161 protein-coding genes, 1 tRNA gene and 1 pseudogene (1 of these 163 running past the window's edge) are annotated in these 213,004 nt (G+C 40.2%); 103 read left to right on the top strand and 60 right to left on the bottom strand.

Features of this window, described 5'->3' with window-relative positions; genetic code table 11:
* Window positions 1-336: transposase (locus LV83_RS05465; protein WP_146613679.1), on the top strand; the 336-nt coding region annotated here is incomplete at its 5' end.
* A gap of 339 nt (window positions 337-675) precedes the next feature.
* Here LV83_RS05465 and LV83_RS21710 read toward each other — a convergent pair.
* On the bottom strand, window positions 676-807 hold the full coding sequence (locus tag LV83_RS21710; protein WP_262510735.1) for a hypothetical protein: 132 nt from the start codon (window positions 805-807) through the stop codon (window positions 676-678).
* A 7-nt stretch (window positions 808-814) separates the two neighbouring features.
* Entirely contained in the window at window positions 815-1,834 is a 1,020-nt protein-coding gene (locus LV83_RS05460; RefSeq protein WP_111610510.1) for a LacI family DNA-binding transcriptional regulator, read from the bottom strand.
* A gap of 198 nt (window positions 1,835-2,032) precedes the next feature.
* On the opposite strand from LV83_RS05460, the gene LV83_RS05455 reads away from it, so the two are divergent.
* The 17 genes from LV83_RS05455 (at window position 2,033) to LV83_RS05375 (ending at window position 28,445) form a co-directional block, all read left to right on the top strand.
* Window positions 2,033-3,076, top strand: coding sequence for an aldo/keto reductase (locus tag LV83_RS05455; RefSeq protein WP_111610548.1), 1,044 nt, complete (start codon window positions 2,033-2,035; stop codon window positions 3,074-3,076).
* Window positions 3,073-4,083 carry a zinc-binding alcohol dehydrogenase family protein gene (locus LV83_RS05450; RefSeq protein ID WP_111610509.1) on the top strand — a complete coding sequence of 337 codons (1,011 nt, stop codon included), beginning with the start codon at window positions 3,073-3,075 and terminating at the stop codon, window positions 4,081-4,083. Before LV83_RS05455 ends, LV83_RS05450 begins: the two co-directional genes overlap by 4 nt.
* 116 nt (window positions 4,084-4,199) lie before the next feature.
* Window positions 4,200-6,689 (top strand): glycoside hydrolase family 95 protein, encoded by a 2,490-nt coding sequence (locus tag LV83_RS05445; protein WP_111610547.1) that lies wholly within the window; start codon window positions 4,200-4,202, stop codon window positions 6,687-6,689.
* 37 nt (window positions 6,690-6,726) lie between these two features.
* On the top strand, window positions 6,727-7,566 hold the full coding sequence (locus LV83_RS05440) for a sialate O-acetylesterase (RefSeq protein ID WP_111610508.1): 840 nt from the start codon (window positions 6,727-6,729) through the stop codon (window positions 7,564-7,566).
* A gap of 52 nt (window positions 7,567-7,618) precedes the next feature.
* A complete protein-coding gene (locus tag LV83_RS05435; RefSeq protein ID WP_111610546.1) occupies window positions 7,619-8,509 on the top strand; it encodes an alpha/beta hydrolase in 891 nt (296 codons plus the stop codon).
* Between the two features lie 46 nt (window positions 8,510-8,555).
* Window positions 8,556-9,482, top strand: a complete 927-nt coding sequence (locus tag LV83_RS05430) for an alpha/beta hydrolase (protein ID WP_111610507.1) — start codon at window positions 8,556-8,558, stop codon at window positions 9,480-9,482.
* Between the two features lie 243 nt (window positions 9,483-9,725).
* On the top strand, window positions 9,726-10,379 hold the full coding sequence (locus LV83_RS05425; RefSeq protein ID WP_111610506.1) for an RNA polymerase sigma factor: 654 nt from the start codon (window positions 9,726-9,728) through the stop codon (window positions 10,377-10,379).
* 23 nt (window positions 10,380-10,402) lie between these two features.
* Window positions 10,403-11,431, top strand: a complete 1,029-nt coding sequence (locus tag LV83_RS05420) for a FecR family protein (protein WP_111610505.1) — start codon at window positions 10,403-10,405, stop codon at window positions 11,429-11,431.
* Between the two features lie 151 nt (window positions 11,432-11,582).
* On the top strand, window positions 11,583-15,017 hold the full coding sequence (locus tag LV83_RS05415) for a SusC/RagA family TonB-linked outer membrane protein (RefSeq protein ID WP_245947003.1): 3,435 nt from the start codon (window positions 11,583-11,585) through the stop codon (window positions 15,015-15,017).
* A 13-nt stretch (window positions 15,018-15,030) separates the two neighbouring features.
* Window positions 15,031-16,926 (top strand): RagB/SusD family nutrient uptake outer membrane protein, encoded by a 1,896-nt coding sequence (locus LV83_RS05410; RefSeq protein ID WP_245947002.1) that lies wholly within the window; start codon window positions 15,031-15,033, stop codon window positions 16,924-16,926.
* Window positions 16,927-16,969: 43 nt separating this feature from the next.
* The gene (locus LV83_RS05405) at window positions 16,970-19,987 is read left to right on the top strand and encodes a SusC/RagA family TonB-linked outer membrane protein (protein ID WP_111610504.1); all 3,018 of its coding nucleotides are present in this window, start codon (window positions 16,970-16,972) and stop codon (window positions 19,985-19,987) included.
* Between the two features lie 22 nt (window positions 19,988-20,009).
* Window positions 20,010-21,773: a RagB/SusD family nutrient uptake outer membrane protein gene (locus LV83_RS05400; RefSeq protein ID WP_211320457.1), complete on the top strand. Its 1,764-nt coding sequence runs from the start codon at window positions 20,010-20,012 to the stop codon at window positions 21,771-21,773.
* Window positions 21,774-22,052: 279 nt separating this feature from the next.
* Complete coding sequence (locus LV83_RS05395) at window positions 22,053-23,087, top strand: DUF5627 domain-containing protein (RefSeq protein ID WP_111610503.1); 1,035 nt, start codon at window positions 22,053-22,055, stop codon at window positions 23,085-23,087.
* A gap of 12 nt (window positions 23,088-23,099) precedes the next feature.
* Window positions 23,100-25,238, top strand: coding sequence for an endo-1,4-beta-xylanase (locus LV83_RS05390; RefSeq protein WP_111610502.1), 2,139 nt, complete (start codon window positions 23,100-23,102; stop codon window positions 25,236-25,238).
* 196 nt (window positions 25,239-25,434) lie between these two features.
* Window positions 25,435-26,001, top strand: coding sequence for a DUF4870 domain-containing protein (locus tag LV83_RS05385; protein ID WP_111610501.1), 567 nt, complete (start codon window positions 25,435-25,437; stop codon window positions 25,999-26,001).
* 125 nt (window positions 26,002-26,126) lie between these two features.
* On the top strand, window positions 26,127-27,251 hold the full coding sequence (locus LV83_RS05380) for an alpha/beta hydrolase-fold protein (RefSeq protein WP_111610500.1): 1,125 nt from the start codon (window positions 26,127-26,129) through the stop codon (window positions 27,249-27,251).
* An 81-nt stretch (window positions 27,252-27,332) separates the two neighbouring features.
* The gene (locus tag LV83_RS05375) at window positions 27,333-28,445 is read left to right on the top strand and encodes an endo-1,4-beta-xylanase (RefSeq protein WP_111610499.1); all 1,113 of its coding nucleotides are present in this window, start codon (window positions 27,333-27,335) and stop codon (window positions 28,443-28,445) included.
* 432 nt (window positions 28,446-28,877) lie between these two features.
* On the opposite strand, the gene LV83_RS05365 is transcribed toward LV83_RS05375, so the two are convergent.
* From LV83_RS05365 to LV83_RS05350, 4 genes are all read right to left on the bottom strand, one after another.
* Window positions 28,878-29,345: a c-type cytochrome gene (locus LV83_RS05365; protein ID WP_170124556.1), complete on the bottom strand. Its 468-nt coding sequence runs from the start codon at window positions 29,343-29,345 to the stop codon at window positions 28,878-28,880.
* A gap of 58 nt (window positions 29,346-29,403) precedes the next feature.
* On the bottom strand, window positions 29,404-30,522 hold the full coding sequence (locus LV83_RS05360) for a Gfo/Idh/MocA family protein (RefSeq protein WP_111610497.1): 1,119 nt from the start codon (window positions 30,520-30,522) through the stop codon (window positions 29,404-29,406).
* 156 nt (window positions 30,523-30,678) lie between these two features.
* A complete protein-coding gene (locus LV83_RS05355) occupies window positions 30,679-31,539 on the bottom strand; it encodes a sugar phosphate isomerase/epimerase family protein (protein WP_111610496.1) in 861 nt (286 codons plus the stop codon).
* Window positions 31,540-31,542: 3 nt separating this feature from the next.
* A complete protein-coding gene (locus LV83_RS05350) occupies window positions 31,543-35,058 on the bottom strand; it encodes a PVC-type heme-binding CxxCH protein (protein ID WP_245947001.1) in 3,516 nt (1,171 codons plus the stop codon).
* A 697-nt stretch (window positions 35,059-35,755) separates the two neighbouring features.
* Here LV83_RS05350 and LV83_RS05345 point away from each other — a divergent pair.
* The 4 genes from LV83_RS05345 to LV83_RS05330 all read left to right on the top strand — a co-directional run bounded on the left by LV83_RS05345 (window position 35,756) and on the right by LV83_RS05330 (window position 39,579).
* Complete coding sequence (locus LV83_RS05345; protein WP_111610494.1) at window positions 35,756-36,100, top strand: hypothetical protein; 345 nt, start codon at window positions 35,756-35,758, stop codon at window positions 36,098-36,100.
* Window positions 36,101-36,169: 69 nt separating this feature from the next.
* Window positions 36,170-36,661, top strand: coding sequence for a hypothetical protein (locus LV83_RS05340; protein ID WP_111610493.1), 492 nt, complete (start codon window positions 36,170-36,172; stop codon window positions 36,659-36,661).
* Between the two features lie 50 nt (window positions 36,662-36,711).
* A complete protein-coding gene (locus LV83_RS05335; RefSeq protein WP_111610541.1) occupies window positions 36,712-38,370 on the top strand; it encodes an SLC5/6 family protein in 1,659 nt (552 codons plus the stop codon).
* Window positions 38,371-38,619: 249 nt separating this feature from the next.
* Window positions 38,620-39,579, top strand: coding sequence for a calcium/sodium antiporter (locus tag LV83_RS05330; protein WP_111610492.1), 960 nt, complete (start codon window positions 38,620-38,622; stop codon window positions 39,577-39,579).
* A 134-nt stretch (window positions 39,580-39,713) separates the two neighbouring features.
* On the opposite strand, the gene LV83_RS05325 is transcribed toward LV83_RS05330, so the two are convergent.
* A complete protein-coding gene (locus LV83_RS05325) occupies window positions 39,714-40,604 on the bottom strand; it encodes a hypothetical protein (RefSeq protein WP_245947000.1) in 891 nt (296 codons plus the stop codon).
* 7 nt (window positions 40,605-40,611) lie between these two features.
* The gene (locus LV83_RS05320; protein ID WP_111610491.1) at window positions 40,612-42,066 is read right to left on the bottom strand and encodes an MBOAT family O-acyltransferase; all 1,455 of its coding nucleotides are present in this window, start codon (window positions 42,064-42,066) and stop codon (window positions 40,612-40,614) included.
* A 486-nt stretch (window positions 42,067-42,552) separates the two neighbouring features.
* On the opposite strand from LV83_RS05320, the gene LV83_RS05315 reads away from it, so the two are divergent.
* The 4 genes from LV83_RS05315 (at window position 42,553) to LV83_RS05300 (ending at window position 51,156) form a co-directional block, all read left to right on the top strand.
* A complete protein-coding gene (locus LV83_RS05315) occupies window positions 42,553-44,136 on the top strand; it encodes a glycoside hydrolase (RefSeq protein ID WP_245946999.1) in 1,584 nt (527 codons plus the stop codon).
* Between the two features lie 247 nt (window positions 44,137-44,383).
* The gene (locus tag LV83_RS05310) at window positions 44,384-48,661 is read left to right on the top strand and encodes a T9SS type B sorting domain-containing protein (RefSeq protein WP_158530502.1); all 4,278 of its coding nucleotides are present in this window, start codon (window positions 44,384-44,386) and stop codon (window positions 48,659-48,661) included.
* A gap of 437 nt (window positions 48,662-49,098) precedes the next feature.
* Window positions 49,099-50,661 carry a hypothetical protein gene (locus LV83_RS05305; RefSeq protein ID WP_111610489.1) on the top strand — a complete coding sequence of 521 codons (1,563 nt, stop codon included), beginning with the start codon at window positions 49,099-49,101 and terminating at the stop codon, window positions 50,659-50,661.
* A gap of 33 nt (window positions 50,662-50,694) precedes the next feature.
* Window positions 50,695-51,156 (top strand): hypothetical protein, encoded by a 462-nt coding sequence (locus LV83_RS05300; protein WP_111610488.1) that lies wholly within the window; start codon window positions 50,695-50,697, stop codon window positions 51,154-51,156.
* 315 nt (window positions 51,157-51,471) lie between these two features.
* On the opposite strand, the gene LV83_RS05295 is transcribed toward LV83_RS05300, so the two are convergent.
* Window positions 51,472-51,545 (bottom strand) — tRNA-Arg (locus tag LV83_RS05295).
* A 38-nt stretch (window positions 51,546-51,583) separates the two neighbouring features.
* Entirely contained in the window at window positions 51,584-52,798 is a 1,215-nt protein-coding gene (gene sucC / locus LV83_RS05290; protein WP_111610487.1) for an ADP-forming succinate--CoA ligase subunit beta, read from the bottom strand.
* A 244-nt stretch (window positions 52,799-53,042) separates the two neighbouring features.
* Between sucC and LV83_RS05285 the strand changes: the two genes are divergently transcribed.
* On the top strand, window positions 53,043-53,693 hold the full coding sequence (locus LV83_RS05285; RefSeq protein ID WP_111610486.1) for an ABC transporter ATP-binding protein: 651 nt from the start codon (window positions 53,043-53,045) through the stop codon (window positions 53,691-53,693).
* 360 nt (window positions 53,694-54,053) lie between these two features.
* Here LV83_RS05285 and LV83_RS05280 read toward each other — a convergent pair whose 3' ends face one another.
* The gene (locus LV83_RS05280; protein ID WP_111610538.1) at window positions 54,054-54,503 is read right to left on the bottom strand and encodes a peroxiredoxin; all 450 of its coding nucleotides are present in this window, start codon (window positions 54,501-54,503) and stop codon (window positions 54,054-54,056) included.
* Window positions 54,504-54,647: 144 nt separating this feature from the next.
* On the opposite strand from LV83_RS05280, the gene LV83_RS05275 reads away from it, so the two are divergent.
* The 5 genes from LV83_RS05275 (at window position 54,648) to LV83_RS05255 (ending at window position 59,104) form a co-directional block, all read left to right on the top strand.
* Entirely contained in the window at window positions 54,648-55,460 is an 813-nt protein-coding gene (locus LV83_RS05275; RefSeq protein WP_111610485.1) for a DMT family transporter, read from the top strand.
* 56 nt (window positions 55,461-55,516) lie between these two features.
* Window positions 55,517-57,007: a nicotinate phosphoribosyltransferase gene (locus LV83_RS05270; protein ID WP_111610484.1), complete on the top strand. Its 1,491-nt coding sequence runs from the start codon at window positions 55,517-55,519 to the stop codon at window positions 57,005-57,007.
* Window positions 56,991-57,626: a bifunctional nicotinamidase/pyrazinamidase gene (gene pncA / locus LV83_RS05265; RefSeq protein WP_111610483.1), complete on the top strand. Its 636-nt coding sequence runs from the start codon at window positions 56,991-56,993 to the stop codon at window positions 57,624-57,626. Before LV83_RS05270 ends, pncA begins: the two co-directional genes overlap by 17 nt.
* A gap of 2 nt (window positions 57,627-57,628) precedes the next feature.
* Entirely contained in the window at window positions 57,629-58,138 is a 510-nt protein-coding gene (locus tag LV83_RS05260) for an acyl-CoA thioesterase (protein ID WP_111610482.1), read from the top strand.
* Window positions 58,139-58,519: 381 nt separating this feature from the next.
* Window positions 58,520-59,104, top strand: a complete 585-nt coding sequence (locus LV83_RS05255) for a hypothetical protein (RefSeq protein ID WP_111610481.1) — start codon at window positions 58,520-58,522, stop codon at window positions 59,102-59,104.
* Between the two features lie 496 nt (window positions 59,105-59,600).
* Here the strand turns inward: LV83_RS05255 and LV83_RS05250 are convergent, their stop codons facing one another.
* Both LV83_RS05250 and LV83_RS05245 read right to left on the bottom strand, forming a co-directional pair.
* The gene (locus LV83_RS05250; RefSeq protein WP_111610480.1) at window positions 59,601-60,848 is read right to left on the bottom strand and encodes an ADP-ribosylglycohydrolase family protein; all 1,248 of its coding nucleotides are present in this window, start codon (window positions 60,846-60,848) and stop codon (window positions 59,601-59,603) included.
* The gene (locus LV83_RS05245) at window positions 60,845-61,810 is read right to left on the bottom strand and encodes a phosphotransferase (protein ID WP_111610479.1); all 966 of its coding nucleotides are present in this window, start codon (window positions 61,808-61,810) and stop codon (window positions 60,845-60,847) included. Before LV83_RS05245 ends, LV83_RS05250 begins: the two co-directional genes overlap by 4 nt.
* 288 nt (window positions 61,811-62,098) lie before the next feature.
* On the opposite strand from LV83_RS05245, the gene LV83_RS05240 reads away from it, so the two are divergent.
* The gene (locus LV83_RS05240) at window positions 62,099-63,256 is read left to right on the top strand and encodes an acyl-CoA dehydrogenase family protein (protein ID WP_111610478.1); all 1,158 of its coding nucleotides are present in this window, start codon (window positions 62,099-62,101) and stop codon (window positions 63,254-63,256) included.
* Window positions 63,257-63,330: 74 nt separating this feature from the next.
* Window positions 63,331-65,010 carry an AMP-binding protein gene (locus tag LV83_RS05235; RefSeq protein WP_111610477.1) on the top strand — a complete coding sequence of 560 codons (1,680 nt, stop codon included), beginning with the start codon at window positions 63,331-63,333 and terminating at the stop codon, window positions 65,008-65,010.
* A 525-nt stretch (window positions 65,011-65,535) separates the two neighbouring features.
* On the opposite strand, the gene LV83_RS05230 is transcribed toward LV83_RS05235, so the two are convergent.
* The gene (locus tag LV83_RS05230) at window positions 65,536-66,474 is read right to left on the bottom strand and encodes a GNAT family N-acetyltransferase (protein WP_111610476.1); all 939 of its coding nucleotides are present in this window, start codon (window positions 66,472-66,474) and stop codon (window positions 65,536-65,538) included.
* 306 nt (window positions 66,475-66,780) lie between these two features.
* On the opposite strand from LV83_RS05230, the gene LV83_RS05225 reads away from it, so the two are divergent.
* From LV83_RS05225 to LV83_RS05210, 4 genes are all read left to right on the top strand, one after another.
* A complete protein-coding gene (locus tag LV83_RS05225; protein ID WP_111610475.1) occupies window positions 66,781-67,599 on the top strand; it encodes a polysaccharide biosynthesis/export family protein in 819 nt (272 codons plus the stop codon).
* A 5-nt stretch (window positions 67,600-67,604) separates the two neighbouring features.
* On the top strand, window positions 67,605-70,064 hold the full coding sequence (locus LV83_RS05220) for a GumC family protein (protein WP_111610474.1): 2,460 nt from the start codon (window positions 67,605-67,607) through the stop codon (window positions 70,062-70,064).
* Between the two features lie 240 nt (window positions 70,065-70,304).
* Window positions 70,305-71,033, top strand: coding sequence for a 3-deoxy-manno-octulosonate cytidylyltransferase (gene kdsB, locus LV83_RS05215; RefSeq protein ID WP_111610473.1), 729 nt, complete (start codon window positions 70,305-70,307; stop codon window positions 71,031-71,033).
* A 395-nt stretch (window positions 71,034-71,428) separates the two neighbouring features.
* Window positions 71,429-75,754, top strand: coding sequence for a PAS domain-containing hybrid sensor histidine kinase/response regulator (locus tag LV83_RS05210; RefSeq protein WP_211320456.1), 4,326 nt, complete (start codon window positions 71,429-71,431; stop codon window positions 75,752-75,754).
* Window positions 75,755-75,772: 18 nt separating this feature from the next.
* Here the strand turns inward: LV83_RS05210 and LV83_RS05205 are convergent, their stop codons facing one another.
* From LV83_RS05205 to LV83_RS05185, 5 genes are all read right to left on the bottom strand, one after another.
* Window positions 75,773-76,483 carry a LytR/AlgR family response regulator transcription factor gene (locus tag LV83_RS05205; RefSeq protein ID WP_111610472.1) on the bottom strand — a complete coding sequence of 237 codons (711 nt, stop codon included), beginning with the start codon at window positions 76,481-76,483 and terminating at the stop codon, window positions 75,773-75,775.
* Between the two features lie 2 nt (window positions 76,484-76,485).
* Window positions 76,486-76,809: a hypothetical protein gene (locus LV83_RS05200; protein ID WP_111610471.1), complete on the bottom strand. Its 324-nt coding sequence runs from the start codon at window positions 76,807-76,809 to the stop codon at window positions 76,486-76,488.
* Window positions 76,810-76,820: 11 nt separating this feature from the next.
* Window positions 76,821-77,237, bottom strand: coding sequence for a hypothetical protein (locus LV83_RS05195; RefSeq protein WP_111610470.1), 417 nt, complete (start codon window positions 77,235-77,237; stop codon window positions 76,821-76,823).
* Between the two features lie 798 nt (window positions 77,238-78,035).
* Complete coding sequence (locus LV83_RS05190) at window positions 78,036-78,182, bottom strand: lmo0937 family membrane protein (protein WP_111610469.1); 147 nt, start codon at window positions 78,180-78,182, stop codon at window positions 78,036-78,038.
* 204 nt (window positions 78,183-78,386) lie between these two features.
* A complete protein-coding gene (locus tag LV83_RS05185) occupies window positions 78,387-79,055 on the bottom strand; it encodes a YggS family pyridoxal phosphate-dependent enzyme (RefSeq protein WP_111610468.1) in 669 nt (222 codons plus the stop codon).
* Between the two features lie 49 nt (window positions 79,056-79,104).
* On the opposite strand from LV83_RS05185, the gene LV83_RS05180 reads away from it, so the two are divergent.
* Window positions 79,105-80,655 carry a GH3 family domain-containing protein gene (locus tag LV83_RS05180; protein ID WP_111610467.1) on the top strand — a complete coding sequence of 517 codons (1,551 nt, stop codon included), beginning with the start codon at window positions 79,105-79,107 and terminating at the stop codon, window positions 80,653-80,655.
* The gene (locus LV83_RS05175; RefSeq protein WP_111610466.1) at window positions 80,652-81,272 is read left to right on the top strand and encodes a LysE family translocator; all 621 of its coding nucleotides are present in this window, start codon (window positions 80,652-80,654) and stop codon (window positions 81,270-81,272) included. The genes LV83_RS05180 and LV83_RS05175 overlap by 4 nt, the downstream gene beginning before the upstream one ends.
* 122 nt (window positions 81,273-81,394) lie before the next feature.
* Here the strand turns inward: LV83_RS05175 and LV83_RS05170 are convergent, their stop codons facing one another.
* A complete protein-coding gene (locus LV83_RS05170; protein ID WP_245946998.1) occupies window positions 81,395-82,693 on the bottom strand; it encodes an APC family permease in 1,299 nt (432 codons plus the stop codon).
* 288 nt (window positions 82,694-82,981) lie between these two features.
* Here LV83_RS05170 and LV83_RS05165 point away from each other — a divergent pair, with 288 nt between their 5' ends.
* From LV83_RS05165 to LV83_RS05155, 3 genes are all read left to right on the top strand, one after another.
* A complete protein-coding gene (locus tag LV83_RS05165) occupies window positions 82,982-83,548 on the top strand; it encodes a hypothetical protein (RefSeq protein WP_146613690.1) in 567 nt (188 codons plus the stop codon).
* Window positions 83,549-83,655: 107 nt separating this feature from the next.
* Window positions 83,656-85,224, top strand: coding sequence for a sulfatase (locus tag LV83_RS05160; RefSeq protein WP_111610464.1), 1,569 nt, complete (start codon window positions 83,656-83,658; stop codon window positions 85,222-85,224).
* 146 nt (window positions 85,225-85,370) lie between these two features.
* A complete protein-coding gene (locus tag LV83_RS05155) occupies window positions 85,371-86,804 on the top strand; it encodes a sulfatase (protein ID WP_111610463.1) in 1,434 nt (477 codons plus the stop codon).
* 47 nt (window positions 86,805-86,851) lie between these two features.
* Here LV83_RS05155 and LV83_RS05150 read toward each other — a convergent pair whose 3' ends face one another.
* The 5 genes from LV83_RS05150 to uxaC form a co-directional block, all read right to left on the bottom strand.
* On the bottom strand, window positions 86,852-87,784 hold the full coding sequence (locus LV83_RS05150) for a UDP-glucuronic acid decarboxylase family protein (RefSeq protein ID WP_111610462.1): 933 nt from the start codon (window positions 87,782-87,784) through the stop codon (window positions 86,852-86,854).
* 391 nt (window positions 87,785-88,175) lie between these two features.
* Window positions 88,176-88,730 (bottom strand): sugar O-acetyltransferase, encoded by a 555-nt coding sequence (locus LV83_RS05145; protein ID WP_111610461.1) that lies wholly within the window; start codon window positions 88,728-88,730, stop codon window positions 88,176-88,178.
* Window positions 88,727-89,902, bottom strand: coding sequence for a mannonate dehydratase (gene uxuA / locus LV83_RS05140; RefSeq protein ID WP_111610460.1), 1,176 nt, complete (start codon window positions 89,900-89,902; stop codon window positions 88,727-88,729). The genes LV83_RS05145 and uxuA overlap by 4 nt, the downstream gene beginning before the upstream one ends.
* A gap of 43 nt (window positions 89,903-89,945) precedes the next feature.
* The gene (locus LV83_RS05135; protein WP_111610459.1) at window positions 89,946-90,764 is read right to left on the bottom strand and encodes an SDR family oxidoreductase; all 819 of its coding nucleotides are present in this window, start codon (window positions 90,762-90,764) and stop codon (window positions 89,946-89,948) included.
* Window positions 90,765-90,766: 2 nt separating this feature from the next.
* On the bottom strand, window positions 90,767-92,206 hold the full coding sequence (uxaC, locus tag LV83_RS05130; protein ID WP_111610458.1) for a glucuronate isomerase: 1,440 nt from the start codon (window positions 92,204-92,206) through the stop codon (window positions 90,767-90,769).
* Between the two features lie 176 nt (window positions 92,207-92,382).
* Here uxaC and LV83_RS05125 point away from each other — a divergent pair, with 176 nt between their 5' ends.
* Complete coding sequence (locus LV83_RS05125) at window positions 92,383-93,405, top strand: LacI family DNA-binding transcriptional regulator (protein WP_111610457.1); 1,023 nt, start codon at window positions 92,383-92,385, stop codon at window positions 93,403-93,405.
* Window positions 93,406-93,535: 130 nt separating this feature from the next.
* Here the strand turns inward: LV83_RS05125 and LV83_RS05120 are convergent, their stop codons facing one another.
* The 6 genes from LV83_RS05120 to LV83_RS05095 form a co-directional block, all read right to left on the bottom strand.
* Window positions 93,536-95,371, bottom strand: coding sequence for a RagB/SusD family nutrient uptake outer membrane protein (locus LV83_RS05120; RefSeq protein ID WP_111610456.1), 1,836 nt, complete (start codon window positions 95,369-95,371; stop codon window positions 93,536-93,538).
* Window positions 95,372-95,387: 16 nt separating this feature from the next.
* Window positions 95,388-98,459 carry a SusC/RagA family TonB-linked outer membrane protein gene (locus LV83_RS05115; RefSeq protein WP_111610455.1) on the bottom strand — a complete coding sequence of 1,024 codons (3,072 nt, stop codon included), beginning with the start codon at window positions 98,457-98,459 and terminating at the stop codon, window positions 95,388-95,390.
* A 498-nt stretch (window positions 98,460-98,957) separates the two neighbouring features.
* Window positions 98,958-100,628, bottom strand: coding sequence for a RagB/SusD family nutrient uptake outer membrane protein (locus LV83_RS05110; protein WP_111610454.1), 1,671 nt, complete (start codon window positions 100,626-100,628; stop codon window positions 98,958-98,960).
* 6 nt (window positions 100,629-100,634) lie between these two features.
* Window positions 100,635-103,652 carry a SusC/RagA family TonB-linked outer membrane protein gene (locus tag LV83_RS05105; RefSeq protein ID WP_111610453.1) on the bottom strand — a complete coding sequence of 1,006 codons (3,018 nt, stop codon included), beginning with the start codon at window positions 103,650-103,652 and terminating at the stop codon, window positions 100,635-100,637.
* Between the two features lie 521 nt (window positions 103,653-104,173).
* A complete protein-coding gene (locus LV83_RS05100) occupies window positions 104,174-105,520 on the bottom strand; it encodes a Gfo/Idh/MocA family protein (RefSeq protein WP_111610452.1) in 1,347 nt (448 codons plus the stop codon).
* A 12-nt stretch (window positions 105,521-105,532) separates the two neighbouring features.
* Window positions 105,533-106,915 (bottom strand): 3-keto-disaccharide hydrolase, encoded by a 1,383-nt coding sequence (locus LV83_RS05095; RefSeq protein ID WP_111610451.1) that lies wholly within the window; start codon window positions 106,913-106,915, stop codon window positions 105,533-105,535.
* Window positions 106,916-107,197: 282 nt separating this feature from the next.
* Here LV83_RS05095 and LV83_RS05090 point away from each other — a divergent pair, with 282 nt between their 5' ends.
* Window positions 107,198-108,361: a THUMP domain-containing class I SAM-dependent RNA methyltransferase gene (locus LV83_RS05090; protein ID WP_111610450.1), complete on the top strand. Its 1,164-nt coding sequence runs from the start codon at window positions 107,198-107,200 to the stop codon at window positions 108,359-108,361.
* A 55-nt stretch (window positions 108,362-108,416) separates the two neighbouring features.
* Here LV83_RS05090 and LV83_RS05085 read toward each other — a convergent pair whose 3' ends face one another.
* From LV83_RS05085 to LV83_RS05045, 9 genes are all read right to left on the bottom strand, one after another.
* Complete coding sequence (locus LV83_RS05085; protein ID WP_111610449.1) at window positions 108,417-109,928, bottom strand: DUF4301 family protein; 1,512 nt, start codon at window positions 109,926-109,928, stop codon at window positions 108,417-108,419.
* A 94-nt stretch (window positions 109,929-110,022) separates the two neighbouring features.
* The gene (locus LV83_RS05080) at window positions 110,023-110,223 is read right to left on the bottom strand and encodes a LytR/AlgR family response regulator transcription factor (RefSeq protein WP_262510736.1); all 201 of its coding nucleotides are present in this window, start codon (window positions 110,221-110,223) and stop codon (window positions 110,023-110,025) included.
* Window positions 110,224-110,304: 81 nt separating this feature from the next.
* Window positions 110,305-111,174 carry a 5-oxoprolinase subunit C family protein gene (locus tag LV83_RS05075; protein ID WP_111610448.1) on the bottom strand — a complete coding sequence of 290 codons (870 nt, stop codon included), beginning with the start codon at window positions 111,172-111,174 and terminating at the stop codon, window positions 110,305-110,307.
* Window positions 111,171-111,866 (bottom strand): 5-oxoprolinase subunit PxpB, encoded by a 696-nt coding sequence (gene pxpB / locus LV83_RS05070; RefSeq protein ID WP_111610447.1) that lies wholly within the window; start codon window positions 111,864-111,866, stop codon window positions 111,171-111,173. Before pxpB ends, LV83_RS05075 begins: the two co-directional genes overlap by 4 nt.
* Window positions 111,863-112,582, bottom strand: coding sequence for a LamB/YcsF family protein (locus LV83_RS05065; RefSeq protein ID WP_111610446.1), 720 nt, complete (start codon window positions 112,580-112,582; stop codon window positions 111,863-111,865). The genes pxpB and LV83_RS05065 overlap by 4 nt, the downstream gene beginning before the upstream one ends.
* Before the next feature lie 63 nt (window positions 112,583-112,645).
* Window positions 112,646-113,155: a YdeI/OmpD-associated family protein gene (locus LV83_RS05060; protein WP_111610445.1), complete on the bottom strand. Its 510-nt coding sequence runs from the start codon at window positions 113,153-113,155 to the stop codon at window positions 112,646-112,648.
* A 65-nt stretch (window positions 113,156-113,220) separates the two neighbouring features.
* Entirely contained in the window at window positions 113,221-114,666 is a 1,446-nt protein-coding gene (locus LV83_RS05055; protein ID WP_111610444.1) for an ATP-binding response regulator, read from the bottom strand.
* 9 nt (window positions 114,667-114,675) lie between these two features.
* Window positions 114,676-115,119 carry a response regulator gene (locus tag LV83_RS05050; protein WP_111610535.1) on the bottom strand — a complete coding sequence of 148 codons (444 nt, stop codon included), beginning with the start codon at window positions 115,117-115,119 and terminating at the stop codon, window positions 114,676-114,678.
* 91 nt (window positions 115,120-115,210) lie between these two features.
* Window positions 115,211-116,650, bottom strand: a complete 1,440-nt coding sequence (locus tag LV83_RS05045; RefSeq protein WP_111610443.1) for a sensor histidine kinase — start codon at window positions 116,648-116,650, stop codon at window positions 115,211-115,213.
* 187 nt (window positions 116,651-116,837) lie between these two features.
* Here LV83_RS05045 and LV83_RS05040 point away from each other — a divergent pair, with 187 nt between their 5' ends.
* The 5 genes from LV83_RS05040 to LV83_RS05020 all read left to right on the top strand — a co-directional run bounded on the left by LV83_RS05040 (window position 116,838) and on the right by LV83_RS05020 (window position 120,250).
* A complete protein-coding gene (locus LV83_RS05040; RefSeq protein WP_111610442.1) occupies window positions 116,838-116,990 on the top strand; it encodes a lmo0937 family membrane protein in 153 nt (50 codons plus the stop codon).
* A gap of 184 nt (window positions 116,991-117,174) precedes the next feature.
* Window positions 117,175-117,426 carry a hypothetical protein gene (locus tag LV83_RS05035; protein WP_111610441.1) on the top strand — a complete coding sequence of 84 codons (252 nt, stop codon included), beginning with the start codon at window positions 117,175-117,177 and terminating at the stop codon, window positions 117,424-117,426.
* Window positions 117,427-117,560: 134 nt separating this feature from the next.
* Window positions 117,561-117,941, top strand: a complete 381-nt coding sequence (locus LV83_RS05030; protein WP_111610440.1) for a response regulator — start codon at window positions 117,561-117,563, stop codon at window positions 117,939-117,941.
* A gap of 3 nt (window positions 117,942-117,944) precedes the next feature.
* Window positions 117,945-119,357, top strand: a complete 1,413-nt coding sequence (locus LV83_RS05025) for a sigma-54-dependent transcriptional regulator (protein WP_111610439.1) — start codon at window positions 117,945-117,947, stop codon at window positions 119,355-119,357.
* A gap of 404 nt (window positions 119,358-119,761) precedes the next feature.
* Entirely contained in the window at window positions 119,762-120,250 is a 489-nt protein-coding gene (locus LV83_RS05020) for a Dps family protein (RefSeq protein WP_111610438.1), read from the top strand.
* Window positions 120,251-120,553: 303 nt separating this feature from the next.
* On the opposite strand, the gene LV83_RS05015 is transcribed toward LV83_RS05020, so the two are convergent.
* The gene (locus LV83_RS05015; RefSeq protein WP_111610437.1) at window positions 120,554-121,582 is read right to left on the bottom strand and encodes a sugar phosphate isomerase/epimerase family protein; all 1,029 of its coding nucleotides are present in this window, start codon (window positions 121,580-121,582) and stop codon (window positions 120,554-120,556) included.
* 203 nt (window positions 121,583-121,785) lie between these two features.
* On the opposite strand from LV83_RS05015, the pseudogene arfB reads away from it, so the two are divergent.
* Window positions 121,786-122,157: pseudogene (gene arfB / locus LV83_RS05010) on the top strand (alternative ribosome rescue aminoacyl-tRNA hydrolase ArfB); the annotation flags it as partial.
* 32 nt (window positions 122,158-122,189) lie between these two features.
* Here arfB and LV83_RS05005 read toward each other — a convergent pair.
* Window positions 122,190-122,564, bottom strand: a complete 375-nt coding sequence (locus LV83_RS05005) for a hypothetical protein (protein WP_146613689.1) — start codon at window positions 122,562-122,564, stop codon at window positions 122,190-122,192.
* Between the two features lie 627 nt (window positions 122,565-123,191).
* On the opposite strand from LV83_RS05005, the gene LV83_RS05000 reads away from it, so the two are divergent.
* Both LV83_RS05000 and LV83_RS04995 read left to right on the top strand, forming a co-directional pair.
* Window positions 123,192-124,442, top strand: coding sequence for an NAD(P)/FAD-dependent oxidoreductase (locus tag LV83_RS05000; RefSeq protein ID WP_111610434.1), 1,251 nt, complete (start codon window positions 123,192-123,194; stop codon window positions 124,440-124,442).
* Between the two features lie 87 nt (window positions 124,443-124,529).
* The gene (locus LV83_RS04995) at window positions 124,530-124,871 is read left to right on the top strand and encodes a zinc ribbon domain-containing protein YjdM (protein WP_111610433.1); all 342 of its coding nucleotides are present in this window, start codon (window positions 124,530-124,532) and stop codon (window positions 124,869-124,871) included.
* Between the two features lie 60 nt (window positions 124,872-124,931).
* Here LV83_RS04995 and LV83_RS04990 read toward each other — a convergent pair whose 3' ends face one another.
* Both LV83_RS04990 and LV83_RS04985 read right to left on the bottom strand, forming a co-directional pair.
* Entirely contained in the window at window positions 124,932-126,116 is a 1,185-nt protein-coding gene (locus LV83_RS04990) for a retropepsin-like aspartic protease (RefSeq protein WP_111610432.1), read from the bottom strand.
* Between the two features lie 84 nt (window positions 126,117-126,200).
* Window positions 126,201-127,127 (bottom strand): ThuA domain-containing protein, encoded by a 927-nt coding sequence (locus LV83_RS04985; RefSeq protein WP_111610431.1) that lies wholly within the window; start codon window positions 127,125-127,127, stop codon window positions 126,201-126,203.
* Window positions 127,128-127,207: 80 nt separating this feature from the next.
* On the opposite strand from LV83_RS04985, the gene LV83_RS04980 reads away from it, so the two are divergent.
* From LV83_RS04980 to LV83_RS04960, 5 genes are all read left to right on the top strand, one after another.
* Window positions 127,208-128,176, top strand: coding sequence for a DUF6807 domain-containing protein (locus tag LV83_RS04980; protein ID WP_111610430.1), 969 nt, complete (start codon window positions 127,208-127,210; stop codon window positions 128,174-128,176).
* A 185-nt stretch (window positions 128,177-128,361) separates the two neighbouring features.
* A complete protein-coding gene (locus LV83_RS04975; protein WP_111610429.1) occupies window positions 128,362-129,732 on the top strand; it encodes a Gfo/Idh/MocA family protein in 1,371 nt (456 codons plus the stop codon).
* Between the two features lie 9 nt (window positions 129,733-129,741).
* A complete protein-coding gene (locus LV83_RS04970; protein ID WP_394335793.1) occupies window positions 129,742-131,115 on the top strand; it encodes a putative oxidoreductase C-terminal domain-containing protein in 1,374 nt (457 codons plus the stop codon).
* Window positions 131,116-131,169: 54 nt separating this feature from the next.
* The gene (locus LV83_RS04965) at window positions 131,170-132,576 is read left to right on the top strand and encodes a Rossmann-fold NAD(P)-binding domain-containing protein (protein ID WP_111610428.1); all 1,407 of its coding nucleotides are present in this window, start codon (window positions 131,170-131,172) and stop codon (window positions 132,574-132,576) included.
* A 58-nt stretch (window positions 132,577-132,634) separates the two neighbouring features.
* A complete protein-coding gene (locus LV83_RS04960) occupies window positions 132,635-133,588 on the top strand; it encodes an aldo/keto reductase (protein WP_111610427.1) in 954 nt (317 codons plus the stop codon).
* Between the two features lie 72 nt (window positions 133,589-133,660).
* Here the strand turns inward: LV83_RS04960 and trpF are convergent, their stop codons facing one another.
* A complete protein-coding gene (gene trpF, locus LV83_RS04955) occupies window positions 133,661-134,281 on the bottom strand; it encodes a phosphoribosylanthranilate isomerase (RefSeq protein WP_111610426.1) in 621 nt (206 codons plus the stop codon).
* Between the two features lie 130 nt (window positions 134,282-134,411).
* Here trpF and LV83_RS04950 point away from each other — a divergent pair, with 130 nt between their 5' ends.
* From LV83_RS04950 to LV83_RS04905, 10 genes are all read left to right on the top strand, one after another.
* On the top strand, window positions 134,412-135,071 hold the full coding sequence (locus tag LV83_RS04950; protein ID WP_111610425.1) for a hypothetical protein: 660 nt from the start codon (window positions 134,412-134,414) through the stop codon (window positions 135,069-135,071).
* Complete coding sequence (locus LV83_RS04945) at window positions 135,058-136,722, top strand: S8 family serine peptidase (protein WP_111610424.1); 1,665 nt, start codon at window positions 135,058-135,060, stop codon at window positions 136,720-136,722. The genes LV83_RS04950 and LV83_RS04945 overlap by 14 nt, the downstream gene beginning before the upstream one ends.
* A 50-nt stretch (window positions 136,723-136,772) precedes the next feature.
* Complete coding sequence (gene rpe, locus LV83_RS04940; protein ID WP_111610423.1) at window positions 136,773-137,432, top strand: ribulose-phosphate 3-epimerase; 660 nt, start codon at window positions 136,773-136,775, stop codon at window positions 137,430-137,432.
* 113 nt (window positions 137,433-137,545) lie between these two features.
* Window positions 137,546-138,055, top strand: a complete 510-nt coding sequence (locus LV83_RS04935; RefSeq protein ID WP_111610533.1) for a hypothetical protein — start codon at window positions 137,546-137,548, stop codon at window positions 138,053-138,055.
* Window positions 138,056-138,149: 94 nt separating this feature from the next.
* Window positions 138,150-139,172 (top strand): hypothetical protein, encoded by a 1,023-nt coding sequence (locus LV83_RS04930; protein ID WP_111610422.1) that lies wholly within the window; start codon window positions 138,150-138,152, stop codon window positions 139,170-139,172.
* 96 nt (window positions 139,173-139,268) lie between these two features.
* Complete coding sequence (gene gyrA, locus LV83_RS04925; RefSeq protein WP_111610421.1) at window positions 139,269-141,842, top strand: DNA gyrase subunit A; 2,574 nt, start codon at window positions 139,269-139,271, stop codon at window positions 141,840-141,842.
* 27 nt (window positions 141,843-141,869) lie between these two features.
* On the top strand, window positions 141,870-143,081 hold the full coding sequence (locus LV83_RS04920) for a tetratricopeptide repeat protein (protein ID WP_111610420.1): 1,212 nt from the start codon (window positions 141,870-141,872) through the stop codon (window positions 143,079-143,081).
* A 181-nt stretch (window positions 143,082-143,262) separates the two neighbouring features.
* The gene (locus tag LV83_RS04915; RefSeq protein ID WP_111610419.1) at window positions 143,263-144,393 is read left to right on the top strand and encodes an acyloxyacyl hydrolase; all 1,131 of its coding nucleotides are present in this window, start codon (window positions 143,263-143,265) and stop codon (window positions 144,391-144,393) included.
* An 82-nt stretch (window positions 144,394-144,475) separates the two neighbouring features.
* Window positions 144,476-146,932 (top strand): PIG-L family deacetylase, encoded by a 2,457-nt coding sequence (locus LV83_RS04910; protein ID WP_111610418.1) that lies wholly within the window; start codon window positions 144,476-144,478, stop codon window positions 146,930-146,932.
* 103 nt (window positions 146,933-147,035) lie between these two features.
* A complete protein-coding gene (locus LV83_RS04905; RefSeq protein WP_111610417.1) occupies window positions 147,036-148,757 on the top strand; it encodes a sodium:solute symporter in 1,722 nt (573 codons plus the stop codon).
* A gap of 103 nt (window positions 148,758-148,860) precedes the next feature.
* Here the strand turns inward: LV83_RS04905 and LV83_RS04900 are convergent, their stop codons facing one another.
* A complete protein-coding gene (locus LV83_RS04900) occupies window positions 148,861-149,706 on the bottom strand; it encodes a DUF2911 domain-containing protein (RefSeq protein WP_111610416.1) in 846 nt (281 codons plus the stop codon).
* Window positions 149,707-149,860: 154 nt separating this feature from the next.
* On the opposite strand from LV83_RS04900, the gene LV83_RS04895 reads away from it, so the two are divergent.
* The 3 genes from LV83_RS04895 to LV83_RS04885 all read left to right on the top strand — a co-directional run bounded on the left by LV83_RS04895 (window position 149,861) and on the right by LV83_RS04885 (window position 152,303).
* Window positions 149,861-150,436 carry a hypothetical protein gene (locus LV83_RS04895; RefSeq protein WP_111610415.1) on the top strand — a complete coding sequence of 192 codons (576 nt, stop codon included), beginning with the start codon at window positions 149,861-149,863 and terminating at the stop codon, window positions 150,434-150,436.
* Between the two features lie 77 nt (window positions 150,437-150,513).
* Window positions 150,514-151,434 carry a 2-hydroxyacid dehydrogenase gene (locus tag LV83_RS04890; protein WP_111610414.1) on the top strand — a complete coding sequence of 307 codons (921 nt, stop codon included), beginning with the start codon at window positions 150,514-150,516 and terminating at the stop codon, window positions 151,432-151,434.
* A 26-nt stretch (window positions 151,435-151,460) separates the two neighbouring features.
* Window positions 151,461-152,303 carry a universal stress protein gene (locus LV83_RS04885; RefSeq protein WP_111610413.1) on the top strand — a complete coding sequence of 281 codons (843 nt, stop codon included), beginning with the start codon at window positions 151,461-151,463 and terminating at the stop codon, window positions 152,301-152,303.
* A gap of 198 nt (window positions 152,304-152,501) precedes the next feature.
* Here the strand turns inward: LV83_RS04885 and LV83_RS04880 are convergent, their stop codons facing one another.
* Window positions 152,502-153,218, bottom strand: a complete 717-nt coding sequence (locus tag LV83_RS04880) for a tetratricopeptide repeat protein (protein WP_111610532.1) — start codon at window positions 153,216-153,218, stop codon at window positions 152,502-152,504.
* Between the two features lie 426 nt (window positions 153,219-153,644).
* On the opposite strand from LV83_RS04880, the gene holA reads away from it, so the two are divergent.
* The 15 genes from holA to LV83_RS04805 all read left to right on the top strand — a co-directional run bounded on the left by holA (window position 153,645) and on the right by LV83_RS04805 (window position 171,001).
* Entirely contained in the window at window positions 153,645-154,673 is a 1,029-nt protein-coding gene (gene holA / locus LV83_RS04875; RefSeq protein ID WP_111610412.1) for a DNA polymerase III subunit delta, read from the top strand.
* A 107-nt stretch (window positions 154,674-154,780) separates the two neighbouring features.
* On the top strand, window positions 154,781-157,768 hold the full coding sequence (locus LV83_RS04870) for a tetratricopeptide repeat protein (protein ID WP_111610411.1): 2,988 nt from the start codon (window positions 154,781-154,783) through the stop codon (window positions 157,766-157,768).
* Window positions 157,769-157,771: 3 nt separating this feature from the next.
* Window positions 157,772-159,490, top strand: a complete 1,719-nt coding sequence (locus LV83_RS04865; protein ID WP_111610410.1) for a TonB-dependent receptor — start codon at window positions 157,772-157,774, stop codon at window positions 159,488-159,490.
* Window positions 159,491-159,559: 69 nt separating this feature from the next.
* Window positions 159,560-160,345 carry a hypothetical protein gene (locus tag LV83_RS04860; RefSeq protein ID WP_111610409.1) on the top strand — a complete coding sequence of 262 codons (786 nt, stop codon included), beginning with the start codon at window positions 159,560-159,562 and terminating at the stop codon, window positions 160,343-160,345.
* A 1-nt stretch (window position 160,346) separates the two neighbouring features.
* Window positions 160,347-161,036, top strand: coding sequence for a MotA/TolQ/ExbB proton channel family protein (locus tag LV83_RS04855; RefSeq protein ID WP_111610408.1), 690 nt, complete (start codon window positions 160,347-160,349; stop codon window positions 161,034-161,036).
* 1 nt (window position 161,037) lies between these two features.
* Window positions 161,038-161,427, top strand: coding sequence for an ExbD/TolR family protein (locus tag LV83_RS04850; protein ID WP_111610407.1), 390 nt, complete (start codon window positions 161,038-161,040; stop codon window positions 161,425-161,427).
* Between the two features lie 4 nt (window positions 161,428-161,431).
* Entirely contained in the window at window positions 161,432-162,388 is a 957-nt protein-coding gene (locus LV83_RS04845) for an energy transducer TonB (protein WP_111610406.1), read from the top strand.
* A gap of 3 nt (window positions 162,389-162,391) precedes the next feature.
* Window positions 162,392-163,726, top strand: a complete 1,335-nt coding sequence (locus tag LV83_RS04840; RefSeq protein WP_111610405.1) for a bifunctional folylpolyglutamate synthase/dihydrofolate synthase — start codon at window positions 162,392-162,394, stop codon at window positions 163,724-163,726.
* A complete protein-coding gene (gene trmB / locus LV83_RS04835; protein WP_111610404.1) occupies window positions 163,727-164,386 on the top strand; it encodes a tRNA (guanosine(46)-N7)-methyltransferase TrmB in 660 nt (219 codons plus the stop codon).
* Between the two features lie 148 nt (window positions 164,387-164,534).
* On the top strand, window positions 164,535-165,233 hold the full coding sequence (locus LV83_RS04830) for an SIR2 family NAD-dependent protein deacylase (RefSeq protein WP_111610531.1): 699 nt from the start codon (window positions 164,535-164,537) through the stop codon (window positions 165,231-165,233).
* Window positions 165,234-165,282: 49 nt separating this feature from the next.
* Window positions 165,283-166,218, top strand: coding sequence for a DUF5996 family protein (locus LV83_RS04825; protein ID WP_111610403.1), 936 nt, complete (start codon window positions 165,283-165,285; stop codon window positions 166,216-166,218).
* A gap of 92 nt (window positions 166,219-166,310) precedes the next feature.
* On the top strand, window positions 166,311-167,429 hold the full coding sequence (locus tag LV83_RS04820; protein ID WP_111610402.1) for a serine hydrolase domain-containing protein: 1,119 nt from the start codon (window positions 166,311-166,313) through the stop codon (window positions 167,427-167,429).
* A gap of 13 nt (window positions 167,430-167,442) precedes the next feature.
* Window positions 167,443-168,777 (top strand): YfcC family protein, encoded by a 1,335-nt coding sequence (locus LV83_RS04815; protein ID WP_111610401.1) that lies wholly within the window; start codon window positions 167,443-167,445, stop codon window positions 168,775-168,777.
* Between the two features lie 23 nt (window positions 168,778-168,800).
* Window positions 168,801-169,820 carry an L-glyceraldehyde 3-phosphate reductase gene (gene mgrA, locus LV83_RS04810; protein WP_111610400.1) on the top strand — a complete coding sequence of 340 codons (1,020 nt, stop codon included), beginning with the start codon at window positions 168,801-168,803 and terminating at the stop codon, window positions 169,818-169,820.
* Window positions 169,817-171,001, top strand: coding sequence for an MFS transporter (locus tag LV83_RS04805; protein ID WP_211320455.1), 1,185 nt, complete (start codon window positions 169,817-169,819; stop codon window positions 170,999-171,001). The genes mgrA and LV83_RS04805 overlap by 4 nt, the downstream gene beginning before the upstream one ends.
* Before the next feature lie 113 nt (window positions 171,002-171,114).
* On the opposite strand, the gene LV83_RS04800 is transcribed toward LV83_RS04805, so the two are convergent.
* Window positions 171,115-171,906, bottom strand: coding sequence for a hypothetical protein (locus LV83_RS04800; protein ID WP_170124555.1), 792 nt, complete (start codon window positions 171,904-171,906; stop codon window positions 171,115-171,117).
* Between the two features lie 198 nt (window positions 171,907-172,104).
* Here LV83_RS04800 and LV83_RS04795 point away from each other — a divergent pair, with 198 nt between their 5' ends.
* Window positions 172,105-173,229, top strand: coding sequence for a pyridoxal phosphate-dependent aminotransferase (locus tag LV83_RS04795; protein WP_111610398.1), 1,125 nt, complete (start codon window positions 172,105-172,107; stop codon window positions 173,227-173,229).
* The gene (locus LV83_RS04790) at window positions 173,229-173,780 is read left to right on the top strand and encodes a GNAT family N-acetyltransferase (RefSeq protein WP_111610397.1); all 552 of its coding nucleotides are present in this window, start codon (window positions 173,229-173,231) and stop codon (window positions 173,778-173,780) included. The genes LV83_RS04795 and LV83_RS04790 overlap by 1 nt, the downstream gene beginning before the upstream one ends.
* A gap of 6 nt (window positions 173,781-173,786) precedes the next feature.
* Here LV83_RS04790 and LV83_RS04785 read toward each other — a convergent pair whose 3' ends face one another.
* Both LV83_RS04785 and LV83_RS04780 read right to left on the bottom strand, forming a co-directional pair.
* Window positions 173,787-174,686, bottom strand: a complete 900-nt coding sequence (locus LV83_RS04785; protein WP_111610396.1) for a hypothetical protein — start codon at window positions 174,684-174,686, stop codon at window positions 173,787-173,789.
* An 8-nt stretch (window positions 174,687-174,694) separates the two neighbouring features.
* Window positions 174,695-176,734, bottom strand: coding sequence for a hypothetical protein (locus tag LV83_RS04780; RefSeq protein ID WP_111610395.1), 2,040 nt, complete (start codon window positions 176,732-176,734; stop codon window positions 174,695-174,697).
* Between the two features lie 408 nt (window positions 176,735-177,142).
* Between LV83_RS04780 and LV83_RS04775 the strand changes: the two genes are divergently transcribed.
* Window positions 177,143-178,987 carry a hypothetical protein gene (locus LV83_RS04775; protein WP_111610394.1) on the top strand — a complete coding sequence of 615 codons (1,845 nt, stop codon included), beginning with the start codon at window positions 177,143-177,145 and terminating at the stop codon, window positions 178,985-178,987.
* Between the two features lie 2 nt (window positions 178,988-178,989).
* Here LV83_RS04775 and LV83_RS04770 read toward each other — a convergent pair whose 3' ends face one another.
* The gene (locus LV83_RS04770; protein WP_111610393.1) at window positions 178,990-180,219 is read right to left on the bottom strand and encodes an Nramp family divalent metal transporter; all 1,230 of its coding nucleotides are present in this window, start codon (window positions 180,217-180,219) and stop codon (window positions 178,990-178,992) included.
* Between the two features lie 96 nt (window positions 180,220-180,315).
* Here LV83_RS04770 and LV83_RS04765 point away from each other — a divergent pair, with 96 nt between their 5' ends.
* The 4 genes from LV83_RS04765 (at window position 180,316) to LV83_RS04750 (ending at window position 185,522) form a co-directional block, all read left to right on the top strand.
* On the top strand, window positions 180,316-181,326 hold the full coding sequence (locus tag LV83_RS04765) for an alpha/beta fold hydrolase (RefSeq protein WP_211320454.1): 1,011 nt from the start codon (window positions 180,316-180,318) through the stop codon (window positions 181,324-181,326).
* The gene (rmuC, locus tag LV83_RS04760; protein WP_111610392.1) at window positions 181,316-182,560 is read left to right on the top strand and encodes a DNA recombination protein RmuC; all 1,245 of its coding nucleotides are present in this window, start codon (window positions 181,316-181,318) and stop codon (window positions 182,558-182,560) included. The genes LV83_RS04765 and rmuC overlap by 11 nt, the downstream gene beginning before the upstream one ends.
* A 163-nt stretch (window positions 182,561-182,723) precedes the next feature.
* Window positions 182,724-184,070, top strand: a complete 1,347-nt coding sequence (gene trkA, locus LV83_RS04755; protein WP_111610391.1) for a Trk system potassium transporter TrkA — start codon at window positions 182,724-182,726, stop codon at window positions 184,068-184,070.
* Window positions 184,071-184,073: 3 nt separating this feature from the next.
* Window positions 184,074-185,522 carry a TrkH family potassium uptake protein gene (locus LV83_RS04750; protein WP_111610390.1) on the top strand — a complete coding sequence of 483 codons (1,449 nt, stop codon included), beginning with the start codon at window positions 184,074-184,076 and terminating at the stop codon, window positions 185,520-185,522.
* Here the strand turns inward: LV83_RS04750 and LV83_RS04745 are convergent.
* Window positions 185,519-187,978 carry a ligase-associated DNA damage response DEXH box helicase gene (locus LV83_RS04745; protein WP_111610389.1) on the bottom strand — a complete coding sequence of 820 codons (2,460 nt, stop codon included), beginning with the start codon at window positions 187,976-187,978 and terminating at the stop codon, window positions 185,519-185,521. The genes LV83_RS04750 and LV83_RS04745 overlap by 4 nt on opposite strands.
* Window positions 187,979-188,121: 143 nt before the next feature.
* Between LV83_RS04745 and LV83_RS04740 the strand changes: the two genes are divergently transcribed.
* Window positions 188,122-188,634, top strand: coding sequence for a hypothetical protein (locus LV83_RS04740; RefSeq protein WP_111610388.1), 513 nt, complete (start codon window positions 188,122-188,124; stop codon window positions 188,632-188,634).
* Window positions 188,635-188,705: 71 nt separating this feature from the next.
* On the opposite strand, the gene LV83_RS04735 is transcribed toward LV83_RS04740, so the two are convergent.
* Complete coding sequence (locus LV83_RS04735) at window positions 188,706-189,305, bottom strand: hypothetical protein (protein WP_111610387.1); 600 nt, start codon at window positions 189,303-189,305, stop codon at window positions 188,706-188,708.
* Window positions 189,306-189,316: 11 nt separating this feature from the next.
* Window positions 189,317-191,623, bottom strand: coding sequence for a TonB-dependent receptor (locus LV83_RS04730; RefSeq protein WP_111610386.1), 2,307 nt, complete (start codon window positions 191,621-191,623; stop codon window positions 189,317-189,319).
* Between the two features lie 220 nt (window positions 191,624-191,843).
* Here LV83_RS04730 and LV83_RS04720 point away from each other — a divergent pair, with 220 nt between their 5' ends.
* Window positions 191,844-193,208, top strand: coding sequence for an exonuclease domain-containing protein (locus LV83_RS04720; protein WP_111610384.1), 1,365 nt, complete (start codon window positions 191,844-191,846; stop codon window positions 193,206-193,208).
* A gap of 6 nt (window positions 193,209-193,214) precedes the next feature.
* On the opposite strand, the gene ypfJ is transcribed toward LV83_RS04720, so the two are convergent.
* Complete coding sequence (gene ypfJ / locus LV83_RS04715; protein WP_111610383.1) at window positions 193,215-194,117, bottom strand: KPN_02809 family neutral zinc metallopeptidase; 903 nt, start codon at window positions 194,115-194,117, stop codon at window positions 193,215-193,217.
* A 208-nt stretch (window positions 194,118-194,325) separates the two neighbouring features.
* Here ypfJ and LV83_RS04710 point away from each other — a divergent pair, with 208 nt between their 5' ends.
* Window positions 194,326-195,099, top strand: a complete 774-nt coding sequence (locus tag LV83_RS04710) for a 3-keto-disaccharide hydrolase (RefSeq protein ID WP_111610382.1) — start codon at window positions 194,326-194,328, stop codon at window positions 195,097-195,099.
* Between the two features lie 512 nt (window positions 195,100-195,611).
* Here the strand turns inward: LV83_RS04710 and LV83_RS04705 are convergent.
* Window positions 195,612-196,079 (bottom strand): SixA phosphatase family protein, encoded by a 468-nt coding sequence (locus LV83_RS04705; RefSeq protein WP_111610381.1) that lies wholly within the window; start codon window positions 196,077-196,079, stop codon window positions 195,612-195,614.
* A 154-nt stretch (window positions 196,080-196,233) separates the two neighbouring features.
* Here LV83_RS04705 and topA point away from each other — a divergent pair, with 154 nt between their 5' ends.
* Together topA and LV83_RS04695 are read left to right on the top strand one after the other, a co-directional pair.
* Complete coding sequence (topA, locus tag LV83_RS04700; protein WP_111610380.1) at window positions 196,234-198,561, top strand: type I DNA topoisomerase; 2,328 nt, start codon at window positions 196,234-196,236, stop codon at window positions 198,559-198,561.
* Between the two features lie 26 nt (window positions 198,562-198,587).
* Window positions 198,588-199,712 (top strand): carboxypeptidase-like regulatory domain-containing protein, encoded by a 1,125-nt coding sequence (locus LV83_RS04695; protein ID WP_111610379.1) that lies wholly within the window; start codon window positions 198,588-198,590, stop codon window positions 199,710-199,712.
* 53 nt (window positions 199,713-199,765) lie between these two features.
* Here LV83_RS04695 and LV83_RS04690 read toward each other — a convergent pair whose 3' ends face one another.
* From LV83_RS04690 to LV83_RS04680, 3 genes are all read right to left on the bottom strand, one after another.
* Complete coding sequence (locus tag LV83_RS04690; RefSeq protein ID WP_245946995.1) at window positions 199,766-202,153, bottom strand: hybrid sensor histidine kinase/response regulator; 2,388 nt, start codon at window positions 202,151-202,153, stop codon at window positions 199,766-199,768.
* Between the two features lie 75 nt (window positions 202,154-202,228).
* Window positions 202,229-203,107, bottom strand: a complete 879-nt coding sequence (locus tag LV83_RS04685; protein ID WP_111610377.1) for a 3-hydroxyacyl-CoA dehydrogenase — start codon at window positions 203,105-203,107, stop codon at window positions 202,229-202,231.
* Between the two features lie 8 nt (window positions 203,108-203,115).
* A complete protein-coding gene (locus LV83_RS04680; protein ID WP_111610528.1) occupies window positions 203,116-203,883 on the bottom strand; it encodes an SDR family NAD(P)-dependent oxidoreductase in 768 nt (255 codons plus the stop codon).
* A gap of 111 nt (window positions 203,884-203,994) precedes the next feature.
* Between LV83_RS04680 and LV83_RS04675 the strand changes: the two genes are divergently transcribed.
* From LV83_RS04675 to fabF, 3 genes are all read left to right on the top strand, one after another.
* Window positions 203,995-204,975: a zinc-dependent alcohol dehydrogenase family protein gene (locus tag LV83_RS04675; protein WP_111610376.1), complete on the top strand. Its 981-nt coding sequence runs from the start codon at window positions 203,995-203,997 to the stop codon at window positions 204,973-204,975.
* A 73-nt stretch (window positions 204,976-205,048) separates the two neighbouring features.
* A complete protein-coding gene (locus tag LV83_RS04670) occupies window positions 205,049-205,471 on the top strand; it encodes a hypothetical protein (RefSeq protein ID WP_111610375.1) in 423 nt (140 codons plus the stop codon).
* 230 nt (window positions 205,472-205,701) lie between these two features.
* On the top strand, window positions 205,702-206,955 hold the full coding sequence (gene fabF, locus LV83_RS04665; RefSeq protein WP_111610374.1) for a beta-ketoacyl-ACP synthase II: 1,254 nt from the start codon (window positions 205,702-205,704) through the stop codon (window positions 206,953-206,955).
* A 289-nt stretch (window positions 206,956-207,244) separates the two neighbouring features.
* Here fabF and trpS read toward each other — a convergent pair whose 3' ends face one another.
* Window positions 207,245-208,219: a tryptophan--tRNA ligase gene (gene trpS, locus LV83_RS04660; protein ID WP_111610373.1), complete on the bottom strand. Its 975-nt coding sequence runs from the start codon at window positions 208,217-208,219 to the stop codon at window positions 207,245-207,247.
* Window positions 208,220-208,289: 70 nt separating this feature from the next.
* Between trpS and LV83_RS04655 the strand changes: the two genes are divergently transcribed.
* Entirely contained in the window at window positions 208,290-209,384 is a 1,095-nt protein-coding gene (locus tag LV83_RS04655; protein ID WP_111610372.1) for a DUF1573 domain-containing protein, read from the top strand.
* Window positions 209,385-209,506: 122 nt separating this feature from the next.
* Window positions 209,507-213,004, top strand: the 5' portion of a protein-coding gene (locus LV83_RS04650) for a T9SS type A sorting domain-containing protein (protein ID WP_111610371.1). It continues 432 nt past the right edge of the window; only the first 3,498 of its 3,930 coding nucleotides appear in the window; its start codon is at window positions 209,507-209,509; the stop codon falls past the right edge of the window.

The following is a 213,004-nucleotide window of genomic DNA, read 5'->3' as shown; positions in this document are numbered from 1 at the left end:
AAAACGGCACAGCATTTAATCAAAGATTACATTGATTCAAACGCTGTACTTCAAACAGATAAGAGCACCACCTTCTCAGACCTGAGTAATTGTATTGATGTTCATGTCAGAGAAATCTCTGGAACCAAAGAAGGCAATTTTAACCTCAAATGGGTTCATATTGCCATTAGTAACTTAAAGAAACACCTGCAGACATATCATATGATCAGCGAAAGAATGATGCAGAACTACCTAGATGAGTTTTGTTACAAGCTCAACAGAAGATACTTCGGTCAAAAACTCTTTGACAGACTCATCATTGCTTCAATTTATCCATACTGGTATGATTGCGGATAATCATATAATGGAAAAATAGGATGTTTAGTCTGCGGACTTTTATTTGGTTTTTTTCTTCCATTTATGTCAATGATTGTTGAATTGGAGCTAGTAGGTGAATGGATTGATAGTTTTGAAGTAGCTTATACTTTTTTAAGGTTTCCGACTTACTGGATAATTGGTGTTTTTCAAATAATAATCATGGGAATAAAATTGAACGTAAAACCTGATAAGAAAAATAAAACTAACCGAATTTAATAAAGTGAAAGGAGCCAGCAGGTAGAAACAGATTGACTTTTTAAGTTCTAATAAAAGAGCCGATTATCTAAATATGATTGATCGAATAGAAAAAACACTTCACTAATTCTCTACCAAGTATTCATGCTCAAACTTAATCGCCATGGAGCCTTCTCCTATAGCGGAAGTCACACGATTCATTGCGCCTGAGTGTACATCTACCGCTGCAAATACGTTCAGAATACAGGTTTCCAAGGGCAACTTACGATTGAGTTTCCACGACTTTACAAGACTCCCTGATCATCAACTTAGTCTCCAAGTTTTTTACTTCCAAAGCGACTTCCGGATCGTTGATTTTATTCAGCAAATACCTGGCGCTCATAGCACCCATTTCAAAGGGTTGCTGATTAACGGTGCTCAGGGTAGGACTGATGTAGGTGGAGATGGGTTCATCGGCGTAGCCGATTACTGAAAGTTCTTCCGGAATCTGGATTTTAAGTTGAGATGCCAATTTATAGATCTCAAAAGCCAGGTAATCGCTGTAAGTGAATGCCCCGTCCACTTGATGCCTTGTCAGACAAAGCCTGATTTTTTCCACCAGCTTGGGATCAGAACTTTCCAATACCAGTTCCTCTTTCAAAGGCATATTATGCTTTCGCAGCGCTTCCTTATAGCCCATAAAGCGGTTGAAAGTGGTTGACAGGTTATCCGGTCCTTTGATATGCAGGATGTTTTTACACCCGATTTGGCACAGGTAATCCACTGCCGAAAATGCTCCCTTGAAATCATCCGAGATCACGTAGGGAGTTTCTATTTCCTCCGAAAATCGATCCACCAGCACCAACGGCGTCCCACTGTCCATCACTTCCTGTATATGCTCAAACTTGTCATTCATCTTGGAGATCGTCGCCAGAATCCCATCGACACGGGCATCCAAAAGGGTGAGCGTGGATTTGATTTCCTGGTTCTGGTTTTCATTGGAAGTACAGATCAGCAGCTGGTAACCGGCTTTGGAGGTGATACTCTCTATTCCTGCCAATACACGGCTATAAAAGTGATGCGTAAATTCAGGAAGAATCAACCCTATGGTCTGCGTCCGGTTTGCAAGCAGGCTCTTCGCAATAGGATTTGGTCGGTAACCGAGTTTTTTTGCCAGCGAAATAATCTCCAAGCGTTTTTTCTCGCTGACTTTGCCACCTCCATTTAGCGCCCGCGAAACTGTGGAGGGAGTTACTTGAAGCGCATTGGCAATATCCGTTATGCTAATCCTTTTCTTTTTCATTCTGGGCTGCTTGGAGTCCTAATTTAGAATAAATGATGGAAAGCCAAATAGGTTTAGTGGGAGCTCAATCTCCCTAGGTCAAACGTTTGACCAATATAGTATTGCTCATTTTTATGATATTGGTTTTTTGTTTTGGTACATAGTGTTTGTGCCAAACAAAAGATTGGATTAATGATGATAAAAATCATTGCTAAAAGAATGGAATTAGGAAAAACAGGCATACAGGTACCTTCTATGATTTTCGGGACAAGTTCCCTAGGGAATCTCTATGAAGCTTATTCCTATGAACAGAAACTGGAATTGATCATCGCTGCCTTGGAGTGCTTTCCCGATGGAATAGTCTTCGATTCGGCAGGGAAATATGGAGCTGGTTTGGCCCTGGAAACCTTGGGGCTTGCGCTGAATGACCTTCAGGTGCCAAAAGACAAGGTTTTGATCAGCAATAAGCTGGGCTGGCAGCGCACACATTTGGAAGGAGAGCCAACTTTTGAAAAAGATGTCTGGAAGGATCTTAGTCATGATGCCGTTCAGAACATCAGTTATGAGGGCGTTATAAATTGTTTTGATGAGGGGAATTCCCTGCTCAAAGGATATGAAACGCTCCTGGTTTCCATCCATGATCCTGATGAATACTTGGATATGGCGCAATCACGGGAAGATTATGAAAAGCGATTTGCCCATATTCTGGAGGGGTATGATGCTTTGAACGAGCTAAAACAAGCCGGAAGAGTAAAAGCAATCGGCGTGGGTTCTAAAAACTGGAAAGTAATCCAAAAGATCTACTCAGAAGTAAAGCTCGACTGGGTGATGATAGCCAATAGCATGACGATATACAATCATCCGGAGGAGCTATTTCATTTTATGAGGAAGTTGGAAAAAGAGGGAGTGGGAATCATTAACTCTGCAGTGTTCCAGTCTGGATTTTTGGTTGGAGGCGATCATTACGATTACAAAATAATGGAGGAATCCGATCCAAATTATCTGCCAAGGCATACTTGGAGAGAACAGTTTTTCCAGCTTTGCAAAGCTCAGAAAATTGATCCCGCACATGCCTGTATACAATTTGGACTTCAGCTTCCAGGAGTGAATTCCATAGCTCTCAATTCTACCTCTCCAGCTAGAATACAAGCAAATGCTGACTTCTGCGCTACCAAACTCCCGGATTCATTTTGGGATTCCTGTAAAGAGCATGGCTTGATTGCCGACTATTTATCAGAGTTTAATTTGAATGAAACCACATGAACATATTATCCTGTATATCGCCGGGAAAATTTGAATATAAAGAGAGCAAAATGCCAGTGCTTTCTGAAGGAAGAGCCATTGTCAAAATCAAGAGAATCGGCATTTGCGGAACAGATTTACATGCTTTTGAAGGCACTCAGCCATTTTTCTCATACCCAAGAATTCTGGGGCACGAATTGGCTGGTGAGGTGGTGGAGATTGGAAAAAGTGAAGCCATTTCCAAAGGAGACATGGTGACTGTGATTCCCTATTTCAGCTGTGGAACTTGCGTAGCTTGTAGAAATGGTAAACCCAATTGCTGTCAGAAAATATCTGTGTTTGGAGTGCATGAGGATGGCGGAATGCAGGAATATGTGTCTTTGCCGATTTCTTCCTTGGTGAAGAAAGAAGGCTTAAGCTTGGAGCAATTGGCCTTGGCAGAGCCATTTGCTATCGGTGCTCATGGTGTGCGCAGGGCAGGAGTGAAGGCAGGGCAAGTTGTGCTGGTAATCGGAGCTGGTCCCATTGGCTTGGGCGTGATGGAATTCGCCAGAATCGCCGGAGCTACGGTGATCGCGATGGATATCAACGAGAAGCGATTGGAGTTTTGTAAGGATGTTTGGAATATTCCACATGTAGTGAAAGCTGGAGCAACTGCTCGTGAAGTGATACAGGAAATCACCAATGGGGACTTTTGTGATTCAGTCATAGATGCTACAGGTAGTTTGGCAGCCATCAATCAAGGCTTTCAATACATAGCCCACGGAGGTAATTACGTCTTGGTAGGCCTGCAAAAAGGAGAGATTGCATTTTCACATCCTGAGTTTCATAAGCGAGAGGCGACTTTGATGAGTAGCAGAAATGCCACTAGAGAGGACTTTGACCAGGTGCTGGATGCAATGGCTTCCGGGCAATTGTCAGTTGAAAAGTACATCACGCATAAAGTAAAGTTTGAACAGGTAAAGAATGATTTTCAGTCCTGGTTGAAGCCGGAAACTGGTGTGATTAAGGCGGTTGTGGAAATGTAGGGAGGTAGTGATCAGTTGTCAGTTGTCAGTTTTCAGTCTTCAGTTAGGAGACCGGCGACTGGAGCAGTCTAGAAGTTAGAGGATAAAAAAAAATGAAATATAGTAATACACCCAAAATGCATACTTATCAAAATTGTTTGAAAACCTTTTTTGCTGTGCTCTTCTTTGCTTTTTCCCTGCAGGTAAAAGCTCAGGAAAGGTCTCCTCTTACGCTGTGGTACAAGCAGCCTGCTGCTGATGTATGGACAGATGCCCTTCCGATAGGTAATGGCAGACTGGGAGCGATGATCTATGGGAATGTAGAAAATGAGCTGATTCAGCTGAACGAGCATACCGTTTGGTCTGGTGGTCCAAATAGAAATGATAATCCGGATGCCTTGGCAGCTTTGCCGGAAGTCAGGAGATTGATTTTCGAAGGGAAACAAAAAGAAGCAGAGCAGCTAGCCGCCAAAACCATCCAAAGTAAAAAGTCACATGGGCAGAAGTTCCAGCCTGTAGGAGATCTGAAAATTGCTTTTGAAGGGCATGGTACTTTTACAGACTATCGACGGGAGTTGGACATTGCAGAGGCAATTTCCAAAGTGAGCTATATAGTTGACGGTGTGAGGTACACCCGGGAAGCCATCGCTTCTTTCGCTGATAATGTCATTGCTGTACATCTTACTGCCAGCAAGCCTGGTATGATTTCATTTACAGCTTCCATGGCTACTCCTCAGCCGAATGCTACGATTGCACTCAATTCAGAAAAGGAATTGAGCATTTCCGGGACGACCACAGATCATGAAGGAGTAAAAGGCTTGGTGAAATTCAATAGCCTCACTAAAATCAAAAATCAGGGGGGGACGCTTACCTCTTCCGATTCTTCCATCAGGGTAAATAATGCTGACGCAGCGACGATTTATATTGCCATTGCTACCAATTTCAATAACTACTTAGATCTATCTGGTGATGAAAATGCCAGAGCTCAGGCATTTATGTCTAAAGCAGCTACCAAATCTTTTGATGATTTACTGAAGACAAACCTGATAGACTACCAAAAGTACTTCAATCGTGTAAGCCTGGATTTGGGTGAGACAGAAGCCTCCAAACTTCCGACTGATGAGCGACTTAAGAACTTCAAAACTGGCGATGATCCTCAATTAGTTACCCTGTATTACCAGTATGGACGGTATTTATTGATTTCTTCTTCCCAGCCAGGCGGACAGCCAGCCAATCTGCAGGGGATTTGGAACAAAGAGATGTCACCGCCTTGGGACAGTAAATACACCATCAATATCAATGCGCAGATGAACTACTGGCCAGCAGAGAAGACCAATCTGGCTGAGCTTCATGAGCCTTTCCTGAAAATGGTTTCGGAAATGGCAGAGGCAGGAGAGGAGACGGCAAAAGTGATGTACGGAGCGCGAGGTTGGATGGCACATCATAATACTGACATCTGGAGAATCACAGGTCCGGTGGATGCGATATTCTGGGGAATCTGGTCTGGGGGAGGAGCCTGGACCAGTCAGCATCTTTGGGATCACTTCCAATACAGCGGAGATATGGAATACCTGAATTCCATCTATCCAATTCTAAAAGGCGCAGCAATGTTCTATGTGGACTTCTTGGTTGAGCATCCAGACAAACCTTGGCTTGTGGTGAATCCTGGTACTTCTCCTGAAAATGCACCTGCTGCACATAATGGTTCTTCCTTGGATGCCGGAACTACCATGGACAATCAATTGGTTTTTGATGCCTTCAGTGCGGTGATTCAGGCTTCGGAGATGCTTGGCAAAGATCAATCTTTCGCAGATTCCCTGAAAACGATGCGGGATCAATTACCTCCAATGCACATCGGGAAACACGGTCAATTGCAGGAATGGCTGGATGATATTGACGATCCTAATGATCATCACCGTCATATTTCACATTTGTATGGACTTTTCCCATCCAATCAGATTTCCCCTTTGCGTACTCCAAAACTCTCTTCTGCTTCAAAAAACACCTTGATTCAGCGCGGAGATGTATCTACGGGTTGGAGTATGGGTTGGAAAGTGAACTGGTGGGCAAGAATGCTCGATGGCAACCATGCTTACAAACTGATCCAAAATCAGCTGTCCCCGGTCGGCGCTAAGCGTGGCGAAGGAGGCGGCTCCTACAACAATCTCTTTGATGCACACCCACCATTCCAGATTGATGGCAACTTCGGTTGTACTTCCGGGATCACCGAGATGCTGGTGCAAAGTGCCAATGGTGAAATTCATCTATTGCCAGCTTTACCAGATGTTTGGGAAGATGGAAGTATTACAGGAATTAGAGCTAAAGGCGGTTTTGAAGTAGTGGAACTGAAGTGGAAAGACGGGAAGATTGAGAAGGCTGTGATAAAATCTACCATTGGAGGAAATCTACGAGTACGAGTTCCAAATGCATTGACCTTAAAAAATGGAGGTAACTTGAAACAAGCGAGTGGAGAAAATCCAAATCTTTTCTATCAGGTGCCAATTACTGCCGATCCAATCGTATCGCCTGAAGCAAAAATCGACCTTCCTGACCTTGGTGATACCACCGTCTATGACTTGCAGACTGAGGCAGGTAAGATCTATGAATTTATATCTAATAACCTATAAAACCTGATTAAGCTCTCAAACCTAACCTAAACCTAAAATGATAAAGCCTAGCATCTTTTTTACCATTCTCATTTTACTCTCACTGAGTTCACAGAGAGGCTTTGCCCAAGACCCTAATTTTTACATTTTTCTCAGCTTTGGCCAGTCCAACATGGAAGGTCATTCCAAGGCTGAGCCTCAGGACGCAGTGGCAAATGATCGATTTAAGGTATTACAGGCAGTGGATTGCCCGGACTTAAACAGGGAAATGGGCAATTGGTATACAGCTGTTCCCCCATTAAGTAGATGTACTACCGGACTTACGCCAGGTGATTATTTTGGAAGAACTTTGGCTGAAAGCCTACCTGATAGCATCAAAATCGGCATCATCAATGTGTCTGTGGGAGGCTGTAAAATCGAGCTTTTCGAGAAGGATAGCTACGAAACCTATGTGGAAACGGCTCCGGGATGGATGAAAGGCATGATCGCGCAATATGACGGAAATCCTTATGGAAGATTGCTTGAGCTAGCAAAGATTGCCCAGAAGGATGGCGTGATTAAAGGAATATTACTGCATCAAGGAGAGTCCAATACAGGGGACAAATCTTGGCCAGGAAAAGTGGAAGGAGTGTATGATAATTTGTTAGTGGATCTTGGTTTGGCGCCTGATTCTGTACCGCTTTTGGCGGGTGAATTGGTAAGTGCCGAGCAGGGAGGCAAGTGCGCAAGTATGAACCCAATCATTGCGACGCTGCCTTCTGTAGTTCCCAATTCCTACGTAATCTCTTCAGCTGATTGCGAAGCTATTGCAGATGGTCTACACTTCTCCGCTTCTGGCTATAGATTGTTAGGTTCCCGCTATGGTGAGAAGATGGCCCAGATTCTACTAAATGAATGATTTTAATGCGCTGAACCCAACTAATTTTCCCCAAGAAATAACCTATAAACCTATGAACCGCACAAGAAACCTATTACTCCTACTGTTTCTATTTGTTGGGCAACTTCAGGCTCAGCAACTAGAAAAAGAAGCCCCGACTGGTTTTGACCAGACTAGAGATGGGATTTCTCATGGTAAAGTTGAAACGATTACCTACACTTCTAAAACAGTGGGTAATGATAGAAAAGCTACAGTTTATACTCCTCCTGGCTTTTCCCAAACAGAAAAATACCCAGTGCTCTACCTGCTTCACGGCATTGGTGGTGATGAAAAAGAATGGCTAAACGGAGGACATCCCGAAATCATTTTGGATAATCTCTACGCAGAAGGAAAGCTAGAACCGATGATTGTCATCATGCCAAATGGCAGAGCGATGAAAGACGATAGTGCAGGTGGAAATATAATGGCTCCTGACAAAGTGCAGGCTTTCGCAACCTTTGAGCAGGATCTGCTGAATGACTTGATTCCTCATATTGAAAAAAACTACCCAGTTCTGACAGATAGAGAAAACCGGGCTATTGCAGGTCTATCGATGGGTGGAGGACAATCACTGAATTTTGGCTTGGGCAATTTGGATAAGTTTGCTTGGGTAGGAGGTTTTTCCTCAGCCCCAAATACAAAAGCTCCTGAAGTTTTGGTTCCAGATCCAGAGAAGGCTAGGGAAATGCTGAAAGTACTTTGGATTTCCTGTGGAGATGCAGATGGATTACTGAGATTCTCTTCCCGAACCATTAAATACTTAGCAGAAAATGATGTGCCTCATATCTATTATTTGGAGACTGGCGGCCATGATTTCAAGGTGTGGAAAAATGGCCTATACATGTTTTCGCAGCTTCTTTTTAAGCCGGTGGACGAATCCAAGTTCGATCAATATAGTCCGCTGGATATAACTGCGGCGAATTAAACATATGCTCTCAACCTATTTGCAATTAACAAAACCCAACAATATCATGAACCTATTAAAAACCTCAATTCTGGCATCCTGCCTTTTAATCGCCTCTTCCGCAATGGCACAGGATGGCACCATTTATCCTTTGGAAACTCCAGATGAACCTAATGCAATTTTGCTAGGAACAGGTGGTGTTGAAAACCAACCTGCGAGCGAAACTTGGTTCAAGCAATGGGGGGATCCTATGGCTAGAAATATCACAGTTGCTACTTTGACTCCTTTTTTACCTGAGCCGGGCAAAGCAACAGGTGCAGCCGTAATTGTTGCCCCAGGTGGCGGTTTCAGATGGCTTTCTCTTGGAAATGAAGGATGGGAAGTGGCTCAGGCACTTGCTGATCAAGGGATAGCTGCCTTTGTTTTAAAATACCGACTTCGTCCAACTCCTGAGTCCATGGATGGCTTTAAAGCATCAATGAATCAGACGCTATCACCACCACCTGCACCTGCGGCATCCTCAGCAGCTCCGGCACGTCCAGCGCCAGCACCTTTTGATCTCTCAGATCAATTAGAAGATGCTGAAGCTGCCTATGCCATGATCCTTGATCGAGCAGAGGAATGGGGAGTGGATGTGGATCGATTGGGAATGATAGGTTTTTCGGCTGGAGCTGGATTGACCATGCATAGTACGCTGAATTCCAAAACCATGAAGTTGGCTTTCATCGGTCCAATCTATGGCGGAATGGGCCCAGTAGAAGTTCCTGAGAATGCACCACCAATGTTCAATGTTATTGCCACAGATGATTTTCTTTTTAGGGGGCAGTTTGGTGTAGTCGATTCCTGGTACAAAGCTGGGATACCTGTCGAGTTTCATCTTTACCAAAATGGGGGACATGGCTTTGGTCTTGGCAACCCTGACCGTACCAGTAATCGCTGGTTTGATGCCTTTATATACTGGCTAGAAGTCAATGATTTTCTGGCTGCTGATTGAGCAAATAGCTGAATCCAGATTTCCTTTTTCCACGAGGAATTTAACCTGAAAAAACGATTGTATGGCATGCGTATGTCTCAGAATTTTATTCTGTCGTATACGTGTATTGTATATTTTTCAAGTGTATCAAGCATAGATGAGAGATTTTTTCATGTATGAAAAAAAATAAAATAAAATTTTGAGGTTGTTTGACCTCTAAAAACACTCTTTATAAATGAAGAGTGGAGATACCTTCCTGTTCAAATGAAAAAAACCCAGAATAAACCTATTGAGCCCACAGAAACCTCCGCTATGCTGTACATGCAGCATAGTCAAGTAATGGTGGTATATACTGAAAAATCAGACCGTGAGGTCTGGGCATCTTTTAAAAGTGGAGATGAAGCTGCATTCAATTACATCTATCGTAAATATGTAGCGGACCTTTTTAATTATGGAATGCAAATCTGTAAGCAAGAAGAATTAATCAGGGATTGTCTTCAGAAAATGTTTGTAGATCTACGTAAGAATCAAGCTAAACTTGGAGACGTACAGCGAATCAAAGGGTACTTGTTTATAGTTTTCCATCGAGAGCTTTTCAAATTTCTGAAAAAAGAGAGAAAGCTGAATACTGATTTGATTTCTCTCGAAAATGAGGAAAACATTTTTCACATCGAGACCTCGCATGAGACTAAGTTAATAGACGAGGAATTTGCTTTAGAGAAGAAGGTTGAAATAGCCAACGCACTCAACAAGCTTTCTACCAGACAACGACAAGCGATTATTATGCTCTATCAAGAAGAGCTTTCCTATAAAGAGATAGCTGAAATAATGAATTTCAGTGAAGTTAAAACTGCCCGAACCTTGGTTTATAGAGCCATGGAGAGATTAAAAGAAATATTTGAAGTTAAGAAAGCCTAATCAGCACGCTTCCTGCCACTACCATGGACGAAAAATATAAATATATAGATTTTGAAATAGAGGATTTTTTGAATGATGAATTTTTCATTCAGTGGGTGAAAAATCCTGGAGAAGAAACCAATCACTTTTGGCTCAAATGGATCGAAAATAACCCGGAGAGAAGACCTATTCTGCAGAAGGCTAAAGAGATCATTGCGATGATCGATTATAAAGAAAGGTATGTGCTTTCTGATCAGGCTTACATGGATCTGTATGAGGATATTGTAGAAAAGAGCCATCAGCAAAGAGCCGACGGAAGTCATTTCCAATGGAGCGGATGGCACAAGACTGCTGCCATTTTGTTTTTGGTGTTTTCTACAGTTTATGGAATAGATGTTCTGAACAAGAGAAATCAGGAGGAATCACAAAATCAGCAGGTGGTCACTTGGCTCAACGTGGACAATCCTGCAGGGCAGAAATACAAATTCCAATTACCGGATGGCACCAGAGTGCATCTTAATGCAGCCAGTAGTATAGAATACCCTCAGAATTTTGATGGGGAGAAGAGAACAGTCCGAATGAAAGGCGAAGCATTTTTTGATGTAAAAGCTGATCCAAACAGACCTTTTATAATAGAGATAGATAACAGCCAAGTGACAGTGCTAGGTACTTCGTTCAATTTGAAGAATGAAGATGATTTTGAGCTTGCGCTAGTGGAAGGAAAAGTAGAAGTGACTGACTCTACTGGAGGAATAATCACAGTGCTCCCTAACGAAATGCTAATCAAGCGTCAGAATGGAGAAATATCCAAAACAGATTTTGATCCATTAGCAGTTTTTGGCTGGAGGGACCAGTACCTGGTTTTTGAAGATGACTCTTATCCTGAAGTACTCGAGAAATTGGAAGACTGGTTCGGTGTTACCATAGAAAGCACCTTGAAAGTGGATAAAAACTGGTCTTATTCGGGCCAATACCACAATAAACCCTTGAATCAAGTGCTAGAGGGAATTAGTATTTCTTCTGAATTTCAATACAAAATCAATAATAAAACAATTACAATTTCAAACCCATAAACCTACTAACCATGGAAAATCTATACCCCAACAGCAGCTGAAAAAAATAGGCAGAATAGCGAATGCTTTTCTGCCTAAAGCCTTTGTACCAATCGTCAAATTAAACAAAGGCTAAATCTCAAGTACTACACTTAAAATCTTAAACAAAAGTATGGAAAAATCAATACTTAGGAAAATCATTATGCTTTCCAAATATTTTATGTGTGCGTTCCTTTTTCAGCTGTTTTTTACAGCAGTGCTGATGGCAAATACAGGTCATGCCCAATTAAAAGGGCTTTCCGATGTGACTGTCACAGTGAAGTTTAATGGAAGTACACTAGAAAAAGTTATCACTGAGCTAGAAGCCCAAAGCGGTTTTCAATTCACCTACAATAAAGCGAAGGTGGCAGTGAATGAACTCAAGGTGAATCTGTCAAGAAAAAATGCTCCCTTATCGGAGGTTTTACTTGAAATATCCAGTCAGACAAATTTGAAATTTGTGCAAGTGGATGACAATATTCACATCACCAATGGTCCTAAAAAGCCAAAACCTGCCGAAGAGGTAAAAGCACCTGCAATCGTAGAGATCACAGGTCAGGTTTTGGATTATACAGGCTTACCCCTACCAGGGGTCACAGTACGAATAAAGAATACAACAAGAGGAACCACTACTAACCTTGATGGTGAATACACCATTAATGTCAATGAGGGTGAGACTCTTGTGTTTAGCTTTATTGGCTTTGTAGAAAAAGAAGTGCTAGTTTCTAACCAAGCGGTGATCAACCTAACCCTGGAAGAAGATCTGACTAGTCTCGAAGAGGTAATTGTGGTCGGCTATGCTGAGCAGAAAAAGGAAACCATCGTAGGTGCTGTTGCACAAACAAGTGGTGAAGTCCTCAAGCGTACCGGTGGTATTTCCAACGTAGGATCAGCACTTACTGGTAACCTGCCTGGCGTAATCACTACAGCAAGTACAGGTGTACCAGGTGGTGAAAATCCTCAGATTGTGATTAGAGGTCAGAATAGCTGGAATGGTAACGCTCCACTAATTCTGGTTGATGGGGTAGAGCGTCCAGAATTCTTTAATACCATGGACATCGCATCGGTCGAGTCTATTTCTGTGTTGAAAGATGCATCAGCTACCGCAGTGTTTGGATCTAGAGGTGCAAACGGTGTAATCATCGTGACTACCAAACGAGGTAGAGAAGGCAAAGCTCAAATCACAGCAAATGTAAACTCCACCATGAAGGTGGTCTCTAAACTACCTGGTAAATATGATGCATTTAGCGCCATCGGAGTAAGAAACAGAGCTATTGAAAACGAACTATCTTCTAATCCTGTTGGCTGGTCAGATTACATTCCTTATTCTATCAGGGATAAATATAGAAATCCTGCAGATTGGCAGGAAGCAGAGCGCTTTCCGAATATAGATTGGCAGGAAACCCTTTTCAAAGACTACGCAATGGCATACAATGCCAATGTGGGAATTCGTGGTGGTACTAAATTCACCCAATATTTCGCCAGCATTGATTATCAAAATGAAGGGGATTTATTTCGTGATTTTGATAACAACCGAGGCTATGAGCCTGGCTACAATTATAACAGATTGAATTTCCGTAGTAACCTGGATTTCCAACTTACCTCTAGCACGAAGCTACAGGTAAATCTTGGCGGTTCCTATGGTGTACGAAAAACCCCATGGGGTGGAGGTAACTCAAGTAGCTTCTGGAGTGCGGCCTATGCAAATCCACCTGATGCATTTATGCCTGTGTATGCCGATGGCGCATGGGGAGTTTATGCTCCAGATGATGTAGCAGCAGAAAACTCTGTTAGAATACTTGCAGTCAGTGGTTTACAGTATATTACTACAACCCAGCTTTCTACAAACTTCGTCCTAAATCAAGATCTAAGCATGATCCTGAAAGGACTGAACTTCAGAGGTACGCTTGCAGTGGATAATTCATTTACAGAATCAAATAGAGGTGTAAATGACCTTTACAATACGCCATTCCAGAAATGGGTAGACCCGGAAACTGGAATTCACAGATACGATGACATCGTGGATTCCAACAGTAGATTTGATTTCCGTGAGGCAGTGACTTGGGGTACAGCCAACGGTTCTGTAGGAGGTGCACAACGAAGACTATATTACCAATTCCAGTTAAATTATTCTGGTAGTATCGCCCAAGATCATCACTACTCTCTAATGGGTCTGATGAGCCGTCAAGAGGATGCGATTGGAAATGTGATACCTGCTTATCGTGAAGACTGGGTGTTCCGAGCTAATTACGATTATAAGAGTAAATACCTGATCGATTACAGTGGAGCTTACAACGGGTCGGAGAAATTTGCTCCTGAATACCGCTATGCATTCTTCTCTTCCGGTGGTATTGGATGGGTGATTTCTGAAGAAAATTTTATGAAATCTCTTTCCTTCATTGATTTCCTCAAAATAAGAGCAAGTTATGGAGAAGTGGGAGATGATAATATTGGTGGCAGATTCCTATTTATGGATCAATGGAGCTACGGTAATAGCTCTCAGTTAGGTATCGTGGGTGAAGGCGGAGAGTACAGCCCTTATACCTGGTATCGTCAGACTTCAGTGGGTAACCCAGAAGTACAATGGGAGACTGTTTACAAGACAAACATTGGTTTAGAGTTCGATATTTTTAACGGTAAGATCAATGGTAATTTTGAATACTTCAAGGATGATCGTAAAGACATCCTAATGTCAGGTGACCGTTCCATCCCAAGTTATTATGGAACCACAGCTCCTGCTGCCAATTTGGGTAGAGTGATCACTGAGGGTTTTGAATTTACAGTTGGCGCTAGTCATACTTTTGAAAACCAAATCAGAATTTGGGGTGACGTATCTATGACTCATGCTGCTAACGTGGTGATAGAGCGTGACGATCCAGAGCTTCAAGTGGCTTACCAAAAAGACGAGGGCTACCAGCTTGGACAATACCGTACTCACATCAGCAATGGCTATTACAGCAACTGGGATGAAGTATATGGAAGTACTCCTCACAATGCAAATGATCAATTTAAGCTACCTGGAGGACTACAAATTCTGGATTTCAATGGAGACGGAGTCATCGATTCATTCGATGCTGCTCCATATGGATTCTCAGGCGTTCCTGAAAATACCTTCAGTACCAATCTTGGGGTAGAATGGAATGGATTGAGCCTTTATGTGCAATTCTATGGGGTAAACAATGTCACTCGGGATGTGCCGCTGAGTAGTTTGAACAATCGACTGAATCGAGTATACGAAGAAGGATCATACTGGTCTGAGGATAATGTCAATCCAGACTCACCTATGCCTAGATGGGGGGCACTTATGCCAGGTTATAGTAATGGCCAACGGTACTTGTATGACGGATCTTACCTAAGACTCAAAAATGCTGAAATAGCTTATTTGTTTACTGGGAATTGGGTAAGAAGTATAGGTGTAGAATCACTGAGAGTATACGCAAACGGTAACAACCTCCTACTGTGGACGGATATGCCGGATGATCGGGAGTCCAATTTCTCTTCAGCTGGATGGGCTGGTGCTTATCCTACTGTTAGGAGAATAAATCTCGGCTTAAATGTTTCATTCTAAAATAGTTATGCAAATGAAAAACTACATAAAGAACATCATAAAGAGTGGATTCATGGTAGCTATATTTCTATCTGCGACCTCTTGTGAAGATTATCTTGAAAGAACTCCAGATTCAATTATTTCTGAAGAAACAGCTTTCCAGAATTTCAATAATTTCCAGGGATTCACCGAAGAGCTTTACCATGCTGTTCCAAATTTCACTTTAGCCTACTGGGTAAGTGCTTGGAATTTTGGAGAAGATGAAATCGAATCCACTGCAGGGACTTTTACAGTTTCTTACAATTTCGACCGCGGAAACTTCTGGGCTTGGCAAGCTGAGCAAGGTGGAGGAGTAGGCTGGTTCGACAAAGGAAACGCGTCTACTACAGGAGGTCACCACCAAAAAGCACTTTGGCCACTGGCTTGGAGAGGTATCCGAAAAGCTAATTTGGGTCTTGAAAACCTTCATAGACTCACAGATGCTACAGATGAAGAAAGAAGATTGATAGAAGGACAATTATTGTTTTTCAGAGGATGGTTTCATTTCCAATTGATTCAGTATTTCGGTGGATTGCCATACATAGATTATGTGCTCCCAAGTGATGAGCAATTGCGCTTGCCTCGTCTTTCCTATAGAGAATCCGCTGATAGAGTGGCTGACGATTTACGAAGAGCTGCAGATCTATTGCCTTTAAACTGGGATAATACCACGGCTGGTAGAAATACAATTGGTAAAAATACCATGAGAATTAACAAAGCAATGGCTTTGGGCTACCTAGGAAAAAACCTGCTTTGGGCTGCAAGTCCGCTCATGAACTATACCGAAACAGGCAGTAGAACCTACGATGCAGCGTACAGCAAGCGCTCAGCAGATGTCTTTGGTGAACTGCTTCAATTGATTGAGACCGGGCAGACCATTTATAGCTTGATGCCTTTTGCTCAGAAATCCAATATATTCTATACTACTGGGCAAAACTGGGCTATGCCAGGAGGAACTGAGGCGATGTTCAGAGCTCCTACCACAGGAGCTAATGGAAGTAACTATCAGATTTCTAAGCAGTTTATGCCATTGCTGATCAGTCAGGGAGATGCTACCATGTTTATGCCTACGGCAAATTATATCCATGATAATTACGGCATGGCAAATGGCCTTCCGCTACCGGATGATATCTCTAAAGCTGACCCTGAGTCGGGCTATGACCCCAATTTTCCTTGGAAAGGAAGAGATCCTAGATTCTACAGCGACATCACATTTGATGGCGTGAAAGTGATCCAAGGTTCTATTCCAGATCAATCTCAAGAACCGAACAGATATGCCAACCTTTTTACAGGTGGAAGCTATAGAAACCTGAGTAACGGTAGCCGAACAGGATACATGAGTAGAAAATTTGTGACACTCAGAGCTAATTTGTATGACAATGCCTATGACTGGGGTACTTCCCTGCATATCAATGTACCGTACATGAGAGTGGCAGATATCTACCTGATGTATGCAGAAGCTGCAGCTACAGGTTATAACTCACCAAATGCTCCTTCTGCTACTTTTAGCAAAACTGCTGTGGATGCAGTCAATGTAATCCGTGATAGAGCAGGTATGGCACAGGTTCACAGTAAGTTTACCGGATCTGTCGCAGAGTTTATTCCTGAGCTTAGAAGAGAGCGTGCTGTAGAATTGGCATTCGAGAGACACAGATTCACTGACCTTCGTCGCTGGATGCTTTTGATCGAAGAACCTTATACAGTAAAGACTTCAGTGGAAATGGATCGTGTAGGAGATTTCAATACAGATGATCCTACTGAAAACCGCGTTGCCAACATCAGAGAAGTGGAGATCCTGAAACGTCCTTTCACGGAGAAACACTATTGGCTACCCTTGAAGGTATCAGATGTGTCCTTGTATCCTGAGATGTATCAAAATCCAGGATGGTAAGGCAAATGATGTTTATCTGTTCATCGTCTAATGAAAATTCATAATGAAATATATAAAATCTATAGTGGTATTCTGTGTCGTAGTAGTTGCGATTCCCTTTCAACTATTCGCGCAGGGTACCTTAAAAATCACACTGGCTCCAGTGATCAAATCCAATATCGGTGAAACGATAAAGGGTGCCATTGTCACTAGTGAGGAAGACGGGGTGTCGGCAGTTTCCGATAGCCTCGGAGTAGCCAAAATCGAAGTTTCTAGCAATGCTTATCTATCCGTATCTGCTGCAGGATATGAGACTAAGCTATTGTTAGCTACACCTAATCTCGAAGACATCATCTTATTTGCAAATCTTGAAGGAAACCAAGTAAATGTGGCCTTTCAAAGCAAGGATAAAAATGATTTGATGGGAGGAGTTTCCTACGTGAATATGCCGGAAATACTTCGTGATAATTACATCACTTATCCACTTGAAAACATGGAAGCTTTCGTAGGTGGATTTAATGGTAATTTGTGGGGAAATACAAGTGCGCTGGTTTTGATCGATGGAGTTCCTAGGGATTTAGGAAGTGTTCATCCAACTGAGATTGCACAGATCTCTTTTTTGAAAGGTGTCTCTGCTGTAGCACTGTACGGAAGCAAAGCTGCAAAAGGTGTGATCATGGTCACTACCAAAAGAGGTGTAGCAAACAGTCAAAATATCACCTTGCGTACCAATGCGGGTGTCAATACCCCAAAGCGCTATCCGCAATATTTAGGATCAGGAGAGTACATGTCCCTATACAATGAGGCTAGAACCAACGATGGGCTTTCTCCGCTTTACTCCAATGAGGATATTTTCAATCACTCTTCGGGAGAAAATATCTACCGCTATCCAAATACGGATTACTACTCGCCAGAGTACCTGCAGGAGGCTTACGCCAAATATGATGGAAACCTGGAAATCTCCGGTGGAAACGAAACAGCTAGATACTACACCAACGTTGGCTTCATGACTGAAGGTACCGTGATGGATTTTGGACAGGCTGCACAAAATGCCAACGAAAGATTCAACGTTAGGGGAAATATAGATCTGAATCTCAATGAGTTTATCTCTGCGAAAGTGGATGCTTCAGCTATTTTCTACAATAGCAATGGAGTAAATACAGATTACTGGGGTGGTTCTACTACGCTCAGACCATTTAGATTCACACCGCTAATTCCTCTTGATTTCATCAATGAGGGAGATGCTGCTTCTTTAGGTTTTGTTGCAACAAGCGATCACGTGATCGATGGTAAATTTCTATTGGGAGGAACCCAACTAGATCAAACTAATCCTATTGCAGACATCTATGCAGGTGGCTCCAATAAATTTACAAGTCGGCAGTTTCAGTTCAATGCAGGAGTGGATGCAGATTTAAGAAATGTCATCGAAGGTTTATCTTTTAGTTCTCTGTTTGGTTTGAATTACTCGACTTCTTACAATTTGTCTTTTGACAATGATTATGCGGTATATCAGCCGACTTGGACGAACTATAATGGAGATGACGAAATAGCCAGCCTGACCAAATATGGACAGGATGCCAGTTCGAGAACTCAAAATATCAACAATAACTGGTTTCGTCAGACGGTTTCATTTTCTGCGCAGCTGAACTACAAAAGAACTTTCAAGGAAAAGCACAATGTTTCAGCAATGCTGCTTGCTAATGGATACCAAATCGCAGAGTCTTCGATTTACCATAAGACAAGTAATGCAAACTTAGGTCTTTACTTAGGCTACAATTATCAGCAGAAGTATTATGCTGAATTCAGTGGAGCATTTATCCATTCTGCTATGCTTGCAAAGCAAAACAGACAGGCATTCTCACCTACGATGACGCTAGGCTGGAGAATGAGTGAGGAAGGATTCTTGTCTTCTTCCTCTGTGATCGACAACCTGAGGATTTCGGTTTCTGCCGGCATACTCAATACGGATCTGGATATTTCAAATTACTATTTGTATGAAGCTATTTATACAGATGAAGGATCATGGTATGAGTGGAAAGATGGTCTAAACAACACAGGTACCGACGTGAGAAGGGGTGAAAATCCTAACTTGAAATTCCCTAAAAGAGAGGAAATCAGTTTGGAGCTAGATGCTTCTTTGTTTGATAATATGCTTACGCTGAATGGCTCCGTGTTTACCAGTAAAATGACAGGTCTTTTTGTTCAGAATAGTGTTTTATATCCTAGCTATTTCGTGACTGGATGGCCGATTTCCTCCTGGATACCTTTTGTAAATTATAATAATGACCTACGAAAAGGTGCTGATTTCCAACTGAACCTCAACAAAAGAGTAGGGGAAGTGGAGTGGTCTCTAGGTGTGTCTGGATTATACTATACCACGGAAGCTGCTAGACGATCTGAGAACTTTGAAGATAGCTACCAAAACAGACAGGGTATGCCTCTGGATGCGATTTGGGGACTACAGAGCAATGGGTTTTTCACTGGAATGGATGATATAGAGAATTCACCTTCTCAAGCTTTCGGCGAAGTACGACCTGGAGATATCAAGTACATAGACCAAAACAATGACGGTATAATCAACGCCCAAGATGAAGTTTATCTGGGAAGAGGTGGATGGTCAGGTGCTCCACTTACAATGGGTCTTAATCTGACTGCACGTTTCAGAAACTTCACGTTTTTCGCATTGGGAACCATGAGAAGCGGAGCCTATGCGATGAAGAACAACGACTATTTCTGGGCGAATGCTGATGACAAGTATTCGATCGAAGTGAGAGATCGTTGGACTGAGGAGACTCAAAACACCGCTACTTTCCCTCGACTTACTACGCTGAATGGAGCAAATAATTTCAGAAACTCTGATTTCTGGTTATACAGCACTAATCGTTTTGATTTGGCAAAAGTCCAAGTTTCCTATTCTTTCCCAAAGACCATCTTGGGTAACGGATTTATCAAGGAATTGGGCACTTACATCAGTGGATCGAATCTACTGACTGTAGGTCCGAACAGCGAACTTTTGGAAATGAATATCGGAAGCGCACCGCAGACGAGATTCTACAATTTTGGTATTCGAGCACAATTTTAACATGACCCAAAAATTGAACACTATGAAGAATAAAATATGGTTAATAGTTGGCATCATGTGGGTGATGACCGGCTGTCAGGATCTAATTGACCCAGCCATTGAAAATATACAAGGCAGAGAAGACATGCTAGAAAGACCTCGACTAGCGCAGGGACTTCTAATTAATGCTTACCTGAGAATTCCTACCAACGGTTGGTCTTTCAGCGAAATGGCGACAGATGATGCGGTAAGTAATAACCCTGCAAATCAGTTTCTCAACATGGCCACGGGACAGTGGGCATCCAATAACAACCCGGTAAATCAATGGACCGGTGCGCAGTCTGCCATTCAATACCTGAATGTCATGATCGAGGATGTGGACAGTGTTGATTTTGCAGTAGATCCTATTGTAAATGAAATGTTTGTGGATAGACTGAAAGGCGAATCCTACGGACTTAGAGCACTATTTATGTATTATTTGCTACAAGCTCATGGTGGACTGGCAGATGGTCAATTGCTAGGTGTTCCTATCCTAAGAGAATCTCAAAATGTAGAGTCTGATTTCAACATTCCAAGAAACACATTTGAGGAATGTATGACTCAACTCTATGCAGATGCAGAAAGAGCAATGGATCTCCTGCCATATGATTTGGCAAATATTAATGATCCATCGTTGATTCCTAGCAAATATGCTTCTCAGGGAGCAGAGACTGGACAATACAATAGAGTATTTGGCGATGATGCGATCCAACTTGTATCGGGTAGAATTGTGAATGCCGTGATGGCACAAGCTGCACTTCTCGCCGCAAGTCCTGCATTCAATCCAAGCGGAGATACTGAGAAATGGAGAGCTGCGGCAGAGCATGCTGCTGAAATCCTCAATACTATTGGGGGTGTAAATGGCTTATCACCAAATGGTGTAACCTGGTTTTCTAATGCATCCGAACTCAATGCCATTGGTGGAGGAGTAAATCCAGCTGAAGTATTGTGGAGAACCTCTATCGGATCTAGCAATAATCTGGAAAGAGACAACTATCCTCCTACATTATTTGGAAATGGCCTAATCAATCCTACACAGAATTTTGTGGATGCTTTTCCTATGGCAAACGGCTATCCAATAGACGAATCCAATAGTGCATATGACCCCCAAAATCCATATGCAGGTAGGGATCCAAGGTTAAATCATTTTGTGGTATTGAACGGAAGTGTTGCCGGGCCAAATAACACAGTTATCACTACTGCCATAGACGGTACGACGAATAACGCATTGAATCGCGTGGAGACCTCTACTAGAACTGGGTATTACCTTCGCAAACTGCTTCGTCAGGATGTGAATCTTAATCCTAACTCTACCAATCAGCAGGTTCATATGAAGCCAAGAATAAGATACACGGAAATATTCCTGATCTATGCTGAGGCTGCAAATGAGGCATATGGGCCTATGGGTACGGGCAATGCAAGCTACTCTGCATACGATGTAATCAAAGCTATCCGCCAACGTGCTGGAATCGGTACTCAAAATGGTGATGCTTATTTGGAATCTATCAAAGGTGACCAGGCTGCGATGCGCGAACTAATCCGCAACGAGCGAAGAATAGAATTGAGCTTTGAAGGGTTCAGATTCTGGGATTTGCGAAGATGGGATGCCTCATTGACGGAAACTGCCCTCGGCATGACCATAGAAGATGGAGACCATGAAGTGATGAGTGTAGAAAACAGAGTTTATGGTAGTCATATGATTTATGGTCCTGTGCCATATAGTGAAACTCTGAAATTTACCGAACTAAGACAAAACACGGGATGGTAAGCTCATATTCACAGTATAGCAAAGTGCTTGATACTAGGCCTTGTTTAATAGGATCTAGGAAATCTAGCATGACTCAGTCAGCACTTACTGAGATGAATGTAAATCACAGGTCTTTCAGGTGCCGGATGCGAGATTCCGAAATTCTGACCTTCGCAAATCAACTTATAATCACATGAAATCGAGCATGGCTAAAAAGTCACACACTCGCATGATTGTAATCGCTGCGAGATTCCTTCCGATAGCTATCGGGATGGCCATTAAAAATCAAATTATAAACACATGAAAAATACTCCATATATAATACTGGCACTTTGCCTTCTCCTGGTATCATGTAAAAATGAAGACTGGGAGTTCCCGGACTTTGATTACCAAACGGTCTATTTTGCCTATCAATATCCGGTACGAACGATCACTCTGGGTGATGATATTTTTGATACGTCTATGGATAACGAAGGGCGGTTTAAGATCGTCGCTACCACAGGTGGGGTCTATTCTTCCCCTCAGGAAGTAGCAATCAATGTAGTAGTTGATGAGAGTTTGATTGACGGGTTGATGTTTGATACGGATGGAAATGCTGTAGAAGCACTTCCTGCTGAGTATTATCAATTGGCATCAGAATCAATAATTATCCCGAGAGGTGAAGTAACTGGAGGCGTGGAAATTCAGCTTACGAGCGGTTTTTTCAATGACCCTAAAGCAATTCAGAACTCTTATGTAATTCCATTGAGAATGACTCAAGTGAGTAATGCTGATTCTATCCTTTCTGGTATGGGGCAGGTAGCCAATCCAAAGCGTACTAATCCGGACGATTGGTCTGTACAGCCTAAGGATTTTGTGCTTTATGCTCTGAAGTTTGTCAATGAATATCATGCAAACTATCTGAGAAGAGGTCAGGATGTCATCGAAGGATCCACAGGAAATTCCGCTCTGGATGGAACATTCATCAGACACGAGGAATTTCTCGAGGACAGCGAACTAAGCGCTCTTCGCACGAGGTCACTCAATGAAGTTGCATTTCCATTGGCGTTTCCAGGAACTGACGGTGAAAATATTTCTGCAGACCTATTGCTGACTTTCGATGATGACGGGAACTGTACAGTTTCAGCCCTAAACGCTGGCTACACAGCTACTGGTTCTGGCAAGTTTGTTTCCAAGGGAGAGAAAAATAGCTGGGGAAATCAAGACAGAGATGTCCTATACCTAGACTATCAAATCTCACTTCCAGAAATGAACATTAGCACCAATGACACTTTGGTAGTACGAGACCGAGGAGTAGGGTTTGAAGTATTTACTCCTGTCCTTTCAAACAACTAATTCAATGATACCATGAAGCAATTATATAAAAAATATGTTGGCGTGCTGGCAATTTCCATTGGGCTAAGTTCCTGCGTAGACTACATGGATACCACTGACTTTCAAGTAGAAAAGCCTGCAACTATAGCCGAACAAGAAGTTCTAAATGCAATGGGAACCTTGGGTAGCTACCTTGATACTATTGCCAACCCTAATTTCAAACTGGGTGGAGCCATAGATATGAACCAGTACTCCAGTCGAGGGCTGATGTACCGACTGATCAACAGTAATTTCAGTGAGGTAACTGCCGGGTATGGAATGAAGCACGGAGCAATCGTGCTGGCTAACGGTAATATGAATTTTGACCGCGTAAATTCCACAATAGAAGCAGCTTCTGCTGCCGGAACTTCAATTTATGGACATACGCTTGTCTGGCATGCAAATCAAAATGCCGCATATCTCAATGGCTTACTTGCTCCCCTTGTAGTCGAATCACCTCCTTTCAAAAATGAGTTGGATTTGTCAGCATTGATGTCGGGAAGCATGGAAGGATGGCAGAGTAAGGGCGAAGTAAAGCATATGGAAAATGCGGGCATGGGAGAGGGAACTTCTGGGGTGATATTATCCGCAGGCTCAGGTACAGATCCTGAAAGCGTACAGCTTACTACTCCTCCAATCCCTGTGGTGCCAGGCAAGCCATACGAAGTAATTGTCTATGTGAAGTCGGATACTCCTGGCCAAGGAGGGATTACTTTCGAGGGACTTGCAGACAACGAACCTTCCATAGATTGGATGAATACAGGAACTGACAGCACGTCATTCGGTACTGGGATTTCCTGGCAAGAAATCCGATTTACTGTAGATGACGTAGTGGGAGATAGTTTCCAGATGCATTTCAATTTTGGCTATGAGCCAAACGTGAATTATTCTATTGACATCAGCAATCTATATGTGTATGATCCAGCAGGTGAGCCTGCTATCAATAACCTTGTCGTTAATGGAGACTTCGAAAATGGCAACGGTTGGGGCGGATGGGGAAATGGCTCCAGCAGAGGTGCTACCCCAGATGGAATGGGTTTTGGTGGATCTGGAAAAGCATTTTTTGTGACTAATCCGTCCATCACAGGTGGTTTCTGGGAGGTTCAAACTTCCTATGAGTTTGCAGAACCCTTGAAAAATGGTGAAGAATACAAATTGAGCTTTTGGGTGAGAGGCGATGCTGAAGGAATCATTCGTCCTGAATTGCAGTCTCCAAATTATTCTTCCAATGGATTTGGACAGGTAGGAGTGACAAAAGAATGGAAGCAAGTGACTCTTAGTACGGTAGCTACTGCTGACGATAGAATTCGTTTTGTTATTTCTTACGGTGAATTTGCCGGTACAGTATATCTGGACAACGTCGTGCTGAGTAGTGCCAATCTTTCCGGTGGGTCGACCACATTGGTTTACAAAACAGATCAAGAAAAACGAGCGATAGTGGAAGGAGAATTTGAGCGATGGATCGCAGGAATGCTTACAACTACTAAAGATTACATCAAAGCATGGGATGTAGTAAATGAGCCTATGGATGATGCCAATCCTTTTGAATTAAAAACAGGAGTTGGTAATTCAAATCTAGCTGCAGACATATTCTATTGGCAAGATTACCTTGGCAAAGACTATGCTGTAAAAGCTATAGAATTAGCGGAGCAATATGGTAATCCTGATGACTTACTATTTATTAACGATTATAACCTGGAGTACAGCTTGGATAAATGTCAGGGTATTATCGATTATGTCAACTATATAGAAAGTAAAGGTGTGACTGTAGACGGTATAGGAACACAGATGCACATCAACATTGATTCTGACAAGGACAAAATTGTCTCGATGTTCAAAATGCTTGCTGCTACAGGCAAACTGGTGAAAGTATCTGAGCTGGACGTTCGGGTAAATACTACCACGCCAACGGCTGAAGTTCTTGAATTGCAACGTGAGATGTATAAGTATGTGGCCGAAATGTATGTGCAGCATGTACCTGCAGCGCAGCGCTATGGTATTACCGTTTGGGGTGTCACGGACAGTCCTGATAATGCAAATTGGCTTCCTGGTGAAAAACAGGGGCTTTGGGATATAAATCTCAATAGAAAACCGGCGTACGCTGGATTCGCAGAAGGGTTAGAAGGAATGTAATTAACGAGTCACTAGCCTATGCTACAACTCAACTTTGAGGAAATAGCATAGGTTAGTTTTTTTAACGTATTGCAACTGTCTTTTCAAAAGGATTTTTCAATCATTCTACCCCATTTTTTTATATAGTCAGCAAACCAAAACTAGATTTTCCTGAAAGTTTTCATTCTGACTTTCTAGACAAAACCTATAGAATCCTATGAGAAACAACTTAGAGAATCTTGAAAGGCTTGGCGCTTTGTTAAAAAACGGAGTGATTACTGAGGAGGAGTTCAACAGCCAGAAAAGCAAACTTTTGGGCAGTTCGACCAAATCCCTTTCTGATAATCTTTTTGGATTAAATGAGAACAGCTACTGTTTTTTGATCCATATTTCGGTGCTGTTGGGCTTTGTACATTTTTTACTTGGGCTAGTTGTGCCTATTGTACTTTGGACACTCAATAGAGAAAACAACCCAACTATAGATCAGCATGGAAGGAATGTACTGAACTGGATTTTCAGTTTTGCTCTCTATATGCTTATTGGTTTAATCATAATCTTTCCGATGAATAACTTTATGCATTTACCTTTTAGCTTTTCATTTAACCTGAATTCCCTACCATCGTTGTTTACAGGTTTTTTTCCTATTACCATTTTGATGATCCTGAATATCATTTTTATTCTGATAGGCTCACTAAAAGCTAGCACTGGCAAGCTGTGGAAATATCCACTCTCGATACAGTTTTTTAGAAAGCCTGTACTCCCTGATACTCTACCAAAGGACTAAAATCTATAGGGTACTTATCAACTTTGACTAAAATACGCAAATGACACCTAGATCTCCATACTTGTAACCCAGCTTCTATACCGGCATTTTATTCGTATTTTCAATAACCCTAAACCTAAAAAAACATGAAACATTATTGCCTTATTCTAGTATTCCTCTTGGCGGTAAGTACCTCAGTTTGCCATGCGCAAGCGGAAAATTCTGAAATCAAAGAAGATTTCAAACCCTCTTCTAAGAATCAACCCGGCAAAGAATATCCTCAAGTGAACTCCCAAGGATATGCACGCTTTAGAGTAGAAGCTCCTGATGCACAAAAAATAAATGTGAGTTTGGGGCTAGGTGGAAGAGGCGGAACCGACCTGACCAAAAATTCTGAAGGTGTTTGGATGGGGACTACCGCCGGACCGATGGACGAAGGCTTCCATTATTATCACCTCACGATCGATGGTGGTACTTTCAACGATCCAGGAGCAAAGAACTATTATGGATCTACCCGATGGGAAAGCGGAATAGAGATCCCAGCTCACGATGAGGAATTCTATTCGCTCAAAGATGTGCCCCATGGTCATGTACAGCAAGTCCTTTTTCCTTCTCCTAGTACAAATACATCCAGAAGAGCCTTTGTCTATACTCCCCCTGGATACACCAAGGAGACCTCTAAAAATTACCCAGTGCTATACCTGCAACATGGTTGGGGAGAGGATGAGACAGCATGGAGCAATCAAGGACATGCCAACTTGATCATGGATAATTTGATAGCTGAGGGTAAAATTGAGCCATTCTTAATTGTAATGACTTACGGGATGACCAATGAAGTCAAATTCGGTGGTTTGAGAGATTTTAAAATTGATGCGTTCCAAACTGTCTTAGTAGACGAACTGATTCCATATGTAGATTCGAATTTCAGAACTATTGCTGACCGAGAGCACAGAGCAATGGGAGGTTTATCAATGGGAGGGATGGAGACGCACTCCATCACGCTCAATAAGCCTGAAGTCTTTTCCCGGTACGCGCTACTAAGCGGTGGTATATACACTCCGGAGCAACTTCAGGGTAACACAAAACCGGAGCTGATATTTATCAGTGCAGGAAGTAAAGAAAACCCTGATCGTGTAACTACTGCAGTCGCTGCCCTGAAAGAGGCAGGATTCAATGCTGTTTCTTTCGTGTCTGAAGGTACCGCACACGAGTTTCAAACCTGGAGAAGAAGCTTGTATGAACTTGCTCCTATATTGTTTACAAGCAAATAACCTTTTGAGTTTTCCTTCTACTATTTTCAGTGAATAAACTATCTATTCCCCTTTAGAATTAACCTATTAAAACCTATATCCATGTTACTTAAAAAAACCTTAACCTTCGCCTCGCTAGCTATGCTGTTTTCAGCTCAAAGTCCAGATAGCGAAAGACTTAAAGATATTTTTGCGGACAGCTACCACATTGGAGTTGCCGTGAATGCCCGACAGGTGAATAGTTCTGATGAAAAGGTAAATACCTTAATAGCTGAGCATTTCAATAGCCTCAGTCCAGAAAATGGGCTGAAGTGGGAGCGAGTTCATCCTGAGCTTAACCGCTATGATTTCAGATTTGGAGATGAATACGTGGCCTTAGGCGAGAAAATCGGTGCCTTTACCATTGGCCATTGCTTGGTTTGGCATCAGCAGACTCCTAGGTGGGTTTTTCAGGATGAAAACAATGAGCCACTCTCCAAAGATGCTTTGATCTCCAGAATGGAAGAGCATATTGAGGCTGTTGCTGGGAGATACAAAGGAAAGATCCACGGATGGGATGTGGTCAATGAAGCGTTCAACGAAGATGGGTCATTCCGGGAGTCTAACTGGTATAAAGTCGCCGGCAAGGATTTTATGAAGGCTGCTTTTCGAAAGGCACATGAGGTAGATCCAGAAGCAGAACTGTACTACAATGACTATAATGTTTGGAATGCAGCTAAGCGAAAAGGGATTTTAGATTTTGCCAAGGAAATGGTTGCTGAGGGTATTCAGGTAGATGCCATCGGTATGCAAGGTCATTACCAATTGGATACTCCAACTTTAGAGCAAATCGAGCAAGGGATAATTGACATCCATGAAGCTGGATTCAAAGTGATGGTGACAGAACTTGATGTAGATGTGCTGCCAAGACCAAGACGGGCAGTGGGAGCTGATCTTAATATGAATTTTGCAAATTCTGATGAATATAACCCATACAAAGATGGGATTACAGCTGAAGGCGAAGCTAAGTTAGCTGCTCGATATGCTGAAATATTTGAGATTTATGAAAAGCATAAAGACAAAATCACTCGAGTTACATTTTGGGGCTTGGGAGATGGAAATAGTTGGTTAAATAATTTTCCTGTAAGAGGAAGAACAAACTATCCATTGCTTTTTGATAGAAACTTGGAGCCAAAAACTGAAGTGATTGAAAAAATTGCCAGTAAGGTAAAGTAGTATATGATTATCCGCAATGATGCCAGTCACCTTAGATTCTTTGCGTGGTTGGCTGGAAGACCCCTGCCCGAACTACAGGCGGGGATGACCGAAGACCGAAGCGGCCTCAAAGCTAGGGTATACCATCTATTAAGTCGCTTTTATCTATTTACTGGTAACAAAGCGGATATACATAAAGTAGTATTAGCCGTCTGGAAAGAATTGATATTTCTGTTGGTGACCTATGCTAATTTAATGAAAACGTATTTGGGTGTTAGATAAACAAAAAAGGTGTCAATATGTGTTGACACCTTTTTTTATATTCCATTCTCACAAATAATATAAATTCTTAATATATATATGAAGAATTTTGAAACGGTAATTTGTTTTTCAACTGGTTAAATGCCTAAGTGGAATTAAATTACACTCCTTCAACATATTAACAAATTAAATTTATTCGTAGAGGCTCAAAATATATTTGACCATCTCCTTCGCGTCTGCTTCACTTAAAGCTGGATGCGGAGACATTGCCGCCTCTCCCCATACGCCAGCACCACCATTGATTATTTTGGAAGCCAGCATGGTGATATTATCCTCCGTCGGCTTGTACTCTGCAGCTATCTCCTTGAACGACGGGCCAATAACTTTTCTTTCTACCAAGTGACAAGAAAGACAATCAGAATTCGCGATTTTCTGCTCGCCAGAAAGAGCGATAGTACTCTGTTCCTCTATTACTTCTTCTACCTGCTCTTCCTCAACAATCGGCTCTTCAATTATGGCAGGCACTGGTTTAGCAGCTTCTACTTCAACAGGCGTCTTATCTGATTCGACTTTGTCTGCAGAGGATTCACCGCCCCCGCAAGCAAATGACATTACTGCCAACACCAGGATAGCAGTTTTTGATATGGTTTTAGTTTTCATTCTTTTAATCTATTTATATCCAATGGCCTACGTTGAATAAATCTGTTTTTCAGGCCGATTAATGACTGTTAAGAGTAAACTCAGGAAGATGTTTGATTGTTCCACCGTCCATTGCAGATTCGTGTGCCAAAATCCCAACACAGGTAATATTAGCTGACTCTTTAGCATTTGGATAAGGAGCTCTCTTTTCTGCAAGGGCATTCAAGAACTCATTCACTAAGTGTGGGTGAGACCCGCCGTGACCTGATCCTTGAATAAACGACAAATGCTGGTTGTCATCACCATCATAAACTCCAGCAGTGGTGAATGAAGCAATTTCATCAGGAAGTAAATGTCCGTAATCAGGGATTTTTACTCTCTCTGGACTTTCTCCGGTGTGAATCACCGAGTCCTCATGCTCAATCAGCGTCCACTCAAATGATTTTTTTGAACCATACACATCAAAACTCTCACGGTACTGTCTTGCCGTATTGAATAGTGATCTAGTCACCTCAGCGGCCAAATCAGAATCTTTGAATTTGATATGGCAGGTTTCTATGGCGAAAGGAGAACCGTATTTTGGTATCAAGTTCTCGTCTATTCTTCCAGATCCTAGACATGAAACATACTCAGCTTGGGCCTTTGGCAAAGCTAAAACCGGTCCGACGCAATGAGTAGCATAATGCATAGGAGGTAAGCCCTCCCAATATCCTGGCCAGCCCGCCATTTCCTGCTGATGTGATGCTCTGAGGAACTGAATTTTACCCAATTCACCTTTCTCATACATTTCCTTTACAAACAGGAATTCACGGCTATAGATTACTGTCTCCATCATCATGTAGGTCAGGCCAGTTCTTTGAACTTCCTCTACGATCTTTTTACAATCTTCTACAGAAGTCGCCATAGGAACGGTACAAGCTACATGCTTACCAGCTTTAAGCGCTTTTAAAGATTGTTCTGCATGATTTTGGATTGGAGTATTTATATGAATAGCATCTACATCTGGATCTTTTAACAACTCATCGTAATCTGTGTAAACTTTCTCAATACCAAAGGCTTTGCCAATCTCCTCAGCTTTTTCCTTATTCCTTTGGCAAATGGCATACATATTAGACAGCTTGTGCTTTTGGTAGATCGGAATGAATTCTGCTCCGAAACCAAGTCCAACTATGGCGATATTAAAGGGTCTATTACTCATTTTAATTGTAAGTATGTTAGTATAAATAAATAGGTAAAATAGGTTTTTAATTTTATGTAAAGTACAAAAGGAGAGGAGGAGTAGGTCGCTACTCTCCTTAAAATATCGAGTTCATCGAATTCTTGGTTGAGTACTTCAATTGATTTTAAGTCTTAATTAACCAGCAGCCCAGCTTTTTAGAAACTCCAAGCCTTCTTTGGCGAACCCATCCTGAGACGGAACCAAAGGCTTCCAGATGCATACTGCACCTGCTAGTTCTTTGACGTCTGGAGTGAAACTCTCGATGGATACGACGCCCTGATAGTTGATCGCTTCAAGGCCGCGCTTATACGCATCCCATGGCGTAGTTCCTGTGCCAGGTGTCCCACGATAGTTTTCAGATACTTGGAAGTGAATCAATTTATCCCCGGCCAGTTTGATTGCCGCCTCAGGATTTGGTTCCTCTATACTCATGTGAAAACCATCCAAGATCACTTTCGCTTCAGGCTCATTGATATCAGTAATCAATCTCATCAGTTCCGAACAGGTATTGATAAGATCAGTCTCAAAGCGATTCAATGTCTCCAGAGCGATGTCCAAACCGAATTTTCTGGCTGTATGACATACTGTGCGTAGGTTAGTCACCGCTCGATCCCATTCTATTTTTTTCTGTTCCGGGGATACCAATCTGGCTTTTCCCACAGCAGAATACATAGGACCAGCTACAAACTTGGCATCTAGTCCAGCAGCTATTTCAAAGCACTGGTCCAAGTAGTCAAAACTGGTTTTATGAAATGATGGATCTTCATTGGTGAAATCTCGGCTAGTACCGAAAGCTCCGCAGATAACGGCCTCAAGGCCGTTATCGCTAAGTGCTTTTTTTACTTCTGGTATATTGATTAGCGCTGGATCTTCTACAGGTATCTCCACTACATCATATCCAAAGTTTTTAATTTTTGGTAATAGACTGAGTGTTTCTGAACTGAATGGAGAGGTCCAAAGCCAGGTGCTTACACCGAATTTTACATTAATTGGCATCCTTTATATTACTTTCATTATACCGTTCATTTGCTTCCAGTGATTCGGAAGTGTACAAACGAATGGATAATCACCTTTTTGAGAAGGTACTGTCATGATAATTGTATCTGTAGAGTTTGGGAAAACCAAGCTGGTTGACGCCAATACTTCAGAAATTGAAGGTATAAAACTCTTGTCCATTCCAGTCAGATCCTGAGCCATTTGGTCCACAGCCTGACCGATTTTTTCTAGGGAACCAATAGCTCCAATTACCAAGTTGTGCTGAACGAAGTCAGGATTATTGAAATCTACCACTAGCTTGCTTCCTGCGTTTACGATAAATGATGATTTGTCAAAAGACATCTCGTGCGGAATTGCAGTTAGTGTAACTAGACCATTTTTTACTACTTCAACTGATTGCTCTATTGAGGATACTGCCATGCCACCTTGAGGTGCAGTAGCTTTTTTAAGTTCCAAACTTGAGTCATTTCCGATTCTGCCTGAGAATCTCCAATTACCTTCATAGTCCCCAACTTTGTTGTTGGAATCAAACTGACCCACACGAACATTTTCTGGAGATAATGGTCCTGTAAATAATCCTTTGGTTTTACCCTTAGCAACTTCATTTCCATCAATCATTAAGGCCATGCTACCATCTGCCATAAGCATTGCTTTCACAAGGAATCGCTCTGAAGGTAGGTTTTTTCGGGAACTGATGATTTTCACATCGCCATCTTGTGCGACTGCAAAATGTAAAGCGTCTTTGTAAACGTATAGGCTATAGCCATTAGTACCATTTCCTTGCGCTACCATCACACCGTCAAGTGCCTCTCTGCCTGGAGAAACTTCCATCTCAATGGTCATTTCTTTGCCAGTAGGATCAGGTGGGAAAAGAAGAGCATTTCTTTGACTCAAGGTATATGACTCAGTGACTAAGCTTTTAGCAATTCTGTCAGCTACGCTCATCAAGGAATCAGCTTCAGATTTCGGAGCAACTTCTCTTCCTTCAAATGCCGTAGGGTGAGTCAATGCAGCAGCAAAAATTGCTTGTGGTAAAAACTCATCATTAGCATTATCCTTATTTTCTGATATAGCTAAAAGCTTTTTAGAAACATCTGCTGAAGTCGGCATCTCAGAGACTGCAACAATTGCATTTTTTCTGGTCTGAAGATTTGCATCTTCCATCAAATTGGCTGCAAGGATGGCATCCAATGCAGCTTGATTTTTAGGAATTACTCTCACTGCGTTCTTTCTCACTGCAGCAGATGGGTGAGTCAATGCTTTTTCTACGACTTGTTGTGCATTTGCATTGTTTCCATCTAGTACACCAAGTCCGTGCAGTGCCCAAAGTGCATTGATTGCAGGTGCATTTAACCCCACTTCATCTACATTTTGATTATTGACGATCTCATATAATCCTTCCAATACATCCATGTTTTGGGTTTCTACAATCAATCGCTGAGCAGTCAATCTCCAGAACATGTTGTCACTTTGCAGTGCAGCTAAAAGCTCATCACCATCAGCATCTTTCAAATCAAAGGTTTCAGAAGAATCATTGCCTTTATAGGTTAGACGGTAGATTCTACCATGTTGTCTATCTCTTAATGGGTTGATATATGCATTACCTTCTCCATTTTCAAATCCTCTAGGAGTAGGGTTGTGCTGAATGATAAAGTTATACCAATCTGCTACCCAAAGTGAACCATCAGGACCCACTTCCGCATGAACTGGGCTAAACCATTCGTCAGAACTTGCTAGTATGTTGAATGCATTTTTCTCTCTGTATCCAGAACCTTCTTCGATTATTTGTGAATTGTGAAGCACACGGCCGGTTGGTTCAGCTACAAATGCCATTTGATTCCAATATTCTTTAGGGAAATTTCTTGCAGTATATAAATTATGACCTGCAGCAGCAGTGTAGCTTCCATGCCAATCCACCTGTCTGAGGTATGGAGTTAAATGAGGCATATCGTAATGCGTATCTATACCCGTTGCAGTATTTGGCGTTCCTCTATACACAGTTCTTTTGGCATACTTAGTTTCCATTGCCAAGTAGACTGAGTGCTGTCCATTAGCTGTAGAAATGAACGTTTCGAAGTCCTCTGAGAAACCTAAACCCCAAGTGTTATTACTTGTGCGTCCAAGGAATTCCATATTTTCCCAAGTTGGCGTGAATCTATATACGCCTTGGCTAAAATTAAATTTCTTGCCACTTACTTCGCCATTGAATCCAGAGTAACCTAATACTCCCCAGATTTTATTATCAAACCCGTACTTTAAGTTGGAAGGACCAGCGTGTGTATCAAATTTACCCCATCCAGTCATCACCACTTCTTGTACATCAGCAACGTCATCGCCGTCAGTATCCTTTAGGAATACAAAGTCTGGAGCCATAGATATCAACATGCCGCCATTAACTGCCATGATGGAAGTAGGGATATTTAAGCCTTCGGCAAAGATGGTTACTTTGTCTGCCTTACCATCTCCATTGGTATCTTCCAATATCTTGATTTTATCATCACCGCCTTCTTTTCGAATTTCATTTGGATAATCGGTTGTTTCAATTACAAATAATCTTCCTCTCTCATCCCAAGCAAAAGCAATAGGATTGATGATCATAGGTTCAGAGGCAAATAGCTCCAGCTCAAAGCCTACTGGCACTTGAACTAGTTTCATGGATTCTTCAGGAGAAAGTGGCAACTGATAACGTGGTGCCGGATCTTTTCTTTCGTAATTTGGAATATCAGCGTCCTCGAATTGAGGCTGTGGAATGTTATATTCAGCCAATAGCTCATTTACATCATCGCCTACAGCCCAAAGGATACCGTTTGCTATTAATTCTTGAAATTCTTTTTTCTCCCAAGTCTTTTCGTTGTGACCATAGGCAGTGTAGAATACTCTACCTTTTCCCTGCTCACGAACCCAAGTATAAGGCTCTTTTCCCTTATCATCTACGCGCTCCATTAGGACGGTCATATCTGGATTCACTTGACTGTGTACATAAGTCTCATCCCAAGTCTCAAACTCAGAAATTCCATTCATAACTGGGTGATCTGCATTCACAATAGTGGCTGTGAAATCTCCAGTACCATGGGTGCTAAATTGCCCACCGACTGCCTCGACGAACCAATCAGAATTGCGGAAGCAAAACGAAGCACTGTGGATTGGAATTAATGCTTTGCCACTTTCTATGTATGATTTTAAAGCAGACTCTTGTTCTGTTGTAATTTCATCATGATTGGCATAGATCATCAAGCCATCATAATTATTAAGCTTGGTGGAATTCAAATCAGCTACATCAGTAGTGTAGGTGAGGTTGATTCCTTTTTGAAACAAAGGTGTTTGCAGGTACATCATCAATTTTTCTGAATTGTGATGCTCACTTTCATGGCCGAGCACTAGGATCTCTATTCGTCTTGGCTCCGAGGATGAAAGAAAATTTTGATTGCCTTTTCCTCCGCATGCAGCGAGTATGGCAAACATTAAAATCACCATGATGGACATGGGTGACTTAGGTAGTTTTGGGATTTTAAAATTCATATCAATAATTGAACAGGTTTTAGTGATCTAATTTCCAGTATTATTCCCGTCATTTCTTCCTGTTTTAGATTAAAAAACGACTGAATTATGATTTATCATGACTGAATTACTTTAAAATAGTATAATAAATCAGATATAACCATTAAAAATGGTCTTTAAACTGATAGTTGATCCTAGCTACCAACTATTTTATCCCAAAAATATATTGCGGACTCAACCTATGGCTTGCATTATAAAAATTAGCTAGGTTTTCTTGTGAAGTTTAGTTTCCATCAAGCTTTCAAAACCTTTATTTATGATCTTGCAACATATCGAACAATTGGATGTTTTGATCCTGGCTTTGAATTAGTGAATAGTTTTATCCTCAGTGTCAGGTTGTGCGCGCTGAGGTAGACGAGGCCTTTTAGTTCTTATTCTAAGCAAAGGTTGCTGTGACGACAATGGGATGTCTCTACACGACTCAAAGTCGGCCCAAAGGATTGGCTGTAAAATCTAGATCGCTCGATTTTTTTAAGGTTTGGACAAAAGGCTTAATTAAAGCTAATTCAGAGCCTTTTACTTCAAAGAAAAAGGCTTGATTGAATTAACTCTTGTGTTTTACTATGCTGCTAAATATTTTTCAAATTAAATCTGCCAAAGGAAGTATTAGAATGTTTTTTATTCAATTACCTTTCGCCTCGATTTCAGTGGAAACTAAATGAATAAACAGCGAATTGCATTGCTCTTTGGCCTAGTATGGTTAGTTAGCCTATTTGCTATGCCATTAGTATCTCCTAAGCTGGATTTAGACGCTAATCCTGAAAATAGGATCGGTGTAGTTCTGGAATCAGAATCCCCATCACTTCATGTTTTATTATCGGCGGATCACCCAAAGACTCCTTCCTTTGTCGTGGATTGGAGTGTATGGGCAAAGTTTAATTCCACATGGAATAGCCTAAGTAATGAGGGGGACAGTACGTCATTATTTCATTCACTTTTCAAAAAGTCCTTCCCATTATTTGATGTGAAGGTGACTTTCATTCATTTTTTCTACACCTGGTAGGATTACTGATAAAATACTGCCGTTCTGACGGCTAGATTCTTATTTTATTAGTTTATAAATACCACTCACATGTTAGAAATTGATCCTGTGATTGTGATTATGTCAAGCATACTCACTGTTGCATTTTGTTTGCCTTTCGCGTATCAAATGCGAAAAAATAATAATAAAGAAGTTTTACTAAAAGCTGAGATAACCTCACTTGCTGAAAGTTCAGGAGCCAAACCTGAAATCACCGAGTTTTGGAGACAGCGGTATGCTATAGGTCTGGACAGTAGTTTGGGCGTATTACTATACTTGCAGCAAGAGCCAAAGCACCTGGTACAAACTCTCGATCTGAAAAACTTCAAAAAAGTGAACATCACCAAAATTTTTGAGGAGACTTCAGACAAAACTCATGTTCACAAGCTTCCTGAATACATTAGCCTTGACTTCATTCCAAAGTCACCTGAAGACAAAAACGTAGTGTTGGAGATCTATGACGGGGAGGAGTTTTCGGATTTGCAAGGTGAGACAGTATTAGCAGAGAAGTGGGCAGCATTACTAAATATCTTAATTCGCTAAATGAGTAGGAATGGTCAACAATGGCCATTCCTGCTTTATTTCTAAAATATATGGAAAGTAAAAATGAATCCTGGGGCTCCAGAACTGGGTTGATTTTAGCCATGGCAGGCAATGCTGTAGGCTTGGGCAATTTCTTGCGATTTCCGGTTCAGGCTGTACAAAATGGAGGTGGTGCTTTTATTATTCCCTACCTGGTTTGTTTTGTGTTAATGGGCATCCCATTGCTATTCACTGAATGGTCAATCGGTAGATTTGGTGGAAGGACAGGCAACCACAGTACGCCCTATATATTGGATTCCATGGGTAAAAGCAGCTTGTGGAAATACATCGGCGTTTTCGGGATTTTCACGAACATAGCAGTGGTGGCCTACTACACCTATATCGAGTCTTGGACATTTATCTATGTCATTCATACGCTGATAGGTACTTTCACAGGCATGTCAAAGGAGGAAGTAAGCAACTTTTTTATGCAGTATGTACAGCTGGACGGTGCTGATTTCGGAATATCCTATCTTCCTGCGCTGGTTTACCTACTGGTGCTTGGAGTTAATATTTATATTCTTTCCACGGGATTAGGAGGAATAGAGAAAGTGGCAAAGGTCGGAATGCCTCTTCTAATTTTGTTTGGGGCAGTACTCGCATTTAAAGGTTGGACTATGGGAGACGACTATGCTTCTGATGCATTTCCAAGTGCAAATGCTTGGGAAGGAATTAATTTTCTTTGGACACCTCAGTATTCTTCTCTTCTGGACCCCAAAGTTTGGCTGGCAGCTGCAGGACAGATTTTCTTCACACTTTCGGTGGGGATGGGGTCTATTCAATGCTATGCTTCATATATAAAAAAGAATGAAGATATCGCACTTAACTCTCTTGCTTCGGGATTTACCAACGAATTTGTGGAAATCGTGCTGGGCAGTGCAATCGTTATACCTATCGCGGCAGGATTTCTTGGGCTTGACTGGGTCATAGCTAATGCCGGATTCGGTATGGCATTCCAGACCATGCCTTACCTTTTTCAACAGTGGGGCGAGGTATTTGGGATGATCGCAGGCCTCTGCTGGTTTGGACTCCTTTTCTTTGCTGGGATCACCTCATCTCTGGCTATGGGTACCCCTTGGATGGGATTCATGCAAGATGAATTTGGATGGGGAAAAGTAAAGGGAGCACTTAGCTTTGGAATAATAGCACTTATCATGGGGCTGCCTACCATCTTATTTTACCAGTATGGTTACTTCGATGAATATGACTATTGGGCAGGAACAGTTAGTTTGGTCGTGTTTGCACTCCTAGAGACGATACTATTCGTCTGGGTTTTCGGTATGAATAAGGCCTGGGAAGAATTGAATCACGGTGCAGATATCAAGATCCCACTCGCCTATAAGTGGATCATGAAATACGTAACTCCACTGCTTTTGATACTTGTATTATCTGCCGCATTGTTTACCCCAGAAGCGAATGATTGGAGCGGAGCACTTTCAGGATTAGTTGCCGGAGAAGGATGGGACTTTGATTCAGGTTCTCTGGTTTCAAAGGTTACTCAGGATGACCTGAAGCAGCTTTTATTAGAAGACGCTCAAAATGAAGCATTTTATTTAAAGAAAATTTTCTTTTCCTCTATGGCTAGAATCCAATTGATCACTTTGTTTTTGGTGATAGTTGGCATTGTATGGTATTCAGGAGTTAAACGTAAATCCCGATTGCATGAATAGTTCCGCATTAATTCTAGCTGTCATCACCCAGGTTGCCGTCATTTCGGTTACGGTGTATTGCTTCTTTCTGGTGTTGAAGAAGCCAAATTCTGATAAAGTAGGATAGCTAAAGTGATTTTCTTGTAAATCTTCACCTTTTAGCCATTTGGGTTGATCACATTGATTTGATAAGTTATATTCTTATTTCTTGGGTAGGATTTATGGTTAATTCTATTCTTATCCTTTATTATAATAGCATCTAATTGCCTTATGATACTTCAGGTTATTATTCTTATTGCAGGGTTGCTACTATTAGTCAAAGGGGCTGATTGGTTGGTTGACGGGGCATCAGTCCTGGCAAAAAAACATAGAGTTTCCGATCTCGCTATAGGACTGACAATTGTTGCATTTGGGACCTCGGCCCCAGAACTAGTGGTGAACTTCGTTGCTTCTTTGGGCGGGTATGAGGATATAGTTTATGGCAATGTCATCGGGTCGAATAACTTCAATTTGTTCTTCATACTCGGTATTGCTGGACTTGTGACACCTTTGGCGGTTCAGTCTAGCACTGTTTGGAAAGAAATACCGTTCTCCTTTGTGGCGGTAATAGTGTTATTACTTTTGGCCAATGATTTTTTCATGGGTGAAAACAGAGGGCTTTCCTTACTCGACGGTATTATTTTATTGGCACTTTTCGGAGGGTTTCTTTTTTACGTGTTCACTCTGCTCAAATCCGATCCGGTTTCTGTAAATACTCATCATAAAGAATATTCAAATCTTAAAATCTGGGGGTTTATTGTGGGAGGTTTAGCCGGGTTGGTGATTGGAGGTAAGCTGGTTGTGGATAATGCTGTGGCAATGGCGGAGTCTTTGGGGGTAAGTGAGAAAATCATCGGGCTAACAATTGTTGCCGCGGGAACTTCGCTACCGGAACTGGCCACTTCGGTAGTAGCATCAATAAAAAAGAACAATGATATCGCAATTGGAAATATAATCGGCTCCAATATTTTCAATATTTTCCTGATTCTAGGGATGAGTTCGCTTATCAAACCACTGGAATTCAACATGTCATTTAATCAGGATATTTACTTGCTGGGTTTAGGAACTATGTTTTTGTTTCTTGCCATGTTTCTTGGTAAAAAGAAAACACTTGACCGCTGGGAGGCCGCATTGCTTCTGCTTGCATTCTTAGGTTATACCACCTATTTAGTAGTCATGGAGGTGCAATAGCTACACATTCAAGTTGGGCGGACTTATGTGATAGGAGAGGATAGGTAACTCAACTTAAAATGAATCCTATACTTTTTGTTATTGGCAAATATGAAAGTTCTCGAACTACCTTTTTTCTTATTTCATTCTAAGAACTAACTGAGGCTATTATCTTTCTTTTTCCCGAAAAGAATCTTGGCGAATTTTTCACCACCTTTTCTATCCAAATGATCCATATCTCTGAATAGTGAGTCTTGCTCCAAGTACAAGCTGTCGTAATCTATGATAGGCAAATTATAACTTGTCAAAATACTATCCGCGTCATAGCTTTCCTCATTTAGGAGATCAACATAAGTTTTGGATAGTGGGAATCTCAATCCTATCAGTTCTATGTCCTGATCTTTGCAGATAGAAATAATCCTTTTTAATGATTCAGACATTTTATCAGAAGGTGCTTGGGCTTCAAAGTAATTGTTGATTCGGTCTTGGCTAATTTGCTCCTGTTGCACATCTGAAAGGCTTTCCCAAGTACTTTTCGATCGAACTCCGCCCCATTTAGAGAAATTGAACATCTCGTTTTGAATGAAGTTTTTTATTATTAAACTATAGCGATCATTCAGAAAGACACAATAATAAAAAAGGTATTTTTCATGGAAGTATTCTAGGTAGTTAGCGTAATCATTAGAATTAGTGTAATAGGCTGATCGGTCTAAGTTGTTTTGATCTTCCCTAGTGGGAGACAGGGTGTGATCGTCAACGCTGATATATATTTTTTCTACTTGGGTGTTCCTAACCAGAAAGTTTAACTTTCGTTCCATGTCCAGGTAGGAATCGCTTTGGCCTGAAAAATTATGGACATTGTGGATTTCTGTAAAATCCCCGAGCGGAGTACCATGTGAATCGGCAAGTAAAAAGGAGGAATAGTTGAGGTTTACGTCGTTATAATCCCGGATATAAAATCCCTTTATTAAAAAGAATAGAAGAAAATTGAGCCCTATAAGTAATGCAATAAAGACAGCAATATTTTTTAAGAACCTTTCAATCATAGCACCCTTAAAATTGGAAGTATATAAATTCTATTTGTTCAGAGGTATTGCCGAAAATATCAATGGCTAAAATAATCAATAGATACATAGACCATCGGTAAGCTTTTCTTGGAATAAACTTCAGTCCAGCTATCCCAAATTGGCCATGCCTGCCTTTCCATTCTACCCAAAGAAAACCAGCAATCAGAACCAATAAGGTAATGGCTCCGGGAAATTGGGAGAAGTCGGGGGACTGTACTAATTTGTTGGAGAACATTCGGGAAATGTAACTGAGTGCATGCGCCATATTTTCAGCTCTAAAGAAAATCCATGAAAAGACCGTTAAGCTAAAAGTACCTATCATGGCTAATAATTCTTTCAAACTCAGCCCTTCTCCATCCGAAGCCACAGTAGCCAGATGCTTTCTGTTTTTACCCATCAGCAATAGCGGAATAAAATAAATGGCATTTAATGCCCCCCAGACTATAAATGTCCAGTTTGCACCATGCCAAAAACCGCTTAATAAGAAGATGATGAAGATGTTTCGGATTTGCTGCAAGGTATTTCCTTTGCTTCCACCTAGCGGTATATATACATAGTCTCTAAACCAGGTAGAAAGCGAAATATGCCATCTTCTCCAAAATTCCGCCATGTTTCTGGAGAAATAAGGAAAGGCAAAATTTTGCATTAAACTAAATCCAAACAGCCTGGAAGTACCAATGGCAATGTCAGAATAGCCTGAAAAATCCCCATAAATCTGAAAGGTGAAAAACAACGCTCCCAACAGCAGCGTGCTTCCTTCATATTGAGCAGAATTGTTGAATATGGTGTTGGCAAATTCAGCGCAATTGTCTGCAATGACAATTTTCTTGAACAGTCCCCAAAGAACTTGTCTTAATCCATCAGTAGCTTGGCTATAATCGAAATTCCTTTTTTGGTAGAACTGAGGAAGGAGGTTTGAAGCTCTTTCAATAGGCCCTGCTACCAGCTGCGGAAAGAAACTGACGAATGCTGAAAATGCTACCAGGTCCTTAGTGGGTTCTAACTTTTTGCGATAAATATCGATGGAATAACTCATCGTCTGAAACGTATAGAAACTGATTCCCACAGGTAAAATAATGTTCAAGGTATTTTCCTTGATCGGCATTCCCATGAATGTAAAAGCGTCTACAAAATTATCCAGGAAGAAATTATAGTATTTAAAGAATCCCAGTAAGCCAATATTGATCAAAAGAGACAATATTAAAAGGCATTTGCGCCGAACAGAGTCTTTGGTACTGGCTAGTTGTATTCCTACCAGAAAGTCAACTAAGGTACTGAATGCAATCAAAGCCAAAAATCTCCAGTCCCACCATCCATAAAAAAGGTAGCTCGAAACTACGATCAGGAGGTTTTGCGATTTTAGGTTTTTACCAAGTACAAACCAGTACAAGATGAATACTACCGGAAGAAAGACCGCAAAGTCAAGTGAATTGAAGAGCAAGGTATGTTGAGATTATTCCAAACTTATGCCACAGATTTTTTAAGCGATAATTTGCAAACATATACAAAAACAAACAGTATAAATATGCTGAGGATATAGTATTGGTGATTTTAGGAAATTTTAAATCAGTAGAGTTTACAGTCTTATTATATAATCCGCGAGTTACAGGACATTATGTTTTTATCATGAGCAAAGAATTCAACTTGCTTTTCAGGACCTTCGCTATTTTGATGTGAGAAGCTGTTTGACTCCAGTTGAGATAGAAAATGCGGCAGCCTACGGAATAGAAATTGTGAAAGCTGACAAGGTACCTTAACTTACCATAGAAAAATATCGCTCAACGTTAAGAAGTTTGAAACCCAGAATTATTGTTTACCAATTCCAAGGTCAGAGAATTTACATCTGATGACCAGTTGTAACAAACCCCGGGCTATTGATCAGTTTGTAGGGAAGCTTAGCGTCTTCCCTTTTTTACAACACATATTTATGAAAATTACAGAAATGATTAGTAAAAGGTTGTTTTTCAGACAACTCGTATTGGGGGCATTAGGGACCTTTTTGGCCTGCCAGTCCTCAGGACAGGATAAGACAAGCCAGGAACTTCCAGTTTTAACCGTTAAAATCAATGCAAAGCCTGCGGAAAAGTATCAGGTAATCGAGCACTTTGGGGCATCTGACGCTTGGTCTGCGCAGTTTGTAGGGCTTTGGCCTGATCAAAAGAAGACTGCTATTGCTGAACTACTTTTCAGTAATGATAATGATGCTGCGGGAAACCCCAAAGGTATTGGCCTATCACTTTGGCGATTCAATGTAGGTGCTGGTAGTGCCCAACAGGGTGATCAAAGCGGAATAAATGATGAGTGGAGGAGAGCTGAGTCTTTTCTGGAAAGCGATGGATCATACAACTGGGACAGGCAGGCTGGACAAGTTTGGTTCGCCAAAGCTGCACAGGAGTTTGGTGTAAATAAATTACTTCTTTTCCCCAATAGTCCCCCGGTAAACTTTACCAAAACGGGCAAAGCCTATGCATCGGGTGGCCATTCTAATTTGGCAGCAGAAAACTATGAAAAGTTTGGAGAGTACCTCGCGCAGGTCATCAAAGGGTTAGAAGCGAAGGGACTACTGGTAGATTACGTGAGTCCGGTAAACGAGCCGCAGTGGGATTGGTCGGATGGTGGTCAGGAGGGAACTCCATTTTGGAATTCTGAAATTGCCGGCATAGTGAAATCACTTGATGCTGCTTTGACTCGACATGGCTTGGGTACGAAGATCGATGTGGCCGAAGCTGGAAAGATTAATTACCTCTACGAGCAAGCAGATAAAGAAGGAAGGGGTGAACAGATCACAGCTTTTTTCCACCCAGAATCTTCCAATTACATCGCAGATCTTGCACATGTTAGTCCAACTATATCTGCCCACAGTTATTTCACTACTTCACCATTTGAATCTGCCGTGAAGCAGCGCTCTCAAGTTGCTGCTGAGGTTAATTCAGTTCCAGGTCTGAGTTTCTGGATGAGTGAATATTGCATACTGGGTGACAACGGTGGTGAAATCAATGGAAGTGGTAGAGACCTGGGGATTGATCCAGCGCTCTACATGGCTCGTGTGATCCACAATGACCTGACTGTTGCGAACGCCAGTGCATGGCATTGGTGGTTGGCAATTTCTCCCTATAACTATAAGGATGGCTTGGTTTATATCGATAAGGACAAGGCTGATGGTAATTTCTATGAAAGTAAAATGCTCTGGGCCTTAGGCAATTACAGCCGATTTATTCGGCCAGGTTATCAGCGAATTGCCGTAGATACAGGAAAGGAAAATCAGTTGTCACCTGACTTGCTGGTTTCAGCCTATCACTCCACCGACGAGGAAGAGGTCGTTATAGTTTTGGTGAATTCAGGAATTCAGGATTTTGAGGCTAAACTAGAGCTAGATGGTACTTCCAGTTCTATAAAGAGTCTAAACCTCACCTCTAAAGAAATGGATTTGCAAACGATTCAGCTGGATGTCTCTCAGGAAACTGTTACTATTCCAGCAAGGTCAATCGTGACGGTAGTTTTGAATGATTAATTAGATTCTATTTGGGTGAAAGAGGCTGTCTCAACCAGTGAGACAGCCTCTTTTTGATTTTATGATGGCCTTTGTAATACTATTCCTTCAAAAAAAACACTTAGATCATTTTAATCAATTTGAAGGAAGCATTAGCATATGTTATACCGCTTAGCTTCTTATTACAATCCATTAAATAAATCTATAGTCATCAACTAGGAATTAGAAATAATAGAATTACTTTCAGCCCTGAAAACTAAGGTCTTTTTTGAATGGTTTACAAATGATTCGCTACTTGAACGCCGGAAAGTTAATTTCCCTCTATTTACTTTTTATTTTTCTGGGACTGTTTCAGGATTTGAAAGCTCAAAATGACTATCGAGTTCCATTCAGACACAGAATTGGCTCATCCAATGTTCCCAATAATATTTTTCAGATTCGGGGGGACTTCACCCTTCTTGGAAATACGAACATGACCTTAAAGTATTACTCAGTTGATACTCCGAATTCGAATGGAGAAATGATTTTTGTAGATATTGATGAGGTGCCGAGCACATTTAATTCTTCTTCTGCTACGCTACTTTTTTCAGACGAAAATGGGGCTGACACAAATTGCACCGATGTCATCTACGCAGGTCTCTATTGGTCTGGCAGAACACTAAACCCAGGAATGACATTTGAGCTGACAAAAAAGGAGGGGTTTCTGGCTCCTGTAACTTTGAATAGTAAAAAAGACACAGTAGAGCAAGGTAAAGACCTAGAATACCTTCCTTACACCGTCTATGTGTTTACAATGTTTGATTCGGAAAACAGACCTTTTCCGCAGTATGAGATCGTGGCTAAGGATGGTCAGAACCATTTAATCATCCGTTTTACAAATGACAACACGATAGAATATGATCTTAATCAATCTGGATGGAAGCCTGTAGAAAATCTTCAGATCGAAGAGTCAAATGGGATGTCTACAGCAACGTTTAAGTCCATTCCGTTAAGTGATAACGGAATGGATATCCTTGTTAATGGCGTAATTCGTTCAATGGCATTAAGTTATGATGAATTCATAAATGCCAAGAATTCCGTTATGCTGCAAAGCTCGGGAACATATAGTCCGGCGGCTTATTATACCCAGGAGTTTGACAAAAGGAAACTGAAATTTAAGCCTCCAGGTGCAATTGATTATCAGGAAATCACCTCCTCCGGGAATGCTATTCTATTCCCAGATCAGGAGCTCAGGGATATGTATGTTGGCTATGCGGATGTTACCGACCTGGTCAAAGAATACGGTGCAGGGTCTTATACTGTCGCTGATTTAGCCTTGAATGAGGGTTTTTCTGATGAAACTGGCATGTTCGGGAGTTGGGGACTGGTCGTAGTATATCAAAACTCCAAGATGAACTTCCGTGATGTCACTATTTTTGATGGTTTTACATTTATTCAATCCTTGGATGGGGAAGTTGAAACCGGTGAACTGGAAATCAAAGGCTTTGGTGCTATTGAGAATGGTCCGGTAAATTTGAAATTGGGGATTATGGCCAGCGAAGGTGATAATAGTATCGGAGGGGATTTTTTGGAAATACAAGATCAAAAAGGCAATTGGAGCCGCTTGAGCCACCCTGCAAATAGTACGGATAACTTCTTTAATTCTTCTAACTACACCCCCGTGCTGATGAAAAGTGGTGATCTTGTGGAAAATCAGCGGTTTCCAAACCTAAAAAACAACTTGGGGCTTGATATCGTCAATTGGCAGGTTCCGAATCCTGACAACTCTCTAATTGCCAATAGTCAGTCTTCGGTGAAATTCCGCTATGGTACCAATCAAGATCTCTTTGCTTTATATGCTTTTGCGTTTTCGGTCTCTAGCTACACACCAGATATAGAAGCTTACAACAAACTGATAAGTATAGCTGGTGCCCCTGTTGACGACTCGTCTACTGTAAAACCTGGACAGGAGGTTACTTTTCAGGTGGATATCAGAAATGTAGGCACTGAGGCAACCGAACAAAACAAGCTAGTGATACCGGTGCCCTATAATGCCTTATTTGTTAGTGCAGAAATTACCCCAAATGGCTTTGGAACTGTAATTTTCGATCCAAACTTGGGAGTATCTGGATCCATAGTCTGGGATTTGGGAGACATTCCAGTTCCCAACACCTACGATGAAATCATCACTTCACTGAGGTACACTCTTAAATTTACGGAAGACTGTTTTGTTTTGGCCAATGATAATTGTGAGTCATCACTATCTGTAAATGGGGCTATCTCTGGGATAGGTAGTGTTTCGGATCAGCCTTTTTCCGGACTTCCATTCATCAAAGGCTATAAAGAGGGGGTTTGTGAAGGTAATGCGATCTATGGCGCTTTAGAAATTCCTATTGCAGGAAAATCAGAGTTTATAGCCAGTCATTGCCAAGACTTTGAATTGTATACAGATTTAAATTTGGATAATATCCCTGTATTCTGCCACAGAGACACACCAGCAGACTTGGCTGATCTAATTATGCCTACTCAGGAAGGGTTCGAAGTGTACTTCTTTGTCGATGAGTTTGGTGGTACTCCTTTGATCAATTACTATGTCAATACCTCTTTGGTAGGCACTGAGAAAGTATGGGTTTCTGAAGGGCCACAAGGAAGCTGTACAGGATTGCGAATTCCTGTAGAACTAACTGTTATTCCTTCCAGTCCACCTCCGTTGATAGGTACCTTAACCTATTGCATGGAAGCAAAAAAGATTCCTTATGAATTGGCATCGGAGCCAGGATATACCCTACAATTTTTTACAGATAACGACCCAAGTACTAGTCCAATGAGCAGTGCTCCAATGATCGATCTATCAACCCCAAAGCACTATTCAATTTGGGTGAGTCATTTGAAAGAAGGAGAATGCGAAAGTGAAAGAAATGAAGTTTCAGTTTACATAGAAGACTGTAGCCTTCAGCCTGAAATAGATCTATCAATCACCTCCAGTATAGAAAGATTTACCAACGAAGGAGAAGAAGTGATTTTTATAATCACGATCAAAAATCTTGGGCAAAACACGCTTTTTAATGTGTCTGTCAATGAGAATCTAAAAGGTGCCAATTGGCAAATTCCAGTGTTAGGCCCTCAGGAAGAGCGCTCTTTTGAGGTAAATTATTTGATTTCTTCGTGGGATATGTCAAATCAACAAATCTGGCTGTTTGCCCAAACGAATGCAAATGACCTGCAAGGGACTTTGGTTTCTGACAATGATGAGAAGAGAGTTTCAGGGGTCACTTTGGTGCCGGGGTTTTTAGATTATTCTTTAAATACTGAGCTGGCTACCTGCGAAATTGGAGCAAGTGGGAAGGGTCGAATTACTTTGACATGGAATGAACAACAGAGCGGTTCTTATATTCTTACAGATTTGACAACTGGAGAAAGTGAGCCGCTAGTGCCTTTTCTTGCTCAACCTCAATTGATAATTGAAGCAGTTCCAGGATCCTATTCTTTGGAACTTGTTGACAGAGAAGGGAATCCTCATCAAATCAGTTTGGTAACTGTCGAAGGTAAGGAAGAAGTGCAATTTGATGTGCCAGGAACTGTTCTAGCCTGTTCGGAATACGCTTGGCTTCCGGAAATTGGGCCTGATGTAGTGTTGACTCTAACTGCTCCGGATCGTAGCAATGTCCCACGTAAGGCAGACGGAAGTTTTGCTTTGGTTCAAACTGGGTCTTATTCGGTCATGGGGATACATGTGAATTCTGATTTATGTCCAGCGGTAAAAAGTTTTGAAGCCGAAATAATCCAGCCATACGAAGTTGAAATAGACCTACGACCCTTCTGCAGCGATGACAGTTCAACGATTGTAGACTTGGTCGCGGACTCTGATGGATTAGTTATCCGTTGGTTTAAGGTTAGCACTGATGGAAATGAAATGCTTACCCTTTTTGAAAATACCAGACAATTAATCGTATCTGAAGAAGGAAACTACGAAGTAACGCTAAGCGATGTGAATGGATGCTTGATTGGCCGAACAGAATTCGAGGTACGCCAATCTTTCACAGATCCTCCAGTTTTAAGCAGTTTATACAGCTTTTGCCCAGAACGAAATGAAAAAGTGGAGATTGAAGTCGGAGTGAATTTTAAAGAAGTAAGCTGGATGCTGAATGGGAACAGGGTCGGTAATGAACGAGTTTTTATCCCGCAAGAAGCCGGTCAATATCAATTGGAAGCACTAGATATGTTAGGTTGTACCTTCTTTTCAGAGTTTGAAGTAGAAGAGAAGTGTGAGCCGGAATTGAGGTTTCCAAACGCTATCTGGATCAATGACCCAGCTCGGATTTTTGAAATTTATCCTGATAATTTAACGGATAATATTGAAGTTAAAATATTTAACCGTTGGGGGCAGTTGATTTATCATTGTGAAGATGATGCTCCTAGCAATGAGTTGAAATCCAGCTGTGTATGGGATGGGACCTACAATGGGCTTAAGGTTTCTAATGGAAGCTATGCTGCTATTATTCATATCAAAAATTATGATCTGAATTTGCATAGAACTATTAGGACTTCTGTGATGGTACTTGACTAGTGTACAACCGGCTCATCGAAGGTGATTTTGGGTAATCAGAGAAATTTAGGAGTTAAAACAGTTAAGCGGTTTACGGATTTGAATGGTCTTTCTGATTCATTTTGAAAACAGGCTTTTGAAGATGATTTAAATCGAGGATGGTTTCATAAACAAAATACCCTATACATGGTATGTTCTGGTAAAGTATTATTTCCTTACTTACGTTCGACTTTATATTGAAAAGAAGATCCAGCTTGAAAGCAAATTGGGGGCTATTAGTTACCTTTTTCTAGCACCATTCTTTTAGTGCATATCCCGCTGGATTATTTGAGGCAGGAGAAAGGGTATTACTAACTTTTGATACCAAGTGTTTTTGATCTTTTCCTATAGAATAAATTGCTTAGTTGTAATTTTTGAAGCTTTAATAAAATAATTTTCACATCCTTAAATTCATCGAAATGAAACTTAAGACTTTTTGCCTACTTGCAAATTTTACATTGTCTTTACTTTTTATCTCTTGTGGAGATAAAACCAATGAGTCAACAGTTAGTTCTGACAGTGAATTTACGTATTCTCTGTCTTTAGAAGCTGTAACAGAAAATTACCTAGCTCCTGGGCTACAGTCCTTTGCACATGCGGCTATTGGCGATGACTGGCTATTGTTTGCCGGGAGAACGAACGGAAATGATACGCTGGGAGGATTACATAATCTAAATGCGGATTATTCACTCAAGTCTTTTCCTCCCAAATCTTTTAATTCCTTTATTTATACGTTCAACCCCAATACCGGCAACCAATCTTTCCTTAACTATTCGGATATGCTGAATACCATTCGCTCTATGGCTGCTGGAACAAACGGCGAGGCTGAAGATATTAGGGAGATCTGTAAAAAAGTAGGAGATATCTTGGCTGAGCACGGCAGGATCTTTATGTGTACGAACCCCCAAGTTGTTCAATCCGGGGATTACTTATATGTAGTTGGAGGTTACGGCCCGCCTTTAAACGAAACCCCAACATCAGGAAACTACACAACTACTGATGAGATAGCCAGAATAAATGTTCCGCTCTTGATGAGAATTACTAATCAGGACTGGAATCTTACAGTGGCAGAATGGGAGGATCTATTTCGATTTGGAAATAATCCCACGCTGAGGGCTACTGGAGGGGAATTGAAAAGGCTAAATGACCAATTTTATCTAGCGGCAGGACATAATTTTGATACTGCACAGGTTTATTTAAACGCTGTCTATGAATTCAACTTCTCAGAAGATGCCACTTCGCTCGCACTTACGGCCACAGTAACAGATACCATTAGTGATATTTCTCCAGCTGTGTTGCTAAATAACCCAAAAATGGCAGATAGCACTTCCACTTTCAGAAGAAGAGACTTGCCTATTGTAGCATCTCTTTACCTCGATCAGGATAGTAATCTTGCTCCCAATTTTGCGCTCATGGGTGGGGTATTCAAATACGGAGAAACAGTGGCTGCATGGAACGATGCCATTTACATCACTCCCAACGGAGTGGATCAGTTTTATATAGACACCCAGCACGATCAGAAGGATTGTAATATTTATTCCTGTCCTGATTTTGTGATTTATGATTCGCAATCATCGGAACTTCACACGTTTCTACCGGGTGGTATAGGTGATGGGAAAGCAGATAATGATTTATCCGGATTCACGAATACATTGGGCTACGCTAAATTCAATCTAAATACTAAAGCAAGTTCATTTGATACCTTTTCCAACGTATTTCCATCCAACTATTTTTATGGAGCTGAAGCGGTATTTATCCCAAATAGCAATACTAACTATGTGACAATTAATGATGAGCAAACAGATGTAATCGATGGAGAAAGTACCTTCACTAGTTCAGATCCAGTTCATATTGGATATATCTATGGAGGTATAGAATCATACGAAGCTTCTCCTTCCACCTTTGGTAGTGGTAAATCAGGCGCTTCTAATAAAGTTTGGAAGGTAATGGTATCTCGAATTCCCGTTCAGCAAGAGAAATAGGGGGTAAAATGATTTGACCTAAACGTATAACCCATGAAACTTAATAACGATGTCGTAACAGACCTGGACCTACTAGTTAAAGAATTGGTTTCAAATAATTCCGATGTTGGTTCGGTGGAAGATATGAAGGCTGTTCTGTTTCCTGATAAGCCTGATGCTTATTTGATTGCTATGTTTCATCACCTAAATGACCATAGGCCACGTCTTTTATTTCCAAAGCCTGACCCAACTCCCGAGGTTTTTTGGGCAAGTGATTATTTGCCTGCCTTCTATTTTGAAGGTGGGTTTACGGCTATATTCGAGAATCAAGAAAAAGAAAGATTAGAGATAAAGGAAAAGAAAAGTCTTGAATTAGAGAAGCTTACATACGATGTCAGGAACTCAAGGAGGATATATAGAACATATTGGTGGACCTTCTTTTTTGCTTTGGTTAGTTTTGTATACGTAGTGATCCGTTTGCTTGCGTGGCTTCTCAACCTAGAAGGAATAGAATAGGAAACAGGTTAATAATTTCTGAAAATGCCCCCTCTCTGAGTATAATTTGAGTTTAAATTTTTGAAGTGCATTACCTAGGGGTAATTTGCAATTACGCCTTTCTATCCCATCCAAATATGCAATTACAATTAGGTCAGTTTGATTTGCTCGTCCGGCAAGTTCAAAAAAAAGTGGATCTAAATTATTATTTCAAGATCAAATGCTAGGATCAGTTAAAAAGGTTCTACCACGAATTTAAGGATAGATATCTTAGAGAAAAAACTTAGGGAACAGTCAAAATAAAAGGCTTAAACGAATGTTTAAGCCTTAATTATGTGCACTCGGAAGGATTCGAACCCTCAACCCTCAGAGCCGAAATCTGATATTCTATCCAGTTGAACTACGAGTGCAGAAAGTACCGAAGATTGCTCTTCAGTACATTTTATTTTTAGCCTTCAAGTACGGACTGTACTTTGTCAGCAGCTTCTTTAAGCGTGATTGCAGAGAATACTTTCAATCCTGAATCATCAATGATTTTTGCGCCTTCAGCAGCATTGGTTCCTTGAAGTCTTACAATGATCGGAACTCTGATGTCTCCGATAGATTTGTAAGCTTCTACCACACCGCTAGCAATTCTGTCGCATCTTACGATACCACCGAATACGTTGATCAAGATAGCTTTCACATTAGGATCCTGAAGGATAATTCTGAATCCAGCCTCTACAGTAGTAGCATTTGCTCCTCCTCCTACATCTAGGAAGTTAGCAGGCTCACCACCCACCAATTTGATCATGTCCATAGTCGCCATAGCAAGACCAGCGCCATTCACCATGCATCCTACGTTTCCATCAAGTTTCACATAGTTCAACCCTGATTCTCCAGCTTCTACTTCCAATGGATCTTCTTCAGCCACATCTCTCAATGCTGCCAATCCTTTTTGTCTGTAAAGTGCGTTGTCGTCGATGTTCACTTTAGCATCTACTGCCAAGATCTTATCGTCAGACGTTTTCAATACCGGGTTGATTTCAAACTGAGAAGAATCTGTTCCTTCGTAAGCATTGTAAAGAGCAGTGATGAATTTCACCATTTCTTTGAATGCATTTCCAGAAAGCCCCAATCCGAAAGCTACTTTTCTTGCTTGGAAAGGCTGAAGACCAACTTTAGGGTCGATCCACTCTTTCATGATTTTCTCAGGAGTATGCTCAGCAACTTCCTCGATGTCCATTCCACCTTCGGTAGAGGCCATGATTACGTTGCTACCTGTAGCTCTATCCAACAAGATAGATAGGTAATATTCTTTTGGCTCAGATGCACCTGGATAGTAAACGTCCTCAGCGATCAATACCTTATTTACAACTTTTCCTTCCGGGCCAGTCTGGTGAGTCACCAATGTACCGCCCAGGATATTTTTAGCTTTCTCGGATACGTCTTCCAATTTCTTGGCAAGTACTACTCCGTTAGAACCAGTTTCGTTGACTTTACCTTTGCCACGACCACCTGCGTGAATCTGAGCTTTGATCACATACCAGCTAGTACCGGTTTGCTCGTTCAACTTAACGGCTGCTTCATGAGCTGCTTCAGGCGTGTCGGCGACTATACCTTCCTGAATACGAACTCCGTAACCTTTTAATACTTCTTTAGCCTGATATTCGTGAATATTCATATGTGTATGATTTTTTTCTCAAATGTCATCCCGAGCAATCGGGAAGAATCTTGCATGGTTGGGGGAATTACCCTTGTGACTTTTCAGTCATGCTCGATTTCATCCTTTGGAAATTTTTGCCCGAAGTTAACCCCTTACACTTGATAAATCAAACTTGACTTTTTCCTTTTTTGGGAAAAAAAGCCGTTAATTTCCCGGTGGGATAGGCATTTATCCTATTTTTGGGAGGATAAAAAATGTTAGCATGCTGAAAGCCAATGGAATCCATAAATCTTATGGAAGCCTACAAGTTTTAAAAGGAGTAGATCTAGAAATTTTAACTTCTGAAATTGTTTCTATTGTTGGTTCATCTGGGGCCGGTAAAAGTACTTTACTTCATATACTAGGGACCTTGGATCATCCGGATCAAGGGGCTTTAGAGATGGACGGGAAAATGCTTCTGAACTTAAAAGGAGATGACTTGGCAAAATTCAGAAACGAGCGAATTGGCTTTATTTTTCAATTTCATAACCTGCTTCCTGAATTTACTGCTCAGGAAAACATCATGATTCCCGGACTGATTGGAAATGCTTCTTCAGAGAAACTGAGCAAGAAATCCGGAGAATTGGCAGAATTGCTAGGAATTTCACATCGATTGGATCACAAGCCTTCCACGCTTTCTGGAGGAGAGCAGCAGCGAGTTGCTGTGGCTAGGGCATTAATCAATAGTCCAGCGGTTGTTTTTGCAGATGAGCCAAGTGGGAATCTCGATACTCAGAATGCCAAAAGCTTACATGAGTTATTTTTCACACTTCGTAAAGAGCTGGGGCAAGCCTTCGTGATTGTTACTCACAACGAAGAATTGGCTGAGATGGCCGATAGGAAGGTGGTAATGCAGGATGGGTTGATTTTGTGAAGATGTTGGATGCCCGATGTTGGGTGTCTGATGTGGCATCGCTGCTAGTTTTGAGCCTCGGTTTGTGTCTCACAAACCGAAATGAATTTTAACATTATGCCATTCGTGAAGATACTTACATGGGTAAAGTCCAAGTCTGAAGACTTGAACTAATTGGTCTAAGTCCAAAACGGTCATTTACAAAAATGAAAGGATAAAATCTTCGAGGAGATTTCTCAGTCGTTCCTCTTTCGAAATGACACCTCAAAAGTTATAAAACGCTGCGCTGCTGCGTCGCCTCGCCGCTGCGAGGAAAAAACTGCGCCTTTGCGGGAGCAATATCAAAACCTTTCGCCTTTGCGTCTTGGCGGGAGATTTAACCTACTTCTGTAATTTCCTTAACATCGCCTCGATATGTCCCTTCGACTCAAACATATCTGAAAATACAGCAGCAATCTTATGCTCTTTATCTATCAAATAGGTGATCCGCTTGGGCATTTTAATTAGTGGAACTAAGGCATCGTAGGATTTACACACCTTTCCTGTGGGATCAGAAAGTAGCTCAAATGGAAGTCTATGCTCTTTTTTAAATTTAGTGTGGGTTTCAATATCATCCTTACTCATTCCAAAAACAGGAATATCCAAATCCCGAAAAGATTCAAACTGATCTCTGAATTCACAGGCTTCAGCTGTGCATACTCGTGTGAAATCTCTGGGGTAGATATAAAGTACAAATGCCTTTCCTTTCAGATCTTTGGTAGTATTGAGAATATTAATGCCCGTACACGCCAAGGTAAATTCCGGTGCTTTACTTCCTGTTTTTAATGCCATAATGCTTAAAACTATTTCAGAGGAGATTGGTTCGGTACTTAGATTCGATTTTGTATTTATTTTTTGAACCATTCGCTTCGCAAATTCCTTAGAAGAAAATCACTCTGAAAACCCATTATTTTGAAAACTAACAGTGTCCAGTCCATGCTTTTGGCTGGAATTTTTTTCGCATTGATGAATGTCTCTGTAAAGTACATTCCACATATTCCCGCCATAGAAATTATAGTTTTTAGATCTATATTTTCATTGGTTTTCAGCTTTTTAGTTTTAAAAAAGCAAAATATTCCGGTCTTTGGTAATAATAAAAAATGGTTAATTATCAGAGGCTTAGTTGGTTCTATTGGCTTGATTACCTTCTTCTACACACTTCAAAATATACCCCTTGCGAGTGCAGTTACGATTCAGTACTTGTCTCCTGTTTTTACGACTATCTTCGGGGTTTTCCTTTTAAAGGAAAAAGTAAAACCTATCCAGTTCTTATTCTTCGCCATCTCCTTTGCAGGAGTACTGGTGATTCAAGGGGTGGATGCTCGTGTGGACATGTTCTGGACTATAGTTGGTATTATATCCGCTATTTTCTCCGGATTAGCCTATAATGTAATTCGTAAGCTGAAAAATACAGAACATCCATTAGTCCTCATTTTCTATTTCCCCTTAGTCACACTGCCCTTTGCGCTGATTGTCTCAGCATTTGGCTGGGTGAATCCTGTGGGATGGGATTGGGCAATTTTACTTTTCATTGGAATATGTACCCAGACAGCCCAGTATTTCTTGACTATTGCGTACCAAAATGCCAATGTTTCCAAGGTAGCTAGTCTTACTTACATAGGAATTGTGTACGCATTGATATTTGGTTTCTTCTTCTTCGGTGAGACGTTTGATGCGCTAGTGTATGTTGGGATAGGCTTAGTCCTTCTTGGGATTCTTTTGAATATGCGTGAGAAGCAAGTTTCCTAAATCAATTGGACAGGAATCAATAGTAGGTTATTTTTGAATTAAGCTTAAAACGAACAATGAAAATAACGAAAGACCTATATCAAGGATCACTGGCACTTTTGACAGATTTTTATCAGCTGACGATGGCTTACGCTTATTGGAAATCTGGTAAAGCAGAGCAGGAAGCGGTGTTTAATCTTTTCTTTCGAAAGCATCCCTTTCAGGGCGGATTTACCATTGCTGCTGGCCTAGATTACATAGTTGATTACTGTAAAAACTTTCAGTTTTCTGAAGAAGACTTGAGCTACTTGGCCACGATGCAGGGCAAAGATGACCAACTCTTGTTTGAGTCAGGGTTTCTGGATTACCTCAGAGAAATGAAATTTACCTGCGATATAGCAGCAGTGGAAGAAGGGACTGTGGTTTTTCCAAATACGCCATTGGTTCGGGTGAAAGGTCCTTTGATTCAATGTCAATTACTTGAAACTCCGCTTTTGAACATCATCAATTTCCAAAGTCTGATTGCCACTAAGTCTGCCCGGATCAATTTGGCAGCCAAAGGTGATCCAGTATTGGAATTTGGCTTACGGCGTGCTCAAGGCATAGACGGTGGTCTTGCAGGCTCAAGAGCGGCTTATATCGGTGGGTGCACGTCTACAAGTAATGTGATGGCTGGAAAACTATTCGGAATTCCCGTTTCAGGCACGCATGCACATAGCTGGATCATGTCTTTCGAAACTGAAATAGAAGCATTTGAAGCCTATGCAGATGCTTTTCCAGATCAATCTATTTTTTTGGTTGACACCTATGATACGATCAATGGAATCAAAAATGCAATCAAAGTTGGAAATACTTTGCGAAGCAAAGGAAAAGAAATGGTAGGTATCCGGATTGATTCAGGTGATTTGGCTTATTTCAGTAATGTTGCCAGAGAGATGTTGGATGAAGCTGGTTTTCCTGATGCAAAGATTGTCGCATCAAATGATCTGGATGAGAACATCATCACCTCGCTGAAAGGGCAAGAGTCATCAATTAATGTATGGGGTGTTGGGACAAAGTTGGTAACTGCCTTTGATCAGCCAGCATTGGGTGGGGTTTATAAATTATCTGCTATTCGAGATGAAAATGGCACTTGGGTTCCTAAAATTAAGCTTTCTCAACAGTCTTTGAAAATCAATATTCCTGGCCTGCATACCATCAAGCGATTTTTCTCAAAAGGAAAAGCTGTAGCAGATATGATCTATTTGGAAGATCAAGAACTGAATCCACAGGCTGCGCTGATCATCGACCCAAATGACCCAACCCGGAGAAAGCGGATGATGCCCGCTTTTTATCAGGAAGAGATATTACTCAAGCCGATTTTCGAAAAAGGGAAACTGCTATATAAGCTTCCTTCGATTATTCAGATCAGAGAAAGAGTGCAAAATCAATTGGATTCTCTGGACAAGACACACAAACGATTGGTAAATCCGCATTTATATCCGATAGGTTTGGAAGAAAATCTTCACCAGCTGCGAATGGAGTTGGTTTTGAAAGCAAAACAAGTAGATAATGGCAATGAATCTTAAAAATAGCGCACTACTTATCGTAGACGTTCAAAATGACTTTTTACCAGGAGGCGCACTAGCTGTTACCGATGGTGATGAGGTTGTTCCTGTTATTAATCAATTGCAGGAACAGTTCAATTTCATCGTAGCTACGCAGGATTTTCACCCAGCAGACCATGGGAGCTTCGCTGCAAACCATGAGGGTAAAAAGCCTGGAGAGTTCATTGAGTTATCGGGATTGCAACAGATACTCTGGCCAGTTCACTGTGTGCAGGGATCTGAGGGGGCAGAATTTCATGCCGATTTGAATCCGATCAAGTGGACCGCTATTTTCCAGAAAGGCAAAAATCCGGAAGTGGATTCCTATTCAGGGTTCTTTGACAATGCACGAAGAGGAGATACGGGGTTAGGTGATTTTCTGCAAAATGAGGGAATCATGAATGTATTTGTGACGGGACTGGCCCAGGATTACTGTGTGAAATACACTGCGCTGGATTCAGTGAGTTTGGGTTTTAAAACCTATCTCATCACTGATGCTACCCGGGCAGTCAACCTATCTGCAGAAGATGGAGAAAAGGCCTTGGAAGAAATGAAAAAAGCAGGAGTAATACTAATTGAAAGTTCAGCTATAATTAATTAGTCATGTTTGAATATAACTCAGAGAAACATTACCCAACCGAAACTGAAAGCAGAGTTTTGATCCGTTTTCAGGATTGTGATCCACTTAGGCACTTGAATAATGCGAAGTACTTCGATTACTTTTTCAACGCCCGTGAAGATCAGGTTCCAAAGCTATACGGAGTGGAGATGATGGATTTTATCAAGAAGTATCAGGCTGCTTGGGTGATTTACAATCATAATATTTCCTACGTGAAGCCTGCCATGGTGGGAGAGTGGGTGCGGATAAAGAGCCGGATCATTTGGCATAATAACAATACAGTGGTTTTGGAGTATTATATGACGGATGACAGCGAGAAGCAGTTGAAGACACTGCTATGGACTACGATGAGGTATGTCACCCTAGCTGAAGGGAAATCTACCGATCATACTGGAGCAGTGAATGAATTCCTCTTGGCAACCTCACTCAATGAGGATATTGCTGGAATTCAGATCAAAGATCGGGTAAGAACTCTTATCCAAGAGCTAAAATAGAATTGACATAAATCAAATTTATGTATCTCAGCGAACAAGACCTGTACACCACCGTACAGGTTTTTCTTTTTTAAAATAGTTAAATTCAGGCACTTACAATTTTTTGAAAAATTAATTTTTACTAACATATGTAATAAAGTGTAACCTGCTTTTTCCCCAAAACAGGACTAATCTGTTCGGTTGCAATACATTTTTTTGGCAAATCGATCACTTTTCATACAGTTACATGGCAGGTATTTCGTGGTTTGCCAAATTATATTTTGTGTTAATGTTAATTTTTGCAAATAAGAATATGCCTCAAATAGGCTCTAGAAGGCCTTTATGGCACAGTTGGTATGCCGTTCGCAACAAGGAGAAGCATAACTCTAAACCAACAATATTATGAAAACTCTATTCACTTTCGCACTTGCAGGACTTTTAGCTACCAGCACTTTTGCTAATGATGCTGAAGATTTAAAAGCAAATTCATCAGTTCACACGAACAATAAGAAAATTTCCGTACTCCTTAATGAAGGTGTAGGAAAAGCAAAAATTGCCATTTATGATATGAATGGTAAAAAACTACACTCTCGCAGAGTCAAAGCAAACGTAGACGTATTGGTTCCTTATGATATGAATAGCCTACCGTGCGCGGAGTATCAAGTGATGATCACAACTGACGATGAAGAAGTGACCTACACAGTTGAAACAGTAGAGAAAGAAGTTCCGGCTCCTAAAGTTTTGCCACTTATGGCTTATGGAAAAATAGTAGATCATACTACTGTAAATCTACTGGTAATAGGTCTGGAACAACCTGGTATAGCTGTTCAAATCAAAAGATCAAAAGATGACAAATTGGTTTTTGAAGAAATGATCAATGAGCCAGAAGGATTCCGAAAAAATTACATATTGAATGGCCTTGATCCAGAGGAGGTTTACTTCGAAGTAACTGACGCAATTGGAAGAACACGTAAAATTTACATTTGAATTCTAAACCAACTTCCTTTGTGCACAAGCCCTGAATCGTTGATTTGGGGTTTTTTTTTGAACCATATAGAATCATAGAAAAACATAGCTCCTTCATGTAATCAATTCTGAATTAGAGACTTTGATTCTCTTTATGCAAACAATTTTTGAGAACCTCATTTAAGTAATCCTTGCCATTTTTCAATGCTATTTAATCTAAATGGTTAATTAACATCCCTTCGTTTTGGCAAGACGCAATTATTTCCATTGACAGCACTGCGGCAAAAACGTTGAATCATATTAGATTCTCTTCACCTCGCGCTGAAGCATGGTGCTACAAAAATATCTCACCGCTTGTGCTTTTATAATATTAGGCGGTTTAATCCAATGCCTACGTCCCGTTAGAGCTTGCCCGTCGTGGTGGGCATATACTAAGGGTAGAAATAAGAAGGTATAGATCCCAGCTGTGGCGTTAGGTACGGCTCTATGTAAGCTATATGGCTATGTGGTAAAAAAACTACTTTTGTCCAGATATATGCGCTGTCAACTCATTTGCGATTTGCACCAAGTCTATCCCTAGCAACTCTTTATTCACCTGAAGCACTTTTTCCCGTTCTAGTTTTGGCAATTGCTCAAATCCATAAAAAGCGCCCAATATCCCACCAGCAACTGCCGCCGTGGTGTCATTGTCTCTGCCGTAATTCACTAGAAAAGTAAGTGTTCCCATAAACTCAAAATCAGCATAAATCATCGCTGTGAGCGTTTGAAGCCATATTTCTCCGGCATGAAAAGGCATGTCTTGCAATCTTTGATCGAGTTGTTCAAAAGCAAATTGCAAGGCTTTACTGTCCGCTGTAAGCTGATTTCCCAAGCTATCTTGCTTAGCCGATTCGGACGCGATCAACAATGCATTTTTTAGAATCGTATAGGCTGTTCTACCTACTAAGCGACTTTCAAAGTAATTGGCAGGATCTACGCGCAAGGAAGCGATCAAGTGATCTTTGGTAGCATCAGGACTCATTCCGGCTGCAGTCATGGCAGCAGCTTGCGCAGAAATATCTTTGGCGTAGCCCAAGTCATAAAATGAAAGTTTATATGCTTCCTGGTAGGCTTTTTCAGGATTTCCTGGAAAAAACGCCCCCAAGGAAGGCGCATAGAGTAAACCCGCACAAACCATCTCGCCGCCGTAGAATTTCCCCAAGGAATCAGCATATCCTACAAGGTTCTCATCAATGAAAGGCTGACTCACCTTCGCCCATTCTTGTAGCCATCCCAGCTTTAAGGATACTGATTCAAATGGTTCTGGATCAGTGCTTTCTATTTTCTTAAATTCCTCAGTATAGGATTCATACCTTGCTAGAACCTCCCTTGCAAAATCCTTTGCGTCCAATTCATTTCTATCCTGAGTCAACAAATAGTTGGAAGTTAATTCCTTCCAACGGGTATCGTCGGTAGTTCCCCCAGCAGGAAGATTGGCAATCCAAATTCCCTCAGGAGAGACCTCCCGAATCATCGAGTCTAGACCTTCCACAAATCCATACGCAAGCTTGATATCCTCTCTTGCCCACATTTCAGTCGGAGCTCCCATTGCATCGCCAATAGCCGAGCCTACCAACATGCCTAGGATTTTATCCTGAAGTTGCTTTTCAGAAATCCCCAACTCAGGAAGTACCTGATCTGAAAACTGAACCGGAGTTGAAGACCTTCTATCTCCACATGAAGCCAAAAGGAAGGCTAATACAACTAGGAGCCAAAAGTTTTTCATGAAGTCAGAATTAAGTTTTTCGCCTTCTCCAATAGGAATTCCTTTTCGCTCAAGGAAAGTGAAAGGGGAAGTTGGGCGATTCCTATCAGCCTCCGCATGATTTCCATGCCTCTATAAGCGTTTACCAATTCATCGATATAGCTGTGCTGGTAATATTTCAGGAACTCGTCATGGTGACTTTCTTCCATTTTCGCCAAATCAAAATGCGCAAATAAAATCCCCAAGTCGAATTCACAGTCTCCCATATAGGCAAATTCGGTGTCTATGAATTTGATTCCGTTTTCAGTCTTTAGCCAAGAAGCAGGGTAAAAGTCCCCATGAAGTAAGGTGATGCCATGCGATAGGTAGCGTTTGCCCAAGGTTTCCAACGCATTTTTTAACTCCTCATCAGTTTTATATTTTAAGCTTATTTGCTGGAGGCCTGGCTGAATAGTATCCAAATCAAACCCATTTTCTTCCATAAAAGGAAAGTGAAAAAGGTGTTCATGATTCAGTTTTTTCATTTCCAGATTATCGGGGAAGTTGCTTACTTCCATCTGATGCAGGGCATTCAGGTAATTGGTAATCGATCGAAAATCATTGTTTTTCCATTGAAAGTCCTGTTTATAGATATCGCTGAAATCCTGTCCTTTCCCAAGATCTTCTATGACCAGAATATGATGCTCCGGGTTGTATTGATGCACTTTAGGACTATAGTTTCTCAAAACTTCATCATCTTCTATGAGTTGGTAGTAGCAGAGTTCTATCTCTATTCTATCTACTGGAGCAGGGATTTGAGGAAATTTCCTGACGTAAGGTTTGGATTGCTTTACGATGACAGATCTTAAGTTCGTCTTTACCCGTAAAACAACATTCATGTTGCTTGCTCCGGCGGGCTCCACTGAGAGTAGCTTTTCATTTTCTATCCAAATTGGCAGAGAAAGTAATGTTTCAAGACTGGAATTCTCACTTAAATCGGTCATTAGTATTTGTTTGGAAATCAATTATCGAAACTATAAATAAGTTTAAACACTTGGGCACCGTTTAGCAAAAGTTCTAAAATGAGAGGTAAAAGGTTCTTTTGGATACAAAAGAAAAATGCGGGGAGTAAAAATCCCTATTTTTGATTTGAAATCGAGCCTAGTTGATAGCATCACGCACTACGATGCGAATACATTTGCGAGATTCTCCCGATGAAAAATCGGGACAGGCTATCTGGCAATTGAAATACAAGTATATAGAGATGAATATAAACCTAAAATATAAATACCATGTTTGGATTACCCCGAACCCTTTTTACTGAAGAGCATGAGCTTTTCAGAGCCAGTGTAAGAGATTTTATTGCAAAAGAAATCACTCCTTTTAATGCCCAATGGGAGAAAGAGAAAATGGTTTCACGGGAAAGTTGGCGCAAGCTCGGTGAGAGTGGGTTTCTGGGAATACAGGCACCTGAGCGGCTTGGTGGGATGAATATTCAGGATTTTCGATACAACGCGATTTTTATAGAAGAGCTTGGCCTAAGCGGTTGCTCCGCCCCAGCAATTGGTTATCCACTCCATAATGACATTGTGATGCCATACATTTTGCATTTTGGGACTGAAGCTGCCATGGCAAAGTACATCCCAAAAATGGTGGCCGGAGAATACATAGGTGCAGTAGCAATGACTGAGCCTGGTGCCGGCAGTGACCTGCAGGGTATGAGTACTAGCGCTATAGATCAGGGAGACTCTTATTTGGTGAATGGCAGTAAAACTTTTATCACCAATGGCTACCTATCTGATGTGGTGGTGGTAGCAGTAAAGACTGATCCTAAGAAAGGTGCCAAAGGAATTAGCCTACTGCTGATGGATAATTCTATGAAAGGCTATACCAAAGGACTTCCTTTTGAGAAGGTTGGCTTGCATGCCCAGGATACTTGCGAGTTATTTTTTGAAGATGTTATTGTGCCAAAGGAAAACCTGCTTGGCCAGGAAGGAGAGGGCTTTAAATACCTGATGACTGAGTTGGCTCAGGAGCGGTTGGTAGTGGCTTTGGCAGCTGTTGCCTTAGGTGAATACATGCTTCAGGAGACGGTTACCTATGTGAAGCAGCGCAAAGCTTTTAATCAATCCATTTCAGATTTTCAAAACACCCGATTCAAACTGGCTGAGATGTGTGCAGCTTTGGAGCAGGGGAGGATTTACTGTGACCACTTGGTTCAGCTTCACAATGATGGCAAATTGGATTCGGCGATGGCTTCAGCCGCTAAGTACAACATGACCGAACTACAATGCAAAGTTGCAGATGAATGCGTACAGTTGCATGGAGGATATGGATATATGTGGGATTACGGGGTGGCCAGAGCATACGCTGATGCTCGTGTTCAGCGAATTTATGCTGGAACAAATGAGATAATGAAAGAGCTTATAGCAAGAAAAATTCTCAAATAGCCAGCAATTCTTTTGACCTAAGCCAAGATTTTGATTAATTCAATAAATAGATCCACCCAACAATAACTTATATTATGAATGATTTTCCCTGGTTTAAGTACTACCCTGAATCTGTACCAAAAGAAGTCGATTGCGAAGCCTACTCCAGCGTAGCCGAACTTTTCGAGGAAAGTGTAAAAAAATACGGTGATGCAGTAGCCTTTGAATGCATGGGGAAAACGATGTCATTCAATACCTTGAATAAACTTAGCGAGGATTTTGCTAGCTATTTGACTCAGGTGCTAAGACTGAAAAAAGGTACTCGAGTAGCAATTCAAATGCCCAATACCCTTCAATATCCAGTGGCCATGTTTGGGGCACTTCGGGCAGGGATGATTGTGGTGAATACCAATCCTCTTTATACTTCTTCGGAAATGAAGCATCAGTTCAAAGACTCAGGAGCTGAATTGATCATTATCGTAGCCAACTTTGCCGACAACCTGGAGAAAATCCTCGATGAAATACCTGCTAAGCATGTGATCGTAACAGAACTTGGAGATTTGCTTGGTGGCCTCAAAGGAACCCTTGTCAATTTGGTGGTGAAATACATCAAGAAACTGGTCCCGCCTTTTTCTATACCAAAGGCTATTTCCTTCAAATCGGCTTTGTCTCAGGGGGCACATCATAAATTTAAGCCTGCAGAACTCAGTTTATCAGATACTGCTTTTCTCCAATACACCGGTGGCACGACGGGTGTTTCCAAAGGTGCGGAGTTGACGCATGGAAATATCGTGGCAAACATGCAGCAGATTTCTGCTTGGATGAAGCCAAAACTGAAAGAGAGTGAGGAAGTGGTTATTACTGCATTGCCACTCTATCATATTTTTGCATTGACGGTGAATTGCCTTGCCATGCTCAAAATCGGAGCACACAATCTCCTGATTACCAATCCTCGGGATATGCCAGCTTTTTGTAAGGAATTGTCCAAGAAGAAGTTTACGGTGATTACCGGAGTGAACACTTTGTTTAATGGAATGCTTAACCAAGATGCCTTTAGAGCGCTTGACTTTAGTAGTTTGAAAATCACAGTTGGTGGTGGTATGGCGGTGCAAAAAGCCACAGCAGAAAAGTGGCTGGCAGTCACCGGAACGCCTTTGGCAGAAGGCTATGGACTTACTGAAACCTCACCCGTGGCTTCCTGTAACCCTATCGATGGCACAGAGAGAAATGGTACCATTGGAATTCCGCTTCCGAATACAGATATGATGGTCATAGATGATGAGGGAAATACACTTCCTGTAGGTGAGCGGGGAGAAATCTGCATCAAAGGCCCACAGGTCATGAAAGGTTATTGGCATAAGCCAAAGGAGACGGCTGAAGTGATGCTGGGCGAATGGTTCAAAACCGGAGATATCGGAATGATGGACAAAGACGGTTTTACCAAGATCGTGGATCGTAAAAAAGAGATGATTCTTGTTTCCGGTTTCAATGTATATCCAAACGAAGTAGAAGACGCCATCGCATCCTTTCCAGGAGTTTTGGAAGTAGGAGTAATTGGCATTCCTGATGCTAAATCCACTGAGCGTGTGGTAGCTTATGTAGTGGTAAAAGACAAAGCGATCACCAAGGAACAAATCATTTCCCATTGCCACGAATACCTCACCAATTACAAATGTCCTAAGGAGGTTCATTTCACTGATGAACTGCCAAAATCAAACGTGGGTAAGATTTTGAGAAGGAGGATAAAGGAAGCGCATTTGGAGAAAGTGGGGTAGTAGTAGGTCAGTTAGCAGTGTTCAGTTTTCAGTCTCAGTGATCAGCTCATCAAGTGATCACTGAGACTGCCGACTGAATACTTTTTTCCATTTTTCATTCAAATTCCCTTCCCCACAACATTAAATCTGCTTTTCGTTTTCAGGCTAAATGATGTCTGCAGGGAAAATTTTACTAGTTATCAGAAGATGCGTCATTTTCAAATTCTAGTTTTGAATATTCTGTCAGTTTCTTCTGCCTGCCACTACTTTACCATTCATCAGTTGAACTTTCCGACAACCAACCTCTAATCTCCATCCGGCAACACTCAACTGCATTCTCTCCTTTAGGGGTCTCGTGGATACGGGTCGGAGCAGGTGTCAAGAGACATCTAAACTCTACATGCCACTAATATGTATTTAATTCTTTAGCAGTATTCTCTGGGAAATCAGGTTTAGATTCTGGATGCTTTTCCTAATATTGGACGATGGAAGGCATGTACTCATCACTTTCTATGGTGCCTTCACAGGGCGTTTTTCCGGCTCCTTTCAAAAAACTTCCAAATCCCCCAAGCTCCAAGCCCAAGGCAGGTCAAGTGTTTCCTCTCTCATCGCAGCTTGACGAAGTGTAACCTCAGGGCCAATGGACATAACTGGCATTAAACCCATTTCTAAAGGATTGTCTTTCCCAAACTGTAATCCTGAATAGGAAGTGAATCGCACACTTTCATTTTTTTCAATAGTCTTCAGTCTGCTGTTTAATTGTTTTCTTCCATTTGAATCAAATCCTGCAAGTTGAAAGAAATCTACAATTCTGAGCTCTCTACCAATTTTACCTTCCTTTATTCTATAGATCAAAAGGTAGGTTTCCCCATCGCTAATAAAATGATAAGGAAATAGAGGGCACTTCACATAGCGCCAGTGTATGTACCCTGCAACTAAATTTGTGTTTACTGAGTCTGTTTCCTTTGGTGTTTTTTCTAATGCCTGTATCAAATGCCTAATGCTCTCCCAATTACTTACTTGTGATAGGCTTTTACTTTTTCCAACACTCAAGTTGAAATGCATCTTCAGGGGTAACTTTCCCCATTTTTCCCAACCCATCTTCAGGTATCCTGGCAAACTCTGAGTATTGGGTGTATTATAAATCAAGTCCACTCCCTCACTTTTTATTTCTTCTATCAGTGAAAGTGTAAGGTTTTTAAAAAGTCCTTTACCTTGATAATCAGGATGTATAGCAGTGTCCACAGCCCGGCAGGCTTTGATGATTCTTTCTCCTTGTCTAAATTCCCATCTTAAAAATACCCTAACTCCACAAATTGACCCAGCTTCCTCTGCAACAAGTGCTGGTGATTTTCCAAATGGATTTTCCACATGTTTCCAGTTCCAGAGAGCTTCAGATTTTGGAATTAAACTTTCCCCCAAGGAGGCTCTTAAAAGATTAACAATCTCAGGTAAATCGCCTGGAGTAGCCTTTCTGATTTCCATAGGTTGAAGATAGGAAGATTTTTTAATTGCCTAGAGTAGAGTATGGGATGCATTAATACTACGTATAATACTTACTTGATTATGTGTATCCGTTTTTTGTCAATAAGGAGATAAAAGCAATAAAGAAAGTGTTAAAAGCTAGCATTGACGCTACTCCGGTCACCGGTCTTCGGTCTTCTGGCCGGGTGAGCAAAGCATTATCGATTATTGGCAAGCTTGAGGATAATCATATACTTGAACATTGCCAATTAATCATTCCTAAAGTATTTTTATATATTTGGTCTAAGCTTAATTTATGCTTCTAGAATGAAGAAAATCCTTTTTGTCGCCAGCATTGTGGTTTTTGCTACAGGTTGTATTAGTAATAAGAGAATTACCTATCTGCAAAACCTACCTGATAATACCCCCATAGAGTTAAATGAATTTATTCCCTTCGCTGAAGTTGACTATCAATACATATTACAACCCTTTGATATAGTTTCTATTGATTTTGCAACTTCAGATCCAGAGCTGATCGAGGCCTTTTCATTCCAAAATTCACAAAATGTGGGTGCTCTTGGAGGCGGCGGCGGAGGTGGTGGTGCTGGGTCAGACCCGCTATATTTCCGTGGATATTCCATAGATCAGCTTGGCTTTGTAGAGGTTCCAAAACTCGGGAAAATCAAAATTTCAGGACTTACCGAAGAACAAGCAAAGAATAAGGTGCAGCTTGAAATAAATAAGTTTTTCAAGGAAGAAATCTTCGTTAAATTAGGAATAGCTGGAATAAGATATACTACACTAGGCGAGTTTAATTCTGTGGGAGTCAATGTGATATATAAAAATAGAGCAACTATTTTCGATGCCCTTGCTAACTCAGGAGAAACAACCATCTTGGGCAAGAAAAACAAGCTTTTTATTATCCGTCAATACGATGGAGGTACTAAAATTCACCAAATCAATTTGAATGATAGAGCTATTTTGGCTAGCCCCTTTTATTTCATCCAACCTAATGATATCTTGTACATGGAGCCGATGAATATCAGACAGTTTGGAAACGCCGATAACCTTACAGCATCCCTGGCACTTTTCGCAGGATTGCTGGCATCCACTCTACTGATAATAAATTTGGTAACAGGGAACTAGTAGCTATGGAGAAATTAGACTTAAGCCAGTTAGACAACGAGGAGAAGGCACTGGAGATCAGGTATGTGGTGGCCAAATACATTCGCTATTGGCCCTGGTACGTCCTTTTTATCCTACTATTTGTCATTGCTACCTTTCTTTTTCATCGCTACACGGTAGATGAATATGAAGTCTCAGGGACAATGATGATCAAGACAAATACATCCCCTGAAGCTAGAATCCTTGACAGGTCCAATATTTTTTCTACTGGTCTTAATCTTGAAAATGATATTCTCCGACTCAAGTCTAAGGGCTTGGCCCGTGAGGCCTTGAAGAATCTTCATTTTGATGTGGAGTATTTTGCCAAGACTACTATCAAAGCCATAGAATTGTACGATAGGTCCCCGATCCGAATAGAAGTGGACTGGGATCATTTTCAATTATCTGATGTTCCTATACAACTCGAAATTCTTTCTGGTGAAACCTTCAGGTTGGCGCAAGAAGAGTCCAGTTTACTGGATTTTAACTCTGCTATGGCGGCAGGTGACGAATCTATTTACAATAAGACATATTCTTTTGGGGAGGAGATAGTTACTGCCAAGTCAAAGTTTACCGTACATCTGGTAAATCCCGGCAGGACGAGTGAGCAATTGGTCTTTAAACTAAGAGATCCTTCCTCCCTGGAAGATTCTTATGCAAGATCTATTCAAGTTTCATTGCAGAATGAATACAGTTCCGTACTTCGTCTGAGTACCACGACCAAGGTGGTGGAAAAAGGTAGGGATTATATAAACTCTCTTATGCAATCCTACATAGCATACGATCTGAGTGAAAAGAATAAAATTCAGGAAAATACCCTTGCTTTTATTGAACAACAGTTGGGCTTTTTGGAGGATTCCCTGCAGCAAAAGGAACGTGAGCTTCAGGATTTTAAGGTGGAAAATAAGCTGCTGGATGTGTCAGCGGAATTTTCGAATATCCTTGGGAAAATGAATACCCTCGATGAGATGAATGCTGAGATAGATTATCAACTCGAGTATTTCGAGCAGATTCGCACCTACATGGAGCAAAAAAGCAAGGATTTTTCAGACGTAATCGCTCCCTCAGTCATTGGTGTTCCTGATCCCTTATTAAATGGATTGATACAAACTTTGGTCACTCTTTCCCAAGACAGAAGAAAGCTCATGGCTACTGTCAATGAGAATCACCCTGAGGTCCTTAAGATCGATGTGCAAATGGAGAAAGTCCAGGATGCCCTTTTCGAAAACGTTGTAAATCTGATAGAGAATACCAAGGAAAAAAAGAATAGTATCCAACGCAATATCCGCATTTATGATGCTGAGTTTTCAACACTACCGGAGTCAGAATCTGAGTATTCAGGGATTTTCAGAGAATTCAAATTAAGAGAGTCCTTATATACCTATCTCTTGGAAAAGCGTGCAGAGGCTGGTATTGCCATGGCTTCCAATGTCTCTGATAATGCGATCTTGGATGCTGCAAGAAGGGGGACACTCATCTTTCCAAAGAAGCAACAGAATTATGGTTTAGCCATAGTATTAGGGTTTTTACTTCCATTCGGATTCATAGTTGTACGGGATATTTTTGATGATACCATCAAGGATCAGCGGGACTTGAAAAAGCATTTTATGATTCCTCAGCTAGGTATTGTGGGCTATAGTTTGAAAGATACGAATAAGGTAGTGCTGGATTTTCCAAAATCAGCCGTGGCAGAGTCTTTTAGATCACTTCGCTCGGCTATTACTTATTTGGCAAGTGGGAAAAATACCAAGAAAATCCTGGTGACCTCCTCTGTTTCTGGAGAAGGAAAAACCTTTACCTCCTTGAACCTTGCCTCAGCTATGGCTTTGGGATCTAAAAAAACAGTTGTAGTTGGAGGGGATTTGAGAAGGCCTAAACTGGCTTCCTATTTTGGAGAATCTGACCGTATAGGTCTATCTACCTATTTAATAGGTAAAGTGGAGGCAGAAGAAATTGTGAAGCCTACAGCTCATGAAAATCTATGGTTCGTACCATCAGGAGTAATTCCTCCAAATCCCGCAGAATTATTGCAAACGCCTAGGCTAGTTGAATTTCTGGCCCATCTGGAATCAAACTTTGATGTAGTTATTTTTGATACTCCTCCCATGGGACTGGTGTCTGAGACCATAGATTTGATGCGATTGTTTGATATCAACCTGTATGTAGTAAGACAGAATTACACGGTTAAGGATCACCTGGTTATGATCAATGATTTGTTCAATAACAAGCAGGTGAAAAATGTATACGGTGTCTTCAATGGTATTATCAATTCAGGTTACCATTACGAAGGGTATAATTATGGCTATGGAAACACCTACTTGTATTCTCAGAATAACAAGTACATGTACAACTACTATGGCGATGATCTTGAGACTAAGAAGAAGAAAATCAAGAAAAGCCAGACTGGAGTAATTCAGAAACTAATCAAACTATTCAAAGTGAAGTGATGGTTTTTTATAGTCCTCAAATCATAAAATCTGGATCCCAAATTGAAATAGAGTAGAAAGCGGGAATAAGTATGGATTTTGTTGAAATTATGGGTGCAATCTTCATCGCTCTTCCCTCATCTCCGCCTGCGGTTCGGGCAGGGGTTTTCCAACCAAAATTGTGAAGAATCTAGGGGACTAGTCATTCTTCTGGATATTCTTAAATCTCATATTTCAAATTCCTAATTTCAAATTTACCATATGCCTAAAATTGCCGCCCTCATCCCCGCCAGATATGCCTCTACCAGATTACCTGCCAAACTAGTCCAAGATTTAGGAGGTAAATCAGTGATTCAGAGGACCTATTTAAGCACATTGGCGACGAATGTCTTCGATGAAGTCTGGGTTGTAACTGATCATATTGAGATAAAGAAGCAGGTTGAGGAAGTCGGAGGAAATGTGTTTTACAGTGAGACCGCCCACGAAAGTGGATCCGATAGAATTGCTGAGGCGCTGGAAAAAGTGGAGGCCGAGATCATTGTGAATGTGCAGGGAGATGAACCTTTTCAGGATGAAAAGTCGCTGAAAGACCTTGTGGAAGTATTTGAGGATAAGACAGTAGAGATAGCTTCGCTGAAAACCTTGATTTCTGAGGATGAAGCCCAAAATCCAAATTTTGTCAAGGTGATTACCGATCATAAAGGTGATGCCCTCTATTTTTCAAGATCACCTATTCCATACAATCGGGATAAAATCAGAGAACTTCAGTATTGGAAGCATATTGGAATATATGCCTATAGAAGAGAAGCCCTGATTCACTATACTTCTTTGGAGAAAAGTACGTTGGAAAAGGTTGAAATGCTTGAGCAATTGCGGCTGCTTGAAAATAGCTTTAAGATCAGGATGGTTTCCACAGTTCATCATGCTGTGGCAATCGATACGTTGGAAGATCTGGAACGAGCCAGAAGTATTTTGGGATTGAGGAATTAACCTAGTACTTATTCTCATTTACAATCCTCTCATTCTACGTCATTTTTACGAGCGAAACGATAGCTAGATTATATTCCCATTACCAGCGCGAGGAGAAATCTCATCAGTAGACCTAATGAGATTTCTCCTCCTTTTGTACATCGAAATGACTCTAAAATCAATCCCTAATCTCCTCCCGATAGCTATCGGGATCTCCCAATACTCCAATCTTCCAATCCCCAACATGTTTTAAATTTTTAATCATCAGAGCTTTATTCTTCCGATTTCCTTTACTAGTTTTAGTTCATAAAATTTTTTAACTAACACTTAAACAGATATTTTAACTTTTATAACTGCCTTCTGGCTACATTCCCCGCAGTTTCAATTCCCAAGATTACTTTGATAAAATGCAAAATATGAATCACTCATATGGAGACAGTTCTAGATTGAAATCACTAGAAGGACTACAAATCCTCAATACAAATAAGGATATGGAGTTGGACGGAATAGCCAAGCTTTCCACGATGATTTCGGCTGCTTCTACCGGCTTAATCTACTTTTTCGGGGCTGATAAGGTTTGGATAAAATCTAAGCAGGGAAAGACTCAAAATATTGCACCTTCTGATCTAGAGGCTACTTTTTCAGCACTTCAGCGATCGGAGATTATTCTAATGTCAAAGGAGGGTCAGGATTTCGATATTCCATTAAGAGAAAAAGGGTTTAATTTTTTCGCTGCTCTTCCGATTAAGGATATTCATGGGAATCTCTTAGGAGCTTTGGCTATGCTGGACTTGGAGTCCAAAACGCTGGATGAGGAACAGATCACCGGATTAAAGATTCTAGCAGGTGGCCTGATGAGCATGGTCCGTGACAGAAAAATCAATATAGAGCTCAACCACTATGAAAAACTCTTTAAATTCTCCTCGGACCTAGTTTGCGTAGCAGGAACGGATGGTTTTTTTAAAAAGGTAAGCCCCTCTTTTCATCAAATACTGGGATGGGATATGGATACTTTGTTGAATAAATCCTTCTTTGAATTGATTCATCCTGATGATGTGGACAAAACTGCTTTGGAATTGGAAAAATTATCCAATGGGATCCCTACGATTAACTTCATACATAGCTTCAAAACCATTGATGGTTCCTATAAGGCACTTCAATGGATGGCTTCTCCAGAACCTGATACAGGAAATATCTTCGCAATTGGAAGAGATATTTCGGAAGAAAGAAAAAAAGAATTAAAGCTTGTAGAAAATGAGGAGAAGCTCAGGTCATTTTTCGAGAATTCTCAAGGACTCATGTGTACGCATGATCTAAAGGGTAATTTTCTGACTGTCAATTCTTCTGGGGCTGAGATTTTAGGATACACGGTGAGTGAAATAAATGCGATGAGCCTTTATGATATTATGCCCACCGATAAGCATGATGAACTTGAGAATTATCTAAAAGTAATATTAGCCAAGGGCAAAGCCAATGGACAGATGATAACCCAACACAAAAATGGTTCTCAACGAATTTGGCTATTTAATAATGTATTGGAGAAGAGTAAGGTGGATGATTCCACCTATGTGATTGGTAACGCTATTGATATTACTTCTCGGTCAGAACTTCAGGAGGATCTGAAGAAAACAAAGCAATTGCTGGAGGAAACGGGTAAAGTGGCGAGAGTTGGAGGCTGGAGTCTAGACCTTATTAAGAAAAAAGTGCTATGGACACCAGTCACGAGATTAATTCATGAAGTGGAAGACGATTATGAGCCGAACTTTGAATCCGGAATCAATTTTTACAAAGAAGGGGAAAGCCAAAATAAAATTTTAGGAGCTGTGCGGAATGCTATTGCCACTGGTGAGCCCTGGGATCTCGAACTGCAACTCGTCTCCATAAAAGGGAATGAATTATGGGTGCGGACAATTGGATACCCAGAGTTTACTGATGGGAAATGTACTCGTGTTTTTGGGACATTTCAGGATATAGATGAACGAAAGAAAATTGAGTTGGAAGTGGCAAGGGCCAAAAAAACACTGGATGATGTATTTAATGCTTCTTCAGAAGTAAGCTTTATTGCCACAGATCTAACTGGAATAATCACGGTTTTTAACAGTGGTGCAGAAAAAATGCTTGGCTACTCCTCAGAAGAAATGGTAGGTAAGCATACCCCTGCAGTTATTCATTTAGAGGAGGAGGTCCAGAAGCTTGGATCAGAACTTTCGGAGGAATTTGGGAGAACAATTTCAGGTTTTGAGATTTTCATAGCTCGACCTGAGAGGGATGGTTCCGAGCAAAGAATCTGGACATACCTCAGAAAAGATGGTGAAAAGCGTTTGGTTTCGCTGATTGTAACCCCAATAAGGGACACTGATTTTACGAGTATAGGGTATTTAGGTGTCGCTATTGATATTACCGAGAATAGGAGAATCGAACTCGACCTTATCAATGAAAAGAGCAGACTTTCTGCCTTTGTAAGACATACGCCGGCAGCTGTAGCGATGCTGGATAAGGAAATGCGCTACCTTGCCGTCTCTAATCGGTGGATAGATGAGTATAAGTTAAGTGGAAGAACCTTAATCGGTGAATCACATTACGATGTGTTTGCGGATAGTATGACTGCTGATGTGATCGAGATTCACAAGAACGTATTAGATGGAGCTATAGAAAGAAGAGAAGAGGAGATTTACTCCCTTCAGGGCTATGATAAGCCACAATATGTGACTTGGGAAATGCGCCCTTGGTATCTGCACGACGGGGAGATTGGAGGGATGATGATTTCCACACAAAACATCACCTCACTCATCAATCAACGGGAAGAATTAAAATTGGCCAAAGGCCAGGCAGAAGAAGCGAGTCAGGCAAAGTCTGAATTTTTGGCAAATATGAGTCATGAAATCAGAACTCCGCTGAATGGGGTGATTGGATTTACTGACTTGGTGCTCAAAACGAAATTGAATGAAACGCAGCATCAATACTTATCTATAGTCAATCAATCTGGAAATGCTCTTCTGAGTATAATCAATGATATTTTGGATTTTTCCAAAATAGAAGCAGGTAAACTCGAACTGGATATTGATAAGGCTGATCTCTACGAAATGTGCGCTCAGGCTACTGATATTACTACCTATCAGATTCAGAATAAAGGGCTTGAAATGCTTCTTAATATTGAAATTGATCTTCCTAGGTTTATCTATGCTGATTCGGATAGACTGAAGCAAGTTTTGGTCAATCTCTTGGGCAATGCCTCCAAATTCACTGAACAAGGTGAAATTGAATTGAAGGTGGAGAACCTGGAATCTATGGGCGATCATTCTAGATTAAGATTTTCGGTTAGAGACACAGGCATTGGAATTCATCCGGAAAAACAAATAAAGATTTTCGAAGCTTTCTCCCAGGAGGATAGTTCCACTACCAAGAAATATGGCGGCACAGGCTTGGGATTAACTATCTCTAATCGTCTTCTTGGGTTAATGGATAGCAAGTTGCAATTGGTTTCCAATATTGGCAGAGGAAGTACCTTCTTTTTTGAAGTGATCCTGAAAACAGAAATGGGAGAACCTATAGAATGGTTTGATATCGATGACATCAAGAACGTTTTGGTAGTAGATGATAATGAAAACAACAGGCTAATTGTCAGCCAGATGCTATTATTGAAAAACATTCAATCCAAGGAAGCCACTAATGGTCTTGAAGCCCTTCAGATTTTGGCCAAAGGAGAACAGTTTGATGTGATCTTAATGGATTACCATATGCCATTTATGGATGGTCTGGAGACTATAAAGAAGATCAAAGAAAGCTTTCTGGCAGATTTAAATAAGATGCCGGTGATTTTACTCCAAAGTTCCTCAGATGATCAAAAAATACTTCAGGTTTGTAAGGAGCTTGGCGTGAAGCATCGCTTGGTCAAGCCCATCAAACTTCAGGATTTTTACTATACCCTTTCCCGATTACAAAGCCTAGAGGAAGTTAATTTAAGTGCAAAAAAAGAGAGTGTCGCACTTCAGCAGACGCAGTACAAAATTTTAATTGCCGAAGACAATAGAGTGAATATGCTACTAGCAGAAACTATTATTGAGCGCACCTTTCCTAATGCCATTTTAATCAAAGCAAGTAATGGGGTAGAGGCTTTAGAATATTGTAAAATGGAGATACCTGACCTTATTCTAATGGATTTACAAATGCCTGAAATGAATGGTTATGAAGCCACTAGGAACATCCGGGCAATTGCTAAAGATAGACAAGTGCCCATTGTTGCGCTTACAGCTGGAAATGTAAAAGGAGAACGGGAGAAATGCATGGAAGCGGGGATGGACGATTTTGTAGTAAAACCAGTAGTAGAAGCCACCCTGCGAGAAGTATTTAAAAAGTGGCTTGTAGTCCATACTACAGCTGATCCCCAAGCTGTTTTTGAAAACCACTATTCTAAAAATACCTTAATCAATTATACCGATAATAATAAGCAGGTGTTAGCTAGGATTTTAGACACGGTAAAAGCTGAATTAAAAGGATCCCTGCATGACATGAATATGAGGATAGAGGAGGAGGATTTGGAAGGATTGAATGAGGCAAGTCATAAAATGTATGGTACTGCGGTATCTTCTGGTATGCCCATCCTAGCAAAAATGGCTACAGGGTTTGAGCAAGTTTCTGTTTTTGACAAAAACCTTCTCTTGGAAAAGTTAGATCTGATGAGAAAGGAAATTGAATTGGTACTCAACCAGATTCAATTGCAAAAGGATGAATTAGGAAATTAAATGGCAAACCTGTTGGATTTAAATCAGGTTAAGTCTGCTCATCAGTTCAGCTCGCCTTGATCTGCTGATAGGGATGACTGATTTTTGAATTAGGACGGTATTGTCCTGTATATCAATTATTTTGTGAAGGTTGATGATATAGGATCTATGTACTTGGAAAAATGAATCAGGAGATAATTTTTCGAAAATCTTTGAGAGTGTACTGTGAACTTTAAACTCCTGATTGTCTAATTTAATAAGGGCATAATCACCCTGTGCTTCAATCAAATTGACCTCATTTGCATTGAGTTTTATCAGACGCTTATCAATGTTGATGTAAAATTGATTCTTATCCCCATTGTCTAAATTCGTTTGAGGGGCAGTTTTGACCTCCTTTTTATATAGTTTGAAGACTCGACTGATTGCTTTTTTTAGTCGATCTGGGTTTATAGGCTTCACTAAGAAATCAATGATACTTTCATAATCAAAGGCATGTATGGCAATACTTTGGTCTGAAGTAGTCAAAATGATATGCGGTGGCTTTTTCAAAGTTTGAATAAAATCAAAGCCACTGAATCCTGGCATATGAACATCCAAAAATATCAGGTCTACCTGTTCCTTGTTGAGGAATCTAAATGCATCCATGGCATTTGAAAAACTTCCTAGGACCTCCAAATCAGGCTCTTTTTCACATAAAAAAGTTAGTATTTCTCTTGACACACTTTCGTCGTCAATGATAATGCAGTTCATATCTACTCATATGGTTCAGGAAGAAATTTAAGAATATTACTCATAACTTCCTGAAAATCTAGTTGATAATTTAAATTTCCTGACATTAAAGCTGTTTCATGCTTCTCAGTAAGGGTTAAAGCCTCTTTCATTTGAAAGAAAGCCACTTTGTGTTTGATCTTATGTACGACTTCTGCAGCCCAGTAGTAATTATTAGTGCTGATGGCATGTTGGTAAGTAGCATACTCAGTTGGGAGTTCATCAAGCAATAATTTGAAAATTTTCATTTCGAAATTTTTGTTGCCTTTTGACAATTCTTTCAAATACTTTAAAGAGGGTGTTTCCATAGTGTTCTAATTCAAAAACTTAAGATTACATCTGCTTTTCTGGAAAGAGACTTTTTAGAAATCGCCATGTTGAATTCATTGACTGTTTCAGACAAGTTAGCTGAGTACCTTTTCGCGCCTTCATTTTGAAGGCTTATCGCAAAACATGCAAAAATCCAAGATTTAGAATCTTTAATGTGGGTGATGTTGATTTCTCCGATCAAGCCATTGAATAGTTCGATTGCTTTTCTGATGAAATTCTTAAAAAGTATCTTCAATTGCTTTGGGTCACCGTTTATTAAAGGCAACGTGTTATCAAGTTTGATATTAAAATTGGCTTGCCCTTCAAAATCAACAATTATTCCTTTAATCATTTCATAGCTGTCTACTATTTGATCCGATTGATTAGTCCCATAGTGGGTGATAATTAGATCCGTGAGATTTACCATGTGTTTTGATTATTCGGTTGAAGATTTAATCAGGGCAAGCCGGGGGTGGGGGTGAACAAACAACTTATTCTGCGCTCCTTTTCTACTCTAACTACTGCTTTATATAAATTCTATTAATTTATGTTATGTACAAACTTGATTGGCTAAAGGATATCGCAACTTGTATCGTGCTATGCCAGATTGCTTGTCACAAATGTCATAAATAGAAAAATCTAAAATTTGAGATTTTGGGTCAGTTGAAATAATCTATAGTCGAATTGCACTCAATTGTCGGTGAATGGTAATGCAGCTTGCCGGAGTTTAGTACTTTTTTATATTTCCGTCCAAATGAACCTTCCTACCCGTCATTTCGACGAGCGAAACGAAACCTAACTTACGTCTCAAAAAAAACAACGCGAGGAGAAATCTCATCAGTAGACCTAATGAAATTTCTCCTCCCCGCAGTCGTCGAAATGACCCTGAATTCAATGGTTTTTCAATAATTCCGAATCCCGAATCTCCTCCCGATAGCTATCGGGATCTCCAAATCTCTTAATCTCCTAATCTTCCAATTTTCCAATCAATTTCATCTTCCTATCCGTCATTTCGACGAGCGAAACGAAACCTAAATTACGTCTCAAAAAAAATAACGCGAGGAGAAATCTCATCAGTAGACCTAATGAGATTTCTCCTCCCTGCAGTCGTCGAAATGACCCTGAATTCAATGGTTTTTCAGTAATCCCGAATCCCCTCCCGATAGCTATCGGGATCTCCTAATCTTCTAATTCTCCAATCTTTCAATCCACAAATCTCCCCAAACTACCTACCTCCAATCAATCGGAAAATAACAGCAACTAATGCTAATACTAGAAGAATGTGAATAAGGCCTGTGACACTGTAAATAAATACGCCGATTATCCAGCCGATCAATAGAATGACTGCGATGAGATATAATAATGAACTCATAATGTGATTATTTAATTAATGTTTGAACTTCTACTTTTCTAGAATTTCAATCCTAATGCCACTAACAGAACATGCCCTAATTCAGCGAATTAGGGCATGTTCTGTTGGTTTAACTCGATTTTTAGAAATTTCTGGGAATAATAAATCCCATAGCGGGTATATAATTATCAAAGCAATTGGGTACCAAATCCGAAATCCCAAATCTTAATCTCTCTCTCCAAAAATCGCTGAGCCTATTCTTACCATGGTACTTCCTTCCTCCTGAGCAATCAGGTAATCCCCACTCATTCCCATGGATACATCGTTCAGCTGGACAAAACCTGGAAGATCACGACCTTTCAGCTCTTCAAAAAGTGTCTTAAGTCCTTTGAACTCCTTCCTCACCTGATCTTTATTTTCTGTAAAAGTAGCCATTCCCATTAGTCCTTGAATAGTCACATGACTTAGGTTCAAAAAGTCAGGATTTGCCAGCATTTCATTCAATTCCTTGGAATCAAAACCGAACTTACTTTCCTCCTCGGCAATGTGCATTTGGAGTAGCACATTTATTTTTCTACCTACCTTTTTTCCCTGCTTATTGATTTCTTTGAGCAGCTTGAAAGAATCCACGCCATGAATCAAGTGTATGAAGGGAGCTATGTATTTGACCTTATTACTTTGCAGGTGACCGATCATATGCCAGTTGACATCCCCTTGCATTTCAGGTTGTTTGGCTTGGAGTTCTTGCACTTTATTCTCTCCAAAGTCTCTGATTCCAGCCGAATAGGCCACTTTTAGATCTTCCAAAGGCTTTGTCTTACTTACAGCAACTAAGAGACAATCCTGATTTATGAATGTTTTTTTTACTTTTTCGAGGTTGGCTTTGATGTCCATTTTCTATTTTTATGCTTTACTATTTTTAAAGAAGGCCTAAAACAAAGATATGGCGATCATTAGTACTTTACTAAAAAAAGGCATACGTCTGAGAGAGAGTCTAGAGCAGGAGTACTCTCACCCTTTAGAGCTACAGCGTCAGGAATTAAAGAAGTTACTGATTCATGCTGCTGAAACAGAGATTGGGCGGAAATATGATTTTGGTAAAATCCTTAAAAGCTTTCGAAAGGGAAAGGATGATTTTTATGAGATGTATAAATCTCAAGTACCCATCTATGATTACAACCGAATTCACGAGGAATGGTGGCACAAACTGCTAGAAGGGAAATCAAACGTCACTTGGCCGGGTCCGGTTAGGCATTTCGCCCTGAGCAGTGGTACATCTGGTGCTACCTCCAAATTCATTCCCATCACCAGAGATATGGTGAAAGCTATTCGTAGAACAGGGGTGCGCCAAATTCTTTCACTTTCCAAATATGATCTCCCAGCTTCTTTGCTGACAAAAGGGATTTTGATGTTAGGTGGAAGTACAGATTTGGAGTTTAATGGCACTTATTTCTCCGGAGATCTGAGTGGGATTACCACAGGAAGATTACCGATTTGGTTTCAGCGATTTTATAAGCCAGGGAAAAAGATTTCACGAAGCAAAAACTGGGGAGATAAACTTGATCAAATTGTAGAGAAAGCAAAGTCTTGGGATATCGGGATTATTGTTGGGGTACCGGCTTGGCTTCAGATCCTGATAGAAAAAATAATTGCTCACTATCAGGTGGAGAATATCCATGAGATCTGGCCAAACCTGCAGATTTTCGTTCATGGAGGCGTTTCCTTTGAGCCTTATAAAAAAGGATTTGAAAAGCTATTGGGCAAGCCATTATTGTATTTGGAGACTTACTTAGCTTCCGAGGGATTTTTGGCTTTCCAGGCCTTGCCAAATCGTAAATCCATGCGTTTGGTTCTCAATAATGGGATTTTTCATGAGTTCGTGCCTTTCACTACAGAAAACTTTGATGAGGATGGAAATATCAAACCCGATGCAAAGACCCTGAAAATAGATGAAATAGAGGTAGGAAAGGACTATGCGCTTCTGATTAGCACCTGCGCAGGAGCTTGGCGTTACCTGATAGGTGATGTGGTACGTTTTGTGTCCAAGGAGGAATCAGAGATAATAATTACTGGTCGCACCAAGCATTTCTTGAGTCTTTGTGGAGAGCATCTTTCTGTGGATAATATGAATAAAGCCATAGAACTCACCGCTGAAGAACAGGATCTAAATATCCGTGAATTCACCGTGATTGGGGTTCCGCATGGTACTTTGTTTGCCCATCATTGGTTTATAGGACTTGATGCAGCTATTGAGTCGAAAACCTTAAGTGACACCATTGATAAGTATCTGAAAGTTCTCAATGATGATTATGCTGTGGAAAGAAACCATGCTTTACGGGATGTGATTGTTTCCGTAATACCATCTTCTGTTTTTTATGATTGGCTGAAAGCACAAGGAAAAGAAGGAGGTTCTTACAAATTCCCGAGAGTGCTCAAAGGTGATAAAGCTGCAAATTGGCAAGCATTTTTAACTACTAGAGACATCAAGCTGTGAGTGAAGCACTGCTTGAAGGAGTCAGTATGGGATTATTGCTTTCGGCAATGATTGGTCCCGTTTTTTTCACTCTTATCCAAAGTAGTCTCGAAAAGGGCTTTCGCTATGCTGCAATGGTTGCTTTGGGCATACTCACCTCTGACACACTCTATGTATTGCTGACTTTTTATGGGGTCAAGTTTCTAGCGGAAGCCACTTATTTCGAATCTATTTTAGCTTATGTGGGAGGAGCTATTCTTATTGGTTTTGGAATAAGCTATTTGGTAAAAAAGCAAGGTGCCAAGCCTGATGCTATGGTGGAAGAGTTGCACAGAGCCAAAAAGCGAAATGCATTTCTCAAAGGATTTAGCATCAATGGAATCAATCCATTTGTACTCTTATTCTGGATTTCCATTGCCAGCTTGGTTCACTTAAAACCCGCTTTTGACAACACAGATATTTGGTCCTATTACTTGGGAATACTTCTTACTGTTTTTGTAATTGATCTTATCAAAGCCTATATAGCCCAGAAATTAGCTCAATTTGTAACCCCAAAATTTATGTTTTGGCTAAATAAAGCCGTCGGCATAGTCATGATAGGTTTTGGAATTAGACTGATTTGGTTTGCCGTAGGATAGGGTTAAACATTCTGTTTTTCTAAAACTCGGTCGAAATCATACTAGTTGTGCCATTTAGTAACCCGCGATATCATAGGGAGTCTCCAAGTTATTCAATCGTTAATCGTGATGGTAGTAGATATTTACTTCTGCGCCCTCCCCAACCAATACAAGCCTGTTCCAACTCCAATCAAAACGGCAGTGAGCCAAATGGAGGTCCAACTCACCTGAAGCATCAGCCATAGGCAAGCTAAAATTCCTAGTATTGGGATGAGGTATCCACCTTTGAGGATGAAGTAACCCTGATCTCGAAACTTTGGTCTCAGAACCGGTATCGCCGCACAAGTCATGATAAAAAGAAATAATCGGGATAATACGGTCATGGCGGCCAAAAAGGTAAAGGAGCCCATCGCAGCCAATACAAAGGCGGCTATTCCAAAGAATAAAACTGAATTAGCCGGAGTCAAAAACTTGTTGCTTACCGCCCCAAACCAGCCTGGAAGGGATTTTTCCAAAGCCAGAGCATAGGTGATTCTGGAAGCAGAAAACATCGAGCTGATCAGATTTGCCAAGACAGAAGTGGCTACGCCAATCATCAGAATTACTGCTCCTATACTTCCAAAAAGGGCTGAAGAAGCATCTAGGAGAGGGCTGCTGCTTTCTGCCAAATTGGGTACGGCAGCCTGTGACACCAGTTGGATCAGCATATAAATGACAGTGACTACCACCAAACCAAGAATTAAACCTAAAGGCATGTCACGCTTCGGTTGCTTGGCTTCACCCGCTGGCACGATTGCACCCTCAAATCCCACAAAGGCATAGATCAAAAGTAAGGTGGCTGCACCCAAATTTGAGCCAGCTGGCAACGGGCTATCGAATCGAGGAATGACATCAGGCCCGATCAGTAGGAAACCTCCGAATATCAATCCGATTAATACGGAGAATTTGACAATAGTAAATAGCGTCATGGAGCGAATGGACTCTGAGGAACCTAGAATATTGATCAGGCTGAGAAGTCCGCAGGTCAGTGCCAAGGAAATCAACCGGCCAATTCCATCACCCATGATTGGAAAGAAATAAGCTATGCTATCTGTAAGCAAGACGGTATTCGCAGCAAAGGAAATCAATCGTGCCAGGTAATACAGCCAGCCCCCCTGAAAACCCACAAACGAGCCAAAAGCCAGTTTTCCATATCGTATAGGTCCGCCTGTCCCCCGGAAATAACTCCCCACCTCCGCAAAACTCAGAATAACTGGCAGCATAAGAAGTGCGCAGAATACATAGATTAACACACTGTATTCACCTGCAAGTCTGGCTGCTCCCGAAGGCAGTCCAAAAATCCCAGCACCAATCAATCCATTGACTACCAACATCCATACACCCCAAAGTCCTAGGTTTCTGGGTAATTTTTCTTGAACTTCTTCTGTTGTTTTTTCTTGCACAGGTAGGTTTTTTTTGAAAAGATTGTTGGCAAGATAATTCGAAAAATGATTTTGGGTGATTTTTTAAAGGTAAAACTCTCACTAGTTATTGCTTAAATATGAGCAAATAAAGAATATCAAAAAATGCAACTCCCCCCTGATGAACTCTTCTACCCCAAAACTTTTAGAAGAAATTACCAACATCAATAATTTTTGTTATCTACTTTTCAAAAACAGAATAGTCTGGTATTTTTCGTGGAAATTGATCCTAATACTCTAAAGACAAGTTACTTTTCTAAATCTGATCAAATGAGTTTTATTAAAAAAGTTGAGGCATTGTTGGATTTTAAGTTTGGAGAGTTTCCAAGGCTAGACGACTTGCCTTCGGATTTCACTTTTGATTTGAGGCATTTTGACGAAAATCCTATTTATATTAAAAAGTTTGCTGAACCAGTTTGCGGACTTTTTTCTTTGGTGAAAGTAAGTAAATCTTTAAGGCTTACTACCACGAGTTTTATCGAGCCTGATTTTGCTACTGCTCAAATTCCCAACTTAGAATCTTTTCTTAAAAGTCTATCTGAAATCTACGGTTCAGATGAAAAGTCAATGTTGTATTTGCTGGATGAAGAAAAAGAGAAAATTAGTATGGCAGTTGAATGGGCGGGCAGATATTGGAAATTTGATGAGCGCTATAACATGATGAATGTATCTCTCAGCCTAAACCAAATGGGGTTAAGCTTATGTTTTTATAAATTTCTTAGACCATGGCTTGAATTCGATGATGATGATGATGATGATTTTTACCTTTCAAAAAATTCCAAAAGACAAAAGCTGCCAATAAATTCATTTTTAATTTTCACCCTTTTTCATTTTTGAAATTAGTTTGCTTTAAGATGACATAATTATTCCCATATACCCGAATCCTTTTTTGATTTTGATTGATCTTAACCATCTTAGTTTTTCTATATTCAACAAACCTCCTAATGCTGAAGAAAATTTTCCCACTTGCATGCCTCATGCTCGGGTTTTATCAGGCTTTTGCCCAATCAACTGACAAGCCCAATATTGTATTTATCCTGGTGGACGACCTAGGTTATCATGACCTCAGCGCTACCGGTAGCAACTACTATGAAACTCCCAATATTGACAAGCTTGCATCTCAATCCTATCAGTTTATCCAGGGATATACCGCTTCGCCGGTTTGCAGCCCTGCACGGGCCAGTTTGATGACTGGTCTGACTCCGGCAGTTCATGGGGTCACAGATTGGATAGGAGCGGCTTATGGTGAGGACTGGAGAAAAGCTGGAAGACATACCAAATTACTTCCCCCGAATTACGAGCACGCATTGAAGGCTTCTTATGTCACTCTTCCTGAAGCATTGAAAGCATCAGGCTACGAGACTTTTTTCGCAGGAAAATGGCATCTGGGTGGGGAAGGTTCCTATCCTGAAGATCATGGTTTTGATACTAATATAGGTGGCTACTCCTCAGGAAGTCCGATAGGAGGGTATTTTGCTCCTTATCAAAACCCAAAAATGGAACAAGGACCGGATGGTGAAAACCTAAGCATGCGCCTAGCTACCGAAACTGCCAAGTTCATCGAACAAGATCACGAAAAACCGTTTTTTGCTATGCTATCTTTTTACGCAGTACACGGCCCAATACAGACTACCGAAGAGAAGTGGGCAAAGTACAGAGCCAAGGCTGAGGCTATGGGTATTGCAGATCATGGGTTTACTATGGAAAGACGGCTTCCCATCCGACAGTTTCAAGATAATCCTGTTTATGCGGGGTTAGTAGAGGCGATGGATGATGCGGTAGGTGTGGTGACAGAAGCGTTGGCTAAAGCTGGCTTGGATCAAAATACTATTATCGTATTTACCTCAGATCATGGTGGTGTAGCCTCAGGAGATGCTTTTTCTACATCGAATTTGCCACTGAGAGGCGGGAAAGGATATCAGTGGGAAGGTGGGCTTCGGGTGCCTTATTTTATCAAGGTACCAGGGCAAAAAGAATTGATCACCTTGGATGTGCCGGCCAGCGGGATAGATTTTTACCCAACCCTTTTGGAACTGGCAAATGTAAAAATGCCTGCTGGAGTTGATGTTGAAGGGGTAAGCTTAGCTCCGGCAATGCAAAAGAAGAAAATAACCTCCCGACCGCTTTATTGGCATTATCCACACTATGGTAATCAGGGCGGTGATCCTAGTTCAATTGTCCGTGAGGGAGATTGGAAGTTGATTTATTATTGGGAAGATAAAAGTTTGGAGTTGTATGATCTGGCAAAAGACCCAAGTGAGCAGACTGACTTAGCTCTTCAAAACCCTCAAGTGACTAAAAGACTTACCGCAGACTTATTGAAGTATCTTGAAAAAACTGGTTCAAATCAGCCAATGGATGATCCTGAGTTTGATGCGGTCTTACATCAGGAAGTTTTGGATAGAAACAAAAATGTAAGAATGCCAGCTTTGGAAGCTGAGCGAGTTAAAATGCTAAGTCCTGGATATACTCCAAATGCTGATTGGTGGGGGAGTAAGGTGACAAAGGACTGATATGAGGCGGTTGGCAGTTTTCAGTTGGCATGTGGAAAAGTTGGAAAGCGAGAAGGTTTAGAGTTGTCAAGTTGAGCGGAGTCAAAACCTTCATTAAATGGGTATCTGAAAGTTTTAAAGTCATTACTTAGTAAAATTCTCTGTCTATGAAAAAATATATCCTATTCAATTTGCTTCTCCTATGTGTAGTTGGGAGTACCTTTTCTCAGAGTAACTCTGAGCGATCAACCAAGCCAAATGTAGTGCTGATCAATGTGGATGACCTGGGTTGGGCGGATTTGGGATTTATGGGTTCGGAGTATTACGAAACTCCGAATCTGGATAAATTGAGTAAGGAAAGTAAAGTTTTCGTGCATGCCTATACCGCTGCTTCCAACTGTGCTCCAAGCCGTGCTACCATGATTACAGGAAGATATCCTATGACCCATGGGATTTACACGGTACATCCTGCAGACCGCGGAGATAAGAGAACCAGACAATTAATTGCTTCGCCAAATGAAAAAGTCATAAACGACAGTTTGTATACCCTTGGGAAGTTTTTTAAAGAAAATGGCTATACCACAGGTGTTTTTGGTAAATGGCATATCTCTGATGACCCGAAGACCCACGGATTTGACGTGAATGTAGCGGGTAGCCATCGAGGCCATCCTGGAGAGGATGGCTATTTCAGTCCTTACAATGTCAAGTTGGAACCTGAAGTGCAGGGTGAATACCTTACTGATCGCTTGACTAGTGAGGCAATAAAATTTGTTGTAGAAAACCAGGAGAAGCGCTTCTTTCTGTATCTGCCTTTTTATACTGTTCATACACCGCTGATGGGCAAGCCGGAGTTGGTAGAAAAATATATAAACAAGGAAGGTAGCAAGGGGCAACATAACCCAGTTTATGCAGCCATGATTCAGAGTATGGATGAAAATGTGGGTAAGCTTTTGGGAATATTAGACAGCTTAAAGCTCACAGAAAATACTCTTATTATTTTCACTTCTGATAATGGTGGCATTCGCGCTACAAGCTATCAAGATCCGCTTAGAGCAGGAAAGGGGAGCTACTACGAAGGGGGAATTAGAGTGCCTTTACTTGTCAAGTGGCAAAACCAGATTAAGTCAGGAGTAGAGAATACTCCTGTTGTTCAGATGGATTTTTATCCCACCCTCAAAGCCTTGATTGCGCCAGAGAAAGAGCTCAGGCTGGATGGAGAAAGTATTCTACCCTTACTTTTTGATGAAAAGATGAAGGAAAGAGATCTGTTCTGGCATTTCCCGATATATCTGGAAGCCTATGATCCAAAGGAAGATGGATCCAGAGATCCGCTGTTCCGTACTCGACCGGGTTCTGTAATCCGCTCTGGAGATTGGAAATTGCATCAGTATTTTGAAGACGGAGGGCTGGAACTTTATAATCTAAAGAGTGATCCTTATGAGTCAAAAAACCTTGCTGCTTCAAACCCGGTGAAGGCTCAGGAGCTTTTACAGAAATTGGAAAAATGGAGAGGAGATTATAGCGCGCCGGTTCCGATGATAAAGAATCCTGATTACGATCCTGACTTCGAGAAGGAAGCTATTCAAAATGCTATGAAATAAAAAAAGCCATCATTTGATGGCTTTCTGTGTATTGATTGGTGGCTTTTTTAGATTACTGATTCAAAGTATTCTATCGTTTTGATTAGGCCTTCTCTTAGGTTCACGGTAGGTTCCCAATCCAATTCTTTTTTTGCTAGATCGATCACCGGTCTTCTCTGCATAGGGTCATCCTGAGGAAGAGGCATGAAGATCATTTTACTTTTACTGTTTGTCAATTCTATGATCTGCTGAGCAAGTTCCAGCATAGTGAATTCACCGGGGTTTCCAATATTCACAGGTCCAGTGAAGCCATCTCGGCTATTCATCAATCGGTACATCCCTTCGATATTATCGTCAACATAGCAGAAAGAGCGGGTTTGCATTCCGTCTCCATACATGGTGATGTCCTTTCCTTGAAGGGCCTGCACGATAAAGTTACTTACTACACGTCCGTCATTTGGATGCATTCTAGGTCCATAGGTATTGAAAATTCGCATCACCTTAATCGCAACCTTATGCTGTCTGTGATAATCAAAAAAGAGCGTTTCAGCACACCTCTTTCCTTCGTCATAGCAAGCCCGGGGACCAAGGGTGTTTACACTTCCTTTGTAGCTTTCTGGCTGGGGATGAACTTCCGGGTCTCCGTAAATCTCCGAAGTACTAGCCTGAAGGATTTTGATTTTCAATCGCTTTGCCAAGCCCAGCATATTCATCGCGCCAATCACAGACGTTTTTGTAGTCTGAACTGGGTCAAACTGGTAATGAACAGGGGAGGCAGGACAAGCTAAATTATAGATTTCATCTACTTCTACATAAAGCGGATGTGTAACATCGTGTCTTAATAATTCAAAATTCTTGTTGTCCAGTAGATGATGAATGTTTCTTCGATTTCCTGTAAAAAAATTATCTACACAAAGGACTTCATTTCCTTCTTTCAGAAGTCTATCACAAAGATGGCTACCTAGAAATCCGCCACCACCACTTACTAATACTCGTTTCATGTGTTTATAATTAGATTTTTTAAGGTCACATGGAATCTCGCAAGTTGAATAATCATCACTCTGTGTGATTCTTGAATCATGCTCGATTTCATATAATACTATTGATTTTTTAAGGCTATCCCGATAACTATTGTGAAGAATCTCGCTTGGATTATACCATCACAGTTTGTGACGGTTTTGTCAGGCCTGCATGAGGCAGACAAGCACGATTTTATTCAGTCAAAACAAAAGGGTTAAAAACTATTGTGCCCAAAAATAAGCAAATGTTTAGCAAAATAAAGGAAATACAAGACAGCTCAGGAAATTTCACCAATTCGGCATTTGAGTCATTCGAAAAATATAAAATCCAAGCCAGACACTCCAGCTTCCGTTCTTGTCACACAAACGGTAATTACTTCAGATTCTTAATGACTTTAGCAGGATTGCCACCTATGACCACATCCGCAGGAAAGCTCTTGGTAACAACCGCCCCAGCTGCAATTACTGTCCTGTCGCCGATGGTAACTCCGGGGCAAATCACGGCTGATCCTCCGATCCAAACGTCATTTCCTATGCTGATTGGCTTGCCATATTCCCACATTTTTCCTCTTACCACTGGATCGAGCGGGTGGGTAGCTGGGTAAAACTGCACATTGGGAGCTACCAGAACTCTATCACCAAGTGTAACTTTGACAACATCCAGGACTACGCAATTGAAGTTGAAGAATACATCATCTCCAACTTCAATATTTGATCCGTAGTCACAGTAGAAAGGAGGTTCAACCCAAAAGTTTTTACCTGCTTTTCCAAAGATTTTTCGAATGAGAGAAATCCGAAACTCGATATCCTCTGGATCTGAATCATTGAGGGATTTTACCAGTTTTCGTACTTTCAGACGTGCAGCTACCAATTCCGGATCTCTGGCCTGGTAGAGCTCGCCTGCAAGCATTTTCTCTTTTTCGGTCATTTTGATTTGGTATAAAGCAAACCTGCTTCTACGCCACGGATTTCCGCAAGACCTTTCAGCCTTCCAATAGCTGAATAGCCTGGGTTGGTTTTTTTATTCAAATCGTCCAGCATCAGATGGCCATGATCTGGTCTCATCGGGAGGCTTTTGCCTCGTTTTTGCTGGACATCTATCACAGCGTCAATTACCTCCACCAAATTCGCATTTCCTTCCAAGTGATTGTCCTCAAAGAAATTACCATGCTCATCTCTTTTGGTGCTTCGCAAATGGATGAAGTGAATGTGATCGCCAAATTCCTTGACCATCGCAGGAAGATCGTTGTCAGCTCTTACTCCAAAGGAACCAGTACAGAAAGTTAGGCCATTGGCAGGACTCGGCTGATCTCTCAGAATTCTTCGAGCATCATCCGCTGTGCTCATGATACGTGGAAGACCAAAGAGAGGGAAGGGAGGATCGTCTGGATGAATCGCTACGCACATGCCATTCTCTTCTGCCACTGGTACAATTTCATCCAAAAACAATCGCAAGTGATCTGCTAGTTTGGCTGCATCAATTCCGTCGTAAGTTGCTAGCATGGTTTTAAATTCTTCCAGCGTATATCCAATCTCAGAACCAGGTAGGCCCTTGAGGATATTGTCGAAAATCATTTGATGCTTTGCAGGAGTTAGGGCCTCGTAATATGCCTTCACTTCAGCGTATTCTTCTGCCGAATATTCAGCTTTTGCTTCTGGTCTTTCCAGTATAAAAAGGTCAAAAGCCTGAACCGCTTTCTTTTCATAAAGCAAAGCTTTTACGCCATTTGGAAGTTCGAATTCTAGATCTGTTCTTGTCCAATCTAGAATAGGCATGAAATTATAACAAACTGTATAAATGCCTTCAGCAGCAAGATTTCGGAGCGTTTCCTTATAGTTTTCGATTACCTGAAGGTAATTCCCAGAACGTGTCTTAATTACTTCGTGAACTGGAACAGATTCCACAACTGACCAAGTCAGGCCAGCAGCTTCGATAGTATTTTTACGTTTTTTGATTTCTTCTCTTGACCAGGTTTCTCCATTTGGAATATGATGGAGAGCAGTCACGATTCCTGTTGCTCCTGCTTGTAGGATATCTCTGAGACTTACTGGGTCGTTTGGGCCATACCAGCGCATGGTTTGCTCCATTTTATAGGTCATATTGTAATTGATTTGAGATTTTTAAGTTTGAAATTTCAAATTGCTAAACTCCTGAATAGGCTCCAAAACCACCATCCACTGCGACGATAGTTCCTGTGACAAATTCAGAGGCATCAGCGCAAAGCCAATGTAAAGCACCATTGAGGTCTTCAGGCTTACCAAATCTATGCATAGGCGTATGGCTGATGATTTGATTTCCACGTCCGGTAAGGCTTCCGTCAGATTCTGTAAGCAATGCTCTGTTTTGCTCAGTGAGGAAAAATCCTGGAGCTATTGCGTTCACTCTAAACTCAGCACCATGTTTTGCGCAAAGCTCCACTGAAAGGAACTTGGTTAGGTTATCAATAGCAGCCTTGGCAGAAGCGTAGCCCATCACACGCGTCATAGGTCTGGAAGCAGCCATGGAGCTGATATTGATGATGTTTCCTTTACCATTTTTCAGCATTAGTGGAAATAAAATCTTAGAAGGAATGGCTGTTCCTAGGTAATTCAGGTCCATCACTTTTCTTAATCCATCCAGCTCCAGATCCTTTAATGTTTTGTCAGGAGTGATTACAGCACCAGGCATATTACCACCTGCGGCATTGATCAAAATATCCAGGTAGCCATGGTCTTTTTCAATTGCAACACAGACATCTTCTATACTTTTTTCGTCGGTTACATCACAGATATAGCCAAAGGCTTTACCTCCGTGAGCTTTTATTTGCTTTACTAAATCTTCGACCTTAGCTGGCGTACGCCCTAAAATCAGGACCTCAGCGCCTTCGCTGGCAAGATATAAACTCATTGATGTGCCTAATACTCCTGTTGCTCCGGAGAAGGCTATTTTTTTTCCCTCAAGAGAAAATAGTAAACTGCTCATAATTAAACGTGAATGTTTTTGGGACTAAAGTCAAAATACTGCTTGGCATTGTAGTAGCAAATTCCTGAGATGATTTCCCCAAGCCATTTCTCATCCCAAGGAAGTTCGCCATTGGCTACATCTTGTCCAAAAAGATTGCATAGGATCCTGCGGAAATACTCGTGACGTGGAAAGGAAAGGAAGCTACGGGAGTCCGTTAGCATTCCGATAAAACAGCTGATTAAACCCATGTTTGAAAGTGTATTGAGTTGCTTCTCCATGCCATCCTTCTGATCGAGATACCACCAGCCTGATCCAAATTGGATTTTGCCACGAACAGAACCATCGTTGTAGTTTCCTATCATCGTAGCAAAAACCTCATTATCACGGGGATTGAGATTGTAAATCACAGTTTTTGTCAACTGGTCATCGGAATTTAAGGCATTGAAAAATCCTGACATGGCTTTAGCCTGATCAAAATCTCCAATGGAATCAAAGCCAGTATCTGGTCCAAGGATTCTGAGAGAACGCTCGTTGGTGTTTCTCAGAGCACCTAAGTGAAATTGCTGTACCCAACCTTTGGCATGATACATTTTACACAGAGCCATTAGCGTAGTGAACTTGAAGAAATTCACCTTTTCAGTAGATAAATTATCACCTGAAAGCACTTGAGAGAATATGGAATCTGCTGAGAAGGCATCATCTTTATAGAAATACAATTGCTCAAGTCCATGATCAGATAATCTACAGCCACGCTCGTGGAAATAGTCTATCCTAATGCTCATAGCCTCCAGCATTTTCTCATAAGAATTGATTTCAAATCCGACACTAGAGCTTAAGCTGGAAATGTAAGCCTTATAGGTAGTTGGATTTTCTATTGCGTAGGCTTTATCTGGGCGGAATGCCGGATACAAACCCAGATCTTTCCCCTTTTTGTGAAAGGAAATATGTTGATCCAATGAATCGATCGGGTCGTCCGTGGAGCATACCACTTCTACTTTCATCTGAGCCAAAAGGCCTTGAGTAGAGTAGGAGTCTCCTTCCAAAATAGTGTTGCAATGCTTGTAGACTTCAGCTGCATTTTTTTCAGAAAGTAACTCATCAAAACCAAAGTATCGCTTTAACTCTAGATGTGACCAGTGGTACAGTGGGTTTCTAAGCGTATAAGGTAACGTTTTGGACCAGTTTTTAAATTTCTCTTCATCTGAAGCGTCGCCGGTAATAAATCTCTCATTTATTCCAAAAGTTCGCATTGCCCTCCATTTGTAATGGTCACCGGCAAGCCAGATTTTAGAGATGTTTTCAAATTTTTTATTGGCATTTATTTCAGCTGGCGGAAGGTGATTATGATAATCTATAATGGGTAAATCCTTGGCGTACTGATGATAAAGAACTTTTGCGTAATCGTTTTGTAAAAGAAAATCCTCATTCAGGAATGATGATTTCGTTGTTGAATAGGGCATCTGTTATTTTGGCTAAATTTCTACAACTTATTATTGACTTAAAAATACCTCGAATCGACTGTATTTAGGTAATAAAATGCGGAAACGATTTCGAAATTATGCAAGTGGTATAGGCCAAATACGGGCAATCATTCGTAATTTGTGATCAATTAACGACCCATTTTACCTTTAATACCATGGCTTCAGGAATTAGTTTAAAAGAATTAGCTGCGGAACTTAAGCTTGCTCCTTCAACAGTCTCACGCGCTTTGAATGATAGTTACGAAATATCAGAGGCAACTAAAAAGAAGGTGATAAGTATGGCTGAGAAGCTAAATTATCATGCAAACCCTTTTGCACGTAGCTTGCGGGAAAATAAAAGTAAAACGATCGCAATTATCATCCCAGAGCGAATCAATAGTTTCTTTGCGCAAGTGATGGATGGAATCGAAGAGATAGCACAGGAGCATGGCTATCATCTTTTAATCTACAACACGCACGAAGATATGGAGCGTGAGCGGAAGATCGTGAATTTGCTTCTGAATGGCAGGGCTGATGCGATCGCGATGTCTGTGACAAGCCAAACTAGTGACAACTCGCATTTGAAGAAACTACACGATAGAGGGCTTCCAATCATATTTTTTGATCGGATAAGCTCGGAGATTCCCACTACTAAGTTTATTACCAATGATTACGAAAGTGCTTATGAAGCTACTCAGCACTTAATAAATCAGAATTGTAAAAAAATTACATTTTTTACCTTGTGCGTGGATTTGTCCATCAGTAAGGAGAGACAGCGTGGATTTAATGATGCTATCGCAGATGCAGGAATTGAATTGGATCCTTCCATGACGCTTTATTGCGGCCATGATGAACAGAGCAACATAGAGAAAATTCAGGAGTTACTCAATTCAGCAAATAGACCTGATGGGATAGTTACCTCGGTAGAGAAGTTAGCCTTTGCTACCTACCAAGCTTTAAAGCGAACTAATTTGAGAATGCCTAATGATTTAAAATTGATCAGTTTTTCAAATTCTTCTATTGCTGGATTGCTGAATCCTTCGCTAACTACGATTACTCAACCTGCTTCCATGATTGGTAGTGAATGCGCAAAGTTGCTCATTAAGAAATTGACAAAGCCAAATCACTATGATTTAATAGATCAGGTAATCACAATACCCTCTAAAATAACAATCCGAGAGTCAACATGTCAGGAATAGCTTAAACCTGATGCTATCCTTAGATGCTGCTCCAAGTTTGGAGTAGCATTTTTTTTGGAAAAAAGTAGTAGAAAAAAACGGAGACCAGTTGTTGATTCTGGTCTCCGTTGGTTCATGAGTTGAAGGTTGATTATTCTTCCGTTTCTATAGTAGTAAGTGGAGGAATGTTGTTTTCAAATCCATTGTATCCCTCATTTTGGTTGAGGTGACCTTTTGTATTAGAATTAATTGCATTCTGTGGAATAGGCCATAAAACATGATACGGACTTAGTGTATACGTATCCCCATGTCTGGTAAAGACTCCTTTATTGTAATAGTCTGTCACTTCCATGATTCTATCATAGTAGAAGTTATCCTTAGAGAAGTTAGCCTCATTGTAGGTCTTGCCATTGTAAGCAGCTTTACCTGTCATTGCAAATATTCTAGCAATTCTGGTCAACTCAGTTTTTCTAGGCTCTTCATAGTACAGCTCGCGAGCTCTTTCGTCCAATACAGTTCCAATGTTGATTTCTGATGCTTCATATGGTGCCGCACCTGCTCTAGTTCTTACTGCATTGATATCATCTGCTGCTCCGGCTAAGTCTCCTAACCAATATTTAGCTTCAGCTCTCAATAAATAAGATTCTGCCAATCTGAAAATATACCAATCGGTAGGCCCGCCTTGTGGCTGATTACGCTGTGCATCTGGGACGAATAGTTTGTAATGTGGCCATGAGAACCAACTTCTAATAGTATCCACTACCAGCACCACTCCATCTTCGTTTCTGAATTCCAGGTTTTGCCCGTAATAAGGGTCATTTGAAGAAATATCCGGATTGTTATAAACCAGGTCTTCCATGTCCATCCAGTTACCTGGAGCGTGTCTCAAGTCATTCTCATCATCCCAAATCATGCTTTGGTGATACCAAGTTGCTCTTAATCTTCCGATTCCTCGACCGAATTCTGTTACCTGGTCAATAGGAATAGCCGATCTGTCCGAGGTTCCTTTATTTCCGGTAGGTGTATTGATATTACTACCCCAGAACGGAACTGCATTACGCATCGTAATAATTCCGCCAGAGTTTCCATCTGTATCAACTCTGTCCATTACCAAAAGAATTGTTTCAGTGTTACTAACAGGAGACTTGTTTTCCGGTCTGTGAAGGTCCCAGATTACGTTTTTAGTAGGGTCATTGGCAGATACTCCAAATCGCTGTTTCATAAGGGCATACGGACCGTTATTAATAAGACGATTTGCTACGTCAAGTGCATCTTGAAATTCTCCTAGAGCTAGGTTGATCTTGATCAGCAGGTGTTGTAATGCTCCTTTTGGCACTCGCCCACGATCCATTACTTCTGGGATCCACTCTTCGCCCCATTCCAGATCTTCTTTCATTTTTCTCAAAATCACTGTACGTTCGGTAGAGTAGAAGTCAAGCTTTGGTTCTACGATTTCCTCTAGAATCAAAGGTATGTCACCAAATTGCTGCGTCAGTCTATAGTATCTTAATGATCTATGGAAATAGGCAGTGGCTAATAAGTGATTTCTTTCAGCCTCTGATTCATAATCCTGTGGCTCATCTATTCGGGATACTACCGTATTTGCATACTTTACTCCCTTATAGCCTTCATACCAGTACCATCCGATTCTGTTGGTATTGACACTATTCAAATTTGCATCAGGAGTTATGAGCAAATTCATATCCTGAGCTGGGCCAGATTTATCTGTAGTGCCCTCTACCGCTACTTCGCTGAAAATATGCTCAGTAAGAATAGGAGAACCATCGCCGGTGTATTCATGGCGCATATTACGCTCACATGCTACCAGAGCTGCCCAAAGGCCGCTAACTTCATTATAGGTGTTTTCTGGGGAGTAAAAGGAAAGAGGCTGAGGTTCTAGCCAGTCTTCATTACATCCAGAAGTGACAACTACAATCAATCCTGTCATAAGGATCTTTATATAATTTATTTTACTTCTAATTTTCATGTTAAAGTCTTTTAGCTTACAGTGTAACGTCGATTCCTAGGGTGAAATATCTCGGGATAGGACCAGAGTTTTCAGGATCCCAGAAGTCCCATTGTGGTGCAAAATGCCCAACGTTTCTGATATTACCGTACACACGTAAATTGGTGATATTTGCTTTTTCTGTCAGTTGCTTCGGGAAATTGTAGCCCATGGAGATATTTTCGAATCGAATAAATGATCTCTTACGGTAAACACTAAATCCACCGGCTCCTCCTTCACTAGAGTTCAACCTTGCCCATTCGTTACTAGGATTTTCCTCCGTCCAATATGGTGTGATGTATGAGCTGGTTCTGTCTAGGAATCCATCTCTGTTTTTCATTTGGTTGAAAGAACCATCATGTCCCCAATAGGAGTAAACCATTACTGACACATCAAAATTGTTGAAAAGAACAAATTCATTTCTCAAACTCCAGCGGAACCTAGGCTGCGTAAAACCTTGAAACTGACGGTCTGCATTGGTAAATAAGCCATCACCATCTACATCTACTACTTTAAAATCGCCCGGTTTAACACCATAGTCAGCAGCAGCTTCAGATTCGTTTAATTGCCATATACCATCTGTTTTGTAATTCCAGATTTGATCAATAGCGCGTCCTATAAACCAACCATTACTAGGATCATCCAACTCTTCACCATTCTCATCAAGGTCTCCGTAAAGGCTCACAATTTCATTTCTATTCAATTGAAAATTAGCTGTAGACCTCCAGATGAAGTTGTTTCTCTCATAGTTGGTAGAGTTTAGGGTAAGTTCAAACCCTTTGTTGTCCACCTGACCTAGATTGTCCCATACAAAGTTGAATCCTAGGAAATCTGGTAGGCTTCGCTCTACTAGTAAGTCTCTAGTGGACATTTTGTACATTTCAATTGTACCTGTCAGACGAGTTTTCAGAACTGAGAAATCAATTCCTAGGTTGAAGGACTCTGTTCTTTCCCACTGTAGGTTAGTATTTTGCATTCTGTTTACATACAGTTGGTTGACCAAATACAGTTCTCCGCTAGGTCGCTCATAGAAATACTTTCCTGTATTCAAATCAGAAAGTGCTACATATCTACCAATGTCACGGTTACCATTGCTACCCCAAGAGAAGCGCATTTTACCGAAATCTAACCAGTCAATATTGATGAAGTTTTCGTCAGAGAAAACCCAGCCAACAGCTGCAGAATAGAATAGTGCTCTTGGGTTACTTTGACCAAAGGCGGAATAACCATCTCTTCTTACCGAAATAGTGGTAGAATATTTACCATCGTATGAGTAGATCAATCGACCCATCAATGCATCTCCAGTACTGTATTCATCATTACTGGAGATGATCGGGTTGATACCACCACCAATATTGTGATAGCCTAAGCGGTCATGTGGTTCAAAACCATTATTGGTCATTGTATTGTCCCAAGACTGGAACTTCTCTGCGTTCACTAAGAAAGTTGCATTGAAATCATGCTTCTCAGCAAAAGTTTTCTGCCAAGTTAGGATGTTATCCAGTTGCCAATAATAGGTCTTATTTTGTCTTCTGGATGCAATTCCACCTCTTTGACCCCATTCTGCATGGTTAGCTGATTGGTGATTGAAGTACTCGTAGTAAGTAAATCGTGGAGTGAAATTGGTTCGGAAATTGAAGCCAAATGGTAATTTGATATTGGCATAAATCGTAGAATTGATATTGAGGTCTCTATCTACTCTATCGATATGGCTTCTGTCATAGAATGGGTGCGTTCCACCACTTTGCTCATCATTAGGTCTCCACTTGTAAGTGCCGTCTTCGTTGTATTCTGAACCCCAAGGAGAGAGCGTTCTTAGTAGATTCCAGTTTACTGTTACTTGACTTTCGTCCTGATGTGCAAATTGGATATTGGTACCTACCGAAAGCCAATTATTGACTTTTCCTTCCAGATTCAACCTTGTTCTGATGGTCTCAAATTCATCACCGATGATAATCCCCTCATTATTCAGATATCCAACTGACCAGTAGTAGTTGAAATTTTCATTTCTACCGGAAAGACTTACTGTGTAATCTTGGCGGAATCCAGTTTGGAAGATTTTGTCATACCAATCAACGGAATTTCCATTTTGGTAATTTTGGATTTCTGCTGGCTGCATGTTAAGTCTTTGTAGCCAAACAGTCACCGGGTCTCCTGAAGATCCGTCATATGCCATCCATTGTTCCAAAGAAATATTACTTGGGAGTGTTCTTGGGTCAGAAAACTCAAATGGGTCATAACCACCTGCATTGATACTTTTGAAAACATCTTCTCTCCAACTTACAAATCCATCTGGGCCATATACTTCAGGGAAGGTTGCCATGGTTGCAAGGCCAGCATTTGCATTGAATTTGATTGTTGGTTTGCCAATCGTTCCTTTTTTGGTTGTGATCAGGATTACGCCGTTTGCAGCTTTTGCTCCAAATACTGCTGCAGCACTTGCATCTTTGAGCACTTCGAGGTTATCGATATCATTTGGGTTGATATCAGCTAGCTCGCCGTAATAGATCGCTCCATCCAAAACCAGTAGGGGAGAGTTGCCTGCATTTAGGGAAGTCTGACCTCTCACCTGAAGTGATCCACCACCTTTTGCAGATGTACTCAATCCCACATTCAATCCTGCAGCATTTCCTCTTAGGATATCCTGAACAGAGTTCGGGTTTTCATTTTCTAATTTATTCGGATTCACAGAGGATACCGCACCAGTGATATCCCGCTTTTTTGCTGTGCCATATCCGATTACTACTACTTCTTCCAGATCGGAAGTATTTGGATTCATAGTCAAGTCGATTACCGATTGATTTCCGATCTCCATTTCTACAGGATCATATCCTATAAATGAGAAAACCAATACACCATCTCGAGGAGCGCTGATAGAATATTTTCCATCAAGATCTGTAGTGGTGCCAGTGGCAGTTCCTTTCAGAAGGACCGTTACACCAGGCAGAGGCATGTCTGTTTCGTCTAAAACAGTACCAGTGATTTGTACTTCCTGTGCATGCGCCATAGTGACGCTGATGCACAGAGAAAATACAATCAACCAGAGGCTTTTGTAAATTTTGTACCGCATAAGTAGGGGGTTAATTGTTATTATATATATTGACTAAAGTGTTAATGTTTTCAATTAAGAAACATTAACTTTCTAAAGTAAAATAATATGGAGCAAAGGCCCTATATCTTGGCTAGAAATTTACCGCAATCGATTTCGGTAGCGCTGGAGGCTATTTATAGGTTATTGTTGTACTTTGCTTTGATGAAGGGATAGCAATTGAAGATATTCTAATATGCATCCTGTAGTGTCATGTATATGGTTTTGCTTATCCTTTCTTGATTGAAATTAATGGGGAAATGCTCATGTTTTGAATCAAAAAATTGTATTTATCCTTTATCAATTAGTGTGATTAAAAAAGCAATATTAGGATTGGCTAAATAATATTTAACCGGTGATTAATAAGAATTTCGCTTATTTTATTGTTTAAAAAAAGTTATTTAATACAAAATAAAAAAGAACTACCATGTATTCCATGGTAGTTCTTTACATATTATATTCTGTTTATTTAGAAAATACTTAATATCCTGGGTTTTGAGGGAATGCACTTGATGTGCCTTCAGCCCGGTCAATTTGATTTTGAGGAATTGGTCTCAAGGTGTGAAATGCTTGAATATTTGGAGCTCCCTGAGGATTATACATCTTCACTCGCTCTACTAAAATTCCCCATCTTTTCAGATCCAACCATCTAGTCTGCTCACCGATCAGCTCTCTTGCACGCTCTTCAGTAATGAATTCAAAAGTCAGTTCAGATTGGGTGATTTCCATTTCAGCTTCTTTGCCAGGAAATGCTGCTCTTCTTCTTACCATGTTAATGTTTTCAGTAGCCAATCCAAGTTTACCTTGTCTGAATTGAGCTTCTGCAAGAAGTAGGTATGTGTCTGCAAGTCGCATAGCAATGTAATCTCGTCCGCCTTCAAATTGCGTACGATCCACACGTCCCGGATCTTTATGTTTCTTCATAGGAGGGAACAACCTCTCTGTGTAAAAATCTGGAATCAACACTTGGTATGGATACTTTGCACGCTCAGCTTCAGACATATTGTAGCCTGGCAACCAAATGGTAGTATCTCCTCTGGCATAGGTTACTGTTGATTTGGATTTGTCGAACGTAGTATTGAACGTACCAGGATTGTTGGATAAGAAGACATCCTGGTAGGTGTTTTTGTATCTAGAATCATTTACACGGTCTGCAAAGATAGTATTCAGTGTGTAGTCAGTAGATTTATAACGTTTGAATGGTCTTCCATTTTCTATGTCTCTTATCATTCCCGGCTGTACATCGTATTCCATCAGGAAGAACACGTGAGCGTTATTTCCTCCTCCATTGGTCAAAGGATCTCGAGTATATTGAGTAGACCAGATTACTTCACTGTTTATCTCGTTTCCAAAGGCGTGAACGTCTCCAAAATCAGGAAGTAATTCAAAACCATAATTACTGATCACACTCTGTAGGTTGGACTCTGCTTTGGAATAATCGGCAGATTCCCCTGCTTCAGAAGTGCCTTTAGTAAGATAAACTCTACCTAGAAGATGTTCTGCTGCAGGACGAGTTGCCCGGCCATAATCTGTGGATCTTTCTTTATCTTCTAAATTAGGAATTGCCTCCTCCAGGTCTTTAATAATAGCAGCATAGATTTGTGCGACCGAAGCTCTAGTCACCTCTTTAGTAGGAACTGCTGTCTCTTGAAGTTGAAGATCTACACCTCCAAATAATTGTACAAGAATGAAGTAGTGGTGAGCTCGGATAAATTTAGCTTCGGCTACTCGTTGATCAATTTGAGCTTGAGGGATACCAGTAAGATTCACAGATCTGTCTATTACGGCATTACAGGTATTTATTCCTCTATATAATTCATCCCATAATTCACGTATATGACCATTTTGAGAATCGAATTGGTTAGTATAGAAATTCATGAATTTCCAAGAACCATCTGCGCCATTAGTGAAGATGTCCGTACCGAAGATCGTAAGGTTATTTCCTCTCTCTGTACCATACCATGATCGCATTGTACTGTATGCAGCATTGATGCCGTCATTCATTCCTTTTGGCGTGTTCAGGTAATCGTTGCCGATCGGGGAAACAACATCTTCATCAAGGAATCCATCACAGGAAGCTGCGAGTGAAAGTCCTACAATAAGGGCTGAAGATTTTGCCCAGTATTTTATATTTTTTGCTAGTTTTTTCATAATTGATTAGAATTTAGCATTGATACCAAATGTGAAAGAAGTGACAGCAGGGGATACATTAGAGTTAACTACACCTCCACCTACGCCTTGCTCGCCATCGATAAAGACTTCTGGATCAATCCCTTTGTGCTCAGAGCGATAATTAGCGAAGATAAATGGCTGCTGAATACTTGAGTAAATTCTCAAGGCTGTCATTCCGATTTTCTTAGCTGCTTCTGGTGAGAAATTATAACCAAAATTGATGTTTCTTACTTTGATGAATGTACCATCAAAATATTCCATTGAGCTTGCATATTTCGCACTTTCCTGGTTCACATTTGGTCTTGGGTAAGAATTAGTTGGATTGGTTGGCGTCCAGTAATCAATATCCAAATTGTTATATCTACCCGCGAGAGAATTGTTTTGAGTATGGAACTGAGATCTAAGCATAGATCCAAATCTTCCATATAGGAAGAATGATAAATCAAATCCTTTGAAGTTAAATCTGTTTGTAAAACCCATTGCAAAATCAGCTACGGCAGAACCCAAGAATTGTCTATCAAGTGAGTTGATTACTCCGTCATTATTGAAGTCTTCAATTTTAATCTCACCCGGAACACTTCCGAAAGACTTAGCCTCATCCAATTCAGAAGTTTGCCAGATTCCTATCTTTTTCAAATCATAGAAAATCGTCAATGGCTGACCGATAAATCTTCCTGCGGAGATGTCATCACCGTTCGGTAAGGAAATAATTTCTTCTGTGTTTTTGGTGAAAATGATATCAGAAGACCAGGTGAAGTTTCCTTTTTCCACGTTTAGTGTGGAAATAGTCAATTCAACACCACGGTTTTGTGTTTCACCAATGTTGGTCGTAAACCCACCAAACCCAATAGAGTTAGGGAGTGGCTGAGGTGCTAGAAGATCACTTGTATTAGTGATGTAATATTCTAATGAACCAAATATTCTGCTGTTCCAAATCGCAAAATCCAATCCTAAATTGAGTGTAGTGGAAGTTTCCCATTTCAAGTCTGGATTACCAATTGTACTTGGTCTATAGCCAAAAGCGGCCGTATTGTCATAAGCGTAACTTGTTCTACCTAGCAAGGCTTGAGTTTGGTAAGGATTGATAGCCTGGTTTCCTATAGATCCATAAGATGCTCTAAGCTTCAACTGATCAAAAGTTGATGAATTTTGCATAAATGATTCTGAATGAATATTCCAGCCTAATGCAACTGAAGGGAAGTAAGCAAATCTATTGTTGGCACCAAATCTAGAGCTACCATCAGCTCTAAGTGTAGCCGTTAAAAGGTACTTGTTTTTGAAGTCATAATTTACTCTACCCATGAACGACATCAGCGACCATTCTACAAGGTTGGTGTTTGCACCGGTAATTTGTGATGCATCCCCCAATCTATGGAAGAGCTGAGATTCTGCTGGTATACCTAATACGGAAATACTGCTTTGTTCAAATCGGTCTCTCTGGATGGACTGAAGACCGGTGATGTTTATGTTGTGAACATCATTAAAAGTTTTGGTGTAATTCAGGATATTTTCAAACGTATAATTGAAAGTAAATCGATCATCTACACTTCCTGTAGCAGCTCCACCACGTCTAGCGTTGGTCTGAGAACCGGTGAATCGGCCATTTCTACTTATTGTAATATCTGGGCCAAATACCATTCTATAGCTAAGGCCTGGCAGGATGTCATACTGTGCAAAAATACTGTTGAATATTCTGTAGTTTTTAGTCAAATCGGCTTGTGCACCTGGTACAATTTCTGCAAATGGATTAGTTCTTAATCCATCTTGGGTAGGGAGGAAAATTAAATTTCCTTCATCATCATATGGTCTTCCAAGTGGGTTCTCTGCGAGAGCCCCTCCAAGTGGATTGAAGTTTTCTCCGTTTCTTTCGCTATAGGAAACCAATGTAGAAGTTCCGAATTTGATGTTTTTAGTGATCTTATGATCAATATTAGCTCTGAACGTGTAGCGAGTATAATCCTGATTGATGATTACACCTTCGTCTTTAAAGTAGTTTCCAGAAACGAAGAATGTGGTTTTATCACTACCACCACTAATACCTAATTGGTAGCTTTGAATAGAGCCGTTCCGTAATAGACCAGCAGGGTAATCTGTAGTTCTGCCTTGAGCAATTCCGTCAAGCTCAACTGGTTCAAATATAGAAGCATCTATTTCTGGAGTTGTGGGACCTTCTGGGATTTCTCCACCAGCTCTACGTGATTCTCTTTTGTATTCAGCGAATTCAGGACCATTGAATACATCAATTCTTCCCAACTCTTTGTTGATACCATAATAAGCATCTAGAGAAACGACAGTTTTACCAACTGACCCTCTTTTGGTGGTAATCAATACTACACCATTTGAACCTCTAGATCCATAAATAGCTGTAGCTGAGGCATCTTTCAATACTTCCATTGACGTAATATCCTGTGGGTTGATATCGTCAATTCCTCCCGCTAGCGGAATTCCATCTACTACATAAAGTGGCTCATTCGAAGCATTGAATGATCTTCTACCTCTAATTCTTACTTGTGGAGAAGATCCTGGCTTAGATCCTGGCTGTGTCACATCGACACCTGCCGCACGTCCTTGAAGCGCTTGTCTAGCATCCGTAATAGGAAGTTCTGCTATTTCTTTCGAGCCTACTGAGGAAATAGCTCCAGTTAATTGACTCTTTTTAGCCGTTCCATATCCTACAACGACTACTTCCTCCAAGTCTGATAGATCAGGAGTCAGATTCACATCGATTACTGTTTGGTTTCCTACTACTACTTCCGTGGCAGTGTAGCCAATAAAAGAGAAAACCAGGGTACCATTAGCAGGACTTGAGATGGAATACTTGCCATCTAAATCTGTTGTGGTTCCTGTAGTTGTTCCTTTTACAAGGATGGTAGCACCTGGCAAGGGCTGACCTGTTTCATCGTAGACTGTACCACTAATTTGTGCATTTTGCGAATATCCATGCGTAATGGACAGCAGCACCAAAAGTAGTACACTTAAATAAGTGTAAAGTTTTGACTTCATAATTTTGGGTTTTATTAAAAGAAAATTGGCTTTTAGATTCTATACCAAAGAATTCATCCATTTACAGATGAAACTCAGAATATACAATCTTCAGTTAAGGTATGGTATTACAGATAATTTCTCTTTAAAAACTTTCCGCTATTTACGCAATCGATTGCGCTGTTAAGCGGTGCTAAATTCCTTTGTTTGGTTTATATCTGCGTTAATTGGGTGATTTTGACCCTTTTTGAGTGAAATGCATTCCTAGTTATGTTGTACTTTAAGGCATATTTCCGGCAATTTATTTTTAAGAAAAATCTAATTTTTGACTGGCTCCGATGTCTTCTTACCCCCTTTGCGAAGCCACTTATTTAATGCAAGTTCTTAGGAAGACTTCCTATACTTTACACTGTCTTGCTTTGGGTTTAACTACAAAAAGGCCAGCATGAGCTGACCTTCTGTAGTTAAGTACATCAATAGTACTTGAAATTATAATTTATTGTTTATGCTAGAAATTCTTTATTAAATTTTTTAAAGATGAATCAAACCTTTGGTGGCTCCCAGCCTTTTTCATACGATCTAGTCCAAAGCGCTGATGCTTTTTTGGAGTTTTTAATATGACCATTGCTAGGGTCGCAAATCAAACTTTCACCTGTTCTATAGCTGATATTTGCCAAATGACAGAGTAGGGTACTGACTGCACCTTCTTCGATATTGGAGTTTTGCTTTTCCAATCCGCGTACTGCATTGAAGAAATTGACGATGTGAATTGTGCTCATGTCACCGCCACCGCCAAGTGCAGTTCCAGCTTCATTGCCGCCGGACATATTGCTTTTTACTTCTTTTCCGGAACGGTCAAATTGCTTATAGCCACCTCGATCTACATAGACGGAGCCTTCTGTGCCGTAGATGATTGTACCACGATCTGATCCGTAGGTTTTATAGCTGTTTCTACTTTTGCCATCCCATTGGATCACAGAACCATTTCCGAATTTGAAAGTAGCGTCCATGGTATCATACATCACCCAGCCATCATCTGCAAAGTGTCGCTTATCAGCAGTCACCTGTACTTCACTTGGGTAATCGACCTGAAGTGCCCAGCGAGCTACATCCAGTTCATGTGTGGCATTGTTTCCAGTCTCAGCAGTTCCATAATCCCATCCGTACCAGTGCCAGTTGTAGTCCCAAGTGTCATGAGTATAGGCTTTTCTAGGAGCTGGACCTTGGAACATTTCCCAGTCCAAACCAGCCGGAGCTGCGGCTGCTACAGGATTTGGTACTGCGCCACGGTTATTACTATAAAATGCTTTTGCCATAAATGCCTTACCGATTGCCCCATTATGGATGGCGGAAATGATCTCACGGCTTTCTGGTGCTGAGCGCTGCTGATTACCCATTTGCACCACTTTATTGTACTTCTTTTGCAGAGCTATTAGCAATTCTCCTTCATGTGGATTGTGGGAGCAAGGCTTCTCCACGTATACATGCTTTCCTCTTTCCAAAGCCAGCCAAGTACCTGGTGCATGCCAGTGGTCAGGAGTTGCGATAATTATCGTATCTACCTCCTTGTCATCCATCACTTTCATGACATTTTGCTCCAATTTGGGGGTATAGTCTATGTGCTTCTGGAAATTCTTGGCGGCTTTAGGCATCTGAGATTCCATGGCATCACAGAGGTACAGCAGGTTTACATTGCTGGATTTCAACCCAATTGGCTCGTAGTACGCGCCAAGACGCCTTCCTAAGCCTGCTATAGCGACGTTTAGTCGTTCATTTGCACCAACGATATTCGCATATGATTTTGCAGTAAAAGCAGCTGAACCTAATGCAGAAAATCCTATGGTAGCAGCAGCGGATTTTTTGATAAAGTCTCTTCTGTTATTTTTCATGGATTTTGGGTTTTAGTTTAAGGTCTTGATCTTAATGTTTTTGAAACTTACATCGTCTCCGTGGTCTTGAAGAAGAATGTGCCCTTTTTCTGCTTCGCCAAAGTTATCCCATTTCTCATATTTACTGATTGCAACCAAATCACGGAATTCCTGAGATCCTCGTACATATTCTACTACTTTCACACCATTTAAGTAATGTGCTACATTATTATCTGGGGTGACTACTACACGTCCTTTGTTCCATTCGCCGACTGGCTTGATGAACCTGGCATTTTTGTCTGCTTTGATTAAGTCATAAAGTGAGGCCATCGTACGATTTCCGTCTCTTCCCATTTTGGCATCAGGGTGATTATCATCATCCAAAACTTGGTATTCTAGTCCAATGGCCGAACCTTTATTGCCCTCTGATAAAGTCACGAAATACTTAACACCCGAATTAGCTCCTTCGGTCAATTTGAATTCAAAAGCTAAATCAAAAGCCGAAAATTGCTCTGTAGTCACAATATCACCTGCATTGGCAGATTCACGACCATCTGATGCAGCAATATTCAACTCTCCGTCTTTTACCGACCAACCTGACTCTGGGAAAGTTTCTTTGTATGCACCTCTCCAACCTTCAGAGTTTTGACCGTTGAAAAGTAATTTCCATCCATTTTCTTTCTCATAATCTGTCAATGAGTTTAAGCGATTGTTTACTACAAAAATATCTTTGTCAAACGCCATTGATTCCAGATTCTCAGTTTGAATTTTCACATTTTTAAATGTGGTTTTTCTCCCAGCATCCTCTGCGTTACGAATGCTGTGCACTTGTAAACCGATAAATCCTGTTTTGTCCATATCATCGACAACATAGGCTACAGGCTGACCATTTACCCAAGTTTTGATTTCATCACCAATAGCTTCGATTCTGTAATGATTGAATTCACCCATTTTGAAAGCAGTCTTTGCTGCTGGGTTGAGGTCCAGCGGATATAACCAGCCTCTTCTGGCTTCGTCATATAATCCACCTGACCATGCTCTTTCGGAAGGATCTGCTTCGATTTGATAGCCATAAACTAATCCATTTCCATCTCTGGCAGCCGGGTCAAATTGGCCTCTTGCCATCACACCAGAGTTACTGGAGGAATGCTCGATTTTGAGGTCAAGCTCCAAAATAAAGTCGCCGTATGTTTCTTCAGTAATCAAGAAAGTATTAGGGGAATCAGCCACAGCAGAGCCTACAATAGTCCCATCTACCACTTCAAAAGTGGCAGTTCCTGCTACAGTTTTCCAACCGCTTAGGTCATTTCCATTAAATAAATCTTTCCAGCCATCGTCAACTTTTTGCTCGCCAGCACAGCTGACAAGGACCGCAGAGGTAATTAAAACCGCGAGAATGTTTCGGGTATATTTCATAAAATTCAGGTGTTGTTGTTCAATATAAAAGTCAAGATTTAGTGCGATTGCAGCAAACGCAATTCCGTTAAGTTACGCAATCGTTTGCGAGTAGTCCTTTCAAAAATTGATGAATCAAGAAGCTGGAAGGAAGAATGGAAAAGAATCTTATGATCGTTGATTTCCTGATTATCTTCCTTTTAGTTTACTATGGGTTTTCCCGATCTCGATTTGTGAACCTATCCCAAAGAATCAACTCCAGGTTTGAGAAGTACTTCTCATTGGCATTCATTACTTTTGCGCATGCTTGATTTTAATCTCAAAGGAAAAGTTTTTATCACCTGTAAGGATCGCTCTGTTTCTTACTTGGAAAAAGAAGTACGTGAACTGGGATTTGTGCCCGAAGCTGTCACAAGAACAGGAATAGAATTAAGAGCTACCATGGAAGAATGTATGGATCTCAATCTTCATTTGCGCACAGCCTCCCAAGTTCTGTATGAAATCAAGTCTTTTTACCTGCGAAATGCAGACGATATCTACCGCAGATTCAAGGCGATTCCTTGGGAAGATTATCTGGATGTGGATGGCTATTTCTCTGTAAATTCTGTTGCAGAAAATGAAAGTATCACAACTCCGCTAATTGTCAATGTCAAAGCTAAAGATGCTATTGTTGATCGATTTCGCGAGCTGAAAGGACGCAGACCGGATTCTGGTTCGGATTTTAATGGCTTGGTTTTCCAGGTTTATTGGAAGGAAACCCAGTGCTCGGTTTACATCAATACTTCAGGAGATACACTTGCAAAGCATGGTTACCGTAAAATCCCAGGAAAAGCTCCTATGATGGAAGCACTGGCAGCCGCGACGATTTACGCTACGGAGTGGAATACCCGAGTTCCTTTTATCAATCCCATGTGTGGATCTGGGACACTGGCGATAGAAGCTGCATTGATGGCGACGAAGCGTTATCCGGGGCTTTACAGAGATCATTATTCATTTCAGCACCTATTGGGCTACGATGAGCAGGCCTTTTTGGCAAAGAAGAAAAAGCTGGAAAGTAAAATCATAGAGCTTCCTGATTTGAAAATTATTGCCTCTGATATTTCGTTACAGGCGATTTCTTTTGCGCAAGAGAATGCGATTACTGCGGGAGTGGATCACATGATCGAATTCCAGGTATGTGATTTCGCGGAAACAGAAATTCCTGAGCGTCCTCGTGGCGTGATCATGTTCAACCCGGAATATGGCGAAAGGCTAGGGGAGAATGATGAATTGGAACTAACCTATAAGAGAATGGGAGATTTCCTGAAACAAAAATGCGCCGGATACAGAGGGTATATTTTCACCGGAAATCTTGAATTGGCCAAAAAAATAGGACTTAAAGCCAGCCGAAGAATCGAATTCTGGAATGGAACGATTGACTGCCGCTTGTTGAAATACGACTTGTACGAAGGAAAAAAAGAAGAGTGAATTTTGAAAGCTGAAGTCAAAAATCTGAAAATTTTAGACTTCAGCTTTTTAATTTTTATTGGTGTTCGTCCCTTAACAAATCATTCACCGTTTTCACTGGGTTGAAGGTGATCAGCGGAACTTCTACGAAGATAGTATTCCATCCAGCCATAGCTCCGTTCCAAAGCCCAGGTAATTCAAGCGCTTTGAGATCTTTGCCGCTTTTTGATTTCTCAGTGATAAAGCCAGTCATCATATCTCTGTATTGCAACAGGTCAAATGACTCTCCTTTATAATTTCTGGTAGCACATACCAAATCAACTGGATTGAAGTGGGTAGCTGCGTTGAAGTGTTCTTTTGCGGCGGGATCGTTCAAATCGATCTGGGCAGTTTCTAGGATTTGAAGTGATTGGAATCCATCTTCTTCCATTACCCAGAATGGGCCTCCTCCTGGTTCTCCTGTGTTTTTCACCATTCCACAAACACGTATTGGACGGTCGAGTTTGACTTTCAAAAATGCAGCTTTAGCCTCAATGGAAAGGTGAGAAAAATCCTCTGGGACTTTCACCCCCAAATCATTTGTCAATACTTCTTCTGCTTTAGCTACGGATTGTTCGTTTTCTCTTTTATCTAAGTCACTAAGTGCGGCAAAGACTTTTTCCTGAGCTTCCAGAAGCATTCCGCCTATGGCCATTTTATAGGTTTTAGTCTCGTCTTTCAATCTATCAGGAACCACATTATCCACGTTTTTGATAAAGATCAGGTCAGCGGATACATCATTAAGATTTTCTAGCAAAGCTCCATGTCCAGCTGGTCTGAAGAGGATACTTCCATCTTCTTCCATAAACGGTGTGTTATCTGTGTTTACAGCGATGGTATCGGTAGATTTCTTCTGCTGAGAGTAGCTGATTTCGAAGTTTACTCCAAACTCTTTCTCTATTTCCGGAAGTATCTTTTCTATTTCCGCTTTGAATTTGGGAGCATGCTCAGGAGAAACTGTGAAGTGTATTTTGACTATAGACCCTTTCCCGACAGCATATTGCACTCCCTCGATCAGATGCTCATAGGCAGGAGTTCTTCTACCGTCTTTGTAGCGGTGAAATTTCAATAATCCTTTGGGTAAATTTCCGTAACCAAGCCCTTCATCCAAAAGTAGCGCAGCCAGAATGCTTTTATAATCTTTTGTGTCAAGCGCATGATATATGCTACTTCCCTGACCTTCTAAGACTTCATCAAGATCTTCATAAAAGGCAAACTTCTCGATGTTGTTCATGAATTTCTGAACAAAAGCAGATTTGCTGATATCGCCATCACCTTCCAGAAAAGCGAAAAGATCTTTAAACATTCGAGATGCCGCCCCACTGGCAGGAACAAATTTCAAGACTTCAACTTTGGATGCTTTTTCTGGATAGGTTATCAAGAAATGCCTTAGCTCCTTATCACTCAAAACTTTTATTCCATCTCCAGGTGTGGCTGGTGCTGTGATATTGAGAAAAGGGAAGCCGTTTTCGAAATGTTGAATTTGTTGTGCTACGGTATCAGGGTTCATTCCCTGAGACAAAATATTTGATTTTAAGCCTGCATCCATGGTTTTTGGGTTATAAAAATGATACGTTAAGATAACAGGCTATTTTACTTCACTCAAATTTGAATCGTGTTTTTTGGGAATTTTTTTAAAAAAGTCAAATTCCCATTCGCTTCATGAAATCATCTCTCTTGGAATTGGAAATACTGACTTGCTTATCATTGTTCATGACGATGTAGCCTCCTTCAGATTTGACGAATTTTTTCACCTCTTGTAGATTGATCAAAAAACTATTGTGAACTCTCATAAAATTCATGTCAGTCAACAAGTTTTCATATTCCTTGAGGTTTTTACTAATAACTAGCTTTCCATCACACAGACCCGACTAAGGGTAGATAATATTTTGAATTAGCCAGTTTAAAAAAAAAGCTCTGAGAAATCAGAGCTTTTTTAGTTTAAAAATGATTTTTTCTTGTGGCTTTTTTTGAGCGATGAGTGAAATTGAATGTTCTGTAAGTTGTAGAATTCTAGGGTATCCTCCAGTAACTTGAGCATCCATCATCAACACTAATAATCTACCTCCTGAGGTAAGTTGGACTGTTCCAGGGAAAGCTGCTGAAGTTGCCATCTCAGGGATATTGTTTGGAAGTAATTCCGTGAGTTGAATTGCCATTCTGTTTTTTAGATCCGAGATCGTGAACTCACTGGATTCAAGCTTTTCCTGTGAATCTTTATCTAATAAGTTCCATTCAGGCCCAGGATAAGCTGCTATGATTTTTTCCTGTAGCCAACTTGTATCTAGTTTTACTTTGGAAGCAGTCATCTTTGGGATTTCCTGAATTGTGAAATAGGGGATACTTTGCTCTTTTTTGGCGGAACCTGACTTTGTAATTCCTTCAAACCAACTTCTGGAGTTCATCATTTTCTCAGCCTGAAATCCATTTTTGATGCCTAGATAAAGCACTGCCCCAATTTCCATAGAGCCGATTTCCAGAAGATCATTTGCTTGAATAGGCAGTAAACTGGGATTAGAAAGAACATTTCCATTAAGCTTTACAGCTACTTTGGCACCACCAAGGCAAATCAAAGTAGGTGCATCAAATTTTACATTCAATCCCGGCTGGCAAATTTCCAGAGCTGCGTCAGATTCTTCGTTTTGAAGCAAATGATTTACCCAAGCAAACGAGCGCAAATCCAAAGTCCCAGAACTGGGAACGCCAAACTGGGCAAATCCAACTCTCCCCAAATCCTGAATGGAGGTTCCAGGACCGGTTTTTAGGATTTTCATATAGCCGATATCCCGTATCATCTGAACTTTGGTGGTTTAGGATTTCTTTTTAAATGCTCAAATTCCTGAAAAGTAATTGGAGTGAATTTTATTCTCTCTCCAACTTCCGCAAATACTGGGATGTCTAAACTAGGGTTAAATAAAGGTAGTGGAGTTTGACCTATCAAATGCCAGCCACCGGGACTGGAAGAGGGATAGATTCCAGTTTGTACGCCGCCGATAGCTACAGAACCAACTGGAACTTCTCGATCTGGAACGCTTTTTCTTGAAGTATGAAGGGTTTTTGGAAGTCCATTTAAATACATGAATCCAGGTAGAAAACCATAGAAATGAAGCCTGTAAAGTGGCTTGGAATGCAGCGTTATTAATTCTTCTACGCTTATCTTTTTAGTCTTTGCTAAGGATTCCAGATCTCGGCCAGTCTCTGAAGCATAGCACACTGGGATTTCCCAGATTTTTTCTGGCAGTGAATGGGTTGATTTTTCCAAAGAAATGGATTCCAGCCAGTTTTTGATTTCAAAATCTATTCTCGGTTTTGAAAATAAAACTGAAACGGTTTTGAATCCCATTCGAAGTTCACACAGTTCAGCGCTAAAGTCTTTTTCAAGTGCCGATTTGAAGCCTAGTTGCTCTTCTAGCAATAGATCTGACACGTTGGATTCCCATTCAAATTCACAAATCAAAGGAGAGATTTGTTTGAACTTCGGTTTCATGTCCAGAATTTTTTTCTGATTCTTGGCAAAAAGTCCTGTATTCCTGGATTGTCTCCATGGAAGCAAATGGTGTCAGGCTGGAAAGGTAGTTTTTTGCCTGAATCTGATAGCAAATAGCCTTTTTCAAGCAAAGATTTGAGCGGGGGGGAGATTTCACTTTCTGAAATCAAATGAGACCCAAATACTGACCTTGGCACCAACTGGTAATTATCCAAATACCTTCTGTCTCCAAAAACTTCAACTCGCTGGCACAAATTCTTCTGCTTGATGTACTTTTCCAACTGAGAATGTGGGGGAGCAAAAATCGGGGTATTGTGGAAATGACTAGCGATAAAATCTGTGAGACTATCCGCCAATTCGGCGTCCGCTGCGGCTTCATTGTATAAGGCTCCATGGAATTTGATGTGATCCATTGTGATTCCAGATTTCTCTGCCAATTGTTCAAATTTTAATATTTGAACCAAAATTGACTTCTTAAGATCCTTATCAGAAATCTTCATAGTTTTCCTTCCGAAATTCTTTTGATCAGGATAGGAGGGATGAGCACCAACTTTTTTCTTGTAAATCAAAGCTAATTCCAAGCTTTCATTGATTGAGTTTTCATCCCCAAAGTGACCTCCACATGCAATACTGGCTGTATCTATGAATTGAAAGATCTGTTTTTCGTTTGGCATGCCTTCACCTAAATCACAATTTATGTCTGGCAGTTTCTTCATTATAGCGGTAAAAATTGAGTAAAATTCAAAATACAAAAAGTAAGCTAAGACAGCGCGTATTTACTATAACTTATTGTAATACTTTATCAACTCATTCAGTTGCTTGTAGTCTAACTTTCCTTTGACGAGTTTGAGATGATGAATAATTGCTAGTGCTTTCTTCATTCGACTTTCCGGATTTTTCACCTTTGTCACAGTATAAACCATCATTCGTTGCTTTCCTGGAGTTAGACTTTTGAAAAAGGTAGCACCTTCCTCATCCTGATCCATCAGGACTTGAAGTTCTTCTGGCATTTCATGGCCATATTCGCTGTGATCTCGATCTATTTTAAGCGAAAAGGAGGTCTCTTCGGATAGGTTCAACCGCTTGCGCAGCTCCTGATTAATCAGGACATACCAATAATCCTTTGCTTTCATCAGCGCCATATGAAATGGTCCTTCGTTTTTTATCCATACCAAAACCCGACGATGATTTTCATCCATCATTTGCTTGGAGATACCATCGGAAATTGGAATGTGATATTGCCAATGGTTGAACTCAAATGCAGCTAATTTCCCTTGAAATTCTATCATTAAAAGTATTTTGCAATAGATAGTTGGAAGTCGATTTCACCCTCTCTTTAGGGTACTTAGATTATTTAACTCGGAATATTAAAAGTGATTAAAAAAGAAGTCCCTTTACCTACTTCACTTTTTACTCGAATAGATCCACCATGACTTAAAATGATGTTTTGCGTATTGGTAAGCCCAAGACCGGAGCCAGCTGCTTTGCTGGTAAAGAATGGTTCAAATAGTCGTTCTAGATTTTCCTTGGGAATTCCTTCACCATTATCCTTGATTTCAATTCGGCATTGATTTTCTTTAATGGATGTTTTTAAAATGAGCTTTCCTGCTTTTTCTGGAATGGCTTCTATTGCATTTACAATAAGGTTTATCAATGCGATTTTAATTTTTTCACCATCTACACTTATGTCGCAGATATCGGTTTGATATTGTTTTTGAATGGTAATTCCCTTAAAATCTATCCGGTCATTGACATGCTCCAGCGCTTCATCTAAAAGGGTATTGATCGAATGATTTTTAGCATCCAATTCTGTGAATCTTGTGCTATCTAACAGTTGAGTCACCAGATGATTTATTCTGTCGCAATTCCTGCGGATAACGTCAATCAAATCTCCACTTTCTACTAACACTGACTCAGGTAGCTCCATATGAAGCTGGTCAGCAGATAGGAGAATGGTGGTCAATGGGTTTTTGACCTCATGCGCAAGCAGCCTCGCTATTCTGCCTGTAGAAGAGAATTTTTTAAGATTATGTTCTTCCTCTTCTTTCGCTTTGATGGCACTTAGATCTTTGATAAGAACTTGATAAATATTTACATCCTGCTTGACTATGCTTATCAAGCTATTGATGGAATGGCCATGTTCGATAGTCAAGAGGGCTTCCATATCGTATAGCTCCTCGCCATTTAAGAATAATTGCTCCAATTCTTGACGTGAAGATTCATCAGGCAATAAGTCTTTGAAATAATAAGTTTCATCAGAATTTGGATCATGTGCTTTGAGTCCGAATTTTTTCTGAAAGGCGGGATTGACTTCCAAAATTTCACCTTCGTAATCCATTAAAAGAAATGGATCAGTGGCGAGCTCGAATATCGATCTGAACTTAACTGCTGCACTAGAAAGAGACTCCATCAACTGCGCGTCTCGAATAGCATATCTCAGCGTTCTATCGAGAGTCTGCGCATCAAATTCACCTTTAACTAGGTAATCTGAAACGCCAAGGTTAAGCGCTTCTTTATCGATGTTTCCGGTACTCATACCCGTGAGCATGATTACAGGAGCGTGTTTTCTAACTAATTTTATCTCGCGGATAAGTTCTAATCCTGTGTCTTTCCCTAATCTGTAATCGACTAAGAACAGGTCAAAGCTTTCATCCAGTTTTGGAATGGCTTCCTCAAGACTAGTAGCTCCTTCTAGTATATAGGTGGTATCAGTGATTTTTTTGAGAAGACTAGATGCCAATAAAAAATCATCTGGATCATCGTCTACATAAAGTACTTTTATAATTTTTCCGCTAAACATATTTTTTGATTAGTCTGGTAACAATACAGTTTTCGACCAATAATTTTCAATTTCTTCAGTGACTTTGACTAATTCTTCAAATGATCCAGGCTTTGTGATAAAGCTACTTGACCCCATTTTATAGGTAATCTGTATATCATCAACATTACTGGACGTAGTGAATATAATGACCGGAATAGATTTAAGGTCTTCGCAACTTTTAATTTCAGCGAGCGCTTCTTTACCACCTACTCGAGGCATATTAAGATCAAGCAGAATAATATCTGGTCTAGGGTATTTCAGCAGGTCATTGTATGGTGCGATGCGCTTTAAATATTTCAAAAGTGCCTCACCATCATCAACGCAGGTGACTTTTTCCTTTGGTAAAGTTCTTTCAAAGGCTTTTAAAATTAATAATTTATCATCTTCATCGTCTTCTGCGACTAGGATTTGGATGGGTTTCTCGAAGGACATGAGCATGAAGTCTTTGACGAACAAGGGTTAGATTCTGATGAAAAGATAGGTATGATTTTTAGAAATAAAGCTAGTCCTAACTATTACTGTATTAAGTACTGATAAATGGCAGGATTATGTTAAATATGGCGCCATTAGAAGGACTACTCTCTGCAAAAATTACTCCGCCATTTTTCTCGATGATTTTGCGAGTAATCGAAAGTCCTATACCGGTCCCTTCATATTCTTTCTTGCCATGTAACCGTTGGAAGATCGAAAAAATTCGATCCGAGTATTCTTTGTTAAACCCAATTCCATTATCAGATACTTTAATTAAATGATATTTCTCTTCTTTATCAAGGGTTGGAAATTTTTTCACAAGTTCAGTACTTGCTGCTTCTGAAGTAATTGAGATTTCTGGATTTGTGTCTGGTTTGGAGAATTTGATTGAATTTGAAATTAGGTTTTGAAATACTTGTCGGTACTCTGTTTCAGCACCATAGACATCAGGTAAATTCCCTACGTTTATTTTAGCAGATTTGTCTTGAATGGCCACTTCTACGTCTTCAAGCATCTCCGTGATGACTTTTGACAGTTTTACTTCCTTAATTTGGTCATTTTCAATTTTACCGGCTCTGCTGTATTCCAAAAGATCGGTAATTAATCGCCTCATCCGAATTGCAGCTGCTGTGATACGATTAAGGTATAGTTCTCCATCGCCTTCTAGTTTATCGGCAAATTGTTCTTTAAGTAGGTCTGAAAACGCTGTGATTTTTCGTAGTGGCTCTTGCAAATCGTGGGATGCGACATATGCAAATTGTTCCAGTTCCTTGTTGGAGTCATCCAGCAGGTTTATTTGATCTTTGAGTTTTTCCTGAAAAATAGTTCTGTCACTATCTGCAGCCACTTGAGCTCTATTGTATTGGTAGATAGAGAAAAAAGTCACCAATCCAATAGTGATTGAAAAGATAGAAATAAGGCCAACGATAAAAGGTAATGCATTGATATTATTGATCAAGCTTTGGTTTCTTTCCTGGAAAAGATTGTTTTCAACTTCATTGATGCGTAAAACCGCATTTTTTATCATTATATAGCCACTAAGGGCATTATTGGCTTTACTAGAATCCAGGAATCCTTCCAAATCGCCATGTTCTTCGATGTAGTCAATGGTAGCTTCAAAGGTCCTGACTCTAGTGTTTATTAAGCCTCTGAGTTCTTCAATATTATTCTGTTGCACGCCATTGTCCACTGTCAAATTCTGCAATTGTGTCAACAAAACGTCTGCATCAATATTGGATTGCCTATAGTTTGTCAAAAACTCTTCATTTCCAGTGATCACGTAACCCCTGATGTTAGTTTCTCTCTCAAGAATGCTGGAATACAACTCGCCTGCTCTCTGCAGTACATTTGAGGTATGCATGACCGCATTGGTATAAAATTCTATTCTTCCCGCTGTCCAATAAGAGATAGCACTTCCCACCACAATCAGGATTAGAGTCACGATCGAGTATATTTTGACCTGACGGATGGATGGGTTTTCGTTCTTTGTCATATAGATTTTCCTTGAATTGGGGAATTTGTTACTCAAAAATACCGACGGGTTTTCCTTAAATATTTAATCAATCGTGATTATTAGGCTATTTAGAGGATTTGGCGACGGTTTCATTGATTTGTGTTAAAAAGGCATACCACTTGAGTTAAAAGATATAAACTAGATAACCAACCTAAACAACAACACTATGAGTTCTTTATTGTATTTCATCGCAGTCATTCTGGTTATAGGCTGGCTCGTAGGAGTCTTCGCTTACAGCGCCGGAGGATTAATCCATGTATTACTGGTAATAGCAATTATTGCTGTGATTTTCAGATTGATTTCTGGTCGATCAATTTAGATGCAAGCGAAAACTTGCTAGCCCAAATAACTAAATTATAAAGGTCAAATGGAAACTCATTCGAGATTTGACAGTTATACAAGCAAAGGAGTTCAAGTTTAAGTTCGATTGCAAACAATTCAAGAGACCTTAAATTGAAAACTTCAAAGAAAAAAATATTTAATCTCTAAACTTAAAAAACACTATGACTAAATCAGCAGTAAATAAAACACTATGGTTAAGCGGACTTATAACCGGAGCATTGGTAGGAGCATATCTTTATAAAAATAAGGATGATTTTGGACCGCAAAAAAAGAAATTGAATAATCTTATTGGTGACTTTCAATCCCTTCTTGGTGATATGAAGACTAAGTTTTTGGAAGTTAAGTCTGAAGGAGTAGAGGCGACTAAATCCGCTATTCAGGCAGCAAAAGAAAAAGTAGAAAAAGTGAAGTGAAAATAGGTTTAGAATTTGAAAAGGTGCGGCTTGTTGTCGCGCCTTTTCTTACATCTTTTCCACATGTAAAATTACTACCTGACAATTAAAAAAAATGAATGTACCTAGGATTGAGGAGCTAAGAAGACTACGTGATGAAGAATAAACTAATATTAGTTATAGATGATGAGCCTGAAATCAGATCGCTTTTATCCAGATTTTTGGGCAGAAAAGGTTTTTCTGTCCTTGTCGCAGGTACACTAAAAGAGGGAAGAAAATTATTTAATGACTCTAAGCCAGAATTAGTATTCTTGGATGTGAACCTGCCTGATGGCAATGGCTTGAATGAATTAAAACATATCAACTCCAGTGAATTCCGATCCAAAATAATCATGATGAGTGCTTTCGATCATAACGAAGTAAAAATGGAAGCTATTCAATATGGAGCATTAGATTTCTTAAGTAAACCCTTCAACATTGCTCGATTGGATCAGGTAGTCCAGAGCCAGTTATTAAACACCTCCAACATCAAATAAATCATGGCTAAAATTCTCGTAATAGACGATAACATAGATATTTGTCAGCTTCTTGAAAGATTTCTGACTAAAAAGGGGTTTGAAGTAGAAACAACTATTTCAGGGAAAAATGGCCTTGACATGGTCAAAAAGACTTTTTTCGATCTTATTTTTTGTGATTTCAAGCTCAGAGATATGGAGGGTAGAGATGTGCTAATGAAAGTTAGAGAGATATCTCCAGGCACTCAAGTGGCAATTATTACAGGCTACGCTGATGTGAAAATTGCTGTTGAAGTGATCAAAAATGGTGCGTTTGATTACGTTACCAAACCTTTGATTCCTGATGAAATAATCAATCTAATTGAACGCGCACTAGCTGCATCTAAAGCAAATAAGTCAAACACAGAAACTTTTTCCAAAGCAAATAATCTCAAAAAAGATTCTAATTCGAAAGCTCAGAAAACAGACTCCAAATTTCTCAAAGGAACAGGAGCTGAGTCAAAGAAATTATATAAAGAGGTAGCATTAGTAGCACCGACTAGTCTTAGTGTGGTGATTTATGGAGAAAGTGGAGCTGGTAAAGAAAATATAGCTCGTACGATCCATGATCAAAGTGAGCGTGCCGGTAAACCATTCATCGCGGTAGATTGTGGAGCCTTGACCAAAGAGCTTGCAGGAAGTGAATTATGGGGTCACGAAAAAGGAGCTTTTACCGGAGCCTTATCAGAAAAACCCGGTCAATTTGAACTAGCTGATGGTGGGACAATTTTTCTGGATGAGATCGCTAATTTGTCTTATGAAACCCAAGTGGGATTATTAAGATTGGTTCAGGAGCGAAAACTGAGAAGAATAGGGGGGACTAAGGATAAGTCAATTGATGTAAGAATATTAGTAGCTTCCAATGAAGACCTTCGTAAATCTGTTTCTGAAGGTAAATTCAGAGAAGACCTTTATTTTAGATTCAATGAATTTAGTATTACAGTGCCTCCTTTGAGACACAGGACTGCCGATATCGAAGCATTTGCCTATCATTTCCTTGAGTTATCAAATGCGGAGTTAAATAAAAAAGTATTTGGTTTTGAAGAACAAGTGATGGATGTGCTGAAAGAATATCCTTGGCCTGGTAATCTTCGTGAAATGCTTAATGTGATCCGCAGGGCTACCTTATTAACTGACGGAGGTAAAATGTCTGTTTCAGCGCTTCCTCCAGAAATCGTCTACTCTCAAAAGTTTAATTTCATAGACTCAGATTCTGGAAACTCAGATGCTAAGCCAAGCAAAATACCATTGAATCTGAAGGATGCAGCAGCTGAGGCCGAAGCCGAAGTTTTGAAAAAAGTATTAGAAGAAGTGAAATACAACAGGACTCAGGCAGCAAAGCAATTGGGAATAGATCGAAAAACCCTCTTTAACAAAATGAAGCAATACGATTTATAAGTAATACATACATTTTAGCCCGGACTTAGTTCCGGGTTTTTTTTTGGAATTGTTTGCACTGCCAAAAGACCAGAATTGAAGAAAGTTCTTATTCCAATAATCTTAAATTGAAGTCAACGTTTTTTTCTATTCAGCTGCTTTTTGAGGACACTTTTATTGTAAAATACATAGCTGATGAGCTAATTTTTCAACGGATTGGGGAATTTTTTTCGGGAAGGTTTTGAAGCTGATAGGATTCTAATAAGCCTGTTTATAGATATAATTTGTCCTATGAAACGATTTTCCAAAGACTATTAGTCAAAGAGGTTAGTTGGCGTTAGTTCCTATGGGTGGGCTGATCATGGCACGCCCCTTGGATAATTAATAGTATAATTTTAAAACTTAATCTAAAAAAAGAATAACATATGAATACTCAAAAAGCAACACTCGGAAATCATTTGAAATTGGATAATAAAGCCATGAAAAATGTATCAGATAAAATGAATGATTTGCTGTCTGATTATCATATTTTCTACCAAAATGTGAGAGGGTTTCACTGGAATGTGAAAGGCGAGAACTTCTTTGACCTACACATCAAATTTGAAGAGCTATATACTCAGCTGTATGAAAATATAGATGAATTGGCAGAGAGAATTGTGACTATTGGATTCAAACCTTTACATGCATATTCCGATTATTTGAAAAACACCATTCACAAAGAGATCACAGATGTATCTAATGGTGATGAATGTGTGAAGCATGTAATTGATGGACTAGGAAGTCTAGCTCAATCTCATAGAAAAGCTGCTAAGGCCGCTGAAGAAGCTGATGATATCGCTTCGGCAGATTTGCTCACAACATTTGTAGGGGATCTAGAGAAGAGAATGTGGATGTTTACCATGTTTTCTAAATAATCCACAAGAACTATAAAACTTAATATGATTATCCGCAATGATGCCAGTCACCTTAGATTCTTTCTTTGGTTGGCTAGAAGACCGATGACCGATGACCGAAGCGGCCTCAAAGCTAGAGTATACCATCTATTAAGTCGCTTTTATCTATTTACTGGTAACAAAGCGGATATACATAAAACTTAATATTAAAAACCACAGCGGGAGCTGTGGTTTTTTTTTGATCAAAAAAAAAGCGGCGTGTTTCACGACCGCCGCTTCAAAAAATAGTTTGAAAAACTTTGCATGGAGAACAAAATCTTTGATCTAAGCTAGCACTTTTTCACAAAATTCAACACATTTCTGAACTTCTTTTACTGCATCTGAACCTTCAGGGACTTTGTACTCTAACTCTATGGTTGCCGGGAACTTATATTTATTTTTCGCAATAAGATTGAGTAGTTCTGGGATTGGTGTATCGCCAGTTCCCCAAGGTAGATTTCCTTTCCCATTTTCTGGCGTTTGTCTATCCTTGGTATGCATACTTAGGATGTGACTATGCTGTTTTTCTATCAAAGGAATCAGGTCTGTATTTCCGGCAGCGATGTAATGCCCAGCGTCTAGATTCAAGCCGTTTCTTTTGCTTTGCTCCAAAGCCGTATCCCAAAATGTGAAAGTCTCTTGCTCATGTCCATGATAACCGACCGACATCTTATATTTCGCTCCCAATTTCCCTAATCGAAGCGTATGCTCATCATTAGAAGGATGTTCAAGCGTGACGTGCGAAGCACCAAGAGCTTTTGCAGCTGTCATACCGTAAGCTATTTCCTCATCGGAGGCATTCATTCCGAAGGCATTAGGCTTGAAAGCATAAATACTTACGCCTGCATCTTTATACATTTTCCGCATTTTCTCGAAAGGAGCAGTTCCTACTTTACTTCTCCACTCTGCGACTTCTTTTGAATAGGCATCAGCTTGTGCATTCAAATCAGCTAGCTTGGCTTTCTCCTCAGCGTTGAGTTCTTCACCTCGTCTTTGTTTGTTTCTCAAGGGATACATTTCCTGCATATTCACAGGATTTACGGGCTTGCCTGCGAAAGACTCAGCAGGATCTCCCATGAGTTCTATAGCCGAAAGTCCTGAATCCACCACGTATTTGAGCGTAGCTTCAGCACTTTGATCAGGCATGGATCGGAATGAGTAAGTGATGCAACCCACCTGTACTCCATTGATCAAAGAGTTTGGCTTGTTGAAGGACTTGATTATAGCTGGAGCACCTTGCAGCCAAGACGGGGCTAATGCAAGTCCACCTATGCCAAGGGCTGATTTTAGGAGGAATTCTCTTCTATTTTTCATATTGTTTTTGGGTTTCAGAGTTAAGTCAAGTAACAAATTACTATTTACTTTCTCTTTTTTAGGGAAAAGTTTACACCTAATTTTATTTTCGTGCTGGTTGGTCAAATACTAATTTAAAGACCCAGCTGATTAAATGTAAAGAGATGGATTACAAAGAGAGAAATATAGAGGAACGAATAAAACGAGGGGACTTCCTTGGTGAGCTTCAGTTTCTAACCTCCAGAAGCGGAGGAGCGGGAGGGCAAAACGTCAATAAAGTCGAAACCAAAGTCCAGTTAAAGTTCGATATCCCTAATTCTGGACTTTTAAGTGTAGAAGAAAAGGCAATGTTATTAGAGAAGTTGCGTACAAAAACTGACCAAGAAGGTGTGCTCCAACTCCAATCTCAGGAAAAGCGCTCTCAGATTCAGAATAAGGAACTCGTGATCAGAAAGTTTGAGGACCTGTTACGCAAAGCATTTTTTAAGAAACGCGTAAGAAAAGCTACCAAACCTAAAAAAGGAGCAATAGAAAAACGGCTAAAGGCCAAGAAAAATCAAGCCGAAAAAAAGGCTAACAGAAGCTGGAAAGCTTAATGAAATTGACTTCTCCTACTGAACAAGACGAATTAGAATTTTTTAATTAATAGCGTATAGTTTTTTGTAGAATCAGGCTTATAGACCTGAATGGGATAATTCCCTGTTGGTTTCAAAATTCTCAAAGAATAAACCGGATCAGGATTAACGACTACTAAATTTTCGTCTTGTCTATATGGGAGGTTTTTATTTTCGATTGTGTTCTGAAAATCTTCTAAGTTTTTGAACTGCCTAAACTGAATTGCTTCAGATGATTTGCTTGAGCCTTGTGCAAGATCAAATTCAAGATCGCTTTCAAACGTTGGGAGATCTAAATTGAAATCGTAAATCTGTGAGCTTATACTTTGAGAAAATGCAGGAACTATGGTAGTTATAGTAAATACCATGTATAAAAATAACTTTTTCATTTTCAGCGATTTAAGTGGAGTTTTAGCCTTGCCTTAATACTTAGCTCATGACCCTACGCTACGGGGAATTACAGACTTTGGTTTCGATTAGTTTGATTTTGAGCTTTTAATGATCTAGTATGAGTTGCTTGATTTTTCAATAGTCAGCGTATTAATATTCTTTTAGGAGCATATTAGAAATTGATTTTCTTTTTGGATTAACTTTTAACTAGCTATTTATCAATCAATAACAAGGGTACTTTGAACGTGATATAGCAATGAATACTTAGTTCAATATGATTTTTTCCCAAACTCTAATCATTCCTGTTAGAACTATGAACAGGACTGTAAGAAGAGGTTTTATTTATTTTTAGTTTCGGTAACAAAACTGAGAAATGGACCGGTTTCCAAATTCAAGTCCTCTAAATATGAATACCGGTAGAGGCGGTTTATTGATAAAATTTAGTTCAATTTGCAGCTTCAAGCGAGCATAAAGAAGATCTTAATTTAAGATCAGGCAGTTATTACAAGATAGTTGGTGAAGGGTAATTTCTCATACTTCCAAACAATGCTTACTTGAGCGAGTTAAATTTGAATATCCTTACCAAAAGCTTTTTTTGTAAGTTTTTTATAAAAGAAATCTCATAGATGAAAGATCAAAAAATATTTATAGTTGGTGCGGGTGTAGCGGGGTTGGTTGCGGCGATTGAACTTGAAAAAGCGGGTTTTTCACCAGTTATATTGGAAGGAAGTGATAGCGTAGGAGGTAGAGTAAAAACAGACTTAGTAGATGGTTTTCTGTTAGACCATGGTTTTCAGGTTTTGTTGACGGCTTATCCAGAAGTGAAGAAATACCTAGATCTGTCGAAATTAAATCTTAAATATTTTGAACCGGGAGCGGTAATATTTGGAGAGAATGAAACCTTCATTATTTCTGATCCTTTGCGTAATCCGCTGAAAGTGGTCAGCATGGCTTTTTCTCATGTTGGAAGCTTTTTGGATAAGGTCAAAATGTTTAATCTAACTCAAATGCTAAAGAATAAATCGATTGAAGATATATTCAATGAGACTTCTACAACTACCCATAAATATTTAATTGATTACGGATTTTCGGATCAGATAATCTCTAACTTTTTCAAGCCTTTTTTTCGAGGGATATTTTTGGAAAAGGACTTAAAAACCTCCTCCAGAATGTTTGAGTTTGTGTTTAAAATGTTTTCTCAAGGACTAGGTGGCATACCGGAAAAAGGTATGATAGAGGTTCCAAACATGCTCAAAAAGCAATTGGCTAGGACAGAGTTTAGATTTAAGACCAAGGTTTCTGAGTTGGTTGGTAAAACTATTCAGCTTGAAAATGGCGAGACTTTGGAGGCTGATAGAATTATAGTAGCTACACAGCCAGATAAGTTCATGAAGCAGATGGAGGGGCAATTTGCACCTTCAAGGTCGGTGATTAACCTGTATTTTTCTCTGCATAAATCATTCATGAATAGAGCTATGCTGGGCTTGATTCCAGGGGAAAATCACCTGATTAATAACATGGTGTTTATGAGTGATGTATCGTCTGCTTATTCTACTACTGGCCGGGCATTGCTTTCTGTTTCGATTTTGGATTCTGATCTGAAAGAGAAGGAGTTGATCAAAGCAGTTCAGGCAGAGTTGGAGTCAATTTCTAGAATTAGTGCGGAATATTTCAAGTTTGTGAAGTCATATTATATCGAATATGCAATTCCTACTGTAGAAGATATGAAAGGCACTATTCCATTTACTGAAAGCAAGATTTCTGATCACGTATTTTTAGCTGGAGATTATTTATTGAATGGCTCAATCAATGCAGCTATGGCATCTGGACGAATTGCTGCTGAGGCGGTAGTTCATAGTTTTACGCCCGTTTATTGAGGTTCTGAGAATGTAGCTCTGCAGTGTAGCCCTACTTAGCAGATAGCTTTTTCTTCTCGGGTGAAGAAAATATTTTATCTTCGCCCCATGGAAAATACACCTCCTTGCCCTGCATGTCAGTCTCCTTACGGTTATGAATTAGATGGTAAATTGATTTGTCCGGAATGCAGTTTTGTGTGGACTTTGGAAAATTCTAATGATGAAGAACCTGAAGGACTAGTAGTTAAAGATGCGAACGGGACCATTTTGGCGGATGGCGACGCGGTGACCATCGTAAAAGATCTTCCGGTAAAAGGAGCTCCAAAACCAATCAAGGCTGGTACAAAAGTAAAAAGCATTCGTCTGGTGGAAGGGGATCACAATATCGACTGCAAAATCGATGGTTTTGGCTCTATGGCGTTGAAAAGTGAATTTGTGAAGAAAGCGTAGGGATTTGCGATTTTGGATAGTTGATTTTGGATTGCCGGGATAAACATATGTGTTTATTTATCAGTCATTCTCGGGTTCTTGGGCGGTGTAATTATAGATGATTTGTCCGTCTTCAGATTCGAATGTAAACTTTATGTTTTTTTGATTGTAAAATTCAATCCAATCCATAGTTTGCTGTTCGCATAGCGACATGGAGTCCAGTTTTATTCCGTTTGCTACACGTAATAGATGCCCTTTTTTCACCCCTGCTTTGTAGGCATTGGATGAATCTTTGACATGTAGTACTCTACCGTTTGATGTAAGGAAGTCAAGAGGACTTCGATAATCCAAAATAGCATCGGGATAGGGCTTGAAGTAGAAATCATCGTTGAGCAAGTCCAGGACAATTACTCCTTTCGCCAAAATTCCTGCACCGAGGATGGAGCTTTCATTCCAGGAATCAAAAGTGTTAACCACCGGATTCAAAAACTCATATTCGCTTATTTTTAGTTTTGGGATATGTACACGATAATTTATAGAATCATTTTGTGCCCCTATCAGACCTTTACTTTCATTGATGTAAATGGTGTCCAGTATGTTATTGGTATTTAAAATACTATCCTTTAAAAGCTTTTGAAGGGATGTATTGCTTAGCCTTAATAAGTCATTTAAAGCACCGGTATCAAATAGCACATTCTCGGAGAATGTAGAATCGGAATAATGAATATCAAGATGCGTCCTTTTTAAACCATGTTTGTAAGTTAGCGGAAGAGGAGAACCGAAATCTTCCTCTAAAAATGTAATAGCAGTAGCTACAGTCAGTTCACCTTTTCTGAGGTTTAATTTTATGACTTTACCATCAAAATACTCTAACCCTAAAATACCATCTATCTTAATATCGCAAAATTGGAAATTTTGAAGTGGCCTTAGAATTGCAACTTCTAAGTTCTTTTTGGATAGCTGATTTAACCTTAATTCAGGAAGGGTTGAGGTAGTGATTGTTGCAGTATTACCATAAAAATCCATCATCTGATAATTTCCAATAGAATCTAGTCCATGTTTATCCTTAAGCTCAGGTGAAACAATAGTACCGGCGCCTGTATCAAAGAAAAAATTATAGGTTTCCCCCTCGATCTCCATATCAAAAATTATGGAGTTTCTGATTACTTCAAAAGGAATTACCACCGGAACATTCCTCACATATTTGCTGTAAAAAAATGCAACAACAGCCATCAAGATTATAGCTACAAAAAGTCTTTTATTCATTAGTAAAAAATTAAAAAAGCAGTGAAAATAACCTATTGTGAGATTAGGTCCACTGCCTTTTGCAAACTGAAAACTGAATACTGTTTACTTACCAATAGGTGTTTCATCCACTTTTACATCCCCAGCTACATACTGAAGTGCATCAAGGAAGTAGGCTAGGATATCAGCATTTTCGAAGCTTTGCGCATTGTGTGAAGTAGAGATGTACATCGCTCTGCCTTTACCGTCTTTTCGGATCCAGGATACATAAGTTTTGCCTGAAGTCTTTTCTTGACCTTTACGCTGACCTTCAATCTCCGCATTGTTGAAGTACGTCAATGGATGAAAATCCAAGTCATCGTAAGCTCCTTTGTAGAAATAAGGCTCATCCACGTGATTGTATCCTTCGGCTGGTAGTGACTTGGTCAATGGGTGAGAAGGGTCTTCAATTCGTACCTGGAACGCCTGCTGCTTAGTATGATAGTCGAAGCTGCCTCCAGTAAGTTTGGAAAACTCCATAGAGTTATTTAGCATGGTATTTCCACCATGAACTACTAGAATTCCTCCTCCTTTTTTCACGTATTGGATGATGTTATTCTCCAATTCTTTTGCCTTTGCCCAAACGTCCACGCTATCCATGGAAGCATCTTCGCTGAATACATCGACAAACAGATTTCTGTATTTAGGCTTAGAATTGGTATTGTCAAATACGACAGCATCAAACTCCTTAAGCTTGTCTTTTTCCATCATGGCAACGTCTGTGCTGGTAGTTACATCAAATGCACCGCTTTTTTCTCCAAGAATTTCAATCATTGCTGCAGTGTGAGGATTTACCCAGTGCCAAAAGCCTGTATGCAGAGAAAACACTAAAATTTTCTTTTTCTTTTTGAATGGGAAGTTGGCTTTTTCTGGTGCCAAATCGGTGATTTTGTCTTTCCAGTCTTGATCCAACGGGATCTCTGTAGGGTTTTGTGCAAGAGCGAAATTTACACTGGCTAGGAAAACGATTCCGTAGATAATAATCTTCTTCATGGGGTAATTGGATGAACGGGTTAGTCGATAATTGAGAATTCTATATCTTTAAAATTCAATCCCAATAACCTGAATTTTATATGATATTCAAAAGAATTTTCTGCGTACCAGTGTTTTACCTATGTTTAATGGGGCTGGCGTATGGGCAAAAAGTAACGTTAAAAGAGGATGATAACGGAATTGATTTCGTGATTGGTAATCAGGCTGTTCTGACTTACCAAACAGCCACAGAAGACGTTCCTGAAGGCATTAAAAAAGATTTTGCAAAATCTGGTTTTATACATCCTTTAACATCACCATCGGGGCAAGTACTTACACGAATCCAACCAAAAGACCATTATCATCACTATGGAATTTGGGGTCCTTGGACTCGTGCTACTATCTCCGGTAGAGAGGTTGACTTCTGGAATTTAGGAGATGGTAAAGGAAGGGTAGATTTTGCCAAAGTACTTTCAAAAAAAGAAGCAGGTGGAGCAGCTGAACTAAACGTCAGGCAAAATCACATAGATCTTAAAGCTCCGGATTCTGAGCGAATCGCTATTGAAGAGGACCTGCGAATTAAAGTAAAACCAGCTGATAAAGGTCGATATATGGTAGATTACACCACTACAATCCAGACTAAAATACCTGGCGGAATTCTACTTGATGACTACCGCTATGGTGGTGGAATTGGATTCCGTGCTACAGAGAAATGGGGAAAGAACAATAGCACCATTCTCACTTCAGAAGGAGATGCCCGCAAGACTGCAGATGGTACTAATGCTAAATGGATCATCGTACAAGGCAAAACGGATGATGTCTCAGGAGAAAGCGGAATTCTTTTCCTAAGTCATAATACTAACAAAGCCTTTCCTGAACCTCTTCGTGTTTGGCCTGAAGACCAATATAATGGCGAAGGAAATGTATTTATCGAGTTCACTCCGATCCGACATGAATCTTGGGAGATTAAGCCTAATCAGCGGTATTCGTTGAAATATAGAATGATTGTTTACGATGGAAAAATGACTGCTGAAGAAGCAGAATCCTATTGGAGAGCATTTGTCAAGTAATTGGGAAAGTAATCAGTAAATCCTTTATTCACAGTTTGGAATTAAGCTTTTACTTCGAATTAGAAAATAAAACACTCGCATCAATAACCCCTATGAAATATGAAATCAAACAGCTACAAATAGTCACAAACAAGTATGATTATTCGATCCTGCGAGATTCCATATAACCTTTAAAAAATAACCTTATGAAAAGAAGAGAATTTATTAAGAACAGCGCCCTAGCAAGTGCAGCGATCGGATTTCCAACGATTGTTCCTGCTTCAGTTTTCGGAAAAAATGCCCCTAGTAATCAGATAAATATTGGTCAAATCGGTTGTGGTAGAATTGCACGTGACCACGATTTACCTGGAGTAATGCAGCATGACATTGCAAGAGTTATTGCAGTTTCCGATTTGGATAGCAACCGTATGGCTGATGGGAAAAAACTAGTTGAAGAATATTACACCAAAAAAATGGGCAAAGCCTATTTGGACGTGAAACAATACGGCGACTACAAGGACATGCTCTTGAATAAGGATATAGATGCGATAGTAATCAGTACTCCGGATCATTGGCATTCACAGCCGGCAATGGAAGCTTCATTGGCTGGTAAACATGTCTACGTACAAAAGCCAACTTCACTTACGATCAAAGAAGGAAGACAACTAGTAAATGCAGTAAAAAAATCAGGTACCGTATTGCAATTAGGTACTCAGCAGCGATCCAGCGAGCAATTTAGAATTGCAGCGGAGCTAGTTAGAAATGGTAGAATAGGTAGACTTCATACGGTGAAAGTTGGTCTGCCTGGAGATCCAGCAGGTCCTGAGGCTGCTCCAATGCCAATTCCTTCTAATTTGAATTACGATATGTGGTTAGGTTCTACTCCGGAGGTGCCGTACACAGAGATAGGAGTTCACCCAGTAACTGGCTATGGCAGACCAGGATGGTTGAGAAGAGAGCAGTTTGGTGCTGGGATGATCACCGGTTGGGGGCAACACCACTATGATTCTGCAGCTTGGGGAATGGATACTGAATTAACTGGCCCTAGATTTATTCAGGCCGTAGCGGAATTTCCACAGTCAGGTCTTTGGGATGTGCATGGAGATTTTTATGCAAAAGCTGAATACGACAATGGTATTACTATGTATACTGGCGGTGGATATCCAAATGGTATTCGATATGAAGGTACGGAAGGATGGATTTGGGTCTCAAGAGGTTCTTATGTCGCTTCTACTTCCGATCCTGTGGCGCAAGGGCGAAGTGCAAGAGCTTTGGATGCTTCAGATCCAAAAATTTTGCAATCAGTAATTGGTCCAGATGAGATTCAATTGATCCGAAGTGACGAGCATCATGGCAATTGGCTTGGAGCAATTCAGGGAAATAACGAATTGCTTTCCCCAGTAGAGATAGGCCACCGTTCTTGTTCGGTTTGTTTATTGACACACATTTCCATGAAGTTGGGAAGAAAATTAGAGTGGGATGCTAGCATCGAGAAGTTTGTCAATGATGATGAGGCTAATTCTATGTTGGAGAGACCTCAGCGAGCGCCTTATGGCACTAATTATGTAAAAATCTAAAAAGCTAATATTTTGAAAAACACTGCTATAGCAGCTCTTGCGGTAGGGATTTTGTTTTCCTGCGAAAATAAAGAAACTGTGACTGAAGCTCCTGAATCAACAGCTGAGATTACGATAATGTCCCTTGATCCGGGACATTTTCATGCTGGCTTGATTCACAAATCAATGTATCCACAAGTGGATTCTACCGTTTATGTTTTTGCTCCGGAAGGACCAGAACTGAAAGATTATATGAATCGGCTTTCTGGCTACAACAATCGGGAAGAGGATCCAACTGCCTGGAGTTTACAGGTAAGTACTGGGGAGGATTATTTGGAGAAAATGATCTCGACTAAGCCGGGAAATGTGATGATGGTAGCGGGGAAAAATGATCGTAAGATTGATTACATCTCTGCAGCTATCTCCAATGGGATCAATGTATATGCAGATAAACCTCTGGTGATTAATAAGGATGGATTCAAAAAGCTGCTTAATGCTTTTGATGAAGCAGCTCAAAAGGATTTGTTACTGTATGATATCATGACAGAGCGCTTTGAGATCAGTACGATTTTGCAAAAAGAGCTAAGTATGGATACAGCCGTTTTTGGGGAATTGGAAAAAGGTACACTCGAAAATCCAGCAATCACCAAGGAGTCAGTGCACCATTTCTTCAAATATGTATCGGGAAATCCTCTGGTAAGGCCAGATTGGTTTTTTGATACAGACATAGAAGGAACAGGGATCGTTGATGTGACTACTCATTTGGTGGATTTGATTCAATGGGAGGCTTTTCCTGGAGTGACTTTGGATACAAGTGATGTGGAAATGCAAACAGCCAAGCTGTGGTCAACTGATTTGGATTTGGAGCAATTTAAATTGGTAACTGGTAAAGCTGAATTCCCAGATTTTCTTCAGAAAAACGTCGCTGACAATAAGCTGAGTGTAAATAGCAATGGGGAAATGAATTACACCTTGAAAGGTGTTCATTCTAAAGTAAGTGTGATCTGGAATTTTCAGGCACCAGAAGGTGCTGCCGATACGCATTACAGTATGATGCGAGGTACAAAAGCTAACCTGGTAATCCAGCAAGGTGCGAAAGAGAATTATGTCGCCACCTTGTATGTGGAATTATTGGATGGTCAGGATGATGCTTTGACTAACTTGGTAAAAGAGAAACTTCAGGATCGTTTTCCTGGATTGGATCTAGAGAAAATCAGCAGCGGTAATTACAAGGTGATCATCCCTGAGAAGTATCATAATGGTCATGAAGCGCATTTTGCTCAGGTAACTGAGAAGTATTTGGACTATTTCACCAATAAGAATATGCCTGAATGGGAAGTGCCAAATATGATAGTCAAATACTTCACTACGACTGAAGCTTTGGAAATAGCCGAAGAAAAATAAACTTATCCTGAACAGGACCATCAATTAATAGGTTGGTTAGTTAAGCTCTCAATTATGGAATTAACTAATCAACCTATTTCTGTTTCAAAACCAACTGTCGCAATTGCTGGTGCAGGGGGATATGTGGGCCGCTGGTTCATTTACCATTTCCGCCACAAATACAATATTATTGCCCTTAGTAGAAAAGAGGTAAAAGACAATCCTTACCCGGAAGTGACTTGGAAGCAAGTGGAATTGTATTCAATTTCAAACACCACCCAAGTGCTGAATGGGGTAGATGTTGCGATCTATCTAGTGCATTCAATGAATGCTTCTACTCGTCTAAATCAAGGGAGTTTTGAAGATACAGATTTGCTACTTGCAGATAATTTTAGCCGTGCGGCTCATTTAAACAAAGTAAAGCAGATTATCTATTTGGGAGGTTTGCTGCCAAAAGAAACTGGCGAAAGTCTATCCAGACATCTAAGAAGTCGCCTAGAGGTTGAACAAACCCTAGGTTCCAGATCTGCAAAGCTTACGGCTATCCGTGCTTCGATTATTGTAGGACCAGGAGGTTCTTCTTTTGATATGATCAAGAATCTGGTAACGAATTTACCTGTTCTTATGTGTCCACAGTGGACAGAATCCTTGACTCAACCCATTTCTTTGAGAGATACTTTAGATATTATTGATACCTGTGTCGGAAATGAGAATGTATTTGGTGAAGCGATAGAAATTGGAAACCCAGAAGTGATTTCTTATCGAAAAATGCTAGAATTGACTGCCGTACAGCTTGGGAAAAAGCGTTTGGTGTTTTCTGTTCCAGTGTTCTCTTTAGGGCTTTCTAAGCTTTGGGTAGGCTTTTTTGGAGAATCTCCACCTCAATTGGTTTCTCCATTAGTGGAAAGCTTAAAGCATACGTTAACTGTTTCTGAAGAATTGAAATTTCAAGAGAAGCATATTGATTACCTGACTTATACAGAGTCAGTCAGAGCAGCGTTAGATTCTGATATCGAGCTTAAAAGTCCAAGCTTTTATCCTCTGGACAAAGTAAAGAACACAGTGAGAAGTATACAGCGCATGGCTAATACCCATGGAGATACAGCGACTTGGGTTGCCCAGCGTTATAATATCTGGCTGCCCTCATTCTTTAAGTTCTGGATCAATGGAGAAATGCTCGAAAGTGGCGAGATTGTGTTTTATCTATTGTGGACCAAAAAGCCTATGCTGCAGCTGACCATGATCCCAGATAGAAGTGAAGAAAGTCGACAGTTGTTTTATATTTCAGGTGGCTGGCTGGTGAAGCGCTTTGATCATGGCTGGTTGGAATTTCGGGGAGTTTTGGATAATAAATATATTATTTCAGCCATTCATGAGTTTGTCCCAAGACTTCCTTGGCTGATTTATGTGAATACCCAAGCTAAAATTCATCTATGGGTGATGAATAGATTTAGAAAATATTTAAAGAATCGAGTGAATTAAATGCATGGCTTTTCGTGTTAGTATTCACCTACACCATAATCTAAATTTTTAAAATCATATGAAAAACTTAAGCTTTAAAAACGGAGACAAACTCCCAATAATCGGATTAGGAACTTGGAAAAGTAAGCCTGGAGAAGTAAGCCAGGCTGTTTACTGGGCAATAGAAGCTGGTTACAGACATATAGATTGCGCGGCCGTTTACCAAAATGAAAATGAAGTGGGAGAGGGGATTGCAAAGGCAATTTCTGAAGGATTAGTAAAGCGAGAGGAGCTTTTCGTGACTTCCAAACTTTGGAATAATTCCCATAAAAAAGAACAGGTTTTGCCTGCTTTGCAAAAGACACTTTCCGATCTCAAATTGGATTATGTGGATTTATACCTGATACATTGGCCAATAGCTTTTAAAGCTGGAGTTGGCTTTCCAAAAGAAAGAGAGGACTTTTATACCTACGATGAGGTCTCCATCGCTGAGACTTGGGTAGCTATGCAAGTGGTGAAGGAAATGGGATATGCCAAACACATCGGCGTCTCAAATTTCAATCAGGAAAAACTCAAAGAATTGGTGAAACTTGGCGGTCAGCTGCCTGAAATGAATCAAGTAGAGATGCAGCCTTATTTGCCACAGGATGGATTGGTTGAGTATTGTATTGAGCATGGAATTTTAATGACTGCATATTCTCCGCTGGGATCACCTGATTCTAGGGCAGAAAAACATGAAAATGATCCGAAATTATTGGTTGATCCAGTAGTAAAAGAGATTGCCGATAAACATAAAGTAGGCGCGGGTCAAATTCTAATTGCCTGGTCAATTGCAAGAGATATTGCTGTAATACCCAAATCCGTGAATAAGGATAGGATAAAAGGAAATTTGGCAGCTGCCAAAATTAAATTGGATGACCATGATTTGATGGAGTTAAGAGACATTGGGGTTAGCCATCGGTTTATTGATGGATCATTTTTCACAGGAGATAACAGTCCTTATGAACCTTCAGACTTATTTGACACAGTATAGTAAATGAGAATTTAGCATAAAAAAGGCTATTGGTTTGTTCCAATAGCCTTTTTCTTGAAATAGCTTTTTTACTTAATCGTCTACTTCTAACGCCTCAAGTATATCCGCCAGTTCATCAAAATCCTTAAGTCCTGGTTTGATTTCTTTTCCGCCAGTTAGAGAAATTCCATAAATCCCTAGTTCAGCGATAAGTTTTTGCACATTTTCTGCCGTAATTCCTACGCCTAAAATAACCCGGCAATTATCACTTAAAAGTTTTATCGCTTCCTTATCCTCCTCGTTGAGCTCTTCATGCATCGAGGTGACATGAAAAATGATTCCTAACGTATTGAGTTTTTCTGCAACTTCTATTTCTATATGTCGGACGTCCTCTAAATCCATCTTATAAATCAATCCCAAGCCCTTGCCCTCCAGATTAACTAAAGACTCTATTCTGTCATGCTCAATCCACTTTATTGTAGGGTAATTTTCTAAAGTGTGTAGGACTTTGTCTGACTCGTAGCTTTGAAATTCTCCGACAAACTCAAGTCCAGAAACCCAGCCTGTGATTTCATTATAAAGAGTAGAATTAATGAATTTTTCAGATTCTTCTTCCAAAGAAAAACCTAATAAATCCACGTACATTCCCGCGCAATACCTAGCATCCGAAAGATTAGTGATGCCGCTTATTTTTACAAAAGTGCTTAGAGCCATGATTCGATTTTTTGAAGCCGCTAAGTTAAACAGGATGATTGGCTAGAAAAAAGTAAATCGGAAATGTATGCCCTCGGACTTAGCCTATCTTTAGGAAAATACTAGTATTTTTAGTCATTGAAAAGTAAATATGAAAAGAAAGCTACCGCTTGTTTTATTACTTCTACTTACCCTTTTTACTTCTTGTGACCGAGAATTAGAAGACTCACAAGCGGATCTGGGCTATGACTTTCAACCGCTGGAAGTTGGATTGTTTTGGGTCTATGAAGTAGATCAGACAATCTATTTTGGTGAAAATGATTCGGAACAGGAGCTGTTTTTTTATAAAGATCGGATTCGCAGCTTTTACACTAATGCTGAAGGAGAACTGGTATTTATTGTAAATCGAACCAAATCTTTCGATGAGATTACTTGGACTAAAGTTTTGGAATATACCCTCATTCAAAGAGACCTTTCCTTGGTGCGTACAATAGAAAACCAACCATTAGTTGCCTTAGTTTTTCCTCCAAAAGATGGGAAAGTTTGGAATGGAAATATCTACAGAGATGAGGTTGCCGATGATTTTGAGTTAATTAATTCCGGGAATTCCATTCGCGTCAATCAAGAAGATAGTGACGATGAAGTAACTTATAGAGATATTCGGTTTGAGATTTATGATCTGGGTGTAGGCTTGGTGGAAAAGTACGATGAGGTCTTAACTTATTGTTCCAGAAATGATTGTCTAGGTGATAAGCTGATTGATTCAGGTTTTAAGGTTCAAATGAAATTGACCGATTATGGAAAGGATTAAACTTTTAGTATTTATTCTACTTGGAATGGCTTTTTCCGGCACTTTGGCTGCGCAAGATCGCTATGCTGTGTTTTATAAGTACAAACCGCAAGAGAGTCTTTCACTAGATAGACCAAGTGAATTCCTTTCTCAGAAAGCATTGAGCCGAAGAAGTAAAGAAGGAGTGGCACCCGATAGTTTGGATTTACCTGTTTCTCAGAAATACGTGGATGCTGTATTTGACAAGGCTAACTATATTCTCTATTCAAGCAAATGGTTTAATGCTACTTTATTGGTAACTGATGCAAGTAATGTTATAGAGATTGAGGCCCTAGCCTTTGTAGATCGGGTTGAGTTGGTTGGGAGAGGGTTTATCCCAAATCCTAATGCCCGAATAGGAAAAAGGATTTATGCATCGGTAACAAATCGAAATTGTCCACCTGTTGCCGAAAGTGCTCGAGTTTTGGCCACCGATGAAGAGAGTTACGATTTTCAAAACAACTTACTAGGCATAGATAAAATGCATGAGGAAGGATTTACAGGTAAAGGAGTTACGATTGCTGTCTTTGATGCTGGGTTTCCTGGAGCACAAGCAGCCAGTCCCCTTGCACATTTGCAAAGCAATGGACAGATTATCTCAACAAAGGATTTTGTGAGGCCCTGGAATGAAAATGTATATGCTGATAATCAGCATGGCACGAATGTACTTTCTTTGATAGCTTCCAAAGAACCAGGAAAAATGCTAGCAGGAGCTCCTGATGCGGATTATATTCTCTCCATGACAGAAGAAGTAGCTACTGAATATTGGGTAGAAGAGTACAATTGGGTACGAGCAGCTGAGTATGCAGATAGTCTAGGAACGGATATTATCAGTAGCTCTCTTGGATATTGGGATTTTGATGATCTTGATATGAATTATACGCTGGAGGATTTGGATGGAGAGACTACTATAATAGCAAAAGGAGCTACTATAGCTGCAAATAAGGGGATTCTGGTAGTGAATAGTGCTGGAAATTATGGTCCTGGCGCATCCACACTTACTTCGCCCGCCGATGCCAAAGGAATATTGGCTGTAGGGTCCGTGAATAGTGAGTTGCAGGTTTCAGGATTTAGCTCTCGTGGTCCAACAGGCGATGGGAGAATTAAACCAGATCTAGCTGCTTTTGGTCAGGGTACAGCTCTCATAAGATCGAATGGAGAAGTTGGCTTTTCTAACGGAACTTCTTTCTCAGCCCCTCAAATTTCGGCTCTAGCAGCCGGACTTTGGGAAGCTAAGCCGGAATGGACAAAGGATCAATTAATTGAAGCTTTGTTGAATAGTGGGACTCAAGCTGATGATCCTGATAATCAATTAGGCTATGGTATTCCTAATTTCTTTAGAGCATACTATGGTGAAATTCTTAGCGTGGAGGAAAATGAAGAGACTTTAGCTTGGAGTGTATTTCCTAATCCTTTACTTGGAGATCAATTAACTATTTATTTTGGAAGCAGCTTAAGTGCAGAATTTACATTGATTGACCTGAATGGTAGAGCTTTAGAGAATGAAACCCTAAATAGAGCAAGCCTAAAAGATCCTTTTCAGATTCTATTGCAGGGAATTAAGCCAGGATTTTACGTGATTCAGATGCAAGATGGAGCTTTGATCAAGCAAAGCAAACTCATTAAACAATAGAAATAAGTTGATCCATACCTTGCCCTTTTTACAATATTAAAACAAAACAGATGTCGCCATTAATTGCCCCATCCATACTAGCAGCAGATTTTGCAAATATTCAAAAAGAAGTAGAAATTCTAAACTCTTCGGAAGCGGATTACATACACGTAGATATAATGGATGGTGTATTTGTTCCAAATATTTCCTTTGGAATTCCAGTCACTGAAGCAATTCATAAACACGCCAAGAAACCATTAGATGTACATTTGATGATCGTAAATCCCGATAATTATTTGGAGGCTTTCAGAAATGCAGGGGCGGAAGTGATTTCAGTACATTATGAAGCTTGCCCGCATTTGCATAGAACGGTACAAGCTATTCATAGTCTTGGTGCGAAAGCAGGAGTTGCCATCAATCCTCATACGCCGGTAGAACTTTTGTCGGATGTGATTCAGGATATCGATTTAGTATGTATGATGTCTGTTAATCCAGGCTTTGGAGGACAGAAGTTTATAGAAAACACCTATTCAAAAGTGTCCCGCTTAAAGGATTTGATCCTAGCTAAAGGAGCAGTAACAAAAATCGAAATTGATGGGGGAGTAAATCTGATTAACGCGCCAAAATTGATGACCGCTGGAGCTGATATATTAGTTGCTGGAAGTTTTGTTTTTAGTTCAGATGATCCAATTCAAACTATCCATCAACTAAAGAGGATTGAGATGGTTTGACATTCTGATCAACCATTTATCATAAAATATCTTAAAAAGGCCACTGAATTCTTGATTTTTTAGCTTTTGAGCATTTTATTGAGGATTATACAGAAATTAAAATCACAATGATTATGAAAAAAGTATTGCTTTTCGGAGCGTTATTCGCGTTCCTAGGGCTTGCTGCTTACGCACAAGAGGAGGAGAAAGTCACAGATGAAGACTTGACTAAATATGCAAATGTAGAGGTGACATTTGATAATTATGTAAATTCAAAAACGGAAGAATTGAAGGCTATGATCTTGGAGAATGAGATTTTTCAAGGTGGAGCAAGATATAATGAAATTAAGGCTGCTTGGGGAGACGAGGCTAAGATGACAGAGGCAAACGTCACTGATGAAGAAAAAGCTGCTTTCGAAGAAGTTAAAGAATTTCAGGGATCACTTCAGGGCGTTTTGAAAGAATATAAAACTGGTCTGATCATGGATGAGGAGATCTTGGGAGCTGGTACCTACAATAAAGTATTGGCAGCGACAAAAGAAGACCCAGCTATTCAGGAGAAATTGGATACAATGATCGCCGAGATGAAGGCAAAACAAGAAGCTGAGAAAGAAGACACAGAAGAGCCAACTGACGGAAAATAAGAATTTATTCAAGTTAATATGAAGATGCCTCCTAATTGGGAGGCATTTTTTTTTAATTTCACACCAAGAGTCCCAAGCCTACGTTTAGATAGATATGAATTTTAAAAAGCTACACCTCTCTGTTCTTCTTTGTTTTGTATTTACTGCTGTTCTAGCACAGGAAGAAGATATATTTGGAATCTCTAATAAAGCCAAAAATCCAAAAAGCGAATCTGGGTTAGGCAATATCACACGAAATGTTTTAGAGATGTTCAGTGCCGAGATCTCTGGGGGCGGAGCGTACCAGCAATTTGGTACCAGCTTTTATTCTGCAAACACAAACCTGTATCCATTTACCCGCTTTCAAAATTTGGATGGCGACCCTTTAGACATTTCTGAAGAAAATAGGTTGGACATGAAAGGAGGGGACTGGGTTTTTCCCAATTGGAATGGTGGAGTACGAATCAATCTTTTCAATCTTCTTACAATCGGCGGTGGGTTTGGTCAGGAATGGGGGAATCTTGCTCCTATGCAAGGTGGAGACTATCAGTTTGACTTTGAAGGAGCGACCTACCAAGTCAATAAATTATATGGAACTGTTGGATTAGTCCTATATGATGCGAATCGAAGAAGAGCTTTTTTGAATTGGAGGTATAGGAATTATTCATCTTCCAATATGTATATGCAGTCAGAGCTTAGACAGCGAGCTAGACAGAATTATCCATGGCGATTTATTTTTGAAGCTGAATTTGGCAAGCTGAATCTTAAGAAGGCATATGATCCGGCACTAGTTAGTAACTCTGGTCCATATGTTCCAAGATTAGCTGTCTCCGATAAAAATTATTATGGAATAGGTCTTAGAATAGAGCGAGACTTCTCCGAGTATACCAAGATGTTTGTAAAAGGAGGAGCGGATTTCCGCAAGTTTACCTATGCAGCATCTGATTTTTCAGAGTTCCAAGACCTTGACCAACAGGTATATGCTATGCAAGTAGGACTGGCTGTTCGCTTCCCTGGAACTAAGCGATGCAAAATCGCAGGCTGTGGGGTCGTGATGAAGCATATGCACAACGGAATTGAGTACAGAGGAAGTGGTATTTTTAATTTTCAAGACAGGAAAGTAGGACAGTGGTATTAAAGTCTTGATTATCGCCTTTGGACTTCGTAATCTCTTTTCAAATAGAGTAGGTTTTTACTATCTTGCAGGCTTAATCGACCCCGTGAATAGCATTATATGGCTCAAGGAGAAAACGAGAACATCATACCCATTAATATTGAAGAGGAAATGCGTGGCGCCTACATCGATTATTCGATGTCGGTTATTGTTTCAAGAGCGCTTCCTGATGTCCGTGACGGACTGAAACCAGTACATCGTAGAATCCTTTTTGGGATGCAGGAGCTGGGAGTATTACATAACAAACCTTATAAGAAATCCGCCAGAATCGTCGGTGAGGTACTAGGTAAATATCACCCGCATGGTGATTCTGCCGTGTACGAAACGATGGTTCGTATGGCGCAGCCTTGGTCTCTGAGGTATCCTTTGGTGGATGGTCAGGGTAACTTTGGTTCTGTCGATGGAGATAATCCAGCAGCGATGCGTTATACCGAGGCAAGGCTGAAGCGTATTGCCGAAGAGCTTTTGGTGGATATCAACAAGGAAACAGTAGATTTTCAATTCAATTTTGATGACTCCCTAAAGGAGCCAATCGTATTACCAGCAAAAGTCCCTGCTCTCCTTTTGAATGGAGCATCAGGAATAGCAGTTGGTATGGCGACAAATATGGCGCCTCACAATTTGGGAGAAGTAATAGACGGAATCGTCGCGTACATTGACAACAATGAAATCACTGTAGAAGGATTGATGGAGCATATTATTGCACCAGATTTCCCGACGGGTGGAATTATCTACGGTTACAATGGCGTGAAAGCTGCCTTTGAAACTGGCCGTGGTAGAGTGGTAATGCGTGGCAAAGCCAATGTAGAAACCAAAGATGGCGGAAACAAGGAGATGATTATCATCACCGAAATCCCTTATATGGTGAATAAGGCAAGCATGGTAGAAAAAACTGCTGCGCTCATCAATGAAAAGAAAATCGAAGGTATCTCTGCTATTCGTGATGAGTCTGACCGCTCAGGAATGCGGATTGTGTACGAGTTGAAGCGCGATGCGATTTCCAGCGTTGTACTTAATAATTTATACAAGCATACACAGTTACAGACTTCATTCTCAGTGAATAATGTTGCCTTGGTAAAAGGTAGGCCACATACACTGAATCTGAAAGATATGATCGTACATTATGTCAATCACCGACATGAGGTAGTGATTCGCAGAACTGAGTATGAACTGAGAGAAGCAGAAAAAAGGGCACACATTCTCCAAGGTTATTTGATCGCTTTAGATCACCTGGATGAGGTGATTGCTTTAATTAGAAATTCTGCAGATCCAGAGACGGCGAGAAATGGTTTGATTGAGAGATTTGAATTGAGCGAGATTCAGGCAAGAGCTATTCTCGATATGAGATTGCAGCGATTGACAGGAATGGAGCGTGACAAGATCATCAATGAGTACAATGAGATCATGGCTTTGATCGAAGAACTCAAAGAAATTCTTGCCAACGAAGATAAGAGAATGGAAATCATCAAAGAGGAACTCACTGAAATGAGAACTCGCTATGCTGATGACCGAAGGACAGAAATCGAGCATAATGCCGAAGATTTCAGCTACGAAGACATGATTCCAAATGAGGAAGTGATTATCACAGTTTCTCATGAAGGATATGTGAAGCGTACAGCACTTACAGAATACAGAACTCAAGGTAGAGGTGGAGTAGGATCACGTGGTGTAAGTACCAAGCAGGATGATTTTACGGAATATTTATTTACCGCGTCTACCCATAATTACCTATTAATATTTACAGATAAAGGGAAATTATTCTGGTTGAAAACCTATGCTATTCCTGAAGGGTCAAAAACATCTAAAGGAAGGCCTATACAGAATTTGATTAGTATTGAGCAAGATGATAAGATTCGCTCCATTATTCAGGTGGCGGATTTGAATGATCAGGATTACCTGAATAACCATTTCTTAGTAATGGTCACTAAGCAAGGTGTTATTAAGAAGACAACTTTGGAGCAATACAGTCGACCAAGAACAAATGGAATCATTGCATTGAACATCCGAGAAGACGATCAGTTGGTAAATGTGGAGATGACTAATGGAAGTCAGCACATTGTGATTGCGGCTAAATCAGGTAGAGCTATTCACTTCAACGAGGAAGCTGTTAGACCGATGGGTCGTACAGCTACTGGTGTAAGAGCTATCCGGTTAAATGATGATAAGGATTATGTGATTGGCATGGTATGTGCATCTGAAGAGAATGCAACCTTGCTTGTAGTTTCTGAAAAGGGCTATGGAAAACGCTCCAGTCTAGACGAATATAGAATCACCAATCGTGGAGGCAAAGGAGTAAAAGCAATGAATGTAACCGAGAAAACCGGAGCACTAGTTGCAATCAAAGAAGTAGTAGAAACAGATGATTTGATGATTATCAATAAGTCTGGAATCACAATCAGAATCTCTGTAGATGGGCTTCGTGTCATGGGAAGAGCTACACAAGGAGTTCGATTGATCAAAATAGGAGAGAATGACGAAATCTCTTCTATTGAAAAAATATCAAAAGAAGAGGATATCGAAGTTTTAGAAGACACCTTGGAAGTAACAGACGAGAATGCTGATGCAACTCCTGACGAACCTAAAGCTGATGATTCTGAAGACTCTTCCGATGAATCAAGTGAAATTAACGAATAACCAACCAAACAAGAAAAATACGCTAAAATGAAGAAGCTAATTCTATCAATGGCCTTGATCGGTGCAACGACCCTGGCTTTTGGACAAAAAAAAGTCGTTCGTTCTGCTGAGAAGAACTTTAAATCTGGAGATCTCGCTGCTGCAATGACCGATATAGAAGCTGCAAGCTCCGATCCAGAAACTGGAAGTGATCCTGCAACTTATCTGTTGAAAGCCCAGATTGAAACCAAAATGTTTGGTTCTGACTCAAGTAATACCGCTTCTACGGTAGAAACTGGGCATGATGCTTTGTCCACCTACTTTAAAGCCTTTGAGATGGCAGGAAGTAATAAGGAAGACGGAGTAGGTGAAGAGGTTTATACAGATGATATGCCAGGTGTTCCTGACAATCTTAGACCTTATTCTATCTATACCCTTAAAAACATTGCTTTTGATAAGGCTCTAGAAAGGTATAATGATGATGATCAGGAGATGGCTTATGAGTTCTTTGATCTAGCTGGCGAAATAGACCTCACAGATACTACTGTTCATTACAATGCAGGTTTTATCGCTAATGAACTGGGTAAATATGAAGAAGCTAAGAAGCATTTCGGATACTTATTGGATGTAGAAGAATATAATAAATTGACGGTTTATTATCTAATGGTTCAGATTCTGACCGGAGAAGACAAAAATCCAGAGGCTGCATATGATTTGATAATGGCAGCTAAAGAAGATTATCCTGACGATAAAATACTTGCTGAATATGAGATTCAATTGCTACTTCAGCTGAATAAGATGGACGAAGCTATGGCATCTATCGAAGAGGCATTGAAAAATGACCCAGATAATGCTGGTATCCTTCTGAGATCAGGCTACCTAAAGGAGCAAGCTGGTGATATGGATGGTGCTCTTGAAGACTACAAAAAGTCTGTGGTTGCAGATCCTGAGTTTTATGATGGAAACTATTATACTGGAGCTCTTTTACTTGAGAAATCAAGAGAAATCGTTGTAGAGCTAGGTGCACTATCTGACGAAGAGTGGGAAAAAAGATCAGAGTCGATGAATAAGGAGTCTAATAGTTACTACGAAGAATCAATACCTTATTTTGAAAAAGCTCTTGAAATCAGACCTGATAATACTGATATTATGGCTATTCTTTATCAGGTTAACATGAGATTGAAGAACGAAGCTGAAATGGAAAAATACAATAAAATGTTGATTGAGTTGAAAGGCACAAATTGGCAAGAAAACATGTAATTCATTTAGCAATATTTGAATTAAAGCCTCTGAATTTCGATTCAGAGGCTTTTTTTGTTTCAACTATAGATGTCATAGATGCTAGGATAGTCAAGTGTTTTACTACCAGAATCAAGAATAAAAATAGATAGCCGAGTTTTTTGCATTATCTATATCTTTGCCCAAGAAATTCAAAGTATCTATGCGATTGCAAGGAGCACATGTATTAGTTTGTTTATTTTTTGGATTATTAAGTTTTCAAGCAAATGGTCAATCGAAAAAATTCATTGAGTTTTCCTATGATCAAGGTCCTATCATAGGCAACAATAAAGACTGGGCTGATGAATTAATAGAAAGAATTGATTACAAAGGTTTTGATGTGCGATTTGGCTGGAGAAGTAGGGAGAATAATCACTACAATTATATTAACCGATTCCCTAGCTATGGAGTAGGTTTCACATCTGCTCTGAATTATCATTCTGAGATTGGAAGGCCGTTAGGAATTTATGCTTTTGGAGATGTTCCTTTTGGTAAGATTAATTTTGATAGAAAGCTGAATTTTAGCTTTTATACCCAAATTGGCTTAGGGTTAAACATGAATCCCTATGATGCAGAAACAAATGCAATAAATGGATTCGTAGGTTCTGCTGTAAATGCTCACATTCATTTTGGATTAAAAGCTTCCTATAAGATTTCTAATTCATTTAATGTTTTTACTTCAGTAGGCACCAAGCATTATTCAAATGGTTCTATCAAGAAACCCAACTCAGGAATTAACTTTATTCCTATTGCACTAGGAATTCGAGTTCAACTGGATCAAGAAGAATTTCAGCCTGGTCCAAAACCTGAATTTCCTCCCTTGGAAAAAAGGTTTTTCTGGGACATCGCTGCATATACCGGCTTGAAGAGCTATGAAATTGGTGAAAAGGCCTATTTCAGAGGAGGACTGGGTGTCAATTACCTTTGGGAGCTTTCCTATAAATACCGGGTAGGATTAGGGGTAGATTGGTTTTATGGCGCTGGAGCAAAACAACGATTCCCTAGCGAGAATGTAAGATTTACAGATGTTAACTCCTTTGCTATCGTTGGTTCTTGGGAATGGAAATTAACAGAAAAACTTTACATGCCCATTGCATTCGGAGTTTACCTTGATAAAGCAGGTCTTAACCAGGAAACTGCTAGTTTCTATGAGCGAATAGGTGTGAGATATAGGATGAATCAAAATTTGTTTGCCGGTGTACAGATTAAGGCTCATAAGGCTAAGGCAGACTTTTTTGAATTTACTTTGGGATACACGATTCCTGGCAAAGTGTTAAAAACTACTAGCCATTAACCGTTTCTTTTTCCTTTAATCAAAAAATGTTTTTATTTCCTTCAGGCTTATTCTAGCTTGTAAGGATAAATTATGCCCATCTATGACCAAGCCAGTTCTGCTCAGAATTTCAGCATTTCTTTACCTCTCGATTTTTAGTTTCATTGCTTTTGCTCAGTCTGTTCCCTCCTCAGAGATTTATCATCAGTTACTTCAGCTTAAAGAAACTAAGCGAGTATTGTATGTGGCTGCGCACCCTGACGATGAAAATACCCAGTTGATTTCTACGCTTCGAAATGGTGAGCATGTGCAGGTTGCCTACCTAAGTTTGACTCGTGGCGATGGTGGTCAGAATTTGCTTGGCAAGGAACTGGGAATTGAACTAGGTCAGATCAGAACCCAAGAATTGCTCCGTGCTCGAGAAACGGACGGAGGAAGACAGTTTTTTACCCGGGCAATGGACTTTGGTTATTCTAAGAATCCAGATGAGACTCTTCAGAATTGGGACAAACAGAAGGTGCTTTCTGATGTGGTTTGGGTTGTTAGGAGTTTCCAGCCGGATATAATCATCACTCGATTCAACACCGTGCCAGGAGGAAATCATGGACATCATACCACTTCGGCTATTTTGGCTGAAGAAGCATTTGATTTGGCGGCTGATCCTAATGCATTCCCAGAGCATTTGAAATACGTCGAAACTTGGCAGCCACGAAGGATTTTTTGGAACTCATACAATTTCGGAGGTGAGTTTGAAGCCAATCCAAACGAAAAGTATGCAGTTTTTCAGGTGGGAGATTTTAACAGCCTGCTGGGAAAAACATACAGTCAAATCGCTGCAGATAGCCGTACTATGCACAAGTCTCAGGGATTTGGCGCAACTCCAAGAATAGGTTCTGCAGAGGATAATCTTCAGTTTATCAAAGGTGAATCATTCCAAACTTCCGCGTTTGAGGGAATTCCAAATCGCTGGGCTCAGATAGATGGGGGAAAGGAAATAGAGGCAATGATTCAAAGTGCTATTGAGAAATTCAATTTTATTGAGCCATTAGTAAACCTGAAAGCTCTGACGGAAATTCGCACAAAACTATTGGCACTTGGCTCGAAAACACCTTGGGTTGCAGAGAAGGCAAAGAAAGTAAATGAACTGATTTTTGAGACATTGGGATTGAAGATGGAGTTTGTGACAAATCAAGAGCTTGGTTTTGCCGGAGAGGTTATCAAAGCTAGCCTAGTTTTCAACAATTCTTCAGTAGTCTTAGTAAACGATATTTCGCTACAATTAATGGACAGTTTTTATTCTGTTGATAAAAGAACTGCTGTAAATAATGAACCTGTCCAAATTCCAGTTGAATTTGAAATACCAGAACACACCCCTCTTTCACAGCCTTATTGGTTGGTTAATCCTGTAGTAGATGCAATCTATACTGTGAAAGATCAGAATATGATAGGAAAGCCCTTTAACGACATGAAGGTAGGTGGTGATTTAACTTTCAAAATAGATGGACAGGAATTCAAAGTCGAGATTCCTTTAAAATACAAATACAATGATCAGGTGGACGGTGAAGTGAAGCAGCCTTTTACCATTGTCCCAGAGATCGACCTGAAAGTGTCGGATCAAAATGTCTTTTTGATCCCCGGGGTGAATCCAGTCGTTAGTATTTCTGTCAATTTCAATGGAGAAATCAAAGCAGGTGAACTGACTTTTAAAAACCTACAAGGTTCGGAATTTGAAATCCTGGGAACTGAAGAAAACATCGCTCAAAAGAAGAGAATTTATCAAGTTTCTTTCAAACTAGATAAAAATGAAAAAAGGGAAGTCATAGCTCAGTTTAAAACTTCTGACGGTAAACTATTTGATCAAATAACCCATAGAATTTCCTACAAACATATTCCAAACCTTACTTATTTTTCTCCGGCTTCTATCAATCTGATACAGGAGAACTGGGGAGTGTCTGGTGCTAAAATAGGTTATATAATGGGCGCTGGGGACGATGTGCCAGCGGTACTTTCTTCTTTAGGTTATCAGGTGACGGAAATCAATGACTATTCTCTAGCTAACCTTTCACTATATAAAAGCATCGTAATTGGAATCAGAGCATACAATACCAATGCAGACCTAGCTGCCAATCAGGCAAACTTAATGGCTTACGTGAACAATGGAGGGACCATGGTCGTGCAATACAATGTGAGCAGGCCACTTCTTATTGACAACCTTGGACCTTATCCTTTTTCTATCAGTAGAGATCGGGTGACTGTAGAGAATTCCCCCTTCGAAGCGGATTGGGATCATCCTGTATTAGCTGGTCCTAATAAAATCACTGCTGCTGATTTTGACGATTGGATTCAGGAAAGAGGATTGTATTTTGAGGCTAATATTGCTCCTGAATATTCTACTCCGCTGTCTTTCCAAGATCCGGGAGAAGATCCTTTGAATGGCTCGCTGATCTATGCGAAATATGGCAAAGGGACATACATTTATACGGGTATCTCCTTCTTCAGAGAGTTGCCAGCAGGAGTTCCAGGTGCCATTAAATTATTTATAAACTTGATCGAGCAATAGTTTTGGAGGAGAAACGAATACGTTGGAAATACCTTTACGCAGGATTGATAGCTTGCCTTCTTTTGCTTATGGTGTTATTTAATTGGCTTAAAGTCACCTACGCATGAGCACGTTAGACTGGGCAGTACTCTTTGGTACTTTGGCGCTAATAGCGACTTATGGTATTTATAAAACGTATGGTCCGAAGAGTCTGGATTCCTATTTAAGGGGTAAAAACTCCATGAATTGGTGGTCCATCGGTTTATCGATCATGGCTACTCAGGCTTCTGCTATCACTTTTCTAAGTACTCCGGGCCAGGCTTATGAAGATGGGATGCGATTCATTCAGTTTTACTTCGGACTGCCTTTGGCAATGATCATTATCTCGGTCGTTTTCATTCCGATTTATTATAAGCTGAAAGTTTATACCGCCTATGAGTTTCTGGAAAATCGATTTGATCTCAAAACCCGAACACTTGCAGCTTTACTTTTTATCTTACAAAGAGGGTTAGCAGCCGGAATTACCATTTATGCTCCAGCGATAATACTTTCCACTTTACTAGGGTGGAATTTGACATTTACCAATGTTTTGATTGGTTCGGTGGTTATACTTTACACCGTCTCAGGTGGTACTGAGGCAGTTTCCATTACCCAAAAACAACAAATGGCTGTGATGATGGGAGGGATGATTCTTGCTGGAATTATCGTCATCCAATTGCTTCCAATTTCTTTTCAGGAAGCCATGCATGTGGCTGGGAAAATGGACAAGCTGAATATGATCAACTTTGAGTTTGATATTTCAGATCGATACAATGTATGGTCAGGGATGACTGCTGCGGTTTTTCTCTTCCTTTCTTATTTTGGTACGGATCAAAGTCAGGTTCAGCGCTATCTTTCTGGCCAAACGCTGTCTCAAAGCCGAATGGGACTGATAATGAATGGCTTTCTGAAGATCCCTATGCAATTCATTATTCTATTTATTGGAGTGATGGTATTTGTGTTTTACCAGTTCTTTTTACCTCCAGTAGTATTTAACAAAGTACAGACGGATAAGCTACGAGAAAGCGAATATGCTAGTGAGTTTGAAGGTTTGGAAGCAGAATATGCGGAGAAATTTGAACTTGGTAAATCTTCCTACTTGGAAATGCTAGATGCGATAGAGCAAGGTGATGAAGGTCGGGAAACAGAAATTCGAGAGAAAATCTCAGTTTTAAAGACTGAGCAGGAAAATATTCGCGAACAGGTAAAAGAGTTGATTGTAACGAATGATCCTGTGGCCGAGACAAGAGACACGGATTATGTATTTATGCGTTTTGTGATGGATAATCTGCCTAAGGGCGTTATTGGGTTGCTTTTCGCTGTAATCTTCTCTGCTGCGATGTCATCCACAGCTTCTGAGTTGAATGCACTTGGCTCTACGACTACTGTTGACTTGTATAAGCGATCCATCAAGAAAGGAGGGTCTGATACCCATTATTTGACTTCTTCCAAGTTATTTACTGCTTTTTGGGGAATAGGAGCGATACTCTTCGCCACTTATGCATCTTTGTTTGAGAATTTAATTCAGGCAGTCAACCTGCTCGGTTCACTGTTTTATGGGACCATATTAGGGATATTCTTGGTAGCATTCTTTATGAAATGGGTCAAAGGCCAGGCGGTATTCCTAGCAGCGCTATTGTCACAGGCACTGGTCTTATTTGTTCATTTTAGCAATGGAGATGTGATGGATGGAAAACTTTGGGATATAGGTTTCCTTTGGTACAATCCAATTGGCTGTCTATCAGTCATGCTTTTTGCAGGAATAGTTCAGTTGATCATCCCTTCAAAAACTCAAAGTCAGTCGTAAAAATCAAAAGCTTTCCAATTGGAAAGCTTTTGTTAATTAACATCGGACTTCGGACTTTCGGCACCGGACAACCAACATCCAACACCGGACATCCGACATCCACCTACTTCAACGACTTGATAAGCCTTTCATTCAATCCTACATAGTCTGGATTTCCTGCTTCCTCAGCCAAGTCAATAGCTTCGGTTGCTGTTTCTACTGCTTCGGTCTTTTTGCCTAATGCCGCTTCGATCTTGGCTTTGAGGTGCATAGTCCAGTATTTTGGATCTGCACTTACAGACTCATTTATCCAATCGTAAGCCTGATTCAAATCTTTTTCATTGGTGTAGTAATAGCTTGCCGCAGAATAAAGCAAACTAGGATCTGTACTATCACCATCGATCACATACTCTTTGATCTGAGCCATCACGAGCGGATCTACTTCTGTTTCTATTCTGAAGTCAACCCGGGTATTTTCCCATTTTAGGGATAGGTCAGATCCGGTATCAGTCATGTTAGCAAAGCTAATTTCAAAGGTTTCATTCTTCTTGCTAAGTTTGGCCGGCTGAGCTTTGAATCGAAGAATGTCATCGCTTTGCTGGTAGCCGATAGCTCCCCAAAGTTTGATGTTTTTTGAAAGAATCATTGTCCATTCAGATTTTCCAGGGATGGAATAGAGTGCATATTGACCGGCTGGGATGTTTTTTCCATCAATGATCACATCTGTAGAAAATGACAGTACGGTAGCTCCATTGGCTCCCGTTCTCCAAACCTGGCCATACGGAACAAGTTCTCCAAAAATCTTCCGGTCTTTGGTGCTTGGCCTGCTGTAATCCACCGTCACGTCAGTAAGCCCAACTTTTTGAGCGATCTTAGCTGAGGGAGAAGCCTGAGGCATTTGGATTTGCTGCGCAAAAGAAACTATGCTGCAAAGCAAAAAGGCTAAAGAAAAGGCTATTCTTTGTTTCATTGGAATTGAATTTATAATTTGGTTTGAAGTTACTTAAGCGTAAAAATTGATAGTAAGTTTTGAAAAGCCCTGCAATTTCAATCTTTTTAAGGCAATTAGTTTAAAGCTTCATTACCTTTTTAATATTAATAATTTTGTTTATTACTTTCCATGTATGAAGAGAATTCTGATAGTGATGGTACTAATAACAATTGCTCAGGTTTTAGTTGCTCAAGAGAATATCAACGTTAATGAAAAGCGATATAAGGGAATAATTTTTTCTGCGACTTATGAAATACCATACCAAACTAATCCGCCAAGCGAATTACGATTTACACCGACAATTAAAGAAGTTAGAAAATTAGAAAATCATCTACAGAGAAAAATTAAATCCATCAATCAAGATCAACCCAATCAACAGGAAGGTGCCCCTGTAATTCATAGAAACCTTAATAATTATGTGAGGCAATATATAGGATACATAACACCAGAGGGTGAACGAATTATCTACGTTAACTTTCTTTGGAGTAAGTTGAATATCATTGAGAAATCAAAAGGATACTCTCTTTTGGCGGATGATTATAAAGAGGAATGGTTGCAGGTATTTGATGGAGGGAGTAGATACTGGCAATTAAGATACAACTTAAATTCTGATGAATTTTTCGGCTTTTCTGTAAACGGATATGCAGGAAACTTCAATAATCGACATTTTATCTCCCCATTATATCTTGTTAAAGAGGATGTGTTTTGACTAGTTTGTTCGAAATATTTACTCTTCATTGAAATGAGTTTTTTCGTCCTTATTTAATATCCTTCGTATAGAACACTATGAGTTTAGCAATAATTAGTCCCGGTAAGAATCCTGATATATGGATCGAGCAATTCAATAAGCTTGATCCTGAGTTAGTTATCGAGGTGTACCCAGAAATCACCTCCCCTGAAAAAGTAGAGTATGTCTTTCTTTGGCAACATCCCGAAGGTATCCTTTCGGACTTTCCTAATTTGAAGCTGATCAGCTCAATGGGAGCTGGAGTCGATCATATTTTGCGCGATAAATCGATTCCAACGGATATACCAATTGTGAGAATTGTTGATGATAAACTCACCTTTTCCATGACTAATTACGTGGTGATGGCTGTTTTAAATTACCACAGGCAGATTTCTCGCTACCAGATGAACCAAACTCGGAAAGTCTGGGATATGAGTACTCCTGAATTGGATGTTACGATTGGAGTGATGGGAGTAGGGGCTTTGGGAAAAGACGTGATGGATAAGTTGAGCTATATGGGCTTTCCTGTAGTTGGTTTTGGATTTTCTGAAAAGACGGATTTCGAATATCCATATTATGCCAAGGATCAGTTAGATGAGTTTTTGAAAGAAGTGAATGTGTTAGTCTGTCTTCTTCCGCTCACGCCTGACACGGAGAATATTCTTAATGCTGAGCTTTTTGAAAAATGCAATCCGAATACCTACCTCATCAATGTAGCTCGAGGAAGACATTTGGTTGAAGAAGATTTGACAAAAGCCTTGGAAACAGGTCAGCTTTCGGGCGCTATGCTTGATGTGTATCGTGAAGAACCTTTGCCAAAGGGCCATCCGTTTTGGGAGAACTGGAAAATAACCATGACTCCGCATATTGCTAGCGTAACGAATCCACAGGCAGCTGCCCCTCAGGTAATAGAGAATATTAAGAGAATCCGAGAAAACAGGGAGTTAGTTAATGTTGTCAATCGTGTAAAAGGATATTGATTATCTAGAGGTAAAAAAGGAATAAAATGGATCAGACTTTTAAAATATTATGCCCTACAGATTTTTCTGAATGCTCCCTAAATGCCATCGAGTATGCGACAAGGTTGGGTGAAAAGTACAAGGCTGATCTAGTTCTTTTTCACGTGCTCAACCGGGAGGATTATGAAAAGCTTTCTCCCTCAGATACTGATGGAAAGCATCAGATGGATTTTGTTTTAGAAAAGCTTCAGAATTTGCAAAATGCAGTGACCAAGGAAGGGTTGGAAAATGGATTGCAAAGCTGCACTTCTATTGTAAGAGAGGGGAGTATAGTCAAGGAAACTTTGGCTTTTGCTTCTGAACTGTATGCTGATTTGATTGTGGTTGGCACGGAGGGTGTAAATGATTTCCGGGAAAATATGATAGGTTCTCGGGCAAGTAGGATAGTGGAGCAGTCGAGCACGGATATTTTGGTGGTCCCTCGGAAAGTATATTTCAAAGCTCCCCGTAAGTTGGTTTATGCCAGTGACTACTTGGAAGAGGATAAAATAGCTATTCAGAAAATCGTTGAATTTGCAAAGTTTTATGATTCCGAGATTGATTTGGTACATATCAGTTCTACGCATAAAGCACTTGACAAATCGCTTCACATGACGATGGTTGAAGAGATTGAACCCTTCATAAAATACGATAAAGTAAATTTCGTCTTGAAATCCTTCCGAGATGATATTGCCTTAGGATTGGAGAATTACCTACAAACTGCCAAAGGTGATATTCTGGTGACTTTGAGTGAAAAAAAGTCTTTTTTTGATCAGATTTTCTCGAAAAGTTTATCAAAAAAAATGGCCTATTTCATTAATAAGCCACTTTGGGTTATTAAATCTTTTTAGGATTTTTTTAACCACTGAGTCACCTAGTTCGAGTTTTCAAACTTGGACTTTGAATATTGCAGTCTTATGACTGATAGTTTGTGATGAATTAGAAAAAAGTCTGAAGACTTCCTTGTCCTAGGTCTAAGTCATAAGACTTAGACCAAAGCAAAGATCTCGACTCCGCTCGATCTGACAAGCTTGGGTATGCAATGAATTCTAACCACCCTTTTTCCCTCCAAAAATCCCTTTCAAATAATTCCCAAATTCCTTTCTGGTATGTGAATTATTGAACACAGAGCCGAGTGTATTCAGGAAATGATTAAATGTCATTTCCTTTTTTTGCGCGGGGACAATGGGTTTTGCATCTGGTTTTGAACCTATTTTAGGAAGGTCAGAGCTTTCTTCTGGAGATTTTGGAGTTTCAGTTGGCTTGTAGCCAACCAGGTCATCTGCTTTTTCGAAGCTCTTTTTTGACTTAGACTGGTAACCCATTTTCTCTTCTACCAATCCTTTATTGTTGTGAGAAACTGCGTCTTCAGGATCTAACTCAATTGCTTTTTCATAATCGGCAATTGCGCCTTCCAAATCACCTATTCTATCTTTTAGATAGGCTCGACTACTGTAACGATAAGGGTTTTTAGGATCAAGATTAGCCGCTCTATCAAGTTCGGAAAGAGCTTCTTCATTTCTTTTGAGTAAATGCAAAACCACTGCCCGATCAGAGATGAAATCTGTATTGTAAGGCTCTAGTGAAATAATGAGATCAAAATCTGCTAAAGCTTCTTCTGTTTTTCCAAGTCTGGAAAGGATCCTTCCGCGTCCAAGGTGTAGCTGCGGCTGGTCTGGAGTGGCTTTAACCAGTCCATCAAAAATGACCAATGCTTCCTCAAACTTACCTGTTTTGTATAATTCTACTCCTTTTTCGAAACTCATAATTTTTTTTTTTACCGCGATGGACACGGAGTTTAACACAGAAGGCGCAATGGGTGACACAGCAGCCGCAATATTTTTTTAACATCACGAATGGCTCAAGTCTTCAGACTTGGGCCTAAAGTAATGCAGTCTTCAGACTGCCACTCATTTAATCACATTGGGAATAGAGAATAACATAGATGCCACCATTGAATTTTTACCATCAATCCGCCAACAATTATCCTCTTATTACTTACTACATACAACTTTACCACTTTACCGTTTTCATACTTTCCCAACTTCCAACCTCACAACCCCCAACTTTTCAGCCTTCCCACTCATAAATACAAAGTTAACCCCTGAATAGTTTACCAAAGAATCTTTCCGTGGTTTTTGCAGGCAAATGGATAGGCCTGTTATCTTTAAGCCTGAGAATCTTCTGAATTTATGCCCCAACAACCACAAGCTGTACTTAAAGATCTGAAAGAGAAAAAGTTTGCTCCAATTTACTTTTTGGATGGGGAAGAACCTTTCTTTATAGATCAGATTACGGACTTCATTGAAAAGAATGCAATAGCAGAGCATGAACGCGGATTCAATCAAGTGGTCCTATATGGGAAGGATTCCAATGTTGGACAAATTCTGAATAATGCCAGGAAATTCCCAATGATGGCAGATCGGCAAGTAGTTATCATCAAAGAAGCTCAAAGTCTAGCAGATTTGGGTAAAGAGGATATGCAAAAGCTATTGATCAGCTATGTGCAGAATCCCCTTCCAAGTACCATTTTAGTTTTTGCGCATAAGTATAAAAAGCTGGATGGAAGATCTGCCCTTTACAAAGAACTGGACAAAAAAACTGTCTATGTACGCTCTGATAAAGTCAAAGATTATAAACTAACTGACTGGATAGAAAACTTTATCAAAGAAACAAAACACTCGATTGATAATCGTGCGGCTCAACTTCTTGCTGATTCCATCGGCAATAATCTGGAAGTACTTTCGAATGAAGTTGGGAAGATGCTGATCAATTTTCGTGAACCCACGAAGATCACCAATGAGCATATATCAAAGTACATTGGCATAAATAAGGATTACAACAATTTTGAATTTTTAAAAGCCATAGGATTTAAGGATGTAGTCAAGGCAAATAAGATTATTCATTATTTCATCCAAAACCCTAAGGCGAACCCAGTGATTCCTATGTTTTCGCTGATGTTTAACTATTTCACTAGAATTGCTTTGATTCATCAGGCGAAAAAAACTGGTGCATCAGAACAACAACTTGCCAGCCTCTTGGGACTACCTCCTTTTGTGGTCAAAGAATACATGGTGGCGTCCCGAAACTACAATTTGGGCAAGGTAATTGATGTGTTCGCATACATCAAAGAGGCCGATCTTCGTTACAAAGGAGTTGACTCCGGAAGTCTAAGCGAAGCCGAAAACCTCCGAGAGCTTGTTTACAAGATTTTGCATTGATTACCTAAGCCACACTATGAAATCGAGTAGTTTTTGATTGTCTTCCAATGACATGATTTTCACTTATCGAGATTCCATATGGCTTTTAATGGACAAATTAAAATCATATGAAATACCACCTTGTGCTCCTTGCGAGCCTTGGACTTAGTTTGGAGGCGTATTCTCAGTCTTCCCTCTATCAAACTAGTCCTCAACAGAAGCTAGACCACAATCTGGAGCTTTTTGATAAGCAGCTTTTTTCAGCAAGCATCTATGATAATTCCAGACTTTTAGGAAAGCCAGTGAATTCAGGCCAGGCCAAAGCTGCAGAATTGAATCGTGCCATGGCAGCTCTCCAATTGGAAAGTCCAGATGGTCCAGGCTTAATGAAAAGCTATATTTATGAGCATGGAAATGATCCGTCAGTTACTACTGCGGGGTTGTACTTGGGAGATCATTTCTTCTTTAAAAAGAATTTCGCTGAGGCAATCGATAGCTATAAATTAGTAGATGCAGGAAAGTTGCCTGTAGAACAGCAAGCCGAAGTGCTTTTTAAGCAAGGTTATTCTCATTTTCAGCTAAATCAATACGCACAAGCTGCGCCTTTCTTTGACGCTGGCAAAGCACTAAATCAGCAAGCGAGTTTTGATTCCTATTATTACAGCGGATTCATTGCTATGGAAAATGGGAATACAACAAAAGCCATTTCTGATCTTCAAACGGCCTCTCAATCTCCTTACTATGCCAATAAGGTTCCTTATCTACTGGCGGCTCTGTATTATAAGCAAGAGAGCTATGATCAGTTAATTAGCTATGCAGAACCTAAATTGACGAATGGTCAAAATCTGGAGAAAAGAGAAGTAATCCATCTTTATTTGGCAGAAGGATATTTTGCGAAGAAGAACTTTGCAAAAGCTGCTGAAAACTATGATGCATTCATCAATTCCCGAAAAGGTGAGTTAGGACGAGAAGAGATTTATAAGGCTGGGATTTCTCAGTTTGAAATCCAAAACTACCAGCGAGCTACAGATTACCTGAAAGTGTCCGCTTCATCATCCGATGAGATAGGCCAAGCTTCAAGTTATTATTTGGCTCAGGCTTACTTGAAGTTGGAGAATTATCAATTTGCATCTACGAGTTTCCAATCTGCTGCAAAATCTGATTTTAATCCAGCTATCAAAGAGGAATCTATTTTCAACTATGCTAAAGTGAATCTGCAGAAAGGTAGTTTTCAGTCTGCAATCACAGCGTTGGATGAATATATAGAAAGTTATCCTTCAGGGAAATACAGAGTAGAGGCTGAGAATTTGCTTTCTGAAGCTTTGGTCAATACCAACGATTATCTACGTGCAATTGAGCAGATGGATAAAATCGCCACTAAATCTCTTAGAATTCAAGAAGCTTATCAAAAAGTGGCTTTCTATCAGGCTATGGTCTATTACCGTGACCAGAAATGGAATCCAGCTTTAGCCTATTTAGATAAGTCCCTGAAGTTTCCAGTAGATAAAAACTTGGTATTGGATACTTATTTTTGGAAAGGAGAAATCAGTTCTGCAGCGGATAATTTGCCGCAGGCGATCAAATCATACGAGCAAGTGCTAAGCAATCGTCCTTCTGGTACGAATGGTACGGTCACCAAAACTTATTATGGACTTGGCTACGCATATTTCAATTCCCAGCAATATCCAAAGGCTGAAGATCAATTCAGGAGATTTACTGAGAACAGACAGATCATTGCAAATAAGCAGCAATATGACGATGCAATCTTGAGACTAGGGGATTGCTATTATGTTCAGAAGAGATTTCCTGAGGCTGCTGCTACTTTTCAGAGAGCTATCAATGAGGGGAATTCAGGAGTTGATTACGCTTACTATAGATTGGCAGTGGTCCAAAATTTCCAATCCAGAAACCAAGAAGCTCTTGGTCAATTGGATGTGCTGATTTCGCGCTATCCAAATAGTCTTTATTACGAAGATGCACTATTCCAGAGAGGGCAGATTTATATGGAAGAGACCAGCTACCAAGCTGCTTCTGTTTCTTTCTCAGATTTATTAAGTTCTAAGCCAAATAGTCCATTTGTTCCTTATGCCTTGGAAGGAAGAGCTGTTGCTAATTTCTCCTTACAGAATTACGATCAGACGATTAGGGATTACAGCACCATTTTAAACAATCATCCAAATGCTCAAAATGCAGAAACGGCATTGAAGGGGCTTCAGGAGACGCTAGCGCTGCAAGGTAGATCTGGTGAGTTCTCAGATTATTTGGACAAATACAAAGGAGCAAATCCAAGTAATGGATCTGTGCAATCATTGGAATTCGAAGCGGCTAAAGGCACATTTTTCGATAAAAATTATACCCAGGCTATTCGTGGTTTTGAAAATTACTTGAAGAGTTATCCTCAATCGGCACAACGAGCAGACGCTTTATATTTCTTAGGAGAAAGCTATTTGCAAGTTGGTGATGAAGATAATGCGCTGGTTCAATTCAAAACTTTAGAAAGAGAGCCGGCTTCTCCACAGCGAATTAGAGCAATGCAAAAAATAGGGGTAATAGAGCTGGAAAAAGGGAATTATGCTCAGGCAATTCCTTATCTAGAGACCTCCGTACAAAATGCCCGTAGCAAACCGGAAGAAGCCGAAGCTGTGCAGGGTTTGATGATTGCCAATTTTGAAACAAGGAAATATCAACAAGCAATCACTCAAGCAGAGCGCTTGGCAACATTGGATGGGGTAATTCCTGAGTCTTCGCCTAAAGCGCTGCTCATCAAAGCGAAATCACAGATTGCGCTGAATCAAAAGCCTCAAGCTGAATTAACACTGACTGCTTTGGTTGCTGATTACAAGACTGAGCAAGGAGCTGAAGGGCTTTATCTGCTGGCACTTGCTTTACAGGAAAAAGGTGAGATCACTCAATCGAATGAGTTGATATTTGACCAGTCTGGGTCATTTGTCAATTATGATTATTGGTACGGCAGGATCTTCTTGCTCTTGGCAGATAACTATGTGAAAAGCGGGGAGGAGTTCCAAGCGAAAGCGACTTTGGAATCCATAGTAGAAAACTCTACAAATGCAGAAATTAAAGAAATGGCTCAATCCAAACTTCAAACCCTTAAGTAAACCATGAAAAAGCTAGCGAAAACTATCCTTTTTACAGGAATTATCGGTTTGACATCTGGATTAGCGATGGCTCAAACCCAAGAAAGAGGTGCAGTTACAGATCAGGAATTTGTGATTAGAAAAGATCGAGTATTGACTGTGCCAGTGCAGCCTAGGATGTATGAGAAACTTCCCGTTTTACCAAAGCCAACAGGGCTAAATGAGTATAAGTACCTGGTAAGCAGCTACCCGCTAAATCTAAAGCCCCTGGATTTGAAGGCTGAACCTTCACAAAAAGTCTATTCACCTGAGCGCCTTGACCTCTACCAAGGATATATTCGTGCAGGCTATGGGAACTTTGCTTCGCCACTTTTGGAAGCTAGGTATATGGGGACGGACATAACAGACTTTAATTATTCTTTGCAGCTCAATCATCAGAGTTTTGGAAAAGGCCCTGTTTTGGGGGAGGAATCTAAGGAATCGCATACTAATTTGGGATTTGACGGCAGCTATTTTACTGATCTCTTCGAGGTCTATGGCGGATTGAGTTGGAATCAGGACAGTTACCAGTTCTATGGGCAGGATCCTAGAACTGCAATTGATCCTCAGGGGTTGTTTGCCGGATTTGATGGCAATGTGCTGGAAGCTATCGAAGTGAAAGCAGGCATCAGAGAATTAGAAAAAGTAGGACCGATTTCTTACGAGGGTCAGTTGAGTTTTAGAAACTTTACAGACAGTTATATGGTAAAGGAGAATCAGTTTGGTGCTGAGGGTAGCTTAACTTTTAGACCTACTGAAGATTGGGCTGGGAAAGTTGGGTTGTCTTACTTCTCGACGAATCCTGAAGACTTAAACTATTCTTTAAAGAGAACCTATTTTGCTGTACGTCCTACGATTTCCTATAAATACGAGGCATTTAATTTCACAGCTGGCTTGAATCTAGTTTCGGAAAATGATTCTCTGGAGGATAAATCAAGTGATTTTCATGTATTTCCAGTACTGAAAGCCAACTATCAGTTTGCTGAGGAATTTGGCTTCTTCGCAGAATTCTCTGGGGATGTACAGAGAAACACCTACTACAGTTTTGTCAATGAAAATCCTTATTTGGGTCCAAGTGATCAATTGCTTAACACCATTCAGAATTACAAAGTAGAAGGCGGGATAGAAGGTCAATTCAATGGTGCGTTCAGCTATCGTGGGGCTATAAACATGAGCCGATACAATCAGATGCATTTCTTTGTGAATAATTACACCAACAACCTCGTTACAACTGATTCGGCTAGGTTCAGCTTGGTGTATGATGAAAAGACAACTGTTTTCAATGTCAATGCAGAACTGGGATATAAATTCTCAGATATGTATACGCTTAACAGTAGATTGGATTTGTACCAATACGATCTAAGCACGCAGGCTGAAGCATGGAATAGGCCTATTTGGGAATTAAGAGTAAATAATCAGTTCACTCCAATTGCTCGCTTGATAGTTCAGGCTAATTTGAATTTGATGGGTGGGGTTAAAGCACGTGGACAGGATGTAAGCGATATCTTTGGAGAATCTGGACCATATGAGGTTGTTAAACTTAAAACCATCACAGATTTACAATTAAAAGCGGACTACGGAATCACGGATAGAATCTCAATTTTTGCCGAAGGAAACAATCTCCTGAATGCACGAAATATGCGCTGGTTGAATTATCCAGTTCGAGGAATTCAGTTTATTGGTGGGGCTTCTTTTAAATTCTAAGATTTGTTTAAGCCTTTCGGTTGGGCTTTAGGCTCATTTCGCTTAGTTTCGTAACATTCCCCGAAAGCAATGACTGATAAAACTGCAGATAATAAGCATTGGACTGATCCAAAGGATTATGGACTTCCATTTGTAGAAATAGTGCCATTGGCTCAGGCCGAAACTCCTAAAAAAGAGGAAGAAAAAGCAGCTCCAATTGATGTCAGTGAGGTTAAGAAGAGAACCATTCAATCCATAAAACCTCCTGTAACCGAAGCAGAAAAAGTAGCTAAACCAGCGCCTAAAGTAGAGGCAAAGAAATCCAATAGTTCTTGGATATGGATAGCCGCAGTTATGACATTAACTGTAGTAATGGTTATTATCTGGCAAATGAATAAAAGCAGTATCCCAGTTCAAGATTCAGAGGACCTAGTTTCTGAATCTACAGAGGGATCAGCAAAGGAAGAAAATGATGCCGTTGCATTCAATTCTACCCCAAGTGAAGAAACACAATTGATTGAAAATCAAACAACTATTTCAGATTCTATAACTTCTGTTTCACCTGTTGCAGAATCAGCTCAAACTGGTACAACTATTGCGTCAGTGGTATCTGGAACTTTGGTTCGAGTAGAAGAAAAAGCTGATCGACCTCAATTCTACATTATAGTGGGAAGCCTACCCAATGAAGCTTTGGCTTTGGAAGAGGCAGAACAATATAAGAATAGAGCAGAGACGATTTACCTCATCACGCCATACGAAGATGTCACAAACTATCGTTTGGCAATAGGAACTTCAAGAGGATGGACTGCCATCAATGAAGAGCTAGCTCGGGTCAAAGATCAGTACACAGAAGATTTATGGATTTTGAAATATTAATATGATTCTACTTCAAACGCTCTCTACAGATACACTTTCTGCAGCAGATAGCCTGGCGATGGGTGCCACCAACAATGACATCGGACTTCTTGACCTTCTAATCAAAGGCGGATACATGATGGTACCGCTTTACCTTTTATTCATTTTGGCTATTTTCATTTTTGTAGAGCGATTAATTACACTCAATAAAGCCTCAACAACCTCTTCGCACCTGATGGATCAAGTGAAGGTCTTGGTACAAAGTGGTCAGACTGAAAAAGCGAAAATCCTTTGTGCAGGTGAGCGTACTCCAGTTGCAAATATGATTGCTAAAGGTATTGAACGAATTGGTTCTCCTTTGAAAAATATTGAAGTAGCGATAGAGAACGTCGGGAAAATCGAGATTTATAAATTGGAAAAAAATCTAAATCTTCTGGCAACTGTCTCCGGTGCTGCGCCAATGATAGGTTTCTTGGGCACTGTAGCCGGTATGATTCAGGCTTTTATTGCCATAGCGCAGGAAGAAGGAATGGTTTCCCCAAAGCTTCTTTCCGAAGGTATCTATGAAGCCATGATCACTACAGCAGCTGGTTTGGTGGTAGGTATTATTGCCTACTTAGGATATAATTTTCTAGTATCGAAAGTTTCGAAGCTTGTCCATAACATGGAGTATTCTTCGATCGAATTTATTGACTTGTTACAAGATAAATAAAATGGGACTTCAGGCTAAAAATAAAGTAGATCCGGCATTCAGCATGTCATCCATGACAGATATCATCTTTCTGTTGTTGATCTTTTTTATGCTTACCTCTTCATTTATTACACCTTCAGGCTTGCCTGTGAATTTGCCCTCCAGCGAGACATCTGACATCGTAATGCAGGAAGTTACCGTTACAGTTACTAATGACTTGAAGTATTCGGTAAATGACAAAATCGTCTCAAGGGAACAAATCAAGGACGAATTGACTTCTTTACTTAAGGGAAAAGATAGTCAGGTTGTTTTACACATAGACAAAGATGTCCCTGTAGAATACCTGGTAGAGATCGGAGGAATTGCAGCGGGATTGGAAGCAAATGTTTCAATAGCAACAAAACCATTCTAATAAAATGGAATACTGGAACGCAGAAAAAATAGAGAGCGAAAGCAAGAAAAAATCGTGGATAATCACCATTATCTTCAACGTGTTGCTTTTGATTGCGCTCTATTTTATAGTGGTTTGGAAGCAGCCCGTTCCGCCATTGCCCACTTTCGGTTTGGAGTTGAATCTTGGATTTACTCCTACAGGTTCGGGTGAAAGAAACAGTCCAGTTGCACCTTCAGAGACACCTACTCCGGTAGTGGAGGCTGCTGCACCTGGGGAAATAGCTGAAGTAGTTAGCAAACCAGCCACACCTCCACCAAGTCCAAAAACAGAAACTGCCAAGCCAACTGCTCAGCCAAAGCCTTCAGTAAATAAAGCTGTGACTACAAAACCTTCTCCAATCAGAGGAGAGGAAAAAGCTACAGAGCAGACTAAAAAACCAGAACCAGTTAAAAAGGAAGTTGCCAAGCCAGTAGAAACCCCTGCCAAAGCTGAGGAAAAAGAGACTGTACAAAAAGCACCTGAAAAGCCAAAAATCGATCAGCGAGCTGTCATGGGAGCTGGAGGTACATCCGGAACAGGTACAAAACCAGCTTCTGGTGGAGCTCAGGGCACATCTAACGAAAAAGGCGATGAAGGCGATCCGAAAGGAACTGTTGATGGCAGAGCAATCATGGGCGTTGGTTCTGGAAAAGGTGCAAATTCAGGCGATGGCTATAGCCTAGACCTTGCAGGTTGGGATTTCGCCCAGCGACCAAATATCAATGATAGAGTGTCTACCCGTAATGGTAGAATAGTTTTTAAAATCACCATTGATGATTTGGGGAGAGTAGTTCAAGCAGTTCCTTTGGAATATAATGTGTCCAATGATGTATTGGCTTATTACCGTCAGGTAGTAAATCAGATTTCCTTTAAGAAGCAAGGTGGCGCAGCTGCTGAGTTTTCTACTGGTAAGATTACATTTGTTATTAAGGTGGATTAAGTAATGAATTACCAGGAGACGCTGGATTACTTATTTAATTCCCTGCCCATGTTTCAGCGAGTGGGAGCATCGGCTTTTAGGAAGGATCTCAGGAGTACAATTGCACTATGCAATCACCTAGGAAATCCTGAGCGTAAATTCAAATCAATTCACGTGGCAGGTACCAATGGGAAAGGAAGTTCTTCCCATAGCTTGGCTGCTATTTTTCAGAGTGCTGGTTACAAAACAGGACTTTATACTTCCCCCCATCTCAAGTCATTCACTGAGCGAATCAGAATAAACGGTTTGGAAATCAGTCCAGATTTAGTGGTACAGTTCGTAGAAGAAAACAAAACCTTTCTTGATGAACTGAAGCCTAGTTTCTTTGAAATGACTGTCGGAATGGCTTTCTGGCACTTTGCGCAGCAAGAAGTCGATATAGCTATCATAGAAGTGGGCATGGGTGGGAATTTTGATAGTACTAATGTTATTACGCCCGAACTTTCATTGATCACCAATATTGGTTTTGATCATGTTCAATTTCTCGGTGATACTCTGCCGTTAATTGCGGGTGAAAAAGCTGGGATTATCAAGGCAAATGTACCTGTGGTAATCAGCGAAACACATGAGGAAACAAGCTCTGTTTTCCTTGAAAAAGCCAAGAAAATGAATGCTCCGATCACTTTTGCGGATGAAAAGTGGAAGGCTGAGAAAATTGCGGAGGAAGATGGGAGGGCTAGGTATCAGATTAACTCTAAGAAAGCAGTGTTTCTGTCTGGAAAGACACAGACCACAGCGGCGGCCAAGGAGAAATCGTTTGATTTGACTTTTGGGCTGAATGGAAATTACCAGAAATATAACCTTCCTGGAATCTTAGAATCTGTCTCTCAAATGAGGCATATGGGATGGAGCTTGCCTGATGAAGCTGTATTCGAAGGATTGAAAAATGTCACAGAATTGACTGGACTGAAAGGAAGATGGCAAACGCTCTCTTTGAACCCTACAGTGATTTGTGACACGGGGCATAATGAAGCTGGGTTTCGAGAAATTCTTTCTCAATTGGAAACCTACAACTATGAGCAGTCATGGTTTGTCATAGGAATGGTTCAGGATAAGGATATATCCAAGGTGCTTTCTATGCTTCCAAAATCTGCAAACTATGTCTTTTGTGAAGCGAAACTCCCAAGAGCTTTACCGGCAGTGCAATTGGCAGAGAAGGCGCTTTCTATGGGTTTGAAAGGTGACATAATCCCAGATATCAATGAAGCTTTAGCATTTGCCAGAAAAAATGCCGACAAAGATGACTTGATTTTTGTGGGAGGGAGTACTTTTGTGGTTGCAGAAATCGAAGAGCTTTAGATGAGTAGAAAAAAACTGGTTCGCTTCCAAGAGAACGACGAGAACCCAAATGTAATCCAGGCAGGAAAGCCAATTTTTGAAACAATCAAAGGAAATTGGAATGAAGTTCAGTTTCAAAATCAGAATCCTATAGTCGTAGAACTCGCTTGCGGAAGAGGTGAATTCACAGTTGGTTTAGCTCGTAATTTCCCTAATCAGAACTTTATAGGAGTAGATATCAAGGGCAGCAGAATCTGGAAAGGTAGCTCTACAGCTACCAAAGAAGGAATTCATAATGTCGCTTTTTTGAGGACTCAGATTGAGCTATTGGAGAAATACTTTGCAGCTGATGAGATTTCTGAGCTTTGGATCACTTTCCCAGACCCATTTCCTAGAGATGGAGATGAGAAACGAAGATTGACTTCCCCTCGCTTTTTGGATATGTATAAGCCAATGTTAAAAAAGGATGGTTTTTTACATTTCAAAACCGATAATACGGACCTTTTCAATTATTCATTGGAGCTTTTTCAAAGTAGAGAAGATATTGAAGTCTTAGGATTTACGCATGATTTTTACCAATCTGAATGGAAAGATGATCATTTTGGGATTCAGACACGATACGAAAAGATGTTTTCTGAAAAGGGGGAGAAGATCAAGTATTTGAAGTGTAGGTTTGTATAGGATTTAGCGGATTCATTTCCCGCAGATTCTCGCAGATAAATGACGCAGATATTCGCTGATGATTCGATTTGATTCAATTGGTCCAGAATTTAAAATCTCCGATAATCTGCGGTTTTATCCGCGCTAATCTGCGGGCAAAAATATGATCATGATCAAAAAGAAACATTTGGTAGTTCTGAGCGGTGCAGGAATTTCTGCTGAAAGTGGTATCAAAACTTTTAGGGATTCTGGAGGACTGTGGGAAGGTCACGACGTGATGGAAGTAGCTTCACCGGAAGGCTGGAGGAGGAATCGAGCGCTCGTTCAGAATTTTTACAATCTACGGAGAAGGCAATTGCTGGATTGCGAGCCTAATGAGGCACATACGATTTTAGCGGAGCTGGAGAGAGACTTTCAGGTGTCCATCATCACTCAAAATGTAGATGATTTGCATGAGCGCGCTGGTTCTACCAAAGTCATTCATCTGCATGGAGAATTGAAAAAAGCGCAGAGTAGTCTTGACCCTAGTTTGGTTTACAACTTAGATCATTGGGAGATAAAAGAAGGAGATAAATGTGAAAAGGGAAGCCAACTGCGCCCACATATTGTGTGGTTTGGTGAGCAGGTTCCTATGATGGAAAATGCCATAGAAATTGCCACGACTGCAGATGTTTTTGTGGTGATCGGAACCTCACTTCAAGTATATCCAGCCGCTAGCTTAGTTGATTTTGTCCCAGATAGCACACTGATTTATGTGATTGATCCAAAAAATCCAGAAGTAAATTTTAGAAGAAAAGTGGTTAATATCCTTGAAAACGCAACAAAAGGCATGAAAACTTTGGAGAAATTGTTAAAGTCTCAAATTTAATTTTTGTTCAGGAAGGAAAACCTATAAATTGAAGGATAAACTTTTACTTATGGCATCTAAAAAGAATTCTTGGCCAGTCTTTCAATTTGAGGAGAATAAAGACACCATTTATCTCTTACATCAGTGGACGCAGATAGTAGGGAAGGTGAGGCTAAAAAAATCTCCATGGCAAAATCACTCCTGGCATGTGTCATTATATGTGGATGCTCAGGGATTAACTACGGGAAATATCCCTTATGACGGTGGCGTTTTCGAAATCAAATTTGATTTCATTCATCATGAATTGCGGATAAAAACCAGTAATGGTTCCCGTGATCGATTTGCACTTGGAGGTCAGACTGTTGCTAGCTTCTATGAGCATCTGATGGAGAAATTGAAGTTTTTGGGAATTGATGTGAAAATACATGAGAGTCCCAATGAAGTTCCTGATCCAATTCCATTTCCAAAAAACAAGAAAAGAATCATTTATCAAGCAAATACAGCCCAAAGTCTTTGGAAAGTGTTGGTTCATATTCAGAATGTTTTTGGTTATTTTAGAACGAAATTTACTGGGAAAAATAGTCCAATTCACTTCTTCTGGGGGTCTTTTGATTTAGCGTACACACGATTTTCAGGAAATAAAGCTCCGGAATTTACCGGTCAGGTTCCAAATATTCCTACTTCAGTGATGCAGGAGGCTTATTCACATGAAGTATTTAGTGTTGGGTTTTGGCCAGGCAGTGAAGCCTTCAAAACTCCCATTTTCTACGCATACACTTATCCAAATTATCCTGACTTTAAGGATGCAAAAATATCTCCTGAGAAAGCCTTTTGGAGTACAGAAATGGGTGAGTTTATGCTGACCTACGAAGATGTACAGAAGTCGTCCGATCCGACTAAGACCCTTCTGGAATTTTTACAAAGTAGCTACGAAGCTGCTGCTAAATGTGGGAATTGGAACCGTGTGGAACTTGATTGTGATTTTTCACACTTGGAAAATAAATAGGATATGCACGCTTTTATTGGATCATAAATTAATCCTGAAAGCGCTGATAAAGAGGAAATACAATTTTAAATTGATTAAAAGTTCTTTTTTCTATGGCCAAGAAAATCAAAGTGTTAGCAGCTGTTTTGGTTTTCTGGACTGCTCTTTTTATAGCTTGGGAATGGTGGAATAGCTTTCCTAAAGTTCGTGTAGCCCCAAACGCCAAAGTAAATAGCATGCAAGACGGAGTAGATTCTATTTTGCGAGAATCAATGTTAACTTACTTATTGCCAGGGATATCTGCGGCAGTAGTCAAAGATGGAAAGGTGATTTATTTGAATGCCTTTGGTTTTGAAAACCTGGAAACAAAGGATTCACTAACAGTAGATAGCAAAATTTTAGTTGCTTCCATTTCCAAACTATTCACTGCTTTAGGAGTGGCAAGTTCTTTTCAGGATAAGGAAATTCGCGCCACGGACTCTTTATATTCTCTTAAACTGGATGAAATTCCTAATTCCTCCAGCCTTACCAATATTCGAATTGATAATCTTTTATTACATCAATCAGGAATCCGAGACAAAAGTTTTTCTGAGCAAATCCTTTCTTTTTCAAAATCTCAAAACCTAAGTGAGTGGGGGATGGGATTTGTCGGGGATGTGACTAGCTATCACTCAGATTCGATTACCTATGAGTATGCTGATTCAAACTATGACTTATTAGGTTTTCTGCTTTCAGCTCTTGATGATTTTGAGTTGGATTCCATTGTCAAAACTCATGTTTTTAAGCCAACAGAAATGACAAACTCTGAATATGTTAGTGATTGGCCTTTGGAAGAAAATGGTCTAACAGGATATCAGAAAACCTTTATTTGGAAAAGAATAGAGCCAAAAAGAATCAAGTTTACTATTCTGCCTTCTCCTTCTTCTGGATTAGTGACGACTACAAAAGACATGAGTATTGCCTTGACCCATTTATTGCATGACCAACGAGGGAAGTTTTCCAAACATCTTAGCTGGCTCACTGCTGATTCCGAAGTTCCTTTGGGTTTTCAACAAATCCAACTTAATGGCTCAGACTGGGTTGGTCATTTTGGAGGCCAAGCTGGTTATTCAAGCATATTTTTTTATTCTGCCGAAGAGCACACTGGTATATTCCTCTTTTCTAATTCAAAAGATGAAGTGGGTTTTAGAACTAAAATTGCAAATCAAGTCCTTTCATATATTTCACCTTGAATTCTGTTTTTAAATGAGGTTATCTTTTCCACATCCGATTATTATTCTTTTAGGATTTGTCATTTTGGCTGGACTGTCTAGCTATTTTATTCAATCAGGCAGCTATGAACGGATACTGGATTTAGAAACTGGCAGAGAGGTGATAGTTCCTGGCAGTTTCGACTCAATTGAAGATCACAATGCGTCTATCTATGACATAGCTTTGGCTGTCCCTGAAGGGATTATTTTAGGAGCAGACATCGTTGTTTTGATTTTACTTATTGGAGGAGCTTTTTATGTGGTTGAGAAAACCGGAGCACTTCAGGAAGGGATCGAAGCTTTGATTTATAGATTTAGGAACAAGCAATATTTGCTTCTTTATTTCATAGGGTTTGTTTTTGCTTTTTGTGGTGGTACGATTGCCATGCAAGAGGAGCTGATTGCTATGGCACCTATTTTCGTGCTTTTAGCAAAGAAAATAAACTATGATATCAGATCAATAATTGCACTGGCGCTAGGCTCTGCACTTGTTGGTGCAAGTTTTTCTCCTGTCAATCCCTTCGGCTCTTTATTGTCACAAACTATTGCAGAACTTGATTTTCAGGAAGGGTTTGCCTTCAGGATTTTATTCTGGGTTGTAGCTATCTTGATTTGGTGTGCTTACCATATTAAATACGGTAAACTGAATAATTCAACCTCCGAATCCTATGAAATGAAACCTGTAAAGATTTCACTGAGACATACAGTGATTTTGATACTCACCTTTAGTGGGATTGGAACAATGGCTTGGGGCATTGTTTATCAAGATTGGGGTTATAATGAAATGAGTGCATTGTTTTTTGTGGTTGGGATGAGTTGTGGTTTAGTTGGAAAATTAGGGCTTAATGGCACTGCTAGAGCATATACAGAGGGTTTTGGTGAGTTGATTTTTGCGGGAGTTATTGTGGGATTAGCTCGAAGTGTTTATTTGATTCTTCAGAAAACAGCTATCATTGACCCGATCATTCATGGATTATTTGTCCCTTTAGAAAGTTTACCTATTCAATTTGCAGCTATTGGACTATATCTAAGTCAAGCTATAATCCACATTCCTGTGCCTAGCACTTCAGGACAGGCGGTCCTGACTACGCCGCTTGCAGTTCCTTTAATGGATCTATTGGGGATTTCCCGTCAAGTAGCTGTACTCACCTATCAGTATGCTGCGGGATTAATGGATCTTATTACCCCTACAAATGGTGGGATGATGGCGGTAATTGCAGCTGCTGGAATCAAGTACAACAATTGGATCAGCTACTTATGGAAAAGTTGGTTACTTCTTCTTGGCTTAGGTTTGATATCAGTTTTAATCGCTCTATTTTGGTTTTCTTAAACTAACAAAAAAACCTTCAATAAATGGACATTAACGATCATTCCCCACTTTTACCTTATCAACCTGCGACTGATCGCTACCATCAGATGAAATACCGTAGATGCGGTAAAAGTGGAATAGTGCTGCCAGAAATCAGTCTTGGACTTTGGCACAACTTCGGTCACAACGCAGATTTTACACTAGGTAGATCTATTCTTCGTCGGGCTTTCGATCTTGGTATTTGTCACTTTGACCTAGCCAATAATTATGGGCCTCCTTTTGGATCCGCTGAAGAGAATTTTGGAAGAATCTTGAAAAAGGACTTCGCTTGCTTGAGAGATGAACTGATCATATCTTCAAAAGCAGGCTGGGATATGTGGCCTGGTCCTTATGGAAACTTTGGTTCCAAAAAGTATCTAATAGCCAGCTGTGATCAAAGCTTGAAAAGAATGGGAGTGGATTATGTAGATATTTTCTATCATCACAGACCTGATCCAGATACTCCACTTGAGGAGACAATGGGTGCCCTTGATCTTTTAGTAAGACAAGGCAAGGCACTTTACGTTGGTATTTCCCAGTACAGCGCAGAAGATACTGCCAAAGCTTACGCTATCTTAGAACGCCTGGGTACACCGCTTTTGATTCATCAACCACGCTATTCTATGATCGATCGCTGGGTGGAAAATGGCCTGATGGATGTTTTGGGTGAAAAAGGAGTAGGAAGTATAGCTTTTTCTCCATTGGAGCAAGGTCTACTTACAGATAAATACTTAAAAGGTATTCCTGAGGATTCCCGAGCTGCAAAAGATGGTAGATATTTGAAAGCCGCACAGATTTCAGAGGAGAAGATTAGCATGATTTCAAAATTGAATGATATTGCGATTGGCAGAGGTCAAACACTTGCTCAAATGGCTATTGCTTGGTTATTGAAAGATGAGCGAATCACATCAGTTTTAGTGGGAGTATCGAAGCCAGAGCAATTAGACGATAATGTAAATGCTGTGAAGAATTCTGTTTTCAGCACAGAAGAAGTGACTATGATTAGCCGAATCTTAGGAGCTTGAAATCCCAATTAACAGCTGGAAGTGCCTTGATCTTGATCGTTGTAGCTCAATTTCTAGGCACTTCTCTTTGGTTTGCAGGAAATGCTGTAGCACCAGAAATCAGCCAACTTCTAGAAGTTCCTGAGATTTTAGCTACAATCACTTCAGTGGTGCAGTTAGGATTTATTTTGGGCACCTTATTGTTTGCCGTTTTTTCTATTCCAGATCGTTTTTCGCCGAGCAACGTGTTTTTGGTAAGCTCTATTCTGGCAGCTAGCTTTAATCTCCTAATTGTCCTTATACCCATGCAATTGACAGTGGTCCTCATCTGTCGTTTTATGGTAGGGTTTTTCCTGGCTGGGATCTATCCCGTAGGAATGAAAATCGCTGCGGATTACTTTCAAAAAGGTCTAGGAGCAGCCTTGGGTTTTTTGGTTGGTGCTTTGGTTCTAGGAACGGCTTTTCCTCACCTTTTGAAAGGATTAGATCTAAATTTTTCATGGCAACAAGTACTCTTGTCTACCTCTGTCCTAGCAATGATAGGAGGGGCTATAGTTGGTTTTTTTGTTCCTGATGGACCTTTTCATAAAATCAACTCACAATTTGATATTCGGCTTTTGCCAAAGCTCTCTAAAATCAAAGCATTGAAAAGTGCAGCTTCAGGGTATTTTGGACATATGTGGGAGCTCTATACGTTCTGGGCTTTTGTACCTGTTCTGGTTATTTTTTTTAATGGAAATGAAGCAATGCAGCCAAGTGATAGTTTACTTTCATTTTTTGTGATTGCAATAGGAGCATTTTCTTGCGCTTTTGGAGGGGTAGTAGCCAAGCGAATTGGCAGCGCAAAAGTCGCTCAGGTGGCACTTTTTGGCTCCGGTATATGCTGTGTTTTAGTCCTATTTACCAGTGGTTCTTCAAGTTGGATATGGATGAGTCTACTGCTATTCTGGGGAATGTTTGTTACGGCAGATTCACCACAGTTTTCCACCTTGGTGGCTCAAAGTGTGCCGGCAGAGTATCGCGGAACTGCACTTACTCTGGTCAATTCCATGGGCTTTGCCCTTTCTATCATAAGTATTCAACTTGCTCAATTTTTACTTACTTGGTTGAGGATTGATGTAGTATTGGCTTTGCTATTTATCGGTCCAGTTTCAGGGTTATTCTTTTTTAGGTTGTACGCCAACCAAAAGCCTTCTATATAAAAATAGGACGTACAATTACATAAAAAGTACATAAACCAGATACACCACTGATTTTAGAATAAATAAAAAAAGGAGGCTTTTTTCAAAACCTCCTCACGTAAGTTACAACCGGACTATCGAACTACGTTTTCTAATGTTGCTAGATAAACCCATTTTTGGTCTCTTGAGTTTAAGCCTTCATTCACAGCTATTCTTTGCTCTTCAGTTTGAGTCATATCCTCATAGGATTGAGCGTTAAAAAACTGCATATAATCTTTGTATATATTCATCGTCAAGTGAGTTGATTTGGCTTCAGACCCGAGTGGTAGCGCCGTTCTTAGCAAACTCCAGTGACCCATTAAGCCTTGCTCTACAAATTTTTGATGTATTGGTTTAAAAACCTCTGATTCCGCAGCTTCATAAGCTTCGAAGTTTCCTTCTTTTGCTTTCATCAAATCGAAGGAAGCCAATACTCCAGGTTTCATTTGGAAATTATCATTTGTTTCAGCTATTTCCCTCATATACAGCCTCATAGGCATATCCCGCATACTAAGAGACTCCTGAAACAAGTTGCTTACTTGAATGCTACTTAGATGAGGATAAGCTATTCTGGTATATTCCATCATAGATTTTTCATCTAGTCCATTCATCATTTTGACAGGATCATCGTAATAGGTAACCATGATGTATTGAAAATCTGAGTGATCGCCGCCAGATTGAAGTGACCAAAAATCCCAACCTTTAATTCTTTTGTCGCTCAGAGCCTGGCGATAAACTTTTTCCATTAAATCTTTAAACTCGATGTAGTCAAACAGTTGATCATTTTCAACCTTGACAAATTCGAATACCATATACTGTGATTGTTGAGCCTTGAGACTACTTACCCAAAGCATCCCAAAGACTAAGAAAAGTAATAGCTTTTTCATGAATATTAGGGTTTAGGGTTAATTTCGCTTTTGTATAATTTAAATAATTATTTTGAGCCACAAACAAATAATAATAGATAATTTTACAAGGGCCCACTTTTTCCAAATATGCTATTATTAATAAAAATACTTTAATGATGAAAATATTATAATATGTGTGGTTGTACATTATTATTTTAACAATTAAATGGTAAAATCATGTCAGGAATTTCAAGAAGATCATGGCTAAAAAAAGCTTCTTTTGGTAGTGGATTAGCTGCCTTAGGAACGACTGGGATTTTCAGTTCTCTTTCTGCCGAGGAAATCAGAAAGTATAATCCTAGACCTATTGATTCACCAATTCGCCTAGGTTCTAATGAGAATCCGTACGGCCCTTCAGAATCCATGCGAAACGCTATGATAAAAGGATTTGATAATGGCTGTCGATACCCTTGGGGATTCAATGCGGACTTAGTCAAAATGATCGCCGAAAAAGAAGGAGTTCCTGAAGACCACATTGTGTTGGTAGCAGGTTCTACAGAAGGATTGAAAATAGCCGGGATCACTTTTGGAGGTGGGGGAGAGATCATATCATGTTCACCTACCTTTTTATCAATGATGAGCTATGCTGAGCTTTGGGGTACAGATATTAATTGGGTGCCATTGAACAAGGACTTGGACTTTGATTTAGAAGAGATAGAGAAACGGGTTTCCTATAAAACCAAGATGGTTTTTCTTTGTAATCCCAATAACCCAACTGGTAAATTACTTCCGGCAGATCAAGTGGTGGATTTTTGCAAAACAGTGAGCAAGCATGCAGTAGTTTTTTCTGATGAAGCCTACTATGATTACATCACCGAACCGAATTACCCATCGATGGTTGAGTTGGTGAAGCAAGGTTACGATGTGATAGTTTCCCGTACTTTTTCAAAAGTTTACGGACTGGCTGGGATACGAATGGGATATTTGATTGCAAAGCCTGAGTTGGCCAAATTACTTTCGGACCGCGTAGTCGCTAACACTAACATTATGGCAATTGAAGCAAGTAAGGCTGCACTTCTTGACAAAGACTTTTACCAGTTTTCTCTTCAAAAAACTGCGGAAGCTAAATCTTTGCTTACAAAAACACTGGATGATTTGAAGTTGCCTTATTTGGATTCTCATGCGAACTTCATTTTTTTCCACTCAGGAAGGGATATCAAAGAATTGAATAAGACGATGTTTGATAAAGGATTTATTGTCGGTAGGCCTTTCGAACCGTTGAATGACTGGTGCAGAATTTCTACCGGTACTATAGAAGAAGTAGTACTTTATAACGAAGCAATAAAAGAAGTTTTAGGCTAATGTTGAATTCCAATTTAGTTTTAGAAAATGATAAAATCCTGCTCAGACCTCTTACAGAGCAGGATTTTCCAATTTTGATTCCACTGGCAAATGATCCAAATCTTTGGACTTACTTCACATATGACCTGAGTATTCCTTCAGAATTTGAGGAATGGGCAAAGCCTGCGTTAGCAGGAGCTCGATTACAATTCTTAGTTTGGGATAAACAGTTAAACCAAGCAGTAGGGAGTACTGCTTTTGGAAACTATTCTGATAGAGACCAAAGAATAGAAATTGGTTGGACTTGGCTAGGCAGAGCATTTCATGGTACTGGTATCAATCAGGCCATGAAGCTTTTGATGCTTGAATATTGCTTTGAGACTTTAAAACTCAAGCGTGTTGAAATCAAAACCGATGTGCTGAATTTACCTGCTCGAAAGGCATTGATGAAATTTGGGGCGGTCGAGGAAGGAGTACTAAGAAGCCATACTTTACTTACTCACGGTAGACGCAGAGATACTATTTATTATAGTGTGTTGGATAGTGAGTGGGGATCTACAATGAAGATATGAGCTTACTTAATTTTGATTTCCTATGCCCGCATGTACCCAAGGATTTCCTAGGAGATAGTAGTTTCTAAGTACTTCAGTAATTTCTTTTGATTCTTGCTGGATCAATTTTAAAATAACAGCAGCAATACTTGCGACCGGTGGAGATTTTGAAGCCGCTAGCCAAGCAGCCGAAAGCATCTGGTTTTCTTCTGTATTTATTTTATACGGACTTGCTAATAGGCATTTGGTTGCGCCACTACGATACCAGCTGAGAGCAATATTTTCAGTTGAATGCTTGTCAAGAGTGGAACAGGTAAACCAAAGTGTGGCATTAAGTGGTTTAGCTGGAATATGAGCTAGTAATTCGTCTTTTTCGAGGTGGCCATAGCCTCTTAGAAGATTTGCCTCCCCATGGCCCCAATACACCCAATTTCCAGTCATGGTCGAGATTGCAGAAAGAATCTCGGATTTGTAAAAATCGCCTGGGTGAAAATCTTCCGCTCCAGCTTCTGACCACAGTTTCAGCATTTTTGTATACGGTTGTTGGTATTGGCAAGTCAAATGTGTTTTGGGTGCCAAATCAATTTTATCACAGAGAAAATCCAATAGCGCATTCTCTAATTCCTTCCATTCATCCGCAAAAAAGATTGAGTTTACTACCGGTCGAAATTTCTCATTGCACACAATAGGTGGCCAATCTTGCATCTTATTAACCTTAGCCCAAGAATGTGGCAATACGACCAATGCTGAATTTGCAGCATGCTGATCAACTGAGGCATATAGCTTAGTTAAAAATGACTCGGAGTCCAAATAAACAGCATCAGGAATAGAAATGGTGAAAAAGCGAGGTTGAAATTTATTCAACCTCGCTACAAAAAATCCAGCTGGTATAGTCCATGATTCTGGTATAACAATCGCTTTATTCACTTAAAAAATTATTTAGTTGCGAAAATAAGTTTGCTGCTAAGCTGTAAATCTTTTAAGGCAAATCTGTTGATTACAAATCGAGATTTGTGGACTTGCTTAGCATAAGGTCGAAGAAGGTCAACTGGAATCCTGGTCCTTTGCCCGTCAAATTCTGCCTTCCAAAATTCCTGAACTACAACAGCTTGTTGCTCTCTTTCCAAATTCAGTAATTTACCTCCTGCATTTCTCAGATCATCTTCTGATAGGTTATAGGCTTTGCCAAAGAACTGAGAATGCAATGCCTCAATCATATAAACACCACCCGAAGTAACTGCCTGCCAAACGTGCGTCAATTCATGGATCAAAACGTCCATACTTAAGGTAGCACCAGACTTGTGATTGATGACGTACATCGTAGTAAATGGACGGTTTTTGTTCATCCACATAATCAAGTCTGCAGCTAAACTAGCGTCAGTTAATTTCACTCGATCTAAGTCAATTGAAACCCCAAACACTTTTTCAGCCTCTGCTCTTTCACTTGCATTGAGGCCTCGGTGTGACCCAAAAATATCCATCAAAATAGCAAAAGTAACTGCTGCAATACTTGCTCCTAGTTTCGTCGCTTCTATCATCAAAGTCACAGCAGATTTACCAATTTCGATTAAGCCTTTAATTAGTCCCTCTCTGAAAGCGTCTCTGACATTGGTGATGATTTCCTTAAACACTTCTCGCCAATGATTAACAGTGCCAACGATCGCTGTAATCAACGTGCGAATAACAGATACTGACTTTTGTGCAATGACTTCAAGGATCTCCTTCATTCTAGTCCAAATGATTCGTAATGCTTGCATGAGTTTTCTAGCTTCAGCTGCTACAAATCGTGCAATGTCATTGATAATAGCGCTTAGGGAAATTGCCAAATCTTTCATCGCTCCAATGATTACTGCCAAATGCTGGGCTGTTCGAGAAATCACCTCTTTCAGCATGCTAAATACAGTAGTTCCCAAATCCTTCAATGCTTCAATCACCACCCTCGCGATTAAGCGAGTTTGATTGATTACTGCCAGCATTATTTCCCGGACAGTTTTCCCAATCTTTTTTAATTCCTGAACCAGCCTCTTTCCAAAATCAAGCGCAAAGCGGTTCAATCTGGAAATAAAGTCTATGACTCTTTTTCCAGCACTTACTAGGGCTCTTACTATCGCATTTAGCCTGGATGCTGCCATTTTTGCTACTTCAATCAATAAAGAAGTGAATGAGCCAAGAAGTTCTTCTAGCTTTTTGAGTACTTCTTTTAAAATGTTTGTTGCTTGGCTGATTGCCCAGTTAAGAATATCCAGCGCTTTTTTACCAGCTTCGATGATTGCTTGAACAAATTTCTTCACAGCAGATAGACCCTTCTTCACAGCTTCAGATAATAATTGAGAGATGGATTTTCCGGCAGCGAGAACTGCCTCTACAAAGTCATCTATTTTAGCTTGTGTCCAGGTTACTACCTTAGCTACCGCATCTGCCAAATTTTTGCCGGCAGCTGCAATAGCATCTGCCACAGTATTAATGGCTCCCACCACGGCATCTACTACATTGCTAGCTGTATCCTTGATCCAGCCCCAAAGCCCATCTGTTTCGTCTGGTACCACACCAGTTTTCAAGATTTTCCCTGCTGCACTCATCCATTCTGCGACATCCTTAATATCTCCGCCTTCTCCGAAGTAATCCTTCATCATATCTCCAGCTTCAGATCTCTTTAGCCTCGCAATCTGATGAACTAAGAGGGGAGCCTGTCTATTTTTCAAAAAACTCTTTACTACCACTTTTCGGGACTCAGGATTTGCTTTTGATGACCAGGATGCCAATTCAAAAGCTTCTTCGAAATCCCCTTGTTGGCTTCTTAGTAGAATTGCTTTAGATGTAAGGTCTAGGTCAGCTTTGCTTTTGCCTTCGCTACCTTTCAGGACTTGCGTGATGTTTTTTCTATCCACCTGCAAGACCTGCATTGCCTGAAATTTTGTCTTGAGGCTTCTACTTGCCTGTAATTTTTTTAATTGAGTATCATTAAGATTTCCCATTTTGATAAAAATTTAGAGTATAAAAATTGATGTTAAATAATATCCCAAAGGTGACTCATTGAGGTTTTTTATTGAAAAAATAAGGCCAGTGTTATTATTGATTTGAGCCATTTCCAGAATAAAAATTGGCAAAAAATGCACTTAGCGCTTAAAGTTTGACAGGGTTGCCCGCTTTTCAGTAAGAGAATAACTCTTTAGAGATAAGGAAATAAATTTGATTGAATTTCTACTTCAGGGCATTAAGTTGAAATTAAATGTATTTGAAATAATTATTTTTTGGTTTAATAGGTTTGGTCTTGCTATATTGAAAGTCTTTTTAGTCCAACTTTTTGTTTTCATAAGGCATTTAAATTTTTGAAACATCTTTTCTGGACTGAAATTTTTGGACATCATTTAACCCAGAAAACTATGAAACTGGAAAAGATCCTAGACAGGCTCAGCTCAATAGAAAAAAACTCTTTCATTAAAATCATTGATAATATTATTTCATCTAATAAGGATATAGCGAAGCAAGTAGAAAAAATCTTAGTACCAACTAGTAAAAGTATTAAATCAGTTGATAATCAAAATATTGCAAAGATTTTTGATTTAACATCTCCTGAATTTATGGATTTTATTAAAGCCGAATTCCAAGAGGCTTCTTCCCAGTTGGATATTCTGATAGATATTATAACTCGAGATGGAAACTGTATCATGAAGCAAGATTGGTTTTCAAGGCTGTATGATGCAGAACTCAAACAATTAAAAGTTAAGATAAAGAACTTGTCGTCAGAGTTTGAAAATGATAAATCGGAACTTAGTGAGTCTAGAAAAAGAGATTACAAAATATACCAATCTTGTTTATCTACTGCTTTTCATAACGATGTAGCAAATAATAGAGAAGCAAAAATCACATCCGATGAACTATCGATTATTTTGACTCTATCAAAAGTACTTGGTTTATCACAAGAGGAAATAAAATTGATTAACTATTCGATTTTACCTGTAAAAAAGACGGAGATACTCGATGTAGTAAATAATCTAAAAAATATTGGAGTGATTTTTTACTCTAAAAAAGAGAATACCATTTTTGTTGCTGATGAAATGGTGCGACTTCTCAGAAAAGTTAGAAAGAAGGAAGTAGCAGATAAATTTTATAGAAGGACTCTTAAACTGCTCAGAGAACCTATTATAAATTCAATTGCTAAAAAGCACAACATTGATAGGAAATTGAGCTACTCGGAGAAAATAGAAGAGATAATCAAAGAAGGAGTTCCTTATACTGATTTATTGTTGAATGATATTTATAAAGAAGGTATTAACCTGACTGAAAAGAAAAAAACGTTGAATGAGCTTTGTGAAAAGGGGCTTTTAATCCCAAACCTTAAGGGAAGTACGCTTAATGAAAAAATAGATAGTTTGATTCAATACTTTGAAGCTGTTGAGAAGGACGAAAAAGTTGGGATTTCAATAGATGGTTATGAAAAATTATTGACTGAATTAAATAAGTCATTACCAGCATTGAATAAGAATCTTAAAGATCATTTTGAACTGCAAGATGAATATGTTTTAAAAGCTGACTTTTTATTGGATTACAATATCAAGCCTAGAGATATTCTCGATCTCATTGACAAAGCGGATATCGAGAAATTCAAAAAAGACAATGGTGTGAAGCTCAGAGGGGATGATATCCTCAATATTTTGGAGCATTACAAAGATGTAGAAAATCTCTACTTAGAAAATTACGAAAACGTTGCTTACAGAAATTATAATCAATTAAAAGAAAATGGAATTCAGATAAAAGAGAGTGAATTGGGGCTGAAATTTGAAGAACTAACCAGAGTGATTTTTAAAGGTTTAGGTTTTAATGTTGATGAGCAACTAAAACAAGAATTAAATACGAGTAAGGATTTAATGGATATCCTAATAAACTTAGGTAAAAATGAAATTATCATAATTGAGTGTAAGACTAGTAAGGAAAGCGGATACAATAAATTCAGTACCGTTTCAAGACAATTGAAGTCCTACCAAAATCTCTCATTGAAAAATAATCTTCGTATAGTTAAAATTCTCTTAGTTGCTCCAGAATTCAGCGATGATTTTGTGACGGATTGCGAAATGGATGTGGAGATGAACCTTTCTCTTCTTACAGCTTCTACTTTACTGAATATATACGAGGCATTCAAAGAGTCTAAATATCAAGAATTTCCATATGTTCTTTTCAGAGATATAGTTATAAATCAAGAGAGAATAATCAAGGCCTTAAGTAAATAATATCAATAATTATATCCCAAAACCGCCAAAATACTTTTCAATCCAAGTGCTAAAGTGACAAGCCAGATTAACACTGCTAGGATTGTTTGCGAAGGCTTATTTCGGAAATTTCCCAAAACCTCTTTTTGCGAAGCAATCCAAATAATCCATCCACTGATGAGAGGAAGTAGAACTCCATTTGCCAGTTGGGCGAGGGTGATTAATTGCACAGGTTTGATTCCAAGTGAGGCAAAGAGAAGCCCAAGTCCCACGATTACCCCCATAGATATGCGCATGGATCTTGAGCGGATTTCCTGACTCCAGCCCATTATTCCGCATATTACCAGTCCTGCTGCAAGCGGTGCTGTGATACTGGAAGTGAGGCCAGCTGCCATTAGTCCGAAACCCATGAGATACTTCGCAAAGTTCCCAAAAAGCCCTTCTAATCCTTTGGACACGTCAATCGCGCTAGAGATTTCACTACTTGAATTTGCTGCTCCTACCATCAAAATAGCCATGGAAACGAGTCCGCCAAGAATGATGGAGATAGCAATATCTCTTCGCATCCAAGAGATGTCATCAGATCCTGACCAGCGATTTTTAGCCAAGCTTGCGTATAGAAATAGATTATAAGGAACTACAGTTGTCCCGATCAAAGCAACCAAAGTAGGTAGATTGGCATCATTCCAATTTGGAACAAAACCTCCAAAAACAGCCGTCCAATCGGGCTTTGTCAGTATGGCTGTTACAGAAAAAGCAATAGACATGAAGATAACCAAGCCCACAAGCACCCGCTCCAAAGCTTTGTAATTACCCAGCCAAAGCAAACTGAAAGCAAAAATACCTAAGATTAAATTTCCAGTCTGAATCTCAAAACTTGCAAAATTTAGCGTTGGAGCATCCCAGAAAACCTGAAGTCCTAAGTTTGTTCCCGATATATTCCCCGATTCATAAGCTGCATTTCCGAGGCCAATTGCAGTTAGCACCAGAATCATTGAGAAAATCTTGAAAAGTGGCTTTCCAGACTGATTTCGAATCAATTGGCTAAGATCCTGACCTGTAACTAGACCTATTCTGCCGGAGATTTCTTGTAAAATCACGGTGGAAATAATCGATAAACCCAAGGCCCAAAGTAAGCTGAATCCGAAATTCACTCCGGCTAAGGTACACACGGTCACAGTGCCAGGACCGATGAAAGCCGCTGCGATAATTGGGCCTGGCCCAAGATTATTAATGAATGATTTAAAACTCAAAGTTTATATTTAAATATCAAGCTATAGAATAGGGTAGGGTTTTTGTACTTTTTTATTTCTGGAGCAACTAATCACAAACTCAAAAAAGCCGATTTTATGGTTTGGATCAAACGAATTTTAAAAGTATTGATGGTAATTGTTTTATCGTTTGTTTTCTTTTTGTTTTTACTTTTTAGAAGTGATATTCCGGCAGAGGAACTGGAGCAGAAATATGCTACCCCCGAATCACATTTTATATCCATCGATGGAATGAATGTGCATGTGCGGATCATGGGAGAGGGAGAGCCGATAATTCTGCTTCATGGAAGTTTTTCTTCACTTCATACTTGGGATGCTTGGCAGCAGGAATTGAGTCCTTACTTTCTTACTATTTCAGTTGATTTTCCTGGTCATGGACTTACTGGTCCAGATGAGTTGATGCGATATAGTTTAACGGATTACTCACTTTTGATTTTAGAATTATCCGAAAAGCTGAACCTTGATAAGTTTCATTTGGCCGGAAATTCCATGGGAGGAGCTGTAGCGATGCAAATTGCATCAACTCGGCCGGATAAAGTTCTATCATTAAACCTTATTGACGCATCTGGCGCACCTTCTATTCCTGAGTTGAGGATGGATGAGCAAGCGCCTGAGAAAACTGATCCCTGGATTATTAAAGTGGCTAAGAATCCGGTTTTTTCATCTATACTTTTGAAATGCACGCCTAAGTTTCTTTTCGGGATGAATATGAAGCAGGTCTATGCGGATCCCGATAAGATCACTGATCAGGCAATCACCCGATATTATGAATTAATGCTTCGTGCAGGCAATCGGAAAGCTACGTTGGATAGATTAGGAGCACCTCGCGAGACGCGTATAGATTTTGAAAGGCTGAATATGCCAACTTTGATTATGTGGGGAAAGGAAGATTCCTGGATTCCTGTGTCTCAGGGATATGCGTTAGAAAAAGCTATTCCAGGGTCCAAATTGGTAGTTTTTGATAATGCTGGTCATGTGCCTATGGAAGAAATACCGACGGAGTCTGTCGCTAAATATCTCTCGTTTTTAGGGGTGGAGGTACGAATGGACTACTTTCAGGAACCCAAACTAATGACATATGCCGATTGAATATTTGATTGTTTTAGTGATCATTCTTCAAGTGATCTTCATAGTTCTATTTTTCCTGCGAAAGAACAATGAGCAGGAAAAAACTTTTTTGCAAGCTGAATTGGCTAGAATGAGTAAAGAGCTCGAAGTGGCTTTGGCACAATCCAGACGTGAAGCAAGTGAGAATCTAACGAACCAGTTTCAGCTGGTTTTCAACAGTATTCGCGCTAATTCCAAGGATCAAAATGAGGCTTTGAAATCCTTTGGAGAGGTTTTTCGCCAAAATGTCCAAGAATTCAATACACTTCAGCGAGAGAAGTTCTCTGAGTTGAACAGACGTCAAGAGGATTTGATGAAAAACACTGAGTTACGGCTCGAGAAAATCCGTGAAACAGTAGATGAAAAGCTACAGAAGACTCTTGAAACCCGTCTTGGACAATCCTTTGAGATGGTGAGTAATCAGCTTCAGGCAGTTCAAAAAGGCTTGGGCGAAATGCAAAGCTTGGCATCTGGTGTTGGGGATTTGAAGCGTGTTTTGACGAACGTAAAGAGTCGAGGCGTTCTAGGGGAATATCAGTTGCAGGCTATTTTGGAGAATTTACTTTCTGCTGAGCAATATGTTTTGAATGCTGAAGTAGGCAAGGGGAATCGGGAGCGTGTAGAATTTGCTGTGAAAATGCCAGGACAAAATGATCCTGTTCTCCTACCAATAGATTCTAAATTCCCACAAGAATCTTATTTAAGACTGGTTGACGCCTATGAAATAGCCTCCAAGCCGGAAATAGAAATGAATCGAAATGAGCTTTTCAAAGCCGTAAGAAAAGCAGCGCAGGATATTCAAAACAAATATATTCATCCACCTTACACTACTGATTTCGCTCTACTTTTTCTCCCTGTAGAAAGTCTTTATGCTGAAATCCTCCGGGAACCTGGGCTCACACAGCAAATCCAGCAAGATTATAAAGTGCTGGTAACGGGCCCAACTACACTTTCTGCCATCTTAAATAGTCTCCAAATGGGATTTAGAACCTTGGCGATACAGAAGAGAAGTTCTGAGGTTTGGCAAGTTTTGGGAGCGATCAAAACCGAGTTTGGGAAATTCGGTGAGCTGATCGAAAAGACCCAGAAGAAGCTTTCAGAGGCAAATTCTGAACTAGACAAACTGGTGGGAGCAAGAACAAGAGTGATTCAGCGGAAGTTGAAAGATATCCAGGAATTGCCAGAAGCTGAAAGTAGTAAACTGCTCGAGGACTGATGTTTTAGAATAGAGGAAGGTTGAAAAAACCTCGCAAAAAGTGAATTTTTAGATTTTAGGTTTGTTACTTTGACTCGTAAGGCCAAAAGAAATTGCTTAATATCTGATTACCATTTAGAAAGCTATTATTTTTGCCAATTCAAAAATCACCTGAATTACCTCTATGGGGATGAATATAGTGATTGCCGGTGCTGGAGATATGGGTTACCACCTCGCTGAGCAATTAAGTTTTGATAATAAGGACATCACGCTGATCGATACAGACAGAGAAGTCCTGGACTACGTGTCCTCCAAACTCGACGTATTAACAGTTCAGGGAGATGCTACCTCTTTTGAAATTCTCAAACGTGCTAATGTGAACAGAGCCAGCATGGTTTTGGCGGTTACAACCTCTGAGAAAACCAATATTGTTACTGCTGTTTTGGCAAAGCAACTTGGAGCAAAACGTGTGATGGCTAGAGTGAGAAATCACTCGTATATGGAGTCTGATAATTTGGCCTATTTCAAAAATTTAGGCATTGACAATCTGATTTCGCCTACAATGCTTTGCAGCAAGCACATTTTTAATATGATTGAAAACTCCAGCTTCACTGAAGTTTTCGATTTTGAAGGCGGAAAACTCAATATTGTTGGGATCACCTTAGATCAAAGCAATCCTTTGGTCAACCAGCGGATTATGGATACCAAATCCAATCCAATTTTTGATGACATTCGAATAATAGCGATTCTGAGGGATCAAAAAACACTAATACCTAGAGGCAGCACGATCATTCGAAACAATGACCACGTATTTTTCATTTCGAATAAGAAAAATACACAGACCATCATGGAAGTGCTAGGTCAAGAAAAGTATACCATCAAAAATGTGATGATTATCGGTGGTGATGATATGGCCTTGACTACTGCGCTCAGGCTAGAAGATCATTTCAGAGTAACTCTAATCAATAAGGACAAGGAACGCTGTAAGTGGCTAGCTGAGAATCTTAAAAATTCGCTAGTGATCAACGGAGATTATAAAAATGTAGAATTGCTAATCGAAGAGGGCTTGGAGCAAATGGATGCATTTCTAGCATTGACCGAATCATCTGAGACGAATATTATTGCGAGTTTGACTGCCAAAAATCACGGTGTGTACAAAACAATTGCTCACGTTGATACGCGGGAGTATATCCATATTTCTCATAGTATTGGTGTCGATTCGCTTATCAACAAGAAACTGGTTGCAGCAAATGAGATTTCAAGATTCTTGAAAAAGGGTACAGTGGAGGCTGTTTCTGGTATTTATGGAGTAGACGCTGAGTTTATCCAATACTCCGTTTGTAAGAATAACAGATTAATTAAAAATCCACTTAGAGAATTGCACTTTCCAGATTCGGCTATTGTAGCTGGAGTTATCCGTGGAGAAGAAGTCTTTATTCCAGATGGGGATTTTCAGCTGGATTTGAACGATAAAGCTATTGTATTGGCATTGCCAGAAGCCAAGAATGCACTAGAAAAACTGTTTCATTAAGGGATGATCCATTTTAAAGAAATCGGGAAAATCATGGGAGCACTCTTGGTGCTAATTTCCCTTTTGATGCTTCCTGGAATTATTTTTTCAATTCATTTCGATGAAGACCCTTGGCCTATCTTGAGTTCTGCCCTGATCACCATGGTTATCGGAGCCACGCTTTTTTTCTCATTTTCTAAGCAAGATCAGAATATTCGGAAGCGGGAAGGGTACCTCATAGTTGCCCTGAGCTGGGTTTTTATGGCAGGATTTGGAATGCTTCCATATGTGCTCAGTAACCAGATAAATGGATTTTCGGATGCGCTTTTCGAGACCATGTCTGGCCTCACTACCACAGGAGCTTCTATTTTGACAGATATTGAAGCTATGCCTAAGGGGTTGCTTTTTTGGAGAAGTATGACACAGTGGATCGGTGGTTTGGGAATCATCGTTTTGACAGTTGCTATTTTCCCACTTTTAGGAATAGGCGGGATTGAGCTCTTTGTAGCAGAATCTCCTGGACCTACTTCTGATAAAGTTCACCCGAGAATTTCTGAAACAGCGAAGCGTCTGTGGTACGTCTATGTAGGGCTTACTGTCTTGGCAACTTTACTCTATTGGGTGGGAGGAATGACCTTTTTCGATGCGATCAATCATGCCCTTACTACGCTAGCGACCGGAGGATTCTCTACCAAGAATGCGAGTATGGCTTATTACGATTCAGCATTCATTCAGTATGTAGCTATCTTCTTCATGTTTTTGGCGGGCACAAACTTTACTGTGATCTATTTTGGTCTGATCGGGAAATTCAAAAGAGTGTTGCGAAGTGATGAGTTCAAAACCTATGGGTTTACCCTTCTTGCCCTTGCAATTATCCTGTATTACCCGATTTTCGCAAATGGTGGTGTAAGCCATGAATTGGCCTTCCGCAAATCTTTATTTCAAGTTGTTTCGATTGTTACAACTACCGGATACGTAACAGATGATTATACCCAGTACAGTCAAGGTCTGACTTTCATCTGCTTTATGTTGTTGTTTTTAGGTGGTTGTGCAGGCTCTACTGCCGGTGGGATCAAGTTTGTAAGACATCTGACATTCATTAAGAATTCATGGCTTGAATTTAAGCGATTGGTTCACCCAAGAGCGATTGTACCTTTGATGATCAATGGGGATAGAGTTACGGGTAGGATCATCACGCATATCATGAATTTCTTGTTGATTTACCTTTTGACTTTTGTGTTAGGTGCCTTGGCTCTTTCTCTCATGGGGTATGATTTGGCCACTTCACTAGGTTCGGTCGCCACTTCTCTTGCCAATGTCGGTCCGGGAATCGGCAAAGTAGGACCGGTTGATAATTTTGCTTTTTTCTCGCCTTCGGCAAAAATCTTCCTCTCTGTAATTATGCTTCTAGGACGATTGGAGCTATTTACACTCCTAATTTTATTCACTCCATTCTTCTGGAGAGCTAATTAATCTGTCACCTGAAACTGCGCCTGGATCTTCGCTATTCGGTCTTCAATTGATTCAGAGCTGATGGACGTTCTACTTAGTCGGTCTACCATTATTGGAAAGGAAAAAGGAGTGAATTGCACCGGGTGCTTCACTACCAATCGTTGACGATTGATTTTTTGCAACGCATGAATCATTTTATCCTCTTCCATTTGCTGATCTATTGCCTCGCCGTGTGCTTGTTTTAGCAATAGATTCTCAGGATCATATTGCTCAAAAACCTGAAAAAGTAAACTTGAATTAGCTTGGATATGCTTGAACGTAGTTGGCTTTCCCGGATAACCCTGAAAGACTAACCCTGCAATACTTGCAATCTCTCTAAATTTTCTTCGTGTCATTTCCGTCTCATTTACACAGCGAAGGATATCTTCCCGGAGGTTTTTGAGAGAAAAAAGATCCTCCTCAAGTATTTCCTCGATATTCACATAGCTGTCGCAAAGCAGTTCAAATCCATAATCATTCATAGCCATACTGAAGGTGACAGGATAGCTGACGCTGATTCTGTAGGCGATCAATGCGCTCATTAATTCATGAATTGCCCTACCCTCGAATGGATAAAAGAAGATGTGAAACCCTTGATTAGTCTCATGCGATTCTAGCAAAAAAGTATCCTTGTTTGGGACAATAGAAAGACGGTTTTGCAGCTCCAAAATAGGCGATGCCTGGACAATTTCTTCTGAGATTGAAATTCCCTGATTGTAGAGTTCGAAGATCTCCCGGATCTTTTCAGCCAGTTTAGATGAAAGTGACATTCTTGCCCCCATCCAACTTACTACATTAGTCGTCTTCTTTTCAGAAACTTTTACTGTAGCTGTCAACCCATTTACTCTTAGCAATTCAAGACTTCTTCCTGTAAAGAAAAATCGGTCGCCAATTTTCATTTTTGAAATAAAGGATTCTTCCACAGTACCGAGGTAGGCTCCATTTTTGAACTTTACTTTAATCATAGCCTCTGAGACGATTGTCCCCATAGACAAGCGGTGCTTCATCGCTATCTTTTTATTTGTGACCTTATAAAGTCCATCCTCAGTTTGGATTACCTTCAAAAAGTCCTCATAACTTGCCAATGAAGCACCGCCTTTGGTGATAAAGTCCATCACCCAAGACATCTCCGCTACAGATAAGGTTTTATAGGAATGACACTTTTTCACCACGTCATAGATTGACTTTTCATCAAATCCATCACCGACTGCGAGCGTTACCAGAAATTGAATCAAGACGTCATAGGCTAGGATAGGAGGGAACTGTGACTCCATTTCTTCCTTTTCTATCGCATCTCGAAGGGCAGCAGCTTCGATTAATTCCAGTGAATTAGTGGGTACAAAAAATATCTCCGAAGGTAATCCGGGCTGATGGGAAGCACGCCCGGCTCGCTGCATGAAGCGGGATACTCCTTTTGGACTGCCAACCTGGATAACTCGGTTCACAGGTCGAAAATCTACTCCCAAGTCCAGACTGGAGGTACAGACTACCAGTTTTAACTTTCCTTCATGAAGCGCGTTTTCCACCCAACCACGAACAGACATATCTAATGAACCATGGTGCATGGCAATCCAGCCTGCCCAATCTGGCCTTGCCTCAAGTATCTTCTGATACCAGATTTCCGTTTGTGATCGGGTGTTGGTGAAAAGCAAAACTGTTTTGCCTGCTTCAATAATCGGAATGACTTGGTCCAGCATTCTAATTCCCAAGTGACCATGCCAGGGGTATTTCTCTACCTCCTCCGGGATCACTGTATTTAGAATTATTAGTTTCTTGATATCTGCCTTGACGATATGAACTGGTAAATTTTCTCCCAAAAGCGTTTTCGCGGCAGCTTCCAAGTTTCCGATAGTGGCAGAAACTGCCCATCTGCGAAAAGTGCTGGGGCAAATAGATTGAATGTATTCAAGTGCCAACTGAACCTGCACGCCACGCTTATTCCCAACCAGCTCATGCCATTCGTCTACTACAATGGCTTGCACTGTATGGAAAAGGTCTGCGTGATCTTTTTGGGAAATCAGCACATGCAAAGTCTCAGGTGTGGTTATTAAACACTCAGGTGGTCTTCGCTTGATAGCGGCGCGGGTTTTAGCGTCCGTGTCACCATTTCTAACTACTACTTGCCACGGAAGACCGATGGTCTCACAGACTTCCTGCATTGCTTTTTGGATATCCTGGGCCAAAGCACGAAGGGGAGTTACCCAGATCAACTGAATGCCATTTTTCTTGGGGCTCTGCCAGGAATCGGGATTATTTTTTATGTATTCTAAAATGACAGGAAACCAAAGGGCAAAAGTTTTACCTGAGCCTGTAGGAGCATTGAGAAGCCCGGATTTCCCGTCGAGGTAATCATTCCAAGTTTGCTCCTGAAATGGAAAAAGCGTCCAACCTTTCTTTTGAAAATAATCCAAACCAACTGCTAGGCGCGTTTCTTTCATTAGTAAAATTTATAAGGAGATTTAGTTAAGTTTATGAAGCTAATCGATTTGAAAAAACGGGAAGAACTCCAAATGAATTGATAATTTTAGAAATAACCGAACAGTTGTAAATCTGTTTGCGTTGAGTTTAGAAAAATAGATCTATGAGAAATATAATTGTTTTGCTTCTGGTTTTGATGGGTTTTGGATCTTGTACTGACAGCGATCAAGATCTTTATACTGGACAAAAATTGGATTTTCAATTGTTTAAAGCCAGTGATTTTGACTACAGTGGGACGTTTTCTGTCAGGGAATTGATAGATGGTAATTTGGAGGCTACCATACAGTTAGTAGGAGAAAGAAGTTCTGCTGCCACTACTTTTCCGGCCCATTTACATCATGGAGATTATACAGATCCAGAAGCGCCAATGGCTCTGATGCTTACTCCAGTAAGTGGAGATGACCTGCAGAGTAAAACCGTTCTTGGTAGTTTGATGGATGGTACAAAGCTAAGCTTTGAGGATATGAAGACTTTTGATGGACATGTGAAAGTGCATTTGGCGAGTGAAGGTCCGGATTATCAAGTGATTTTAGTCGCTGGGAATGTTGGATCGAATGTAGATGAGGTTGGAGGTTTTTATGCAGATTTAATGACGATTTGCTCTCCTGATTTTTAAAATTCTGGATTTACTCTAAACATAAAAAGCAGCTCTAAAGCTGCTTTTTATGTTTAATACTAGAATAAAAATTACTCTACTACAACTGGGAAAGTGATATCCAAATCAGATTCTCCACCTGCCTGAGCATAGTCTGTGAAATTTGGATTTTCTGCTCCTGGGTAGTTTTTGTCCAAATCATGACGAAGGATCACACGCATTTCAGCGTTGTTGAATCCTGGAAACTCCTGTACAGCTACGATGCCTTTCAGTCCTATCAACTCACCACCTTCATCGTCATAGGTATACGAGAGAAATGGAGAGCTATTGAATGCAGAACCCAAGAAATAGAATTGATGCTCATCGCCTTCTTCTTGAATCTCTTCAGTGATATTTTCATTTTCGATGGAGTTATAAACTTCGATAGACATTTGGTACGTTTTACCCTTTGTCAATCTGACGGTTTCAACCGTTGGTGCTCCACCCACTTCAATTCCTTCTGCGTCAGAAGCTGTAAATTCAAAAGGTGAGCCTACAGCATTTCCGCTGGCGTCGATTTCTTGGAACATCAGCGTGACATCTGTGATCACTTCTCCGTCATTTTCAGGAACTGGGTCTTCACTTTCGCAGCTTGAAATGGAAAATGATACTAATGCTAGTGCAATGAGGTAAAGTTTGTTTTTAGTGTTCATAAAATAATTGGTTAGAATTCATAGTTTATTTTTAATAAGACATTTCTTCCCATATCATAAGTGAAGTATCGAAAGCGGTTCATATAGTCTTTATACTCGGTATTGAATACATTCTGTACTTGAAGTCCAAGGTTCATCTTGTTTTCACCGATGTTTACTTGTTTGGTGTAGGCTAGGTTGAATAAAGCATAAGCTGGGGGAGCAGGAGCAATGTCGAAATCCGGCTCTCTGTTTTGCTTTGCGACCAACACATTACTTATTGTGATTTTATTGGTTTTTGGGTCAATATCCTTTGCGAAGTTGTAGGATAAACCCCAATCCATTCTATTCGATGGAATAAATGGGAAGTAGCTGTCATCTTCTGTGTTCTTTGCCTGTACGATTGATCCTTTTAAATATCCACTGATTTTGTCCGTGAATTCATAGCTTCCTGCAAAGTCGAATCCATAAAAAAATGCATTTGCCTGCAAGTATTCATATACATTGAATGTGCCTCTCAGGCTCACGTAGGTTTCACCTGTAGGATTGAGGAAAATGTAATCTTGAATAGGATTCAGGTAAGCAGTAAATTCCAAATGGGTTTTATTTCCATCGTATTGTAATTCATTTATCCATTTAAGGGATTTTTCAGAATTTAGGTCGGCATTACCAATTTCCACAGCTGCAGCGCCATGATGAAGACCTTCAGAGAATAATTCATTGACATTAGGTGGTCTCCAAGCTGAGCCAAGATTGGAATTGAAAGTAAGGTCTGGACTGATATGGTAAAGACCTCCCAGGAATGCCGAAAAATTTTGATAATCCAAATCCGCTGTTCTCAATTCATTATCAATGTATCTGGCAGTATTCACATTTCTGAAGTCATATCGAACTCCAGCTTCCACTTCTAGTGGACCTTTGGAATATTTCTCCATAGCGTACATTCCTACATTGACCATGTCGTAGTTGGGTATAAGAGGAGTCACACCCGTACCTGGAACATTGCTATTTGCCTGCTGAATGAGATTTACACCCCAAGTGCCACTTAATTCATTCTTATGGGTGTGATTTACATAGAGGTCTAGCGTATTGGTGAAAAGCTCTAAATCTAAACTTGCTTTTTCATTCAGGTCTCCTCTTCGTTTGTCAAATTCCTGTCGGTGATTCAGCTGAAATCCATACTGGAAATTTACTTTCCAACTCTCAGAAATATGATAATGTGACTTTAACTTAGCCAACTGATGCGTTACCCGTTGTTTGGGATTGAGGATGTCATAAGTGAATTCTCCATCTGAGAACGGGCGGCCATTTTCAATGATGTTTTCTAAATCCGAAAGGTTTCCTGTATGTGAATCATTCAATATTCCCAACTCAGAATGGAATAAACTGTAATAAGCTTCCACCCCAAGTTTTGAACTGCTATACCCTAGAGAACTGCTTAGATTAAGCTCACTGACGCCCGTATTGTCCTGAAAATATCCTGGTGATTTTATAGTACCTGATCTTTTAGCAGATCCTTGAATTCTGTATCCTAGGCCTTTAACTTTTTCCGCACCTCCCACATGCACCAGATTGATATTACCCATTCCTCCGTTAGTTGCACCGATCAGGTTGAGACTTGTCTTGCTAAATTTATTTGTTGGAAGTGGAGCAGGATTCACTAAAATAACGCCTCCCATTGCTTCTGGGCCATATCTTACCGTCTCGGCACCTTTTACCACTGTGATCTCATCTGCTAGAAAAGGGTCAATTTCCGGCGCATGTTCTGCTCCCCATTGTTGTCCCTCCAATCGAATCCCATTGTTCATGATCATGATTCTATTGCTGTGCATGCCATGGATCACAGGCTTAGCGATGCTGTTTCCGGTAGAAAAAGTAGATACGCCGGAGATTCTTTTTAGACTTTCTCCTAGATTTTCTCCTCTTGATTCGAGTAGACTTTCTCCATAAAGAGCAGAAACAGCTGTTGTAGTCTGCACCGCATCTCGATGCCCGTGGACTTCTATTCCCTGCAGTCCCACAGCTTCCTCCTCCATTCTATAGGTCTTGCTAAAAGAGCTGGATTGTAGCGTTACTGTATCGGAGATGGTTTTGTGCGCAAGGAATTGTATGCTAAGCGAATATGTGCCACTACAGAGATTCTTTATGGTGAAATTACCATTCTGGTCACTGACAGCTCCTTCTTCAGCTTCGGATACCCAAATGTAAGCTGCTTCAATAGGCTCATTGTTTTCCAGATGGATGATTTTGCCTCTTATGGATAAATTACAATCCTGCCCCTGAATAGTATGGCCAAGCAGTAAAATCAATGATAATAGTATTCCTGTTTTCAAATTCACGTTGCAAAAATAGTAGGCGTTAATTTTATAAACTAGTATAAATGAAACAAAGTTGCATTAATGGGATAAATGGTAAAAAACTAAAAGGAATCGATGTTTTGGTATGTGATTGGGCTGGTGTTGTGTGTTTTTTTAGACATAGAAAATCCCATCTCGATGATTCTTTGTCATTCTCTGACATCTTTTCTGATCTGAAAATTCTAATCCTTACTTTTAGCCAATGGAATTTGCCATAGTAGATATTGAGACCACCGGCGGTGCGCCAAAGTACGGTGGCATTACAGAAGTTGCAGTTTTGATCCATGATGGAGAATCAATTATCAGGGAATATCAGACTCTACTTAATCCTGAACAGGCAATCCCAACATACATTACTGGGCTGACTGGAATTGACAATTTCATGGTGAGACATCAGCCAACTTTTGAAGCTATTCATGAGGAGTTGTGGGAATTGCTTCACGACAGGGTTTTTGTAGCACACAATGTCAGTTTTGATTATGGATTTCTCAGAGAGGCATTTTTCCGGGTAGGAAAGGAGCTCAAAACTCCGAAACTATGTACTGTGCGCCTGAGTAGAAAAGTTTATCCTGGAATGAAATCCTATAGCCTAGGAAGGCTGTGCGAAAGTCAGAAAATAGAGATTGAAGCTAGGCACCGAGCAATGGGTGACGCTAAGGCGACAGCGATCTTGTTTGATCGGATGATTAAATCTGATTACCAAATTATAAATCAATCTCTCAAGAAGAATACAGGCGAGGCTTTTTTGCCACCCAATTTTCCTCATTCTAAATTCAAAGAAATACCTACATCCTGTGGTGTTTATTACATGCTGGATGAGCGTGGCAAGGTGATTTATGTAGGTAAGGCAATTAATATAAGAGAACGCTTCAAAAACCACTTTTCCGGTCAGTTGCTTCCAAACCTGAAGCAAAAGTTGAAGACAGAAGTTTTTGATTTGAAATGGGAACTGACTGGAAGTGAAATAATGGCTCTATTATTTGAGGCATTGGAAATCAAACGTTTATGGCCAAAGTATAACTCAGCTTTGAAGCTTCCAAAGCGTGTGTTTGGTTTGTTCCATTACGAGGATAATTCTGGCTATGGAAGATTTCAGGTTTCGAAGATTTCCAAGTTTTTTAAACCAATCGAATCCTTTTTCTCGATGGAGGAAGCTAATACTTTTCTCAAAACTGGAATCAAAACTTATGGCCTCTGCCCCAAACTAAGTGGCCTTAGAAAAGTGAATTGCGCTCCAGAAGAGGAAATGAGTTGTAACGGTGCGTGCCATTATACTGAGAATCCCAAAGCCTATAACAAGCGGGTTGCTGAGTTTATGGGGAAAATAAAGGAGAGTCAGAAGGAAATCCTGATCAAACTGGAAGGCAGAAATTCCAATGAAACTGCGTATTGCATGTTTGAAAGTGGAATGCTAAGCAGATTTGCCTATCTCGAAAACGACCAACTTTCGGATGACATCCCTTCCCAATTGGATATGGTGACACAAGTTCCAGAGACTTATTACATCTTACGTCAATACATTCATCAGATCGATCCTGAGCAGATTCAAGTGCTCGAAACGAATTGAAGAGGACTATAAGTCATTCGTATTAAATGTATCGCCCTGATTGATGTCTCCAGTTTCAAATCCTTTTTTAAACCATTTCATGCGCTGGGCGGAAGTTCCATGGGTAAAAGAATCAGGTGTCACCCGTCCTGTTGCCTGCTTTTGTAGTCGGTCATCTCCGATTGCGTTTGCAGCATTTAGTGCTTCGGCCAAGTCGCCTTTTTCCATCCATCCGATGGATTTCTGACTATGATTTGCCCAAACTCCTGCCAAGAAATCAGCCTGAAGCTCTAATCTCACAGAGAATTGATTGTATTCTTTTTCACTCACTTGACCTCGAAGCTTATCCATTTCTGCGGTGATGCCAGAGATTTTCTGAATATGATGCCCGACTTCATGTGCGATGACATATGCTTGAGCAAAGTCTCCCGGAGCATTTAATTTCATCTCCATTTCCTTGAAAAAGCTAAGGTCTATGTAAAGTTTTTCGTCTCCAGGGCAGTAGAAAGGTCCTGTGGCGCTAGATGCCATACCGCACGCAGAAGAAACTTGTCCACTGAAAAGTACCAAAGTGGGTTCTCTATAATTATCCAACAGCTGATTCCAAACGTCTTCTGTATCAGCCAAAATAGTTTCGCTGAAAGCAGCCAATCGATCTTCTTCCTCAGAGGGAGTGTAATTGGTCTCAGTAGTGAACCCCTGTCCACCACCTCCTCCCATAAAGTTTCCTAAAAAGGTGAGAGGATTAGTGCCTGTGATGACAGAAATGGCAATTATTATTCCGACGATTATGAGTCCGGTTTTGGAGAATAAAACCTTAAGAAGTGGTCCGATAAGCATGGGATTGAATCCTCCTCCGCCGGATCCTCCAACTCGTTGACCGCGTCTATCTTCTACATTAGAGCTTCGTCTTCTTCCTTCCCATTTCATAGGTATTTTATTTAATTTTTTGGGGTATTATAGTCTATCCAAACCTGTTCATCGAAACTGAGGGAGTAATTATTCTTCCATCTTCGTCCTTCTAGTTAAGGTCGAATTCAGATAATAAAAGGTTCTATTTTGTTTAAAATTAACCAAATTGGGCAATTGCACATTGACTTATACTTATTTTTGCCAAATTAATTAAACCCTAAAATCTATGAATAATAAAGTTTTTCAAAGACTTGCACTTACACTTTCACTTGCCTGTGTCTTCACCTTAGTTCAAGCTCAAACGGGAGTAGGTGTAAAGCCTGAGAAGGGTGCCAAATTATATCTGGATGGCTCCAAAAAATCTCTTGAAAAAAACTGGGAGTATTGGGAAGGACCTAGGTTTATGGCCGAAAAACCAATTAAATGGCCTGAAGTAACTGATCCTGCAGATGGTGGAAAGGCGATTAGCAGTAACGATCCAGCAGCAGCGGGAGGACTTTATGGCGCTGCAGATATTGTGACAAAAGACAAATTCAAAGATTTTCGTGCCCATGTAGAATTCTACATAAAAAATGAAGGCGGAAATAGTGGAGTATATTTACAGAATAGGTATGAGGTACAAATTCTTGATGGTGATTATGGGGATCATGGTTTGGGAGCTTTGATCAACGAGCATATTCCTACTTCTGAAGAATATTATGGTATAGGCAAGTGGAATGCTTATGATATTGTTTTTAAAGCAGCTCGTTTTGAAAATGGGAAACTAGTTGCAAAGCCTCGCGCGACAGTCTATTTAAATGGGGTGAAAATTCACGAAGACAAAGAAATACAGCAGGTTTGGGGTGGTCCCAATTCAGGGCTTGATGGTGGGAATGACGGTGGCAAAGGAATTACAGATAGACCTGGAGGATTGAAGCTACAAGCAGAAGGACATGATGTATTTTATAGAAATGTTTGGATTAAGAAGATGGATCTGGATGGTAAGTCCACTGATTTCTGATTTCACTAAAGAAAAATTGGAAAGCCCTGAACTGTAAAATTCAGGGCTTTTTACATTTACATTGGTTTGTGTTTTTTAGCTATCAGAAGAATGTTTGTTCATCTAAACATCATTTGATAGTGCATCTATGGAGATGCTGGGTGATTAATGTAGCTGGTTTTTATACCAGAACTGACATCGGGTAATCGAAATTTGGGTATGTATATTCTTATTAAGGGTACTCAAGATTTTAGCCATTTGATCTTAAATCAAAAATATGGTTCCTAGGCTGGGGATTCGCAAGAATATTTTGGGTTGTTTTTGCAGTAGACCTAAACATTGTCTGGTTCTGCTAGATTATTTTCAAAGATGTAAAATTTAAAAAGGGCTGCTTTCGTAATTTTACTTTTCTCTAAATTATTCTGTGAATATAGATCAACTAGGGGGTTATATTTGCTGCATATTTAAAAAATTTTGGAAAAAAGTCGATAAGTGGTTTAAATATGGTCTGGTTAGAATCTGATTACTTTCTTTTACTGAATTATTTCTTTTAAAACTCCCGTTCCAAATCCGATCATGGTCCAATCCGATATCTCTAGGTCGATAATAGCCATCATTCCTGGTTGTAATCCTAGGTAATTTTCATTGGAAATATGAGATAGAAGCATGCTGATGGTAGGATTATGACCAATAAGAAGGCAAGTTTCTATTGCATTTGAAGTTTTTTCAAGGATTGTAATAATATTTCTTAAGTCCCCGTGATAAATGTCTTTTGTAAAAACAGACTCTTGAATAGAAATGTACTTTCCCATTATTTCAGCTGTTTCAATAGTTCTCGTGGCTTCTGAACAGTACATCAAATCTATTGTCTTCAGAGCTGGATTGAGTCTTTCACCCATTCTGATAAGATTTTCTTTGCCTTTTTTGGTTAGATTTCTTTGATAATCCGTACCACCAGAAAAACCTGCTTCTCCGTGTCTAAGTAAAATTAATCGTTTCATGATAAGTGGTTTATAACCGTTAAACAGCTGAGCTAATCATTCAAAAATCCCTCCAAAATGGATCTAAGGAATTTTAAATATTTGGACGAGAAAACAATGCCCTCTATTTTTAGCTTTTCTAATAGGGAATAAAAACCCTTAAAAATCGCCATATATGTCAAAAAACCTTGTTATCGTCGAGTCACCAGCCAAAGCTAAAACCATTGAGGGTTACTTGGGTAAGGACTATAAGGTAGCATCCAGCTACGGTCACGTTCGGGATCTTCCAAAAGGCGATAAAGCAATCGATATTAAAAATAGATTTAGTCCTACCTATGAAGTCACTGCTGACAAAAAGGATGTGATCAAAAATCTGAAAGCATTGGTGAAGGATGCTGAGACAGTCTTCTTAGCAAGTGATGATGACCGTGAAGGAGAGGCGATATCTTGGCACTTGAAGGAAGTATTGAAGCTGAAGGATGCAAACACTAAACGAATCGTCTTTAGGGAAATCACCAAAAATGCAATTACAAAAGCAATTGAAAATCCGAGAGGAATAGACATTGATTTGGTAAATGCACAGCAGGCTCGACGGATTTTAGATCGTTTGGTGGGGTTTGAGCTTTCTCCGATTCTTTGGAAAAAAATAAAAACGGGACTTTCTGCAGGACGAGTACAATCTGTAGCAGTGAGACTAATAGTAGATCGAGAAAGAGAAATAGAGCAGCATAAAGCAAAGTCAAGCTACAGAGTAACAGCTATTTTTGAAGTAGAAGGAAAGACTTTCCAAGCCGAACTTCCAAAGAAATTTGATACGAAAGCTGAAGCTGAGGAATTCTTAAAGAAATGCCTTGATGCTACATTCTCTGTAGCCAACCTGGAGAAAAAGCCAGGCAAGAAATCTCCTGCTGCTCCATTCACCACTTCCACACTTCAGCAGGAAGCGAGTAGAAAGCTGTACTTCTCAGTTGCTCAGACGATGTCTGTTGCCCAGAAGCTGTACGAAGCGGGTAAGATTACTTACATGAGAACAGATAGCGTAAATCTATCGGATGATGCAATGGCTTCTGCCAAAAACGCAATTCATGATTCATATGGTGAGAAATACCATAAATCCAGAAAATTCACTACCAAGTCTGAAGGCGCACAGGAAGCTCACGAAGCCATTCGGCCTACAGACTTCTCCAATACTCATGGGTCTGGTGATCGCAATGAACAGCGTCTCTATGAGCTAATCTGGAAGCGTGCTATTGCTTCTCAGATGGCTGATGCAGAATTGGAGAAAACCATCATTACCGTAGATATATCCAATCAGCCGCAAAATCTTGTTGCAACAGGTGAGATCATCAAGTTTGATGGGTTTTTGAAAGTGTATCTGGAAGATACAGATGATGAGCCAGAAGAGGAGGAAACCAATGCAGGCAAGGCATTACTGCCTCCTTTGACTATTGGTCAAAGTCTTGCACTGCAGGAGATGAAAGGTCGTGAGACTTTCTCCAGAGCTTCTCCAAGGTACACAGAAGCATCTCTTGTGAAAAAACTGGAGGAGTTGGGAATCGGACGTCCTTCCACCTATGCGCCTACCATTTCCACGATTCAACGTCGAGAATATGTGATCAAAGAATCCCGGGATGGCACGCCAAGAGATTATGTAGAGATGATCATAAAAGGTGGTGCATTTAAAGATGCTACCAAGACGGAAAATACAGGAGCAGAGAAGCAAAAGCTTTTCCCAACCAACATTGCGATGGTGGTCAATGATTTTCTAGTGGAGCATTTCCCGAACGTGATTGATTTTAGCTTTACCGCTAGGGTAGAGAAGGAGTTTGATGATATCGCAGCCGGAGGACAAGTTTGGCAGGATATGTTGGATTCTTTTTATGGCAATTTCCACAAGAATGTAGAAGATACCGAGCAAATAGCCAGACAGGATCTCAATACTAGTCGTGAACTAGGAAACCACCCAGTCAGTGGCAAACCGATGATCGCTAGGCTAGGGAAATTTGGACCATTGGTTCAGATCGGAGATTCTGAAGATGAAGAAAAGCAGTTTGCAAGTTTGAAGAAAGGCCAGTTCATCGAAAACATCACCATGGAAGATGCGTTGGAATTGTTCAAATTACCTCGCGACATTGGAATGTTTGAGGATAAAAAAATGGTGGCAGCTATTGGGCGATTTGGACCGTATGTACGTCATGATGGTAATTTTGTCTCTCTTCCTAAGGAGATGGATCCGCTAAGCATCACTGAAGAAGAAGGAATTCAACTCATTAAAGACAAGCGTGAGGCAGATGCCAAAAAGCATATCAAGTCATTTGATGAAAATCCGGAAATTCAGGTTTTGAACGGAAGATGGGGACCCTATATCAAGATGGGTAAAAACAATTATAAAATTCCAAAAGATAAGGAAGCTGAAACGTTGACTTATGAGGAGACTATCCATATCATAGAAAATCAACCTGATCCAAAGAAGAAGGGTGGGAGATTTGCCAAGAAAAAGTAACTTTTAATTCAAGTCAATAAGAGTTTATGAACAGGCCTAATTCAATTCTAGTTAAGATTGTTTTAGGCTTGTTTTTGTTTTTAGCGAAGAATGAAGCTTTTGCGCAGCAAGTCTTTCAGGGCACAGTTGCGAATTACGAAACAGGTGATGGTATTCCGTATGCCACGGTTTTTATTACGAATACCACTTTTGGTGTTTCTGCTGATGAGAATGGGAAATTCTCTCTCTCTATTCCAGAAGGCAACTACGAAGTGATTATTCGTATGTTGGGCTATAATGGTTTGGTATTCAGTTTATCTACTGATGATCTAAAGCCTCAGGGATACAGGTTTTTACTTAGTCCAAGTGAGGAGGAGTTGGACCTGGTGGAGGTGAAGGTTAATCGTGATCCAGCATGGTACAGGAACTTGGAGAGTTTTAAAGCGTATTTTCTAGGTACATCAGAAAATGGCATCAAATGTAAGTTCCTCAATGAAACTGTATTAAGACTGGATGATCAAAGCGAATCAGGTGTACTTAAAGTGACTGCGGCAGATATCCTGAGAATTGAAAACCCAAATCTTGGCTATAGGCTTGACTATTTGCTGGAAGAGTTTAGGTATCAAAGAAGGGATGGTTATGTGTTTTATGCCGGGTATCCACTTTTTGTACCTGATTCATCCTTATCTAGAAGACGACAAGGAAAAGTCGAAAAAGAACGAGAAAAAGCCTACCGAGGAAGTTTACAGCACCTGGTGAGGTCTATTTATGAAGGGAATACAGAAGAGGAAGGTTTTGTTTTAAGAAAGCTCTACCGAATTCCTGATCCTTCCAATCCAGATAAGTTCGTCAACCAATTGGATATGAATCCTTTTTCCGCACTGGAACTTATCAAGAAGAATTCTGAGGGAAAGCTTATGCTAAGCTTCAGTGACTATGTACATGTCACCTATACTGAGGAGTTGGAAAGTGTGGAGTTTAGAGGTAGAGCCAGCCCTGGAAAGCTTGGAAATCAGGTTTCTACCCTGCACCTCGAAATGGAGGAATTGGAAATATATGCAAATGGTAGTTATGCAGATCCTTTTGGGATTTTGGTCGAAGGATATATTGCTTGGGAACGGGTTGGAGATTTGTTGCCTATGGATTATATGCCAGAAGTTAGCATTGATTAAGAAAGAAAATAAGACTTTCGCGTTAGCTCAGTTTCATTCTGGCTGATTCATGATTAAATATCCAGCTTGATATTTTCCAAATACAGTGCTTTTTCCACGCTGGAGTAAAGTAAATCTGCATCAATCGGCTTAGTGATGTAATCATCCATTCCTATTGCAAAAACCCGCGCTTTGGTCTTTTCAGTGGTGTCTGCTGTCACGGCAATAATTGGGATATTTCTAGAATTCATGCCTGAATTTCCTGATCGAATTTGTTCGGTGGCTTCATAACCGTCCATTTCAGGCATTTGCAGGTCCATTAGAACAGCATCATACATTTTTGAATTCATTGCTTCCAAAGCTTCTAGCCCGTGGTTGGCAAAGTCAAAAGTAACTCCTTTCCATTTTCTTAAAATTGATTTGATCACGAGTTGGTTGACCATATTATCCTCGACTACAAGCAGGTGCTTGTCCTTCATAAGTTTCTCAGATTGGGCAGGAGTCATCATTTCTTGATTTTGGGAATTGACTATCGCCTTCTCTAATTCTAGGTTTATTCTTACCTGAGTCCCTTTATTTTTCAAAGAGCTGATTTCTATCTTTCCATGATGGAGGTCTACCAAAGCTTTGACAATGCATAAGCCAATTCCAAAACCTCCATATTTTCTCTTGTCATTGATTTGCTCCTGACTGAAAGAATCAAATACCCGATCGAGTTTTTCTTTAGAAATTCCCACTCCTGTATCCTCAATATCCAAGGAGATTCTAAGCTTATTTCCTCGGACTTCTTCCGTGTTTATCGAAAGCTTTACTTGTCCTTTTTGAGTGAATTTGGTGGCGTTATCCAAAACATTTGAAATGATTTGCTTCAGGCGAATCGGATCACCAACCAATTTTGTTTTGATACTATTTCGCTCTTCATAGATGAATTCCAGGCCTTTTTCACGTGATTTCAGATTAGTCACCACTTTTAATTCCTGGATGATTTTATACAGGTCAAACTCTACATTAGCTAACTTCAAATCACCTTTTTCAATTTTGGAATAATCCAGAATATCATTGATAGAGCCCAATAATGACATGGATGAAAATTGGATTACTTCTAGGTTGTTTTTGATAGTTGGGTCATCCGTACTACTTATAATTGATTTGGAAAGCCCCAAAATTGCATTCAATGGAGTCCTGAGTTCGTGACTCATGTTTGAAAGAAAATAGGATTTCATTTCATTGGATTCCTCTGAGCGTAGTAATGCAATTTCCTGCATTTCCTCTTTTTCGGTCTTTAGCAATCGAATTCTATTTGCCATAGAAAGTGAGAGAAATATGATCTCTGCTCCGGTCCCAATTTTGGATGCATTCGCTGTGAAAAAAGAATTTGGTATCAATGAAAAATTATTCAGAATGAAAATCACAAACCCAAGTGTCAAGCAAGCTATACCGATTGTAAAGAAATAATCGATTGGCAGTTTAGCTAGGTAGCAATTGAAAATAGTGGTAATAATCAAAGCTAAAGTCAATACTCCAAGAATATTAACAGCAGGATAATACACAGCCTGACCAGCCGAGTATGCTAGTATGGCTAGCAAAAGGAAAAGGTGAGAAACTATCAATACTTGATAAGATCGCTTTATGATAATTGATAACCTGACAACTTCGATGTAAACATAACTATAACCACACAGAGCCAAAGAGCTCAATGTAGCAAAGATCAAAAGCGAGCGGTTGGCAAACCAACCTGGTTCAAGCGTAATATATTGGAAAAAGTACCCATCCAAGTTTAAATGAAGTAAGGCTATCGATACTACATAGGCTACATAAAATAAGAAGCTGGACTCCCGCATTCCAAAGTAGAAGAAAAGGTACATCACACTCGCTATAAATAGAATGCCATAGAAAAAACCGAAAATCAGTTGGTTAAAAAACGAGGAATTTACAAGCGAGGAGGTGTCGTTTAACAGTAAAGGAAGAGAAACTACTTCACCGTCACTTTGGTATTTGATGTAAAATTTTGAAGTGGAATTTGGAGCAATTGTGATTGGAAAAATAAGCTTTCTATGCTGGAATGGTCTATCTTCAAACTTTATTAAATCTCCGCTCAATTGATCAGAGACAACTGCTCCTTGAGATAGTTGATACAGGTGTACTACGTCGGTGATTGGTCTTCCAGTTTCCAAGAAATAGGTTTTTTCTTCGTCAGAATCATTCTCAAGTGAGAATCTCAACCAGTAAGTTTTGTCAGTGAAACCAAGATCAGTAATTGTGTTTTTTAAGGGATTAAAAGCTAGGGAGTTTTCTTTTTCAAGCAACTCCTCTAAAGTATAATCTCCAGAATCGATTTGAGCAATTTCAGCCAAGTGATGGATGGAGATTGGGAATTCTTGGTTAGGTGTAGGTTGACCTTGACCATTTCTGACCAACATAAAAAGCATGCCTATGGCTAGACAATAATAAACATGTTTCATAAAGGTGATTAAAGGGTAGGGATAGGTACGAGGTCTTTTTAATATTAGATCTTTTTAATGCCGAAATTGTTTGAATTAATGTAAAAAATCAGGGCTTTTGTATCGTGGGTTTGGATATTTATAGAAACCTTCCCCGGTTTTGGCTCCAAGTTTTCCTTGATCTACATAAGTTTTTAAAAGTGTTGCGAAGGCACGTGAGGCAGGGTTTCTACGCGAGCTGGTAATGTGCCAAGCAGTATCTAAGCCTACATTGTCCAAAATACCGAATGGCCCGGCAGGCATATTGAAATTGATCATCCATGATTTATCTATTGCTTCCACCTCTGCAATTTCTCCAGTTAGTAATCTGCCTGCAGCATCGATCCAAGCTATAAGCAAGGTATTGAAGATGTAACCGGAATGTTCTTTTTTTACCAGAATGGGGATTTGATTGAGCTGTCTTCCGACCTCTTCCAACATGCTTATAAGTGCCTGGTCTGTTTTAGGGTGTGGCATAATGTCCACTACTCTGGAGTGAAAAACATCATGGAAATGAAATGCACAGAATTTCTCTGGTCTTCCTGAAATTTCTGCAAATTGTGAAGGTAGTAAGTAGGATGTGTTGGTGGTGAAAATAGTATGTGCTGGGGCCAGTTGTCCTATTTCCCTCCAAACTTCAGTTTTGATGTCTGGATCTTCAGTGACACTTTCACTGAGTAAATCTGTATTTTTTAATGCTTCTTTGAGATCTAAAGTAAAGGAGATATTATCCAGTGCCTTTTGTCCTTCATCTTCTTTGATCAACTCTGCTCGACTTAATTTTGCCAGCAATTTTTTCATAGCTGGTAAAGAATTTTTTAGACTATGCTCCTGATTATCATATACATTAACTTTGTAGCCTGACAGTGCTGCTTGTAATCCGATTCTGGTTCCAAGGTTGCCAGCGCCTATAATACCAATAGTAGAAATAGTCATTATCTAGGTTAAATAGTGAAGCCTCCATCTGCTGTGAGCACAGCCCCGGTGGTATAGGAGGATGCAGGTGAGGCCAAGAACAATGCCATGGCTCCGATTTCTTGTGCTGATCCCACGCGCTTGATGGCAAGTTGATTCATGACCATTTTCATGATTTTCTCATTGGACCAAAGTGGTTCTGAGAATTTAGTCTCGATTAGGCCAGGGCAAATCACATTAACCCGGATTTTTGCTTCTCCCCATTCCTTGGCCAACACCTTGGTCATGGAAATCAATGCAGCTTTGCTTACGCTATAAATACCTAATCCATGTTCAGGGGAAATTCCTCCAATAGAACTGATATTGATGACAGAGGCGTTAGATGAAGCTCGTAAATGTGGCCAGCATAATTTTGAGAGTTCAAAAGGAGCCTTCAAGTTTACATTCATGATTTTGTCAAAAGCTTCGGAGCTCGTTTCATGTACCGGACCGAAAACTGGACTCGTCGCTGCATTATTAACCAAAATATCAAGTTGCCCGCATGCAGCTATAGTTTTTTCTACCAAATTTGGAAGTTCCTCAATATTTCCCACGTTACAGGATATCCCAATAGCTTCGTATCCTTTCGCTCGAAGCTTGGCAGCCATCTCGTCTACAGCTTCCTGTTTTCTGCTGCAGAGCACGACTTTAGCTCCTGCAGCAGCGAATATCTCTGCAATACTGAACCCAATTCCTTTACTAGCTCCGGTAACCAAGGCGACTTTTCCGTCAAGTGAGAATAATGTTGATAGATCCATAGGTTGCTTTTTTTCTACTTTCAAGATATAAAAGATATACTAGATGCCTGAACGAATGGATATTATTCTCAGTTAAATTACAGCAACAGAGAATTGGAAACTTAAAAAGCTATGATAGAAGTAATTTTTGAAATGACTGGACTGCCTGAGGATGTTTTACAAGTCAAAGAATCCCCCGCTCCAGAACCGAAGCCTAATGAAGTTCAAATAGAAGTAAAGGCAAGAAACATAAACCCTTCAGATCTGATGTTTATTCAGGGCCGGTATGGAATCCAACCAAATTTGCCAAGTAGTGCAGGGTTTGAAGCAGCTGGTATTGTAAGTAAATCTGATGCAGAAGGCAAGGTGCCTGTTGGTACGAGAGTTATGTTTACTGCCCAAGGTACTAGTATGGGTACTTGGCGAGAATACATTACCCTTCCCGCTAAACAAGTAATTCCTATGCCGGATGAGATGCCTTTTGAAGTAGGATGCCAAGCATTTGTGAATCCTGTAACCGCCGTGGCGATGGTCAACCAATCTGCTTTAAAAGAAGGAGAATGGCTTTTGCTGACTGCGGGAGCTTCGGCTTTTGGTAAGTTTGCGATTCAGGTAGCAAAGTCTAAAGGGATACGAGTTGCCTGTACAGTTAGGCATGATGAGCAAAAAAAGTATTTAGCTGATTTAGGTGCAGATTTGGTAGTCAATACTGAGAAAGAAGATTTGAAAAAAGTGATCACTGAAGTCACAGAAGTAGGTGTTTCTGCAGTTTTTGATGCGGTAGGTGGAGAACTTGGGGCAAAGGCTCTGACCTGCATTAAGCAACTGGGGACTATGTATGTTTTTGGTGTTTTAAGCTTGGAAAATATGTCTTTAAACACAGGAATGATGATTTTCAAGGAAGTTAAAATAGAAGGGTTTTGGTTGAGTAGTTTGCTACAAAGAATTAGCAGTGAGGAAAGAGCGCAACTTTATAAAGAGACGCAAGCCTTTTTGATGAAAGATGATTCAAAGGCAGAAGTGGCTGAGAAGTTTCCGCTTTCAGAAGTAAAAGCGGCAATAGCAGCTTATAATAAGCCTGGCAGAAATGGAAAAATCCTCTTGGTGAGTTAATTTCTTTGAAATAGTTCTTCATAAAAAAAGGGATTCCCCATCTTTGCATTTCAAATCAAAAAAACTGAACAGAATGAATTGGGATACGCTGGATAAAGAGCTTACCGAAATAGTAGAAAAAAGAAATCAACTTGCAGCTATGGATTATAGCGACGAAAGCTATGACGACCTAGAAGAGGCAATTCATGACTTGGAAGATGATTTCAATGAGAACTATGAGGATAGACTTGAAGCCGAAATTGAGAAAATTCAAGATAAGTTACAGTCTGACACGGACATACTTTTGCCAACGGCATATATCGCAAACGTTTATAAGCCGCTTTTGCCTGATGCAAATGGCATAGTTAGCTATGAGGTCTCAGGTCAGCAAGGTGTTCCGATTGAATCTGAGCAGTTTGATAAGCAAGATGTTCGCATTGTTTTGATCCCGAATCCAGCTCGGTTTGTGATGCTGATTAATGGTAAACAATTGAAGGACCTTTGGAGAAGCAGATAAATTAGTATCAAAACATGAGTATCAAGATGTTAGATATCAGAATCTAGATTCATGGTATGATCAATAAAAAAGACCTGGTGAATAGCCAGGTTTTTCTATTTGAGAGTGATTTTGTCCAGTCATGTAAGTCAAGTTTATTTAGTTAAAAGTTGCGCTTACCTTTGTCATTCGAATGAAAGGCTTCATCCTAAAGTTTGTTGGCTTTTTCGAAGTATTGAAAATTTAAAGTAATGAATTCAAAAAGAGTAGTAATCACAGGTTTGGGAGCGTTATCAGCGCTTGGAAATGATGTGAAGTCCAATTGGCAGAGTGCAAAGGAAGGAAAAAGTGGTGCCGGTAAAATCTCTTATTTTGATCCGGAGAAATTCAAAACCCGATTTGCAAGTGAATTGAGAGATTTTGATCCTACGCTCAGGCTTGATCGAAATGATATAAAACGATCTGATCTTTTTACCCAATATGCCTTATATGTTGCTGCAGAGGCGATGGAGGATTCAGGATTGGATGTTTCCAAATTAAACTCTCCATTTGATGCAGGTGTGATCTGGGGTACGAGCCAAGGCGGAATGAATACACTCGAAAAGGAGATGAGTGAATTTATCGCTAATGATCGATCTCCTCGTTTTAATCCTTTTTTCCATCCAAAATTTCTTGTAAACATGGCTTCAGGAGTGATCTCCATGAAGTTTGGTTTGATGGGGATCAATTATACTGCTGTGACGGCTTGCGCATCGTCCAACAGTGCTATCATGGATGCATTCAATTATATCAAATGGGGAAAAGCAAAAGTGATCATCACCGGCGGTTCGGACGCGCCAATCACTGAAGCCTCAATGGGAGGTTTCAATGCATTGAAAGCACTTTCAACTCGAAACGATGATCCGGGTACCGCTTCTAGGCCTTTTGATGTGGACAGAGATGGGTTTGTGATGGGAGAGGGAGCAGCGGCTTTGATCCTGGAGGAATATGAGCATGCGAAAAAGCGTGGGGCCAAAATCTACGGAGAAGTAGTAGGGGCGGCCATGACTGCAGATGCCTATCATTTGACAGCAACTCATCCCGAAGGCGCGGGAGCTTACCAGTGTATGAAGTTTGCCCTGGAAGAGGCTGGTTTAGCTATGCAGGATGTAGATTACCTCAATGCACATGCGACTTCCACGCCAACGGGTGATCTAAGTGAAATTAAAGCAATAGCTAGATTGCTGGATGGTGACTATGACAACATGCATATCTCAGCCACCAAATCCATGACAGGACATCTGTTGGGAGCGGCTGGAGCGATAGAAGCGATATTTTGCGTGAAGACTATCAATGAGGGAATCGTGCCTCCAACGATCAATACTGAAAATTTAGACCCTGCTATTCCAGAAGGTATTCAAATCGTAACGAAAACAGCAATCGAGAAAAAGGTAAAAGTAGCCTTGAGTAATACTTTTGGCTTTGGTGGACACAATGCTTCGGTGATCTTCAAAGAATTTGCATAACCTTCGAGATCTTTAAGACCTCGGAGGTTTTTGTTTTTTACCGAGAAGTCGCGAAGGATGCTAAGAATTCCGCAAAGGAAGTTATTGTGGTATGTTTTTGAATCGGTACGATCAGTAATCAAATAAAAATGGTTCCGTCAACATCTGACGGAGCCATTTTTACTAAAATAAGAAACCAAACCTTCGAGTATCCTTCGACTTCGCTCAGGATGACTACACTCAAAGGTTATCACAGGTTGCGCCTTCGCGCCATTGCGGGAGATACTAATCCCTGCGCCGTCGCGAGAACCTATTTAAATCCCAACTTCGCTCTTACTTTATCCAGCAATTCAGCTCCAACAGCTTTGGCTTTTTCTTCACCTGCAGCAAGCTTCAATTCGATTTCTTCTGGGTGATTCATGTAGAAATCAAATAGCTCCCGCTCCTTTTTATATTTATCAAGAATCAGCTGAAGTAATTCTTTCTTTGCATGACCATAGCCGTAATTTCCTCCTATGTAATTTGCCCGCATTTGCTTGGTTTGTTCCTCCGAAGCGATCAAACTATACAGTTTAAAGGTGTTGTCAGTATCTGGATCTTTTGGATCTTCCAGATCCTTACTATCTGTCACGATTCGGTTTACATTTTTCTTTAGCGCTTTTTCCGGAAGGAAAATATCAATGAAGTTATTGTAAGACTTACTCATCTTTTGGCCATCTGTGCCAGGGATGGTTTTCACAACCTCGTCTATTCTAGCCTCTGGAATAGTCAAGATATCCTCACCCACGATTCTATTGAATGTAGAAGCGATGTCACGCGTCATTTCCAGATGTTGCATTTGATCTTTTCCCACAGGGACTAAATCCGCTGAATACAGTAGGATATCAGCCGCCATCAAAACCGGATAAGTAAAAAGTCCAGCGTTTACATCAGATAGTCGCTCAGCTTTATCCTTAAAACTATGTGCATTTGCAAGCATTGGGAAAGGAGTGAAGCAGTTTAGATACCAAGTCAATTCGGCTACCTCAGGTCTTCTAGATTGTCGATAAAAAGTCGTATTCTCAATATCCAACCCAAAAGCCAGCCAAGCTGCAGCGACTGCGTGGGTATTTTGCTTTCTAACTTCACCGTCTTTGGACGTAGTAAGGGAATGCAAGTCTGCTATAAAAATGTACGATTCCTCTTTGTTCTGTTTGATCAATTCTATTGCAGGGACGATCGCGCCTAGGATATTTCCTAAGTGTGGTCTGCCGCTACTTTGAATGCCTGTAAGTACTCTTGCCATTGGTCTGATTTTGCTGCAAATTAAGTAAATCAGCCTATAATACGTTTGAAATTATGCGTTAATTGCGGGTATGATTCGATTAGAAAAGACCCTTTATGCGCTGCTAGTTATCACTTTTTTCTCCCAACTCTCACTGGCTCAAGATACTATCACTCCTAAGGTGGTTTGGGCAGTGAATAAGGTTGATCTAGGAACTGTTATGGAAGAGCAAGGTCCACAGGTCGCAGAATTCGAATTTACCCATACCCAAGATTCGCTTTTTTACATCGAGACCGTGGTGACAGATTGTGGTTGCACCACCGTGGAATACACCAAGGATACCTTGGTCGTAGGTGAAAGTGGAATCTTAAAGGTTTCATTTGATCCGTCTTCGGGCGCTGGTTTTTTTTCAAGAATGATTGTGGTAAAAGGTAACCTTCAAGGTGTGCAGGATACACTTTACATTGAGGGAAATGCGATTCCAAGAGCAAGTGATCCGGAAGGAACTTACAGGACCAGGAAAGGGGATTTAGGCTTTCGACTGGAGAAAATCAATGTTGGTGAAGTCTTTACCAATGTGCCAAAATTGAAGCAGGTGGAAGTATATAATTTTGGTGAAAAGCCTTTCTATAAAGACAGTCTAACCTTCGTAGGGCCTGAATATATACAAATTAGTCAGCTTACGGATTCTATCATGCCGAATGATCGTGGATTACTTCAGGTAGCCTATGATGGAGCGATGAAAAATGATTTAGGGTATTTCGAAGATCAGGTTTCACTTACTTGGCAGGATACTACAGGGTTTATTGTTTTAAGCGTTTTGGCTGATGTTTTCGAATATTACGCCCCTTTTTCTAAGGATGATTTGAAGCAAGTTCCTCAACTGGTAATAGACCCTAAGGAGATCGATTTGAAAACCATCAAAAGTTCGTCGATTCAGGAAAAAGAAGTTCTTTTAACTAATAAAGGAAGACAGCCCTTGGAAATAAAGAAGGTTCAAGGCAATTGTACTTGTCTGAAGCTTGAAATGCCAAAAACTACTCTTGACCCTGGGGAATCAATTTATTTAAAGGTGACTTTTAACCCAAAAGGTCGGCAGGGTATAGATCAGCGTAATATCTACATTTTCAGCAATGACCCGTTGAATCCAGTTCAGTTGTTCTTGTTGAAAAGTAGGGTGGAATAGGCAGACATTTCACGAGATTAGATTTTTTGAATTAAAACAAATAGCGCGATATTTTATGCTTACAACCTGTATTCCATGCAATTATCGTTTAGCTTTGTTTAGCTTACTTTTATTGTTTAATCATGAAAAAGCATCTGCTAGTTAGTTTTGGGTTGTTGATATGCTTGACTTTTATGTCCCTAAAAGTCACTGAAGTAAACCCCTATAGAATCTATCCCTATTTGCAAGTTTATGGAGAGGGTAAGATGCAATTAACTTGGTTTAGTAATTCATTGACTTCCAGTTCGATAAAGCTTACAGGAGAATCAGGAAACGTACTCTATGAAGGTGATGTCACAGGCGAACCTGTCCCAAATATTTACTATACATCCCAAGAAAAAAGTCAAGTACTTACAGGTTTGGAGCAGGGGAGTTGGATAGAAAGTGACGAGGTTTTTCGCTACAGGATGCCAATTGAGTTACCCGCAGGTACTGTTGTAAACTATTTGGTAAAACTTGCAGGTGAGGACTATGCTGGTGCTTTTACCATGCCAGCCTCCAAGGCTAATTGGGATAAGATTAGGTTTATGGCTTTGGCTGATTCTGAGACTGATCCTAGAGGAAGAGTTACAAATAGGGCTTGGTACCCTGGAAACCCAATATTTCGTCCCATTACAACTGTCCCAGAACTTTGGAAGCAAAAGTTTGGTAGCACCGTTGAGCAGGGGATTGAGATTCCAAATTACATGTTGACAGAGCAAGTTGGCTATAATGAAAACCTAAAAGTCATAAATTCCCGAAACCCGAACTTCATCATAATGCCGGGGGATTTGGTACAGGGAGGTGGCTATCAGCCGGGATGGGATGAGTTTTTTAGACAAAATGCAGGAACCATGGGCAATGGTTTGTCTAGCTACGCAATTATTCCAGCACTAGGAAATTGGGAGTCTTATGGAGCAATTAGTGGAGGATATGGAACAAACGAAAGAGGTGAATTCTTGCCTGTTGTAGGTAGGAATCGTTTTCATACTTATTTCGAAACACCAATTGAAGATCCACTTCAAAAGCATAAAAAGAGCTACTATCGAGTAGATTATGGTCCTGTGACTATTTTGACACTGGATTCCAGTAACGGCACTCCTGACCAAACCGCCGCCGATTTTGAAGGACAACCTAAGCTAACAGGCAAGCAATACACTGTTCCGGGTACTGATACTCAAGAAAACTACACGCTTGCTCAATACAATGCTGCCGGGGGTAATGATTTAAGTGGTTTTGAACCCGGATCCGATCAGTATTTATGGCTGGAAGAAAATCTGAAAGATGCCAAGGAAAATGGACAGTTGATTTTTGTTCAATATCACCACATTGCTTATTCCTCTGGTGAGCACGGCGTGCCGATGAATCATGAACTTTCAGTTGGACAGGTAGGAACACCTTTGCGGGTCTTGAATCCTTTGCTGGAAAACTATGGCGTAATAGCGGTCTTTTCTGGACATGATGAAATATTCGAACGAAGCTTTGTTGATGAGGATGGAGATGGAAAAGGGATCTTATATTATGATGTAGGTGTAGCTGGTGATGGAATGAGAGGGGAAAAGAGAGATTGGCTAGGTAATCCATTTAACACACTTGATTACAATCCTTATCGAAAATGGACAGCTGATCAGAGTTCTGTGGAGCAATGGAATACATCTGGAGCCAATCCAGTTTTGGTAGACGGAGGCAAGCATTATGGGCATTTGGAAGTGAATTTGGAGAAAAAGGTAGAAGGAGATCAGGAGTTTGCCATAGTTAATTTCACACCCGTTTATATTTTTCCAGTATTAGATCAAAACTACAATCTGCAGAAGGTTGAGCGTAGGGTTTACAATGATGAAGTAAGCTTGAAAATACCCCTTCGAACCACCGAATCAAGGCCTACGGTAAAGGATAGGGTGGAGTTGGAGCTGAACAATGAAGGGAAAATCACCTTAATCCCAGAGCAGGTTTTCACGAATTGGCCAATCAGTTTTATCTATACAGTTTCATTAAGTAAGTCAGACTTTTCCTGCGAAAATATAGGTGCGCAAGAAGTAACTGTGATCATCAAAGACGATAAGGGAACTACTTGGGAGGAGAAAATCGAGGTAGTTGTTTTAGATAAAATAGCACCAATCCTTGTAACCAAGAATTTGGAAGTTCAGCTTGATTTGACAAAAGGTCAAGTGGAATTGAGCCCGGAGGATTTTATTCAAGCTATAAGTGACAACTGTAGAATTAGAGAAGTAACGCTTAATAAGCTAAAAGTTACCTGTGAAGATGTGGGAAAGGAGATTACAGTTGAGCTTCGAGCTGTCGATTTCTCAGGAAATGTGACAGAAAAAAATGCCACAGTAATAGTTAAAAGCTTTACTTCTAAACCTGTAACCATAACAGGTTCTGAATCCATTTGTGTTGGAACAAATCAAACATTGACTTTAAAATCAGAAGCAGCTTTTGAAGTCGTACGATGGAGAAAGAATGGGACTGAGATCTCAGGGGCAACAGGAAAAACCTTGGAAATAGAAGGTACTGGAACTTACAAGGCTATTATCAGATATGGTGGTGCATGCTTGTTTGAGACAGAAGAGTTCATAGTGACAGCAGCCAATACTACACCTGTAACGATCACTGGATCAGAAACCATTTGTGTTGGGACAAAGCAAACGTTGACGTTGAAGTCCGAAGCTGCATTTGAAGTGGTGAAATGGAGAAGAAACGGAACTGAGATTACTGGAGCAACAGGAAAAACCCTAGAAATCGAAGGTGGAGGAACCTATCAGGCAATTGTTAGGACTGCTGGTGGCTGTCTCGTTGAAACTCCAAATTTTGTAGTCGAATCTGCGAATAGCACTCCTGTGACCATCACTGGATCAGAAACCATTTGTGTTGGGACAAAGCAAACGTTGACGTTGAAGTCTGAAGCTGCATTTGAAGTGGTAAAATGGAGAAGAAACGGAACTGAGATTACTGGAGCAACAGGAAAAACCCTAGAAATCGAAGGTGGAGGAACCTATCAGGCAATTGTTAGAACTGCAGGAGGATGCCTAGTTGAAACTCCAAATTTTGTAGTCGAATCTGCGAATAGCACTCCTGTAACCATCACTGGATCAGAAACCATTTGTGTTGGGACAAAGCAAACGTTGACATTGAAGTCTGAAGCTGCATTTGAAGTGGTAAAATGGAGAAGAAACGGAACTGAGATTACTGGAGCAACAGGAAAAACCCTAGAAATCGAAAGTGGAGGAACCTATCAGGCTATTGTTAGAACTGCAGGAGGATGCCTAGTTGAAACGGCGGATTTTATTGTAAAAGAAACTGCTACTACAGATGTGAAAATAACTGGTCCAACTTCTATTTGCGCTGGAGATAATAAAACACTGAATTTGACTTCAGAAGGTGATTTTGAAGTAGTCAGATGGAGAAGAAATGGAACTGAAATTCCTGGAGCTACCAGCAAAACACTTGAGATAGCGGAAGGGGGAAGTTACCATGCCATTGTTAGGTTTGCTGGAGGTTGTCTGGTGGAAACCTCCAAGTTTGAGGTGAAAACAGAAGCAAAACCAAGCGGAGAAATCGTTGTGGATGGAAATATCCTGAGAGCTCCAGAAGGCAACTTC

The organism is Algoriphagus yeomjeoni (assembly GCF_003259505.1).
GTDB lineage: Bacteria > Bacteroidota > Bacteroidia > Cytophagales > Cyclobacteriaceae > Algoriphagus > Algoriphagus yeomjeoni.
The sequence above is the reverse complement of the archived record's forward strand: the minus strand, read 5'-3'. Positions and strand labels throughout refer to the sequence as shown.

Bases quoted from the DNA above. Each gene is read 5' to 3' on its own strand.
- LV83_RS05335 (WP_111610541.1), top strand. From the start codon at position 36,712: ATGGAAAGTAAAAATGAATCCTGGGGCTCCAGAACTGGGTTGATTTTA.
- LV83_RS05050 (WP_111610535.1), bottom strand. From the start codon at position 115,119: ATGTCCTTCGAGAAACCCATCCAAATCCTAGTCGCAGAAGACGATGAA.
- LV83_RS05300 (WP_111610488.1), top strand. From the start codon at position 50,695: ATGAAACTTAATAACGATGTCGTAACAGACCTGGACCTACTAGTTAAA.
- LV83_RS05360 (WP_111610497.1), bottom strand. From the start codon at position 30,522: ATGAGTAATAGACCCTTTAATATCGCCATAGTTGGACTTGGTTTCGGA.
- LV83_RS05205 (WP_111610472.1), bottom strand. From the start codon at position 76,483: ATGAACTGCATTATCATTGACGACGAAAGTGTGTCAAGAGAAATACTA.
- uxuA (WP_111610460.1), bottom strand. From the start codon at position 89,902: ATGACCTATAAAATGGAGCAAACCATGCGCTGGTATGGCCCAAACGAC.
- LV83_RS05235 (WP_111610477.1), top strand. From the start codon at position 63,331: ATGAATGATTTTCCCTGGTTTAAGTACTACCCTGAATCTGTACCAAAA.
- LV83_RS05305 (WP_111610489.1), top strand. From the start codon at position 49,099: ATGAAACTTAAGACTTTTTGCCTACTTGCAAATTTTACATTGTCTTTA.
- uxaC (WP_111610458.1), bottom strand. From the start codon at position 92,206: ATGCCCTATTCAACAACGAAATCATCATTCCTGAATGAGGATTTTCTT.
- LV83_RS04975 (WP_111610429.1), top strand. From the start codon at position 128,362: ATGAAAAGAAGAGAATTTATTAAGAACAGCGCCCTAGCAAGTGCAGCG.
- LV83_RS04775 (WP_111610394.1), top strand. From the start codon at position 177,143: ATGAAACTGGAAAAGATCCTAGACAGGCTCAGCTCAATAGAAAAAAAC.
- LV83_RS05210 (WP_211320456.1), top strand. From the start codon at position 71,429: ATGAATCACTCATATGGAGACAGTTCTAGATTGAAATCACTAGAAGGA.
- LV83_RS04790 (WP_111610397.1), top strand. From the start codon at position 173,229: ATGTTGAATTCCAATTTAGTTTTAGAAAATGATAAAATCCTGCTCAGA.
- LV83_RS04675 (WP_111610376.1), top strand. From the start codon at position 203,995: ATGATAGAAGTAATTTTTGAAATGACTGGACTGCCTGAGGATGTTTTA.
- LV83_RS04815 (WP_111610401.1), top strand. From the start codon at position 167,443: ATGAGGTTATCTTTTCCACATCCGATTATTATTCTTTTAGGATTTGTC.
- LV83_RS04655 (WP_111610372.1), top strand. From the start codon at position 208,290: ATGATTCGATTAGAAAAGACCCTTTATGCGCTGCTAGTTATCACTTTT.
- LV83_RS05345 (WP_111610494.1), top strand. From the start codon at position 35,756: ATGAATAAACAGCGAATTGCATTGCTCTTTGGCCTAGTATGGTTAGTT.
- rmuC (WP_111610392.1), top strand. From the start codon at position 181,316: ATGCCGATTGAATATTTGATTGTTTTAGTGATCATTCTTCAAGTGATC.
- LV83_RS04855 (WP_111610408.1), top strand. From the start codon at position 160,347: ATGATTCTACTTCAAACGCTCTCTACAGATACACTTTCTGCAGCAGAT.
- LV83_RS05435 (WP_111610546.1), top strand. From the start codon at position 7,619: ATGAACCGCACAAGAAACCTATTACTCCTACTGTTTCTATTTGTTGGG.
- LV83_RS05425 (WP_111610506.1), top strand. From the start codon at position 9,726: ATGAAAAAAACCCAGAATAAACCTATTGAGCCCACAGAAACCTCCGCT.
- LV83_RS05085 (WP_111610449.1), bottom strand. From the start codon at position 109,928: ATGGATGCAGGCTTAAAATCAAATATTTTGTCTCAGGGAATGAACCCT.
- holA (WP_111610412.1), top strand. From the start codon at position 153,645: ATGCCCCAACAACCACAAGCTGTACTTAAAGATCTGAAAGAGAAAAAG.
- LV83_RS05035 (WP_111610441.1), top strand. From the start codon at position 117,175: ATGACTAAATCAGCAGTAAATAAAACACTATGGTTAAGCGGACTTATA.
- ypfJ (WP_111610383.1), bottom strand. From the start codon at position 194,117: ATGAAATGGGAAGGAAGAAGACGAAGCTCTAATGTAGAAGATAGACGC.
- mgrA (WP_111610400.1), top strand. From the start codon at position 168,801: ATGGACATTAACGATCATTCCCCACTTTTACCTTATCAACCTGCGACT.
- LV83_RS05325 (WP_245947000.1), bottom strand. From the start codon at position 40,604: ATGATTGAAAGGTTCTTAAAAAATATTGCTGTCTTTATTGCATTACTT.
- LV83_RS05055 (WP_111610444.1), bottom strand. From the start codon at position 114,666: ATGTTTAGCGGAAAAATTATAAAAGTACTTTATGTAGACGATGATCCA.
- LV83_RS04795 (WP_111610398.1), top strand. From the start codon at position 172,105: ATGTCAGGAATTTCAAGAAGATCATGGCTAAAAAAAGCTTCTTTTGGT.
- LV83_RS05420 (WP_111610505.1), top strand. From the start codon at position 10,403: ATGGACGAAAAATATAAATATATAGATTTTGAAATAGAGGATTTTTTG.
- LV83_RS04960 (WP_111610427.1), top strand. From the start codon at position 132,635: ATGAAAAACTTAAGCTTTAAAAACGGAGACAAACTCCCAATAATCGGA.
- LV83_RS05355 (WP_111610496.1), bottom strand. From the start codon at position 31,539: ATGCCAATTAATGTAAAATTCGGTGTAAGCACCTGGCTTTGGACCTCT.
- LV83_RS05350 (WP_245947001.1), bottom strand. From the start codon at position 35,058: ATGAATTTTAAAATCCCAAAACTACCTAAGTCACCCATGTCCATCATG.
- LV83_RS05220 (WP_111610474.1), top strand. From the start codon at position 67,605: ATGGAGAAATTAGACTTAAGCCAGTTAGACAACGAGGAGAAGGCACTG.
- LV83_RS04950 (WP_111610425.1), top strand. From the start codon at position 134,412: ATGAAAAGAAAGCTACCGCTTGTTTTATTACTTCTACTTACCCTTTTT.
- pncA (WP_111610483.1), top strand. From the start codon at position 56,991: ATGGCAATGAATCTTAAAAATAGCGCACTACTTATCGTAGACGTTCAA.
- LV83_RS05390 (WP_111610502.1), top strand. From the start codon at position 23,100: ATGAAGCAATTATATAAAAAATATGTTGGCGTGCTGGCAATTTCCATT.
- LV83_RS04710 (WP_111610382.1), top strand. From the start codon at position 194,326: ATGAATAATAAAGTTTTTCAAAGACTTGCACTTACACTTTCACTTGCC.
- trkA (WP_111610391.1), top strand. From the start codon at position 182,724: ATGGGGATGAATATAGTGATTGCCGGTGCTGGAGATATGGGTTACCAC.
- LV83_RS05155 (WP_111610463.1), top strand. From the start codon at position 85,371: ATGAAAAAATATATCCTATTCAATTTGCTTCTCCTATGTGTAGTTGGG.
- LV83_RS05405 (WP_111610504.1), top strand. From the start codon at position 16,970: ATGAAATATATAAAATCTATAGTGGTATTCTGTGTCGTAGTAGTTGCG.
- LV83_RS04670 (WP_111610375.1), top strand. From the start codon at position 205,049: ATGAATTGGGATACGCTGGATAAAGAGCTTACCGAAATAGTAGAAAAA.
- LV83_RS04845 (WP_111610406.1), top strand. From the start codon at position 161,432: ATGGAATACTGGAACGCAGAAAAAATAGAGAGCGAAAGCAAGAAAAAA.
- LV83_RS04865 (WP_111610410.1), top strand. From the start codon at position 157,772: ATGAAAAAGCTAGCGAAAACTATCCTTTTTACAGGAATTATCGGTTTG.
- LV83_RS04800 (WP_170124555.1), bottom strand. From the start codon at position 171,906: ATGAAAAAGCTATTACTTTTCTTAGTCTTTGGGATGCTTTGGGTAAGT.
- LV83_RS05340 (WP_111610493.1), top strand. From the start codon at position 36,170: ATGTTAGAAATTGATCCTGTGATTGTGATTATGTCAAGCATACTCACT.
- LV83_RS05450 (WP_111610509.1), top strand. From the start codon at position 3,073: ATGAACATATTATCCTGTATATCGCCGGGAAAATTTGAATATAAAGAG.
- LV83_RS04985 (WP_111610431.1), bottom strand. From the start codon at position 127,127: ATGAAGAAGATTATTATCTACGGAATCGTTTTCCTAGCCAGTGTAAAT.
- trmB (WP_111610404.1), top strand. From the start codon at position 163,727: ATGAGTAGAAAAAAACTGGTTCGCTTCCAAGAGAACGACGAGAACCCA.
- LV83_RS04840 (WP_111610405.1), top strand. From the start codon at position 162,392: ATGAATTACCAGGAGACGCTGGATTACTTATTTAATTCCCTGCCCATG.
- LV83_RS04980 (WP_111610430.1), top strand. From the start codon at position 127,208: ATGATATTCAAAAGAATTTTCTGCGTACCAGTGTTTTACCTATGTTTA.
- LV83_RS05165 (WP_146613690.1), top strand. From the start codon at position 82,982: ATGAGTTTTATTAAAAAAGTTGAGGCATTGTTGGATTTTAAGTTTGGA.
- LV83_RS05270 (WP_111610484.1), top strand. From the start codon at position 55,517: ATGAAAATAACGAAAGACCTATATCAAGGATCACTGGCACTTTTGACA.
- LV83_RS05275 (WP_111610485.1), top strand. From the start codon at position 54,648: ATGCTTTTGGCTGGAATTTTTTTCGCATTGATGAATGTCTCTGTAAAG.
- LV83_RS05005 (WP_146613689.1), bottom strand. From the start codon at position 122,564: ATGAAAAAGTTATTTTTATACATGGTATTTACTATAACTACCATAGTT.
- LV83_RS05090 (WP_111610450.1), top strand. From the start codon at position 107,198: ATGCTTGATTTTAATCTCAAAGGAAAAGTTTTTATCACCTGTAAGGAT.
- fabF (WP_111610374.1), top strand. From the start codon at position 205,702: ATGAATTCAAAAAGAGTAGTAATCACAGGTTTGGGAGCGTTATCAGCG.
- kdsB (WP_111610473.1), top strand. From the start codon at position 70,305: ATGCCTAAAATTGCCGCCCTCATCCCCGCCAGATATGCCTCTACCAGA.
- topA (WP_111610380.1), top strand. From the start codon at position 196,234: ATGTCAAAAAACCTTGTTATCGTCGAGTCACCAGCCAAAGCTAAAACC.
- LV83_RS05045 (WP_111610443.1), bottom strand. From the start codon at position 116,650: ATGACAAAGAACGAAAACCCATCCATCCGTCAGGTCAAAATATACTCG.
- LV83_RS04910 (WP_111610418.1), top strand. From the start codon at position 144,476: ATGACCAAGCCAGTTCTGCTCAGAATTTCAGCATTTCTTTACCTCTCG.
- rpe (WP_111610423.1), top strand. From the start codon at position 136,773: ATGTCGCCATTAATTGCCCCATCCATACTAGCAGCAGATTTTGCAAAT.
- LV83_RS04745 (WP_111610389.1), bottom strand. From the start codon at position 187,978: ATGAAAGAAACGCGCCTAGCAGTTGGTTTGGATTATTTTCAAAAGAAA.
- LV83_RS04860 (WP_111610409.1), top strand. From the start codon at position 159,560: ATGACTGATAAAACTGCAGATAATAAGCATTGGACTGATCCAAAGGAT.
- LV83_RS04695 (WP_111610379.1), top strand. From the start codon at position 198,588: ATGAACAGGCCTAATTCAATTCTAGTTAAGATTGTTTTAGGCTTGTTT.
- LV83_RS05240 (WP_111610478.1), top strand. From the start codon at position 62,099: ATGTTTGGATTACCCCGAACCCTTTTTACTGAAGAGCATGAGCTTTTC.
- LV83_RS05330 (WP_111610492.1), top strand. From the start codon at position 38,620: ATGATACTTCAGGTTATTATTCTTATTGCAGGGTTGCTACTATTAGTC.
- LV83_RS04930 (WP_111610422.1), top strand. From the start codon at position 138,150: ATGAATTTTAAAAAGCTACACCTCTCTGTTCTTCTTTGTTTTGTATTT.
- LV83_RS05440 (WP_111610508.1), top strand. From the start codon at position 6,727: ATGATAAAGCCTAGCATCTTTTTTACCATTCTCATTTTACTCTCACTG.
- LV83_RS05445 (WP_111610547.1), top strand. From the start codon at position 4,200: ATGCATACTTATCAAAATTGTTTGAAAACCTTTTTTGCTGTGCTCTTC.
- LV83_RS04990 (WP_111610432.1), bottom strand. From the start codon at position 126,116: ATGAATAAAAGACTTTTTGTAGCTATAATCTTGATGGCTGTTGTTGCA.
- LV83_RS05365 (WP_170124556.1), bottom strand. From the start codon at position 29,345: ATGAAAACTAAAACCATATCAAAAACTGCTATCCTGGTGTTGGCAGTA.
- LV83_RS04995 (WP_111610433.1), top strand. From the start codon at position 124,530: ATGGAAAATACACCTCCTTGCCCTGCATGTCAGTCTCCTTACGGTTAT.
- LV83_RS04820 (WP_111610402.1), top strand. From the start codon at position 166,311: ATGGCCAAGAAAATCAAAGTGTTAGCAGCTGTTTTGGTTTTCTGGACT.
- gyrA (WP_111610421.1), top strand. From the start codon at position 139,269: ATGGCTCAAGGAGAAAACGAGAACATCATACCCATTAATATTGAAGAG.
- LV83_RS05225 (WP_111610475.1), top strand. From the start codon at position 66,781: ATGAAGAAAATCCTTTTTGTCGCCAGCATTGTGGTTTTTGCTACAGGT.
- LV83_RS04895 (WP_111610415.1), top strand. From the start codon at position 149,861: ATGAAGAGAATTCTGATAGTGATGGTACTAATAACAATTGCTCAGGTT.
- LV83_RS05285 (WP_111610486.1), top strand. From the start codon at position 53,043: ATGCTGAAAGCCAATGGAATCCATAAATCTTATGGAAGCCTACAAGTT.
- LV83_RS05315 (WP_245946999.1), top strand. From the start codon at position 42,553: ATGAAAATTACAGAAATGATTAGTAAAAGGTTGTTTTTCAGACAACTC.
- LV83_RS05145 (WP_111610461.1), bottom strand. From the start codon at position 88,730: ATGACCGAAAAAGAGAAAATGCTTGCAGGCGAGCTCTACCAGGCCAGA.
- LV83_RS05200 (WP_111610471.1), bottom strand. From the start codon at position 76,809: ATGGAAACACCCTCTTTAAAGTATTTGAAAGAATTGTCAAAAGGCAAC.
- LV83_RS05105 (WP_111610453.1), bottom strand. From the start codon at position 103,652: ATGAAGTCAAAACTTTACACTTATTTAAGTGTACTACTTTTGGTGCTG.
- LV83_RS05060 (WP_111610445.1), bottom strand. From the start codon at position 113,155: ATGATAGAATTTCAAGGGAAATTAGCTGCATTTGAGTTCAACCATTGG.
- LV83_RS05120 (WP_111610456.1), bottom strand. From the start codon at position 95,371: ATGAAAATTAGAAGTAAAATAAATTATATAAAGATCCTTATGACAGGA.
- LV83_RS04750 (WP_111610390.1), top strand. From the start codon at position 184,074: ATGATCCATTTTAAAGAAATCGGGAAAATCATGGGAGCACTCTTGGTG.
- trpS (WP_111610373.1), bottom strand. From the start codon at position 208,219: ATGGCAAGAGTACTTACAGGCATTCAAAGTAGCGGCAGACCACACTTA.
- LV83_RS04900 (WP_111610416.1), bottom strand. From the start codon at position 149,706: ATGAAACAAAGAATAGCCTTTTCTTTAGCCTTTTTGCTTTGCAGCATA.
- LV83_RS05190 (WP_111610469.1), bottom strand. From the start codon at position 78,182: ATGAGTTCATTATTATATCTCATCGCAGTCATTCTATTGATCGGCTGG.
- trpF (WP_111610426.1), bottom strand. From the start codon at position 134,281: ATGGCTCTAAGCACTTTTGTAAAAATAAGCGGCATCACTAATCTTTCG.
- LV83_RS05040 (WP_111610442.1), top strand. From the start codon at position 116,838: ATGAGTTCTTTATTGTATTTCATCGCAGTCATTCTGGTTATAGGCTGG.
- LV83_RS04830 (WP_111610531.1), top strand. From the start codon at position 164,535: ATGATCAAAAAGAAACATTTGGTAGTTCTGAGCGGTGCAGGAATTTCT.
- LV83_RS05375 (WP_111610499.1), top strand. From the start codon at position 27,333: ATGTTACTTAAAAAAACCTTAACCTTCGCCTCGCTAGCTATGCTGTTT.
- LV83_RS05000 (WP_111610434.1), top strand. From the start codon at position 123,192: ATGAAAGATCAAAAAATATTTATAGTTGGTGCGGGTGTAGCGGGGTTG.
- LV83_RS05245 (WP_111610479.1), bottom strand. From the start codon at position 61,810: ATGACCGATTTAAGTGAGAATTCCAGTCTTGAAACATTACTTTCTCTG.
- LV83_RS05095 (WP_111610451.1), bottom strand. From the start codon at position 106,915: ATGAAATATACCCGAAACATTCTCGCGGTTTTAATTACCTCTGCGGTC.
- LV83_RS04825 (WP_111610403.1), top strand. From the start codon at position 165,283: ATGGCATCTAAAAAGAATTCTTGGCCAGTCTTTCAATTTGAGGAGAAT.
- LV83_RS04915 (WP_111610419.1), top strand. From the start codon at position 143,263: ATGCGATTGCAAGGAGCACATGTATTAGTTTGTTTATTTTTTGGATTA.
- LV83_RS05160 (WP_111610464.1), top strand. From the start codon at position 83,656: ATGCTGAAGAAAATTTTCCCACTTGCATGCCTCATGCTCGGGTTTTAT.
- LV83_RS04690 (WP_245946995.1), bottom strand. From the start codon at position 202,153: ATGAAACATGTTTATTATTGTCTAGCCATAGGCATGCTTTTTATGTTG.
- LV83_RS04935 (WP_111610533.1), top strand. From the start codon at position 137,546: ATGAAAAAAGTATTGCTTTTCGGAGCGTTATTCGCGTTCCTAGGGCTT.
- LV83_RS05255 (WP_111610481.1), top strand. From the start codon at position 58,520: ATGAAAACTCTATTCACTTTCGCACTTGCAGGACTTTTAGCTACCAGC.
- LV83_RS05460 (WP_111610510.1), bottom strand. From the start codon at position 1,834: ATGAAAAAGAAAAGGATTAGCATAACGGATATTGCCAATGCGCTTCAA.
- LV83_RS05015 (WP_111610437.1), bottom strand. From the start codon at position 121,582: ATGAAAAATAGAAGAGAATTCCTCCTAAAATCAGCCCTTGGCATAGGT.
- LV83_RS05020 (WP_111610438.1), top strand. From the start codon at position 119,762: ATGAATACTCAAAAAGCAACACTCGGAAATCATTTGAAATTGGATAAT.
- LV83_RS05030 (WP_111610440.1), top strand. From the start codon at position 117,561: ATGAAGAATAAACTAATATTAGTTATAGATGATGAGCCTGAAATCAGA.
- LV83_RS04705 (WP_111610381.1), bottom strand. From the start codon at position 196,079: ATGAAACGATTAATTTTACTTAGACACGGAGAAGCAGGTTTTTCTGGT.
- LV83_RS04880 (WP_111610532.1), bottom strand. From the start codon at position 153,218: ATGAGTTTCGAAAAAGGAGTAGAATTATACAAAACAGGTAAGTTTGAG.
- LV83_RS04965 (WP_111610428.1), top strand. From the start codon at position 131,170: ATGGAATTAACTAATCAACCTATTTCTGTTTCAAAACCAACTGTCGCA.
- LV83_RS05125 (WP_111610457.1), top strand. From the start codon at position 92,383: ATGGCTTCAGGAATTAGTTTAAAAGAATTAGCTGCGGAACTTAAGCTT.
- LV83_RS04850 (WP_111610407.1), top strand. From the start codon at position 161,038: ATGGGACTTCAGGCTAAAAATAAAGTAGATCCGGCATTCAGCATGTCA.
- LV83_RS05100 (WP_111610452.1), bottom strand. From the start codon at position 105,520: ATGAAAAATAACAGAAGAGACTTTATCAAAAAATCCGCTGCTGCTACC.
- LV83_RS04920 (WP_111610420.1), top strand. From the start codon at position 141,870: ATGAAGAAGCTAATTCTATCAATGGCCTTGATCGGTGCAACGACCCTG.
- LV83_RS05415 (WP_245947003.1), top strand. From the start codon at position 11,583: ATGGAAAAATCAATACTTAGGAAAATCATTATGCTTTCCAAATATTTT.
- LV83_RS05065 (WP_111610446.1), bottom strand. From the start codon at position 112,582: ATGAAGAAACTGCCAGACATAAATTGTGATTTAGGTGAAGGCATGCCA.
- LV83_RS05380 (WP_111610500.1), top strand. From the start codon at position 26,127: ATGAAACATTATTGCCTTATTCTAGTATTCCTCTTGGCGGTAAGTACC.
- LV83_RS04890 (WP_111610414.1), top strand. From the start codon at position 150,514: ATGAGTTTAGCAATAATTAGTCCCGGTAAGAATCCTGATATATGGATC.
- LV83_RS05180 (WP_111610467.1), top strand. From the start codon at position 79,105: ATGGCGATCATTAGTACTTTACTAAAAAAAGGCATACGTCTGAGAGAG.
- LV83_RS05075 (WP_111610448.1), bottom strand. From the start codon at position 111,174: ATGATACGGGATATCGGCTATATGAAAATCCTAAAAACCGGTCCTGGA.
- LV83_RS05185 (WP_111610468.1), bottom strand. From the start codon at position 79,055: ATGGACATCAAAGCCAACCTCGAAAAAGTAAAAAAAACATTCATAAAT.
- pxpB (WP_111610447.1), bottom strand. From the start codon at position 111,866: ATGAAACCGAAGTTCAAACAAATCTCTCCTTTGATTTGTGAATTTGAA.
- LV83_RS04740 (WP_111610388.1), top strand. From the start codon at position 188,122: ATGAGAAATATAATTGTTTTGCTTCTGGTTTTGATGGGTTTTGGATCT.
- LV83_RS05280 (WP_111610538.1), bottom strand. From the start codon at position 54,503: ATGGCATTAAAAACAGGAAGTAAAGCACCGGAATTTACCTTGGCGTGT.
- LV83_RS05230 (WP_111610476.1), bottom strand. From the start codon at position 66,474: ATGGAAATCAGAAAGGCTACTCCAGGCGATTTACCTGAGATTGTTAAT.
- LV83_RS05110 (WP_111610454.1), bottom strand. From the start codon at position 100,628: ATGAAAAAACTAGCAAAAAATATAAAATACTGGGCAAAATCTTCAGCC.
- LV83_RS04870 (WP_111610411.1), top strand. From the start codon at position 154,781: ATGAAATACCACCTTGTGCTCCTTGCGAGCCTTGGACTTAGTTTGGAG.
- sucC (WP_111610487.1), bottom strand. From the start codon at position 52,798: ATGAATATTCACGAATATCAGGCTAAAGAAGTATTAAAAGGTTACGGA.
- LV83_RS05260 (WP_111610482.1), top strand. From the start codon at position 57,629: ATGTTTGAATATAACTCAGAGAAACATTACCCAACCGAAACTGAAAGC.
- LV83_RS05395 (WP_111610503.1), top strand. From the start codon at position 22,053: ATGAAAAATACTCCATATATAATACTGGCACTTTGCCTTCTCCTGGTA.
- LV83_RS04945 (WP_111610424.1), top strand. From the start codon at position 135,058: ATGGAAAGGATTAAACTTTTAGTATTTATTCTACTTGGAATGGCTTTT.
- LV83_RS04885 (WP_111610413.1), top strand. From the start codon at position 151,461: ATGGATCAGACTTTTAAAATATTATGCCCTACAGATTTTTCTGAATGC.
- LV83_RS04765 (WP_211320454.1), top strand. From the start codon at position 180,316: ATGGTTTGGATCAAACGAATTTTAAAAGTATTGATGGTAATTGTTTTA.
- LV83_RS05410 (WP_245947002.1), top strand. From the start codon at position 15,031: ATGAAAAACTACATAAAGAACATCATAAAGAGTGGATTCATGGTAGCT.
- LV83_RS05195 (WP_111610470.1), bottom strand. From the start codon at position 77,237: ATGGTAAATCTCACGGATCTAATTATCACCCACTATGGGACTAATCAA.
- LV83_RS04905 (WP_111610417.1), top strand. From the start codon at position 147,036: ATGAGCACGTTAGACTGGGCAGTACTCTTTGGTACTTTGGCGCTAATA.
- LV83_RS04735 (WP_111610387.1), bottom strand. From the start codon at position 189,305: ATGAACACTAAAAACAAACTTTACCTCATTGCACTAGCATTAGTATCA.
- LV83_RS04680 (WP_111610528.1), bottom strand. From the start codon at position 203,883: ATGGATCTATCAACATTATTCTCACTTGACGGAAAAGTCGCCTTGGTT.
- LV83_RS05025 (WP_111610439.1), top strand. From the start codon at position 117,945: ATGGCTAAAATTCTCGTAATAGACGATAACATAGATATTTGTCAGCTT.
- LV83_RS05115 (WP_111610455.1), bottom strand. From the start codon at position 98,459: ATGCGGTACAAAATTTACAAAAGCCTCTGGTTGATTGTATTTTCTCTG.
- LV83_RS04720 (WP_111610384.1), top strand. From the start codon at position 191,844: ATGGAATTTGCCATAGTAGATATTGAGACCACCGGCGGTGCGCCAAAG.
- LV83_RS05400 (WP_211320457.1), top strand. From the start codon at position 20,010: ATGAAGAATAAAATATGGTTAATAGTTGGCATCATGTGGGTGATGACC.
- LV83_RS05250 (WP_111610480.1), bottom strand. From the start codon at position 60,848: ATGAAAAACTTTTGGCTCCTAGTTGTATTAGCCTTCCTTTTGGCTTCA.
- LV83_RS05430 (WP_111610507.1), top strand. From the start codon at position 8,556: ATGAACCTATTAAAAACCTCAATTCTGGCATCCTGCCTTTTAATCGCC.
- LV83_RS04780 (WP_111610395.1), bottom strand. From the start codon at position 176,734: ATGGGAAATCTTAATGATACTCAATTAAAAAAATTACAGGCAAGTAGA.
- LV83_RS05150 (WP_111610462.1), bottom strand. From the start codon at position 87,784: ATGAAACGAGTATTAGTAAGTGGTGGTGGCGGATTTCTAGGTAGCCAT.
- LV83_RS05455 (WP_111610548.1), top strand. From the start codon at position 2,033: ATGGAATTAGGAAAAACAGGCATACAGGTACCTTCTATGATTTTCGGG.
- LV83_RS04685 (WP_111610377.1), bottom strand. From the start codon at position 203,107: ATGACTATTTCTACTATTGGTATTATAGGCGCTGGCAACCTTGGAACC.
- LV83_RS05385 (WP_111610501.1), top strand. From the start codon at position 25,435: ATGAGAAACAACTTAGAGAATCTTGAAAGGCTTGGCGCTTTGTTAAAA.
- LV83_RS05135 (WP_111610459.1), bottom strand. From the start codon at position 90,764: ATGAGCAGTTTACTATTTTCTCTTGAGGGAAAAAAAATAGCCTTCTCC.